We start from the raw sequence: 224322 nt of genomic DNA on the forward strand, positions 1-224322 counted from the left end.
CTATGGACGGTCAAACGGGCATTTTTATGGTGGTTCATCCGGGCTCTTTGGGGTCTGGAGAGGTGTGGTAACCACCATTTTCCAAAGATGTCCCGGATGAACAACGTACAGAGAGATCACAACTAACAGTCGACTCTACCCAGTCGACGCCACCCAGTCGACATCACCCAGTTGACATCACCCAGTCGACATCACCCAATCGACTCCACCCAATCGACGCCACCCAGTCGACGTCACCCAGTCGACGTCACCCAGTCGGTGCCGGTACCCGCACCATCTTCGTCATCAGGTGCTCCACCACACCCGCCGGATTGGCGGTTCGGCCCACATGCGTGCTCGACATCTGCACGATCGAGCTGCGCTTGGCAGTGAGGAAGTGGAAGCGCGCACGCGCGGGCAGCTGTGCGATCGGCCCGGCGCTGGCGTCGCCGCGGCAGATCGCCACGATCGCATCCAGCCACGGCCGTAGCGCCTCCTGGTCCAGCGCCGGCGCGAAGGCCTGCAGGCGCGCAGGATCGATCTCGATGGCCGCCTCCAGATGACGCGCGCCAGGACAGGAGACGATCACCCCGACGTTGATGAATTCCTCGCGTTCCACCCGCGGTACCACGCGGATGACCGCATAGTCATACGTGTGCAGCGTGGGCACGGATGGCCTCCTGCACGAACACCGCACGCACTTTCAGGCGGTGCTTGAGATAGTCGATGTAGCCTTGGCGATAGGCCTGCGGACTGTCGAATGCCGGCTCGTTGACCAGCCAGCTGTCCGGCACCAGGCCGACGATGCGCTCGATCTCGGCATCGCTCAGGCGCGCGGCCAGTTCGGTATCCACCTCGGCGATGCGGCTGGCGAACGACAGCAGCACATGGTCGCGGATCAGCACGAACGGCTTTTCGCAGGCATCGCCGGCGTTGGCCCAGTCGTGATGGAAATACATGGCGGCACCGTGATCGATCAGGTACAGCTTTCGATGCCACACCATCAGGTTGGGATTGCGCGTGGTGCGATCGACATTGCTGGTGAACGCATCGAACCAGACGATGCGGGAGGCCAGGTCGGCGTCCACCGGCATCGCCGCAGGGTCGTAGTTGATCGCACCGGGCAGGTAGTCCAGGCCCAGGTTCAGGCCTTCGCTGGCACGGATCAGTTCCTGGATCTCCGGATCCGGCTCGGTGCGGGCGAACTCGCGGTCCAGTTCGACGAACAGGATTTCCGGAATCGGCAGGCCGAGCGTACGCGCCATTTCGCCTGCGATCAGCTCGGCGATCAGCGCCTTCGGGCCCTGGCCGGCGCCACGGAACTTGAGTACGGCCATGCCGTCGTCGTCGGTCTCGACCACGGCGGGCAGGGAGCCACCTTCCCGCAAGGGGGTGATGTAGCGGAGGGCTTGGACGGTGCGCATGGACGCATTCTAGCGTGCTGCCGGCACAGGAGAGCGCCGGGGCATGCAGCCACGGCGCCCCCATCCGTTCCTCAGTGCGACAGTGCGCCGCGCAACTGCTCCTGCACCTGCTCACGCTGGTGGGTCTGTTCCTGCGATGCGTATTCGGCCTGCCGCTGGTTGATCATGGCAAGCGTATCCAGGCTGTCCCGTACGGGGCGTTGCACAGCCTCGACGGTGGGTGATGACGCGCGCAGCGAGGCAGGATCATCCAGTGGCCCCTTCACAACGAAGATGTTCTGCGCGGCGGCGGCATCGCCGGTCTGCCGGCTCAGTACCACATGGTCAACCCGGTCCAGCCCGTTCTCGCGGGCCAGCACCAGCAGACTGGCGCTCAGTCGTTCGCTGGAGGCATCGAAACTGCGTCCATTGGCGGTATCCAGCTCGGCCACCTTGCCGCGGATCTGCTCATGCAGGGAGCGATCAGGCCCTTCCGCAAGCGGCGCCGGTGCAGCATCACCCATCGCTGCGTGCCGGGCGGTGATGGGCACATGGCGATGGGTACCTTCGGTGTGATCGAAGTAGTGCAGCGTCGACGGCGAAGTGCTGGTATCGAAGTACGGCTGGCGCGGGGGCGAACCCTCGCCGAGGTACAGCCCGTTCTGCTCCAGCAGGCTTTCGTGCAGGCCCAGCTTCTTCATGTTGACTTCCATCCGGCTGATGCCATCGGGTGCCGGGTTGACCGCTTCGTACTCGCAGGCACGGCTGATGGCATAGGCACCGTAGTAGTTCTGGTAGTCCGAATTGCCGTTATGGCCCAGCTGTGAGCTCACGCCCTCGTCGTAGTAGTGCCTGCCCATGCCCTCGATGTTGGCCGCGGTGGCCGTCATGCTCAGATCGTCGTTGAGCGCCAGGTCCGGATGCACCGCATAGGTGATCGGCGGGCCTGGCTGCAGGCGCACGAACTGTTTCGCACGCGGGGTGGCGTCGTAGAGATCCTGCAGCGTCGCCTCCGGCTTGGCGGTGCGGACCTGGCTGACCAGTGCGTTCCAGCCTTCGATATTGGCCGAGGCCTCGTCGCGCCGGTTGGCAGCCAGCAGGGTGCCGATCGCATCGGTGTAGTCGCGGCCAGTAGTGCGGCCTGCAACGTCCAGCAGATCGGCTTCGAACTGCTCCTCTGCGCGTTGGGTCGCGGCGTGGTTGAAGCCATGCTGGATCTCGTGACCCAACACGAAGGTCACATCCTCCGAGTCCAGCCTGGCTGGCGCTGCGGGGGTGGAAAGCGACGAAGCAGGAAGTGCGATCGATTTCGTATCGCCAAGATATGTACCGCCGGCGCTGGTGGTAGCCGGCTGCAGTTCGAAGTGCTTCAGGTGGCCCGCCGCGATGGCTGCGTCCACCTGCTTTGCCAGCACAGGCGAGCTCGCGATGATAGTGCGCAGGTTGCCGACCTGGTCGGTGGTGACGCCCGGCGTGTCCGCGAACTCGCCCAGCAGGCGTTCCGTCTCTGCTGAAAGGGTAGTCATCGCCCCCCCCCTTTACTGCACGGTCACGAGGCGCACGCAGGCATGCGTTGCGCCGCCGGTGGCGTCGGGGTTCTCGGGCATGGTGTCGACCTTGATGCTCAGTCGCGGTCGATTGAAGCGGTCGTAGATCACCCGGCCATGCTCGCCACGCACCGTCTCGTGCTTGAAGCCTGCTGCATCCAGCGCTGAAGCGAAGTGGTTGAAGTCGACCTGGCAGATCGCCGCGGCAGAGGCCCTGCGATCGCTGCTGGTGTCGATGAAGTTCAGGTCCAGCCGTGCATCGGCGGCGCCGGCCCGTTTCAGTTCCAGGCCATAGCCCCATTCCGGCGTCAGCGTGCCGCCATAGCCGAAGTGTCCGGGGCCGAAGGCCTGTGCCGGTGCCTGCATTGCGGCAGACAGGCGTTCGGCGGTCAACTCACGCGTGGACGTCGTGGATTTGATCAGGTCCAGCAGCCGAAGAAGCAACTGCTCAGCAGTGAGCGGGGAAGGTGGGGAGGTCTCGGGTACGGATGGGGCCATGGTGTCGGTTCCTTGAAAAATCGGCGTGCGGTCGGCGGCCTGGGCGCAGGCGCAGAGCGTGGCCACGGACAGAGCGATGGACCACGATCGTATGAATGCGTGCCGGGACATGAGCGTTCCTTGCAGATGAAGGCTGACCCTATGGGGCCCTGGGTGAAGCGAAGGTTAAGCGCAATCGAGTCTCCCCAATACGATACAAAAGGTGAACAGGTGCGCATTCTTCACTTGACCCTTCCGCGCGCGATGTCAGCATCAGGTCCGTGGAGCTTCAACTTCGCGTGTGACCTTCCACAGGAGGCCGTCATGCAACAACTGCGCAGCTGTCACGCTTTATCCCGCATGCAATGCAACGCGTGGTGTTGATCCTGGTCTGATACGGCCACTCTGCCGGCACGGATGGCCGCCACCCACAGTACCTGCCAACGTTCACCCGATGCGGATCCGGCATTCTCGTGCCGGCCCTGCAACACACACATATGCCCGCCAGATTGCTCCCTGCGTCGCCGATGGTCGTCGCAGCGCTGAAGCTGGCGTGTCCATGATGATCCTGCAGGCTTTGGAGGTGCACCGATGAGCGACCAATACGAAAGAATGCTGCCGGCCCTGGACGACGCCAAGGTCGAAGAAATGATCGGCAAGCTGGTGCTTGTCGGGGTAACCCGCTACGGCGGCGACGGCCAGGTGCAGGGGCTGGAGCAGTACGCAGGAACGGTACTGCGCATCAGCGCCGATGAAGGCGTGGTGCTGGCCGATGAGAACGATGGCCATGAGCGCTATCTGCCGCCGATGCTGGACCAGTACCTGCCAGCCCAGCCGGGCGAGTACCGGATGAGCAACAGTGGCATGATCGTGATCGACCCGGATTACCTCACCGCCTGGGACCTGCACGCCCAGCAGTAGCGCCATGCCATGCCCAGCAGGTGCTGCCTCACCAGCGGCACCTCTTGGCGCGGCACACTTTGCCCCATCCGGCCACTAGCCCTTCCGGCCCATTCACGACAACCCCTGCGGTGCTAGATTCGGGCCCCTTGCCCGTCCTCGGGCGCCCATTCACACCCCAGGGGATAAGGATGCTGATCCGTCGAACCTCTCTGGCGGCGGCGGTTGCCGTTGCCACCGTCGGCCTGCTGGCCGCTGGCCCGGCCTTCGCTGACTACGCGAAGCCGCCGGAACACCTGCTCAAGGTGCTGAAGGCACCGCCGCCGCCGGCACCGAACGTGGCCCCGGGCGGCCAGCGCCTGCTGCTGACCACCGCGCAGACCTACCCGTCAATCAGCCGCGTCGCCCAGCCCTATCTGAAGCTGGCCGGCGTGCGCCTGGAGCCGAAGAACCGCAGCCGCCATGACACGCCAGGTGGCTACGGCATTCCGGCCTGCGTGGCCGACTTCACCCTGGTCGACATCGGCAGCGGCAAGGAGACCAAGGTCAACCTGCCGCAGGGCTGTGCCACCGGCGCGCTCTGGTCGGCCGATGGCAGCCACTTCGCCTTCCAGAATGCGGTCGATACCAGCGTGCAGCTGTGGGTGGGCGATGCGGCCACCGGGCAGGTGAAGCAGATTCCGAACGTGCAGTTGAATCCGATCTTCGGCAACACCGTGCAGTGGCTGGGCGGCAGCCAGAACCTGCTGGTGAAGCTGGTGCCGGCCAACCAGGGCCCGGCACCGTCCAACGGCGGCGTACCGACTGGCCCGGATGCACAGGAGTCGCTGGGCAGCAGTGGCGAGAGCAGCACCTACGAAGCCCGCGACACGCTGACCAGCGTGCATGACGAGAAGCTGTTCGCTTATTACGGTGCCTCGCAGCTGGCCGTGGTCGATACCGCCGCCAACAGCGTGCGCCCGGTCGGGCAGCCGGCGCTGTTCAACGACGTCAGCGCCGCGCCCGATGGCGTGCATGTGCTGACCGAGTCGATCAAGGCACCGTACTCGCATGCGGTGACCTACCAGCGCTTCGCCAATGACGTGGCCGTGCTGGATATCGGCAGCGGCAAGTCCACGCCGATCGCCAGCCTGCCGCTGGCCGACCGTGTGCCGGTGCATGGTGTACCGGAAGGCCCGCGTGGTTTCGACTGGCGTGCCACCGATCCGGCCACCCTGGTCTATGCCGAAGCGCTGGACAAGGGCGACTGGAAGGTCAACGTGCCGCACCGCGACCGCGTGCTGATGCTGAAGGCGCCGTTCAACGGCAAGCCGACCGAAGTCACCCGTACCGCGCAGCGTTTTGAAGGCTTCGCGTGGACCGCCGATCCGGCCGTGGCGTTCCAGTTCGAGAACGACGAGAACCGCCACTGGATGCAGACCCGCATCGTCGATGTGGACCAGCCGAAGAAGGAAGGCCGCCTGCTGTGGGACATGTCCAGCGATGAACTGTACGGCAACCCCGGCAACCTGGTGTTCACCCGCCTGCCCAATGGCGCGCAGGTGGTGCGTTGTGAGGGCAACCATGTGTTCCTCAGCGGCCGAGGTGCCTCGCCTCAGGGCGACCGTCCGTTCCTGGATCGCCTGGACCTGGGCTCGCTGAAGAGCGAGCGCCTGTTCCGCAGCAGCGCCGATGCCTACGAGCAGTTCCTGGGCTTCAGCAACACGCCCGGCCGCTACCTGACCTGGCATCAGTCGGTGATCGATCCCCCGAATGCCTTCATCCGTCAGCAGGGTGAGGCAGTGGCCGATGCGAAAGCTGGCGAGGCACAGTTCGCGTCCACCGCGACCGCGTTGACCAAGCTGGTCGACCCGACCCCGGAAGTGCGCCAGATCAAGAAGCAGCTGGTGACCTACAAGCGCGCCGACGGCGTGGATCTGTCCTTCACCCTGTACACGCCGCCGGGCTACAAGGAAGGCCAGCGCGTGCCGGCGATCCTGTATGCGTACCCGGCCGACTTCGCCAATGCCGCGCAGGCCGGCCAGGTGTCCGGTTCGCAGCAGACCTTCACCCGTCTGCAGCCGTACCGCCTGATGCTGCTGGCCGGTTACGCAATCATCGACAACGCCTCGTTCCCGATCGTGGGCGACCCGAAGAACGCCTACGACACCTACCTGGAGCAGCTCGAAGCCGATGCCAAGGCGGCGGTGGACAAGGCGGTGGACATGGGCGTGGTCGACCGCAACCGCATCGGCGTGACCGGTCACAGCCACGGCGGCCTGATGACCGCCAACCTGATCGCCCACACCAACCTGTTCAAGGCCGGCGTGGCAACCAGTGGCTCGTACAACAAGACCTTCACCCCGTTCGGCTTCCAGAACGAGCGCCGCTCGGTGTGGCAGGCGCAGGATGTGTACCTGAAGGCGTCGCCGTTCTTCCATGCCGACAAGATCAAGCTGCCGCTGCTGCTGGTCCACGGTGAGGACGACGCCAACCCGGGCACCGAGCCGTTCCAGTCGCGCAAGCTGTACCAGGCGATCCGCGGCAACGGCGGTACCACCCGACTGGTGATGCTGCCGAACGAGCCGCACTGGTACACCGCGCTGGAGTCGAACGAGCAGCTGGTGGCGGAAATGCTGAACTGGTTCGACACCTACGTGAAGAACGCCAAGTAAGGGAACAGGAAGGCCGCCTTCGGGCGGCCTTCCTGCATCCTGCTGTAGAGCCGAGCCCACGCTCGGCGATCCGTCCGCCTGTAAACAGTTGCAAGTGCCCTGCAATCAACTGTGGAGACTCGGTAACGACGTGTTACCGGCACATTCGCATGCCATGCAAATGGTCTAGGCTGAAGCTGTAAGTCCGTTCCGGGTCGGTGCAATGAAAGCCATCCTTCTTGCTGCAACGTTGTCGTTGTTCCTGGTCTCAACTGCGGGCGCCCAGTCGCTGCCCGCCGAACTGGCGCAGCTGGGGATCATCGCCGGCATGCCCTACGTCAAGGCCAAGCGCCTGCTGGACGCGGCCGGTTGGCAGGTGAAGCCGGCGCAGGGCGCGCCGGAATCGCTGGAGGGCTTTCCGGAAGTGGGGTGCCAGAAGGGCGGGAAGCAGTGCGCGACGACCTTCGAGAAGGGTGAACAGCAGATTGCGGTGCGGCTGGGCACTACCCTGGCAGGGCAGCCGTTCGTGCAGAGCGCTGATTGAGCACCCGAGCTCACGCCAACGGCAGGCGGTCCTGCGCATGCGCCAACCGGTCGTGCAGTTCGCGCACGTGCTCGGCCTTGGCATGGATGCGCGTGGTATCACCGAAACTGCGCAGGTAGGCGCACGCGGCGAAGCCGGCACTCTTCTTTTCGTACTCGGCAATCCAGGCCAGGCGATCCGGGTTGTTGGCCTGCTCGGCTGACCACGCGGCCACCGGCGGACGGATGCGGTACCTCAGGCCAACGCGCCACGGCTTTGGTGTCAGGCGCGCACGGAAGCAGTGCTGCAGCCGGCACATGCGCGCGTACAGGGTGTCGGCGCCCAGCGTTCTGAAGAACGCCTGAAGCTGCTCGTCTTCGGGCAGGAACGTGGCGTGCATGGCCAGCACGCGCAATCCAGCCGGCGTGCGGTACGTACGCAGATGCCAGTCCGGATGCTGTTCGCTGAAGGCCGCGACCCGCTGCAGGGCTACGCCTTCGGCGCCACCGGCCGCGGCCAGGCGCCGCTTGCGCTGCATCAGCATCGCCGTGTTGACCAGCAGCACCGCTGCCACCCCCAGCACCAGTCCCACCAGCCAGTGCCAGATCAGAGTGCCGATGACGGCGCCAGCGAACAGCAGCACTGCGGCGATGATTGCAGGCATCACGCAACCGGCAGGTGGCTGCGCATGATCGATGTCGGCGAACAGCACGTCCGGGGTGTTCAGGCACAGCGCACCGTAGCTGTTGCGTGTAATGATGACGTCGCCGTCGCGCTGCACGATCTGCTCGCGGATCGGCACACCCTCCACGCCGTAGTTGCTGCGCACTTCGCGTCGAGGAAGCGCCTGCCCGGCGAGGATGGCATTGAGGGCTTCGTTGGCGCGGCGATCGGCGTGCACCTGCGCCTCGGCAGGGCCTTCGTCGGACCAGCCGAAGCGGCGCACGACCACCGGCCGGCCACGGAAACGGGCCTGCAGGCGGGCTTCGGCCCAATACGCGGGAACGATCATCATCGTGCGGTGCTCCATCTTCCATGGCAGGTGCCGAAGCGAGTCTGGCACAGCGCCGGTGCGCCCGCATCCGCCTGCTGCAGTGGGCCGGGCGGAGTGATAGATTGCGCGCTTCGCATGCACTCCACCAAGGACGGAGCGATGTTCATGATCCTGCGCGGCCTGTTGGCCCTGGCCTATGCCGGGGCGGTAGGCGTGGCCACCGCAGCGGTACCGGCAGGGCCGCAGATCCTCACCGAGGATGTCAGCCGTTTCTATGCACTTTATGACAGCGCTGGCGGCAAGCCCAGCGTTGCGCAGCTGCGTGGATACCTGGCCGAGGGTTCGGCCGGCCTGGCCGAACTGGCCAAGGCGCGCCGGGTCACTCCCGAAGGCATTGCCGAGTCCATCGCCAGCCAGCCCGAGCTGTATGCACAGGGACGAAACTGCCTGGCCGAACTGCCCGCGGTGAAGCAACGCCTGACGCAGGTGTTTTCCAACCTGCAGGCGATCTACCCGCAGACCCGGTTCCCGCCGGTGACCATCGCGGTGGGCCGCGGCCGGCCGGTCGGGCTGACCTCTAAAAGCGGCGTGATCATTGGTCTGGAAGCGCTGTGCGCGGCCGACTTCATGAATGCCAATGTGCAGGATCGCTTCGTGCATGTGATCGCACACGAATACGTGCACATCCAGCAGACCGGCCTGATCGACTTCGAGCCGGGTGACCCGCGCGCGACAGTGCTGCGTGTTTCGCTGGGCGAGGGCATCGCCGAATTCATCACCGAGCTGATTTCCGGCAACGTCGGCAATGGGCGTCACGCGGCCTGGACCCGTGGCCGGGAAGTGCATATCGAAAGCGCGTTCGCGCTGGATCTGGACAGCACCGATCTGTCGCCGTGGCTGTACAACTACAAGCCGGGCTCGCAGGAACCCTACGACCTGGGGTACTGGGTGGGTTACCGCATCGCCAAGGCCTATTACCTGCAGGCCAAGGACAAGCGTGATGCGGTGCGTGCGCTGGTCCAGCAGGACAACCCGAAAACGATCCTGGCCGCCAGCGGCTGGACGCCGGGCATGTGGATGCCGGCGAAAGTCACGGGTGCAGCGGCGCGTACGGCTGCACGCTGAGCACAGGGCAGGGCGTTAGACTGCGCAAGATGATTTCAGGAGTACCCGCATGCGTGGACCTGTTGAGCTTGCCGCTGCAACCGTCGTGACGTTGGGCCTCGCGTTGGCTTCTCCGCTGGGGGCCGCCGAAGCCGTCGCAGTCAATCCGCTGCTGCAGACGCCCATCGACCAGTTGCGCCCCGACGAGGTTCGTTTCATGCAGCAGCGCCTGGCCGATTTTCCGGAGTTGCAGCGCTATCGTGATGTCAACGCGCGACTGCCTGCGGCCGTGCCGGGCCAGCCGCGCGTGGTGTTCTTCGGCGACTCGATCACCGAAGGCTGGGGTGCGGAAGGCAGCGCTGGATTCTTCCCCGGCAAGGGCTGGCTCAACCGCGGCATCAGCGGCCAGACCACGGCGCAGATGCTGGTGCGCTTCCCGCAGGACGTGCTGGCACTGAAGCCACAGGTGGTGGTGATCCTGGCCGGCACCAACGACATTGCCGGCAACACCGGCCCGTCCACGCAGGCGATGATCGAAGACAACCTGCACGCGATGGTGGACCTGGCCCGTGCACATGGCATTGCCGTGGTGCTGGCATCGGTGCTGCCAGTCAGCGATTACCCGTGGTTGCCGGGAACAGCGCCAGCGCCGAAGGTGCGTGCATTGAACACGGCATTGAAGCGCTATGCCGATGCGCAGCAGCTGGTCTATCTGGACTACTACACGCCGATGACCAATGCCGCCGGAGGACTCGATCCGCAGCTGGCCGAGGATGGCGTGCATCCCACGGCGAAGGGCTATGCGGTGATGGCGCCGTTGGCCGAGGCGGCGGTCAAGCGCGCGCTGCAGCAGAAGTAGCTTCTGCGGGCAGACTCGCCAGCAACCACTCACAGAAACTGATCACCAGCGGATCGGCCGCGCTGTCCTCATGCACCAGCCAGCTCCAGCGCGGGCCGCGCACGCGTGCCTCATCTAGCGGCTGCAGCAGCCCCTGATCGCAGGCGCGGGCCGCCAGCAGCTCGCTGACCAGGGCGATACCCAGCCCTTGGCAGGCAGCATCCAGCAGCTGCCCGGGTTCGGAGAAGTTCATGCCTTCGCGGCGCTGGCCGACATCGGCGCCGCCCTGTACCTGCCACTGGCTCCAGTCCATTTCGCGCTCGCCATGCAGGGTGAGGCGTTCGTGCACCGGCGTGGCGAGCAGGGCCGGATGGCAGGCCGGAAAGAGGCGATCCTGCAGCAGCACGCGATGCTGGCACTGCGCCTGTGAGTCGAGGTCATCGCGTACCGCCACGTCCAGCGTCTGCGTGGTCATATCCGGTGCCTCCTCGCTGGTCAGCAGCCACAGGTCGGCGTCGGGATGCAGGCGGTGGAAGCTGGCCAGGCGCGGCACCAGCCAATGCCGGGCAAAGGCTGGACTGGTGTTGACGATCAGTTGATTCGGCTTGCGGTACTGATCGAGCCGGCGGATGCCGCTGGCCAGCTGCCGCAGCAGGGACTGGGTGGTTTCCAGCAGGTCGATGCCGGCGTCGGTGAGGGTGACGCTGCGGCCCTGCCGGAAGAACAACGGCTGCTGCAGCGAGGCTTCCAGGCCCCGGATCTGCTGGCTGATGGCCGACTGGGTCAGATGCAGTTCCTCGGCGGCCCTGTGGAAACTACCCAGGCGGGCGGCGGCCTCGAAACCACGCAACGCGTTCAGCGGTGGCCAATGCCTCAGCATTTCAGATAAGTAAAACTGTTCAATTGATGGCTGAATCTATCGTTTGTTCTTATCGATACGCAAGCGCAGCATAGGTCCATCCCACACCGGCCCTGGAGCCCGTCATGAGCAGCCGTCGTCACTTCCTCACCCAGCTGGCGGGCGCCGCTGGCCTTGGCGGCCTGGCCGCCCTCGGCCTGACAGGGCTGCCGACGCGCGTATCCGCAGCGGGGCCGGGTGCGGGTATCTGGCGCATGCCGGACGAGCACGGGCCGCAGGAACGCGTTTTCCTGGCCTTCGCCGCGCAACCGCGGGTGTGGGGCGCGCAGGCCGATGCGGTGAACACCGCCGTGGCACGCCTGGCCCGCACCATCGCCCGCCACCAGCCCGTTAGTGTGCTGTGCCGCCCGGCGCAGCGGAAGCTGGCGCAGGATCGCTGCGGCCGCGACAACATCGAGTTCCTCGAGGTGCCGCTGGATGACATCTGGGTGCGCGACTACGGCGGATGTTTCGTCACCGATGGCAAGGGCGGGCTGGGCCTGGTTGATTTCAACTTCAACGGCTGGGGCGGCAAGCAGAGCGCACGGAACGATGGTGCGGTGGCGCCGTGGCTGGCGCAGGTGACCGGTGCCACGCTGCTGGAAAGCGATCTGGTGGGCGAGGGTGGCGGCATCGAAGTCGATGGCCATGGCACGGCCATCCTCACCGAAAGCTGCTGGGTGAACCGCAATCGCAATCCCGGCTGGTCGCGCGCGGATATCGAGGCCGAGCTGATGCACCACCTCGGCCTGCGCAAGGTGATCTGGCTGCCCGGCATTGCCGGCGAAGACATCACCGACGCGCATGTGGATTTCTATGCGCGCTTCGTGCGCCCCGGCGTAGTGATCGCCAACCTGGACAACGATCCGGAGTCCTACGACTACGATCTGACCCGCGAGCATCTGGACATTCTGCGCGGGGCCATCGATGCCGATGGTCGCCGCCTGCAGGTGCACACGCTGCCGCCGCCGCTGGACGGGCGCGACAACGTGCATACCCGCGACAACGATGATCTGGCGATGGGCTACATCAACTACCTGCCGATCAACGGCGCGGTGGTCGCGCCGCAGTTCGGTGACGACGCAGCCGATGGCTACTGCCGTGAACTACTGGAAGACATGTATCCCGGTCGTGTGATCGAACAGGTGGACATCGATGCGATCGCCGGTGGCGGTGGCGGCATCCATTGCTTGACCAAGAACATGCCGAAGGTAGGCTGAGGTGCCTCAGGCGTCGTCCTGCTTCAACGCCGCATCGGCCGCCAGCAGCGCCTCGGCGGCTGCACTGAGCGGCGGCGACGGCGGGGCAACCACACCGATCGCTTCCATCATCTTCGGCATGCCCAGGAACTGGCGCGCGCGACGGTCGTAGATGCCGGTGACCAGCAGCGCACGGGTGGCGATCTTCTGCTCGGGCCCGATCAGCACGCGCTGCTCCATGATGCCGCGCGAGCCGACCCAGCCGACCAGGCGCGTTTCCAGGGTGAAGCGCTGGAACGGCTTCAGCTCGCGGCGGAACTGGATGGTGCCGGCGCCGACGATTGGTGCCCACTTCTCGCGCAGTGCCACCCGGCCCAGGCCCATGCGCAGGATCAGGTCCAGCCGGCCCAGGTCGAAGATGTTCCAGTAGCGGCCGTTGGTCATATGCAGGTTGCTGTCCAGATCGTTGGGCAGCACCCGGAACTGCAGCCGCGAGACCCCGAACGGCGCCTCCAGCTTCGGCCGGAACAGGCTGCACAGCAGCAGGTGGAGCAGGCGGAACCAGAGATTCATGGTTATGACGACTGTTATAGTATCGCCGATACGCTAATGTATGACGACTGTCCTGGCAAGGAGCCTGCCGTGAGCCCGCGCCCCTCTGATGCGCCACAACGCGTGATTGATGCTGCGGCACAGATGCTGGCGCGCGTGGGTCTCAATGCCACCAGTATCCGTGAGGTGACCAAGCTGGCCGAGGCGCCGCTGGGCTCCACCTATCACCACTTTCCCGGCGGCAAGCAGGAGCTGCTGGCGCGCGCCACCCACATGGCTGGTGACAAGGTGGAGGCGCTCCTCGTTGAGTTGTTGAAGGGCGGGGCCGTGCAGGGCCTGCAGCAGTTCCTGGCGATGTGGCGCGAGCGCCTGCTGCGCTCCGGGTTCCGCGCGGGTTGTCCGGTGCTGGCCGCTGCCGTCGAAGAGCCGGTCGAGGCGGTTACCAGCCAACCGCGCGTGGCCGCCGCAGAGGTGTTCGTGCGCTGGCAGGGGCATCTGGCCGCAGCCTTCATTGCCGACGGCCACGAACCTGCGGCGGCGAATGGACTGGCCAGCCTGGTGATCGCCAGCGTGGAAGGCGCCGTGGCGATGTGCCGCGCACTGCAGGACATCGCCCCGTTCGACCAGGTGGCCGCGCAGTTGCTGAAGGCGGCCGCGCCTCCTTGATCCGGCTATACGTGTGCGGAGGACGTGCAGCAGGTCATCGGAAGATCATCAGGTAGCCCCAGCCGAGCACGATGGGCAGGAAGGCAGCGATGGCCGACGCGCCAAGCCAACGCAGGTAGCCGCGGGAGGCGGGGGATCCCTGCCGCTTGAGGGCCCAGGCATGCGTCGGGAGCACCAGCAACGTCTGCACCGCAAAGGTGGCCACGGCGGCAAGCCATGCCACCAGGACGCCGAGGCAGCCATCGCTGAAGCAGCGGCTACCAAACCACGAACCCCAACCGGCGAGGCCAATCATTGGAACGAACATCACGAGCGCGGTGGCGCGGGTGAACTGGGAGGCGTGCATGCCGTGGCGCATAGCTCTTCTGGTGGAAAATCATAATCCAGCCGTCGGCGCGCGGGTACAAGGCCGGCGCCAGTGCGGCCTGTGGGTGATGGACCTACGGCCCCATCGCGCTAGAATCCGTCCACCACCGCCTACGCGTGCCCGGCAAGGATGTCCGCATGCAGTATCAGGTTTCTGAGGTCCCTGGCCGCAATGCCACGCGCCCGCTGGCGGCGGCATGAAGAACTCGCGCCATTTTTCCATCAGTGCATTGAAGTTGCCCAGGAGCCGCGGCAGTGAAGTCGTGCGTGCGGCTGGCCGCGCACGCGGTGGCCATGATCGTCGCGTTGACCGGCGCCACCGTTTTCCATGCCTCGGGTCTGCAGTGGGCGGCCGCTGTCGATGCAATGCCGCTGCGCTACCCGATGGCGGTAGTGCTGGCCGGGTAGTGCTGCAATTCCGGGCGATTTCCTCTGTGCTTCACTTTTTCCAGGATCTTCATGCGACAGCGCATTGCAAGGAAACGCGTCCTGGCCACAACGGTCGTTCTATCGATGGTTGCAGTCGTAGCGCTGCTGGCCAGCGTGCGCCCGCAGTGGCGGCGGGAAGTCGGCCCGCCTCCGATCAGTCTGGGAACGGCACGGATGCAGGCCGAAGTGATGGCAGAGCTCATCGACCTGCGACCGACACCGCCAGGAAAGCCGCCGGTTCCACCGATTCCAATGAGAGGAGTCTCCTCCCCGATGCTGGCCGGTAACAGTGGGTTCGCGACCGCAGAGGTGCGGCTGGAAGACGTCGCGCCAGCACACTTCGAGCCGCGCGGCTGGGAGCCCGACATTCCATTCGCTGTGATGGAATGGACTGCGCCTTCCTGCGGTGAAGGATATCCCGCCCCGGTCTGCCAGGTTCGTCACAGCGTCGTCGAGTGGCGCGATGATGACAGTGCGGCGTCCTTTCAACTGCAGCAGCATCTGGAGTCGATGCTGCAGGTTGCGAACCGCCGGGCTTCACGGGTACCCGGTCTCGCGTTCGAGCTTGCACACGTGCGGGCGCAACGGATGACGTGGGACGAGCTTCAGCAACGGCGCGCGCGCGGTATCGAGGGATGCACGGGTGGCCCGGGCAGTCCGGATCTGGGCGTTGTCTATCTGCAGCGTCCTGTGTTCAGCCTGGATGGGAACTGGGCAATGGCATCGATCGCCTCGGATCTGTGCAGTGGAGGAACGGCGATGCGTGTCCTCTACCTTCTGCATCGCAGGAAGGGCGGCTGGGAGCGTGTTCGAGTGGAGCCTGTCCGCTATACGAGCTTTGGACAGGGCCTGTGGCCCGCGTTGCCGGAGTCGTGATGACAGATACCTCGTTCAAGCCAGACCGTGACTGCCAACAACGGATCGCCTGGCGACGCATTGCATCGCTGGCGGCTGCGCTGTCGGCCTTGGCGCTCATGGCCGGAATCTGCAGCCTGCGCCCGAGGTGGCAGCAGGCGATCGGTCCGCCACCGGTCAACCTGGGAACGGCGCAGATGCAGGCGGAGGCGATGGCGCTGGCGATCCGGCAGAGTCCTCCATTCCGTCTTCCAGCCCCGCCAGTGCCGCAGCCAACGCCAGTTCTGCCATCGTCGCTGAGCAAGGTGCCCACCGCACCGCAGACGCCGTCCACGCGCGTCGATCGATGGCGCCTGCAGGAGCAGCCGCAGTTGACCGACCCGGTGGGGGAGGACATCTACGTGATGGAGCAGACCTTGCCCTATTGCTGGGCGGGCAGCAGTGCCTCGACCTGCCAGGAGGTGGACGATCTGGTCCTGCCGCTGGACGACCGGTGGCCGCCGGACATCCATGCGCTGCGATTGCAGCTGCAGGCGGACCTGGTTCCCACCAATCGCCGTCCCACGCCAGTACCTGCGGGCGCATTGGCCGGTGCGCAGCGGATGGACGGCGCGGGGCTTCGAGCGCTGCGGGAGCAGGGGTGCAGGGCAACGGTGCATGGGCCGATTCGGACATACGACCACGTCGCCTATCTGACCCGGCCCGTTTTCAGTGTCGATGGGCAGTGGGCTATGATCGCGGTCGCCTGGGATTCGTGTTCCGGCGATTTCGTCTACCGGGAGCTTGTCGTGCTGCATCGGGAACAAGGACGCTGGATGGCCGAACCCCCGGAACGGGGTCTGGGCGGCGTATGGGACGGCCGCATACTGCGGTCTTGGACGTACAACCACTGACGAGGAAGAGCGCATGGATGTCGCTGCACGCAGGAACAGGACGTTGTTTCGTTGGATCATGGTGACGCTGCTGGCAGTATTGATGCCGTTTGCGGCACTGGCGCAGCCCGCAGCCGGGCAGGCCGAAGCCGCCACTGCCGCGGAAGAGGCGCGATGCCGCGCCTGCAGCTATGAGCGTATCGGGCACAAGGTCGATATCGGGCTGGTTGCACTGGTGTCGCTGCTGGTGGTGGGCCTGCTGGTAGCGGCGTCCCGCGAGTGGGGCACCACCTCGCAGCGCTGGACCTGCCGCACGCTGGCTCTGTTGCTGGTGGGTGTCGGTGTGGCATTGCTGTGGTGGGCTGGCAGCGTCGTCTACCTGGGCTACAACCCGTGGCAGGAAATGGCCGCCCCTGTCGATGGTTCGCTTACCTCGACACTGCTCAACACCTCACCGAAGTGGCTGGCGGCGCTGGCGTTGATTGGTTTCGCACCTTCCATCTGGAAGCGCAGCGAGCGCCTGCCGGCCTGGCGTATCGGCTGATCCTGGAACGACGGCGCCGGATCACACCCGGCGCCGCCTGCGGTCATCAGTCAAACCGCAAACGCACACCAGCGTAGATGCCACGGCCTTCGCCCGGCGTCGAGCGGGCAATATCCCTGCCTGCGTCGTCGTAGCCCGGCGTGACCGTGGCGGCGTAGTGGCGGTTGCCGAGGTTGCGCATCTCCGCCCAGGCCTGCCAGCGGCCACCGGGTGCGTCGTAGCCGATGCGGCTGCCGAAGATCACGTGGCTGTCGGCCCAGTAGCTGTTGGCGTAGTCGACGGCGATGCGCGAGGCGTATTCGGTATTGAGCGCGGCGTACAGGCCGGATGCATGACCGAAGCGCAGCTCGGCCTGGTAGGCGTGGCGCGGCAGGCCGGGCAGGCGGTTGCTGCCGAAACGCGCGTCGTGGCGATAGCGGAAATCGCTGAAGGTATACGCCTGGCGCAGCGACAGGCGGCCCGGTGCAGCCTGCCACAGCGTGCTGTCCAATCCGGCCTCGATGCCGCGGTGAACGGTGGGGCTGGCGTTGTTCTCGGCGATGAACAGGTTCGGCACCGGTTGCAGTTCGACGCTCAGCAGTTCGTGGTTCACGTGTGCGTAGTAGCCGGTCAGTTCCCAGCGGCCCAGCGCCGCGTCACCGCGCGCGCCCAGTTCCAGCGTGGTGGCGGTCTGGTTCTGCATCGGCACCGGCGCGCGCTGGCGGCCGCTGGACGGGCCATTGCCTGGCCCGAAGTACTGGTTCGAGCCCCAGATCATCGACCAGGGGTGCGGCGCCTCCACCGAGCGGCTGAGGTTGCCGAACCACTGGGTCTGGGCGCTGTGCTGCCAGGTGAAGCCCAGTCGCGGCGTATAGTCCCAGTTGTGGTCGCGCAGGCGGCCGCCGCTGCTCGGCCAGGTCACCTGCACATCGCGACGGGTGTTGATCAGTGCCAGCCCGGTCTGCATGCGCAGGCGGTCATTGAAGGTGAGGGTATTGCTGACGTGCAGCGTGCTGTCGGTGCCGTGGTGGCGGTAGTCACGCGTGCGCGTACCGGCGGCATAGCCGTTGCTGGCAAAGCGCAGCGACTCGCGCACATCGGCGTCCAGATCGTGGGTGACGCGCAGGCCGACCGTGGTCTCGCTGTCCAGGCCGAACAGCCGGTGGCGGCGGCGGTAGTCCAGCGTGGCGTTGAGGTTGGCGTAGTCCAGCTGCTGCCGGTACAGGCTCTCGTTCAAGTCCATCGGGTACTTGTGATAGACCAGCCCGGCCTGCAACGAGGAGTCCTCATCGATCTGCAGCGTGGTGACGTTGCCCACCCAGGTGCTGCCCGGCTGCGGGCGACGCGCATCGATGGCCAGGTTGGCCGCATTCGCGGCACGCGGATCGTTGCGGATCTGATCGCGGGTCAGGCGGCCGGGCGTTTCATGATTGGTTTCGCGATAGCGCACAAAGAAGCGCGTCTGCAGGTCGGGCGTGATCTGCCATCCCACATTCGCCATCGCACCCTTGCCGTCGCCGCGCGAATGGCGCTGGTAACCGTCGAACTCGGTATCGGTGTAGGCCAGGAAGTAGTCGACATCACCACTGACGCCGCCCCAGCTGATGCCGCGCTTCTGGTAGCCACGGCTGCCGGCTTCGTAGTGCAGCTGCACGCCCGCCGAATCACGACCGCTGCGGCTGACGTAGTCGATGGCACCGCCCAGCGCCAGCGCCCCGCGCTCGAAGCCGTTGGCGCCGCGCAGGACTTCCACGCGCGACAGCCACAGCGGTTCCAGCAGCTCGTAGGGCGTGCCGCCCGGGCCGGTCAGTGGCAGGCCGTCGATCGACACCGCAATACCCGAGGCGTGCGCGCCCGGGCCCCGGTTGATGCCCGAGCCACGGATCGAGATCTTGGTGCCCTCATTGCCCGGCGACTGCGCGCTGATGCCCGGTTGGTAGGCCAGCACATCGGCGCTGGTGGACAGTCGGCTGTCGGCCTTGGCCACGTCGATCAGGTTGCTGGCGCCGGGCACGCGCTTCAGCGCCTCGCGCGCCTGCGCGCTGGCATCGGCGGCAGCGGTGACCTGCACGGCATCCAGCGTGGTGGCCTGTGGGGCGGCAGCGGCGGTGGAAGAGAGGCCGAGGGAAACGGCCAGGAACAGCAGCGAGGGGGTGGGGCGGTACGACGAGAGCGACATGCGGGAATGCTGTAAACCACCAAAGTGGCGCGCAAGTTAACAGGTCGGCGGCGTCACGTCACCCATCGCTCGCGTATGGCCGCCCGCAACATCCATGTAGAGCCGAGTCCATGCTCGGCTATCGCGCGCAGCGCGGGTCTCCTGAGATCGCAACGAAGAGCAGCCGAGCATGGGCTCGGCTCTGCAGCAGGGTTTAGGGCGAGGGCTTCGCCAGCGCCTTGGCCTTCGCGTACAGCGCCTTGGCAATCTCTGCATCGCCCAATGCCGCATGGAACTCGGCCAGGCTGTCCCACGCGTTGGCCGAATCCGGATACAGCTCGGCGTTGAGCGCGAACACTTTCAGTGCCTTGCTGGCACCCAGACTCTCGCGGATGGCATAGCCATCGGCATTGATCGCACGTTCCAGTTCATCGGTGGGAACGCCATTGCTGACGCGCAGCCAGCTACGCATTCGCGGTTTCGCATCGGTGCTGTCATCCACCGCATAGGCGATCAGCCGCTCGGACAGCACAGCGTGCGGAAACTCCCCGGGCGCAACCACCGCCATCGTGCTCTCCACCAGCGTGCTGGACCAGACATTGCGGGCGCTGCCGTTGGTCAGGTACACGAACACCCAGTAGCCGTTGGCCAGCGTGCCCTTGTAGGCCAATCGCGCACGTACACGGGTGCCACCATCGTGACCTACCTGGGTGTAGCCGTCGCTTCGGGTGGTGTCCCAACCGGTGGAGAAGAAATTGCTGCCGCCACCGACCAGCTTCTGCGGCTGCCAGAGCTTTTCCAGGGTCGCCGTGCGCACCAGCTTGCCGCTCGCCAGCGCCTGCAGGAAACGGTTCATATCGCCCACGGTGGTCTGCAGGTCGGCATGGCCCCAGCCGTAGTCCGGCCAGGGATCTTCATTGGCGGGCTGCAGTTGGCCATCCTTGCCGATGTACGGCACCGCCGCGCGCCGGGCCGGCACGCTGGCACCGCCCCACGAGGTGCTGGCCATCTTCAATGGCTGCAGGATGCGTTCGCGAGCGATGGCCGGGTAGGGCTTGCGGTAGTGCGCTTGCAGCAACGCCGTCAGCACCAGGTAGTTGGCCTGGGTGTACTGCACGCGGCTGCCGGTGGCGAACTGCATCGGTGTCGCGCCGGCTACCTTCAGTGCAGCGCCAAGGACAGGGGCTACACCAGGGTAGCCCTTGCTGACCCAACGGTTGTCGACACGATCGTAGTACTCGCCGATACCCGAGCTGTGGTTGAGGAAATCGCGCACGTGGATTGCCTGCCATGCTGCAGGCAGGTCCGGCACATAGCGGCTGGCCGGTGCATCCAGATCCACCTTGCCCTGGTCGACCAATTGCATCACCAGCGTGCTGGTCAGCAGCTTGGCCATCGACTGGGCGGCGAAGATCGTATCGACAGTGGCAGGCGCATGGGCAGCGGGATCACGTTCACCGCTGGCGCCCTGGTACAGCACCTGGCCGTTGTGGGCGACCAGTACCGCCTGGCCGGCGATGCCGTAGCGCTCGCGGTTGGTCTGCAGCTGGGTGCTGAGCTGCTTGGAAAGATCGCCGGCAGTTTCAAGCGCCGAAACGGGTGGGATCGCAAACAGCGTGCAGAGCAATGCAACGGCCAGGGTGCGGTACATCGCGGTGATCCATCAGCGGTGATGGCGCATGTTGGTCACGTCGGAAGAGCGGGTCAAGGGCACCGATTCCCGCATCAGGGAGAGCCGGCCAGCGGCCGGCACTACCATACGTTTCCGGTAGTGCCGGCCGCTGGCCGGCACCCCTGCGATCAGCCGAGGATGCCCGGCAGATCCAGCCCCTTTTCCTTCGCGCAGTCGATCGCGATGTCATACCCCGCATCGGCATGGCGCATCACGCCGGTGGCCGGGTCGTTCCACAGCACGCGGCCAATCCGCTTGGCCGCTGCCTCGGTGCCGTCGCAGACGATCACCATGCCGGCGTGCTGCGAGAAGCCCATGCCGACGCCACCACCGTGATGCAGCGACACCCAGGTCGCGCCGCTGGCGGTGTTGAGCAGGGCGTTCAGCAGCGGCCAGTCGGACACCGCATCGGAGCCGTCGGCCATCGCTTCGGTTTCGCGGTTCGGCGAGGCGACGCTGCCACTGTCCAGGTGGTCGCGACCGATCACCACCGGCGCCTTCAGTTCGCCGTTGGCGACCATCTCGTTGAACGCCAGGCCGAGTCGATCGCGATCACCCAGGCCGACCCAGCAGATGCGCGCCGGCAGGCCCTGGAACTTGATCTTCTCGGCGGCCATGTCCAGCCAGCGGTGCAGGTGCGGGTTGTCCGGAATCAGTTCCTTCACCTTGGCATCGGTCTTGGCGATGTCTTCCGGGTCGCCGCTCAGTGCGGCCCAGCGGAACGGGCCGATGCCGCGGCAGAACAACGGGCGGATGTAGGCCGGCACGAAACCCGGGAAATCGAAGGCATTGGCCACGCCTTCTTCCAGCGCCATCTGCCGCAGGTTGTTGCCGTAATCCACGGTGGGCACGCCCAGCGCATGGAAGCCGAGCATGGCGCGGATGTGGTTGGCCATCGATGCACGCGCGGCCTTCTCCACTTCCTTGGGGGCGGAAGCGCGCTTCTCATCCCACTGTTCGACCGTCCAGCCCTGCGGCAGGTAGCCGTTCACCGGGTCGTGCGCGGAGGTCTGGTCGGTCAGCAGGTCCGGCTTCACGCCGCGCTTGAGCAGTTCGGCCAGCACATCGGCAACGTTGCCGAGCAGGCCCACCGACTTCGGCGTACCGGCCTTGCACGATTCATCGATCAGGCGCAGCGCTTCGTCCAGATTGTCGGTCCAGGTGTCGAGGTAGCCGGTGCGCAGGCGCATGTCGATGCTGCTCTTGCGGCACTCGACGGCCAGGCAGGAGGCACCGGCCATCACGGCAGCCAGCGGCTGTGCACCACCCATGCCGCCGAGGCCACCGGTGAACAGCCACTTCCCGGTCAGGTCGCCGCCGAAATGCTGGCGCCCCATTTCCACGAAGGTCTCGTAGGTGCCCTGCACGATGCCCTGCGCACCGATGTAGATCCAGCTGCCGGCGGTCATCTGGCCGTACATGGCCAGGCCCTTCTTATCCAGCTCGTTGAAGTGGTCCCAGTTGGCCCAGCGCGGCACCAGGTTGGAATTGGCGATCAGCACGCGCGGTGCATCGGCGTGGGTGCAGAACACGCCCACCGGCTTGCCCGATTGCACCAGCAGGGTCTGGTCATCGTCCAGGCGCTTGAGCGTTTCGACGATGGCGTCGAAGCTTTCCCAGTCGCGTGCGGCGCGGCCGATGCCGCCATACACCACCAGTTCCTGCGGGCGCTCGGCCACGTCCGGGTGCAGGTTGTTCATCAGCATGCGCAGCGGTGCTTCGGTCAGCCAGCTCTTGGCATTGAGCGTGGTGCCGGTCGGCGCGGCGATGGTGCGGGACGGGTCGTTGCGGGTCATGCGGCGCTCCGGTTCGTAGCGAATTCAAGGCAGGCGTTGAGCACCTGCGCCAGGGTGTGGCGCAGTGGTGCGGCGTGGTCGGGGTCGAGCGGGGTGGGCCAGCTGTGTTCGTCCACCTGGTCCGGCAGGGGTTCGTGCATGTAGCCGCGGCAGGCAAGTTCCATCTGCAGGCTGTGCACGCCGCCGGCGATGTTGCTGTAGTGGCGGGTGATCCAGCCGCCCTTGAAGCGGCCGTTGCGCACCTGGCTCATGCCACTGATCTTCAGCAGGTTCTCCACCACGTCGCTCAGGGCGTTGTCGCAGGAGGTGTCCGGTGCGCCGGACGGACCTGCAGTCCCCAGGTTGAACTGCGGTAGTTCGCCCTCGAACAGGTGCGGGATATGCGAGCGGATCGAGTGCGCGTCGTACACCACCACGGTGCCGTGGCGTGCACGCAGGCGCGTGATCTGCGAAGCCAGCGCATCGTGGTAAGGAAGGAAATACGTGTCGCGACGACGGGCGATTTCTGCTTCGTCCGGTTCGTGCCCGGCGTGGTACAGCGGCTGGTTGTCGAAGGTCGTCAGCGGACACAGGCCGGTGGTGTTCTGGCCCGGGTACAGCGACACGCCGCTGGGATCGCGGTTGAGGTCGATCACCGAACGCGAGATCGCCGAGCGCACCGTGGTCGCGCCCATGCCGCGCACGAAGTCGTACAGCTCGTGCACCCACCAGTCGGCATCGCGGCGGGCCAGCCACGGCGAGTGGTAGTCGCCGATCAGGTCGTGCGGCAGCTCGCTGCCGGTATGCGGGAAGCTGACGATGAGGGGGGCATCGCCCTCGTGCACCGTCAACCATTCAGGAAGGGTCGTCATGCCTGCGGTTCCACAGTCGGCAACAGATCGCCCAGGCCCTGCGCCAGCGCGCCACTGCGCACAAGATTCGTGGCGGTCACCATGTCGGGGTGGAAATAGCGGTCTTCTTCCAGCGTCGGCACCTGCGCACGCAGGGTGGCGCGCACCGTTTCCAGCGCGGCGCTGGAGCGCAGCGGCGCATGGAAATCACAGCCCTGCGCGGCGGCCAGCAGCTCGATGCCGATCACGTTGGCGGCGTTCTCGGCCATCTGCATCAGCCGGCGTGCGCCATGCGCGGCCATCGACACATGGTCTTCCTGGTTGGCCGAGGTCGGAATCGAATCAACGCTGGCCGGGTAGGCGCGCTGCTTGTTTTCCGAGACCAGTGCAGCGGCGGTCACCTGCGGAATCATGAAGCCGGAATTCAGGCCCGGGCGCGGGGTCAGGAACGCCGGCAGGCCGGACAGGGCCGGGTCCACCAGCATCGCCAGGCGGCGCTCGCTGATCGAACCGATCTCGCAAACCGCCATCGCCAGCATGTCGGCGGCGAAGGCCACTGGCTCGGCGTGGAAGTTGCCACCGGACAGCGCTTCGCCGGTGTCGGTGAACACCAGCGGATTGTCGGACACGCCGTTGGCTTCGATTTCCAGCGTGGTCGCGGCCTGGCGCAGGATGTCCAGCGCCGCGCCCATCACCTGCGGCTGGCAGCGCAGGCAGTACGGATCCTGCACGCGCACGTCGTTGTGGCGATGCGACTCGCGGATGTCCGAGCCCTGCATCAGCGCGCGCAGGGTGGCGGCGGTGGCGATCTGCCCGCGCTGGCCGCGGATCGCGTGGATGCGCGGGTCGAAGGGCGTGTCGGAACCCTTGGCAGCTTCCACCGACAGCGCGCCGGTCACCAGTGCGGCCTGGAACACGGTCTCGATCTCGAACAGGCCGGCCAACGCATAGGCGGTGGAGAACTGGGTGCCGTTGAGCAGCGCCAGGCCTTCCTTCGCGCCCAGTTCGATCGGCTGCAGGCCAGCACGTGCCAGTGCGTCGGCTGCCGGTAGGCGCTCGCCGCCGATGAAGGCTTCGCCAACGCCCAGCATCACGCTGGCCAGGTGCGAGAGCGGCGCCAGATCGCCCGAGGCACCCACCGAACCCTGTGCGGGCACCACCGGCAGCACGCCCTTGACCAGCATCGCTTCCAGCAGTAGCAGGGTTTCCTCGCGAATGCCCGAAGCCCCCTGCGCCAGGCTGACCAGCTTCAGCGCCATCATCAGGCGCACCACGCTGGCCGGCATCGGCTCGCCCACGCCAGCGGCATGCGAGAGCACGATGTTCCGCTGCAGGGTGGCTAGATCTTCGCGCTCGATGCGCACGCTGGCCAGCTTGCCGAAGCCGGTATTGATGCCATACACCGGCGCGCCCTTGGCGACGATGGCGGCCACCGCCGCCGCACTGGCGCGCACCACCGGCAGCGCGGCCGGGTCCAGTGCAAGCGGCGCACCGCGATAGACCTGCCGCCACTGGGCGAGAGTGACACGGCCGGGGCGAAGAACCAGGGTGTTGCTCATGTGTTGCTCCAGGAGGCAGGCAGGTCGGGCTGTCCGCGCACCACGCGCGCGTGCAGCGGGTTGAATCCAATGCGATAGACCAGGTCGGCGGGGCCATCGATGTCCCAGATCGCCAGGTCGCAGTCCAGGCCCACGGCGAGGCGGCCGATGCGATCGCTGCGTCCGAGCGCGCGCGCCGCTTCACGGGTGAAGCCGGCGATGCACTCATCGACGGTCAGGCGGAACAGGGTGGCGCCCATGTTCATCGCCAGCAGCGGGCTGGTCAGCGGCGAAGTGCCCGGATTGCTGTCGGTGGCCAGCGCCAGCGGCACGCCGGCCGCACGCAGCGCAGCGATCGGCGGCAGGGTGGTATCGCGGGTGAAATAGAAGGCACCGGGCAACAGCACGGCGACGGTGCCGGCGGCGGCCATCGCGGCGATGCCGGCATCGTCCAGATGTTCGATATGGTCGGCCGAGAGGGCACCGAAGCTGGCGGCCAGTTCGGCGCCATGCTGGTTGCTCAGCTGCTCGGCATGAATCTTCACCGCCAGCCCGTTGGCGCGCGCCGCTTCGAAGACCTGCCGCGCCTGCGCCGGCGAGAAGGCGATGTTCTCGCAGAATACGTCCACCGCTTCGGCCAGGCCTTCGGCGGCGATGGCCGGAATCATCACGTTGCACACCTCGTCGGTGTATTCCTGCGCCTCGCGGCCTGGCGGAATCGCGTGTGCGCCGAGGAATGTGGTCACCACGTTGACCCGGCACTCCTCGCCCAGCGCACGCGCTACCTGCAGCTGCTTGCGTTCGTCGGGCAGGGTCAGGCCGTAGCCGGACTTGATCTCGATCGTGGTCACGCCTTCGGCACGCATCGCCAGCAGGCGCGGCCGGCTTTCGCTGGCCAGCTGTTCCGGGGTGGCAGCACGGGTGGCGCGCACGGTGGAGACGATGCCGCCGCCGGCACGGGCGATCTCGGCATAGCTGACGCCCTGCAGGCGCTGCTCGAATTCGTTGGCGCGGTTGCCGGCGTAGACCAGGTGGGTGTGGCAGTCGATCAGGCCGGGCGAGATCCAGCGGCCTTCGCCATCGATGCGGGTGGTCGGCTGCAGGTGGGCGTCGCTGCCGGCCGGGCCAACATGGACGATGCGGCCGCCAGCGCAGGCCAGTACGCCATCGCGGATGACACCCAGCCCCTCGCCATCGAGGGTCATCAGGTGGACGTTGGACCAGAGGGTATCGACGTGCATGGCATCCACAACGCGGCTGTGCTTATATGTCTATACAATATAGGCGTCCATTTCGGGTTGTCCAGCCATGTCCGATTCGCGTTCCCCGCTCTGTTTCCATGCCGCCCACGCCCTTCTGGCCGACGGCTGGGCCCGCGATGTCCGCCTGCAGGTGCAGGACGGCCGCATCACGGCGATCCACATGGGGCAGGGCGCCCAGCACGGCGACACCCGCGTCGACATCCTGGTGCCGGGCCTGCCCAACCTGCACAGCCACGCCTTCCAGCGCGGCATGGCTGGGCTGACCGAGATCGGCGGCGGCGACGGTGACAGCTTCTGGAGCTGGCGTGAGCTGATGTACCGCTTCCTGGCCCATCTGCGCCCGGACGCGGTGCAGGCCATCGCCGCCCAGGCCTACATGGAAATGCTGGAAAGCGGCTTCACCCGCGTCGGCGAATTCCATTACCTGCACCACGACGCCGATGGTCGCGCCTATGCCAACCGCGCCGAGATGAGTGCACGGATTGCTGCCGCCGCCGAGCAGACCGGCATCGGCCTGACCCTGCTGCCGGTGTTCTATGCGCATGCCGATTTCGGCGGGGCGGCGCCGAATCCAGCGCAGCGGCGCCTGATCCACGACGTGAACGGTTTCGCGCAGCTGCTGGACGCCGCCAAGCCGGCACTGGCCGCGCTGCCGGATGCGGTGCTCGGCATCGCGCCGCACAGCCTGCGTGCAGTCACCGGCGAGGAATTGAGTGCGTTGCTGCCGCTGACCGACGGCCCGGTGCACATCCATATCGCCGAGCAGGTGCGTGAAGTCGAGGCCTGCCTGGCCTGGAGCGGCCAGCGTCCGGTGCAGTGGCTGTACGACCATGCACCGGTGGATGCGCGCTGGTGCCTGGTGCACGCCACCCACATCACCGACGATGAGCGCGTCGCCATCGTGGCCAGCCAGGCCGTGGCCGGCCTGTGCCCGATCACCGAAGCCAACCTGGGTGACGGCCTGTTCCCGATGCAGGCGTTCGCGCGCGAGGGCGGGCGCTTCGGTGTCGGCTCCGATTCCAATGTGCTGATTGATGCGGCCGAAGAACTGCGCCTGCTCGAATACGGCCAGCGCCTGACCCTGCGCGGTCGCAACGTGCTGGCCCCGGATGCCACCCGCAGTACCGGCCGCTTCCTGTTCGAAGGCGCACTGCACGGTGGTGCACAGGCGCTGGGCGTGCCCGCTGGCCTGCAGGTCGGCGCCAGTGCCGACCTGGTCGAACTGGATGCCGGGCACCCGGCGCTGCAGGCGCGACAGGATGACGCATGGCTTGACAGCTGGGTGTTCGCCGCACGTAATGGCGCGCTGCGATCGGTCTGGCGCCATGGCCGCCAATGCGTGGCCGAGGGCCGCCACCTGCAGCGCGAGGCGATCACCACCGCCTTTACCGCCGCCCTGCGTGGCGTGCTGGGCTGATCGCCTCCCGCCACCGAGACCCCATTACGTGAAGGTCAGCAAGTCCGCCACGCTCAACCAGCGTATCCGCAGCGATCTGGAAAGCCGCATCCTCAGTGGAGAGTGGGCGCCGGGCTTTCGGATTCCGTACGAACACGAGCTGATGGAGCAGTACGGCTGCTCGCGGATGACGGTGAACAAGGTGCTGACCGCGTTGGCCGAGAGCGGCATGATCGAGCGTCGCCGCCGTGCCGGTTCGTTCGTGGCGCGGCAACCCCCGCACCTGGAGCAGGTGGCGCTGGAGATCCCCGATATCGCGATGGAGGTTGGCTCGCGCGGCCACCAGTACGCCTATCGCCTGCTGCAGCGCGACCTGCGCCTTGCCGATGCCGGCAATGCCGGTGAAGTCGAGCTGGCCGGTCAGGAAAACCTGCTGGCGATGCGCTGCCTGCATCTGGCCGATGGTCGCCCGCTGGCGCTGGAGCACCGCCTGATCAGCCCGGTGGGGGTGCCGGAGGTACTGGAGGTCGACTTCAGCACTACCGCACCGGGCAGCTGGCTGCTGCAGAACGTGTCGTGGACCCGTGCCCAGCACCGCATCAGTGCCTGGGGGGCAGATACCGCCACCGCCAAGCTGCTGGAGGTGAAGCCGGGTACCGCCTGCCTGGTGATCGAACGCCTGACCTGGCGTGGCGAACAGCCGATCACCCGCGTGCGCCAGGTGTTCCTGGGGGATGCCTGGGACCTGGTGGCGCGCTTCGCGCCGGGCGCGCGATAGGGATTCCATCCACGCATGGCGTGGATCTACTGGGCCGGAACGACTGTCGCCTTGAACTCTGTCGGGGCGTGTGTGCGATGTGTATCGTCCCTGCATGAAGAGCAGGGACCTCATCCGGGATCTGGAAGCGGCATGTTGGATCTGTCGTCGGATCCGCGGATCCCATCATGTATTCGTGCACCCGCAGCACCCTCACATCATCACCGTTCCTCACCCAAGGAAGGATCTGGGGAAGGGCTGGTGCAGGCGTTGCGGAAGCTCGCAGGACTGACGTAGGAGGGCCCATGCGATATCCAGTCCTGATCGAGGCAGGCGATGAGCGCACCGCGTGGGGTGTGGTCGTTCCAGATCTGCCGGGGTGCTTCTCGGCGGCCGACACGCTTGATGATGCGCTCAGCGCTGCCGAGGAAGCTGCACTCGCCTGGATTGATGCGGCCCTGGATGAGGGGCGCTCGATTCCGACACCTTCCGCGCCACAGAAGATCGCCGCCGAGGCATCCAAGGACATCCGTTGGATTCTTGCGTACATCTGCATTGATCCGGCTCTGCTGGACGATACCATCGAGCGGGTCAATATCAGCCTGCCACGCCGGATCCTGGCGAGGCTGGATGCGCAGGCCAGAGCGGCGGGTGAATCGCGCTCCAGTTACATCGCCCATCTCGCGGCATTGGGCTGAGCTGGCGCCATGTGGAGCCGAGCCGATGCTCGGCTGCTGTTCGCGTGTGGCTCAACTCTGCAAAGGCATCCACGCGTGGCGTGGATCTACCAAGGGGTCGCGCATCGGGGTTCAGTAAATCCACGCCACGCGTGGATGCGGCCCCATCAGTACGTGGCGCACTGCCGCCAGCGCACCGGCTCATCCACGCCGGGGCGGGCGTTGAGCTGGATGCGCACGTTGCGCAGGGCGGGGTAGTGCAGCACTTCCTCGCAGACCTGCGGCCAGACCGCGTCCAGCTCGCCCGTGCGGTTGATCGCCAGCGTCTGCCGGGTCAGCCAGACCCCGCTGGCGATACCGGGCTTGCCGGCCAAGGCGCGGGACAGATCGGCCTGGAAGCGCTCCAGCGTGGCGGCATCCGGGTTGGGGTTGCTGCGCGCGTCGGCTGAGGGCGCGGCCGGTGCAGGCGCAGCGGCCGGCGGCGTGGTGGCGGGGGCCGGCGCCGGTTCGGGCGCCGCTTCAACCGCAGGTGCAACCGGCGCGGGGGTGTCCGCCACCTCGGCAACAGGCGCGGTGTCCTGCACATGCAAGCCTTGCAGGCTCAATCCCACCAGCAGGCCCAGCGTGACCGCGCCGAGCGCGGCAATGGCGATCCGGCGCAGGGCTTCATGGCGGGCGCTGGCACGCACACGGGTTTCGATTTCCGCCGGCAGGTAGGGCTGGAGCAGCGGCCACAGGCGCGGACCGTCCAGTACTTCTACCGCCTGCTTCTCGGCAGCGCTGCGCCCGTCGCGTTCCATCCGGCCTTCGGTCAGCAGCACGCCGCCCTTGGCGCCGGCCAGGCGCGCAGCAGCCCCCAGCTCGTTCACTGCGGCGGTGCCGATACGGTAGGCAAGGCCATGCTTGCAGGACACCAGCCACTGGTTGGGGCCGTCGCTGAGCAGGAAGTCGCTGCTCGGCTCGCGGGATTCCTCCGCCGGGTCATTCAGTTCACGCAGGCCGCGCTGTTCGCGCAGCATGCGCTTGACCAGTACCGAGAACTCGCGCCAGTGCATGCCGGCCAGCGCTTGCAGGCCAAGTTGCATCTCCTTCTGCCGCCGCTTGATCCACCACAGATAGACAACAGCCAGGGAACAGGTAAGCAGGGCCGACAGCAGGGCCAGGATCCAAGGGAGCATGCAGGAGGTGCGCGGAAGGGGCGAATGCGGAAGACGACAGTGTAAAGGTCGCACTATCCGGCTGGGTCAGGACGTTCCTGACAGGAAGCGTGATGGAACGCTCAGATCGGCATACGGCGAGCACGAAAAACCCGCCAATCCTGAAGCCGTGAGGGGAGGGAACAAACGGCAGCCGAAGCGATTGGCGGGTTGCTCGCGATTGTCAATCAAAATTTATTGCATTGCAACAATGGCCGGTCAGGGCACGCTGCCTGGCGACTGATGGCTGCCCGGTGCGGGTGCATCGGTGCCTGAGGCCGCACGGTTTTCCAGCTTGGCCAGCCGCGCGTGCAGGGCGTCGATACGGGCTTCCAGCGCGGTCACCTCGTCCGCAGTGGGGACATGCAGGCGCTTGAGCACGCCCTGCACCTGGTCATCGAAGGCCTTTTCGACCTTGTTCCAGGTGCCAGAGGCCTTCTCGCGGGCCTCATCCAGTGACGATTCCACGTTGTCGCGCCAGCCCGGGCCCTGTTCGCCGTGGCGTTCACGGCGGCGGGCCTCCCAGGCTTCGCCTTCCTTCACCAGGCCGTCGAAGAAGCGGCTGCCTTCGGCCTGTGCACGGCCAAGAGCGCCCAGGCCGGCCAGCCAGACCTGCTGCGCCGAGTCACTCAGCTTGCGCGAGAAGCGCTCGGCCTGGTCACCGAACGAGGCGTCGTCGTTGCGGCGGTCATCGTTTTCGTACTGGTTCATCGCACTTCCCGTGGGAGTTGGGCCTGCCCCGAGAGTAGCGCGCGATGGCGTTGCACGGCCGTGACGGCCGTCGCCGGGATTCAGCCCAGCTTTTCCTTCAGCACGCGCTGGATCTCGCCCTCGACCATGCCCTTCATCGCCGACAGCAGGAAGCCCAGCTTGGCGGTGACGCGCACGGCGCCCGGCTGCAGTTCGATCGCACCGTCCACGCCGCTGCCAGAGAAGTTGAGCACGTCGGCGGTCCAGGACGACTTCAGGCCGAAGCGCTCGGACAGCTTGGCGGCGACCTGTTCGATCGCGGCGCGTGCCTGCGCGTCGGGCAGGGCGTGGGCGTGACGGACATCGATGGTGGACATGCAGGCTCCTGGCGCCGGGCGGGGATGATCAATGAGGGCGAGCATTGTGCGCATCGAGGGCCGTCGCGCCAAGCACTCATCGCAGGTTCTTCTTCGTTGGCGGCCAACCTGCTAGGCTGCGCCGCGTGCAGAACCTGCTTGTTCACTTCAGTCAACAACAACAGCCCGACCAGCCGCTGCGGCCCGGGGTGCAACGCATCGTGCGCCAGGCCAACGGCAGCGTGCGGCTCGGCGACGCCGGCCACGGCGCCCTGCTGCTGGCGCAGTTCTGCATGGACGATCGCGGCCTGTGGCTGCAGGTCGGCAACGGTATCCGTGGCATCCACGTGAATGGTCGGCCGGTGCGCCGCATGGCGCTGCTGCGTGCAGGCGATGCGGTCTATGTGGACGGCGTGGAGATGGTGCTGCAGGGCGAGGTCGAGAGCCTGCTGCAGGCACCCGCGCCGAAGAACGACGATGGCACCGATGAGCAGCAGCGCCTGCTGCGCGGTGTCGGCGGCCTGCATCATGGCCGCAGCTATACGCTGTCGCGGGCACGGTTGATCGGCCGCGGCAGCGACGCCGACATCGCCATCGACGATCCGGCCTTCGCCGAACAGCACGCCCGCGTGGAAGTGCACGGTGATCGTGTGCTGCTGCGCGACCTCGGCAGTGCCGACGGCACCCGGGTCAACGGCGTAGCCGTGCGCCACTGCTGGCTGCAGGCCGGCGACCAGGTGGTGTTCGATGGCCAGCATCGTTTCGTGCTGGAAGTGCCGCATGATCCACGTCGGCGGCCGTTGCCGACCGCGGACGAGTCCGGCGAAGACGCGGAACAGGCGCCGGTGCTGCCGGTGACGCCGCGCAGGGTCCGGCGCTGGCCGTGGCTGCTGGCCAGCGCCTTGTTGCTGGCGGCAATGCTCAGCCTGCTGCTCTGGTTCGGCGCGCGGTGACGGTCGCGCGGTGACGGTAGTGCCGGCCGCTGGCCGGCAACCGCCGCCCCGAATCCATGAGGTTGCCGGCCAGCGGCCGGCACTACCCGGTCGCGTCGCCAATGGATTCCAATGAAACCAAATTTCCCTTGCGCCACAAGGCCGCAAGGCTGGTGCACTGCGGCATACTAGGGGTCTTGCCCCACAGGTGTGACATGACGCGCGCGTTCAACTTCAGTGCCGGCCCTGCGACCTTGCCGGAATCGGTCCTGCGCCAGGCGCAGGCGGAAATGCTGGACTGGCACGGGTCCGGCGCTTCGATCGTGGAAATGAGCCATCGCGGCGCGGAATTCATGTCCGTGGCTGCCGAAGCCGAGGCCGACCTGCGTCGCCTGCTCGACATCCCCGACGACTATGCGGTGCTGTTTCTGTCCGGTGGCGCCACCACCCAGCAGGCGCTGATCCCGCTCAACTTCGCCGCCCCGGGCCAGCGTGCCGATTACGTGGTCAGTGGCCACTGGGGCAAGACCGCGGTCAAGCAGGCCGGTGTCTACGTCGACGTCAACATCGCCGCCAGCAGCGAGGCCCACGGCTACCGCGAACTGCCAGCGCGTGCCGACTGGCAGCTGTCGCGCGATGCCGCCTACGTGCACATCACCGCCAACGAGACCATCCACGGCGTCGAGTTCCGTGATGTGCCCGACACCGGCAACGTTCCGCTGATCGCTGACTTCAGCTCGTCCATCGCCAGCGAGCCGCTGGACGTGCGCCGCTACGGTGTGATCTACGCCGGCGCGCAGAAGAACCTCGGGCCCGTCGGCATCGCGGTGATGATCATCCGCCGCGACCTGCTCGAGCGCAGTGGCCAGCCGCGCGCGGACATCTTCGATTACCGCTCGCACGTCGCCCGCGATTCGATGCTCAACACCCCGCCGACCTGGAACTGGTATCTGGCCGGCTTGGTGTTCAAGTGGATGCTGGCCGAGGGCGGCGTGACCGAATTCGCCAAGCGCAACGCCGCCAAGGCCGCGCTGGTGTACGGTGCCATCGACGGCTCCGGCGGCTTCTACCGCAATGAAGTCGCACATGCGGCCCGTTCGCGCATGAACATTCCGTTCTTCCTGCCCGATGCCGAGCTTGACGCCCGCTTCGTCGCCGAAGCCAGGGCCGCTGGCCTGCTGGCGCTGAAGGGCCACAAGGTGGTCGGCGGCATCCGGGCTTCGCTGTACAACGCCATGCCGCTGGCCGGGGCCGAGGCGCTGGTCGCCTTCATGGCCGATTTCCAGCAGCGTCACGGCTGAGCAATGAACGGCGCGCACCGTCGGGTGCGTGCCCCGCAACAGGGAATTCCGATGGCAAGCAGCAAATCCAGCAAGAAGGTGCCGAAGAAGGCCGAACCGGCCAAGGGCAGCGCCTCCACCAAGGCCAAGGGCAAGAGCACGTCCAAGGCTTCGTCGAACCCGGCGCCCACCCTGGCGCCGCTGGCGCTGGCCGATGTGCGCTCGAAGATCGACCAGATCGACCGCGACATCCAGAGCCTGATCGCCGAGCGCGCACGTTTCGCCCACCAGGTCGGCAAGGCCAAGGGCAAGCTGGCCGCTGCCGTCGACTACTACCGCCCCGAGCGCGAAGCGCAGGTGCTGCGGATGGTGGTGGATCGCAACGAAGGCCCGCTCAGCGATGAGCTGCTGGTGCACGTCTACCGCGAGATCATGTCGGCCTGCCTGGCCCAGCAGGAGCCGCTGAAGATCGGCTACCTCGGCCCGGAAGGCACCTTCAGCCAGCAGGCGGTGCTCAAGCACTTCGGCCGCTCCGCGCTGGGCCTGCCGATGGCCAGCATCGAGGAAGTGTTCCAGGAAGTGGAAGCGGGCAACGCCGATTTCGGCGTGGTGCCGGTGGAGAATTCGGGGCAGGGCACCATCCAGATCACTCTGGACATGTTCCTGACCTCCAACCTGAAGATCTGTGGCGAAGTGGAACTGCGCGTGCAGCAGTACCTGATGTCGCGCAGCGGCCGCATCGAGGACATCGAGCGCATCTACGCACACCCGCAGTCGTTCATGCAGACCTCGGCGTGGCTGCGCGCCAACCTGCCGAAGGCCGAGAAGATTCCGGTATCCAGCAACGCCGAAGGTGCGCGCCGTGCGCGCAACGCCGACGACGCGGCGGCCATCGGCGGCGAGAGTGCCGGCCACGTGTACGGCCTGAAGAAGGTGGTCACCAAGCCGATCCAGAACGATGCCGACAACACCACCCGCTTCCTGGTGGTGGGCCGCAACATCTTCCCGACCTCCGGCCACGACCGCACCTCGGTGCTGGTGTTCATCCATGACAAGCCCGGTGCGCTGTTCGACGTGCTCAGCCCGTTCGCCCGCCACGGCATCAGCATGAACCGCATCGAGTCGCGGCCGTCGCACCACGGCAAGTGGGAGTACGGCTTCTTCATCGACCTGGCCGGCCACATCGACGACGCGCCGATGCAGGCCGCACTGGCCGAACTGGAAGCGCACTCGGCACAGATCAAGGTGCTGGGCTCCTACCCGGTGGCCGTGCCCTGAGTGCTGCTGCGGCGGCCCTGGCCGCCGCTCCCTGATGCATCGCCGGCGCTGCCGGCGTTTACGGAATGATCGAACGATGAGCAACGCGCAACACTGGATCGCCCGCAAGGGCCAGCCGCTGCAGGGCAGCCTGACCATTCCCGGCGACAAGTCGGTCTCGCACCGCTCGGTGATGTTCGCCGCGCTGGCCGATGGCACCTCGCATATCGAAGGTTTCCTGGAAGGCGAAGATACCCGCGCTACCGCGCGCATCTTCAGCCAGCTGGGCGTGCGCATCGAAACCCCCAGCCCGTCGCAGCGCATCGTGCACGGCGTCGGCATCGACGGTCTGCAGGCACCCAGCGCACCGCTGGACTGCGGCAATGCCGGTACCGGCATGCGCCTGCTGGCCGGGTTGCTGGCGGGCCAGGCGTTCGACTGCACGCTGATCGGCGACGAGTCGCTGTCGGGCCGACCGATGCGCCGCGTCACCGGCCCGCTGTCGCAGATGGGCGCGAAGATCGACACCCAGGATGACGGCACGCCGCCGCTGCACGTGCATGGCGGCCAGACGCTGCATGGCATCGACTTCGCCTCGCCGGTGGCCAGCGCGCAGATCAAGTCGGCGGTGTTGCTGGCAGGCCTGTACGCACAGGGCGAAACCAGCGTTGTCGAGCCGCACCCGACCCGCGACTACACCGAACGCATGCTGTCCGCGTTCGGCGTGGACATCGAATTCTCGCCGGGCAAGGCGCGCCTGCGCGGCGGCCAACGCCTTCGTGCCACGGATATCGTGGTGCCGGCCGACTTCTCGTCTGCGGCGTTCTATCTGGTGGCTGCCAGCATCATTCCGGGCTCCGAGCTGCGCCTGAAACAGGTCGGCCTGAACCCGCGCCGCACCGGTCTGTTGCATGCGCTGCGCCTGATGGGCGCGGATATCACCGAAGAGAACCCGGCCGAGCAGGGCGGTGAACCGGTGGCGGACCTGGTGGTGCGCTACGCCCCGCTGAAGGGTGCACGCATTCCGGAAGCACTGGTGCCGGACATGATCGACGAGTTCCCCGCGCTGTTCGTGGCCGCCGCCGCCGCCGAAGGCCAGACCGTGGTGAGCGGTGCCGCCGAGCTGCGGGTGAAGGAATCCGATCGCCTTGCGGCGATGGCCACCGGCCTGCGCGCGCTGGGCATGCAGGTGGACGAGACCGAAGATGGCGCCACCCTGCACGGTGGTGTACGCCTGGGTAGCGGCACCATCGAAAGCCACGGCGACCACCGCATCGCCATGGCGTTCGCCATTGCCGGCCAGATCAGTGACGGCGAAGTTCGCATCAACGATATCGCCAACGTCGCCACGTCCTTCCCGGACTTCGACGGCCTGGCCCGCAGCGCCGGATTCAACCTGGCCTGATCGTCACTGCATCCGCCGGGTCATGCCCGGCGGATCGCAATGCCCGGCAGGTGCCAACCTTGGTTGGCACGCACACATCTCCCGGTAGGTGCCAACCCTGGTTGGCACGCTCACATCTCCTGGTAGGTGCCAACCTTGGTTGGCACGCTTTCCCGCATAAAAGGACGGAGGCCGAAGCCTCCGTCTAAACATCACGAACCCCTCGTCCGCGATCAACGCTGCTCGGTACGGAAATCCACCGGGACTCGCACTACGCTTGCTACTGCGCGGCCGTCATGCACCGCCGGCTGGAACTTCCAGTTCTGCACGGTATTGAGCACCGCACGATCCAGATCGCGACTGCGCTCGCCGCTGCGCGAGACGATCGCAGCGCTGGCGACATTGCCGCGGGTATCGACATTCAGGCTGGCGATCACGCTGCCCTGCACGCCGCTACGCAGCGCGGCGGCGGGGTAGGTGGGCATGCGGTTGCTAGCCAGCGGGCGGGCTTCACGATTGCGCACTGCCGGCGCGGCCTTCCGCGAAGCAGTAGCCGGGGTTGCCTGGCGCGCGGCAGGGGCCGCTGCATCCGTCACCGCGGGCTGCTCAGGGGCCGGCAGCATGCGCTCACCGACCGGCGCCGGTGCCACGTCTTCCTGGTTCGAATGACGCAGCCAGAGCAGGGCGCCGGCAAACATCGCCACGATCAGCGCGATCCACATCCAGGGCGACGTGGGCTTGTGCTGCGCGCTTGAATCGTGCGGCAGCTGCGGCGAATGAAGGTCTTCGTGGGTGGTGGCGGTCATCGCAAACTCCTTCCGTCAATGGACGACGTGGGCAGTGTTGCCCGAGCCACGGACGGGAAGTGTCAGCGTTGCGTCAACGCCACCGGCAGGGTTCAGTTTGCCTGCCGGGAAGTGTTCAGTTACTGCGTCTTGAAGTCGAACGGCACTTCAATGCTGCCGGGTACGGCCTGGCCGTTGCTCTGCGCCGGAGTGAAGCGCCAGCGGCGCACAGCGTCGGTGGCGGCACGGTCGAGCTCGCGTGAACCGCTGCGCTGGATCACCGTGGCATTGTTCGGATAGCCGGTGGCGTCCACGTCCACGCGTACCACCACCGTGCCGGTTTCACCGGCGCGCAGGGCGGCGGCGGGATAGGACGGCGGCGGCGACTGTCCGGCAATCGGCATCGGCTGGCTGTTGCCGGTGGCCGCCGGCGCAGGGCCCGGTGCAGCAGGAGCCGCTTCAGCCACGGGCGCGGGCGGTGGCGGGGCCGTTTCCACCAGCTTCGGCGCTTCTTCCTCCACCGGTGCCGGCTTGGCATCGGGCATGTCGCTGGAACCGGCGGCAGCGGCCAGTGGTTCCGGCAGGGGCTCGATCTGGGCGGTTTCCTGCGGGGTCTGGGCAGCCGGATCGGCGCGGAAGAACTCCTTGTCGCGACCGGTCAGCCAGACCAGCACGAACAGCAGTACGCCCACGCCGAAGGCGATGCCGGCGATCTTCAGGGCGTTGCGCGGGATATGCACAGTGAACGACTTGGCGGACGACGAGCGGGGTGCAGACATGGACCGGACCAGTACGGAATGGCTCGATTCTGCCACGGCGGGAATGAACCGGGCGGCAGAAATCCGTATAACAAGCGATAATCCCATCCCTGATACCCACCACGACACCTGCCATGCTTGATCCAGCCCTGCTCCGCCACCAGCCCGCCGACCTCGCCGAACGCCTGCGCACCAGCCGCGGCTTCGAGCTCGACGTGTCTGCCCTGGAGTCCCTGGAGGCTGATCGCAAGCGCATCCAGGTGCGGACCCAGGAGCTGCAGAGCCTGCGCAACAGCCGTTCCAAGGCCATCGGCCAGGCCAAGGCCAAGGGCGAGGACGTCTCGGCCATCATGGCCGAGGTCGCAGCCTTCGCCGACGAGCTGAAGGCCTCGGAAGTGGCGCTGGACGAGCTGCGCGAGAAGATCGAAGCGATCTCGATGGGCATCCCGAACCTGCCGGCCGATGACGTGCCGGCCGGTGCCGACGAGAACGACAACGTCGAGCAGTCGCGCTGGGGAACCCCGCGCCAGTTCGATTTCAAGGTGCTCGACCACGTCGAACTGGGCGCCCGCAACGGCTGGCTGGACGGCGAGACCGCGGCCAAGCTGTCCGGCTCGCGCTTCACCGTGCTGCGCGGCCCGATCGCGCGCCTGCACCGTGCGCTGGCCCAGTTCATGGTCGACCTGCACACCGGCGAGCACGGCTATGAGGAAACCAACGTGCCGCTGCTGGTCAACGCCGATTCGTTGCGCGGCACCAGCCAGCTGCCGAAGTTCGAGGACGACCTGTTCAAGACGGCCGTGGGCGATTCCACGCGCTACCTGATCCCGACCTCGGAAGTGCCGCTGACCAACATCGTGCGCGACGAGATCGTCGACGCCGAACGCCTGCCGTTGCGCATGACCGCCCACTCGATGTGCTTCCGTGCCGAGGCCGGCAGCGGTGGTCGCGACGTGCGCGGCATGATCCGCCAGCACCAGTTCGAGAAGGTCGAGCTGGTCTCGATCAGCCGCCCGGAAGACAGTGATGCCGAACACCAGCGCATGACCCGCTGCGCCGAAGTGGTGCTGGAAAAGCTGGGCCTGCCGTACCGCAAGGTGCTGCTGTGCACCGGCGACATGGGCTTCTCTGCGGTGAAGACCTACGACCTGGAAGTCTGGCTGCCGTCGCAGGAGACATACCGCGAGATCTCCTCGTGCTCGAACTGTGGTGATTTCCAGGCCCGCCGCATGCAGGCGCGCTGGCGCAACCCGGCCACCGGCAAGCCGGAACTGGCGCATACCCTGAACGGCTCGGGCGTGGCCGTCGGCCGCGCGATGATCGCGGTGATGGAGAACTACCAGAACGCCGACGGCAGCATCACCGTGCCGGAAGCCCTGCGCCCGTACATGGGCGGCCTGGAAACCATCGCCTGATTCCCTGATCGGGCGGTGCTGCGGCTCTGGTGGGTGCCATGCTTGCATGGCACTGCTGCGGCTCGGGTGGGTGCCATGCTTGCATGGCACCGTATCCACGCCATGCGTGGATGAACCCCACGATCACTCCACAGCGCGCAACTTCTCCAACGGCACCCATCCCGGGTCGCCGGCCTCCGGCACGCACCACGCCCAGCCATTGAGCGTGCGCTGCCCACGCAGCAGCTGTCCGGGATCCACATCCAGTTCCCGCGCGCAGTAGTCCTCCGTGGCAAACGCGCCACCCTGCGCGTCGCGACCGATCACCGGCGCCGGCACGAAACCGGGGTGCTGCCCCTCGGCCTCGCACAGGAACCAGTCATCCCAGCCCTCCGGGCCTTCATAGCGTTCGCCCACTACCAGCGTCTGGCCGCGGCGCAGGGTGATCGGGTGCGGAAATTCGCTGCGGTGCGCAGTGGTCACGATGTAGTTCATGGCCCCAGCCTAACGTGCTGGTGAGCGCCGCGCATGGCACCGAATCCACGCATGGCGTGGATCTACTGACGCAAAAAAACGGCCCCGCAAAGCGGGGCAGCCAGGGTGGGCCGGGATGGGGGAGGGGATCCACGGCCCGCGTTCAGCGCCTCGACGAGGAGAGAGCGGCGCCGAACGCTGGAACGCTTATGCAGCGACGGCTTCGACCACTTCGTGCGACGGCAGAGCTGCCAGTGCACCGGCTATGGCGTCTTCACGGTGCTGCGGCGAGTAGGCGATGCCCTCGGCGCGCACGAACTCGACCTCGTTGATGCCCATGAAGGCGAACACCTGGCGCAGGAACGGCTCCTGGAAGTCGGCCGGCGAGTCGGTGTAGATGCCACCGCGGCTGCTGGCGATGATCACCCGCTTGCCACCGGCCAGGCCCACCGGGCCGTTCTCGGTGTACTTGAAGGTGCGGCCGGCCACGGCCACGCGGTCGATCCAGGCCTTCAGCGTGGAAGGAATGCTGAAGTTGTACATAGGCGCGCCGATCACCACGATGTCGGCCTCCAGGAACTGCTGCATCACCTGTTCAGCATCGGTCGCCTCGGCGGCATCGGTCCTGGCCAGCGAGCTGCTGCGCAGATGCGGTACCGGATTGGCGTCAAGATCGCGATAATCGACCTGCAGGCCATCGATCTGGCCCGTGAAGCGGGTAACCACGGCGGCCGACAGCTGGCGCGAGACGGAATTGTCGCCAAGCACGCTGGCGTCGAGATGCAGAAGCTTCATGGCAGTCACCTATGTTCTGGAGGGAAGGGGCGGGGTGGCCCCGCCGACGGAGAGAACGATAGGTTGTTGCAAAGGCGGAATAAAGGTGATTGAATGCCACGTATTGTTCTAGATATGGAACTCGGGCATGCATGACCTGAATGATCTGTACTACTTCGCGATGGTGGTCGACCACGGCGGATTCGCCGCCGCCGAGCGCGCCTTGGGTATCCCCAAGTCGCGACTGAGCCGCCGCATCAGCCAGCTGGAAACCGACCTGGGCGTGCGCCTGCTGCAGCGCTCCACGCGCCGTTTCGCGGTCACCGATGTCGGCACCAGCGTGCACCGCCATGCGCAGACGATGCTGGCCGAGGCCCAGGCCGCGCGCGAAGTGGTGGACCGGCTCAGCGCGGAACCGCGCGGCGTGGTCCGCGCCAGCGTGCCGGTGTCGCTGGCGCAGATGCAGCTGCCCAAGCTGCTGCCCAAGTTCCTTGAGCAGTACCCGAAGGTGCGCCTGCAGCTGAACATCAGCAACCGCCGCGTGGACATCATCAATGAAGGCTACGACGTGGCCCTGCGCGTGCGTTCGCGCTTGGACGATGACGGCAGCCTGGTGATGCGCAGCTTCGGCCAGGTGCAGGAATTGCTGGTGGCCAGCCCGAAGTACCTGGACCGCGCCGGTCGCCCCAAGGACCCGGAAGAGCTGACCCAGCACGTCACCCTCAGCATCAGCGAAGACGAAGCCCGCCAACGCTGGGAGCTGCACGGGCCGGAAGGCGAAGTGCGCCGGGTCGACCTGCAGCCGCGCGTGGCCGGCTTCGACTTCCCGTTGCTGCAGAGCATGGTGAAGGACGGTTTCGGCATCACCATGCTGCCGGAAACCGTGTGCGCCGACGCCGTGCGCAACGGCGAGCTGGAAGTAGTGCTGCCGGACTGGTCGCTGCCGCAGGGCGTATGCCACGCCGTGTTCGCCTCGCGCCGCGGCCTGCTGCCGGCGGTACGCGTGTTCATCGACTTCCTGGCCGAGCACCTGCCGCCGCAGCTGGAAGCCTCGCGCCTGGATTGCGGTGGCGCCTGTGAAAAGGCCAAGGAGCGGATCAAGGCCAGTGCACTGGGTGCGCTGGCGGTGGACGCGGGCTGAGGTACCTACCCGCAACTGCACCGCCGATCTGTGAAACGGTAGCGCCGGGCCATGCCCGGCGTTGCTGCTTTCCGGCCCCGGTCAGTTCCGGCCGAACAGCCGGTCCCAGAAGCTGCGCCGCGGGGGTGCGGCCGGTGTGGGCTCGGCAATGACCGGCGCTTCCAGCACCGCCATCAGTTCCGCGCTGCGCGGCTTCTTCAGGAAGCGCGCGTAGTCCAGATAGCTGGTCACCTTGCTCATGTGCAGGCGCTCGGGCATGGCCGGCAAGGCGCCGCCCTGCAGCAGTACCCGCAACGCCTCTGGGCGGTCCAGACGGATCGCCTCGAACAGGGCGGTGCCACCGCATCCGGGCTCAATCTGGTTGGCGCGCTGTGGCGCATCCTTCAGCAGCTCTCGCAGCGCATCCGGGTCATCGTGGTTCACGGCCGCTACAAGCCGTGCCAGCGCTTCAGCCTCTTCGGGCGGAAGGCTGTCGCGATAGGCCTGGTCGGCGATCTCGCGATCGTCGCGCCCATCACCGCCTTGGATGCACAGGAAATCGGTGACCAGAGCGACCGGAATGCCGGACGTATCCAGCCCCCAGTAGCTCGGATAGACGCCGTCGCCCCAGCCGCTGGTGAATACGACCAGGCCGTGCGGTGAGTCCTCGCCCCAGGGGCGGTACTCGGCGCCTTCATCCAGGCCGTCATGGTCGATCAGCGCATCCGACCACGCGTTGTCTTCGTCGCCATCGGCCTGTTCGATCAGGGCCAGCAGCGCCCGCTGGGTGTCTGTATCCATGAAGCAGCCGATGCCAGCGTCGACCGGATAGCCGATGAAGCTGTCTTCATCCAGACCGGTCAGATCCTGCGTGGTCCAGCGCGCCATCTGCCAGTGCAGGGCAGACGCAGTGAGGGCTTCGCGGGGTTTGAACCAGACCACGGCCAACGCCGGGCGGCCGCTGTGCACGATGATTTCGACCGGATGCCGGCCCAGCGGGGCGGTGTAGTCGGCCAGCGCGGGCGCCTCGGCCTGGACCAGCGGATCGCAGACCACCAGATGCCCGCTGCTGACCGGCAGGTGCCCGGCGAAGGTGCGATGCAGGGCCATTGCGGCCAGCTGGGTGTCGTCCAGCAGGGTGGTGCGCAGGTTGGCCAGATCGAGGTGGGCCATGGGGGATCCGATTGCAGTGGAGGCCCCACCGTGCCGGATGCGAAGGGCGGGAGCAAGGGTGGTCTTGGGCAAATGGCCTTCACGTGCGAGAATACGGCGCTGCCCGGGCGACCGGGACCCGATTGGAGAGATGGCCGAGCGGTTTAAGGCACCGGTCTTGAAAACCGGCGAAGGGTCAAACCTTCCGTGGGTTCGAATCCCACTCTCTCCGCCAGTTGTTTAAAAGAGCCTCTGGAAACAGGGGCTTTTTTGTTTCTACAGCCTTCGCTGCCCGCCCGCTTACCCGTTCACCTGCAAAGATCGATTCTGCACGATCTGCTGCCGAACCCGGCCTTGCGCCTCGGATTGTATCCAGAGTACGCGGCGTCTGATGCGGATAGAGCGCCGGAAGCGGCCAGCCTTGATCTCTCCGCAGATAAAGGTGGCGTCCATACCGGTCATCTGGCTCACGTGATCAAGCGATAGCAGCTCTTCCAGTCTTTCAGCCGCGCCCATGATGGCCTCCGATGCGGCGAGCCCTCATAGGACGGTCGGCCAGCCCAAGCTGGAAGTGCAGAACGATGTCGATCATCGGCTAGGGCAATAATAACGCTCAGGCGATCTCAGATCTCAGCACCAAGGTTACCCAGCACGACGAGACGATCACGTTGCAGGCAGGGCTGATCATTGCTTTGCGCAGCGATGTGACCGATGTGGCTGGAAGGACTGCGGCCAACACCACCGCATTGCAGCAGCTGACGACGCGCGTCCCGTCGCCTACTTCCAGGCTGTCAGCGAACCCATGGCAGAGTCCACCCTGGTGATGGCACGATTGCCCAAGGAAGCACAGGAGGCGCTGGTGCACCGAATGCGCGAGTTCGCTAGAAGGGGGGCGAGAGCTCAGCAAGGTGAGTGTGTCAATCAGTGATAACTGGCGCAGTCTAAGTGGATCTTTCGTCCCAGCCTCTCAACATCAGGCCGCTGACGGTAGACTGTCGGCTGCAGTCCTACGTATTGCGATCAGTCACGATTTTGCTATCTAGGTATTGAATGATGCTGCGGGTTAGATTGATGGCAAGCAGCGCCTCATCGCGTTCGACAAGCTGATCGTTGGCGTGAGCTAGGCTCCCTCTGTTACGGAGCGGATTAAGCGAATCTAGGATATTTCCGATGGAAAAGACAATCTTGCGCATTGCGTCGTCTTGGACGCCCATATCGCGCAGCGCAGGATGGCTTTCTCGCATCAGTTTAAAAACTTGAGTGACTCCAGGATCTGCTGGCAGCGAAGCCAAGTCCAGCCCTGCCGATCGGCATACCGTTTTCAAATAACCATGGAGGGCCGTGTGAACGCGATCCAAGGCACTCACTGGACCCTGCACCTCCAGCAGCGATGCAGCATCGGCCAAGGCTTGACGCACCAGCTCGCTAGCTAACCTGGGTGACGTCGGCTCTACGGCGGCTACTTGGTTGCATCGCTTTGCCATGGCAAGCAGCTTCGAACGTGCATCTAGGGTCCGCTGGACCTCTGACCCCACCGGAAATCGGCGGGCAACGCCTCGCACTATCGCCGCCTGAGTCTGCGGATCGGCGGAAGAGAGCACCGCCAAGAAGCGTTGCCGCGTGGTGCCCGGATAGTCTTCCGGATCGATCGTTAGGTCGCAATAGGCGGCATAGAACTCACGGTGGGATGAATAGGTGAAATCGCCCAGGTAACCGCCTGACACGCCAATGTAGTGGCTGATGATCCAATGTATTTCAGTCGGGCGTAGGCCTTCCATGGATACCTTTGGTCGCCGGCTGGAAGGCCGGCCCAGATGGAGGCACTATAGCCTTGGCGCCCAGTTCCGGGCCATAGGGGGGAGACATGGATAAGTCGTTTGAGGAAGGGACGGTCGACGCCCCGGAGAGCGGATCTGTGCTCCGGGAGCGAGGCTCGCTGATTGACAAGGTCAATCGGGCCCGCCTCGAGCTGCTGGACCTATCGACCCGCAACCGGTTACTTAGCGTCCCTAGGTCCGGCCACGCTAAGACGGTGGAAGTGGTCAATGAGCTCGCGAAGGCGATGTATCAGACGCTCGTCATCGATGGAAAGCGCTTCACTTTCGCTGCAGGTAGGGCCGACCCAAAGACAGCCGCAGACGATGCCGTAGGCGAGGAAGGCGATCAGTCCGACTCAGCCGGCGCCGTCCAGGTAAAGGGTGTTGATGCGGAAGCTGACCTCACGCTTGTCGAGGATGAGCTGGACGACCTCGAACTTCTGGCGCAGCCGAACTTAGAGCTGGACGAGCAGGGGCGCCGCGTTAGCCACTGGGACGCCCAGTTGATGACGCGCTTGACACCGACCGGCTTGCAGAAGCGACTCTTAGATCTTTACGTTGATGCCCGCACGCTTCAAGAAGAGCAGGGCATCAACGTGCTCTACCTCGGTATTGGCTATCTAAAATGGCGTGCGCCGACCACCCCTAAGATCGACCGATATGCTCCACTCGTGCTGGTGCCCGTCGCGTTGGAGCGCAGCAACGCAGGCGAGAAATTCCACCTCAGATGGCAGGGTGATGAGATCGTCGCCAACCTGTCGCTCCAGCTCTTCCTGCAACGTCAGTTTGAGATGAAGCTGCCAGAAATCGATGAGTTCGAAAGCCTCGACATCGATGACTACCTGTCCAAGGTTGCGTCCCTGATTGAGGGTAAGCCTGACTGGGCAGTCGTGCCGGACGATGCGGTATTGGGCCTATTCTCGTTTGCGAAGTTCATGATGTATCGGGATCTAGACCCTGCGAGCTGGGAGCAGTCTGGTGGCTTAGGAGCGCTCCCTGCACTTCGGGGCGTAGTTTCGGATGGATTTCCCGGCGCTGCTATTTCGACAAGCGAAGAGGACATTGATGCCACTGTAAGCCCGGAACATATGCGCCATGTCGTCGACAGCGACAGCTCCCAGTCCCTCGTTGTCCATGACGTACTCAAGGGGCGGAGCATCGTCGTTCAAGGGCCGCCGGGAACCGGTAAGTCTCAAACCATCGCGAATGTTATCGCGGGGGCAATTGCTGATAAGAAGCGCGTGTTGTTCGTGGCGGAGAAATTGGCGGCTCTAGAAGTTGTGAAGAGGCGCTTGGACCAAGTTCGACTCGGCGCCGCCTGTCTTGAACTTCACAGCAACAAGGCGAACAAGCGAGCCCTGCTGGAAGAACTTCGGCTCACATGGAACTTGAGCCCGCTGGCCAATGAGGACAGCGGGCCGATCGTTCGTCAGCTCACTGAGCGACGCGATTTGCTTAACGCCCATGCCTCGCGCCTGCACCAAGAAATGCTTCCGTCGAGACTGACGCCCTACGAAGTGTTCGGCAACCTTGTTCGGCTGCGCCGGGAGGGATATGTCACGGCCCGCATCCGGCTTGATTCGCCGCTCGAGTGGGCGTGGGACAGGGTAGAGGAAAACCAGAAGCTGCTTCAGGACCTGTGCGACCGAGTCCTTGCAATGGGTATCCCCGACCAGCACGCCTGGGCCGGTGTCGGGAATGACGCGCTGCTGCCGAACGATCGGGACCGGTTGATTGGGGAGATCGCTGAACTCGCCACTACTCTGGAGGAATGGAGGCGACGCACTGTCGAACTGACCAGCGCTCTCGACCTTACGTTCTCGGACAGCCTAGATGCGCCACAAGCCGCAATTGACCGAACCAAGGTTCTGCTGACGGCACCGGCACTCGGACCCGGTGCACTCGCCGACGCGTCTTGGGAGACTCCTTCGGGCCTCGAGAGCCTGGTCGAAGACGTTCGGCGTGCGCAGAAGCTGCGCCGAACTTGTAACGAATTTGCGGCCGATTCGGCAGTTGAACGCGTATGGGAGCAAACGAGGCAAGAGTTGTCGAATGTTCCTGTCGACTTCGTCCTCGTCAGGGAACTGTCTGTGATGCGCGATGCGCACCAGAAGCTGTCAGGCATGGGGTCTGACCTAGAACGTCTAGCCCAGTTGGTAGGGGAGCAGCGGCCGCTAACATTCGAGGTAATGGCTCATGTCTGTGCGCTTGCGGAGCGCGCCAGCTCAGCGCCACAGATTGATCGCGATGCTTTGGTTGCTCGTATTTGGGAGCGAGGCGTTGATTCGGTCCAGAACTTGGTCGAATGGGTGCAACAGGTCCAGGCAGCCCGCCGTGAACTAAGTGAGGTGTTCCGCGACTCTGCATGGTCTTCCAACTTTGAGGGCGCTCGGCTGCAAATCGCCAGTCGTACCGGGAGCTTCTTGCGCTTTTTAAGCGGCGAGTGGCGTGCCGCAAATCGACTGGTCCGCGCGCAGCTGCGAAATCCAAAGCTTCCAGCTGATCATTTGTTGCCAGCACTGGACAAACTCCTTGACGCCCAGGCAGCGCTCCGCCGGCTCGACGAGGGAAATGCTCAGGGTGAGGAAGCGTTCGGCGCCAACTGGGAGCGTGATCGTTCTGATACCGCTTTCTTAAGAGGCGTTGTAGCTTGGATGCGTGGCATGCGCCCGCTTGGGCTGGGTGCGCGCGAGCAAGTCGCCGCCATTGGTGATAAGGGCTTAGCGGCGGTGTTGGCGGCTCGCCTTGGCCCGGGACTGGCCGAAGTCCAAGCCCTTTTGTCTCCCATACATGAATCATTGCTCACTAGCGGGCAGATGCTGTGGAGCGCGGTAGAGTCCTCGCTTCCAAGGGTCCCGCTGCATCGATTGTTAGACGACACGGCCCCGTTCGAACAGGCAATTTCGGCGTGCGATTCGCTGAATAACGCTAAGGCGATGACCGTGTCACTGGCCCTCGAACGCATCGACGCTCTGACCAGTACTCAGGCGGCACTTGCCGCACTGGCTCAAGTCGACCGGCAAGGCGAAGCCGCGTTCGGTGACCTGTGGCGAGGCTTCGCTTCGGATGCTGCTGCGCTCCAAGATGCTTGTCTCTGGATGACTACCAATGCTGACTTGAGGATGCTGGCCTCCCGCACCGTCGACGCCCAGCAGATGCTTGAGCAGGCGACAAATCAGCTTGAGGAAGCTGAAAGGCTGGACATCGAGCTTTCTGAGCTGTTCACTACTTTACGATTTGCTGGCAACGACGAGGTTGCATCGAATACCGCTGACGTCTCCGTGAATGCCGCGATAGGCCAGCTCAAAGCGTGGGAAGCAGATCCGGAAGGGCTCCCGCAATGGGTTGCTTACATAGCTCAAGCAAATGTGGCCAAACGACGTGGACTGAAGAACTTCGTCGATGCGCTGGCGACCGGTGTCTTAACTCCTGATGAGGCTCGGGGCACGTTCGATCTCGCCTATTATGAGGCGGTTCTGTCAGCAATGGTGGCGCGGGCCCCTGAACTGGCGACGTTCGACGGTAAGAAGCAGACCGAGCTTGTCGAGTCGTTCTGCGAGCTAGATCGAAGCCGCATTGACTTGGCTCGGAGGCAGGTTTCCCGCTCGCATCGCGAGCGAATCCCGTCGAAGAACGGGGCGGCGGGCCCTGTGGCGGTGATTCTCGGCGAGATGGCGAAGAAGAGAAGCCACCTCCCTATTCGCCAACTGATGGTGTCGGCGGCGCCTGCCATCCAAGCACTCAAGCCGGTTTTCATGATGAGCCCGCTGTCGGTGGCGCAGTTTTTACCCCCAGGTGCGGTGGAATTTGATCTTTTGGTCATCGACGAGGCTAGTCAGGTCCAGCCAATCGACGCCTTGGGTGCCATCGCCCGCGCCAAGCAACTGGTCATCGTAGGCGACGAGCGTCAATTGCCGCCCACGCGGTTCTTCTCAAGAGCTCTGGGCGATTCGTCCACACATGTGGATGAGTCCGCAGCGCCGGCGGATGTGGAGAGTATCTTGGGACTGTGCCTCGCGCGGGGGCTACCGGACAGAATGCTCCAGTGGCACTACCGAAGCCGCCACCAGTCTCTAATTGCGGTGTCCAATAGTCAGTTCTACGAGAACAAGCTACTGATCGTGCCAAGCCCATACACGAGTGAGGCGGGCGTGGGTCTGCGGTTCCACCACCTGCCCGACGCCGTCTATGATCGTGGTGGCACTAGCACCAACGCGCGTGAGGCGAAGGCTGTTGCCATGGCGGTCATTGCTCACGCACAAACGACACCGCATCTTACCTTGGGGGCTGCCGCTTTCTCGACCCAGCAACGGCGGGCAATCTTTGACGAAGTGGAGCTGCTGCGTCGCCAACACCCTGAGACCGAAGGTTTCTTCACGGCACACGCCCACGAGCCGTTCTTCGTCAAAAGCTTGGAGAACATCCAGGGCGACGAACGCGATGTCATCTTCATCTCTATCGGCTATGGCCGAGATTCGCGCGGCGGCGTGAGCATGAACTTCGGACCGGTCAGCAGCGAAGGCGGTGAACGACGTCTCAACGTGCTCATCAGTCGCGCCAAACAACGATGTGAGGTCTTTTCGTCCATCACTGACGAAGACATCGATCTCAGTCGAGGCAAGGGCAAGGGCACTGCTGCACTCAAACTGTTCTTGCACTATGCCCGCACAGGGCGCCTCCATATCGCCGACGAGGCTGTCGAACAGCGCAAAAGGACGTTTGAGCAGGAGGTTGCAGAAGCGCTCATCGCTCGTGGCTACAACCTTCACATGCATGTGGGGGTGGCCGGCTTCTTCGTCGACATTGCCATCGCCGATCCGGAGAGGCCAGGGCGCTACATCATTGGTATCGAATGCGACGGAGACTCCTACCGAAGGTCCAACGGTGCGCGTGATCGAGACCGTCTACGTGACCAGGCGCTCCGTGATAAGGGCTGGCAAGTCCACAGGGTATGGAGTGCGGAATGGTTCCTCAGGCCTGCCGCGGAACTTGATGCCCTGGTGCGCGTCATCGAGCGTTCAAAGCTGGAGCCGGACCCCTTTGAGGCAGAGACGGTCTCTCGATCGCGCGCCGTTCCAGTCAACATCGAGAGCGTGGAACACGACGAATTCGTCGAAGTGGGTCTGGTTAGCTCTGACGAGCTGCCCAGCACCGAGCCTTATGTGGAAGCCAACTTCGCGGTACCCAGTCAGCAACAGGAGCTGCATGCAGTTCCTGCAATGCGGATGGCAGGTTTTGTGCGCGACTTGGTTCACGTCGAGGGCCCGATCCATCGGTCAGAGGCCGTTGTTCGCATTCGTTCTCTATGGGGCTTGCAACGAGCCGGAGGGCGCATTCAGAGTGCGGTGGATGAGGGCATCCGGCGGGCGGTTGAAGACGGTCTGGTGTTGCAGGATGGGGAGTTCCTCCTGTGGCCCGATCGCGCTATTCGAGTGAGGGACAGAAGCTGCGTTCATTCTCTGAGCTTGCGTCGACCTGAGTTGCTTCCACCCATGGAGATGGATGTCGCGATCTTGGAACTGGTGCGCGAGAACTTAGGGGCATCATTGGATGAAGTAGCGCTTCACGTGTCGCGCCGGCTGGGCTTCCGAACGACGAGCGCGCAGCTGCGTGCTGCTCTAGTGGGTAGGGCCGAAACACTTTTGGCGCGCGGTGTCTTGGTCCTGCGGAATGGATTGTTGGCGGAGCGACCTATTCAACAGTGAGCGTGCTCGAGCTGCTGTAAAGAGAGGGGGAAGTAGGCAATGCTGGTCTTAGTCACCCGCCACTGACGGCGGAGCCCAGCGGTGGGAAAAAGGGAGGGCAAAGAGGTCAAGGAAAAAACTTGCTGGAGTCGGTCAATCATTTGGCGAACTGCCCCTTCTGGTATCGCGGCAATTCCACCTTGGGCCGATACAGCTCCATGGCGCTGATCTGCTTGCTCCGGGTCACGTACGGTTTCTTGTGGAGGTAGTGCTTGCGCAGCACCTGGACCCGATCCCGGGGAGCAGTGCTGTGGCCAGTGACCAGCGCAATCTCCCTCTCCGGAGCATCGTTGACATCCAATTCGGTAGCGAGGGTATGGCGGAAGGTATGGAAGCCGATTCCCTTGGCAAAGCCTAAGCCTTTCAGGTAGCGGCCGAAGTCCACCACGAATTGCTGGCCATAGCGAGCGTTGGTCTCTCCCGTCTTGCGCTTCACGCCGGCTGAGAGGAGGGGGAGCACCCGCGCATGCCCATGGAGGGCGACCAACGGAGTTATGGCATGAAGATTGGATTCAAGCTTTCTGTTGCTGTTGCGGCCTGTGCGTTGACCTTTGGAATCGGCAACGCCACGGCGAAAGCCCCCGGCCCTTGTTCCGTCTGCGAGGTCCAATACATTGCATGCGAGGCGTCAGGTACAGACTTGAGTATCTGTACCCGGAACTATATGCAATGCTTCCGTCTGAACGGCTGCATTATCCCGTAGTAGGACGCGGCGGGGACGTGTGGGGACCTTGCGATACCCTGCAGCCTCGCCACCGTCCAGACAAAAGCCTCGGTCCTGCCGGGGCTTTCTCGTTTCCGGAAAGGCCATGGCGAGCAATCATGCCGGGAGCGAAACCGAGGCGGCGCCTGTGTGCCCTGATGCAGGCAGGCATATGTGGAGGGAGCGGGATGCATTCATCCCCGACGCCCGCCCTTCGGCTTGTTATGGCACAACGGGTAACTCGAGCACGACCGGAACGCCCCATGCGGCCCATTGCGGTCCACGAACACGCCGACCTTGCACACCGGGCAGCGTTCTTCGTGGATGGCCGCGCCTGAAATCGCGGTCACTTCCACCGCGCCGTCCTTCACCAGCTCGTCCAGGAACGGCGAACGCTTCCCCTGTAGGGTGAACATGGCCACCGAGCGTCGCGCACGCGTCAGCGCCACATAGAACAACCGCCGCTCTTCGCTCAGCGGGTAGGTATCACCCTCCGGCATTGCCAGGGAAAGCACCGGGTCATCCGAGCGCAGGCTCGGGAAGCTGCGGTTGACCATGCCTGGCAGGATCACATAGTCCGCCTCGCGTCCCTTTGACCGGTGGGCCGTGAGGAACTCCACGTCCATCGTGCTGCCGAAGACTGTCTTCCAATCCGAAGGCATCGCGCTGCGGTCCGCGCGGTAGCGGCCCAGGATGAAGACCGTCACGCGTCCCTTGCGCCCTTGCGGCACCGCCCCGGACAGCAACTGCTGATGCAGCTTGGCGAGGTACTGGCGAACGCCATCCTGCAGCTCCTCGCGACGATTCATCTGGAACGCTTGCAGCACCGGCCCCATTGCCGCTGCGGCAGAACGAACCGCCTTGGAAATCTGAGCTGGATTCCGGCTGACGAAACGGCTGGACGCATCGCAGAGCGCCTGGGGGCAGCGGAATGTCTGCTCCAGTTTCAGCACCTGGCCATGGCCCATCCATTCGCGGAATCCGGTCATCACCGAAACGTCGGCACCGGCGAAACGATTGATCGATTGCCAGTCATCGCCCACCGCAAACAGATAGCGGCCGGGGCGGCTGACCAAGGCACGGCAGAGCCGGGCGCGGGCGCGCGAGGCATCCTGGAATTCGTCGGCCATCACCAGTTCGTAGGGCGATTCATAGCGGCCCTGTTCCAGCAGTCCGGCCGCCATGTTGAGCATGTCTTCGAAATCGATGCCGTGCTCGTCAGCCAGTGCGTTGTCCCAGGCCTGGAAAACAGGGCTGGCGATTTCCAGGAAGCGCCGATGCCGTTCCCTGAACTGGTCTTCGGGCATCTGTCGCAGGCGCTCCGCCATATCATCCAGCGTCAGGCAGTTGCTCTTGGCATGGGCAATGAAGGTGCGCATCAAGCCGATCAGGTCCGCGTCCGGCATGGGCTTTGCGCCCTGCTCGGGCAGCTCGCGGTCGGGGTTGGGGTCGAGTTCGACACCGGAGTCGCCAAGCCTCTCCGCCATATCCCGCAGGGCGTATCCACTGCGCAGACCAAACGAGGTGGTTTCAACAAGGGCGGTGCCTCGTGCCGCATGCTGTTGACGCTTCCAATGCATACCTTCGGCGTAGTCGGGAAGCTGCTCTGGCGCCTGGCCATCCGCATCCAGCGAGAAGTGCTCGTGATACAGCCCGGCGTGCGGGTAATAGAAGTTGGGGCGATACTGGCAGTGGGTGTCTGTCGCAGTATCGAACTCGTAGCGTCGCTCGTAGTCGTACGTCACGCCGTTGTAGAACAGCCAGTCGGCGATCACGCATTCTTCCAGGCTCTTCACCCGCTCACCCTGCAGGGTGCAGATGTAGGGCGTGCCATCGCGTTCGTAGCCATCGGCCTCCATTTCCGCGCCGAATGCCGGCAGGTCGCGCCCGAACACCAGGCGGAACATGTCCCACTGGGTGCGGAAGTGGATCGAGCGATCCTTCAGGTCGTCCACCAGTTCGGCCAGCTTGTTGAAGCCCAGCGTGGCGTTAATGGCCCATTCGGGGATGTCGGGCTTGCGGCCGGTGACCTTGGCGATGATGGCCAGGCCCAGGGCGTGGAAGGTCCGGGCCTCAACCACGGTGTTGCCCATGCCGAGTCGATCGAAGGTTCGCTGCGCACGCTCCTCCAGTTCCTTGGCAGCATCCTTGTTGAAGGCGAGCATCACGATGCGTTCGGGTTCGACAAAGCCGCGGTCAATGGCATAAGCGGCCTTAGCGACCATGGTGGAGGTCTTGCCGGAGCCGGCTGCGGCCACGACCTGCACCCGATTGTCGAAGCAGATGACGGCGCGGGCCTGTTCCTCTGTCAGCGGCTTGCTCTCGACCCGGCCCAGGAAGCCCCTGGCCAACACCAGCTCGCGCAGGGTCATGGCCTCATTGGCTTCGGCCCAGGCAGCGGGCCAATCCAGGTTCCAGTCGCGCAGGGCGTCCAGCGCTGCGCGATGGCTGTCCGCATGCAGATCTTCATGCACGTCTTCATCGCGGAACAGCTGCTCCAGCTCAGGCGGCTGCAGGGGCAGGTCTGAGCGCTTCGCCAGCAGCGCCTGCTGCTGCTCATGGGTGATCCAGCGGCGGCCGGCACTGCCACGATCGATGAGGGCATCCGCGTCGCTCAACCAGGACTGGATCTGCTCCAGAATCGTGTCGAACAGGGCCTTGCGTCCACGCGTGGTTCGCGCAAAGAGCAGGTGCTGCAGGGCCCCCGCAAGCCGGGACGCTGGTCCGTTAGGGAGCCCGTCCACGCACAGCCCGGCAGCATCGCCGGTCTGCAGTTCGACCCGTGACCAGATGACCCCTCGATGGACCTGCATCTGCTGATCATCATCCACGCGCAGCCGGTACTGCTGGCCGGAGACACTGAGTTCAACGTACTCGCCATCAAGCCGCAGCGACCAATGGGGCGAACGGGTCACGCGTCGGCCCCAGCCCGAAGGGCGCCATTCCATAGACATCCAGATACTGCCTTGCAAGCGTCAATAGGGCTTATTGAGCCCCTAAGCCCACATGATAAGGGGCTTGGAAGCCGCCTGTGGTCGTCAGCTCGCGGATTGACCTCGGTACGGGCTTCGCGTGCGCAGGAAGTGGTCGGTGGAGTCGCGGGGTGTCGCGTTTATCGCGTGCGTCCCGGATGCGGGCTCCGTACGTGCCACTATGCACCTGTGCAATGGTGTGCCACGATCCGGCGGCTCACTGCATGTTAAGTGGAAGCAGTGCTTGGAGAATGGCTTGGGAGGGAATGCCCCGATGAATGCAGTGGATCCGGAATTAAAGAGGTTGCTGGCAAGGTTCGATGAGTGCCACACCTTCGAAGGCTGCGAGTTGACCAGTCCGGAAAGCCATGGGATCGACGACGATACGCCGCTGCATATAGCGGCGTTCAATAACGACGTGGATCTACTCAAAGAGTTGATGCCGTTCGTCACCAATATCGACGTACTCGGGGATATTGGATTGACCCCGATGGCGAACGCCGTGATTAGTGAAAGCCTCGAGGCCGTTGTCTACCTTCTCTCCTGTGGTGCGGACCCCATGATCCTGGATGAAGTGGGCGATTCGGTGCTGGATATCATGAAGATGAGACCCGTCTTCAATCAGTTGGTTGAGCAGATCGAGAGCGAGCTGCCGGGGGCGGTTTGAGGTGGGCGAGGTGTGGGTGCTGAGGCGCGCTCGTGGCTCCGCAACCTGGGGCAGGCCGAGAAGATCACGGCGCTAGGATCGCGTACCATCACTCGTAGGCGCGATCCTGCTTCGTCGGCGGTACTTCCACCACATCACCGCGTCGGATCAGCTCGGCCAGATCCGCCGCCGAAGCGGCCAGGGCATCCTGCGCATCGAAATCCCACTTGTCCTTGTACTCGCGTGCCAGCAGGTCGCAGACCGCTTTGGCACGCGGATAGGCATCGTCCTTGCCCTCGTTCTGCTTCAGCGCATCGCGATGGATCTGGCACAGCATGAGCTGGTGCGCATCCTCGGCGCGCTCGCGCTCCCAGGTGATGTCGGGCAGGCCCGAAAGCGCAGCGGCAAGCGCGAATGCAGTCATTGGCATGTCGGGTGTCCAGGCAGCGATGGGAACCCGAGCGTATGCGAGCGGCAGTGGCTTGAGGTCATCGCCGCCCGCGTTGTTTCACTACGTGTTCACCATTCGCCGCAGCATGGAAGCTGCATCAAATGCAGTTGATCCAGACTATCTGCTCACGCATTCACATCCACGACAATCCGCCCACGCACCTTGCCCGGGATGATCTGCTCATAGACATCCAGCACCTCGGCGAGCCCGATCAACTGCACGGTACTTTCGAGCTTCTGCGGATCCAGGTCGGTCGCAAGTCGGTCCCACGCGCGCTGTCGGATGTCCTGCGGCGCATTCACCGAATCCACGCCGGCAAGCGTCACGTTGCGCAGAATGAAGGGCAGCACCGAGCCATGCAGCTCATCACTCTGCGCCAGCCCGCAGGCGGCCACCGCGCCGCGGTATTTCGTCTCGGCAATGGCGTTGACGAGGGTGGGACCGCCTGCCACATCGACCACCCCGGCCCAGCGCTCGGCACTCACCGGCCGCTCGCGCGGTTCTGAAAGCTGCGCGCGATCGATGATCTCGGCGGCGCCCAGGCTGTGCAGGCACCTGGCGTGTTCCGGGCGCCCGGTGGCTGCCACCACGCGATAGCCCAGCTTTGAGAGGATCGCCACCGCGATCGAACCGACGCCACCGTTGGCGCCGGTCACCAGCACATCGCCCTTTTCGGGCGTCAGCCCCGCATGTTCGAGGGCCAGTACGCACAGCATGGCGGTATAACCTGCGGTACCGATGGCCATGGCGTCGCGGGTGCTGAAGTTGCCGGGAATCCGGTTGAGCCATTCGCCCCGCACGCGCGCGCGCTGGGCCAGCCCGCCGTGATGTCCCATGCTCAGGTCCCAGCCATTGAGCACAACGCGGTCGCCTGGCTGGAAGTCGGCTCTACTGGATTCCAGCACCACACCTGCCAGATCGATGCCGGGAATGAGCGGGAACGTCCGGATGACCGGACTCTTGCCGGTCAGGGCGAGCGCATCCTTGTAGTTCAGCGTGGAGTACTCGACGTCCACCAGAACGTCGCCGTCCATCAGATCGGCTTCATCAAAATCGACCAGCTCGGTCGAAACCTGGTTGTTCGTCTTGCGGGTGAGCAGTGCTTTGAACGTCATGCTGGGCCTCACATTCAAGGAATGGGGCCATGCTAGGCTCGCACCGTTATCGCAACAAGAACGATGAATTTCCGTAGGTACTATGGTTTTCCGGAGTATGCATGCGTAGCAGGCGTTGGGATGGCAAGAGCGGTTGCGCGGTGGAAGTCACGCTGTCGGTGATGGGCGGCGTGTGGAAGCCGATCATTCTGTTTCACCTGATGACAGGCAAGCGACGTTTCATGGAGCTGACCCGGCGTGTGCCCAACGCCACCCAGTCCATGCTGACCAGCCAGCTGCGGGAACTGGAGGCTGACGGGGTGGTGATCCGCCACGTGTACCCGGAAGTGCCGCCGAAGGTGGAGTACGAGCTTTCCGAATTCGGTCGCACGTTGGTGCCGGTGCTGCTTGCCATGCGCGAGTGGGGTGAAACCTATCGCGGCCATAAAGGCACGGACAGCAACGGCTGAGACCTGGAGTGGAGTGCCGAAGCAGTATCCGCAGTACTGCAGGCAGCGTATGTGGCGCGCAGCCTGGTTTCATGAAGGGCTGCGATGCGGTTCCTGTTCCGTGGACGCCCGGTTGCCTATAGTGGCGCTGGAACCCTGCAATGGAATGCCCATGCACGTGATGTCCCCCAGCCGGTGTCTGACGCTTGCACTTGCCGTTGCAGTGAGTGCCGGCGCCTGTGCGCGGCCACCGTCCAACGAACACGAAAGGAATTCCGCCATGTCCGGCGCAACCCAGACCGGCCGCACGATCAACGGCCACACCTATACCGATGCGCCCGTGGACGTGAAGCTCGGGCCGAATACCTTCCGCATTCCAGCCAACTACCTGGACAGCCAGATCGCACCGTGGCCGGGCGAGGGCGTGACGCTGGTCATCGAGTGGCCGGACATGAAGCCGACGGCGCCGGGTGCGCGGGCGAATCCGCGTACGAATGATTTCCGGAAGGAGATTGCTGTGGCGATCGATTACATCGATCGCGCGCCAATCGAAACATCATTGGAGCGATTGTCCTCTAATCAGGCATCCACCGAGGAAGGATCGGTGGAGCGAGGGGATCCTCGGGATCGGCTCGATCTGCGCATTGCGCGGCCCGACGTCATGGGCCTGACGCCTTACGCCATCGATGAAACGAGGATGGGGGTTTTCTCGAAGGAATACGAAGCACGCTATGGAAAACCGCCCACGCGCAATCCTGCCTTTGAAGATGACTGGTACATCGCGCGCGCTCCCAACGGCGGCCTGACCACATTCATCAAATGCGAAAGCACGGCGTTCCGGGGGGATGGCGTTCGCCTGCAGGGCGATCAGGTCATCAGTGAGCAAGGACAAGCCGCCGCGGGGTGCTTCCACTATTTCTCGGATGTGGAGAACAAGCTTTCCATCTCGCTGAACTACAAGCGGGCCTTCCTGGCGGACTGGAAGCGGATGGAAGATGCGGTGCGGGATGTTCTCGCGCGCTCCCGCGTCCGGTAGTGAGTGCATTCAGGAGCAGGCTATGAGTGGATTGACGCAAGAGAATCTCAAGATTCTGGCCAGCTATGCCAAGGCCGGAAACCGCGAGTTGTACTGGAACTATCTGTCGCAGCTGCCAGATGCGGATGGCTATGGCACGCTTGCGCTGGGTGTTGTTCGCAACGACAGCCTGCCAGGCCGCGTTGCAAACAGCTACGCGCAGGATTACGCCCGTGATCAGGAGGGCAAGGGCTCCGGCTTTCCCGATGCGCAGCTGAGCGAGCGCCAATGGGAGATGTTTGGGCAGACGCTTCTGCGCCAGGACCTGGAGCGACGCCTGTACTGGATGGAGCAGGGGCGCCCAGACCTGGCACTGAATCTTCCCGGCAAGGATGTAATGCTGGCTCACGACCGTGCATTTGAACGGCATGAACTCGATCCCAACTGCTGGACGCCGCGCGTGTTGCTGCAGGCGGCTGAGCAGAAGAGCGGCCCCGAGAAGCTGGAACAGATCTGGACCAACATGCTCAACAATGACTACGCCGGAGGCCCGCGTGTAGGCAACACCATCGTCGATGCCATCAGCCAGATGGGATGGACGAAAGGCGGCCAGTACCTCACCCGGTTGAGCGTGCTGGAAGCCACCCAGGCCCTGGAAGGGCGCTCGGCGGTCGATCCGAACGTCATCGGTGGCAACAGCTACTACGCGATGTACTTTGAGGCGGACAGGAAATGGGCCAGCATCAGTGCGGGCGGCGGTCACATGTCGCTGCGGGAGATCACCGATCCCTCACGTATCGCCGAACTCAACGACGCGCGCGAGGTTCGTCTGGAGCGCCTGGAGAAGCGAACCCAGTTCCACCCGGACGACCCGTATCGGACCATTACCCGCAGCCCGCTGACCGCAGCGGTGGACGACGTGCCGGATCCCTCACAGGCGCCGACCCGTCTGGCCGACATTGGTCCTGGCCACCGTGAGTACACATTGCTGCAGCAGGTGCGCGAAGGCGTGGCCGCGATCGATGCCAGCGCGGGGCGTACCCACGATGAGAACAGCGAGCGTCTTGTGGCGAGCGTGATGGCCTTGGCCCGCCGCAACCAGCTCGAACGCGCCGATCACGTGCTGCTGAGCGCCCAGACGGCCGACGCTCCCGCAGGGCGGAACGTGTTCGTGGTGCAGGGCGAGATGACCGACCCCGCCCACCTGCGCGTTTCAATGCCCACGGATATAGCAGTACAGACGCCGGTTGCGCAGTCGTTGCAGCAGATGAAAGCGGTCGACCTGGAGCGCCAGCAGACTGCCGGGCAACGCCAGCAGGAAATTGATGTGCAGGCGCGCGAGAACCATGCGATGCGGATGGGATGAAATCACACCGCCAGTCGCGTATGGAACCTTTTCAGTAGTAAGGCGCAGCGCCTGCCAGCCAATGCCAGCCCCCGAAATGGGGGCCGGCACGCATCACGGCAGTGCGTGGCTTACGGGATGGTGCAGCCGCTGTTCCGCAGGCAACGAGCAAACGCCGGGTAACAGACCTTCTCGCCATTACCCGCCGCCAGGCACGCGTCATACGCGGTGTAGCACGGGGTACAGCGGGACTGCGCGGAGGCACTGCCGATTCCCAGGGTCAGTGCAGCAGCCGCGATAGCAACAGACAGCTTGAATCCAATCTTCATGCTTCACTCCGTTGATAGCCCTTCTTGGGCAATGGCGACGCTACAGGCGGAGGTGATCTTGCACAAGTGACTGGAAGTGCCGACGGTTTCGGACGCGCGTGGACCAGTGCCAGGCAACGATCTGCTTGCCGGCAGTGGATCAGCGCTACACGTGCTTCCGGTCAGAAGCTGTAGGCCGCCTGCACATACACCCGCCGTGGATCGCCGGGGAAATGCCCGTTGCGTTCAATGAAGCCACTGGCCGCATACACTTTGTCGAACAGGTTCTTGACGTTGGCCTGGAACTGCCACTGCCTCCACGTGGTCTTCCAGCTCATGTCGAACACGGTGTAGGCCTTGACGGTCTGCCCATCCAGGCTGACGCGTTCGCCGACGTGATCCGCGCCAAAACCGATGGCGGAGTTGATCGCCGGCAGGTCATAACGCGTCCACAACCCCAGCTTGTTGCGCGGCGCATTGGCGAATCGGTCGCCTGAGGCGTTGGTGATGCCATTCGGGCCGGCGTCCTTCACCCGCGCATCGTTGTATGCGTACGTCAGATTCAGCACCCAGCGCTCGCTGAGGTCGGCCAGCAGGTCAAGCTCCATGCCGGTGCTGCGTACCAGGCCCAGCGCGGCCAACTGGTTCACGCCACCGATCACCTCGCCGGTGGCCTGCACGATGTTGCTGCGGTCGATCCGGTAGGCCGCCATGTTCAAGGCCACACGGTCGGCCAGCAGCGACTTCATGCCTACTTCCCACTGCTTGCTGCGCTCGGCATCGAACGGTCCGCCAGCGGCCGGGTTCTGGTTGGCGGCACTCTGCGGCACGAAACCACTGGCGACGTTGGCGTAGACGTTCAGGCCCTCGCGCACGGTGAACGTGCTGCCCAGCCGCCAGCTGAGATCGTTGCCATCCACACTGTTGCCAGTGATGCGATCCTCATCCTTGAAGCCATCCCAGCGCACCCCGGCCAGCAAATGCCAGCGCGGGCCCAGTACCAGTTCGTCCTGCAGGTAGCCGCCATGGCGCTTGCTGCGGGTGGATGTGCTGCGCCAGGGCAGGGCCGCCAGGTTGTAGTCGTGCCAGGTACTGGCGCCGTACACGGGATTGAACAGGTCGATGCCGCGCACCGGCCCGGCGCCACGCGCAAGGTCAGCGCTGTTCGCGGTCTGTGCGGTGAAATCCGCATCCAGCTGGTACACATCGGCGCCGAACAGCACCTTGTGCTCAACCGTGCCGGTGGCCACCCGCCAGACGGCATTGCCGTTGGCAGTGAATGCTTCGTTGTCGCGTATCTGGTTGCGCAGCTGGCGGGTCATCCACTCGGCCACGCCATCGCGGTCACGATCGATCAGGCCCATCGGCTCGTGGTACATCTGGTGTTCGTTGTTGCTGAACCAGCGGGCGGCGAAGTCCAGGTCCAGAGTGTCGCTCGGCGCGAAACGGTACTGCGCCAGCGCCACTTTGGCGCGCATGTCGAGGAAGTCGCTGGCCTCGTTGTGGTTCCAGCGGCGGTCGGTCAGGAACGTGCCTGCATCGTTGACCGGCACGCCACGCAGGCGGTTGCCGCCAAGGTTCTGGGTGATGTCGGTGAACTGCAGCACCAGCTCGCCGGTCTGGCCAACGTCGAAGGCCAGCGAGGCGTCGCCGATCACGCTCTCGCTGTCGGTGTTCCAGCGCACGCCCTGTTCACTGTCGGCATAGAGCCCGGCGCGATAGCGTACGCTGCCGGCGGCATTCAACGGCCCGGTACCCTCGATCGATCCGGCACGGAAGTCCTTGTCGCCGAGCTGGACCTCGATGCGGCGTTCGTCGCTGGCTTTCGGCTTGCGGGTCACGTAGTTGATGACACCGCCCGCATCACCCCCGCCATACAGTGCGCCTGCCGGCCCCTTCAGCACTTCCACGCGCTCGATGTTGAACAGCTGCGGCACCGAAAATCCTGCGTACGGGTCGCCGCGCAGGCCGTCATACAGCACGTTCTCCTGGCGGAAGCCGCGCAGGGTCACCCCGGCATAGCTGAAATAGCTGATGCCGCTGATGCTGCGATAGAGGTCGGTCACCTGGCGCGCGGCCTGGTCGTCGATCAGTTCACGCGGGATGACCTGGATCGACTGTGGGACCAGCTCCAGGGGTGTATCCGTGCGGGTACCGACCGCGGCATCGTCTACCCGATACAGCGTCTGTGCACGTCCGCGAACCTCGACCTTGTCCAGGTCCTTGGGCGTGGTCGTCGAGGGCTCGGCAGCATGGGCAAGGGCGGCCAGGGGCAGGGTCAGTGCCAGGCAGAGGCTGCGCTGCAGGGGCGTGGAAAGGGGCATTGGGGGAGGGTCATGTGTCTGCAAATGAGAAAGATTAGCATTTGCAACACTTCGAAGCCCATCCCCCGAATGCGCTATGGACGCGCGCCGGGATCCGTATACGGGGTACCCGCCAGGGCCACCAGCACCCCGGTGGCACCGCGCACGATCAGCTGCAGCATGGCCTCGCGCGGGTCCTCGTGCTGAAGCTGGCTTGCCAGTCCTTTCTCATAGGCCGCCACCATCGACGCCAGCAGCATGGCCGCGCCCAATCGCGCTTCGGCGTCATGTGCTGGCCGGCCGACAGCGTCGGCCATCAATCGCGCCAGATCGTCAGTTAACTGCGCCTGCAGGCGTCGCGCGTGCGCGACCAGTACCGGGCTCTCGGCCACGGTGCCCCAGAAGGCGGCAGCGCCGGTATTGATGCGCAGCAGCGGATGGCCGGCCTCCAGCAACTCACGCACGAGTGACTGGAAGGCCGCGAGCGGGGTCATGGCGCTGCGCGCCATCATGCCCTCGCGCAGCAGCATGCGCGCCTCCTCATCGCGATCGAACACCAGGTCTTCCTTGCTGGCGAAGTAGTTGAAGACCGTCTTGCGTGAGACGCCCGCGGCTTCGGCGATCTCGGACATGGAGACGGCCTCGAAGCCGCGCCGGATGATCAGCTCGGTGGCGACGTCCGAAATCGTTTGTCGAGTCACGGCCTTGCGTTGTTCGCGGCGGCCAGGAGGCGGGGTCATGGGCGGTTCACTTGTGGAAACGTACACCGAGTGTAACATTTGACCCGCCAGAGCGCCGACCCGGCGCTCACAAGGAATCTCGATGCTGTACGACGTCGTCATTGCCGGTGCTGGCCCGGTTGGCCTGTTCCTGTCCTGCGAACTGGCCCTGGCCGGGTGTTCGGTGCTGGTGCTGGAACAGGCCGGGTCCGCCGGTTCGCCGTTGAAGCGCCTGCCATTCGGGCTGCGCGGCCTTAACGCCCCCACGCTGGAGGCACTGGATCGGCGCGGCCTGTTGGACGCGGTCGCCGCGACGCAGGTGCTCAAGCCCGACAAGGGAGCGCCGCCGCCCGGCACCGCCCATTGGCTGGCGCAGCCGCGTGCGCTGGGTGGTCACTTCGCGGGCATTCCATTTGCACTGGACGATGTGGACCAGGCGCGCTGGAGCTGGCGCCTGCCGACACCGGCGGGCACCCAGATGGCGGTGGAGTTGCAGGCCCTGGAAGCGGTGTTTGCCGAACGTGCGACTGCGCTGGGCGTGCGCATCGAACGCGGGCGTGCGGTACAGGCGGTGGATGCGCACGAGGCGCAGGTTGCCGTGCACACCGGCTTCGGCATGGTCCACAGCCGCTGGCTGGTCGGTTGTGATGGGGCCCGCAGCACGGTACGCAAGCAATCGGGCTTCCTCTTTGCTGGAACCGGGCCAGAGTTCACCGGGTACACGCTGCTGGTCGAACTGGCAGATGGGTGTGTACTCACACCAGGCCGACAGTTCACCGATCACGGGATGTGCAATTTCAACCCGCCAGGCATGCTGGCGCTGGCCGATTTCGATGGTGGCGCCGGCCATCGCACGCCACTGGACCGGCACACCGCGCAAGCGTTGCTGCGGCGGGTGTCTGGCTGCGAGGCAACGATCACTGCATTGCACCTGGCCACGACATGGACCGATGCTGCGCGCCAGGCGACGGCCTATCGCAGCGGACGTGTGCTGTTGGCAGGTGATGCCGCGCACATGCATTCGCCGTTGGGCGGCCAGGGACTGAACCTCGGCATCGGCGATGCGATGAACCTCGGTTGGAAGCTGGCCGCCGTGGCGCGGGGCAAGGCCGATGAGGCGCTGCTGGACAGCTATCAGGCTGAGCGCCATCCGGTGGGTGCCAGGGTCCTGGACTGGTCGCGCGCGCAGGTTGCGCTGATGCGACCCGGGCCCGGGTCGCGCGCACTGGCAGCGATCATGGCCGACCTGGCCGGCACCCGCGATGGGGCCACGTATCTGGCCGAGCGGATCTGGGGTGTTTCGCAGCAGCTGGATCTTGACGGAGACCACCCGCTGGTCGGCAGGAGCGCGCCGGATTTCCGGTTGGTCGATGGCCGCCGCCTGGGCGAACTGCTGAGAGCGGGGCAGGCGGCGCTGCTTGTTTTCGACCCGGCGTCTTCGCCGCCGCAGCATGGCCAACGCTGGCAGCCATCCATCGCCTGCGCCGCAGATACCGGGGATGTGGCGTCGGGCCTGGGGGCGGTGCTGGTGCGCCCGGATGGCATCGTTGCCTGGGCCTGTGGCACACGGGGGGATATGTCCGGCCTCGATTCAGCGCTTGCTTCCTGGACCGGTCCGACCCGGTGATCTGCCCGCTAATGCGCAGTCACCATCGTCTGCGAGCGACAGCTGGCCTCGGTCATCACCAAGGCCAGCTGCTTCAGTGAGTAGGGCTTGCGCAGCAGCGTGAAACCGTGGCCTGGATCGCGGGCCAGCAGTTCGCTGTAGCCACTGGTGAGAATGATCGGAAGATCGGGCAGGCGGCTGCGGATGGTGCGGGCCAGATCCAGCCCATTGGTCCCGGGCATGACCACGTCGCTGAACACCACGTGGAAACGCGCAGCGTCGCGCTCGAGCTCCGCCAGTGCTTCGTCGGCATTGCGCGCGAGTACCACGTTGTACTCAAGCTCGCGCAGCGCACCGACTGCAAATTCGGCCACATCCACATTGTCTTCCACCACCAGCACGCACAATCCGTGACCATGCAGCAATCCCGGTTGCGCGGTCGGCAGCTCGATGGAGGCGTTTGCCTGCGCCAGCGGCAGATACAGCGTGAAGCGCGTACCGACACCGGCCTGGCTCTGTACGTCCACTTCGCCCTCGGACTGCTTGACGAAGCCGAACACCTGGCTGAGGCCAAGCCCGGTGCCCGCGCCCACTCCCTTGGTGGTGAAGAATGGCTCGAAGATCCGGTCCACCACGGACGGATCGATGCCGGCACCGGTGTCGCTGACGCTGATCGCAGCGAAGTTGCCTTTCATCGGCGCCGCGAACCGTACGGAAGGCACCGATGTCAGCTGTTCCACATCGATCGTCACCTTGCCGTGGCCGTCAATGGCGTCGCGCGCGTTCACCGCGATGTTGATCAGTGCGGTGTCGAGCTGGGTCCGGTCCAGCAGCACCGGCAACGGGGCGTCGGGCAGGTTCACCGACACGGAGATGCGTGCACCCAGCACTGTGGTGATGATGTCTGAAAGCGCGCGTACGCTCTCGCAGAGGTCGAATACCTGCGGCGACAGGCTCTGCCTGCGCGAGAACGCCAGAAGCTGGGCGGTCAGGCGAGTGGCGCGGTCAGCGGCGGTTTCGATCGCCTGTACATAGCGCAGGCGCGCATCTTCGGCCGGCCAGGTATGCAGCAGCATGTCCACGGAACCGGTGATGACCTGCAGCAGATTGTTGAAGTCGTGGGCAACGCCGCCGGTCAGCTGGCCGATGGCCTCCAGCTTCTGCGACTGCCGCAGCTGTTCGCGGGCGCGTACCAGTTCAAGATGGGCCTCGCGTGCCTGCTCGGTGATGGCCGCTACCTGGCGGGTGTGCCGGTCGCGTTCGATCACCCGCTCGGTCTGCTCGCTGACCATGCAGATGATGCCGGCCACGCCTCCGCAACCGGCACGCAGCGGCGAGTAGGAGAACGTCCAGAATGTCTCGCGCAACGTGCCATCACGGTCCATCATCAACGGCATGTTCTTGAAACTGCGGCTCGTGCCGCCAAAGGCGTCGTTGACAGCATCGACGACGTCGGCCCAGACGTCCGCCCAGACGTCTTCCAATCGGCTGCCCATGGCGCCGTGCAGCTTGCCGCCCAGCATCGGCAGGTAGGCATCGTTGAAGAAGAACGCCTTGTTGTCGCGGCCCCATGCGATCCACAGCGGCTCCGGAGAATCCAGGATCATCGCCAGCAGAGCGCGAAGTTCGGGAGGAGCGTTGGTCGCGTCGGCGGAACGGGCCCAGTCGCTGTCCTGCAGCAGTCGGTAGGCGAGTTGATCGGGTGCCGAGACAGGAAGGGGGAAGGGATGCATGGCCGTGCGCGAAGAAAGGTGCCGCAGCTTAGCCGAGGTGATGTCATTGCGCCCTGCACAGCTCCTTTGCCCTGGCTGTCATCGGCCCTGCGCGGCGCACGAGGTGACTCACGGGGCGCCCTCTGACTGCACCATCATCCCTGCGCCAACAGCCTGCGTCGTGGCACCGTCGTATTGCAGCCTCAGACACCCAGAAGCGAATTCACCTGCCAATCGGCAACCCGCGCATGGCTCACCGCCTGATGACTGCCGCATCCGTCGCAGCGGAACAAGGCGCCGCCCGGCAGCTGGACCAGATTGTCTTCGCTGGCCGAGCGGGTTTCAGAGCAATGCCGGCAGATGACAGTGAGCGCCGTAATGCGCTCCACCCCGCCAGACAGGTCGAACACAGCTTCAAAGGCATGGATGACAGGGTGACCAGTGGCCGGCATCGGGAAAGTCGTCGTGATGGGGAGGCCTTATCCTGCCCCCCCGATCGTGACGGGCTGGTCATCCGCATGCATTGGAACGATCAAGATGCCCGGCGGCTCAGAGATCCTTCTTCTTGCCGCTCAGGTCGATCGGCCTGTCACTGCCCTTGCGCTCGCTCGACCACACTTCCATGCTCTTGTTGCAGCGGCTCTCGCGGGCAGCCACTTCGGGTGGCAGGTCCTTCAGATGCGGCGACTCCTGGCAGGCCTGGTGCATGTTGCTGTCGTCATACGTGGCACAGGCGCTGAGCGTGGCCAGGGCAATGGCGGTGAGGGAGGCGCGAAGCAGGGGCTGCAGGGTCATGGGGGGTCTCGGGTGGTGCCGGGCTGGCCATGGAATTCAAATACGTGACCCCGGGCACGAGCAATCCGTCCAATTGCACTTGTTATTCTGTAACAGATGCGCGATGGTCCGGCGCCTGCTGCTGTCAGGCGACGCAGATCATCAGGATCATGCTCAGCGCCAGCATCAGCACGAATACGCGCCGGCTCAGCGCAAGGCAGGCCAGGCAGGCGGCCAGTGCCCAGGCAGCCAGCAGCGCGCAGGCCAGCAGCCACAGCCCGATCACGATCAAGGATCCGGTCGCCAGCGCCGACAACGCGATGGCCTTGTACAGAGCCACGCCCAACACGCTGCCGAGCACGCCCGCCTGCAGGGCGATGGCATCGTGATGTGCGGGGGCAGGCGCGTGGAGCATGGTGGCTGGATGGTTGCAAGCGTGAGCGGCGCGCGTACTGTGCCCGAATACACATCCACGCCATGTGTACTTCGCCGACGGCGTGATCAGTGACGGCGGCGCGACAGCAATAGCCCAATGCCCACCACGGGCACGATCCCAAGGATCGGTGCTCTGTACAACGGCCAGCCATGCAGTACGCCCGTGATCACCAGTGCCGCCGTCGCCAGCAACAGGCCCGCACCCCAAACGCGTGCGGGCCAGGCACCGAAGAAGTGGCGACGTTGCGGAGCCGCGGCAGCGTTGGCGGGCCGATCTGCGAGCGCCTCTGCCAGTGCGTCCCGGAAGGTTGGGAAATCATGCATCGATGCCCGCGTGCGCTGCAGCAGCACGCTCGGTCCATCGATCAGGATCAGATCGACATGATCGTCCAGGTTGTAGGACCGGATCTGCTTGAACGGGAGAGGAGGACGGTGCTGGAATACCAGACGATCCTGTTCCAGTACCACCCGGTCCCGTTGTGGGGAATAGACAACGAAGCCGAGAATCAGCGGCGACAGCGTGAAAATCGCTGCGGCGCCCAGTGCCGGAAGCGGCCCAAGTTCGGGTGCGACGGCAAACAGGAGTATTGCCAGTGGTCCGGCTCCGGCGGCAACGATGGCGTACTGGTGATAGCGCCTGAAGATGCGTACTTCGCTGCCGATTTTCCGCGGCCGGGCGGGGAGACGGGAGCGGGCGGTGGGTGACTTCATGGACTGCGTTCGATCACGGCATTCTGGCAAGAAAGCGTGGCGTCGCGTTGCAATGAAGTCCATACAACTATTTCGAATCCACCCTTGCTGGACCCCTGTGTGAGTCCTCGTGCGCCTTCGCCCATGCATCTGCTCAGTCGAACTCGCCCTCGGCCGATTCCAACCGCTGCCGGTACGCCGCCCGATGCTGGTACAGGCGCTGGCACTCGGTGGACCGGTGGATCCGGCTGGCCGGTTCGTTGGCCACGGCGTCGCACATCCTTGCGATGTGGTTGTTGGACGCCAGTTCGGTCACGAAGAACACGGCGGTGATGCCGGTACCCAGCAGCACGACATAGAGCAGGCGGCTGAGCCAGCGCGTGCGCTTGCGCTCGAAGTGCTGCTGGAGGGTCAGGTCGAAGCGGATGATGCTGAGCACGATCCAGATGATCGCGACGAGGAAGCAGATGGTAGGCAGCAGGCCTCGCCAGAGTCCTGCTTCGTACACCGACTCGCTGTAGTGAACTGCTGCCCCGGCACCTCCGATGGCAATCGCCAGCGCCCAGTTACGGCCCAGCGAGAGCAGGTCATCGAGCAGCTTCTCCCGTTTCCTGGTCGATCCTGCTGCCACGTGGGTTCCGTCTCCATGCTGCGACCGGCGGCGGAACTGCCGCCGATCCTGCAGATGGTGGAGCATCGCTGCGGCGATGAGAAGACCGCGCGGCTCAGTGTGCGACGGCGCGGGCGCCGATCCAGCGCCGGTAGCGGCGGGTCCGACACTTTGCGGCCGCCTGTGCCAGCAGCAGGGCCCATACCGGTGAGACCGTGGGTGCGGTGGGGCGGCGCCGGCTCAACCGGCCCAGCTGATACTTCACTGCGGCCATGTGCGCGCTGGCCGCCAGCGGCTTGCTGCGCCAGTTGATGTCGCGCAGTGTCGGCACCGGATCGCGGCCCTGCTGCCAGTGCTGCGGCAGATCCGGCTCGATCGCCAGCGCGGTGGCGATGCCGACCATGGCCACGCCGCTGGCCAGCACCTGCTCTGCCACTTCGCGGCGGCGGATGCCGCCGGTGACCATCAGCGGCATCGTTGCCACCGTGGCGATCTCGCGCGCGAATTCGAGGAAGTACGCTTCGCGGGCCACGCTGCGTTCGTCGCGTGCGGCGCCGGTCATGGCCGGTGCTTCATAGCTGCCGCCGGACAGTTCGACCAGATCCACGCCGAGGGGCGCCAGCATCTCGACCACGTCGCGCGCGTCCTCGGGCGAGAAGCCGCCGCGCTGGAAATCGGCGGAGTTGAGCTTCACCGCCACCACGAACATGGGCGCCACCGTCGCGCGCACACCCTGCACGATCTCCAGCAGCAGGCGCGCACGGTTCTGCAGGCTGCCACCCCAGCGGTCATCGCGGCGGTTCGACAGCGGCGACAGGAACTGGCTGAGCAGGTAGCCGTGCGCGGCATGGATCTCCACGTCGCTGAAACCGGCGCGCTCGGCCAGCTCGGCACTGCGGATGAAGCGAGCGATCACGTCTTCAATATCCGCCTCGGTCATCGCCCGCGGCGGCGCGAACTGTTTGGACAGTGCGCCCATGTCCAAGGGGACCGCCGAAGGCGCCAATGCCGGCTGGCCGAGCGCGGCCGGCATCTGCCGCCCGGGGTGGTTGATCTGCATCCACATCTGCACCCCGCGCGAGCGCGCGGCGTCGGCCCAGGCGATGAAACGCTCCAGGTGGCGATCGTCCTCCAGCACCACGCCGCCGGGGCCGGTCATGGCGCGGCCATCGACCATCACGTTGCCGGTGATGATCAGTCCGGCGCCGCCGTCGGCCCAGCGCTGGTACAACTGCAGCAGCGCTTCGGAGGGGGCGTGGTCGGCGTCGGCCATGTTCTCCTCCATCGCCGCCTTGGCGATGCGGTTGCGGATGAGGGCGCCGGAAGGCAGCGCCAGGGGCGAGAACAGCGACATGGGACAGCTCCAGGACAGGGGAATGGCGCTACGCTAACCTTCAAGTTTTATTGAAGGTCAATGGGTTCCGATGTCGAGGATTCAGGCAGATGAAGATCGGTGAGCTGGCCCGCCGCACGGGCCTGGCGGCGTCACGCATCCGCTTCTATGAGGAGGCAGGGTTGCTGGTCGTCCAGCGGCAGGCCAACGGCTACCGCGACTACCCGGAGTAGGCGGTGCTGCTGCTGGAGCTGATTACCGGTGCGCAGCGCGCCGGCTTCAGCCTGGAGGAGATACGCGCCTTGCTGCCACCGGACATGGGCCAGTGGCAGCACGACGCATTGATCTCAATGCTGCAGCAGAAGGTGGCCGACATCGAGGCGCTGCAGTTGCGGCTGGCAGAGAGCCGGGCGCACCTGCTGGCCCTGATCGAGGACATCCAGGCGCGGCCGGAGGGCATCGACTGCGCGGCCAACTCGCGGCGGGTGCTGGAGCGCGTCAAGCGCGGTGAGCTGGCGCGCCCGACACTTGCGGCCGGCGATACGGCGTTGCTGCGGCCGGATCGCCGCCGCCGCGCGGGCAGCAGCTGACAATCCGGCGCGAAGGTCAGTGGCTGCCCACGCCGGCTGTCTTGCGCTTCCTGTCCAGCATCACCGCCACGCACCACAGCAGCAGGCCGCCGATGGCGGTGGCGGCACCGACATAGCCGGTGCTGGCCGGGCTGAAGCCGGCACTGATCGCCATGCCGCCCAGCCACGGCCCCAGCGCATTGGCGGTATTGAAGGCGGCATGGTTGGAGGCGGCGGCCAGGGTCTGTGCTTCGCCGGCCACGTCCATCAGGCGCGTCTGCAGCACCGCCGCCAGCGCGCCCATGGTGCCGACGGTGATGATCATCGGACCGATCGTCCACACCGACTGCGCGGCCAGCGGATACAGCAGCAGCATCACGATCGACCACAGCAGCACCACCGCGGCGGCCTTGAAGTGGAACTTGTCCACCAGCCAGCCACCGGCGATGTTGCCGATGATCGCGCCGATGCCGAACACGCCCACCGCCAGCGGCATCCACGATTCGGCCACGCCGGTGACCTGCACCAGGGTCGGTGCCAGGTAGGTGAACACGCAGAACATACCAGCGAAGCCAACGGCGCCGATCGCCAGCGCCAGCCACACCTGGGTGGTGTTGAAGGCGCGCAGTTCGCGCATCGGCGAGGTACGGACCTCGTCCGGGTCCGGCAACAGGAAGCGCGCGATCATCGCCACGGTGGCGATGGCCAGCACGCTGACCAGGGCAAAGGCGGTGCGCCAGCTCAGCTGCTGGCCCAGCCAGGTGGTCAGCGGATTGCCGACCAGGATCGCGATCGACAGGCCCAGCAACACGCGCGACATCGCCTGGCCGCGCTGGCCGGCCGGGCTGATCGCGGCGGCAACCAGCATCGCCACGCCGAAGTAGGCGCCATGCGGCAGGCCGGCGACGAAACGCGCAATGAGCATCGTGCCGTAGTTCGGCGCCAGTGCGCTGGCCAGGTTGCCGACGGCATAGAAGCCCATCAGTGCCAGCAGCAGCTTGCGGCGAGGGAAGCTGGCGCCGACGAAGGCGAGGATCGGGGCGCCGACGACCACGCCGATGGCGTAGGCGCTGATCAGGTGGCCGACCTGGGTTTCGGAAATCGACAGGCCGCGGCTGATCTCCAGCATCAGGCCCATGCTGGCGAATTCACTGGTGCCGATGGCGAAGCCGCCCAGCGACAGGGCAAGGATGATCAGGGTGCGCTGACGGGGCGTCAGCCGCGCAGCCAGGGAAGAGTTGGGGCTCATGCGGGGCGCGATGGGGGCGGGGAGCCGGTCATTGTACTGCTGCACCGCAACAAGGGCAGCAGCACTCAGGGTAAATCAGCGTTTGATCCGTGACACGTTCGCCCACCGGCCACCGCGCGGCGCGATCAGATGCCCAGCGCTGCCCGGGCGTGCGCATACTTGCCGCGCAGGCGCCCGGCCGTCGCCGCGTCGAGCATCGCCAGGCGCTGCGGATCGGCGTTGTCATCCAGATCGGCCTGCTTCACCTTCAGTGCCAGCGGGTGGGCGGCAATGCGCGCGTAGTAGCTGTCCGCGTCGGGGGCCGCGTCGCGGTTGAGCAGGTGCACCGCCTCGCGCAGCGGGGCGGGAAAGACCTCGATCCGTGCGGCAAACGCCGGGCAGTCTTCGGCTACGTCATGCAGCCAGGCCACCACTTCGGCGTCATCGTCGCCGCGCACCGCGGCCGCCACCCGCGCCACATGGCAGATGTAAGGCTGGCCGGCCTTGTCCGTCTGGCCCGTGTGGGCCTCGGTGGCCAGCGTGCGTGCAAGTGCTACCCAGTCCATTGCAGTCTCCTTGGATATCCGCAACAGTTTCGCGCAGAAACCGTAGCGCTTGTGCATACGCCGATGACACTGCGATGGGCATCATGGCGGGGCAGGGGACGCAGTGTTGCCCCGACAAGGAGGAATGCGATGCAGGAATTCAGGCATGTGCTGGAAACCCGTGGCCGCTATCAGCTGGTAGCAGTGTCCTACGAGCCGGTGTACGCTCCGGGCGATGTGGTCGGCCATGCGGTCGTCGCCGACGATGGGGATCGTCTGACCGACCTGGTATCACTGGCCGAAGCGCGCCAACTGCTGTTGCAGCGGGTGCGTGAAGAGGGCGAAGAGCCCGGGCTGGAGAACGAAAACAACCTGCGGAAGAAGGCGTCGCGCTGGCGCCGCCGCTAGGCCGTCGCGCCCTCGTGCGCATCATGGAGGATTCGGGTGTTGCCCAGTAAGAAGTATCTGCTCATCGCCATCGTCACGCTGGCGACCCTGCTGCTTGGTTTCGTGTTTTCCGGCTACCTGACCCTGTTGTTCCTGGGGTTGGACACCAAGCTGTTCACCTGGAACACGTACTACCAGTACTACCACGCCATCGGCCAACCGCAGGTTGCGCCGTTCGTGGGCAAGATCAAGTGGGCCGGCTACGTGGGCTTCGGCTTGCCGCTGCTGGTCCTGCTGGTGACCGGTCTGGTGCTGCTGCTGAAGAAGGACAAGCGCTCGCTGCATGGCGACGCGCGTTTCGCCACCGGCGCCGACCTGTCCAGGCATGGCATGTTCAAGAAGACCGGCCAGAGCATCGTGGTCGGCAGCCATGGCGGCAAACTGGTGCGGCTGGATGGCCAGCAGTTCGTGATTCTTGCGGCACCCACCCGTTCAGGCAAGGGCGTGGGCGTGGTCATCCCGAACCTGCTGGAATACGGCGAATCGCTGGTGGTGCTGGACATCAAGCAGGAGAACTTCGACCTGACCAGCGGCTGGCGCGCCAGCCAGGGCCAGGAGATCTACCTGTTCAATCCCTTCGCCGAGGATCGGCGCACGCACCGCTGGAACCCGCTCAGCTATGTCTCCGATGATCCGGCATTCCGGGTGTCGGACCTGATGAGCATCGCCGCGATGCTGTATCCGGACGGCGCCGAGGACCAGAAGTTCTGGGTCAGCCAGGCGCGCAACGCGTTCATGGCCTTCACCCTGTATCTGTTCGAAAACTGGGACGACGAGCGCAGCAGCGGCTTCCCGGGCGGCTCGGGCACGCCGACGCTGGGTTCTGTCTACCGGTTGTCATCCGGCGATGGCACCGATCTGAAGAAGTACCTCAAGGCCTTGTCGGAGCGTTCATTCCTCAGTGGCAACGCGCGATCGGCGTTCGCCAACATGCTGTCCCAGGCCGACGAGACCTTCGCCTCGATCCTGGGCACCTTCAAGGAACCGCTCAATCCCTGGATCAACCCGGTGCTGGACAAGGCCACCAGCAGCAACGACTTCCTGCTGACCGACGTGCGCAAGAAGAAGATGACCATCTACATCGGCATCCAGCCGAACAAGCTGGCCGAGAGCCGGCTGATCATCAACCTGTTCTTCAGCCAGCTGATCAACCTCAACACCAAGGAACTGCCCAAGTCCAACCCGGACCTGAAGTACCAGTGCCTGCTGCTGATGGACGAATTCACCTCGATCGGCAAGGTCGAGATCATCGCCTCGGCGGTGTCCTACATGGCCGGTTACAACATCCGCCTGCTGCCGATCATCCAGAGCATGTCCCAGCTCGATGCCACCTACGGCCGGGAAGTCTCGCGCACGATCATCACCAACCACGCGCTGCAGATCCTGTACGCGCCGCGCGAGCAGCAGGACGCCAACGACTATTCGGACATGCTGGGCTACACCACCATCCGCAAGAAGAACGTCACGCACGCCCGCGAGAAGACCCACAGCTTCACCGAGGAGCGGCGGGCACTGATGCTGCCGCAGGAGCTGAAGGCGATGGGGCCGGACAAGGAAGTGTTCCTGTACGAGGGCATACCGCATCCGGTGAAATGCGACAAGATCCGCTACTACAAGGATCGCTACTTCACCTCGCGGCTGCTGCCGAAAGTCGACGTTCCCATGCTTAACGTCTAATTCACGTCGTTAAATTTGTGACGTAGATTCATATTCACTGACGTGAAAACGTGAGTTGAGTCAAGAATTCGGCATTTGTTCATAGATTTTCAGACTTGTCTGACATGGAATTGACGCGTGGTTGTGCGACCCTGTGCATGCCGTTCAGAAATGTGTGATGGATGGCAGATGTTGTAGAGCAGGGTGGCCAGGAGTTTGTGCCATGAAACATGGATGGTTTCGACGTTGGTGAGGTATGCGGGTGTGTCGCCGGCAGTGTCTGGCGGCCCCGCGACTTGGTTGGCAGCCGTTGGCTGCAGGGGAGCCGGAGTGGGTGTGCTGCCAGTCAGTGCGTCGCTCCGATTCCGGCGTGCGCGACGCAGCGCCGGACGACCAGGGGACCAATGCTCGGGACTGCTTTTTCGTACGTCAAAGTGAAGCCCGTATGAATCAGGCGTTTATCGCGAAAATGTCCATCGCCGCAGTGGCGGCGTTGATGGTGGCCGGTTGCGCCACCAAGTCCGCTCCCGATTTCGGAGGCCGCTGGAAGCCGGTGAACCGCTTTGCTGCGGCAACCACCGAGATCCCGCTGTACTCCAGTTACGTCTACCAGGCCTCGCCGATGGATGGCACGCTCAAAGCCATGCTCGAGCGCTGGGCCAAGGATTCCGGACGCACGCTGGATTACCGCCTGAGCTCGGACTTCACCCTGTACGGCGCGGTCTCCAACATCGATACCACCAACGCTCAGCAGGCCGTGATCGATCTGACGGCGGCCTATGCAGCGCAGGGCATCTCCGTCTCCATCGTTGGCAACCAGATCGTTGTGCAGAGCGCTGGCTCGACGCCGACCGCGTCGGCACAGGGCGCTGATTCCAACAGCGGCACCTGAGTCCACCTCGAAATCATCGAACGTGCCGCTCCCCGCGCCTGTCGCAGGGGTGCCACGCCCATTGATGTTTCAGCAGTACGGAAGAATCCATGTTCCGCAAGAAGGATCCCGGCAATAGTCCCAAGGTCGAGCAGTCGGTCGCCAAGGCGGTCAGCTACGAGATCACCGTGGCCGACATGGCGCGTCGCAGTGAGCGCCGTGCCTGGTGGGTCGCCACCGGCTCATTGCTGATGTCGCTGGCACTGGCTGGCGGCTACTACTACATGCTGCCGCTGAAGGAGAAGGTGCCGTTCCTGGTGATGGCCGATGCCTACACGGGTACCGCTACGGTGGCGCGCCTGAGGGGCACGTTCCAGGGCGAGACGATCACCACCAACGAAGCGGTCAACCGCAGCAATGTCGCCCAGTACGTGCTGGCGCGCGAGTCGTACGACTCCGCGGTGATGGGGTTGCGCGACTGGGAGCTGGTGTTCGTCATGTCCAGTGATGCCGTGGCCGCAAGCATGAAGCAGCGCTATGCCAGCAACAATCCGCAGAATCCGTTCGTGATGTACGGCCGGGGCAAGGCGATCAGGGTCAAGATCCTCAGCATCACCCCGCTGGGCGTGCAGGCGAACGGCAGCTTCCGTGGCGCGTCCGTGCGCATCCAGCGCAGCCTGCTCGACAAGCGCAGCGGTGTGTCGACCTATCTGGACAACCAGCTGGTCACCATGCGCTTCCAGTACAACCAGAATCTGGCGCTCTCCGAACAGGACCGCGTGCTCAACCCATTGGCGTTCCAGGTCACGGAGTACCGTGTCGACAACGACTATGCGCGCGGGGTGCCCGTGCCGGATGACGGTGCCATGCAGCAGCAGGCCCAGGATGCCGCGCAACAGGCACAGCTCGCCGCGCAGCAGGCGCAGGGCATGTACGTTCCGAACAATCCGGCCGCTGCCACCATGATCGATCCCGCCACCGGTCAGCCTGTCGCAGTGCCGGCCAATGGGCAGATGCAGCCGATGCAGGGTGCGCCCATGCAGGGGCAGCCGGTCCAGGGGCAGCCGATGCCGGGGCAGGGCGCGCCGGGACAGCCGGCAATGATGCCGGCACCGAACCATTCCACCGGAAATGCTGATGGAGCAAGCAACCGATGAGTAGTCGAAAAATCAGGGGAAGCGCGTGGGCGCTGCTGTCGTTGCTGTCGCTGGTGTTTTCCAGCGCGGCGATGGCACAGGCAGTTGACCACTACGAGTATGAGAAGGACCGCATCTACCCGATTCGCACCGGCCTGGGCCTCACCACCCAGATCGAGCTGAGCCCGAACGAGAAGATCCTCGACTACAGCACCGGCTTCAGCAGCGGCTGGGAACTCACCCGTCGCGAGAACGTGTTCTATCTCAAGCCGAAGAACGTCGACGTCGACACCAACATGATGGTGCGTACCGAGACCCATTCGTACATTTTCGAGCTGAAGGTCGTTGCCACCGACTGGCGCCAGCTTGAGCAGGCCCGTCGCGCCGGCGTGCAGTACAAGATCGCATTCGTCTATCCGAATGACACTGTGTTTGGCCCTGCCCAGTCGGCGGTCGAGGAGGAGGCGCAGCCGCTGCTCAGTACCGAGCTGGCCAAGGATCGCCAATACAACTTCAACTACTCCTATTCGACCAGCAAGGCCAAGAAGATGGGATGGCTGGTCCCGGTCAACGCCTACGACGATGGCCGTTTCACCTATCTGAAACTGCCCAACTCGCCCGAGTACAAGACCGGTATCTTCCCGGCCGTATTCGGTCGCGAGAAGGAGTATGGCGAGGATTTCGTGGTCAACACCACGGTTGAGGGCAATACGCTGATCGTGCACGGGACGTACCCGTACCTGGTCATCCGCCACGGCGACTTCGTCGTCGGCCTGCGAAGGAACGTGAAGAAATGAGCCAGCAGAACACTCCCGAAAACGATCCGAATCCGTCTCCGTACGGACAGGGGCCTGCGGCTCAGGAGCCATCGGCGAACCCTTACTACGGGCACGCGCAGGCAGAGGCGGCGCCGGATCTGGATGCCAGTGCCCCACAGCTTCGCTCTGCGGAAGAGCAGCGCTTGAACCGCAAGGCGCTGTTGTTCCTCGGCGGCATCCTGGTGTTGTTGCTGGCCATGGGCTTCCTGCTGCTGCGCAAGGGCAAGGAAGACGCTGAAGAAGCCAAGGCGCCGCCGCAGGTTGCACGTTCGAGCACCCCCGACCTGCCGATCATTGCACCCTCCGCGATTCGCGAGGCTGCCCGGGAAGCCGCCGAGCCCATTCCGATGCTGCCGCCACCGCCGCAGGAAACGATGGGCCCGACGTTCATTCCTCGTGCCGAACCCGAGCGCGAGGTCGAGCGTGGCCCGAGTCTGCTGGATCGCCGCATTGCCGGTAGTGGTGGCGCAGGCGTGGGCACGGGCGACGCTGGCGGCCAGGCCGCAGCAGGGGACAACGACGATCCCTACATGCAGGCCACGTTGGCTGCGCTGCAGGCGCAGAACGGCAATGCTCCGCCGGCCAAGGTGCGCCGCGGGCCTGATGTGGAGGATGTGTCCAATGCTTCCTACATCCGGAGCCCCGACGCGCTGCTGGTGCGTGGCACCTATCTGCGTTGTGTACTCGAGACCCGCATCATCACCGATCTTGCAGGTTATACGTCGTGCCTGTTGACCGAGCCGGTCTACTCGATCAACGGCCGCAGCCTGCTGCTGCCCAAGGGGTCCAAGATCTATGGTGCGTACGGTGGCGGTCCCAAGGGCAAGCGCGTGGAAGTGATCTGGGATCGCATCACCACGCCCAATGGCATCGACGTGGCCATGTCCAGCCCGGGCGTGGATCAGCTGGGTGGTGCCGGTCATCCTGGCCAGTACAGCGCGCACTGGGGTAGTCGCATTGCGTCGGCGTTGATGATCAGCCTGATCGCCGACGCCTTCAAGTACGCCGCAGCCGAACATGGCCCAGAGTCGACGACGGTTTCCAGCAATGGTTTCGCCGTTCGTTCGCCCTATGAAAGCGCCACCGCGCGCACGATGGAGCGTCTCGCCAACGAAGCCCTCACCAGTTCGAATCGCCCGCCGACTGTCACCATCAACCAGGGCACCATCGTGAACGTCTACGTCGCCAAGGACGTTGACTTCACCAACGTGCTCAACCCGCGCCGGTAACCCGAAGAACAACCATGGACGCCGAAGTGTCACCCCTCGCCCTCGTTTCCAGCGATTTCCTGCGCTATCAGTACGAAGTGCTGGGCATCGCCGAGTACATGACATCCCCGGAAGTGACGGAAATCTGCATCAACCGTCCCGGTGAGCTGTACCTGGAAACCCGGGCCGGGTGGCAGCGGGTGGACGTGCCGGGCCTGACCTTCGAGCGGGCCCGGCAGTTCTGCACCGCCGTAGTGAACGAAAGCAACACCGGCCAGCGCATCACCGATGCCGATCCGGTGGTGTCGCTCACGTTCCCCACCGGCCAGCGTGCGCAGTTCGTGATTCCACCTGCCTGTGATGCCGGCAAGGTTTCGATCACGATCCGCCTGCCGTCCAAGCACACCAAGTCGCTCACCCAGTACCACGAGGATGGTTTCTTCAACCAGATCCTGGAACAGGATGGCAGTCTGAGCGAGCAGGACCGCGAGCTGCTGGAACTGCGCCAGCAGCGCGAGTACGCAGAATTCTTCCGTCGTGCGGTGATGTACCGCAAGAACATCGTGGTCTCCGGTGCGACCGGTAGCGGCAAGACCACCTTCATGAAAGCGCTGGTCAATCATATCCCGGACAACGAGCGCCTGGTCACGATCGAGGACGCACGCGAGCTGTTTCTGACCCAACCCAATGTGGTGCACCTGCTGTACTCCAAGGGCGGGCAGAGCACCAGCAATGTCAGCGCAAAGAGTTGCATGGAAGCCTGCCTGCGCATGAAGCCAGAACGCATCATCCTGGCCGAGCTGCGCGGTGACGAGGCGTTCTACTTCATCCGCAACTGCGCATCGGGCCACCCGGGCTCGATCACCAGTTGCCATGCCGGTAGCCCGGAGCAGACCTGGGATCAGCTGGCGCTGATGGTGAAGGCCTCGGCCGAGGGTTCGGGCCTGGAGTTCAACGTGATCAAGCGACTGTTGATGATGACCATCGACATCGTCGTGCATATCAAGGCGCATGCCGGCTCGCGCTACATCACCGGCATCGACTTCAATCCTGGGCGTGCCCAGGGGCAGGAGGGCTGACCAATGCTGCCAGGACTGGAAATGATGGCGTGCCCGGAAATGGCCGTCTCGATGGACGTGATGCAGCACGTCATCAACGTGGAATCGTCGCGCAACCCCTATGCCATCGGCGTGGTCGGCGGCGCCCTGGTGCGCCAGCCCAAGGCCCTCGACGAGGCGCTGGCCACCGTTCGCATGCTGGAGGAGAAGGGCTACAACTTCTCCATTGGCCTGGCCCAGGTCAACCGTTACAACCTGGGCAAGTACGGGCTGGATTCCTACGAGAAGGCCTTCCAGCAGTGCCCGAACCTGCAGGCTGGTTCGCGCATCCTCGCCGATTGCTACAAGCGCTCCGGTGGTGACTGGGGCAAGTCGTTCAGCTGCTACTACTCGGGCAACTTCGAGACCGGCTTCCGTCACGGGTACGTGCAGAAGATCTATGACTCGATCCGCCGCGGTCAGCAGGTCGCAAGCAACGGCGTCGCGCCGATTGACGTGGTCAGCCGCGGCGAGCGTCGGGTGGTCAGGGTCGAACATCATCCGCAGACGGCCTCGCCGGCCCAGGCACGCATCGTCGCCCAGGCCAGTGCGCCGGTGTACGTGCCGTCCAATGACCCGGCCCGGGCCTACACCGTTTACCCATCCACCGGTGCGATGGCCCGCGGCAGCCTGCTGAACATCGCCGACCAGGCGGTATCGCGCGTGGTGCTGGGCTCGGTCGATCGAATGATGCAGCCACAGGCACAGGGTGGAAACGACATGCCGCAGCAGGCTCCACAGCCGTATCAGCAGCCTGGTGCGGCGCAGGGCGGGGCCGCCATGCCGCAACAGCTTCCCGGGATGGCTGCCGGGGCGAACGCGCCGGTGATGCTGCGCCCGTGGAATGAGCGTAACGCGCCGGCAGCGGACACCCAGAATTTCTACAACGCACCGGCGCCCCGTGCGCCGGTGCAGCAGATTCCCGCAGGGGATGCGGCCTTCGTGTTCTGACGAAGTCGTGGTGCGACCGGTCCCCCGGCTGGTCGATTCAGTTGTGTTAGTCCATCAACAAGGAAATCAATCCATGAAGCGATTCAATCTCGACCTCGTCCAGGCCCAGCGCACGCTGAAGACCATGCTGATGGCCGTCGCATTCGCCGGTGCTGTGTTCGCTCCGCAGGCCCTGGCCGGCACTGACTTCGGTGGTACCGATGGCAAGGTCTGCGGCTTCTTCTCCAACATCAACGGTCTGCTGAACATGGCCTCGATCGCCGTGGTCACGATCGCCGTGATCTTCGCCGGTTACCAGATTGCGTTTGCCCACAAGCGCATCGGTGACGTGGCCCCGATCCTCATCGGCGGTGTGCTGATCGGCGCGGCAGGCCAGATCGCGCGCATGCTGCTCGGCAAGGAGGCTGGCAGCTGCGAAAAGGTCGGTGGTGGCGACGGCGCTGGCATGGCGTTTGAAATGATCAAGCACGCCGTCCAGTACTACAGTGCATAAGAACGTCCTGTTCCGGGGATGCACGCGCCCAGCGATGTTCCTGGGCGTTCCCTACCTGCCATTTTTCATGGTGGCGGGTGGGTTGTTGCTGCTGAGCATGTACACGAACTTCTGGTTTCTGCTGACCATCCCGGTGGCCATCTTCATCATGCGGCAGATGGCCAAGCGTGACGAGATGATCTTCCGCCTGCTGGGCCTGCGCCTGATGTTCAAGCTCAAGGTGCGCAACGTGCAGGAGCATGATGGCATGTGGGTGTTCAACCCGAATCACTACCGCAACAAGCCAGCCCCCAGGGATTGAGGGCTGGATCCGGCCAGGCGGGCGTTGAGCGCCCGCCTGGCCAACTCCGCATCTTTGTCGGCAGTACCTTTTGGAAGCAGTCGTATGTTCAACCCAGATACCTCCATCAGCGAATTCATCCCCTTGTCGTCGCACGTGGCTCCGAATGTGGTGAAGACCACGGGCGGCGACTACCTGTTGACGTGGCACCTGGAAGGGCTGCCGTTCGTGGGGCGCGAAGAATGGGAGCTTGAGCATCGGCACAACACCTTCAACCGGTTGCTGCAGACGCTGCGCGCGCCGGATTTCGTCAACGTTGCCTTCTGGGTGCATGACATCCGGCGCCGTCGCACCCTGAAGGGAAAGAGCTACTACAAGCAGCGCTTCAACCAGGATGTGTCCGACCAGTACATGGGCATGCTGTCCTCCCAGCGCATCATGCAGAACGAGCTGTACCTGACGATGATCTATCGTCCGGTGGTGGCGGGAAAGCGCTTCGTGGAGAAGTCCGCGAACGTGGACAAGCTGCGCGCCGAGCAGGAGCAGGCCGTCGAGAAGCTGATGGAGCTCGCCGGCAACGTCGAAGCTGTGATCCGCGACTACGCGCCTTACCGGCTCGGTATGTACGAAGCCAAGAACGGCGTGGTGTTTTCCGAAACGCTTGAGCTGTTCGGCTACCTGATCAACCGCATCGATGAGCCGGTACCGGTGCTGTCGGCGCCTGTGAAAGACTATCTTCCGGTCAGCCGTCATATGTTCTCGGCCAAGACCGGCGATTTCGTGATCAATACGCCCAATGGCGTCAACCATTTCGGCGCGATCCTGAATATCAAGGAATATGCCGAGGGCACCTATCCGGGCATCCTCAATGGTCTGAAGTATCTGGACTACGAGTACGTCATCACCCATTCGTTCAGCCCGATGGGACGCCAGGACGCATTGAAGGTGCTGGACCGGACCAAGGGCATGATGATCTCCTCGGGCGACAAGGCGGTCAGTCAGATCGTCGAACTCGACCAGGCGATGGATCATCTGTCGTCAGGCAACTTCGTGCTGGGCGAATACCACTTCATCATCGCGGTGTATGGCGACAGCCAGGCGAAGCTGTCGCAGAACGTGGCCTCGACCCGTGCCGAGCTGTCCAACGCCGGTTTCGTGTCGACCAAGGAGGATCTGGCAGTCACCTCGTCGTTCTATTCGCAGCTGCCGGCCAACTGGCGCTTCCGCACGCGGCTGGCCAACGTCAGCTCGCTGAATTTCCTCGGCCTGTCGCCGCTGCACAACTTCGCCACCGGCAAGCAGCACAACAACCCGTGGGGCGACTGCGTGACCACGCTGCAGACCACCAACGGTCAGCCGTATTACTTCAATTTCCATGCCACCCATCCATCCGAGAATTCGCTGGGTGAGAAGGCGATCGCCAACACCATGGTGATCGGCAAGTCCGGTACCGGCAAGACCGCGCTGATCAACTTCCTGCTCAGCCAGGTTCAGAAGTACGAGCCGTCACCGACCATCTTCTTCTTCGACAAGGACCGTGGTGCGGAGATCTTCGTGCGTGCCTGCGGTGGCAATTATCTGGCCCTGGAGAACGGTGCGCCGACTGGCTTCAACCCGTTCCAGTGCGAGAACAACGAAGCGAACGTGCAGTTCCTGGCCGACCTGATCAAGGTGCTGGCCGGCAAGCGCGAGTACAGCGCCCGCGAGGAAGAGGACATCTACCGTGCGGTGGAGAGCATGCTCGATACGCCGATGCATCTGCGCAGCATGACCAACTTCCAGAAGAGCCTGCCCAACATGGGCGACGACGGCCTCTATGCGCGCATGCGCCGTTGGACTTCGGGCAATTCGCTGGGTTGGGTCTTCGACAATCCGATCGATACGGTGGATCTGAGCAAGGCCAACATCATCGGCTTCGACTACACCGACATCATCGACAATCCCGAAGTGCGCGTGCCGGTCATCAATTACCTGCTGCACCGCCTGGAATCGCTGATCGACGGTCGACCGCTGATCTATGTGATGGACGAATTCTGGAAGATCCTGGACGGCGAGGGTGGCCTGAAGGAGTTCGCGAAGAACAAGCAGAAGACCATCCGTAAGCAGAACGGCCTGGGCATCTTCGCCACGCAGAGCCCGGAAGACGCGCTGAAGAGTGATATCTCCGCTGCCCTGATCGAGCAGACCGCCACGCTCATCCTGCTGCCGAACCCGAACGCCAGCAAGAGCGACTACATGGATGGCCTGAAGTTGACCGAGGCGGAGTTCAAGGTGGTCACGGCACTGGACGAGCGCTCGCGCTGCTTCCTGGTCAAGCAGGGCCATGCTTCCAGTGTCTGCCAGCTCAACCTGCGTGGCATGGACGACATCCTGTCGGTGATCTCGGCCTCGACCGACAACATCGACATCATGCATCGGGTGCTGCAGACGGCTGCAGTCCGCAATCGGATCACCGTGGACGAACTCACGCCGGAACAGTGGCTGGAGGACTTCTACAAGAACCGAAAGGGCTCTGGTAAAGCCAAGGCCTCTGCCGAAACCGATGCGGCTTGAAAGCCCTGGATCAGACAGCGCCGAATGAAATCCATTCCCCTGGAGAAGAACATGAGCATGACATCCCGAAATCACAAGCGCCACCGCGGTCTGCGTCAGAAGCGCCTGGCAGCCATCCTGCTGGGGAGCATGGTCATGTTCTCCACCACGTCGGTTTCGGCCGGTGGTTACCCTGTCTTCGACCTCAGTAATCTCATGCAGGCACTGAAGGACTTTGCCCAAGGGAAGGCGCAAATGAAGGCTGACGGGCTGGAGTACGCGGCTCAGGTAACTCGGTGGAGAAGGACGTTCCAGGAGTACCAAAATGCGCTTGTCCAGATCCAGGGCATGATCAACAACTTCGGCTTGCCGCCAGGCGCCACATTGGAGCGGGTTCCAGACGACTATATGGTCGCCGACCTCTGCCGTACGTCGGCGGGCTTCAGCGCTGGCAGCCTGCTGAAGAAGTTTGTGCTGGATACCTCCGGTGATCTCTACGCGCAGCAGCAGCAGCTGTGCGTCAACATCCAGATGATGGAAAACCGGAAGCGCAACGAGACGGTGGATTTCATCGAGAAGACCATTCCCAGCATCAACGCGTCGTTGTCTGAGATCATGGGCTGGCGAGGCGGCGCCGATGGCAATCTTGCGGGAACTCTTTCGGCCGTGAACAGTGACTCCCTGCGTACGGCAAACGATATTTCCAAGCTGCAGCAGGAGTGGGAGGCGCGCATGCGGTCCTACGACGCCTATCAGGAGTCAATGATGGCCAATCAGCGCGTGCTGGCGCGCGTGGCATTGAAGGGCAAGCCGGGCGTCATCTCGCAGCTGGTCAAGACGGCCGCATTGGAACGCGCTTTGCACGTCGACTGACGCCGCTTGGGGCAGGTGCATAGGCACCTGCTCCACGAGGTTGTCCGGTAGGGATACATCAAGGGATTGCGGAAATGATCAGGTCGATTGCCAATTTTGATTTCAATGGCGGATTCCAGGATTTGATGGGGCACGTTGCACGTGTCCAATCGATCGGGGATTTCGTGTTCTTCAAGTTCATCTTCGACTTCCTGCGAAGCAAGATAAACAAGTTCGGCATCGACATGATGGGGGAAATGATGCAGTGGGTCGGCGGCATCGCCCTCACGCTCATGACCCTGTGGGTGCTGGTGCAGGGCTTCCGCATCGTGACCGGCCGCAGCCGGGACTCAATGATGGTGCTGGTGACCAATATGGCGCGTGCGGCGTTGATCGTCAGCGCGGCCACCACGATGGGCGCTTTCGGCACCAACCTTCAGAGCTTCCTCACCCACGACGTCAAGGCAGAAATCACGAAGGTCGTGACAGGCTCGAACGAGTCACCCGAAGCTCAGATCGACAAGAGCCTGGCATGGATGCAGGTGGCGCTTTCCAGTATCGACGCCATCCAGATCATGAATGACGGGGAGCTGCTGGAGGACAAGAAGCGGGCACTGTTCTTCATCGGCATGGGCACCGCAGGTCCAGCCATCACCGCTGGTGCGATGCTGATGCTGTATGAAATCGCCATGGCGCTGTTCATCGGCTTTGGCCCCCTGTTCATCCTCTGCCTGTTGTTCGACCAGACCAAGCAGTTGTTCCAACGTTGGCTGTTCTACGGCATTGGCACGATGTTCTCCATGGCCGTACTTGCAGCGATGGTTTCCATCGCACTGGACATGGTGGTACGTGTGGCGGCCACTTTCTGGACCACAGCGCTGGTGCAGGAATTCATCCTCAAGGAAAGCATGTCCGACGGCATGACCAGCCAGGCAATGCAGCAGGGAGGCATGGGCCTGATCCTCACCGCGTTGATCCTGACTACACCCCCAATGGCAGCGATGTTCTTCCAGGGTACCCTGGGCACCTTCATGGCATATTCGCAGATAGGCGGTGGTGCAAGTGCCTCGCCGAGTGCCGATGGTCGTCCGCCGGGCATGTCGGCTCCGCCGCCGGCGGCTCCGGAGTCGTCTTCTGGCTCAAACTCCCATGGTCAGCAGTCGGCGATGGGGAAGATGTTTGATGGAACCGGAGGCCCGGGTTCAGCGGTTCCCGGTCAGCGTGGTGCGGCAAATCCGAGTCATGGAAACTAGAGATTCAGTTGATGAACGTAAGCGCCTCTCTAAAGCATCTGTGCTTGTCCCTGATCCTACTGGGCTCTGTGCACGTCAGTTCGGCGTTCGCTGAAGGGCGCTGCCCTCCGGGTCAGTACCCGATTGGCGACCAAGGCGTTGGTGGCTGCGCACCCATACCCGGCGCGGCTCAGAGCGCCCCGCAGGAGAATCCCGGGTACTGGGTCAAGACATGGGGTGCTGTCGCCAGCTCGCCTGGAGGAGATGCAGGTTCGGCCACTGGGCATCAGGCCAAGGCTTCGGCAGAGCGCCAAGCGGTCGAGCGATGCCGGCAGGGCGGAGCTACCGACTGCACAGTCGTTTTTACCTACTACAACCAGTGCTATGCGGTTGTCCGGGCTGCACGACCGGACAATGGCATGAGATTCAACACCGGGGCGACGAAAGAACAGGCGCAGGAGCGGGCAATCAAGGACTGCAAGGATTTGGGAAGTCAGGCTTGCTCCGTTTTCCATTCTGACTGTACCAAGCCGTTCTTCCAGCAAGACTGATCGGTTGTGATCATCACACGGAGATTCAAGGCAATGGCCGACTTCAAATCTCTGCGTGGTGATTCAGCTTTCGTGATTTCTGCTCTGCTGTTCGCTGCATTACTTGTTGCCAGCAACGCCAGTGCCGAGGGCCGATGCCCGTCCGGCCAGTACCCCATCGGCGATCAAGGGGTTGGTGGGTGCGCCCCGATTCCTGGGGCAGGGGTAACTGCCCGCGAACCCGGGCCCGCGGGTCAGTGGCATAAGACGTGGGGGGCAATTGCGTCGTCCGACGCGACCGCAGATGCCGGTGTTGCGACGGGCCGGCCGAGCAAGGAGAACGCGGAGCAGTTTGCTCTGGCAGACTACGGTAGGCGCGGTGCTTCCGATTGCCGAGTCATCTACACGTATAGAAACCAGTGCGTTGCATGGTAGGTTCCCAATAGCCAGGGCGGGGCTTCCCGCGCCGGTTTTGCCAGCGCCAAGGACTCCGCCGAAGCGCGGAAGTTTGCCCAGCAGTCGTGCGTCGACACCGATGGAAAGGCGTGTCAGGTTGCATACGAGGACTGTACGAAGCCGGTCTATGAGTCATTCTGACCCGTTGATCGGATTGTCGGACTGGTAGTCAGCGCAACTCGCGATGGCGGCGGAAAGCTTCATGTGTTTGGGCGCAGCTCCGTTTGTTCTCTTGGCTCCAGCATCGACAGTGGGCAACGATCGTCCGCTCAGGTCATCCCACCCCTCACAATGGGCAGCAAAGGAATGGGTCTCCCCATGAAACGAATCCACCTCGCTTTTCTCCCGTGCCTGCTGATTGCAGGCCTGCTGCCGTTCACCGCGCTTGCCGAAGGCAATTGCCCGCAGGGCATGTATCCCATCGGTGGCCAGGGTGTACAGGGTTGTGCGCCCATTCCGGTGAGCAGCTCAGGCTCCCCGTACAACAATCGCCCCAACTGGGCGCAGACCGTGCGTGGCGTGGCGATGGATGCCCGCGGCGACACCTTCATCAGCAACTCGATGCGCTCGCGGGGCAAGGCCAAGCGTGCATCCATGAAGGAGTGCAAGGAGTTCGGGAAAGGCGAATGTACGTTGGCGACCCTGTTCCAGGCGCAATGCGTGGCGGTCGCCCACGCGGGCCTGGGCACTGAAACCACCAGCGTCGCCACCGCCATGTCCGAACAGGGAGCGGTCATTGTCGCGATGCAGCAATGCAACGCGAAGGCGGCATGGAAGCAGCTGCCGCAGGGACAATGCGGGATCGCCAGAACGGCCTGCACGGCGGATCTGTTCATCAGGTAAGGCGCCATTCACGCTAAGCCCCGTTTTCTGTGATCAATTCCGCTTTTCGATTTCCTCGCACTTCGACGCGGCAGAACGCCTCGCGGTAAGCTCCCCACGCGTCATGAAAATGACGCGCCAGTGCCGCCGAATGCAGGGGTTCTTCCGTCCAATGAGGACGCTGTCAGCCCCTGCGTCGGGTGACGCTCGCCATCATCGCGGTCTTGCCGTACGCAAGGCTATGATTCCTGTCCGCGCAGGCGCGGATAAGCCGGAACGCGTTCCGGCTGGGCAGGGAGGCGGGTATCGGCATGACCACATTGAAGGAGTGGGAGGGGATGGAAGACAGGGTTGGCGCACACATGGACGATGCCCTGGCATTTGTTCCGTCCGGTGCGAACCTGCTGGAAGCCGTAAGGGGCGAACTCAACGGCGATGGCATCGAGTATCAGCTGCTGGTCATCGACCAGCCGACGCCGGAAGGGCTGGTGCCCGGCCAGCACGGGCCAAACCGGGTGCTGCTGTTGCTGCGCGGTGATGGGCGCGGGCGCTGGCAGCTGGCCGCGCGCAACGACAAGCTGGTGCCGTGTTCCACCCGAGGTGGCCTGGCCGGCGACCCTTTTGCGTATGCAATGGTCGAGAAGGGCACCTTCAGCGTGATCACCAACGGCGGTAGCCGCGAGCGCTGGAGCAGCACCTACCGGTTCCGCTATGCGCCCGCGGACAAGGCCTGCTGGGTTGACGGGGTGAGACGCAAGGTCGTGGATATCGAGACCGAAGCGACCAACATCCGGGATTACTCGGCGGCGGAGCTGGGCAGGGTGAGGTTCGAGGACTTCGACCCATCCAGTGTTGCCGAGGTGTCGCTTCCATGAGCCAAGCTCCAACCGGCGGAAGGGAATCCGCGCTGATGAAGATTCAGGAGTTGCACTGTGTCGACCGATAGAGAGTCGCAGCTGTTGCGACAGGCGACCAAAGCCGGCATCGACTCCCCGCTTGAACTGGCCAATTTCATGGCCCAGGCAGGGCACGAGTCGCGCGGCTTGAGCCGGCTCAACGAGAGCTTCAACTTCACCCGGGGAATCTCGCAGATCCCGGTGGAGGCTGCGTGGCGCAATGGCAACGCCGCGTTGGAGAGTGCCCGCCAGGAAGCGCTGCGTGGTCGCCCGGAAAACCTGGCTGAGCTGATGTACGGCGGGCGCATGGGCAACGACGCGCCTGGTGACGCGCTGAAGTACCACGGCCGCGGCTATCTGCCATTGGTCGGCAAGGAGAATTACGAGCGTGCCGGCAAGGCGCTGGATCTGGACCTGGTGAATCACCCGGAGCTGGCAGCGCAGCCCGAGCACGCAGGCCGTATTGCCGTATGGCAGTGGCAGACACGGGTGCCGGAGGGGGCGCGCCATGATGTGCGCGAAGCAACTTATGCGCTCAACGGCGCGCTCAATGGCATCGAGGCGCGCCGGCAACGATTTGAGGTCTGGCAGCAGAAGTTGACGCCGGACGTGATGGCGCGACTGGATCGCGGCGAAGTCGGTGCGCCGGCGCAGACCGTTGCACGCGACATGTCGCATGCCGGTGAGCCCGGCAACGCATTGTTCGAGGATGCGCGCCGGCACCTGCAGCAGATGGGGCCACAAAGTGGACTGCGCAGTGCACAGGAGCTCGACAATACCGCTGGCGCATTGGCGCTGGGCGCGCAGAAGGCCGGCCTGTCGCGCATCGATCATCTGCTGGCGGGCAACGACGGCCGTACGCTGTTTGCAGTGCAGGGCGCGCTGGGTGATCCGGCCATGCTGCGTGCGTCTGTTGACCGGGAGCAGGCCTCCCAGCAGCCACTGGCGCAGAGCAGCCAGCAGTTGGCGGCCAGCGTTGCGCAGCAGGATCCGATGGCCGCGCTCGCCCGCGAGCAGGAGCAGCGTTCCCGATCCCTGTAGCACTTGGTGCCGGCGGGCAGGGTGCCCGCCGTTGTTTTGCGTACGACGCGTGGCGCCCTGTGGCGCCGACATGGAAACCCACCCGTAAGGACACCACATGCGAATCGTTCCCTTGAATGCCCTGCAGGCCGCTGCCCGCTGCAATGCATCCGCGCGCCGCCTGCCGCCGCTCTGGCTGCTGTCACTTGGACTTGCCGCAGCCTCGGCACAGGCTCAGGAGACAGCGCCGCCGGTCGCGGAAACGCACGCCACGGCACAGGCGATCGCTGATGCGCCTGCAGGGACGGCACCGCCTGCCACCGTCGAGCGAACCGTTCCGGCGGTAGCACCCGCACCGCCCGCATTGGCCATCGTTCCATTGCCGCCAGAGCGGGCGACCGAGCGGGCGCTCGGTGCGCGCTGCCCGGTGGATCTGGCCGGGCGACTGGCGACCCAGGGCGACCTGCTGACCGGCGCCTGCCAGGGCACCATGCCGGCGCATCTGGCCGCTCTGCTGGTCGCGCTGCCCGAGCAGGACATCCACCTGCCGCGCAACTGGCGCGAGCGAGAGGTACAGCAGAAGGCCTGGTTCAAGGCGGTGCCTGGGTACGGCCAGCGACCGGACTTCATCGTGCGGATGGGCGACGTCTGGGTGCGCTCGCTGGAAGGGCGCGACGCCGACAGCACGTTCTACCTGGTGTCCGCGCCGTTCACCTGCAGTGACCAGGTCGCCAACCGCGATGAGTTCAGCGCGGAGCCGGTACGTGTGCCAGCGGGTAGCTGCCGCGAGGCCTATGTGGGCCAGCGTGTGTACCAGGTGCGTGGCGATGCGCCGCCGAGGGATGTTACCGCCGAGGCGATGCCGGTCATGCCACAGGTGACCGAGGCGGATCGCGCACGCCAGCTGGCGCGTGGGGGCAGGATCACGCTGGATCACAGCAAGCTGCAGTTCGGGCCGGCCATGCGTTGGTTCGTGCAGTATCCGGAGACGGTGCCGAAGGGTGGGGCGCGTGCGTTCAGTGACTGGAACCGCGAGCATCTTGCCTTCGTGGTCTGGACCGGCGATCGCTTCGAGTTGCGCGACAAGGTCCCGCGCAGCCAGTGGCCGTGTGATCCGGTCGCGCCGGGCGATCGCGCCTGCGGCGGCTTCCCGGATTCCGGGCCGGATCTGTTCGTGACCGCCAGTGCATCTGCGCCGGTCGCGGCCACCAGCCCCTGAGTCACGGTGCTGAGGCGGGAGCCGGAATGACCGGCTCCCGCGCTGTCCATCAGGCCTGCAGGCTGCGGGTCTGATGCTGCTGCTGTTCCAGCTGTTGGTCGAGCTCCAGCGCAAGGCGCTGGCCTGCAGCCTGCTGGTCGATGCACTGGCTGCTCTGTTCCAGCGGCGTGTTCATCGCCACTGCCGTATCCACCGACACGCGAAGGTGGGCGGGGTCACCGCCCTGGCCCTGCACGGCGAAGCTGCGCGAGGCATCGGCGTTCATCACCACTTCGTCGATGCGCTTGCCGCCTGCAGCGTGCATCTCCGCCGCCAGGCTGCCCGCCAGCTGCGTACTCATCACGTCCGGCACGCGGCCAACGCGCACGTCATGTGCGTGCACGCCGCGGATCGCGTCGTTGAACAGCGGGTTACCCAGGTGGTTGGCATCGTCCATGCGCAGCATGCTGGTGTGATGGCCATTCTTCTCCGCTTCGCGGCGTGCCGGTTCACCGGGCTGCAGCGGGCCGCGGATGTGGTCGTACAGATCGATGGCGCCGCCCGGGATGCCGCGTGCAGCGCGGGTGACGCCGCGACGCAGTGACTCGACGTCGTCGCGATACTCCTCGATCATCTTGGCGTTGTCTTTCGCCAGCTTCTGCGTTTCCGGGTGCTTCAGCACCGAGCCTTCGTCGAGGAAGTTGCCCAGTTTGTGCGCGCCGAACGAGCTGGTCGCCGCAATGATCGGCCGGTCCGGAATCAGATCACGCAGGGCGTGATTGCTGAAGCCGTTTGCCGCGAGCGTCTTGATCTCGTCGGGCTTGGCATAGATGCGTACCTGGCCGAAATGCGGTGACGCGGCGCTGACCGGATCGGAGGCCATGACGTGGTTGATCATGGTGTTGCCGCCTTCCGGAATGCGGTAGCTGAGGCTGACCGCGCCGTAGGCATTGAATGTCTCGCCCTTGACGTTGAAGTGGTGCGAGGTGATCTGGGCAAGAGCGCCGCCGAGGGAGTGACCGGTGACGGTGACCTGGGGCGCGGGCACACCGTTCAAGCGGGATTGAAGCGCGGCGCCTTCGAGCGTCCTCTGTGTCAAAGCAATCGCGTCAGGCGCCTGCACGTTGGTGCGCGCAACCACCATGCCGCCGTCGGTCAGAATCGCATCGCGAGCGATCTGCTCGGTGCCACGATGCGCAATGACGATCTCTTTGGTGTCTACGCGCTGATAGACGGTGCCCTGATAGCCGTTGAGACGATTGTTGACATGCTCAAGTATCTTGTACTCATGGCCGTTTAACGTGACTTTTTCTTCTTGGCCGGGTTCACGTCGGCCGACGGCCCGATCCTTGTAGGCGTCATTGGATAACGCGGCGTAGTCCTGAGAGGTGATGGTCACGGCGCGACCTCACTTGCGGAGAGGGTGATCGTAAACAGCTTGTCCTGCAGATCAGCGGCGTAGTTGCTGCGATCGGGCTCGCCACTGGCTGGGAAGTTGGGAACGCGATCTGCCTTCGGATAGACCAGATCCGGATAGTAGAGCGTATGGGCGCCACCTTCGGTCAGCGGCTTGGCGTCGACGAAGGTGAGGAAGCGGGTCTCTTCTTCGGCACCCGTCGCCTTCAGCATTGCCCCGGCACCGGTGAACTCCCACTTGCAGACGCCACGACCGTAGTAGTCCTCATCCAGCATGCGGTCCACATATAGCGTGCCGCGGTACTCGCCCTCAGCGACCTTGCGCAGCTCCACCGGTTCCTGGCTGGTGATACGTGCAGCTGTGCCGGTGGCCGGCTCGATGTGGCCGCACTGATCCTCGTTGGTGACGTCGTACTGCGCTACGCCCTTGACCAGTGCGAAATCGCCGGGGGCATCCTTCAGGCGCAGCACCAGCTCATAGGCCTTGCGCGGGGTGGGGTTGAGCTTGGCGAGGCCGCGCCCGCCCTGGGCGACATCGGCTTCAGCAGCGGCACGTTCCTGGTTCATGGCGGTCTCCGGGTTGCAGGCGGTCAATAGAAGCAGAGCAAGGCACGGAATCATCTTGTGGCGCAATGTCGGCCTCCTTGGGGGTAGGGGTTGTTGAACTGGCAGCTCATGGCACGAGCTTCTGCACAGTGGTGGTGGTTGAGAACAGCGCGTCGCGCAGATCTTCGCTGTACCCCGACGGATCTTCCTCGCCACTGGCGCCAAAGTTGGCGACAGTGTCGGCGCGCGGATAGATAAGGTTTGGGTAATAAAGCGTAAGAGGTGAGTCGCTCTCCATGCGCTCCTTGTCGACGAACGTAAGGAATCGCGTATCCGCCTCGCCGGTCGTAGCGCGCAACATCGCACCGACACCCGTCAACGTCCAATGGCAGACGCCACGCCCGTAGTAATCCTCGTCCTGCATGCGGTCGAGGTAGAACGTACCGCGGTATTCGTTCTCGTCGACCTTGTGTAGTTCCACCAACTCCTGGCTGGTGATACGGCTGGCGGTACCGGTCGCCCACAGGACCCGGCCGCAGTCCCTGTGGTTGCTGACGTCGTACTGGGCAACGCCCTCGACCACCGCGAAGGGACCGGGGGCATCCTTCAGGGTCAGTACCAGCTCGTAGCCCTGCTGCGGTGACGGGTTGAGCTTGGCCAGGCCGCGTCCACCTGCGGCAACGTCACGCTCTGCGTCCGCGTAAGGCGAGCAGGCCGTCAGCGCCAGCAAGAGGCCCATCGGTACCAGATGGCATCCCTTGCGTGTCGGCATGGCTACATCCATGGCGGCATCCTGCATCGTGCGTCCGTGTCCATATATCCTTCCCTGGTGACAGGTTTATCGATTATGGAGTGTTCTGGAAACCTGGCGCCAGCTGCGGCAAGGCGTGGGTGACGGAATTTTGACGCATTCAGCGTTCGGCAGCGTCGCCGAATCGATTGCGGCACAGGCGATTCGGGGTTGGCCAGGCGATTGCGCTTCGCGTTCGACATTTCACCACCAATTTGTGACAACGGTCGCCAATTCACGCGACTCTCACGCAAGCGAGCATTACGCCATGAACTACACCATCCGTGCCGAAGCCATTGATGATCACGCCACCCTCCATGCGCTCACCGAGGCCGCATTCCGGAACGCTGCGCACAGCAGCCATACCGAGCAGTTCATCGTCGACGCCCTGCGCGCGCGCGGGGAGCTGAGCGTTTCGCTGGTGGCCGAGTTGGACGGGAAGGTGATCGGCCATGTGGCGGTGTCGCCGGTGACGATCAGCGATGGCAGCACGGGCTGGTTTGGCCTGGGGCCGATTTCGGTATTGCCTGCCTGGCAGGGGCAGGGCATCGGTGCGGCCCTGATGCATGCCGCACTTGAAGCACTGCGTCAGCAGGGCGCACATGGCTGTGTATTGCTGGGCGAGCCGGCCTATTACGGTCGCTTCGGCTTCTGTGCCGAGCCGGGCCTGGTGCTGCCGGGTGTGCCGCCGGAGTACTTCCAGGCACTTTGCCTGCAGCCTCCGTTGGCACAGGGCGAAGTGCAGTACTCACCGGCCTTCGAGGCGACGGCCTGATCCGGGCCTGGCACGTTTCTGCTCAGGGCGCGCGCCAGGCGGTCGGTTCGGGTTGCGGCTTCGGAATGCGGTAACCGCCGATGTGTTCAAGCAGTTCATTGGTACGGCGCTGCTCGACCAGTACTTCACGCAGCAGGTTGCGCACGGCGAAGATGGCGAACGGCACCAGGATCCAGACCAGGCTGATGCCCAGCGCAAACAGGGTCAACAGGGCTTTTGCACCATCCATGCGGCATTCCTTGGTCGAAAGCAGCCACGCTAGCACGTGGCTGCTGCCGACGGATGTCAGCCGTTGTGCCGAAGGTGGATCAGCGGATACGGACGGCCTTGCGAATCCAGCGGTGAACGTCCGGTTTCGACGAAGCCCATGCGCAGATAGAAGCCCACGGCCTGCGCGTTCTGTGCGTTGACGTCGGTGCTCAGCTGTGGGCACAGGGTCAACGCGTGCTGCAACAGTTGGCGACCAACCCCGGTGCCACGCACGTCCGGGTCAATGAACAGCGCTTCCATGTGGGTGCCGTCGATCAGCATGAATCCGAGGGGGCGATCCTGTGCGTCGACAGCAACGGTCATCGGCGCCTGCGGCAGGAAACCGGCGACTTCGGCATCGATGGCCTGGCGGTCTTCTGCACTGAGGAAGTCGTGGGTGGCGTCGACGGCGCGGCGCCAGAGGTCGACAAGAGCGGCGCCGTCGTCGGCGCGGGAGGGGCGGAGGGTGGTCATGGGTTCGCCAAGGTGCTTGCAAAGAGTGCGTAGTATGGCGCGTCCCGATCCAGCGCGCAGATGTGGATTCATCCGGCGTTGCGATGGCGGATGAAGGGGCTGTAGGTAGTGGCCTCCGCGCGCAGCACAACGCCGTCCTCGAAATCGCTGCTGTCGTTGAAGGGCACGGTGGGCCACTGCGGCCATTGCGCCAGGCGTTCGCGGTAGTGGTGGGTTGCTGCAGCCAGTGCCTCGTCGTGGGCCTGCATGCGCTCCGGTGCCAGCCCGGAACGCACGCCGTGCACCACGTGCGGTTCCATCACGTCGAAGCCGACGTAGCGCAGGCTGTACATCAAGGGCCACAGCAGCAACCGGGTATCTCCCTCGCGGCCGTCGACTGCGCAGGCCCGTGCCGATGAGCCGGTGGTGACGCTCAGCAACGCACGCTTGCCGCGCATCGCTCCGTGCTCGTGACGCAGGCGGCTGTTGTACATCGGCCCGTACACCAGTACGCGATCCAGCCAGCCCTTCAGGATGGCCGGCGCCGCGAACCACCACAGCGGGAACTGCAGGATCAGCAGGTCTGCGGCCCGCAGCAGTTTCAGGTGACGTTGCACATCGACGGGCAGCTGGCCCTGCTCGGCGCTGTGCCGCTGTTCGCGTTGGGCGTCGAAGTGGCCGGGATGCAGGCGATGCGGATGGTGGTCAGCCGCTTCCAGCGGATCGAAGCCCTCCACATACAGGTCGACCACGTCCACCTGCAGCGCGTCATGCCGCAGTTGCTCGGCGGCCTGAGCGGCCAGATGTGCATTGAAGGAGCGGGGCTCGGGGTGGGCAAGCAGGATCAGGGCACGCATGGGGCGAGGTGTTCGAGGAGTGTGCGACCATCCTCGCGGTGCCGGCATGCGCCGGCAATTACGCACCTTGAGGTAACCATGGCCTTTCCCGGGGATGTCTATGCCGCCGACTGTTCGGCACGCGATGCGCTTGCGCTGATTTCAGGCAAGTGGGTGATGCTGCTGCTGCCGGCATTGGCGCAGGGCCCGCTTCGCAACGGCGCGTTGCTGCGGAAGATCGAAGGCATCTCGCAGAAGGTGCTGACCCAGACCCTGCGCCAGCTGGAGCGCAATGGGCTGGTCGAGCGGTGTGACCGGGGCAGCAAACCACTGCATGTGGAGTACCGCCTGACCGAGGTCGCGCGCGGCCTGGTCGAGACGCTGTCCGCCCTGGATCGCTGGGCCGAGCACAACTTCCCGGCGCTCGATGCGGCCCGCGAGCGCTTCGACGCGCGCTAGCGGCGCCTGCACGGCCCCGGGCGTACAATGCCCCGGCGGCCATCCTGGCCCAGTTGAAAAGCGAGAACCGCCATGACCGATGTCCTGGGTGTACCGGTGCACGACGCCGATGAACACTGGATGCGCCATGCACTGGCCCTGGCCGAGCGCGCGCAGCGTGAGTTCGACGAGATTCCGGTCGGGGCGGTGCTGGTGGGCGCCGACGGCCAGCTGCTGGGCGAGGGCTGGAACCTCAACATCGCCTCGCACGACCCCAGCGCGCATGCCGAGATCGTGGCCATGCGGGCCGGTGGAAAGCTGCTCGCCAACCATCGCCTGCTTGGCAGCACGCTGTACGTGACCTTGGAGCCGTGCGCGATGTGCGCGATGGCGATCGTGCATGCGCGCGTTTCGCGCCTGGTCTACGGCGCCAGCGACCCCAAGACCGGTGCGTGCGGCAGCGTGTTCGACCTGCTCGGCGATGCCCGCCACAACCACCGGGTCGAGATCCACGGCGGGGTGCTGGCCAAGGAAGCCAGTACGCGCCTGACCAATTATTTCCGCGCCAAGCGTGGCAAGCCGCCGCTGCTGCTGGAAGACCACGTCGGCGAGGGCTGAGGGGCGAACGGGTATGATGGGCGCCTCTTTCCTTCACCGGTAGGCCGCGCGCCTGCCCAGCAACGAGGCGACACAATGGCGGACACCGGCGCGGCCAACGAACGACTGATCTGGATCGACCTGGAAATGACCGGGTTGGACACCGACAACGATTCGATCATCGAGATCGCCACCGTGGTCACCGACGCCCAGCTGAACGTACTGGCCGAAGGTCCGGAATTCGCCATCCATCATCCGCTGGAAACGCTGGAGGCGATGGACGAGTGGAACCGCAACCAGCATCGTCGTTCGGGCCTGTGGCAGCGCGTGGTGGACAGCACCACCACCCTCGGCCAGGCCGAGGCGCAGACGGTAAACTTCCTGGCGCAGTGGATCCCGGCCGGCCTTTCGCCGATGTGCGGCAACTCGATCTGCCAGGATCGCCGCTTCCTGCACCGCCAGATGCCGCGCCTGGAGAAGTACTTCCATTACCGCAACCTGGACGTGTCCACGGTGAAGGAGCTGGCCAAGCGCTGGGCGCCGAGCGTGGCCGCCGGCGTCGGCAAGAACAGCAACCACACCGCGCTGAGCGACGTGCACGACTCGATCGCCGAGCTGCGCCATTACCGCCAGTTCATGGGCGCGCTGTCGGGCTTGCCCACGGCCTGAACAACAACGCCGGGCAAGGCCCGGCGCGACCGGGTGACACGCGAACTGGTAGTGCCGGCCGCTGGCCGGCAAGGCGTCGGGGCCGAACCCCTTTCCCGCGGCAAGGGCTCTGACCCCTCTGTCGTGCCTCGCGACGAACCGTTCAACTCCCCGGCGCTAAGATCGGCGCCATGAACGAGCCCATCCTGCTCCCCCGCGATATTGCCCACGACGCCCGCGACTGGTCCGACCTGCAGCGGGCGGTGGCCCTGCTGGAAGCGCCAACCCTCACCGCGCGCATGGCCAACCTGGTCGGCACGCCGCTGGAGTTCGCGGTGAAGGCGCTGCCCAGCTCGGTCTCCAACCGCATCCACGGTGCGGTGCAGGCGGCGTTGACCAAGTCGGCGCAGGCGGCGCTGTGGAGCATGGACAACACACCCGGCAAGGGGGCGTCCACCCGCTGGCACAAGCTGGCGGCAGCCACCTCGGGGGCGGTCGGCGGGGCCTTCGGCTTTGCCGCCTTGTTTATCGAACTGCCGGTGTCGACCACCATCATGATGCGCGCCGTGGCCGACGTGGCCCGCAGCGAGGGCTTCGACCTGTCCGAGTTCAGCACCCGGCAGGCGTGCCTGGAGGTGTTCGCGCTCGGTGGCAACTCGCCGCGCGACGACGCCAGCGAGACCGGCTACTACCTGGCCCGCGGCTTCACCACCGACGTGATGCGGCATCTTTCGGCCGAACTGGCTGGGCGTGTGGTGACCGGCCGCGACCTGACCCTGGGCGTGGCACCGAAAGAAGCTGGAAAGCTGCTGGCGAAGATGGTGGAAAAGGTGGCGGCGCGCTTCGGCGTGGTGGTCACTGAGAAATTCGCCGCACAGGCGGTGCCGATCGTCGGTGCTGCCGCCGGTGCAACACTGAATACTATGTTCACCGACTACTACCAGGACATGGCGCGCGGCCACTTCATCGTGCGCCGGCTGGAGCGCAAGTACGGGGAAGACGTGGTGCGCGCCTGCTATGACCGCGTGGCGCATGGTGCGGTAAAGATCGAGCCAAGGCTGGAGTAGAGCCACGCCATGCGTGGATGAGCCCTCGTGGCGGGTGATCCTTGCCTCGAGGGAACAATTGTTTTGCCAGTGCATGCCTGTTGCCTGGCAGCCGGCATCCCCATCCTTTGCGGCACTCCCCCCGCAAGAGATTGCCGCCATGATGTTCACCCCCCACCGCCTGGGCGCGTTGACGCTGCCCAACCGCATCGTGATGCCGCCGATGACCCGCTCGCGCGCCGCCGATGGCAACGTCGCCACCGCGGAAATGGCCGCCTACTATGCGCAACGCGCCAGCGCCGGCCTGATCGTCAGCGAAGGTACCCAGATCAGCCAGCAGGGCCAGGGCTATGCCTGGACCCCGGGCATCCACAGTGCCGAGCAGGTGCAGGGCTGGCGGCAGGTGACCGATGCGGTGCACGCCGCCGGTGGCCGCATCTACGCCCAGCTGTGGCACGTCGGCCGTGTCTCGCATGTGGCCCTGCAGCCCGATGGCGCGGCGCCGGTGTCTTCCTCGGCATTGCTCGCCGAAGGCGTGAAAGTGTTCGTCGACCCGACTGGGGCGGGTCCCGAAGCCGGTGTGGGCGAGATGATCCAGCACTCGATGCCGCGCGCGCTGCGCGAGGACGAGATTCCCGGCATCGTCGCCGATTACGCGCAGGCTGCGCGCAATGCGCTGGCCGCGGGATTTGATGGTGTGGAACTGCACGGCGCCAACGGCTACCTGATCAACCAGTTCATCGATTCGCAGGCCAACCAGCGCACCGATGCCTACGGCGGTTCACTGCAGAATCGCCTGCGCTTCCTGCGCGAGGTGGTGCAGGCGGTGGTCGAGGTTGCCGGTGGCGAGCGTGTGGGCGTGCGCCTGGCGCCGCTGACCACGCTGCAGGGGGCGGTGGACGATACGCCGCAGGCGACCTATCTGGCTGCCGCACACCTGCTCGGTGAGATGGGGGTGGGCTACCTGCACATTGCCGAGGCCGACTGGGACGATGCACCGCCGATGCCGGTGGCGTTCAAGCAGGCGCTGCGCATGGTCTACCCGGGCACGCTGATCTACGCCGGCAAGTACACCGCCGAGCGCGCCGAGCAGGCACTGGCCGAAGGCTGGGCTGACCTGATCGGCTTCGGCCGGCCGTTCATCGCCAACCCGGATCTGCCCGAGCGCCTGCGTACGGGTGCGACGCTGAATCCGCCGGATCGCGCCACGTTCTTTGGCGGTGGTGCGGAGGGTTTCACTGATTACCCGGCGCTGGAAGAGAGCGTCGCTGCCTGATTCTGGAGGCTGCCGGCCAGCGGCCGGCACTACCAGTGGGCGAGGGGTAGTGCCGGCCGCTGGCCGGCATTTCAGTCAGGCGGCGAGGGGGGTAGTGCCGGCCGCTGGCCGGCATTTCAGTCAGGCGGCGAGGGGTAGTGCCGGCCGCTGGCCGGCATTCCACTGCCGGATCACGGCTTGTCGCGCACCAGCGCGTCGGCCTCAACCACGCCACCATCCTTGCCATGCAGGTAAAGGTGCATGTCCTGCTGCGGATACGGAATGTTGATGCCGGCCTTGTCATAGCCCAGCTTCAGCTGCTCCAGCAGCGTGACCTTGGTGCCGAACCAGTCGGCCGACTTCACGTAGCAGCGGATGCCGAGGTTGATGGCGTGTGCGCCCAGCTCGTAGACCACCACGTCCGGTGCGGGGGTCTGCAGCACGCGTGGGTCGGCCTTCATCAGTGCCAGCGCGGTGTCGCGTGCCAGCTGGATGTTATCTTCGTAGCCGATGCCGATCACCAGTTCGACGCGGCGCGTCGGCTCGGCGGTGAGGTTGATGATCGGCGCGGCGGTGATCAGCGTGTTCGGAATGGTGGTGTGCTGGTTGTCGGCGCCGGTAAGCACGGTCTGGAAGATGCGCACTTCGCGCACCGTGCCGGTCTGGCCGGCCACGGTGACCACATCGCCCACGCGGAACGGACGCAGCGTCACCAGCATCACGCCCGAAGCGATGTTGGACAGCGAATCCTTCAATGCCAGACCGACCGCCAGGCCAGCGGTGCCGAGCACGGCCAGCAGCGGAGTGATCTTCACGCCGAGTGTGTCGATGGCCAGCAGCGCCACGATCACCAGTGAGGTGGCATAGACCACGTTGCGCAGGAAGCTTCCCAGCATCGGGTCCACACCCATGCGCGCAGTGGCGCGCGGCATTGCATTGGACAAGCGACGTGCCACCCACAGGCCCACCAGCAGCACCACGATCGCGGCCAGCAACGGCACGCCGTAGGTTTCCAGCAGGCGTTCCCAGTCGAGCGAGTGGAACCAGGGCGTTGCGGCGGGGGCGGCGGGTGCTGCTGCGGCGATCATGCGGAAGTCCTTTGCTGAGAAACGGTGTCTGCGTGGGGCAGGTGCACGCCAGAAACACGAAGCCCCGCAGAGGCGGGGCTTGCATGCAGCAGCAGTATCGGCCGACGCCGATGAACACGACGTCAGCCTGTAGCCATCACGGCATCAGCCGTTGGCCTTCAGCTTGGCCAGGCGCAGCCAGGTATCGACCACGGTGTCCGGGTTCAGCGACACCGACTCGATGCCTTCCTGCATCAGCCATTCGGCCAGATCCGGGTGATCGGACGGGCCCTGGCCGCAGATGCCAACGTACTTGCCCTTGGCACGTGCTGCCTTGATCGCCATCGACAGCAGCTTCTTCACTGCCGGGTTCCGCTCGTCGAACAGGTGCGCAACGATCGAAGAGTCGCGGTCCAGGCCCAGGCTCAGCTGGGTCAGGTCGTTGGAGCCGATCGAGAAGCCGTCGAAGATCTCCAGGAACTCATCGGCGAGCAGTGCGTTGGACGGCACTTCGCACATCATGATGATCTTCAGGCCGTTCTCGCCCTGCTTCAGGCCGTTCTGTTCCAGCACCTCGACGACCTTGCGGCCTTCTTCCAGGGTGCGCACGAACGGAATCATGACCCACAGGTTGTCCAGGCCCATTTCGTTGCGCACGCGCAGCACGGCCTTGCACTCCAGCGCGAAGGCGGCCGAGAAGCTCGGGTCGACGTAACGGCTGGCGCCGCGGAAGCCGATCATCGGGTTCTCTTCGTGCGGCTCGTAGTTGCTGCCGCCGATCAGGTTGGCGTACTCGTTGGACTTGAAGTCCGACAGGCGCACGATCACCGGGTTCGGTGCAACCGAGGCGGTGAGAGTGGCGATGCCTTCGGCCAGGCGGTCGACGTAGAAGCTGACCGGATCACCGTAGCCGGCGATCTTCTCATCGATCTTCTTCTTGGTCGCCGCGTCCTGGCGGTCGTATTCCAGCAGTGCGTTCGGGTGGATGCCGATGTGGCTGGCGATGATCATTTCCAGGCGGGCCAGGCCGATGCCGGCGTTCGGCAGCTGGCCGAAGTCGAAGGCACGTTCCGGGTTGGCCACGTTCATCATGATCTTCAGCGGGGCCGGCGGCATGTTGCCCAGATCGGTGGTGGTGCGCTCGAAGCCGAGCTTGCCTTCGTAGATGAAGCCGGTATCGCCTTCAGCGCAGCTGACGGTGACCAGCTGGCCATCTTCAATGACCTTGGTGGCGTTGCCCGAACCGACCACGGCGGGCACGCCCAGCTCGCGCGCGATGATCGCGGCGTGGCAGGTGCGGCCACCACGGTTGGTGACGATGGCCGAAGCGCGCTTCATCACCGGTTCCCAGTCCGGGTCGGTCATGTCGGCGATCAGCACGTCGCCCGGCTGCACGCGGTTCATGTCGTCCAGCGTCTTGACCACGCGGGCCACGCCCGAACCGATCTTGGCGCCGACGGCGCGGCCTTCGGCCAGCACGTTGCCGCCCTTTTCGGTCAGCGCGAAGCGCTCGATCTGGGTGGCGTGGCTGCGCGACTTCACCGTCTCCGGGCGCGCCTGCACGATGAACAGCTTGCCGCTGACACCGTCCTTGGCCCACTCAATGTCCATCGGGCGGCCGTAGTGCTTTTCGATGACCAGCGCCTGCTTGGACAGTTCCTGCACGTCCTCGTCGCTGATCGAGAAGGTGTTGCGCAGTTCGACCGGAGTGTCCTCGATCCTGACGCGCTCACCCGGGACATCCGAATACACCATGCGGATCGCCTTGCTGCCGAGCGAGCGGCGCAGGATCGCCGGCTTGCCGGCCTGCAGGGTGGGCTTGTAGACGTAGTACTCGTCCGGATTGACCGCACCCTGCACGACCATTTCGCCCAGGCCGAACGAAGAGGTGACGAACACCACGTCGCGGAAGCCGGACTCGGTGTCCAGGGTGAACAGCACGCCGGAGGAACCGACGCCCGAACGCACCATCAGCTGCACGCCGGCGGACAGGAACACGTCCTCGTGCTTGAAGCCGTGGTGCACGCGGTAGGCGATGGCACGGTCGTTGTACAACGAGGCGAACACTTCCTTGACCTTGTGCACGACGTCGTCGGCACCGGTGACGTTGAGGAAGGTTTCCTGCTGGCCGGCGAAGGAGGCATCCGGCAGATCCTCGGCGGTGGCCGAGGAACGCACGGCCACGGCCACGTCGCCGCCGCCGTTGTCGGCGCTGAGCTTGGCGTAGGCGGTGCGGATGTCCTGGTCCAGCTGCGGCTGCAGCGGGGCATCGATCACCCAGCTGCGGATTTCCTTGCCGGCGGCGGTCAGCGCGTTGACGTCCTCGACGTCCAGCGTGGCCAGCTTGTCGAAGATGCGCTTGGACAGATCGTTGTGCGCGATGAAGTCCTTGAAGGCTTCAGCGGTGGTGGCATAACCGCCCGGCACCGAAACGCCCAGACCGGCCAGGTTGCCGATCATCTCGCCCAGGGACGAATTCTTGCCGCCTACGCGGGCCAGATCGGCCAGACGCAGTTCGTGCAACCACAGGATGTTCTCGTTCAAGCGCGATGCTCCGTTTGGCCATCGCCCGAGGCGGGCTGAGTGGCCGCGTCCGTAGGAAGAAGCCGATATGATGCCGGGCAGACCACTGTCGGCACAAGCTTGTGCTGGCGGCCTTTTTAAGCTTCGTAGGGGGTAAAAGCGCGCATGTCGACCATCCGCCCGGTGTTCTACGTTTCCGATGGAACCGGTATCACCGCTGAAACCATTGGGCATAGCCTGCTCACCCAGTTCTCCGGGTTCAGCTTCATTACCGACCGCATGTCGTTTGTCGACGACCCCGAAAAAGCGCGTGAAGCCTGTGCCCGGATCCAGGCGGCGGGGGAGCGGTACCAGGTCCGGCCGATCGTGGTGAACTCCTGCGTGGACCAGAGCCTGAGCCTGATCCTGGCCGACAGCGGGGCGCTGATGCTGGATGTGTTCGCGCCGTTCATCGAGCCGCTGGAGCGTGAACTTGCCAGCCCGCGCCTGGCCCGGGTCGGCCAGGCCCACGGCATGGTCGACTTCGACACCTACCACCGCCGCATCAACGCGATGAACTTCGCCCTGACCCACGATGACGGTATCGCGGTGAACTACGACGATGCCGACGTGATCCTGGTGGCGGTGTCGCGCGCCGGCAAGACGCCCACCTGCATCTACCTGGCCCTGCATTACGGCGTGCGTGCGGCCAACTACCCGCTGACCGACGAGGACCTGGAAAGCGACCGCCTGCCGCCGCGCCTGCGCAACTACCGGCGCAAGCTGTTCGGCCTGACCATCGACCCGGACCGCCTGCAGCAGATCCGCCAGGAGCGCCGCCCGAACTCGCGCTACGCCAACCTGGAGACCTGCAAGCGCGAGGTGGCCGCGGCCGAGGTGATGTTCCAGATGGAGCGGATCCCGACGCTGAGCACCACGCATACCTCGATCGAGGAGATTTCCAGCAAGGTGCTGGCCACGCTGGGGCTGCAGCGCGAGTTGTATTGATCCGTGCGCCACGACCAACGGTCGTGGCCTACCTCCCGGGGCAATACCCCTCCTGCGCGGGGGCATCGACCCTCCTGCACGGTGGGTATCGACCCTCCTGCACGGTGGGTATCGACCGTTGGTCGATACCGAGCCCTTTGGTCGGGGTGATCCCGCCCCCACGTTGAAGCACCAACGTGTAGGATCGACCCATGGCCCGAGCCTTGCCCCGTACCGAACGCATTCCCCGCCTGAGCCGGTTGAGCTGGCTCATGGGCCTGTACGCGGAGAACTATCGCCATCTGGTGCGCCTGTTCGAACCGGCCGGACTGGCGGCGGGCAGCTACATTTCCTCGATCGGCGACGGCCTGGATGTCCGCCTGGACGTGATCGAGTGCCACCGCTACACGGTGGAACTTCGCCTGACCTACGACCTGGCCGACCCGGTCACCGGCGAGCCTGATCCGTCGGCCTACGTGCGCCTGTACCGTGACGCGCGCCAGGCCGAGACCACCCATTGCTATGTCGGCCGCCGCTGGCAGGACACCATGGGCCTGTACCCGCCGCCGGCGGAACTGATCAGCCACCGCATGCGCATGAACACCTTCCTCGGCAAGTGGCTGGAATACCTCGCCGAGCGCGGCCACGGCGTGGCCACCCTGCGCCGCGATCCTGATGGCGCCACTGCGGCTGCCGAACGCCGCCTGTCGCTGGTGCGCTGATCGGCCATAATCCACGGCTGACCTGCCGCTGGATGCTGCCCATGCCGTACACCCCGATCGTCGCCACCCTGGGCTACGTGCTGTCGCCCGATCGTCGCCAGGTGCTGATGATCCACCGCAACACCCGGCCCGGTGACCACCACCTGGGCAAGTACAACGGGCTGGGCGGCAAGATCGAACCGACCGAAGACGTTGCGGCAGGCATGCGCCGCGAAATCGCCGAGGAAGCCGGCATCGACTGCACCGGCATGCGGCTGCGCGGCACCATCAGCTGGCCGGGATTCGGCAAGCATGGCGAGGACTGGCTGGGCTTCGTGTTCGTCATCGACAGTTTCGAAGGCACCCCGCACGGCGGCAACCATGAAGGCACGCTGGAGTGGGTGGACCTGGACAAGCTGGACACGCTGCCGATGTGGGAGGGCGACCGCAACTTCCTGCCACTGGTGTTCGACGCCGACCCGCGCCCCTTCCACGGCGTGATGCCGTACCAGGACGGCCGCATGGTCAGCTGGTCCTACAGCCGGCTGTAAGCCGGCGAATCGGGAGGGGGGCGATCTTTCGAGTGGGGATCAACCTTCCAGGTGGGTGCCAACCTTGGTTGGCACGCTCTTCCGGTTCATTAATGTCCGGGCAATATTGACGAACGCAAATTACCCGGGCAATATTCGCGCATCACCTCCGATGCCATTGCCATGCCTGCGTCCCGACTCCCTCCCTTCAGTTGCTTCGACGGCCACCGGCTGGTCGCCTCCGGTACCCCGGAAGTGGCTGCGCTGGCGCTGAAGCAGCTGCGTGCCGGCAACGCTGCCGGTCCGCTGCTTGTGTTCGACAACGCTACCGGCCGCACCCGTGATTTCGATACGCGCGGCAGTGACGCAGAACTGCTGGCGCGGGTCGTCGAAGCCTTTCCCGCCGCCGTCGAGGCGGATGCCGACGTTACTGCCGAAGAGGCGCCGGCAACTCCGCGTGGCCGCGGCCGCCCCAAGCTGGGCGTGGTCGCACGCGAAGTGACCCTGCTGCCGCGCCACTGGGCGTGGCTGGCCGAGCAGCCCGGCGGGGCCTCGGTAGTGCTGCGCAAGCTGGTGGAGGCGGCCAGCCGTGCTGGTGCCGACAAGGACCGGCAGCGCCGCCACAGCGAGCGTGCCTATCACTTCCTGCAGACCGTCGCCGGAGACCTGCCGGGTTTCGAGGAAGCGATCCGTGTCCTGTTCGCGCACGACCGGGCGGGCCTGGAAATGGCGTTACGCAGCTGGCCCGAGGATGTGCGCAATCACGCCCTGCGCCTGGCCTTCGATGATTCTTCGGACCACGCAGACGGCTGAGCCACCGCGCCGCTACTGAGCGGCGGCGCCACCTGATCGCGGGCCACGGCCCGCTCCCCTGTGCTTGCTTTGCTGGCGGAAACGCCGGGCAGGGCAGCGCCTTGCCCAGAGAACCCCATGGACACCCCCGCACATCCCATCCCCCCGGTCGCGCCGCCCCTCTGGCGCACCTATCTGACCCTGCTCCTGCCGATGCTGCTGACCAACGCATTGCAGCTGGCTGCAGGCACGCTGGACAACGTCTACCTCGGCCATCTGCTGGGTACGCAGGCGGTGGCCGCCGCCGCTGCGTTCTTCCCTGTCTTCTTCCTGCTGCTGGCCCTGGTAATGGGTCTGGCCACCGGTGCGATGGTGCTGATCGGCCAGGCCTGGGGCGCGGGCCGGCCGCAACAGGCTCGCGCGGTCGCCGGCAGTGCGGTGGCACTGATTCTGCTGTTGTCAGTGCTTGTGATGGCGGTGGGCGGCGGTTTCGCGCCACAGCTGCTGGCGGCACTGGGCACGCCAGCGCCGATCCTCGGCGAATCCATCGTCTATGCCCGTGTTCTGCTGCTGGCGGCACCGGCGTTCTTCCTGCTGTGGCTGGCCACTGCGGTGAGCCGTGCGGTGGGCGATGCCAAAACGCCGCTGCATGCGCTGCTGCTGGCCACGGTGGTCGGCCTGCTGTGCACGCCGCTGCTGATCCTGGGCTGGGCCGGCCTGCCGCAGCTGGGCGCGGCCAGTGCGGCAGTCTCGGCGGCGCTCGCCTCGCTGCTGGCCCTGGCCTGGCTGATGTGGCGGTGGCAGCGCATGGGGCACCCGTTGGCCCCGGGGCATGAGTTGCTGCAAGCCATCCGCTTTGATGGAGCGCTGATCCGTTCGATGCTGCACATCGGCATACCGTCTTCGTTGCAGATGCTCAGCCTGGCCATTGCCGAAATCGTGCTGCTGGGCTGGATCAACCGCTATGGCTACACGGCCACGGCCGCCTACGGTGCGGTCAACCAGTTGATGAGCTGGGTGCAGCTGCCGGCGATGTCGCTGGGCATCACTGCCACCATCCTCGCGGCGCATGCGATGGGCGCGGGGCGTACGGCACGGCTGCCGGCCATCGCACGCACAGGCGTGCTGCTTGGACTGGCGATGCTGAGCGGGGTGGTGGTGCTGGTTGTGGCGCTGGCGCCCTGGCTGACCGGCCTGATCCTGGCGGCGACCGACGTGCGCGAACTGGCCGCGTTGCAGTTGCGCACCGTGGTGTGGGGCGTGCTGGCGATGGGAGGCAGTGCGGTGCTGGTCGGAGTGATGCGCGGCAGCGGCACGGTGCTGTTGCCGGCGTTGCTGGGCATGGCTGCCGTGTTGCTGCTGGAGCTGCCGTTGGCGATGTGGCTGCAATCCCGGCACGGTCTGGCCGGGCTGTGGTGGGCATGGCCGCTGGGGTTGCTGGCCATGCTGGTGATGCAGGTGTTCTGTTTCGCGCATTGGCGGCGCCGCGTGCAGGCCGGGTAGTGCCGGCCGCTGGCCGGCAATCCGCAATGGACGGAGCAGCCGGCCAGCGGCCGGCTCTACCACTCGATCGGATCGCATCCGGCGCGGATGCAGGTGTTCTGTTTTGCTCGCTGGCGGCCGGGTGCAGGCTGGGTAGTGCCGGCCGCTGGCCGGCAATCCGCAATGGCCGGAGCAGCCGGCCAGCGGCCGGCTCTACCACTCGGTCGGATCGCATCCGGCGCGGATGCAGGTGTTCTGTTTTGCTCGCTGGCGGCCGGGTGCAGGCTGGGTAGTGCCGGCCGCTGGCCGGCAATCCGCAACGGCCGGAGCAGCCGGCCAGCGGCCGGCTCTACCACTCGGACGGATCGCATCCGGCGCGGATGCGGGTGTTCTGTTTTGCTCGCTGGCGACCGGTGCAGGCCGGGTAGTGCCGGCCGCTGGCCGGCAATCCGCAATGGCCGGAGCAGCCGGCCAGCGGCCGGCGCTACCACTCGGTCGGATCGCATCCGCCGCGGATGCGGGTGTTCTGTTTTGCTCGCTGGCGACCGGTGCAGGCTGGGTAGTGCCGGCCGCTGGCCGGCAATCCGGAATGGCCGGGGCAGCCGGCCAGCGGCCGGCTCTACCACTCGGTCGGATCGCATCCGGCGCGGATGCAGGTGTTCTGCTTTGTTCGCTGGCGGCCGGGTGCAGGCAGGGTAGTGCCGGCCGCTGGCCGGCAATCCGCAATGGACGGAGCAGCCGGCCAGCGGCCGGCTCTACCACTCGGTCGGATCGCATCCGGCGCGGATGCAGGTGTTCTGCTTTGTTCGCTGGCGGCAGGTGCAGGTTGGGTAGTGCCGGCCGCTGGCCGGCAATCCGCAATGGCCGGGGCAGCCGGCCAGCGGCCGGCTCTACCACTTCAGTGCCGCTGTGCCAGCAGCAGGTGGAAGTGCTTTTCTCGGGTCTGGCCGTCATTGCCGGCTGCGGATTCGCGGTGGCTGCGCCAGGCCGAGACGCGGAAGCCCGATACCCGCAGCGCCAGCTCCACCGCGTCCAGCTCATGCAGCTGGAAGTCGGCGGCGAATGGCAGGCTGCGCATGAAGCTGGCATCGCCGAAGGCCAGGCACAGGCGGCCGCCCCGGCGCAGCACCCGCGCCAGTTCGTCCAGCACCGGGGCCAGGTTCGGCCAGAAGTACAGGGTGTTGACCGCCAGCGCGGCATCCATCGCGGCATCGGCGACCGGCAGTGCATGGGCGTCGCCGTGTCGCATCGCCGCACGTTCGGCCACCCCGGCGTCGGCCAGCCGCTGGTTGCCGGCCTCGACCATGGCCGTGGACAGCTCGATGCCCAGATAGTGGCTGTCGGTGGCCTGCAGCATCAGTGGCGCGAAGGCCGCATTGCCCGGGCCGACCTCCAGGACCCGTTCGCCGGCGCCGACGGCCAGCAGCCCGATTGCGGCCAGGTTGAGTGCGCCGTTGCTGCGGTTCATCGAGTCGGCCACCGCCAGCGCGGCCTCGCCGTGGGGCTGCCGCAGCTGTGCGGCCAGGGTGGGAGCATCCAGCATCATCATCGTCCGTTGCAGAGTTTCGGACGTGGCGGCGGCGGGTCCGCCGGTGACCATAGCGCCGACCTTGTGGCTTGGGAAGTAGGGAAACCCCGCTTCCGGGTGATGAGGAAATGTCCAGCGTCGCAGTCGGTGAGATCTGGTTGTCCACAGGGGGTGTGGATTACGCGTGGGCAACTTTGTGGATAAGCCGCGACAGGCGCCACCCCCCTAGGCTGTCAAGATGGGTGGCGAAAAATTCACCGCCGGTGAGGGCAGGTGAGGGAGCTGTGAAGGCGGGTCCTGCCAGTGCTGTCGCCAGCGGCGGCGCTCGCGGTAACCTGTGGGCCTTGATGCTCCGTGAGACCCCATGAAACGTCACTTCTCGATGCTGCGCGAATTCCAGCTGGCCGACTGGTTCACCCTGGCCAATGCTTTCTGCGGCACCGGTGCGGTCTTTGCCGCGATGCGCTTCCTGCAGGACGGCGAGCGTGGCTACCTGCTGTTCGGCATGGCGTTGATCCCGCTGGCCTTCATCTTCGACGCGCTCGACGGGCGCATCGCGCGCTGGCGCAAGTCCAGTTCCACCCTGGGCCGCGAGCTGGACTCGCTGTCGGACGTGATCTCCTTCGGCGTGGCGCCGGCGGCGCTGGCCTATGCCTGCGGCATGCAGGGCGGCTGGGACTGGCTGGTGCTGAGCTACTTCGTCTGCTGCGGTGTCAGCCGCCTGGCACGCTACAACGTCACTGCCGAGGCGCTGGCCGGCGACGAGGGCAAGGTCACGTATTTCGAGGGCACCCCGATCCCGACCAGCCTGGTGCTGGTGATCGTACTGGCGATTGCCGCCGGTACCGATGCCATCGGCCAGAACATCTGGTTCGGCCAGTGGCAGATCGGCCCGTGGCAGCTGCACCCGATGGTGCTGTTGTTCGCCTTGTCCGGGTCGCTGATGATCAGCAAGACCCTGCGTATCCCCAAGCCATGAGCCAGCCCTGCGGAGGCCTGCGATGACCAGCTCGGCCCACGACGCCGGCAGCAGCGATTTCGAAACGCTAGCGCGGCAGTACTTCGGTGCCTGGGGCGATGCCCTGCGCCACGCGAGCACGCCCGGTGCACCGGCCGGCGGCGACCCCGGCAGCTGGCAACGGCTGTTCGACTGGTGGAGCCAACTGTTGCCCGAACAGGGGCAGGGCGCGCCGGAAGATGCCGTGCGCCGTTTCCGCGAACAGGCCGGCAGCTGGTACGGCACCATGCAGGAAGTGGCCGCGCGTTTCGCCGGCCGCGATGCCAGCAGCGCCGAGGTGGCCCAGGCCTGGCGCGAGGCGGTGCAGGGGCAAGGCGATGGCATGCTGCAGTGGATGCTGCAGGGCGCCCGTGGCAGCACCCACGCCGGCGCCACCGTGCCCGACTTCGCCGCATGGCTGCAGCAGTTCCAGCTGCAGGCGGGCCCGTGGCTGCAGAGCCCGGCGTTCGGCCCCGGCCGCGAGCACCAGGCGCGCTGGCAGGCCCTGCTGCGGGCGCAGGAGGAGTACCAGCAGCATTCGCGCGCCTACGTTGATCAGATCAGGCAGGCGTTGGACGAGGCCTTCGCGTTGTTCGAGCAGCGTCTGGCCGAGCACGAACAGCCCGGCAGCCAGTTGACCAGCGCCCGCGCGATGTTCGACCTGTGGATCGAAGTGGCCGAGGAGGCCTACGCCAAGGTCGCCATGTCCGAACCGTTCCAGCAGGTGTACGCCTCGCTGGGCAACGCGCAGATGCGCCTGCGCGCCGGCCTGCAGCGCGAGGTGGGACAGATGAGTGAGCGTATCGGCCTGCCGACCCGCAGCGAGATGGACGCCGCGCATCGCCGTATTGCCGAACTGGAGCGCAGCCTTCGCCGCCTGCAGGCACAGGTGGCGGTGCTGGCGGGGACCGCCGCGGTCGATCCGGTGTCGCAGCCGGCACCGGCGAAGGTGAAGCCGGCCGCGCGCAAAGCCGCGAAGAAGGCCGCGCCGGCAAAGAAGGCGCCTGCAAAGAAGGTGTCTGCGAAGAAGGCTGCGTCTCGCGCTTCCACTCGGGCGCGTGACCGATGAAAGGACCGCTGGGCTTCAACGCCGATGACCTGATGCAGGAAACCCTGGCCATGCAGCGCAAGCTGATGGAAGGGCTGAAGCTGCTGCCGCAGGTGGAAGACGTGGACTATGGCGTGACCGCACGCGAGGAAGTCTGGCGTGACGGCAAGGTGGTGCTGTACCGCTTCGTCGGCGAACAGGCACCGACCCGGCGCACGCCGCTGCTGATCGTCTACGCGCTGGTCAACCGGCCGTACATGGTCGACCTGCAGGCCGACCGTTCGCTGGTGAAGAAGCTGCTGGCGCTGGGCCAGGACGTGTACGTGCTGGACTGGGGCTACCCGGACAGGTCCGAACGCTTCCAGACCCTGGAGGACTACCTGCTGCGCTATATCGATGGTGCGGTGGACGCGCTGCGCACCCGCAGTGGCGGCCCGGTCGACCTGCTCGGCATCTGCCAGGGCGGCGTGTTCGCACTCTGCTACGCCGCGCTGCGCCGGCAGAAGCTGGGCAAGCTGATCACCATGGTCACCCCGGTCGACTTCCAGACGGCTGACAACATGCTCTCGCATTGGGCGCGGCAGGTGGACGTGGACCTGCTGGTCGACACGCTGGGCAACATCCCGGCCGACCTGATGAATGCCAGTTACCTGATGCTCAAGCCATTCCGCCTGAACGTGCAGAAGTACGTCGGCCTGCTCGACATCCTCGATGACAAGGCCGCGCTGGAGGATTTCCTGCGCATGGAGAAGTGGATCTTCGATTCACCGGACCTGGCGGGCGAGGCGTTCCGCGATTTCATCAAGCAGTTCTACCAGGGCAATGGGCTGGTGAACGGCACGGTGCGGATCGGCGAGGAAGCGGTGGATCTGTCGCAGGTGACGCTGCCGGTGCTGAACATCTATGCCGAGCAGGACCATCTGGTGCCGCCGGATGCCTCGCGCGCGATGCGCGGGCGTTTGGGCACGGACGACTACACCGAGTCCAGTTTCCGTGGTGGGCATATTGGTATCTACGTTTCCGGCCGCGCGCAGCGCGAAGTACCGGCCACGATCGATGGCTGGTTGAAGGCGCGCGATCTGTAGAGTCGAGCCATGCTCGACTGACTTGGGGGTGATGATGTACCGGATTTTGTTGATTCTTGCGGCACTGCTGACAGCACCACTTGCCCACGCCGCACCCAGTACGGATGCACGCCGGGAGATCGCCCAGCTGATCGCCAGCCTGGACGGCTCCCAGTGCCGTTTCCAGCGCAATGGCAGCTGGTACGACGGCAGCGACGCGCGCGCGCACCTGCAGCGCAAGTACGATTACCTGCTGAAAAAGGGCATGGTGGACAGCGCCGAGCAGTTCATCGAGCGCGCTGCCAGCCAGAGCAGCATGAGTGGCAAACCCTACCGCATCCAGTGTCCGGGGCAGCCTGAACAGACCGCAGCCGCCTGGTTCGGCGCACGCCTGCAGGCCCTGCGCCACCGCACGCCGTAGACATGGGGGCGGTGTAGAGTCGAGCCATGTTCGACTGCCTTGTCCGTTTCCCGGAGCTGCCGCCATGAACACCACGCCCAAAACGCTGTCGCGTTCATTGAACGACCGCATGATTGCCGGCGTGATGGGCGGCATTGCCCATCGCTTCGGCTGGAATGCAACTTTGCTGCGGGTGATCTACGTGCTGGTTTCGCTGGCCTCCGCCGCCTTCCCTGGCATCCTGGTCTACCTGATCCTGTGGCTCCTGATCCCCAACGAGGCCGATTGAAGACTGGAGCAACGCCCTGGCCGATCTGGCTGCGCGCGCTGCAGGTGCTGGGCGCGGTGTGGACGTCACCCAATTCCCTGCTCGGCGTGATCGGCGGCCTGGCCGGCATGCTCGGCGGCGCGACATTGCGCTGGAGCGGCCGTGACTGCGCGCTGGTGTTCGACCACTGGCCGTGGGGGCCAGGCGGGGCGATCACCCTGGGGAACGTGATCCTGCACACCGGCCATGACCTGGGCATTTCCTGCCGCACCTATGCGCATCAGGCAGGGTGGGGCGTGGAGCCGCTGATCCGGCTGGATGATCACGAACGGGCGCACGTGTACCAGTACATGGTGCTGGGCCCGCTGTACCTGCCGGTGTACCTGCTGTGCGGCGGGGTGAGTGCGCGCAATCCGTTCGAACGGGCGGCCGATCATTTCGCCCGGTTCGGGCGTGGCTGGTGGCCGTAGTTTCCAGCCAACGGCGCAGCCCCTCGTGGGTGGTCGCGGAATGCGTTTCATGCGATTGGGCCGGGCGGGGTGGGTTCGCGGGACACGCCGTGAACCCGTCCCTGGGGGCTCGATGGCGCCATCCATGGCGCCAACGGTCCCGCGAATCCACCCCGCCCGGCCCCTGACAGTTTCCGTGCGCGTCCAGCCACGGAGAAGAAATAGAACAGCAGAAGCGGGTCGCGCGCTGCGCTTGCTCGCGAGCGGGGCATGGCTTGGCTTGGCTCTACAGGAAGCAACAAATCAGCCGGCCAGGCTGTTTTTGCTTTTGATCTTCTTTTTTCTTTTCCGTGGGTGAACGTGCCCGAAAAACTGTCAGGGGCCGGGCGGGGTGGGTGCGCGGGACCGTTGGCGCCATGGATGGCGCCATCGAGCCCCCAGGGACGGGTTCACGGCGTGTCCTGCGCACCCACCCCGCCCGGCCCAATCACATGAAACGCGTTACACGACCACCCACGAGGGGCTGCGCCGTTGGCGGGAATCCCCCCACGGATTCGTTAGTCGGAAGTTAAAGATCCGTAAGCATTCTGCTGCGATCCCGCAGTCATCTGCATGCAACCGATCGTCATTAGCCTTCGTGACGTTCCAGTCAGGTTCGACGCGGTAAGCTCTCCCTCGATGAGCTCGCAGCATCGTTCATCGAGTGCAGTACGCAGTAGCAATTTGGAGGAATACATCACATGGCAATCGTTCTTTATGTCGGTGGTAGCAAGGATGGCGAGAAGGGCGTGGTGCCCTACGGCTTCAGCAAATCCCGCGCCGACACCGCGCTGGGGCCGGAGTTCTACACGGAGCGGTTCATGGAACTGCAGGGTGTCGGCAAGGTCCGCCTGATGGCCCTGGAAGGCATGCGTGACGAGATCGTCATGCAGCGCGCCGCCCGCCACTACCGCTGACCTTCGCAACACGCGGCAGGGCGCGCCCACCATCGCGCGCCCGCGCCGGCATCCCAGCCCAGGGCCAGTCCGAGCCCTCTCTCCGCCAGGATGCCGGCGTCCACTCCGGCCCCGCCGCTGAACCTCGCCCCCTGTCAATGCCTTGTCCGGCTCCGTCGTGGATTGCCAGAATGGGATCTTCCCGTACCGCGGCACAGACCTGAAGCAATGCACGACGCCAAGAACGCCCAGAGCGCGCTCGCCCAGCAGATCGCCCAGACCATCGCCGACGAGATCGGTGCCCAGTCCGCCCAGGTGCGCGCCGCCGTCGGCCTGCTCGACGAGGGCGCCAGCGTTCCGTTCATCGCGCGCTACCGCAAGGAAGTGACCGGGGGCCTGGACGACACCCAGCTGCGCAACCTGGAAACCCGGCTGACCTACCTGCGCGAGCTGGAGGAGCGCCGTGCGGCGGTGCTGGCCAGCATCGGCGAGCAGGGCAAGCTCAGCGACGAGCTGCGCAACGATATCCTGGCCGCCGACACCAAGAGCCGGCTGGAAGATCTGTACCTGCCGTACAAGCCCAAGCGCCGTACCCGCGCCCAGATCGCCCGCGAGGCCGGTCTGGAGCCGCTGGCCGATGGACTGCTGGCCGACCCCACGCAGGATCCGCAGGCCTTCGCCGCCGCCTTCGTCAACACCGACAAGGGCGTGGCCGACACCAAGGCCGCGCTGGAAGGTGCGCGCGCGATCCTGATGGAGCGCTGGGGCGAGGACGCCGCGCTGGTCGGCGAGCTGCGCACCTGGCTGGGAGAGACCGGCGTGATCCGTGCCCGCGTGGCCGAGGGCAAGGAAACCGAAGGCGCCAAGTACCGTGACTATTTCGAACATGCCGAATCTCTGGCGAAGATTCCTTCGCACCGGTTGCTGGCGCTGTTCCGCGCGCGCCGCGAAGAGATCCTGTTCCTGGAACTGGACCCGGGCAGCGATGCCGAGGCCGGCCACCAGTACGCCGAAGGCCGCGTGGCGCGCAGGGCCGGCATCGCCGACCGGGGCCGCGCCGCCGATCGCTGGCTGCTGGACGCCTGTCGCCTGACCTGGCGCGCCAAGCTGCACACCCATCTGCTGCTGGACTTGTTCAACCAGGCCCGCGAGAAGGCCGAGGCTGAGGCCATCGCGGTGTTCGGCGACAACCTGAAGGATCTGCTGCTGGCCGCACCGGCGGGCCCGAAGACCGTGCTTGGGCTGGACCCGGGCATCCGCACCGGCTGCAAGATCGCCGTGGTCGATGCCACAGGCAAGCTGGTGGCCACCGACACCATCTACCCGCATGAGCCACGTCGCCAGTGGGACCAGTCGGTGCAGACGATCAAGCAACTGTGCGCCAAGCACAACGTTGAACTGATCGCGATCGGCAACGGCACCGCCAGCCGCGAAACCGACAAGCTGGCCGGCGAAGCGATCAAGGCTGCCGCCAATCCGAAGCTGCAGAAGGTCGTGGTCAGCGAGGCGGGCGCCTCGGTGTACTCGGCCTCCGAGTTCGCGGCCAAGGAGTTTCCGGGGCTGGACGTGTCGCTGCGTGGCGCGGTGTCGATCGCGCGTCGCCTGCAGGACCCGCTGGCCGAACTGGTCAAGATCGAACCCAAGGCGATCGGTGTCGGCCAGTACCAGCACGATGTGGACCAGTACCGGCTGGCGCGGGCGCTGGACGCGCGCGTGGAGGACTGCGTGAACGCCGTGGGCGTGTACGTGAACACCGCATCGGCCGCGCTGCTGTCGCGGGTGTCCGGCCTGTCGGCCACGGTGGCCGAGAACATCGTGCGCCATCGTGACGAGAACGGCCCGTTCAAGCGCCGCAAGGATCTGCTGAAGGTCGCGCGCCTGGGCGAGAAGACCTTCGAACAGTGCGCCGGCTTCCTGCGCATCGCCGACGGCGACCAGCCGCTGGATGCTTCGGCGGTGCACCCCGAAGCCTATCCGGTGGTCGAGCGCATCGTGGCCAGCACCGCACGCCCGATCAAGGCGCTGATCGGTGATGGCAGCTTCCTGCGTGGCCTGAAGGCCGAGCAGTTCACCGATGACACCTTCGGCTTGCCGACCGTGCGCGACATCCTGAAGGAACTGGAGAAGCCGGGCCGCGACCCGCGTCCGGAGTTCAAGGCTGCGCGCTTCGCCGAAGGCGTGGAGGACATCAAGGACCTGCGCGAGGGCATGGTGCTGGAAGGCGTGGTGAGCAACGTGGCGGCCTTCGGTGCCTTCGTCGATATCGGCGTGCACCAGGACGGCCTGATCCACATTTCGGCGCTGTCCGACACCTTCGTGAAGGACCCGCGTGACGTGGTCAAGGCTGGCGACATCGTCAAGGTGAAGGTGCTGGAGGTGGACGTGGCGCGCAAGCGCATCGCCCTGACCCGGCGCCTGGACGATACCCCCGGGCAGGCCACCAGCCGCCCGGGCCAGCGTGATGAGCGCGGCCATGGGCAGGGTCCGCGCCGGGATGCAGGCGGCCAGAACCGCGGGCCGAACCGGGGCCAGGGCAATGGTGGCCGTCCCGCCGCGTCCGCGCCCCCGGCCAACAACGCCCTGGCCGAGGCCTTCGCCCGCGCCAAGCGTAGTTGAGGACCGTGTTCCCCGTCACGCTTGATTCGTGGCGGGGGACTTGTCGATTTTCCCCGTGATTGCGCACACTTGCGCTTGAGGGGAGGCGTCCGGCCACCCCGCTGTCGCTGGGGAGGGCCATGACGCCAGCAGGACCCGTCGTCTTCGTTGAGGTCTGCAGCGTCGCGCTGCGGCCGCTGCCTGCCTGCGCGGGCCGGGGGCAGCGGTGATGGCGGGCCAGGGCACCAACGGCAACGGGTTGCTGGAGCGCCGCCTGCAGGCGCTGGCCGAAGAGCGTCGGCGGCTGGCGATGATCATCGATGGCACCGCCGCGGGCACCTGGGAATGGAACGTGCAGAACGGCGAGATGCGGGTCAACGCGCGCTGGGCCGAGATTGTCGGTTACCGCCTGGAAGAGCTGGAGCCGGTCTGCCAGAAGACCTTCCTGAAGCTGGTCCATCCCGATGACATAGCGCTGTCGGACGCGGCACTGGACGAGCATTTCGAGGGGCGCACCGACAACTACGCGTGCCTGCTGCGGATGCGCCACAAGAATGGCCAGTGGATATGGATCCAGGACCGTGGCCGCGTCTTCGAATGGGACGGGCAGGGCAAACCATTGTGGATGGCCGGCGCGCATGCCGACGTGACCGAGCTGCAGCAGGCCCGACAGGATGCGGCCGAAACACGGCAACGCCTGCAGGCCGTGGTCGATGCCTCCGACGAGGTGGCGGTGATCGCCACCGATATCGATGGCACCATCACCCTGTTCAACACCGGCGCGCAACGCCTGCTGGGCTACAGCGCGGCGGATGTGGTCGGCCAGCGCCGGCTGGATGCCTTCCACGATCCGCAGGAACTGAATGCCTGGCTGCGACCGCTGGCCGATGCCGATGGCCAACTGCCAGATGTGTTCGAGGCACTCAGTGCGCGTGCCGATGGCCAGACCTATTCGCGGCAATGGACGCTGCTGCGCAAGGACGGCCAGCCACGCCAGGTACGCCTCTCGATCAGCCGCATGGACGGTGCCGACGGTGTACGCATCGGCTATGTCGGGATGGCCATCGACATCACCGAGATCCTGCAGGCGAGGGCCGAAGCGCGCTTGTCCGCGGAGAAGTTCGCCGGTGCGTTCACCTCGGCTGCGCTGGGCATGGCGCTGGTGTCACTGGAAGGGCGATGGCTGGACGTCAACGATGCGCTGTGCCGGATCCTCGGCTATCCGCGGGAAGAGCTGCTGCAGGTGGATTTCCAGCGCCTCACCCATCCTGATGACCTGCAGACCGACCTGGCCCTGGTGCAGGACCTGCTGGCCGGGCGTCGCAGCCACTACCACCTGGAAAAGCGCTATCTCGATCGCGATGGCAAGGTCATCTGGGCCCGATTGTCGGTCTCGCTGGTGCGCAACGAGCATGGCGAGCCGTTGCATTTCGTGTCGCAGATCCAGGACATCACCGCCCAGCGCAGCAGCGAGCAGCGGCTGTTCGAGAGCGAACAGCGCAGCCGCATCACCCTGGATGCCGTGGCCGACCTGGTGCTGAGCGTCAGCCTCGATGGCCGTATCGATTACGCCAATGCCGCTGCAGTACGCATGTTGGCCGGCGATGGCGCGTTGTCGCTGGCAGGACACAAGGTGCAGGATGTGCTGGCGCTGACCACCGAATACGCGCCGGGTTCGGTGCTGGACGTGTCGGTACTGCTGGATCCGGACAGCAATGCGGTCGACCTGCATGCCGACCTGCTGCTGCGCCTGGGTGCCGCCACGGTGCCGGTGGACCTGACCCGCGCCTGGTTGCGCGATGACGAGGGCCACGTGCGAGGCGCGGTCTGGGTGCTGCGCGACGATACCCAGCAGCGTGCCCGCCAGCGCGAGGCGCGTCATCTGGCCGAGATCGACCCGCTGACCGAACTGAGCAACCGCCGTGGCTTCGAGGTGCATCTGCAGCAGGCGATCACCCGTGTCGAACGTACCGGCCAGGCCGCGTCGCTGATGTACATCGATCTGGACCGGTTCAAGCCTATCAACGATACCTGGGGCCATCTGGCTGGCGATGCGGTGCTCTGGGCAGTGGCCAGTGTTCTGCGTCACGGGGTGCGCGATTCGGATGTGGTGGCGCGGCTGGGCGGCGATGAGTTCGCTGTGATCCTGTCCGGTTGCACGCCGCGTCGTGCAGCGCGCATTGGCGGCGAGCTGCTGCATACCCTGGCGTCGCTGTCGATTCCGTGGGACCAGGACCGGTTGCGGGTAGGGGCCAGCATCGGCATCGCGCCGCTGGCCGGAGGGATGAGCGTGGACCAGGCGGTGGCCGCGGCCGATGCCCAGTGTTACCGGGCCAAGGCGATGGGCCGCAACAACGTGCAGGTGCAGGGCGAGGCCAGTGAGCTGCCGGGCGATGATTCCGAGGTCGTCGAGGGCTGATCTCAGCCTGTGAGAGGGCGGGCGCAAATACTCCGCGCACCTCCTCTCTTACAGGTGATCCCATGAATGTCTGCAACCCGATGGCGGTGCGTGCCTTCGCCCCGGCCCTGGTCGGCTGGTGCCTGGCCCTGGCGGCCGGGCTCCGGCTGGAGGAGGTGCGTCAGGACCGTCTCGCCCAGGCAATGTTGCCGGTGCTGCAGGCGAGCGTGGTGGCGCTGCTGGCCCTCACCCTGGCGTGCACGGTGGCGGCCAGCCTGGTGCTGTGGCGGCACAGGCGCCGGGATCACCGTCGCGTTGATGCCGGCACTACAGAGGCGCAGCATCCATCAGCAGGAACCGGCATGGCGCGCGCTGGAAGGCATTGATCTGCGGCACCAGCCGCTGGAAATGTTCGCTGGCGCAGTGGATGTCCAGGGCGACGCGGTCAGGCCATTGCTCGATGAAGATGAAGTGCCCGGGATCCTTCTGGTCCACGAACAGTTCATAGCCAAGGCAGAGCGGCTCGCGCTGCGTGCACGTGACCAGTTCCCGGTACAGCGGAAGCACGGTGTCCACGGCATCGGGATGGATGAAGTCTTCGGCGATGACCTTGAGGATGCAGGCACCTCTGGATGGGGCCCTGCAGGATAGTGCCGGCGGGTGGCCGGCACCCATCCCGTCAACGCAATACTGCGTCCGCACTGACCAGCTGCACATCGTGCATCTGGTTGAGGTAGGCCTCGTAGTAGCCCTTGTGCGAGGCACCGACGATGGTCAGCATGCGGGTGCCCGGGTGCTGGCCGAGCACGTCGCGCATGTTGGCGACCATGCGCAGGTTGCGGGTTTCCCAGTAGCCCACGTAATTGCGGCCGAAGCCTTCCGGCGAGGGTTCGACGAGCGTCGCGCCGAAATCGCTGTTGAAGGCCAGCATCGCGGCCTCGGGTGCGTTGTAGGCGCGATACATCGCGAGCAACCCATCCGGTTGAGCAAGATTGGCTTCCAGTCGTTCATCGGCCGCCCTGCGCGCTTTGACGAAGGAATTGTCCCAGGCACCGCGTATGGCGGCAGCGTAGGCCTTCTGCTGCGATTCCGGTGTAGGCGAATCCGCAGTGTGGTCGTCGACCGCCCACAGCCGCTCCAGCCCCAGGCGCGCGGCGAGGACGCCGGCCACCAGGCCGGCCTCGTTGCGGCGTGCCATGCGCGTGTCGAGGAACTGCACCAGCTCCGGTGTCAGGCTGTCCGAGGCACGTCGCTCTTCCCTGGGCAGCCGCAGCCATTGGACGACTGCCGAGCTGCTCTCGCCCGCAGCCAGGAACACTGCGGCCAATCGGCGTCGCTGGGCAGCGGTTGGCGCCTTCGGCCAATCCGCAAGCAGGCGTTCCATCTCCACGTTGGCGCTGGGCACGTCCAGGCCGGTGGCGGCCTGCGCCGGTGCCGGATCGACGCAGTAGTCCGCTACGCTGTCGGCGTATCGGGCCGGATTGCGGCGCATGAAGTCACACTGCAGGCCGGACAGGTTCTCCACTGCGATCGCGGTGGGCCGCCAGGCTTCCAGACGCTGCAGCAGAGGTTCCAGCATCGCCGGCGTGAAGGTCTCCGGCAGGCTGGACAGGTGCGGGCTGCCCAGCACCAGCACTTCGTTCGGGCGCCCTGCGGGCGGTCCCTTCAGCTGGTCCGGGTGGAAGGCCGGTCGATAGGCGGTGTCGTTGGCCAGCGCGCTGCTGCTGCACACGGCCAGGAAGAGAAGGCTGGCAAAGCGAGGGAACATGCGATCTCCATGTCGATGAGCATCCTGCGGGACCTTCATGCTGGTCATATTCTCCTGCCGCGGAATCCCGCATTGGTCATGTAAACCTTTTTGCCTTGAGCTGCATCCTTCTGCTGAGCGATGCTGTACCCAGCGCCCAGGCAATGCAGAACATGACGTCCGACGACTGGACCATCGACAGTCCGCGGCTGCACGTCCGGCCATTCACGCCCCGGTGTATTCCTTGGCCTGGCAGGCCTGCATCGAGCCCGTGACGCAGAACCCGAACTGGGCATCTGGATCGCAGAAATGATGCATGGGCACGGCTATGGTCGCGAAGCCGTGGCGGCGGTGTGGTCGGCGGCCTCAGGGCGCCTGCGCTGTGCTGCGTTCCGCTATCCGGTGGCCGAGCAGAACCGGTCCAGCCGTTCCCTCGCTGAGTCCCTCGGCGGACTTCCTGTAGCACGTGAGCAGGGCGTGAAGTACACGGCAATCGTCTACCGCATTCCGGCTGCAATGCACGGAGTTGCGACGGACGTCGCGGAATCCCGCTAAAGCGGCCGACGGCATCGCCGATACTCCCTCTGGATCCCGCTCCAGTCACCCGCCGCAGGACCCCAGGCTGCCCCCGATGGGCGGTCCGCGCAGTGTGTTCCGCCGCTCCCAGATGCCGATCGCACCCGCAGCAGACGTTCTTGGCAGTCGCTCGAGAGGTGCCGTTGGCACCTGTAGTCCCTGGCAACTGATGTTGCCGCCGGGCATCCCGCCCGTCGGGTCACAACCGCTTACCGGACACCGAGGATCAGACAATGCTCATTCCAGGCTTCACGGCAGGCGCGCAGGCGCCGGCCGAGCTGCACACCCGTTGGTCGCCGTGGCGTGCGCTGCTTGGCGTACTGGCGCCGCAGCAACGCACCGGCACAGAGAAGGCGATGACCGACCGCACCGAGCTGGAAGCGCAGGTGGCCGCGCTGCATCGCGTGCAGGCCGTCATCGAGTTCGCGCTCGACGGCACCATCCTGCAGGCCAATGACAATTTCCTGCAGGCGATGGGCTACCGGCTGGAGGAGATCCAGGGCAAGCATCATTCCCTGTTCGTCGACCCCGAGCTGGCGCGCAGCGCCGAATACCGCGACTTCTGGGCGCGCTTGGGGCGCGGCGAATACGACGCCGGACAGTACCGCCGCTTCGGCAAGGGCCAGCGCGAGATCTGGATCCAGGCCTCGTACAACCCGGTACTGGACCGCCAGGGGCGGCCGTACAAGGTGGTCAAGTTCGCGACCGACATCACCGCGCAGAAGCTGCAGGCGGCCGACTCGGCGGGGCAACTGGCCGCGATCACCAAGTCGCAGGCGGTGATCGAGTTCAGCATGGATGGCCGCATCCTGTCGGCCAATGACAATTTCCTGGCCGCCACCGGCTACAGCCTGGACGAAGTGCGCGGGCAGCACCATTCGTTGTTTGTCGAGCCCGAGCATCGCAGCAGCATCGAATATCGCCAGTTCTGGGAGAAACTGGGGCGCGGCGAATATGACGCCGGCCAGTATCGGCGTCTTGGCAAAGGCGGGCGTGAGGTCTGGATCCAGGCGTCCTACAACCCGATCCTGGACCTCAATGGCAAGCCGTTCAAGGTCGTCAAGTACGCCACCGACATCACCGCGCAGGTGCATGAAAACCAGACCATGCAGCGCGCGGTGGCGCAGACCCGCGAGGTGGTGGCCGCGGCCAAGCAGGGCGATCTGACCCAGCGCGTGGCCACCGCCGACAAGAATGGCTCGATCGCCGAACTGTGCGAAGGCGTGAATTCGCTGGTCGAGGCGATGGCCGCGATCATCGGCCAGATCAAGTTCGCCGCGGACACCATCGCAGTCGGCGCGACTGAGATCGCACAGGGCAACAGCGACCTCTCGCAGCGCACCGAGCAGCAGGCGGCTTCGCTCGAGGAAACCGCGGTGTCGATGAAGGGCCTGGCCGAGACCGTGCAGCGCACCGCCACCAACGCGCGCCAGGCGAGCCAGCTGGCCGGTGGAGCCGCCGATGTCGCTGCGGGCGGCGGCAGTGTGGTGCATGAGGTGGTCGAAACGATGGCGGTGATCAATGCCTCGTCGCGGCGCATCGTCGACATCATCGGGGTGATCGACGGCATCGCCTTCCAGACCAACATTCTCGCGCTGAACGCAGCGGTGGAGGCGGCGCGTGCCGGTGAACACGGCCGTGGATTTGCCGTGGTTGCCACCGAGATCCGCGAGCTGTCGCAGCGTTCGGCCAGCGCAGCGAAGGAGATCAAGCACCTGATCGATGAGTCGGTTGCCAATGTGGGTGCCGGTACGGCGCAGGTTGAGAGCGCGGGCCGCACCATGGACGAGATCGTGACCAACGTGCGCCGGGTGAGCGACCTGATGACCGAAATCAGCACTGCCTCGCAGCAGCAGAGCGACGACATCCAGCAGATGAACCATGCCGTCGATCTGATCGACCAGGGCACCCAGCAGAACGCGGCCCTGGTCGAGGAGGCGTCGGCGGCGGCACGCAGCATGGAAGAGCAGTCGGCGCAGCTGCTGCAGACGGTGGCCAGCTTCCGCTTGCAGGGCGGCGCCGGGCACCGGCACGGAGCGGCGGCGCTGCATGCGGTCTAGGCGCGGCGACCGGACTGTTCTTCCTTGGTTTCGGTGTCGCCGCGTACGCAGTTGCGACCGGCATGCTTGGCGCGATACAGGGCCTGGTCGGCGCGTTCGACCAGGCCGCGCGGATCGCCGTCTTCGCCGGGTGCCTGCCAGGCCACGCCGATGCTGATGGTGACGGTGGCCACGGGGGCGGGCAGGGCTGCGGCTTCGACCGAAGCGCGCAGCCGTTCGCCCAGGCCCAGGGCGTGGGTGGCATCGGGCGAGGGCAGGGCGGCGATGAACTCTTCGCCGCCGTAGCGGGCCAGCAGATCGTCGCCCCGTTGCAGGCAGCCATCGAGGATGCCGGCGACGGCACGCAGGCGCCGATCACCTTCCGGATGGCCGTAGGTGTCGTTCAGCCGTTTGAAGTGGTCGATGTCGATCATCAGTACCGCCAGGCCCTGGCCCTGGCGGCGCGCGCGGCGGTGGGCCCGATCCAGCGACTCATCGAAGCTGCGCCGGTTGCCCAGTCCGGTCAGCGGATCGCGCCGCGCCAGCGTTTCCAGTTCATCGCGCTGGCGCTGGATCTCGATCTGGCTCAGCACGCTGCGCAGCGCATAGCCGAGCAGGGAGCCGATGAAGCCGACCGTGGCCAGGGTCGGCTGCAGGCGCGCGACCAGAAGCGCCACCAGCATCAGCAGCAAGGGCAGCATCAGTGGTACGCCGGCATCGACGATGCGCCGCAGGCTGCGGGATACCTCCACTGCCGGGCAGCGACGATGGCTGCCCGCCAGGGTGGCCAGCAGCACGAACAGTCCACTGATCAGCAGGTCGCCCCAATTGCCGTCGGGCACCTGCGGCTGATAGGTATTGATGTAGAAGGCCAGCAGGAAGTAGCCCAGCGCGTAGATCGTCAGCGTCCGGAAAAAATCGCGGCGGTCCGGATCGTCCTCGGCCAGGAAACGGATCAGTGCGAAGCAGAACACCAGGCTGTTCTGCACGCCGCTCATGGTGTTCAGGCACTGCGTCCACAAGGCGGTGTTCAGCGGCGCCATCGCCCGCGCATGCAGGTAGTACAGCAGCCAAAGCAGGGCAATGATCCCGAGGTCCACCGCACGGATGTAGCGGTTCCCGCCGCCCGGGCTTGCAGCGACGTAGGTCAGGGGGATCCGGTAGAACACGTACAGGATCAGTGTTGAGGCGGTCATCTGCGCAGGGGCGAGGCCGGCCACATTGCGGTACAGCAGCGCCAGCAGCGCGAGAGAGAACAGGCCGACGGCCGCGCCGAGCAGTCGCCACTGGCAGGCCGCCTGGCTGACACGTGCACGCCGTACGCAGGCCAGTGCAGCCAGCAGCGGGGCGGTGATCAGCATCAGGTAGGAGCCGACCGGGTCCTGCGGGCCGACAAAGGCAATGACGAGCGCGTGCGTGACGAGAAAAAACAGTGCAGCACGCAACGTCATGCAGTCCCCCACCCCCGGATCCGGCGGGATCACGATAGGCAGATGTACGTGAGGCTGGCAAGAAAAGTGTGCACTACGTCTTGCGGCAACCCTGTCAACGGTCGCAGTTTTGCGTCAGCACAGTGACACCGGAGCGGCTACATGGGCCTGCATCGCCTGAAAAGCAAAAGGCCAGGTCATGGACCTGGCCTTTGATGCTGTGGTGCCGGTGAAAGGACTCGAACCTTCATGGGGTCACCCCCGGCTGATTTTGAGTCAGCTGCGTATACCATTCCGCCACACCGGCAGGCAGCGTGTGAGTGTAACCGAGGAGGGCAGGGCTTTCATAGGGGCAAGGCAGATCGAGGCGTTTCCTGTCGGCATCGGCTCTGCGATGGCTATACTGCGCCGGCTTGAATGCCTCCAGGAGCCATAGCCGATGACAGTGTTGCAGGACCTGAGGGTGCTGGTGGTCGAGAACGACGAGATGAGCGCGGCCTTGCTGCAGATGCAGCTGGTGCATGCCGGCGCGACCGTGGTCGGGTTGGCGGCGAGCGTGGCTGAAGCATTGCGCGTGCTGGAAGACTCGGTCCCCGATGTGGCCCTGCTGGACTATCGCCTGGCCCGCAACGAGACCAGCGAGCCGGTGGCGGCAGCATTGTCGGCGCGAGGCGTACCGTTCGTGCTTGCCACCGGAATGCTGGCTGAGCAGCTGCCCGAGTCTATGCTGTCCGGAGTACTGCTGGTCAAGCCGTATCTGTCGGCGGACCTGACCCGGGCGCTGAGCCGTGCGGTGGGCCGTTCCAGCGCGACGGCGTGAGAACGGCGCTTCAGCCGGCCTCCTCGTACAGGTAACGGATGTCCTCGCGGTCGTCGAGGATGCTGTACTGCCCGGCCAGGTTGTCCGGATCGGGGTTGAGCCACGCATCGAGATGCTCCCTGCGGATCGGTATCACGCCGCGATCGTGACCTGCCGCGGCGACATCGCGTGGCGGGGTGTCGGTGATCGTGGCGAATGAGAGCAGGCGTCCTTCCGGTCCCTCCCATTCCGCCCAAAGGCAGGCCAGAAGCAGGTCGCGGGGCGGGTCGGGGCGAAACTCCAGCACCACATCCTTTTCCTTTTCACTGGGGCCAAGCGCGCGCCCTGCGATCGCGTGGCGTGGTACGTGCTCATAGAACGCCTGCACCACGACAACGCCGTGGCGAAGGCCGAACGCGCCGCGCCAATAGCCTTCCAGGCTGTCGCGTCGTGCGTTGTAGGTGCCGGGGTAGAGCACGTCGTTGCGTGCCGGCTTGTCCGGCAGCCGGCATTGGTAGCGCATCGGCTTGATCACCCGTCGGCCGCTCTCGCTGACCATCACCGGCGCGTAGGTGCCGGGAAAAATGCGGTTGTCGCGCGGCAGTAGTTGTACCCGGTGCAGGTCCTCAAGCCGGGCCTGGGCGCGCTCGATGCGGTTGCCGGCCACGCGCAGGTCGTTGCGTGCCTTCTGGGTGGGGCGGGTGGCGAGCGTCGCGTGGGCGATATCGCGGCGCTCGCGTTGGCGGGCCAGCTCCGCCTCGAGATTCTGGCGTTCCTGCGCATGCCACTGCTGGATCTTCGCAACGATGTCGCGACCCTGTTCGGTGCGCGCGCCGGCAAAGCCGTCGTCCATGGCCTTGGGGGTTTTCGGCCGCTTCTTGCCGGGATCGTGCGCGTACAGTTCGGCGAACTCCTCCAGCGACAGGATGGCACCGAACTCGCGGACCAGCTTGGCGTAGTCAGCGCGGATCAGGGCGGAATAGCACATGGGAACTCTGCAGGCCTGGGTCGCAGTCGTTGCGACGTGGATGCGGCAGGATAGCCCGACCTACAGGGAGATACCGCATGAATGATTCCGTCAGCTGCCAGTTCCGCGAGGCTGTCCCCACGGTCGAAGACTATTGCCAGCTGCGTGTGCTGGCGGGCCTCAGTGCCAAGAGCCAGGAGGCGGCGGCACGCGCGCTGCCCAATACCCTGTATGGCGTGTGCGCCTACCAGGGCAATGAGCTGGTAGCGATGGGCCGCATCGTCGGCGATGGTGGGTGCCACCTGCAGGTCTGTGATATCGCCGTGCTGCCGCGCCTGCAGGGGCAGGGCCTGGGCAAGGAAGTGATGCGTCGCCTGGATGGCTGGATGCAGGCGAACCTGCCGCCGTCTGCATACGTCAGCCTTCTGGCCGATGGTGAAGCGCACCGGTTGTACGCGCAGTTTGGTTTCGCACCCACCGCACCTGCATCGATCGGGATGTATCGCCGGTTCTGAGGTGTGTTCAGGCTGAGGCCATCCATGCGTGGCATGGATCTACTGGGCCAACCGGCCGCCGGATCCATCCCGGCCCTGCAGTAGATCCACGCCATGCGTGGACAGGGCTTTCCCGGGAATCCCAGGCAAAGAAAAACCCCGGCCGAAGCCAGGGTTCTCAAGAATTGGCGTCCCCACGGGGATTCGAACCCCGGTCGCCACCGTGAAAGGGTGATGTCCTAGGCCTCTAGACGATGGGGACGCACGAAAACTTCAAGTTGTAGATCCTTCGACGGCCTAATGTCGAAGTGGTGGAGCCAAGCGGGATCGAACCGCTGACCTCCTGCATGCCATGCAGGCGCTCTCCCAGCTGAGCTATGGCCCCATGAAACTCCGGATGATCTGCCGGGAGCAGAGTCCGTTTTGAAACTGGCGTCCCCACGGGGATTCGAACCCCGGTCGCCACCGTGAAAGGGTGATGTCCTAGGCCTCTAGACGATGGGGACGCACGAAAAACTTCAAGTTGTAGAACCTTCGACGGCCTAATGTCGAAAGTGGTGGAGCCAAGCGGGATCGAACCGCTGACCTCCTGCATGCCATGCAGGCGCTCTCCCAGCTGAGCTATGGCCCCGTGTTACCGAGCCGCCTATCATACCTGCGTGTTCACGTTTGTGGAAGTCTTTTTTGAACTTTTTTCGTTCCGGTTCAACCGCAGCCACGAGGGCAGGGGAACCGCAACGCCACACCCTGAATACCGGTAGGCGGTGAACAAAAAAGACCCGGTTATCGGCCGGGTCCTCGTTGTTCGTGATGAGTGGCGTCCCCACGGGGATTCGAACCCCGGTCGCCACCGTGAAAGGGTGATGTCCTAGGCCTCTAGACGATGGGGACGCAATTCTCATCAATGTTCTTTAGCGACCTTTCGACGGCCTAATGCCGAAAGATTGGTGGAGCCAAGCGGGATCGAACCGCTGACCTCCTGCATGCCATGCAGGCGCTCTCCCAGCTGAGCTATGGCCCCACGTCGCTGAGGAGCGAAATAATAGCCTTGCCCCAGGGGGTTGGCAAGCATTTGTTGCACTTTTCTTCACGCGTGTTGCGAAGCCGATGTCAGTCGCCTGCGGCGGTGGTGTCGTCGGTCAGAGCGGCCAGGATCGGGCACTGGTCCAGCGCGCCATGGCCGGGGCAGGCGTCGACCAGCTGCGACAGCGCGATGTGCATGCGCTGCAGTTCGGCCATCCGTTGTGCGATGTCCTGCAGGCGGGCCTGCGCGGTGTCACGCACGCTGCCCATGTCCTGCTGGTGGTGATCACTGAGCGCGAGCAGTTCTCCGATTTCCTCCAGGCTGAAGCCCAGTGCCTTGGCGCGGCGGATGAAGCGCAGCCGGCGCAGATCCGGCTCGCCGAAGATGCGGTAACCCCCGGCCGAGCGCGCCGCCGTCGGCAGCAGCTGCTGCCGTTCGTAATAGCGGACCGTATCGATCGGCACGCCCGCCTGACGGGCCAGTTGTCCAATGTTCATGGCAGCTTTCCTGCGGATCCTGCCGGCCATTGTGAAGCCTGGAGTCTGGTCGAGAGTCAAGGCTTCAGCTCGGTGCGCGCATTCAGCCCACTTTGCAACTTTCTTCATAGCCCCGCAGATGGGCCTGTTCCTACCCTTCGCCTGAACCGGCCGTTCGATGGCCTGCAACGAACCGAGGAGGTGGTCTGTGGAGGGAGTCAGGAACGAAGCATTCGTAGAGGTTGCGGTGGTCGAATATCCGGGAGGGGACCCCTCCGCCGCCTCTGTGCTGGCCGAAATGGCCCACGTCGCCAACCGCCTGGCCCAACAGCAGCGCCGACCCTTCAAGCGTGTGCTTGTCACCCGCTGGATCGTTCCCGCCAGCCAGACCGGTGTACACCGCATCGCGGGTGCTGAAATGCTCGACGCCGCCATTCCCGCGGTGATCGCGGTTCCCGGCCAGATCAGCCCCGGAGCCTGTCTGCGCGCCGAAGAGGTCCTGCTGGACTGGTTGCGGGCCCATTATGACGGGGGCAGCCTGCTGGCTGCTGCCAGCGACGGGGTCGGTGTACTGGCCCGTGCGGGACTGCTGGCCGGAAGAACGGTCAGCGGCCCCGATCTGGGGCGACATCCAGGGTTGCAGGCGCAGGCGGTGAGCTGGGTGCCCAGTGAGCGGGCGCTGGTCGACGATGGCGATCTGCTGACGGTTGGCGGATCGCAGGCATGGCGTTTCCTCGGGCTGCGTTTGCTGTACCGGCTGCACGGGCAGGGCGTGGCGAGCGCGGTCGCGCAACAGCTCGGGATCGTCGTGCCCGCAGGAATCCAGCAGGATCTTGAGCGTTTCAGTGCCAACTTCGCCCACGGTGACCGCGATGTACTGAAGGCCCAGCGCTGGCTGCATACCACTGCCGCACGAGGAGCCACTCTGGCCGCAATCTGCGAGGTTTCCGGATTGGAACCGCGCACCCTGCAGCGGCGCTTCCTCCGAGCGACCGGTCTGCGGCCGATCGAATACTGCCAACGGCTGCGCATTGCCAAGGCGCAGACCCTGCTGCAGCAGGGCGCAGGCATCGAGGAGGTGGCCTGGGGGGTGGGCTACGCTGATCAGAGCGCGTTCCGACGACTGTTCCTCCGCATCGTGGGCATGACACCGGCCAACTATCGCCGCCACGTCAACTGCAAGCGGCGGGAGCGACCGTTGATGCCGTCGGTGGCCGGAAGTCTGCGCGGCCTGCAGGCGTCCCCCGGAATGCAGTTGGGGCGCAGTGCGGCCTGACCATGGGTGGCGGGCGAGCGCTTGCAACCTGGGCGTGACGCTTTGACCATGCAGGCAGTGGAACTTGAACAGGTGGGCTGATGTCGAGTGTTGGACCGGTACCGATACCGGTGGTGTTGATCCTGATGTGCACGTTGCTGGCCATGACCGTTGCCCGTCTTTGGCCGCGCAGGGCAGTGGGAATGCCGCTGCCGTCGGCAGCAGGCATCGTGCTGGACATGCTGCTGATCGGCCTGCTGTGTGGTCGTGTCAGTTTTGTTGTGCTGAATTTCGCGCTCTATCGTTCGGAGCCCTGGAGCATTCTGCAGGTCACCGATGGTGGCTATCACCTGATGGTGGTGCTGGTGGCCGGGCTGTCGTGGGGATTATGGCGTCTGCGGCCGTGGCGTCAGTTGCGTGCACCGGTGCTGACGAGCGCACTGGTAGGTGTGTTGTTCTGGGTCGCTGGTGGCCAGTTGCTGTCGGCATGGCAGGAGCGGCAGATGCCGTTGCCGGCGCTGCAGGTGGCGGACCTTCAAGGCGATCGTATCGATCTGCAGCAGTTCCGCGGCAAGCCGCTGGTGCTGAATCTGTGGGCCACATGGTGCGGGCCCTGCCGCCGTGAGATGCCGGTGCTGGCGACGGCACAACAGGCACATGATGACGTGCAGTTCGTATTCCTCAACCAGGGTGAAACCCTGGATGAGGTCCAGGGTTTCCTCGCCGGCGAACGACTGATGCTGGGCAACGTGCTGCTGGATGATGACGCTGCTGCTTCCACCGTGCTCGGCATTCAGGCGTATCCTTCCACGCTCTTTTTCGGTGCCGATGGGCGCCTGCGTGAACTGCACCTGGGCGAACTGACCGCAGCCGGCCTTGAACACAAACTGCGCCGGCTGCGGTAGCCTGCGCGGGCATCTCACTACGGAGTTCCCATGTTGTCGATTTCCCTGCGCACCGCCCCGGCGGTGCTCCTGCTGCCGGTCATGCTGGCATTGGCCGCCTGCAGCCAGGCACAGACGCCGCCGGGCAAGGCCGCCACGGCATCGGCGACGACTGCTCCGGCATCTGCCGCCAAGGGCGACCGTCCAGCGGTGCTGAAGGGCATCGAGAAGCACGGCTTCGAGGTCGTTGCCGAGTTCGATGCGCCGGACGGCCTGCGCGGTTTTGCTGGCGTGGTGGGAGGGCAGCAGCCTGCAGCGGCCTATGTCACGGCCGATGGCAAGCACGTACTGGTGGGCAGCCTGTTCGATGCCGAAGGTAATGATGTGGCTGCCGAAGCGGTCGAGAAGCTGGTTGCCGCACCGATGTCGGCCAAAATGTGGACCAAGCTCGAAGCCAGCGCCTGGGTACGTGATGGCAAGGCCGACGCGCCCCGCGTGGTCTATACCTTCAGCGATGCCAACTGCCCGTATTGCCACAAGTTCTGGGAGGCGGCCCGTCCGTGGGTCGACGCCGGCAAGGTACAGTTGCGCCACATCATGGTGGGTGTGATCCGCGAGGACAGTCCGGCCAAGGCCGCAGCCATCCTCTCCGCACGTGATCCGAGCGCGGCGCTGCTGGAGAACGAACACCAGTTCGACCGTGGCGGCATCAAAGCGCTGCCGAACATCAGCCGCGAGATCGCCGGCAAGCTCGACGCCAACCAGGTGTTGATGCTGGAGATGGGGTTCCAGGGCACCCCGGGCATCCTGTTCCAGGATGCACAGGGCCAGGTGCAGCGCCGGGCCGGATTGCCGCAGGGCGACGACCTGCAGACGGTGCTTGGTCCGCGCTGATCCACGCCTGCATGATGATGTAGACCACAGGCCCGCATGGTGATATGCGGGCCTGTTGCGTTCCTGCCTCAGGCGAACACAACCGCTTGCGCATTGTCTGTTCGTCGTCACGTCTGAATCGTGACTGAGATCAAGCATCGTGCCTTGATTCCAATCAAGGCCAAAAGCGACAAACAGACTAGCCTTTGACGCATGGAATACAGCGTCAATGCGCGATGGATGCCGCGCTCGCCACGCCCTGATCAGGGTCGGCCGGCACAGCCATTCACGACACTCTCACTCTGTGCTTGTTACCCAGACCGCTGCGGTCGCCACCTCTCTGGCAGCGCGGCCTTGATGGAGTCGACATGGGTGCAGGCGGGGCAGTGTCATCGTCCTGTTGCCTGCCGTGCGCAGGCTGGCCGATGTCGTCGACGCAGTACCCGCATTTCCAGCAACGGCAACGCGAAGCCAGGGCGGCGCATGCATGCGCTCCGGAACCGTGATGCGAGTGTTCGTCAGGGGAGGATGCAATGCGTTTGGCCGTACTGAGTCTGGCATGCCTGGGGGCACTGGCGATCACGCCGGCGTACGCTCAACAGGGTGATGCAGAGGATGCGCAGGCATTGCGGCGCGAGATGGCCGCCATGCGCCAGGCGCTGGAACGCATGCAGCAACGGCTGGACCGGCTTGAGCAGCGCGATGCTGCGCCTGTGCAGGCAACAGCCGCGCCTGCAATGGCGCCGATGGCCTCTGCCGCCCCTTCCGACGTGATCCATCGCACCCAGGTGCCGGGCGTGGCGCAGCCGGTACTGCCGCAGCGCGATTCGGTCGCTGATCCGTCCACTGCGGCATCGCGACCGGACAGTGCGGCGGGCCCGACCGACCCGGATCTGAAGGGGTTCTTTGCCATACCCGGCACTGATACGGTGATCCGCATCGGCGGTTACGCCAAGCTGGATGCCATCGCCGATTCGCGCGCGGCCGGCGACGAGGATCAGTTCATTCCCTCGTCGATGCCGGTGGGCGGCAGCCACCGCGATGTCTCCAACTTCAACATCCACGCCAAGCAGACCCGCTTCAGCTTCGAGGCGCGGCGTCCAACCACGCACGGCAACCTGCGCTTCTATCTGGAGAACGACTTCCTCGGCAGCAGCGATGGCTACGAGTTCCGCCTGCGGCATGCGTATGGACAGCTCGGCAATACCTATGCCGGCTATGGCTACTCCAGCTTCATGGACCCGGACAGCCTGCCCGACACGCTGGACTTCGCCGGGCCGGGCGGCGCCGGCTATCTGCTGGTGGCCGGCATCCACCACAGCTTCACGATGGGCAAGGGCAACACGCTGACCGTGGCGGCCGAAGACCCGAAGACTGAACTTGCCGGTGCCAATGATGAGCGGGCTGCGGTGAACCGTCTGCCGGACGTAACCGTGACCGCGCGCATGGAGCGCGACTGGGGCCACCTGCAGGTGGGCGCGGTGGCTCGCAGCCTGGCCTATGACGGCGATGGCGAGCGCGACCGGCGAATGGCCGGCGGCCTGCAGGTGAGTGGCTCGGCCTCGGTGGGCGAGCGCGACCTGCTGCTGTTCGGTGCGCTGGGAGGACGCGGCCTCAGCCGCTATACCGCCGACCTGACCGGCTCCGGGCTGGACGCGGTGGTCGGTGCCGATGGCCGCCTCGACGCGTTGGACCTGCACGGCGGCTTCGTCGGCTATACCCACTACTGGTCCGAGTTGTGGCGATCGAACCTGATCTTCGGCCAGCTGACCCTGGAGCGGAACGCCGAACTGGCGGCCGATGCCTTCCGGCAGAGCCGGTACGGCGTATTCAACCTGATCTGGAGCCCCGCGCCGTCGTGGACGATGGGCATGGAGCTGCTGTACGGCCGCCTGGAACAGCAGGGCGGCGCACGCGGCGACACGGTCCGGGTGCAGGGCAGCCTGCAATACAACTTCATCAAATAGGCGCCAGCGGTCGTACGCCAGCGCAACCGTCCCCACGCCCGGTGCTGCCGGGCTCATGCCAGTACCGGAGATCGTCATGGCAGAAGCAAAGAAAATCGGGGTGGTCGGAGCCACCTTCCTCGTCGCCGGCAACATGATGGGCTCAGGCGTGTTCCTGCTGCCATCGAGCCTGGCCAAGATTGGTACCGCCTCGATCTGGGGCTGGTTGATCACCACCGCCGGTGCGCTGTTGCTGGCCTTCGTGTTCGCCAAGCTGGGCAAGCTGGCACCCAAGGCGGGCGGCCCGTACGCCTATGCGCGCGACTGGTTCGGGCCGTACATGGGCTTTCAGACCAACACCATCTACTGGTTCGCCAACTGGATCGGCAACGTCGCCATTCCGATCGCCGCAGTAGGCTATTTCAGCTACTTCTTCCCGATCCTGTCCGAGCCGCTGGTGCGCTGCATCGCGGTGCTGATCCTGGTGTGGGCGCTGAGTTTCGCCAACGTGATCGGTCCGGCGTTCGTCAGCCGGGTGCAGACCGTCACCACCAGTTTTGCGCTGGTGCCGATCCTGGGCATCGCCATCTTCGGCTGGTTCTTCTTCGATGCCGACATCTTCAAGGGCGCCTACAACGTGTCGGGTGAATCCAACTTCGGCGCGATCTCCAGCGCCGCGGCGCTGACGCTGTGGGCCTTCATTGGCGTCGAGTCGGCCTCGGTCACCGCTGGTGTGGTCGAGAACCCGGAAAAGAACGTGGCCCGTGCCACCCTCGCCGGCGTGTTCCTGGCCGCCATCGCCTATATCGCCAGCTCCTCGGTGATCATGGGCATGGTGCCCAATGGCGAACTGCAGACTTCCGATGCGCCGTTCGCACTGGCTGCGGCCAAGGCCGTCGGTGGCTGGGGCGGTGCGCTGGTCAGCCTGTGTGCCTTCATCGGTGCCGCCGGTTCGCTGGGCGGCTGGATCCTGCTGACCGCACAGAGCGCCAAGGCAGCCTCCGATGACGGCCTGTTCCCGAGCATCTTCAGCAAGACCAACAAGGACGACGTGCCGGTCAAGGGTGTGCTGATCGTGGCCGTGCTGATGACCCTGGCGGTGCTGGTCACCTCCACCTCGGAAACCGCGTCGGCACAGTTCGACGTGATCACATCGGCGGCGGTGGTGCTGACCCTGCTGCCCTACATCTACTCGTGCGTGGCCTGCTACTTCGTGGTCGAGCGCTCGCACACCCTGGTCCACACCGGTGCGTTCTGGACCCTGACCAGCCTGACCGTCGTTTATTGCCTGTGGGCGATCTACGGCTCGTCGGGAACCATCGTGCAGTACGCGTTCCTGTTCGTGCTGTTCATCACCGTGTTCTATCCCTTCTTCAGCGAGGAGCGCCGCCAGCAGCGGCAGCGCGCCCGCGAGGCCTCGGCGATCAGCGCCGGCGCCCAGCGTTCCTGAGTTAGACAAGGAGAATCAACGTGTACTTCAAGTCCCTGGACTACCCGGTCATTGTCATCGACAACGACTACGAGTCGCCGCGCATCGGCGGCATCCTGATCCGCGCCCTGGTGGAAGAGCTGCGCAGCAACGACCAGCGCGTGCTGTGCGGCCTGAACCTGGATGATGCCCGTGCCGGTGCCCGCACCTACGTGGCGGCGTCGGCGGTGCTGATCTCGATCGATGGCAGCGAAGAGGTGGATGGCGAGTTCCAGCGCCTGACCGCCTTCCTGCGCGAGCAGAGCGCGCGCCGCGCCAACCTGCCGGTGTTCCTGTACGGCGAGCGCCGCACCATCGAGAAGGTGCCGAGCAAGCTGCTCAAGTACATTCACGGCTTCATCTTCCTGTTCGAAGACACCAAGAGCTTCATCTCGCGGCAGGTGATGCGCGCGGCCGAAGACTACATGAAGAACCTGCTGCCGCCGTTCTTCAAGGCGCTGATCCATCACGCGGCCGAGTCGAACTATTCCTGGCATACGCCTGGCCATGCGGGCGGCGTGGCGTTCACCAAATCGCCGGTCGGCCGCGCGTTCCATCAGTTCTATGGCGAGAACACGCTGCGCAGCGATCTGTCGATCTCGGTGCCGGAACTGGGTTCGCTGCTTGACCATACTGGTCCGATCAAGGACGCCGAGAACGAGGCCGCACGCAACTTCGGTGCCGACCATACCTTCTTCGTCACCAACGGCACTTCCACCGCCAACAAGATCGTCTGGCACGGCACAGTGGCCCGCGGCGACGTGGTGTTCGTCGACCGCAACTGCCACAAGTCGCTGCTGCACGCGCTGATCATGACCGGCGCGGTGCCGGTGTACTTCACCCCCAGCCGCAACGCGCATGGCATCATCGGCCCGATCAGCCTGGATCAGTTCACGCCCGAGTCGCTGCAGCAGCGTATCGCCGCCAACCCGCTGGCCAGCAAGGCCTACAAGGCCGGCTCCAAGCCGCGCATCGCAGTGGTGACCAACTCCACCTACGATGGCCTGTGCTACAACGCCGAGAAGATCGCCGACGAGATCGGCAGCGCGGTGGACTTCCTGCATTTCGACGAAGCCTGGTACGCCTACGCTGCGTTCCATCCGTTCTACGAGAACCACTACGGCATGGCCAAGGGCAAGCCGCGCGAGCAGGATGCGATCATCTTCACCACGCATTCCACGCACAAGCTGCTGGCCGCGTTCTCGCAGGCCTCGATGATCCACGTGCGCAACTCGGCGCAGCGCAACCTGGATGCCGAGCGCTTCAACGAGTCGTTCATGATGCACACCTCGACCAGCCCGCATTACGGAGTGATCGCGGCCTGTGATGTGGCCTCGAAGATGATGGAAGGCGACGCCGGCCGTTCGCTGGTGCAGGAAATGCATGACGAGGCGATCGCGTTCCGCCGCGCGATGCTGCATGTCCGCGATGATCTCGGCCGCGACGACTGGTGGTTCAGCGTGTGGCAACCGACCCAGGTCGAGCGCAGTCTGGACAAGGGCGATACGCCGGCACCGATGGTGGCCAAGCGCGAGGAGTGGTACCTGCAGCCGGATGCGCACTGGCACGGCTTCGAGAACCTGGTGGATGACTATGTTCTGATCGACCCGATCAAGGTGACCCTGCTGACCCCGGGCCTGGCGATGGACGGCAGCATGGGCAAGCTGGGCATTCCGGCGGCGGTGCTGAGCAAGTTCCTGTGGGGCCGCGGCATCACCGTGGAGAAGACCAACCTGTACTCGGTGCTGTTCCTGTTCTCGATGGGCATCACCAAGGGCAAGTGGAGCACCCTGGTCACCGAACTGATGGCGTTCAAGGAACTGTACGACCGCAACGCGCCGCTCAGCCAGGCACTGCCGACGCTGGCCGCCGACTACCCGAATGCCTACGCCGGTTGGGGCCTGCGTGACCTGTGCGACGCGCTGCATGCGTTCAACCAGGAATTCGCGGTGGCCAAGGTGATGCGCGAGATGTACGTGGATCTGCCGACGCCGGTGATGACCCCGGCCGATGCCTACAACCACCTGGTGAAGGGCGAGATCGAGCGGGTCGACATCGAGCAGGTCAGTGGTCGCATCGCCGCGACCATGCTGGTGCCGTACCCGCCGGGCATTCCGACCATCATGCCGGGCGAGCGCTTTGGCGACAGCGATGAGCCGATCATCCAGTCGCTGCGCATCGCCCGTGAGCAGAATGCCCGCTTCCCGGGCTTCGAGTCGGACGTGCACGGGCTCATCATCGAGAACGCCGGCGATGTGACCTCGTACAAGGTGGAGGTACTGAAGGCCTGACCGGCGACGGTCGGCCCTTCGGCGAACGATGGATACCGCGCGCGAGCAACGCATCCTGAAGTTCTCGATCGGGGTCACCATCGCGGTCAGCGTGGTCGGCTTCAGCGGTGGCCTGCTGGTGGGATCGCAGGCCATCCTGTTCGACGGTGTGTACAGCCTGGTCGACGTTGCCCTGACCCTGGTGTCGTTGTCGGTGCTGCGGCTGGTGGCGCGGGAACAGAGCCCGCGCTTCCAGTACGGCTACTGGCACCTGGAGCCGATGGTCGAGGCGCTGGGCGGTGTGATCCTGTCGCTGGCCTGCGTGTATGCGCTGGCCAACGCGGTGATTGGTTTGACCACGGGCGGACACGAGGTGAGATTCGGGCCCGCGCTGTGGTGGGCGGCGCTGCTGAGTGCCAGCAACCTGGCGATGGCGGCGTTCGTCGCCCAGCGGGCGCGGCGCCTGCGCTCGGCGCTGTTGTGGCTGGATGTACGGGGCTGGCTGCTGGGTGGGTTGATGAGCCTGGCGGTAGTGCTGGCCTTCGTACTGGCCCTGGTCCTGCATGGCGGTGAGTGGCACCACTGGGTGCCGTATCTGGATTCGATCGTGCTGGCATTGATCAGCCTGGCGGTACTGCCGGTACCGGCGCGCAGTGCGTGGAAGGCCATGCGCGAAGTACTGCAGGTGGCGCCGGATGATCTGGACCGGCGCGTGCAGCAGGTCATGCAGGCATTCGTGGCCGAGCGTGGCTATGCCGGTTTCACCAGCCACGTGGCGAAGATGGGGCGGATGCGCTTCATCGAAATCCATGTGCTGGCCGATCCGGCTACGCCCTTGGGCTCGGTGGGCGAGGTCGATGCGATGCGTGACGAGATCGCGGTCAGGCTGGATGCGCGCGGCAGCACGTTCTGGCTGACCATCGATTTCACCGCAGACCCGGCGTGGACCTGACCACGCTTCTGTAGAGTCGAGATTGCTCGACTGCTTTTCGTCAGCGGAAGTCGAGCAGGCTCGATTCCACGGGATCGCGTGATCGTTGCGCGTGGCAGACCGGTCTGTTGCACCGGATCCATTTGACCTCAACCCGGGTTGAGGTCACAGACTGCCGGCAACCCCCACGAGGCGCGCGGCATGAATCTGCTGACCACACCGGACCTCAGCCATGGCCTGCTGGAGCTGTTCAATCCACCGGGCCTCTACGATCCTTCGGCCAACGGCTACTCACACGTGGCGGTGGTGCGCCTGCCGGCACGGGTGATCCACGTGGCCGGGCAGGGCGGTGAAGATGCGCAGGGCCGTCTCTCGCCCAGCTTCGAAGACCAGGTCGGGCAGGCGCTGGACAACCTGCAGACCGCGCTGCGCTCGGCGCAGGCAAGCCTGGTTGATGTGGCGCGGTTGCGCATCCTGGTGGTCGGCCACGATGAGGACCGGCTGGGCATCATTGCCCACCAGGTGCGGCGACGCTGGCCGAATCGTGCGGCGCCCACCTGCACGCTGATCCCGGTGCCGCGACTGGCGCTGGACGGCATGCTGTTCGAGATCGAGGCGGAGGCCTACGCCGCCTAGCGCAGGTAGTACTCCACCGGCACCACCAGTTCCTGTGGTGCCTTGAGTTCATCGGGAATGGGCGGTAGCGGCTGCGCGCGACGGAAGGTCTGCAGCGCAGCGTCATCGAGCATCGGCTGGCCACTGGACTGTTCCAGCCGCAGAGCCAGCAGGCGGCCTTCGCGGTCGATGCTGGCCCTGACCCAGGCAGTGCCCTGCTGCCGGCGCGAGCGTGCGGCGGCAGGGTAATAGCGGTAACGCTCCAGCCGCGCCATCAGGCGGGCTTCCCACTGGTCGCTGGCGGCGCCGGCCTGGAAGTCCGCCGGTGGCGCGTCTGGAGCGGGCGGAGCGGCCGTGATCGATGCCGGTGCGGGACTGGCATCGGTCGCGGCCGCCGGCGGGGCGACCGGCAGCGGCGTTCGACCCGTCCCGCCCGTTTCGCTGGCGGCCGACTCGCCCTCGCGCGCGGCGGTGGGTTTCGGTGGCGGGGGCGACTTTGCCGGTTGCGATGCGCGCGCCTGCTGCGCCTGGCTGGGGGTGTCGGCCTGGCGCTCCTCTACGGGCTGTGGCGGCGTGGCCGGCGCCAGCAGGCGCAGGCTGATGCGCACGTCCTGCTCCGGCGGCGGCAGCATCGGCGGCGCTGCCACCCAGTGCACCAACAGCAGCAAGGGCAGCAGGTGCAGGACGGCGGTGATCGCGATCGCCTGCCAGTGTTGGCCGCGCTCACTCATCGTCCAGCACCCACAGCAGATCGGCATCCGCCGCATCGACGGTTTCACCCGGCGAAGCCAATGCGATCACCAGCGCAGGCGTAGCCGGTGACAGGTAGCCCGGTACCCCGGTACCGCGCAGTACATGCCAGCGCCCCGCTACCAGCAGCGCCGGCGCGGGCGCATCGAGCAGCACCTGTGCCATGCGTGTGTCGCGGGCCTGTTGCACGGCCAGCATCCCTTCCAGCATCGGTGCTGCGTCTGCGTGCTGGGCCAGCACCACCGCCGACAGGCGCTGGTGGGCAGCGGCCACCGGGAACCGTACGCCCTTGGTGGACGCGAGCAGTGCGTTGACCTCGGCACGCGACAGGTTGCCGCCGAACAGCGGCGTGCCTGCATCGGCAGCATCCTGTACCAGCCCGCCATACGCGGCCCACGGCCAACGCGTATCCCAGTCCAGCAGTTCCTGCAGGCGTGCACCTTCGGCCTGGTTGCCCTTGGCCAGCCAGCGCTGCACCCGCTGCAGGCGTGGCTGGCGCTCGCTGGCGATCATTTCCAGCACCAGCGAACCCTGCGGGCGCCGCCGCTGCAGCGCCTGCAGCAGCCAGCGCTGGGCGGCGTGGTCTCCGGCGAGGTCATGGCGCTCACCCAGCAGCAGCCTCCGGGCGTCCGCCGCACGCGCCACGAACGCGGCTTCGTCCAGGTGCTGGCCGTTGGCCAGATCGATCACTGAGCCAGGCATCGGCTGCGCGCTGGCCACGGTCGCCAGCGCGAGCAGGCAGACGGACAGCCAGCGACGGCTAGAACGCCACATTGACGCCCATCGAGACGGTGCGGCCGCGACCGTTGCCGCGGTCCAGGATCGGGCTGAAGATGCTGTCGATCGAGGCATTGTTGTCATAGGCCTTGTTCTGCAGGTTTTCGATGTTCAGCCACAGCGTGGTGTTGGCCTGGGGCTTGAAGCTGGCGTAGAAGTCGAGCAGCACGCCGGTGTCGCCGGTCTTGCGGGTCTGGAAGAAGTCGTAGCCTTCCTCGGTCGGCCCGGAGTACTCGGCGCGCAGGCCGGCCTGCACGCGCTGCTGCCACCAGCGGCCGCCCACGTCCAGCGTCCAGTAGCGGTCGGGCAGGGCGGTGATGTCTTCCAGGTTGACGAACTCGATGGCCGGCGCACTGGTGTGCGAGCGGGTCCAGCTCAGCGTGGCGTGGTAGTGCCCGCTGGCGTAATGCGCTTCCAGTTCGATACCGCGCATGCGCACCACGCCGGGGTGGTTCATCCAGCGCGTGGTGGTGCTGAAGTCGTCCACGTCCAGCGCATCGGTCCAGGCAGTGAGCTGCGGATCGCTGTCGATCGGCACCACGAACGGTTCCACTTCCGGCGGATGCACGATCAGCAGATACTGCGGCTTGATGTAGTCGCGGATGCGGTTGTCGAAGCGGGTGATCCGCAGCTGTGCCAGGTCACCGTCGACCAGCAGCGAGTCGGTGCTGAGGTTGGCACCAAACTGCAGGTTGCGCGAGCGCTCGCGGCGCAGGAACGGGTTGGCGCCCACGCCATCGGCATCGCTCATGCCTTCCAGCGGGATCTTCTCGAAGAACATCTCCTGCACCCGCGGCGGGCGGGAAGTACGCGAGGCTTCTGCGAACAGTTGCAGCCAGTCGGTGGCCTGCCAGGATACCGCCAGGCTGGGGCTGAGTGCGCGCTCGGTGCGACGCACGTCGATGCCGCCGCCATTGATCTCCGCGCACTGGCCGGGCACATCCGAGCACACCGGGATGTGGCCACGGATGCCGAAGCGGTCCTGGCGCAGGCCGGCGGTCAGCGCGTAGATGTCATACTGCAGCTCCAGCGTGCTGAACACGCTGTCCAGCTGGCTGCGACCTTGCGGGTTGGCACCGCGCAGGACGGGGGTGTCGGCCACATAGATGTCCGATTGGTGCTTGATGCCGGTGTTCCAGCGCGCCTGCAGTGCCCCGATGTCGAAGCGGCTGGTGTTGTCCACGGTCCAGCTGCTCAGGCTGCTGTGGGTGCGGCGACCGATGTAGCTGGAATCCTCCACTGGCGGATAGAACAGCCGGGTCTTGTTGCCGGCGAAGGTTGCACGCAGGTCGATCCACGGCGAATAGGGCGTGTAGTGGTAGCTGGCGCGCTTGTTGCGCGCTGAGATCTGCCACGGATAGTTGTGGTAGAAGTCGTTTTCGTAACGCGTGTGGCTCAGGTCCAGCCGGTGCTGGTCGCTGGGCTGCAGGCGTGCTTTCAACAGCCAGCTGCTGGGCTGCTGGCTGCCCGGGTCGGCGTTGTTCTTCTGCCCACGCGCGGTCGCGTATTCGCTGCTGCGGCTGCTGCTGGCAGCGGCCAGCAGGCCGAACTGGCGGTCGCCACCCTCTTCACTGTGGCGCCAGGCACCGGCGAAGGTACGGCCGCTGCCGTAGCCGTTGTTGCCGTGGCGATAGCCTGCACGCAGGCCCCAGTCACGGCCCTCACCAAGCAGATCGTCGATATCCAGCGTGCGGAAGTTGGCACTGCCGGCCAGCGTACCCGCACCATCACCACCGGCGACCGCACCGCGTTGCACGTCCACGCCGGCCAGCAGGAAAGGATCGACATAGGCGAACGGACCACCCGAGCCATGCCCGGCATTGTTGCGGAAGGTCTGGGTGACACCGTCGATCATGGTGTTGACCCGGCCAGCACCGGTCATGCCGCGGATGTTGACCTGCAGGCCCGGCTGGCTGCGCGAATGGAAGCTGTGGGTGCCAGGCATCGAGCGCAGCAGGCTGTTGCCTTCCTGGCGTTCGGCCATCGCCACGCGCTCGCTGCCGACCGAGGGCGCAAAGCCATCGCGGGTGGCCGGTACATATTGGCTGGCGCCGGCACCCGGTGCCTGGCCGTGTGCGGTAGTACCCTGCACCCGCAGCGGGCCGGTGCGGCGGCTGCCATCGGCGCGTTCGGCCGGCGCCGGTTCCAGGGCGGCACGACGCGCATCCACGAAGCGCGGGCGCAGGCCGCTGCCTGCCAGCAGGCGCGTCAGGGCCTGCGCATCGTCGAAGTCACCGCGCAGCGCAGGCGCCGAATGACCTGGGGGCAGCGCCGCGCCGATCACCAGATCGACACCGGTCAGCCGGCTGTAGGCGTCCAGCGCGGCCGCCAGTGGCTGGGCGGGCAGATCGTAGCTTCGAGTGGCGGCCTGCGCGTGGGCGCTGTTTGGCAGCAGGGGAACGGTGCTGGCGCAGGCCAGCGACAGGGCGAGGACAAGGGGGCGGGGGCACAGCATCGGGGGCTCCAGGGGCTGACGCAGAGCGTCGTCATCCTGGGTAGACGCAGCCGCAGGCCGGATGTCAGGGTCCATCACGCCGTTCCCTGCGTGGCGGCAGCCACACCTGTACGCCGTCGCCGAGGCGCAGCACGCGCACCTGCAACTGAGTGGCCAACTGGTCGCGGTTGCTGGCTGCGCCGTCGGCACTGCCAAGCAGGGTGACCGGCTGCTGGCGCAGCTGCTCGCCGATGACCCATGTGTGCCCGCCGTGCCAGCGGTCCAGGCCCTGCGTGACGTCGGCCAGCGGGGCCGAGACCCAGTGCAGGCGCCGTTCGCGCCAGGCCAGTGTTCCCGGGGCGGTGGTTGTTGCATCGGCTGTTGACTGCCCATCGAAGCGCAGCTGCTCGCCGTCGTTGGCCAGCATGCTGGCGTTGCCGCTGTCCACGCGCACGCGATGCTCGGTAACGGTGACCACGCTGCTGTTGCCCTGCACGGCAAGATCGAATGCGGTCCCCAGTGCAGTGACGGTGCCCTGCGGAGTGTGTACCTGGAAGGGCCGGTCGGCATCGGCGGCGACCTGGAACCAGGCCTGGCCACGCTGCAACTGGAGCTGGCGGCGCTGCCCATCGATGCGCACCTTCACTTCGCTGCCGGGTGACAGCAGGACATGCGAACCATCCGGAAGGGTCTCATCGCGGATCTCGCCAGCGGCCGTACGCAGTACCTGCGCCACCGGCGGCGAGGCATGGCGGCTGTAGAGACCCAGCGCACACAGCAACAGAACCGCAATGCCGGCTTCGCGCAGGCGACGGCGTTGCCTGCGCTGCTGTTGCCGCTGCAGGCTGGGCAGCGTCGCGCCTGCCTGCCACAGGTGCTGCAGATACTGGTACTGCGCGGCATGTCGGGGGTCGGCCTGGCACCACTGGTCGAACGCGTTCTCGTCGCGGGTGCCATCGTGTCCATCCAGCCACCAGCGTGCGGCTTCGCGCGCGATCGCGTCCTGGCTCATGCGCCGGGCACCTGCTGCAGGGCGACGAGGGCGCGCAGCAGATGGCCGTGCGCGGTCTGCCGGCTGATGCCCAGCTGACGGCCGATCTCGGCCAGGGCCATCTGTTCCACACGCGCCAGCAGGAACACCTGGCGCGAGCGCGGTGGCAGCGCGGCGATGATCGCATCGAGATGACGCAGCTGTTCGGCGTCGAGCAGTCGCTGCTCGGGCAGTGGTGCAGGATCGGCGATGGCCTGCAACTGCGTGTCATCCAGTACCTCTTCGCGACGGCGCTGGCGCTGCCGGTAGTGATCCGCGATCAGGTTGTGGGCGACGCGGTACAGATAGGCGCGGCCGTTGCTCAGCAGGCCGCTGGCGGCGACTTTGACGACACGCAGCCAGGTTTCCTGGACGACGTCATCGGCGTCGCTGCGTTGCGGGAGTTTGCGGCGGACATGGGCGTGCAGCGGCCGGTAATGGGCCGCGCACAGCTGCGCGACATCCGTCGGTTCGACAGGCGTGGACACGGGGCGGGCGACAACTGGGAAAGGGAACAGCCCGCGGCGGCAAGGGCAGCGGCTGCACCTTACAGCAAAAGAGAATCATTTGCATCCATGGCGCGAGGCACGGCACGCATGGGCCACCGCGGCGTCAGCGCGGGCGATAGTCGCAGTGGATCTGCAGGGCTTCGGTGGCGTTGTGATGCAGCTCGAAGCCGCACTGCTGCAGGCTGCGCTTCACCTGCACGACGGCTTCGGAATGACGGGCAACGCGACGATCCTGCCAGCGCGGTGGGGTGAACACGCCCAGGGGCAGCAGCCGCAGCCGCTTGCCGTGCAGTACCAGTGAGACATCGACATGACGGCCATCGATGTCGTGGCCGTTGGCACCGAAAATGGCATCGATCTCATCGCGGCGTTGCGGGTAGCAGGTGCGGAATGCTGCGATGCCGAGCCGTCGTACCGCGCGGCGGAAGCCGCCGAGACGGCTGTGGCCGGGTTCGAAGCCACGGGTGAGCAGCAGGCGCAACCCGGCAGGCAGCATCGCCTGCGCGTCGAGCAGGCGTTGCAGTACCTCTTCTTCCAGTTGGATGCGGGTGGAGGGCCAGCGCGGAGCGATGAGCAGTCCGTGGTGGTTGCCGCGTTGCAGGGTCAACATGCGTGAAGCTTCGCACGCGGGCGAACAGCCGCGGTAGTGCCGGCCGCTGGCCGGCAGATCCGGATGCCGGCCAGCGGCCGGCACTACCATCGGGTCAGATGTCGCGGTACTGGATCTGCGAAGCCAGTACCCGCAGGCCATCGGCATTGCTGGACAGGATGCGCTCTTCGCCGACACCTTTCTGCCGTTTCAGCTGGAAGCCCTGATCGGCAGGCAGCTGTGCGGCAATGGCGTCCATGCGTTGCAGGGCATCGGGGCCGCTGCAGTCGAAGTGGCCCCAGTGGGCGCCATCGCGGTGGATCTGCAATCGGTAGTTCATTGCGGTGTCTCCGGCAGGTCCTGCAGCCAATGGTCGAACATCGCGGTTGCGGCCGCTGCCAGCGGTGCGCCATAGCGACGCGCCTGTGCGCGCAGGTCGTTGGGATCGATGCCGGCCTGGGCCAGCTCCAGCGTGTGGCCGATCAGCCAGCGCTCGAACTGGCGGGCGTCCAGTTCCGGGTGGCATTGCAGGGCCAGTGCGTGGCTGCCGATGGCGAAGGCCTGGTGACGGCAGGCCGGCGTGCTGGCCAGGCGGCGTGCACCGGCCGGAAGTTCGAACGCCTCACCATGCCAATGCAGTACCGGAATGCCCTGCAGGGACTGCAGCGGAGAACGCTGGCCTTCATCGGTCAGCAGCAGTGGCGCAAAGCCGATTTCCTTGCCACCACTGGGAGCGACACTTGCACCGAGTGCGCGCGCCATCAGCTGTGCACCCAGGCAGATGCCGAGGGTAGGCCGCTGCCGCTGCAGCCGGCGCTGCAGCAGGGCAATGCTGTCGTTGACGAAGGGGTAGGTCCCTGTGTCATTGGCACTGATGGGACCGCCCAGCACGACCAGCAGGTCGGCGGTTTCGGCGTCATCGAGCGCATCGACGCCGGCCTGCAGCAGCTGCAGCTGCCAGCCTTGCGCCAACAGCAGTGGCTGCAGGGTGCCGAGGTCTTCAAAGCCAACGTGCTGCAGGACAACCGCGTGCTTCATGCCGGGGCTCCGCTGTTCGGCCAGTAGAAGCTGTCCGGGGTGGCGCGGGCGCCGAAAATGGCCTGGCCGACGCGGACCACGGTGGCACCTTCCTCGATGGCCACTTCGAAATCACCGGACATGCCCATCGACAGCTGCGACAGGTCCAGGTCGGGCGGGGCGGTGCGTTGCAGCTGGTCGCGCAGTTCGCGCAGGCGCACGAAGCAGGCGCGCACGCGCTCGACGTCGGGGGTGAAGATGGCCAGGGTCATCAGGCCGCGCACGCGCAGGCGATCGAAGGCTGGCAGCTGTTGCACGAAGGCCTCGACCGCGTCGGGTTCCAGTCCGTACTTGCTGGGTTCGGCCGAGGTGTTGACCTGCACGAACACATCCAGGGTGCGCTCTTCCAGTTGCAGGCGCTGCTGCAGGGCCTCGGCTACGCGCAGGCTGTCCAGCGCCTGGAACTCGCTGGCAAAGCGTGCCACGTAGCGTGCCTTGTTGGTCTGCAGATGGCCGATCACCGACCAGTGCACGCCCAGATCGGCCATCGCTTCGGCCTTGCGTTGTGCCTCCTGCACCTTGTTCTCGCCAAGTTCGTGGCAGCCTGCGGCCACCGCCATGCGGATGCGGGCTTCATCGACGGTCTTGCTGACCGGCAGCAGGCGCACGCTGGCCGGGTCCCGGCCGACGCGGGCGCAGGCATCGGCGATGCGTTGGCGCACCGTGACCAGGTTGGCGGCGATCTGTTCAACGGACTGGGCGACGGGCCAGTCGGCGGCGGCAAGGGGCATGCGGGCACCTCCAATGCAGGGCGGCCAGGGTGGGATACACTGGCACAGGACAAGAGATATTTTGGCATAGGACAAAATGAAAATCACCGGGCACAGTGCCGAGTCGATCTTCGACAGCATTCGTGAGGGCATCGGCGAGGGCCGCTTGCCGGCCGGCAGCGTGCTGCCGCCGGTGCGTGAACTGGCCGAGCAGCTGGGCGTGAACCGCAACACCGTGGCCGCTGCCTACAAGCGCCTGGATGCGGCGGGCCTGGCCAGCACGGCGGGCCGCCGCGGCACGGTGGTGCGTGGCCTGCCGCCGCCGCTGGCGCGCGAGGGCAGTACGCCCGGGCTGGCGCTGCAGGACCTGGCCGGTGGCAATCCGGATCCGCGCCTGCTGCCGAACCTGCGCCTGGCCCCGGCCGCACCGCGGCTGTATGGCGTGGGCACGGTCGACCCGAGGTTGCAGGCGCTGGCGCGCGCCTCGCTGGATGCGGACTGCCCGGCGGGTTATGCGCTGGAGCTGACCCATGGCGCGGTCGATGGCATTGAACGCCTGCTGGCGGCCTGGCTGCTGCCGGGGGATCGCATCGCGGTGGAGGATCCGTGCTTCCTCGGCAGCCTCAATGTGCTCAATGCCGTGGGCCACACGCCGTTGCCGGTGGCGGTGGACGCGCATGGCATGCAGGTCGAATCACTTCGGCAGGCGCTGGAGGCCGGTGCACGCGCGGTGCTGCTGACCCCGCGTGCGCACAACCCGACCGGGGCCAGCCTGGATGCGAAGCGGGCACGGGCGTTGCGCCAGCTGCTGGCGGCCTACCCGCAGGTGGCGGTGCTGGTCGACGATCATTACGCGCTGCTTTCGCAGCAGGCCTACCACTCGGTATTGCCGCTGGATGGCCGGCGCTGGGCGCTGTTGCGTTCGTTGTCCAAACCGCTCGGCCCCGACCTGCGCCTGGCCTGGTTGGCCTGCGATGAGGAAACCGCGATGCGGTTGCGGCTGCGATTGGCGTCCGGCACCGGCTGGGTCAGTCATCTGCTGCAGGATGCGGCGACGTCGGTGCTGGCGTCGGCAACGCAGCGGGCGAAGATCGCCTCGGCAGGTGAGCGTTACCGGCAGCGCCTGCAGTCGCTGCAGGAGTTGCTGCGCGCGCGTGGCATGCCGACGCCGCTGCCAATGGAGGGATTGAACCTGTGGCTGCCGTTGTCGGCTGACAGCCATCCTCAGGTGCTGGCACTGGCTTCGCGCGGATGGCATGTGCGGGCGGGCGAAGTGTTCGCGGTGGCGGCGCCGGGACATGGCCTGCGCATCACCTGTGCGGCGCTGGGGACGACGCAGCTGCGGCAGCTGGCCGATGACCTGGCGGCCGTGTGTGGGGTGTAGCGTCGAGCATGGCTCGACGCTACAGAAGCCGATCAGGGCGCGGCGTTGGCGCCAGGGCGCACGTAGTAGGACTGGCCGCTGTCATCGACGAACATCAGCTCCGGCTTGCCCTGCCAGGAGGTGAGCATGGCGCCGGTGTTGTTCTGGTGCTTGACCATCAGGCTGGCGCCGCGATCCGGGTTGGCGACGACCTTGAATACTTCGGTAGTGCCGGTGGCATCGTCGAGGGTGAGCAGGGCTTCGCCGCCGCGGTCGCTGGTGCCATAACCACCACGCTCGGAACCGTCGGGGCCAAGCAGGATCAGGCCAGACAGTGCCGTGGCACGCGGCCCCTGGGTGCGGCCCTGGCTGAGCGGGTCGGGGACCGGTGCGCCGAGGATGACCCGCGGCTGGCCGCTTGCATCGTGGATGACCAGGCCGCGTGCTTCGATGATGCGCTGTGGCGATTGGCTGCGATGCAGGTTCCAGGCGGTCCAGCCGGAAACAAGCAGGGCGAGGGTGGAGACCACCAGGGTGGTCAGCAGCAGCGCACGGGGCATCGGGTGGTCCTTCCTTGGATGTGCCGACGATAGCGGATGCAAAAGGGGATGGGTAGAGTCGACTGTCAGTCGACTGCTGTTCGATCAGATCACGGAGATTCCCGCGCTGGCGCGCGCAAGTCGACTGACAGTCGACTCTACCTCTACCTGCTCGACATCACCCAGTGGCCGTTACACGGTGATTCCCGGCGTCAGTGGAAATCGCGGCTGTGGCTGCGCAGTCCCTGCAGCAGTTCATCCAGGCAGTGCATGCGTTGCACGATGACGTGCTGGACGCCATCGACGCGTTCCAGGCGACCATCGATCTGCATCAGCTGGGTATCGACCAGCACCCGGTGCTGGCGATCGGCCAGGTGCCGCCAGACCACGGCGTTGACCATGCCGGTTTCATCCTCGAGCGTGAGGAAGGTGACACCGCTGGCGGTCTGTGGGCGCTGGCGCATGCGTACCAGGCCGGCGATGCGCACGCGACGGCCATGGCCATGGCTCGCCAGTTGCGCGGCATCCAGGCAGCCACGGCTGCGCAGCTGCGCACGCAGGAATGAGATCGGATGGCGGCCGAGGGTGGTGCCGGTGCTGCGATAATCGGCCTGCATGTCCTCCCAGGCGCTGGGCAGGGGCAACGGCACGCGGGCTTCGGCGGTGGCGCGGGCCTGGTCGAACAGCGGCAGCCGGTTTTCCACGCCGGAGATATCCCAGCGTGCACGATGGCGATGGCCACTGAGCCCACGCAACGCACCGGCATCGGCCAGCAGGCCCTGCTGGCGGCGGTCCAGGGCGGTGCGCTGGCACAGGTCGCCGACATCGTCGAACGGGCGCCGCGCACGTTCGCGCATGATGGCCTGCACGGCGGGCTCGTTGCAGCCATCGACCAGGCGCAGGCCGAGCCGGATCGCGGCTGCGCCCCTGCTGAAATCCAGGGTGCAGTCCCAGTCGCTGTGGCGCACGTCCACCGGCAGCACGCGGATGCCGTGCCGGCGCGCGTCCTGCAGCAGCTGGTCGGGGCTGTAGAAGCCCAGCGGCTGGCTGTTGATCAGGCTGGCGGTGAACGCGGCCGGGTGATGGCACTTCAGCCAGCAGCTGTTATAGGTCAGCAGGGCGAAGCTGGCGGCGTGGCTTTCCGGGAAACCGTAATCACCGAAGCCCTTGATCTGCTCGAACAGATGCTCGCCGTACTCGCGGCTGAAGCCGTTATTGAGCATGCCGGCCAGCAGCTTCTCGCGATGCGGTTCCAGGCCGCCACGGCGCTTCCATGCCGCCATCGAGCGGCGCAGGGCATCGGCCTGGCCCGGCGTGTAGCCGGCCGCTTCCACCGCCAGCTGCATCACCTGTTCCTGGAACAGCGGCACGCCCAGCGTGCGTGCGAACACGCGTTCCAGCTGCGGTGGGTAGAGCGGGTTGTCCGGGTCGTTCAACGCGTCCGGTCCCTGTTCGCGCAGGATCCGGCGCCGCTCCAGATAGGGGTGCACCATGTCGCCCTGGATCGGGCCAGGGCGCACGATCGCCACCTCGATCACCAGGTCATAGAACGTGCGTGGCTGCATGCGCGGCAGCATCGCCATCTGTGCGCGCGATTCGATCTGGAACACGCCAATGGTATCGGCGGCGCAGATCATGTCGAAGGTCTTTGCATCCTTGGGCGGGATCGCATCCATGCGTCCTTCATGCAGGCCATGCTGCTTCAACATCGCCAGGCATTTGCGGATGGCGGTGAGCATGCCCAGCGCCAGGCAGTCGACCTTCATCAGGCCGGTGGCATCCAGATCGTCCTTGTCCCACTGGATGACGGTGCGGTCGGCCATCGCCGCGTTTTCTACCGGCACCAGGGTCGACAGCGGATGCTCGGAGATGACGAAACCGCCCGGATGCTGAGACAGGTGGCGTGGGAAGTCGATCAGCTCGGCGGTCAATGCCAGCAGCCGCCGCATCAAGGGTGTGTCCGGATCGAAACCGCGCTCGCGGAGGGTTTCCGGCAATGGGATGTTGCCGCCCCAATGATCCATTGCCGCGCCCAGTTCGTTGACCTGGTCCATCGGCAGGCCGAGCGCACGGGCGACGTCGCGGATCGCGCTGCGGCCACGGTAGCTGATTGCTACTGCGGTCAGTGCGGCGCGCTCTCGGCCATAGCGCTTGAACACGTACTGCAGCACTTCCTCGCGGCGCTCGTGCTCGAAGTCGATGTCGATGTCCGGCGGCTCATTGCGCTCGGCGGAGATGAAGCGTTCAAACAACAGATTGCTGCGCGCAGGATCGATCTCGGTCACGCCCAGCACAAAGCACACCGTCGAATTGGCCGCCGAGCCACGCCCTTGGCAGAGGATGTCCTGGCTGCGGGCGAAGCGCACGATGTCATGCACGGTAAGGAAGTAGGAGGCGTAGTTTTTCTCCCGGATCAACGCCAGCTCATGTTCGATCTGCTTGCGCTGTGCGTCCTTGATGCCTTCTGGCCAACGCCAGGGAATCTTTTCTTCGACCAGCTCGCGCAGCCAGCTGTCCGGGTCATGCCCCTCCGGCACCAGCTCGCGCGGATAGGTGTACTGCAGCTGCTCCAGCGTGAAGTGGCAGCGTTCGGCGATGCGCAGGGTCTCGGCCAGCAGTTCGGCGGGATACAGCTGGGCCAGCGCGGTGCGCGGGCGCAGGTGGCGCTCGCCGTTGGGAAACAGGCGCCAGCCGGCTTCGGCCACGCTGCAACGATGGCGGATCGCGGTCAGCGTGTCCTGCAGGGCGCGGCGGCGTCGCACGTGCATGTGCACATCGCCACTGGCGACCAGCGGCAGGCGGTGGCGTTCGCCGAAGGCCTGCAGCTGCTGCAGGCGGCGTGCGTCGTCGTGTTCGTGGTGCAGTTCCACCGCCAGCCACAGCCGATCATTGAAGCCGGCGCGCAGCAGTTCCAGGTCGGTGGCGGCCGGTTGCCGGTCCAGCCACAGGCACAGCAGGCCGTCGGGCAGGCCGAGCAGGTCCTCGCGCAGGCAACGGTACTCGCCCTTGGCCGCGCGCCGCCGGCAGGTAGTGATCAACTGGCACAGCCCGGCATAGGCGGCCTGGTCGGTGCACAGCAGGGCCAGCTTGGGTCCGTCCTCGACCTGGAATTCGGCGCCGACGATCAGCGCCACGCCATGCGCCTTCGCCGCCTGCCAGGCACGCACGATGCCGGCCAGCGAGCATTCGTCGGTGATCGCCAACGCGCGGTAGCCCTGGCCGGCGGCGCGCGCGAACAGCTCTTCGGCGATCGAAGCACCACGCTGGAAACTGAAGGCCGACAGGCAGTGCAGTTCGGCGTAGCCGGGCAGTTCGCTGTGCATGGCGGCTCAGCCGAACCAGCCGTGCAGCATCCACGGCGCATGCGGATCGTTGCGCTCACGGAAAGCCCAGCCGCGCTGGCCGTGTGCGGTTTCCACCACGTAGTAGTCGCGGCGTGCGTCGGCCTGGTCCCACCAGCCCGATTCGATCCGCTCCGGCCCGGTGACGATGCGCAGCCGCGGATCACGCAGCGGTTGCGGGGTGTCCAGCAACCAGCCAGGGCGCAGCGGCCAGTACGACGGAGGCTTGGCCGCGGGCTGGCTGCCACTGGCGCGTTCGGGGCGATGGTCGGCCTGCACCGCCAGCGGCTGCACGGCGTCATCGCCCAGCCGCGCGCGCAGGCGCTCGCGCAGCTGGTTCCAGGGCATCGCCTGTGCCGGCCGGGTGTCGAACAGGTCGCGCGCGGCGGGCACGAACGGTGGCAGCTGTTCGGCCTGCAGGCGCAGTGCGCGGCTGCCGGCCGGCAGGGCGAACGCTTCCATGCGGTTGCGCGCGATCTCGAACAGCAACGCGGGATCGCGTTCCGGTGCCAGCAGGCCGATGGTCAGCACGCTGGCCGGCAGCAGATCGTGCTCGAAATGCAGGTCGAAGCGCTGCACGCCGCCATCGCGCGAACACAGGAACGCGGCCAGGTCCAGCAGCAGGCGACGCAGCGGGAACAACAGGGCCTGGCTGGATTCGATCTCGTACTCGAATTCGATGCGTGCATCGAAACGGTCCGGTGGCTGGTAGTAGCGCAGTGGCGCGGTGGGTAGCCCACGCAGTGCATCCAGCTGCTGCAGGACCTCGGGGGCAAAGCGCCGGGCCAGGCTGTCGCGCGGCAGCTCGAGCACTGTGCCCAGCGTGCGCAGGCCGGAGCGGCCGAGCACCGTCACCGCCTCGTTGGGCAGGCCGCAGCGCGGCAGGGGCAACTGCGCCAGCGCCGCCGGCAGTTGCTGTGCATCGATGCCGAGGCCGTCGTGGACGTTGGCCAGCACCCGCGCGGCATGTGGGGTAGGTGCGGCCACCAGACGGTGACGGAAGCCGAGTTCGTGCAGTTCGTTGCGCAGCCGCTGCTGGATCGTCAGCCAGTCACCGAACAGGGCGCGGCTGGCGCCGATCTCCAGCACCAGTGCATGCGGGAAATCGAGGCTGACCTGCGAGCTGTAGGCGTAGGCCCAGCTGGCCAGCAGCTGCCGGGTGTGCTGTTCGGCGTTGGGATCGTAATCGTGCAGGTGCATGTCCTGCACCAGCACCTGCGCAGCCGACAGCAGCATGCCCGGGCGCAGCCCCGCTGCGCGTGCCGACGGGCTGACCGCACGCAGTACGCGACGCTGTGCCGGCCCCTGCAGCAGCACCAGTGGGCGCTGCGGATCCGGCTGCAGGCGCAGCACGCTGTCCAGCGCCAGCTGCGGCAACAACAGGCAGGCCCAGTGCATGGCGCGGCCTCAGTGGGCGATGGCCAGCGGCAACGGCTGCGCCGGCGGCAGGCCGCCTCGGCACTTCAGCACCCGCACCTGGCCGTGGTCGAGCTGCAGGCGCAGGCTGGCCGGAGAGGGATTGCGCGCCGCCTGCGCCTCGCGGAACACGAAGCCCAGGCACTGGCCGCTGTCGGCGGCGACCTGCAGCCGGCGCAGGGCGCGATCGTCGGCCTGGTGTGGCCAGCACAGCACCGCCGCGCAGGCGGCAGAGCGCAGGCACTGCTCGGTGGCCCAGAGCGCCTGTTTCGGCGCTGCGTGGATGATCTGCAGCTGGGCCAGGTCCAGCCCGGCTGCCGCCCAGGCCGGGGCATGCGGGCGATAGGGCGGGGCGACCAGCACGATCGGGCGGTCACGCAGGCTCAGCTTGGCCAGCGCCGGCCAGACCAGCGCCAGCTCACCCACCCCGGGCGCCGCCTGCAGTACCTCGCACAGCCCGCTGGTGGGCCAGCCACCGCCGGGCAGGCGTGCGTCCAGTGCCGGGTGGCCGCTGGCCAGGTGGTCGCTGGCCGGCCCCTGGCGGGCCGGGCCGCGCCACAGCTGGCGCCCGTCCAGCAGCCGGTCGAGGGCGACGACGGCACCCATCAGCCGGCCCTCCAGGGGAGGCGCCGGGCGGGCTGGAAACGGCAGGAACGGGCGGAAACAGCGGGCATGGCGCGAGTATCGACGGGCCGGTATCAGGGGCTGAGACCAGACATGCTACTCGTCTTGTGAGTAGAATTACTAATGAAATCGGAGGGTCCGGTTTCAGGTTGCTGAAGGGGTAAAGCATCCACGCATGGCGTGGATCTACTGAAGAGAGCCCCGGCAAATCCATGCCGCAGCCTGGTAGATCCACGCCATGCGTGGATAGCGGTAAAGCGCGGTGCCGACCAAGGTCGGCACCCACGGCGCTACCTGGGGATGCCCCTGGTTACGGGCGGACCGGCAACGCCACCGGGCGCAGCGGCGCGGCATCGCCACCGCGGATCTTCAGCGGGCCGCCGATGAAGGCGAACTCGTAGACCTTGTCGCGGGCCAGTTCGTCCAGCGCCACCAGCTCGATGATCGGCGCGCCCTGCTGGGCCAGCAGGTAGGTGTGCAGCGGCACGTAGTCGTCGGACACCTCCGAGGGGAAGGTCTCGAAGCTGAGGTTGTCGGCGCCGACGATCATCGCGCCGCTGTCTTCAACCAGGAAGCGCGCCGCGTCCAGGCCCATGCCCGGCGGGTTGGCCATGTAGGCCTTGGGCTGTTCGAACAAGCGCATGCGGCCGGTGCGGATCAGCACCACGTCGCCCTGCTGCAGTTTCACCTTCTGGCGTGCCAGCGCATCCTTCAGGTCCTGGCGGGTGACGCGGTAGCTGTCCGGCAGCATGTCCACGCCCTTGGCGGCGGCCACGTCGATCAGCACGCCACGCGCGATCAGCGGCGGGAACTTCTCGATGCCGGTGACATTCCAGCCACGGTCGCCGAGGTGCTTGTCGGCCTCGAAGCCGTTCCAGATCTTTCCATGGATGCCAAAGTGGTTCAGCGCATCGATGTGGGTGCCGGTGTGGCTGTACATCGAGAACGCGGTGCCGGTGTAGCTGCGGGTGAGGTTCATGGTTTCGCCCACGCCCATCGGATCATCCATCACCGTGCCGCGCGGGGTGTGGGTCATCCAGAACTGGTAGTGCGGGTCGCCGGCATCCTGCCAGCTGGGCATGCCGACGTAATATTCGGTGGCCAGGTCATAGGCCTTGCCACCGCTGATCCGCGACAGGATCGCGGCGCGCGAGGCTTCGGTGATCAGGTTGAGGCGGCCGATCTCGTCCTTCGGCCCCCAGGGACTGGTGCCGACCTGCTGGCCGGAGGGAACGCGTTCGTGCGCGGACACGGTGGTGGAAGCGGCGGTGCCGGCCAGCAGCAGGGCCAGCGCGGTGGCCAGGGTACGTGGGGTCATGGGAAATCTCCTTGCAGGGTGGGGGATGGTGCGGCTCAGGCCGCGACCAGGTGCGCCAGGGCCTGGCGCAGTTGCGGCAGCGGCAGGGTCTGCAGGCGCAGGCCGTTGCCGCCGATCACGGTGGGAATGGAGCGGATGCCGAGGGTCGCGGCTTCGACACGGTCGGTCTGCACGCGCCGGGCTACCGCGTCGCTGCGCATGTGGTCAGCGAAGGCGCCACGTGGATGGCCCAGCGATTCGGCGATATCCAGCAGTACTTCGGCGTCGCCGATGTTGCGGTGCTGGTGTAGGTGCGCCCATTGCACGGCATCAAACATCGCGCCATGGGCGTCGTTGCCACCGAGCATGCCGGCGGCCTGGCAGGCCAGTGCGCCGAGCCAGCCGGACGGATACTCGAAGTCCTGTGCGCGCATGCCTTCGATATCGATGCGCGCGGTGTCTTCATGCGCGGCGCAGTCGGTCCAGTGGCGCAGGATGATCGCCTTGGCGCGCTCCATCGAGCCGAACACCTCGACCATCTGCGCGCGCGAGTCCTGCAGCACGAAGCTGCGGTGGCGCACCTGGATGCCGAGTTCGGCCGAGACCTGCTGCAGGCGCGGGGCCAGCACGAAGCACCAGCCGCAGACCACGTCGTGGAAGAAATCGACCACCGGCGCGGCGGTGGCGGGGGAAGGAACGGAAGACATCTGCCTGCCATCGGTGAGAGGGGAGGCGGCAGATTAGGCAGCGCGGCGTGGCCGAAACAGCACGCCGCGGGCAGCTCAGTTTTCGCTGGCGGTTACGAATCCAGGCCGGCGCAGCCGGGCAGCTCGGCGTGCAGGAAATCGATGAAGGCACGCACCTTGGGCTGCAGGTGGCGCGAGGTGGGGTAGACCGCATGCACGAAGCGTGGCGGATAGCGGTGGTCGGGCAGCACCTGCTGCAGTTCGCCACGGGCCAGTGCCGGTGCCGCCAGGAACGAGGGCAGGGCGCCGATGCCCATGCCGGCCACCAGCAGGTCGCGCAGCAGCAGGCTGTTGTTGACGGTGACGCGCGCCGGCAGGGTGATCGTCACCTGGCCATCGGGGCCGAGCAGCGGCCAGCTGCCGGGCGAGTCGGACAGGCTGTAGGCCAGCACGCTGTGCGCCTGCAGATCGTCCACCGCCTGCGGTGCCGGATGCTGCCGCAGGTAGGACGGGGCCGCGCACAGCACCTGCTGCAGCGACGCCAGCCGGCGCGCCACCAGGCGTGAATCATCCAGCTCGGCACGCAGCCGCAGCGATACATCGAAACCCTCACCGACTGCATCGAGCAGGCGATCTTCCATCACCAGATCCAGCGACAGCTGCGGATGCTGCTGCAGGAAGCGTGGCAGCAGCGGCGACAGCGTGCTCAGTGCGAACGACTGCGGCGCGTTCACGCGCAGGCGCCCGGCCACGTCGCCGCGCTGTTCGGCGATGCCGCGTTCCAATGCGTCCAGCTCGTCGAGCAGGCGGCAGCATTCGCGGTAATAGGCGTGGCCGGTCTCGGTCAGGCTCATGCGCCGCGTGGTCCGCTGCAGCAGTACCACGCCCAGATGCGCTTCCAGCGTGCGCAGCTGTTTGCTCAGGCCGGCGGGCGACATGCCGAGGTCTTCGGCAGCGCGGGCCAGCCCGCCGCGTTCGACGATGCGGCGGAAGGCACGCATCAGGTTGAAGGAATCCATGCCGGCCCCGGGCGCGATGAGGGCGCCATTGTAGAGCCGCGCCATGCGTGGATGTGGGAAACGCGGCGCCGACCAAGGTCGGCGTCTACCCGGTGCGTGCGGGTTGCGCTGTTTGTTCAAGCCAGCACCCCATACGCGGCGCCAGCATGCAGGCCCCTCACTTTCCGGGTTGCCCATGAAGCACTGGATGCTCCGCCTGTATGCCCCGCTGTTCCTGCTGGGCTTCGTTGCCACTGCCGTCGTCTGGGTCGGCCATTGCCACGGTGATCCGTTGTGGCTGCTGGCCTTGCTGGCGGCCGCCATCGCGGTCTCGTTCGCCGCCGAGCGTGCCTGGCCGTACGACCCCGCGTTCAACCACGACCACGGCGACAGCCTGCGTGACAGCCTGCATGCACTGGTCAACGAAAGCCTGAACCTGCTGTCGATCGCGGCGGTGCCGCTGCTGGCGGCAATCATTCCGTGGCAGTTGTGGCCGGTGCAGTGGCCATTCGCGCTGCAGGTGCTGCTGGCCATCGTCTGCGCTGATCTGGGCATCACCCTGGTGCACTACGCCAGCCATCGCATCGGCTGGTTGTGGCGGCTGCATGCGGTGCACCACAGCGTCACCCGCATGTACGGCTTCAACGGGCTGATGAAACACCCGCTGCATCAGGCGGCCGAAGCGGTGGGCGGCGTGCTGCCGCTGCTGCTGTTGGGCCTGCCGATGCCGGTGGCTGCGGTGCTGGCTTTCGCCATTGCCATCCAGCTGCTGCTGCAGCACTCCAACGTGGACATGCGTCCCGGCGTGCTGGGTCGGGTGATGGCCTGGGCGCCGCTGCACCGCTTCCACCACATGCGTTACGGCACCGCGGGCGACGTCAACTTCGGCCTGTTCCTGACCGCCTGGGACCATCTGCTGGGGACCGCCTTCGATGCGCCGGGTTATCGGCTGCAGCAACGCGACCTTGGCATCGGCAGCCAACCGGACTATCCGCGCGATTATCCGGGGCAGCTGCTGGCACCGTTCCGCGAACTGCCGCATGGCGAGGTGCCGGAGTTGCCGGAAGGCCTGCGCAGGCGCGAATGATTGAACATGTCAGGCCGCGTGCAGCTGCAGGCCCTGCAGCTGCGCGGCACCGATGCCGAACATGCCGCGCAGGCTGCGCGAGAGATGGGCCAGATCGGCGAATCCAGCGGCATGCGCACTGTCGGTCAGGTTGTGACCGCTCAGATGATGCATCAGCGCGCGGCGCAACCGTTGCCACAGCACCCAGCCGCGCAGGGTCACTGCCAGCTCGGACTGGAAACGCCGGTGCAGCTGGCTGGTCGACAGGTGCGCCGCCTCGGCGATATCGGCGGCCGGCACCGGGCCGGGCAGGTGCTGGGCAATACGGGCCAACGCCGCCTGCACGCGGCGGTCCAGCGGCTGTGGGCGGCTCAACCGTGGCAGCCAGTCGTGCAGTTCCATCGCAGTGCCCGGCAGCGCGTGCAGGTGCTGCTGGATCTGTTCGAGGTCGGCATGCGCCGGCTCAAGGAACACCGTACAGCCCGCTTCCGGCGCCGACAGGATCGCGTGCGTCTGGAAGGACGGCAGCCACAGCCGTTGGCCCTGCTGCCGTACGCCATCGACTTCGATCTGCCAGGGCGTACCGTCGCTCAACAGCAGTTGATGGGCGTAGTGCGCATGCGAGGCGCTGCCACCGGCATGGCCCTGCAGCACGGCCACGTGAGCATCCAGCTGCAACGTGCCATTCCAGGGTAGGGAGGGGGAGGACATGGAGGGATTGTAGATCCACGCCATGCGTGGATGAATCTCCATCGAAATCAAATATTTCGACAATGAAACGAAGAGCATCCATGCATGGCGTGGATCTACTGCAGGTTGCGAGAAATTGTCTAAGGCGGGGTGGGTCCGTTGGCGGGGGCGTGAGCGCCATGGATGGCGCGACCGAGGCTACATGGACGTACTTGCGCCGTCCCCCGCAACCGGACCCACCCCGCCACCCCACAGGAGCCCAGCTTTTGCTTCGGCTGTTGCTTCTGAGGTTGCCGGCCAGCGGCCGGCACTACCGCGGGTGCCGGGCGCACCCTCACCGGCCGTGCGGATCCGGCCGGTGATGCACGTACTCGACCACCGTGCCATCGGGATGTACCGCATTGAACGCCGCCCCGGTGGGTACCACCTGCAACGGGAAGATGATCTCGGCGCCAGCCGCGACCAGTTTGTCGTGATAGGGCCGAACATCGTCGACCAGCAGCGTTCCCGTGGTCGAAGTGAACGGCGCCAGCGCCGTCTCGCTGCCCTCGATCAACAGGAACGCACCGACCATCGCCAGACGCAGCCCGGCCTCCGGAAACGGGAACCCCGCATCGGCCACCACACCCTGCAGCTGCTCGTAGAACGCCACGCTGCGCTCCAGCTCACCCGGGGCCACGAACACCCGGATCAACACGCGCGGCGCGCGCTGGCTGGAGGTGTCACAGCGGTCGCGCCAGAGATGGTCGAAGTCGCGATGGACGGTCATGGGCTCGGTTCGTGGCCAGGGACCCTCATTATCGGCAGCCTCGCGCGGCGCGCTGATGACCGCCGGTGATGGCCTGATAACCGCTGGCCGGGTTGCCCCTGTGACTTAGGTCCTGTTGACAGGTGTGAACGCCCTCGCACAATCTTCACAGGATTGGGTCGCCCTGCGCGGCCCGGGCAGGCAGGTTGTCACGCCGGGAGGAGGGTCCCGCGCGCAGACCGGCCCGTCCATCGGCCTGCGGGACGTTGCCTGGCAACCCCTGCGCGGCATGAACGCTGCACCCTTCGGCGGCACTTTCCCTGGACCGATTGCCTTGGCAACGGAATTACGCCTGCCGATGAAAACGTTTACAAAGCCGCTTGCACTGTCCTTGGCCCTGTCTGCCGCACTGGCCGCCCCGGCCTGGGCCGACCCCGCCGCGTTCACTGTGCTGACCCTGGAACAGGCCCCGACCGCCGAGGCGATGCCGGCCCTGGCCGCCCAGCTGAAGACCCTGCAGGTGGACGCGGTGAGCGTGCGCCAGGTGCAGCGCGGCATCGGCCAGGTCGATCCGCTGCAGGTGCTGGCCGATGGCCTGGGCTACGAGTACCGCTTCATTGCTGCCGGCAAGGACGATGGCCAGACCCAGCGCGGCCAGGCCGTGCTGACCCGGTTGCCGATCGCCGCTGAATCCGGCCCCGACCAGCCGGGCCTGAACTACCTGCGCCTGGACGACGACCGCCACACCGTGGCGGTCTATACCGATGCCGGTGCAGGTGCGGCGCAGCTGCCGGCGCTGGTCACCCGTTCGCGGCTGGGTGCACCGGCGGTGCTGCTCGGCGCGGTGGCCGGTGAATCGGCCAAGGCCGCAGGCTTCGATCCGGCGCGTGTCGCGCTGGAAGCCGATGCCAGCTATTTCAGCGATGGCTTCCAGGCCGCCAGCAGTGCGCCGTTCAAGGTGGAAGGCAGTACCCTGCGCGCCACCCTGCTGACCCTGGCCTACGCCGCCGACACGCATGGCGCCAGGCCGTGGATGGACACCACCCTCAACGCCGACGCGCGCGCTGCGCTGCTGCTGAAGGCGATGACCGAGGATGAGAAGTTCCAGATGCTGCACAGCTACTTCGGGCTGGGCAAGGACGGTGGCCCGCTGCCGGAAGGCGCAGTCGGTTCGGCCGGTTTCGTGCCGGGCGTGGCGCGGCTGGGCATTCCGTCGCAGCAGTCGGCCGATGCCGGCGTCGGCGTGACCAATCCGGGTGGCATCCGCCCGGGCGATTTCGCCACGGCGATGCCGTCGGGCCCGTCCACCGCATCGAGCTGGAACCGTGAAGTCGCCTTCGCCGGTGGCGCCACGATGGGTCGCGAGGCATGGCAGCAGCGCTTCAATATCCTGCTGTCGGGCAGCGTCAACCTGCAGCGCGACCCGCGCAACGGCCGCAACTTCGAATATGCCGGTGAAGATCCGCTGCTGGCCGGCTCGATGGTTGGCGCGCTGATCCAGGGCGTGCAGAGCCAGCACGTGATCTCCTCGATGAAGCACTTCGCGCTGAACGACATGGAGACCCGCCGCAACTTCCACGACGTGCGCATCGGCGAACAGGCCATGCACGAGTCGGACCTGCTGGCCTTCGAGATCGCGCTGGAAGCCGGTCGCCCGGGCGTGGCGATGTGCTCGTACAACAAGATCAACGGCACCTACGGCTGCGAGAACGGCTACCTGATGAACCAGGTGCTGAAGCAGGAATGGAAGTTCCCCGGTTTCGTGATGTCCGACTGGGGCGGCGTGCACAGTGGTTCGAAGGCGGCGCTGGCTGGCCTCGATCAGCAGTCGGCCGGTGAAGTGTTCGACGCGGCGGTGTTCTTCGACGAACCGCTGCGCCTGGCCGTGCACGGCGGCGTAGTGCCGCAGGCGCGCCTGAACGACATGGTGGCGCGCATCCTGCGCACGATGTTCCTGCATGGCAACTTCGACAACCCGCCGCAGCACCAGAAGGTGGATGCCGAGGCCGGCTTCGCCGTTGCCCAGCGCACGGTGGAAGAGGGCAGCGTGCTGCTGCGCAATGAGGGCAACCTGCTGCCGCTGGCCGACAGCGTGAAGCGCATCGTCATCATCGGCGGCCATGCCGACAAAGGCGTGATCGGCGGCGGTGGTTCGTCGATGGTGGGCGTGACCGCAAAGGGCACCAATGCGGTGCCGGGCGTGATGCCGACCACCTGGCCGGGCCCGGTGATCTTCCACCCGTCCTCGCCGCTGGAATCGCTGCGCGCCGCGCGCCCGGACGCGACCATCGAGTATGTGGACGGGACCAATGCCGCCGCTGCGGCCAAGGCCGCCGCGCAGGCCGACGTGGCCATCGTGTTCGCCACCCAGTGGGCCGCCGAATCGGTGGACCTGCCGGACATGCAGCTGCCGGACAACCAGGATGCCCTGATCTCGGCAGTGGCCAAGGCCAACCCGAAGACCGTGCTGGTGCTGGAAACCAACGGCCCGGTGCGCACGCCGTGGCTGGCGCAGGTGCCGGCGATGCTGCAGGCCTGGTATCCGGGCATCCGCGGTGGCGAAGGCATTGCCGCGCTGCTGACCGGCCAGGTCAATCCGTCCGGCCGCCTGCCGGTGACCTGGGTGACGGACGAATCGCAGCTGCCACGCCCGCACATCGACGGCCTCGGCTTCAAGCCGGCCAAGCCGTTTGGTGATGTGTTCGATTTCGATATCGAAGGCGCCAACGTCGGCTACAAGTGGATGGCGGCCAAGGGTCTGACCCCGACCTTCTCCTTTGGCCATGGCCTGTCCTACACCTCATTCGCCTATGAGAACCTGAAGGTGAGCGTGGAGGGCTCGCGCCTGGTCGCCAGCGTCGACATCCGCAACACCGGCAAGCGTGCCGGTGCCGACGTGGCCCAGCTGTACCTGAAGCTTCCGGCCGGCAGCACCACGCCGATCCGCCTGATCGGCTATGACAAGGTGAACCTGCAGCCGGGCGAACAGCGCCGCATCCGCATCGAAGCCGAGCCGAAGGCCCTGGCCCACTACGATGCACAGGCGCGCCAGTGGAAGATCGACAGCGGCACCTACCAGGTGCAGCTGTCCCGCAATGCGGCCGAGCCGCTGCAGAGCGTGGACGTGCAGCTGGTGGAGCAGGTGCTGCGCTGATGCCTGAAGACACGGCCCGCACAGGGCCGTGTCTGAAAAAGGGGACGGAGGGGATTAAGTCGTTTATGCACAAACGACTTAATCCCCTCCGTCCCCTTTTTTCATTTGCCAAACCACCCGCGCAGGAAATCGATCAGCTGCCGCACCTTCGGTGAGGGCTGCGTGCTGTGCGGGTAGACCGCGTATACGCTCTGCTGCGGGAAGCGGTGCTGGCGCAGCACCGGGCGCAGGCGGTCCTGGGCCAAGTCGTCCTCGATCAGCCAGCGTGGCAGCACGGTGACCCCGGCGCCGGCCACGGCGAAGGCACGCAGGCTGCTGGCACCATCTACGCGCACCACCGCATTGCCCGGGTTGGTGGCAAACAGGGCGTCGCTGCCATCCGGCGCCACCACCGGCACGTCGGCCAGGCGCGGGTAGCCGAGGCGGGGCAGGGTGCCCAGCTGCACGGGGTCGTCGGCAGCATCGGCAGAGGGCAGGCGTGCCAGCAGGGACGGAGCCGCCACGGGGCACAGTGGATGGCGTTCCAGTTCGCTGGCGTGCAGGCCCGAATCCGGCAGACGGCCAAGACGGATCGCCAGGTCGAAGCGCTCGGGAATCAGGTCCGCCGGCGCGGGAGACGTGGACAGGTGCAGCTGCAGCGCCGGGTGCCGCGCACGGAACGCCTCCAGCGCAGGAATCAAGCGTAGCTGGGCGTACTCCGGCGTGGTGGTCAGGCGCAGCACGCCCTGAAGCTGGTGCTGGTCGCGGCGCGCGGCATCGATCGCTGCCTGTGCGGCGTCCAACGCCTGCACGCAGTGCTGCAGGAACTGTTCGCCGGCCTCGGTCAGGGCCAAGTGGCGGGTACTGCGCAACAGCAGGGTCACGCCCAGCTCCTGCTCCAGCCGCTTCAGGTTGAAGCTGACCACCGCGCGGCTGAGGCCGAGCCGATCAGCTGCTGCGGTGAGGCTGCCGGCCTCGACCACGGCGCGGAAGATATCGAAGCGATCGAGGCTGACCATGGCAATTCATTGTCAAAGTGGATTTGACAGTGTTGCAGTTGCTGTCGTGTTTTTCCAACAAGGCCCGCACGGCATGCTGGCCGCTTCCCTGCTGGAGCGCCGCCGATGCCGTCCCCCCGCCTGCGCCATGAGGCGATCTTCCTGCTGGCGTTCGCCCTGGATCTGGTCAACATGTTCATCGCCACGGTGGCCTATCCGGCACTGGCAGCGGAACTGCACGCTGATGTCGGTACCCTGGCCTGGGTGGGCACCGCCTACATGCTGGGCCTGAGCGTGGTGATTCCGCTGGCGCCTTGGTTGGCCGCGCGCTGTGGTGAGCGTCGCCTGCTGCTGGTGGCGTTGCTGTTGTTCGCGGTTGCCGCTGTGCTGGCCGGCGCCGCACCGGGTATCGGCTGGCTGCTGGGCTGGCGCCTGCTGCAGGGGCTGGCCGGTGGCCTGCTGATTCCGGTGGCACAGGCGGCAGCGTACCGACAATGCACGCCCGACCAGCGTGGCGCGCTGACCCGCCGCATCCTGCTGGTGGCCCTGCTGGTGCCGGCACTGGCGCCGGCGCTGGGCGGGCTGTTGGTGCAGTGGTTGTCCTGGCGCGGCGTGCTCTGGGCCAGCCTGCCGTTGGCGGTGATGGCAATTGGCCTAGTGCTGGCCTGGATGCCGGCCGATGGCGCGCGCAGTGCGCCGCGCCTGCAGGCCTATGCGCTGTCTACCGCGATGCTGGCGCTGGGCGCGTTGCTGCTGGCGCTGACCTGGCTGGGCGAGTCCGGACATCGCGGTGCCGGTGCCGTGTTGCTGCTGGTCGCGCTGCTGCTGGCGGCGGCCCACCTGCGGCATGCACGTCGGCAGGTGCAGCCACTGCTGCGCTGGTCGCTGCTGTCCCACCGTGGGCTGCGGCTGGCGATGCTGGTGTATCTGGCCGTGCCGGGCGTATTCATCGGCAGTCAGCTGGTCAGTACCCTGCAGCTGCACCAGGCCGGTTACAGCGCGGCACGCATCGGCGCGTTGATGCTGCCCTGGGCGCTGGCCTCGGCCATTGCGATCACGGCCAGCAAGCGCCTGCTGGCTCGCTTCGGCCCGGCCACGGTACTGCGCGCCGGTATGCTGCTGCAGGCCAGCGGCCTGCTGCTGATGGCGCTGCTGCCGCAGCCGGCCTTCGCGTTGGCCGCGCTGTTGTTCGCGCTGATGGGCGCCGGTGGCAGCCTGTGCAGCAGCACCGCGCAGACGCTGGCTTTCCACGGCGTGGAGGGTGAAGCGCTGGGCGATGCCAGTGCCCTTTGGAACCTCAACCGTCAGCTCAGTTTCTGCCTTGGTACTGCCGCCATTGCGCTGTTGCTGGCGCTGGCCATGCAGTGGCTGCCAGCACGCGCCACCAGCGTGGCTCTGGGTCTGGCCGCCGCAATGACGCTGTTGCCGATGGCGCTGTTGCGCCACTCGCACTCTGTTTCCCTTTCGCAACCCGAGAATGCCTGATGGATATCACCGCAGAACATGAAATCCACCACCTGCACGACAAGCTGCAGGCCTGGTTCCGGGCCGAGGTGGCTGCGGATGCGCTGGATGATCTGATGGCGCATTTCTGCGCGGACTTCAGCATGGTCGGCATCGCGGGTCGCAGGCTGGACCGGAAGGCCGTGCAGGCACTGTTCGCGGGCGGTCACGGGGCGCGCCCCGGGCTGCGGATTTCCATCGACGCCGTGCAGGCGGTGGAAGCGCCATCACCGCTGGCGGTGCTGCGTTATCGCGAAGGGCATTCGCTCGATAGCGGCCAGCTCACATGGCGCGAATCGTTGGCCGTGCTGCGGCGGGAGCAGGGTCGCTGGCGCTGGTTGGCGCTGCACGAAGTGCCGATGGCCTGACCGGTAGTGCCGGCCGCTGGCCGGCAACCGCGTAACGCGCCCCAGGATCATGAAGTTGCCGGCCAGCGGCCGGCACTACCGGTCGTTGGCGAGCGCGGCGGCACCGCGGGCACATGTGCCATCAGTCCTGCCTGCATCGACCGAAGAATGCAAAGCCTGCACACACTTCACGGCGCCAGGCAGGAGTAGGCTTGGGGCTTTCCTGCCGGGAGGGGTTGTCCATGCGTGTGCGTGCCGTCGCTGTAGCCATTGCCCTTTGCCTGTCCAGCACCGTGCTGGCCGCCGATACCCCGCCGATGACCCCGGATATCAGCGGCAAGCCGTTCGTTGCCCCCGATGTCGGTCGCGACTACGACAAGCGCGTGGTGATGGTGCCGATGCGTGATGGCACCAGGCTGTATACGGTGATCGTGGTGCCCAAGGGCGCCCACAATGCGCCGATCCTGCTGACCCGGACTCCCTATGATGCTGCCGGTCGCGCCAGCCGCAGTGATTCGCCGCGCATGCGCGACCTGTTGCCGCAGGGTGACGAGGTGTTTGTCGACGGCGGCTACATCCGCGTGTTCCAGGATATCCGCGGCAAGTATGGTTCCGAGGGCGATTACGTGATGACCCGGCCGCTGCGCGGGCCGTTGAACAACACCAAAGTCGACCATTCCACCGACGCCTGGGACACCATCGACTGGCTGGTGAAGAACGTACCGGAGAGCAATGGCAAGGTCGGCATGCTCGGCTCGTCGTACGAGGGCTTCACGGTGGTGATGGCGCTGACCGACCCGCACCCGGCACTGAAGGTGGCCGCACCACAGAGCCCGATGGTCGATGGCTGGATGGGCGACGACTGGCTCAACTACGGTGCGTTCCGCCAGGTCAACTTCAACTACTTCGCCATGCAGACCGAGAAGCGCGGCAAGGGTACGCCGCTGCCCAGCCTCGGCTACGACGACTACAGCACCTTCCTGCGCATCGGTTCGGCCGGTGACTATGCGCGCTTCACCGGCGTGGACCAGCTGACCTGGTGGAAGAAGCTGGTCGAGCATCCGGCCTATGACGGCTTCTGGCAGGGCCAGGCGCTGGACGCGGTGATGGCAAAGACACCGCTGAAGGTGCCGACCATGTGGCTGCAGGGCCTGTGGGACCAGGAGGACATGTGGGGTGCCAACCACGCCTACCAGGCGATGGAAGGACGCGATAGCGGCAACAACCGCAATTACCTGGTGATGGGCCCGTGGCGACACAGCCAGGTGAACTACAGCGGCAGCGAACTGGGTGCGCTGAAGTTCGACGGCGATACCGCGCTGCAGTTCCGCCGCGACGTGCTCAAGCCCTTCTTCGACCAGTACCTGGTGGATGGCGCGCCGAAGGCCGATACGCCACCGGTGCTGATCTACAACACCGGCGAAAACCACTGGGACCGCTTGAAGGGTTGGCCGCGCAGCTGCGACAAGGGGTGTGCCGCCAGCAGCAAGCCGCTGTACCTGCGCGCCGGCGGCAAGCTGGCGTTCCAGGCACCGGCGGCGGGCGAGGGCGACTTCGAGGAATACGTGTCCGACCCGGCCAAGCCGGTGCCGTTCGTGCCGCGCCCGGTCCGCTTCGGTGACCGCGACATGTGGACCACCTGGCTGGTCAAGGACCAGCGCTTTGTCGATGGTCGTCCGGATGTGCTGACCTTCATCACCGAACCGCTGACCGCGCCGTTGCGCATCGGCGGCGCGCCGGTGGTGCACCTGCAGGCCTCGACCAGCGGCACCGACAGCGACTGGGTGGTGAAGCTGATCGACGTGTATCCGGACCAGGAAGCGTCGACGCCGGAAATGGGGGGCTATGAGTTGCCGGTGTCGCTGGCGATCTTCCGTGGCCGCTACCGCGAGAGCTTCAGCGATCCGAAGCCGCTGGCCGCCAACCAGGTGCTGCCGTACCGTTTTGACCTGCCCAACGCCAACCACACGTTCCAGAAGGGCCACCGGGTGATGGTGCAGGTGCAGTCCAGCCTGTTCCCGCTGTACGACCGCAATCCGCAGACCTACGTGCCGAACATCTACCTGGCCAAGCCAGGCGATTACCAGAAGGCCACGCAGCGCGTGTGGCACAGCGCGGCGCAGGCCAGCTACATCGATCTGCCGGTGTATTGAGGCCCTCATGGTGACGCCGGGCCGTGCCTGGTAGCACGTGGTAGTGCCGGCCGCTGGCCGGCATTTCCATGTTCAAGGATAAAGGTTGTCGCTAGTCAGCAGGCCGCTGTCGAACTTACGAAAGAGTTCGGCAATAGATTCGGCGATGGGCTTGCCCTGGCTGATATCGAGATCGGCCAGATCGAATGAGACGATCTGGCCGGGTCTGAGCAAACGGAGATCGAGCGCAATGAGCGTCGATCCACCGTCCGTTCCAATGCCCATCAGGGAGTCGCCAAGATAACGACGGATCTGGTAGCTGCCGTTAAGCTGAATGATGCTGGCGATGGACCACAGGTCGACATAAGCATGAGGGAACACGCAGCGCCCACCGTTTGACCAACGCAGGAGCTGTATGAAGCCCTCTGGAATCGCTGCCTCGCTCCAATGTGCCTGTAAGCTGCGTAGATCGTCCGCATGCGCGCCTGTCTCGGGTAGCCACGGACTTTGGATGCATCGGATGAAGTAAGGCGTGCTTGGCTGATCTCGGTTGTCCACGAGAAGTCCCTGTAGTCAGCCTTACTACGATGCCGCGGCCCATCTTTCGCCGCAATGGGCATCTGCGACATGCGCAAAGATGTGCCGGGAATATGATCGCTTTCAGCGCGTGTCGACCAAGGTCGACACCTACCAGGGCTGAGCCATGGCAGGTGGATCCAGGCGGGTGTGGTAGTGCCGGCCGCTGGCCGGCATCCGCGATGGTGCAGGAGCCGATCGACCAAGGTCGACACCTACCGGGCAGAGGCTTTCAGCCGACCTTCGAGGGGCCCGTACGCCAGCGGCTGGGGACCAGGCCGAAGCGCTTGCGGAACGCGGCGGCGAAGTTGCTGGGGTGGCGGTAGCCGCTGGCGGCGGCAGCCTGCTCGACGGTCCATCCGTTTTCGCGCAGGCCCTGTTCGGCATGGCGCATGCGCTGCTCATGCAGGTAGTCGAACACCGAGCTTCCATATTGCTGGGCAAAATGGCGGCGCAAGGAGCTGGGGCTCATGCAGGCCAGCTGGGCCAGTTCGATCAGGCTGTGGGCATGGCTGGGGTCGTCATGCAGGTAGCTGCGCACGCGCTCCAGTCGCTCGCGCTGGCCGGCGCGCAGCGTGCGTATATGCTCGGTCTGCATATCCTCGGCCTGCAGGCCGACGGCCAACACCTGCAGGGCCACGCCTTCGCGCCACAGGGCATCGATGTCGTCCTGCCAGGGGCTGTCGAACAGTTGGGCGAGCGTCGGCAGCATCGCGTGCGGAATGGCCCAGTGGCGGCACTGCAGAGGGGACTGAAGGATCCGTTGCAGTGCCGGCAGGCGCAGCATGTCCACGTCCAGATCGGCCGGTACGCTCAAGCTGACCCCGCGCAGGTGGCTGCCACCAGGATGCAGACCGGCCATGGAAACAGGTTCATGGTGACTGGTGGTCATGCCTGTGCCGGCGCGCAGGGTGAAGCCCTTGCGACGAGGAAACTGGACATCCACTTCGCCCTGCAGCATCAGGCGGATGGTCAGGCCGGCATCGTGCACAGCGGTTGCCGTATAGGTAAAGCGGTTGTGCACGTCCGAGGCGATCAGGCCCAGGCCACCGCGCAGTGACTGTTCGTGGACGTCGCCACGCCCTGCCCATTGGTCGTCGCGCAGTTCACTCCCTTCGATCCGGTAGTCGTAGCCATGGCGTTCGCCGAACTGGCGGTAATCAGCAAAAGTGAAATATCGGGACATCGCTCTGCGCAAACACAGGTTGAATTGAATGTGTCGAAGAATCTGGAAGCGTTTCCCATTGTCGCCGCGATTCGCGCGCTTTTGACTTCGATAAGGTCAAAACGATTGGCGATTACGGCCAAAGTGAAAATGCCGAAGAACATACGCCGGCGTTTTGCACGCATATCCGTACGTAGTTCCATACATAAACTGCGGTTGAGGTTTCATGGCTGGAACGATCTGAAGATGCGATGTCAGCCCGGCCATCACGGGCGCGCGCGTAGGGTGGGTCGGTTGGCTGTTGCAGGCCACTTCGATACCCCCCACCGATGGAGAATGGAGATGATTGATTACCAATTGACCGGCAAGACCGCGATCGTGACCGGAGGCGTGTCGGGTATCGGCCTGGCCGTGGCCCAGACGCTGGCCGCATCCGGTGCCCGTATCTCGGTCTGGGACCTGAAGCAGGATGCGGTGGATGCCACCGTGGCGCAGTTGCGCAATTCGGGTGCACAGGCCATCGGCATCGCGCTGGACGTCACCGACGAGGCGGCGGTGGAGGCAGCGGTGCAGCGCACGATCAAGGAACTCGACGGCCTGCACGTTGCGGTCAACAACGCCGGCATCAGCGGGCCGGCGGCCAGCAGCGGCGACTATCCGATTGATGGCTGGCAGCGCGTGATCGATGTCAACCTCACCAGCGTGTTCCTGTGCCAGCGTGCGCAGATCCAGGCCATGCGCGCTGCAGGCACGGGCGGCAGCATCATCAACATGGCCTCGATCCTGGGCCAGGTGGGCTATGCCGGCTCCACCGCGTATGTGGCGGCCAAGCACGGCGTGGTCGGGCTGACCCAGACCGCAGCGTGGGAACATGCGGCTGACGGCATCCGTGTCAACGCGGTGGGTCCGGGCTTCATCAGCACGCCACTGCTGGAGAAGATGGACCCGAAGGTGCGCGCCACGCTGGAAGGGCGGCACGCGTTGAAGCGGCTGGGTACGCCGCAGGAAGTGGCCGCGTTGGTAGCCTGGCTGGCCAGCGACGATGCCTCGTTCGCGACCGGCACGTACTACGCCATCGATGGTGGCTACCTCGCGCAGTGATGCGCTGAACGCGGGTTGCGGCGTCGCCGGGCATCGCCCGGCGCTACCGGGTGAACGCACTGTGGGGTGGTCTTCACCTCTGTGCCACGCATGCCACGCGACGCTCAGGGAAATACCCGGAGCCTGCCCATGGAACTCACCCAGGATGTCTCGATCCTGCTGCGCGTAGCCGCAGCGATGCTGTTCGGCGGTGTGCTCGGTGTCGAGCGGGAAATGGGCAAGCACGCCGCCGGCCTGCGTACGCACATGCTCATTGCCGGAGCGGCGGCATTGATCGTCGGTCTCGGCGACTCGGTGGCCGAGCATTTCCAGCAGGAGCGTTACCGCGATCTGCTGCAGGTTGATCCGGTGCGCCTGATCGAAGCGGTGGTGGCCTGTGTCGGCTTCGTGGCCGCTGGCACCATTCTGCGCGGCTCACGCGAGGACCAGGTCAGCGGCTTGACCACGGCCAGCTCGCTGATCATGGCGGCGGCGATCGGGATTGCGGTGGGGATCAGCAAGTACGTGATCGCGATCGGGGTCAGCGTGCTGTGCGTGCTGGTGCTGGCGGTGATGCGGCGGCTGGAGAAACGGATCTCGTAGGGAATCTCGAATTGCCGGCCAGCGGCCGGCACTACCATGCGGACTAAATGGTCGGACCAATATGGCATCTAGCCCTATGGTCTAATAGGTTCCTCGCCGGAGTGGCGGTTAAATCCGCTGCAAGTGGTCTGATCGAAATCATTATTGGTACGACCAATAATCGACAGCCACGGCGATCCACCGCCTGCGGTGGGGCACCTTCCGCATCCAGTCGAGAGTCTTCATGCAGCCCTGGCAACACCTGTACGACCCCGCCGGCAACCTGTGGTTGTCGAGCCTGATCGCGCTGCTGCCGATCGCGTTCTTCTTCGTTGCCCTGGCCGTGCTGCGCATGAAAGGCTGGCTGGCCGGCACGATCACCGTGGCCATCGCGCTTGGCGTGGCGCTGCTGTTCTACCGCATGCCGTTGAGCCAAGCGCTGGGCGCGGCCGGCTTCGGCTTCGTCTACGGCCTGTGGCCGATCGCCTGGATCATCATCGGCGCGGTGTTCCTCTACAAGGTCTCGGTCAAGACCGGGCAGTTCGACATCATCCGGGCCTCGATCCTCTCGGTGACCGAAGATCAGCGCCTGCAGATGCTGATGGTCGGCTTCGCTTTCGGCGCCTTCCTGGAAGGGGCGGCCGGTTTCGGTGCGCCGGTGGCGATCACCGCAGCGTTGCTGGTCGGGCTGGGCTTCAAGCCGCTGTATGCCGCCGGCCTGTGCCTGATTGTCAACACCGCGCCGGTAGCGTTCGGCGCGATGGGTATTCCGATCATCGTGGCCGGGCAGGTCACCGGCCTGGACGCATTCGAGATCGGCCAGATGGCCGGCCGCCAGTTGCCGTTCCTGACCATCATCGTGCTGTTCTGGATCATGGCGATCATGGATGGTTGGCGCGGTATCAAGGAGACCTGGCCGGCGGTGCTGGTTGCGGGTGGTTCGTTCGCCATCGCGCAGTACCTGACCTCCAATTTCATCGGCCCGGAACTACCGGACATCACCGCGTCGCTGGCGTCGCTGGTGTGCCTGACCCTGTTCCTCCGCCGCTGGAAGCCGGTGCGGATCTTCCGTTTCGACACCGAAACCAGCGCCGAGGCGGCCGCACAGGCACTGGAGGCACCGCGCCACAGCGTCGGCCAGATCGCCAGGGCATGGTCGCCGTTCCTGATCCTCACCGCGATGGTCACGCTGTGGAGCATCAAGCCGTTCAAGTCGCTGTTCGCGGCGGGCGGTCCGCTGGAAGGCTGGGTGCTGAAGATCCCGGTGCCGGGCCTGGACCAGCTGGTGCAGAAGATGCCACCGATCGTGGATGCGCCGCTGAGCTATGACGCCATCTACAAGTTCGACTGGTTCTCGGCCACCGGTACCTCGATCATCCTGGCCGGGGTGATTGCCATCATCGTGCTGCGCATGCCTGCACGTTCGGCGCTGCAGACCTTCGGCGAGACCGTGCGTGAGCTGCGCATGCCGATCTACTCGATTGGCATGGTGCTGGCGTTCGCCTTCATCGCCAACTACTCGGGACTGTCTGCCACGTTGGCCCTGGCACTGGCGCATACCGGCGACGCGTTCCCGTTCTTCTCACCGTTCCTGGGCTGGCTGGGCGTGTTCCTGACCGGTTCGGACACCTCGTCCAATGCCTTGTTCTCGGCACTGCAGGCCACCACCGCACAGCAGATCGGCGTGTCCGACGTGCTGCTGGTAGCGGCCAACACCACCGGCGGTGTCACCGGCAAGATGATCTCACCGCAGTCGATCGCCATTGCCTGCGCGGCGGTCGGCCTGGCCGGCAAGGAGTCGGATCTGTTCCGCTTCACGGTCAAGCACAGCCTGATCTTCACCACGATGGTCGGCCTGATCACCCTGGCCCAGGCTTACTGGCTGACCTGGATGATTCCCTGAGCCATGCGCGGCTGGCCGACCACCCGCTGCGCGCTTCGGGCCACAATGGCGCCATGAGCACGCAACGTATTTCGGACAAGGTGGCTGCGCAGCTGCGCGGCCTGGTGCAGGAACAACAGCTGCGGCCGGGCGACCGGCTGCCGGCCGAGCGCACCCTGGCGGTGCAGCTGGGGGTCTCGCGCACCGCGCTGCGCGAGGCCATCGCGCAGCTGGCCAGCCAAGGCCTGTTGACCGCACGGGTCGGTGGCGGCACCTACGTGGCCGAGCCTGCGGCACGCGCGCGGCAGGCGCTGGATGAACCGCTGGCGCCGTACCTGCCGCTGTTCCAGGGCGACCCGGAATACCGCTTCGACGTGCTGGAGATCCGCCACGCGCTGGAAGGTGCCACCGCCTGGCATGCGGCGCTGCGTGCCACCGACGAGGACCGCGCGCGCATCGCACAGGCCTTCCAGACCATGATGGACGCGCACGGCAAGGACGACCCCACCGGCGAGGCGGAGGCCGACGCGGCCTTCCACCTGTCCATCGCCGAGGCCTCGCACAACCTGGTGCTGCTGCAGGTGATGCGCGGGCTGTTCGAACTGCTGCAGACCAACATCTCGCAGAGCCGCGAAAAGCTCTACACCTCGGCGAGGACCTTCTCGCCGCTGTCCGACCAGCACCGCGAGATGATGGATGCGGTGCTGGCCGGCGACCCCGAACGCGCGCGCGCCGCCGCGCATGCCCACCTCGAGTTCGTGCACACCACGCTGCGCACCCTCGATGACAACGAAGCCCGGCGTGCGCGGGCCTCGCGCCTGCCTTCCCCCCACGGTTGACCCCATGATCATCTCCGCCTCCACCGATTACCGTGCTGCTGCCGAACGCCGGCTGCCGCCGTTCCTGTTCCACTACATCGATGGCGGCGCGTATGCCGAGCACACGCTGAAGCGCAACGTTTCCGACCTGTCCGACATCGCGCTGCGCCAGCGCATCCTGCGCAACATGTCCGACCTGAGCCTGGAAACCGAGCTGTTCGGCGAAAAACTGGCGATGCCGGTGGCGCTGGCGCCGGTCGGCCTGACCGGAATGTATGCGCGGCGCGGCGAGGTACAGGCGGCGCGCGCGGCCGACAGCCGCGGCATCCCGTTCACCCTGTCCACGGTGTCGGTGTGCCCGATCGAGGAAGTGGCACCGGCCATCCAGCGGCCGATGTGGTTCCAGCTGTACGTGCTGCGCGACCGTGGCTTCATGCGCAACGCACTGGAGCGGGCGCAGGCCGCTGGCGTGACCACGCTGGTGTTCACCGTGGACATGCCGGTGCCGGGTGCGCGCTACCGCGATGCCCACTCCGGCATGAGCGGCCCGAACGCCTCGCTGCGCCGTATCGGCCAGGCCATCACCCATCCGCACTGGGCGTGGGACGTGGGACTGTTCGGCCGCCCGCATGACCTGGGCAACATCTCCACCTACCGTGGTAACCCGACCGGGCTGGAGGATTACATCGGCTGGCTGGGCAGCAACTTCGATCCCTCCATTTCCTGGAAGGACCTGGAGTGGATCCGCGAATTCTGGAAGGGCCCGATGGTGATCAAGGGCATCCTTGACCCGGATGACGCGCGTGATGCGGTCAGGTTCGGTGCCGATGGCATCGTGGTCTCCAACCACGGTGGCCGCCAGCTGGACGGCGTGCTGTCCACCGCACGCGCACTGCCGGCGATTGCCGACGCAGTACAGGGCGATCTGAAGATTCTCGCCGATTCGGGCATCCGTACCGGCCTGGACGTGGTGCGCATGTTGGCGCTCGGTGCCGATACCGTGCTGCTGGGGCGCGCCTTCGTCTATGCGCTGGCCGCGCAGGGCGAGGCCGGCGTGGCCAACCTGCTGGACCTGATCGCCAAGGAGATGCGCGTGGCGATGACACTGACCGGTGCGCGTCGCATCGCTGACATCGGCCGCGATTCGCTGGTCAGCCTGCCATGAATGGCCACGATGCCGTGCTGGCACAGTTGCGCGACGCGGTCGGCAGCCGCCATGTACTGACCGGCGACAAGGCCACGCGCCGCTTCCGTCGCGGCTACCGCTTCGGCGATGGCCCGGTACTGGCAGTGGTGCGCCCGGGTACCTTGCTGGAACTGTGGCGCGTGCTGCAGGCAGCGGTGCAGGGTGGGGCGGCGGTCATCCTGCAGGCGGCCAATACCGGGCTGACCGGTGGCTCGACCCCGGACGGCGATGACTACGGCCGGCCGATCGTGCTGGTCAGCACGCTGCGCCTGACCGGCATCCAGCTGTTGAACGAAGGCCGCCAGGTGCTGTGCCTGCCCGGTGCCACGCTCGACCGCCTGGAGCAGACGCTGGCACCGCTGGGCCGTGAACCGCATTCGGTGATCGGCTCGTCCTGCATCGGCGCCTCGGTGCTGGGCGGCATCTGCAACAACTCCGGCGGCGCGCTGGTGCGCCGTGGCCCGGCCTACACCGAGCTGGCGCTGTACGCGCGGGTCGATGCGCAGGGCCAACTACAGCTGGTCAACCATCTCGGCATCGCGCTGGGCGATACGCCCGAGCAGATCCTGCAGCGCCTGCAGGCCGGCGACTACAGTGCGTCGGATGTGGGGGACGGCGACGGCCGCGCGGCCTCCGATCCGCGCTACGCCGACGAAGTGCGCAAGGTCGACGCCGATACCCCGGCGCGCTTCAATGCTGATCCCAGCCGCCACTACGAGGCTGCCGGTTCGGCCGGCAAGCTGGCGGTGTTCGCGTTGCGCCTGGATACCTTCGAAAAGGAGGCCGCCGAAGTCTTCTACATCGGCAGCAACCGCACCGACAGCCTCACGGCGATCCGGCGCCAGCTGCTGACCGGCTTCGAGCGCCTGCCGATTGCCGGTGAGTACATCCACCGCGATGCCTATGACATCGGCGAGCGCTACGGCAAGGACAGCTTCCTGCTAATCGATCGCCTCGGCACCGCACGTGTACCTGCCGCGTTCGCATTGAAGAGCCGCGTCGACGGCTGGTTCGAACGGCTGGGCCTGCGTGGGGTGACTGACCGGGTGATGCAGGTTCTGACCGGCCTGCTGCCCTCGCACCTGCCCAAGCGCATGGGCGAGTTCCGCCAGCGCTACGAGCATCACCTGTTGCTGAAGGTCTCTGCCCAGGACGCTGCGGAAACCGAGGCCTGGTTGCGCGCCTTCTTCGCCGGGCACGAAGGCGGCTTTTTCCACTGCACGGCCGAGGAGGGGCGCAAGGCGTTCCTGCATCGCTTCGCCGTGGCCGGTGCCGCGGTGCGCTACCGCGAAGTGCATCGCGGGCAGGTGCAGGACATCGTCGCGCTGGATATCGCATTGCGCCGCGACGATACGGATTGGTTCGAGCAGTTGCCGGCCGATATCGACGGCCGCCTGCTGCACAAGCTGTACTACGGCCACTTCCTGTGCCACGTGTTCCACCAGGACTACATCGCGCGCAAGGGCGAAGACCCGGTGGCGATCGAGCATGCGATGTGGGCGCTGCTGGACCAGCGTGGCGCCGAGTATCCGGCCGAGCACAATGTCGGTCACCTGTACCCGGCCAAGCCGGCGCTGGCCGGGTTCTACAGGCAGCTGGACCCGAGCAACACGTTCAATCCCGGTATCGGCCAGACCTCGAAGGCCAAGGGCTGGGGTGGCTGCGATTGCGGATGATGTAGAGCCGCCCCTATGCTCGGCTGCTCCTGCCGACAGACAGCAGACGAGCATGGCTCGACGCCGCCCGGGCAACGGTTACCATCGGAAGCCCATCCGCAGGAGCCATCCATGCCCACCGCCGCCGTCTGCGCCACCCTGTGCACTGCATTGCTGGCGACCCCGCTGCTGGCGCTGGCCCAGAGCGCGATCCTGCCGCAGCAGCGCGATGCTGCCGGCAACGTGATGGAGCCGCTGGGACAGGTACTGATCGCGAGTGAGACTGGACCGTCGGGGCTTTATGACTGCACGCGGGACGGCAACTGGTGCGTGCGCGTGCAGCCGGTTGCCGAGGAGGGTGACCGGCCGACCGTGCTGGAAGTGCTTGAGAAGGCACCGGGCCAGGGCAAGCCGCACACCTACCACGTCAGCATCGACGTGCCGCAGGAAAGCGAGCTGTCGCTGTGGCCATGGATCGTGCGGCTGGCCCCTGGCGTGGGCAGCGATGAACCGGTGACCGACCCGCAGCAGCGCGCCCGCCAGAATGTGCTGGTGGGTGGCATCGTCAAGTTCAGCACCATGTACTCCGGTGGAGGTGCCGACGCGTCCACGCTGCAGCTGGCACGCGTGCGTCACCTGCAGGACGACATCCAGGTGGACGACGACGTGCTGACCGTGCCATGGCTGGGCAATGCGATGATCCGCGCCTGTTTCAGCGAGCAGGACATCAAGCAGCGCGCCGGTGCCTGCCACGACGAATACGGGTTCTCGGCGAAGCTGGCGCTGGATACGGTTGCCGAGGGCATGCCAGTGCTGCGCTACCAGACCGTGGCGACCCGGTACCCGGCCGGTGTTTCGCGCTTCGAGGATTCGCTGGCCAGGGGGCCGCTGAAGAAGCAGGATCTGCGCATCGAACAGGACCCGGCGTGTACCTACACCCGGCTGTTCCGCTTCGGGGCGGGGATGTTCCACCCGGACCAGGCACTGCCGGACTGTGCCGGCTATACCGAACCCTGAATTGTAGCGTCGAGCGATGCTCGACGGGTCTTCGGATGGGCGGCGCGAAAAGCCAGTCGAGCATGGCTCGACCCTACAAAAGCGGTGGCGGCGCTTACTCGCAGCGCGTGGACGTGATGATGTTGTCCTTGTCCACGAACACGCGCAGGCGGTCCTGGCGGATGTCCTTGGTGGTGATGGTGCTGGGGCCGATCGGGTTGACCAGGCCGGCGCCACTCTCGCGGGACAGGCGGCGGATGTTGGGCTCATTGGCCGGCTGGCCGATCGCCCAGCCCAGCTGGCTGGCGTCGCAGCGGCCGCTGCCTTTGACTTCCGGGCCAGGCGTACTGACACAGGCCGACAGCAGCAGGGCAGAGGCCGGCAGCAACAGGGACAGACGGAATGCAGACATGCGAGCGCTCCTGCGCAGGGAAGATGGCGGGAACGATAGCACCGAGCGTGCGAAAGGCGTCAGCGTCCCGGTCATTGCCGGCACAGCGTGGTCATTGCATAGTGGGAGGAATGGCTGGCAGTACGCCAGCGGGCAGGCCGGGCCTTTCCGGCGCAGATGTTGGATACGGTATGACGGCAGGCAGTTTCCGCGGCAAAGACAAGACGATGACGGCGCTGGTGTTGTCGTTGCTGGGCGTGGCGTTTGCCGCCTCCGCTGCCGATCCGGAACCCGCGCCGGTCGAAACCCCGGTATTCGGTGCCTGGCGCAACCTGCAGACCGAAGCGGGCTACGAGCCTGCGCAGCGCAACCTGGCGTTTGCCATGCTGCCGCAGGCGGCGACCCGAGGCGATCGTTTCGCCATCCTCGACCGTGAAGGCAAGCGGACGGTGTGCTGCCTGCAGGTGGCCAGTCCCTCGCTGGGCGTGGCTGCGCTGCGCGAGCAGTACCACCTGCCGCAGGCCTGGGTGACCGACCTGAGCAATGGCCGCAGCCCCGCACGCCCCTATGTGCCGCACGTCTATGCGATGCAGCGGGTGGACGAGCTGGTCGACTACAGCTTCGCCGATGTGCCTGGCGCCTACAGTGACCTGGGCGGGCTGCTGATTCCGGAAGGTGCAGCGCTGGAGGCCGACGGCAGCGCCGTGCGCCTGGGGGACACCCGCTACCCGCTGCATTTCCAGCGCCAGCCGCACGCCGATGACGATGGGGCGCTGGACCGCTACAGCCTGCAGGCCGGCGAGGGTGCCGCCCCGATCGTGGTTGAAGTGCCGTTCGGCACCTACTGATTGCAGCTTCGCACTGGCTAGAATGCAGCGCGGCGCTGTCTGCCGTGCCTGCTCCGTGAGTCGTTGCCGTGTCCCTGCGCCCCTTCCTGCTGTCGTCCCTGCTGCTGTTGTCCGCCTGTGCCAGTGCGCCGCCGCCGGCCCATTCCGATGCATTGTGGCGATTGATCGAACGTGACTGCCGGGGCGCCGAAGGTCCACGCGGCGACTGCCTGCGCGTGGAGACGGCCGCAGACCGCCGCGATGTGCTGGTCAAGGATGCGCACGGCGACTACCAGTTCCTGCTGATGCCGCTGGACAAGGTGAGCGGTATCGAGAGCCGCAGCCTGTACCAGCGTGGTGCACCGAACTACTTCGCTGCCGCCTGGCAGGCGCGCAGCCACACCGAACAGGCCCTGCGGCAACCACTGCCGCGCAACGTCGCCAGCCTGGCGTTGAACTCGCCGCACGGCCGCTCGCAGCACCAGCTGCATATCCACGTGGATTGCCTGCGCGCCGACGTGCTGCAGGCGCTGGACACGCATGCTGCCGCCCTCGGCAGCCGCTGGGCACCGCTGCCGGTCCTGCTGCGCGGCCATCAATACCAGGCACGCCTGCTGGCGGGCGCGGAACTGACCGCCAATCCGCTCAATCTGCTGGCTTACGATCTCGCAGGCGTGGACGATGTTGGTCAGTGGAGCCTGGTCGTGGCCGGCCGGGACGCCGTGCAGGGCGGCCCGGGCTTCATCCTGCTGGCGACCCGGGTGGACGCCGGCACCGGCAACGAGGCCAGCGCCGAAGAACTGCAGGACCACGCCTGCTCGGTGCTGACCGGCGCAGGCGACGCGTTGGAGCGGGTCCGCTAACCCGGTGGCTGCTGGCGGCTGCGCCAGACCGGTGCAGTCAGCGCCAGCAGCTGGCGGTCCTGCCAGCCATCCAGATCCAGATGATGGTCGCGCAACAGGCCTTCGTGCTCGAAGCCGAAGGCGTGCAGCGCAGTGGCGAACGGGTCACTGCAGTCCGGTGGCAGCATCACGAACAGGCGGTGCACGCCCACATCCTCGAACAGGAACGGGCACAGCGCGCGCAGCGCTGCATCCACGTGCGGGTGCCAGTGCTGCAGCGACAGCAGCTCGGCGCAGCGCGTATGCAGGGACTGCAGGCGGACATGCAGCTGGTCCAGGACAGTGCCGTGCTCGTCATCGAACACACCCAGCAGCAGCTGGTCGTTGTCCTGCTCCAGCCGCGAGCGATGCATGTGGGCAAGGAAGCGGGCTTCTTCGTCGATACCGGCCGGATGGCGGCGCCCGCGCCGGCGCCGGTCGTCGAACAGGCGCCAGGCCGGCAGATCGGCCCGCTGGAACGGGCGCAGGGTGACCGGTGCCACCTGCAGCTGCAGCAGATGGCGGCGCGACACAGGGCGCAGCGGGGGGAGGAGGGATGTGGGGTACGGGGTCATCATCCCCGGAACGATGGCAATGCCCGGTTCGCCAGACCATTCAAAAGATTGCAAAAACGCGACGATCACCGGGCGGAGCCTGATTCGGTTCAGGCATAAGTCCATCAGGGCTGGTCATTTCCGTTGAAACCATCCATTCAGGACACTTTCGTTACGGGATCGTTATGCGCCGCGCAGGCCTCCGGTCCCATACCACCCGTCCAACTCCCCCAGGAAGCCCATGTCTGCCTCCCACAAGGCGCTGCGCCCGCGTCCGCTGGTGCTCGCGCTGTCGTCCCTGATGCTGGTGTCGTCGCCGGCCTTCGCGCAGGAAAGCGCACCCACCTCATTGCAGGAAGTGAAGGTCACCGGCTCGCGCATTCCGCGCGCCAGTGTCGAAGGGCCGTCGCCGGTGACCGTGATCAGCCGCGAGCAGATCGACGCGCAGGGCTACCGCAACGCGTTCGACGCGCTGAGCGCCCTGACTGAAAACACCGGCAACGTGCAGGGGGAGGACTTCGGCAACACCTTCACCCCGGCCGCCAACACCATCAACCTGCGCGGGCTGGGCCCGAACCGCACGCTGGTGCTGGTCAACGGCCGCCGCCAGGCCGACTACCCGCTGGCCTACGAGGGCTCGGTGAACGTGGTCAACCTGGCCAACATTCCCAGTGCGCTGATCGAGCGCATCGAGGTCTTGGCGGCCGGTGCGTCGGCGGTGTATGGCTCCGACGCCATCGCCGGTGTGGTCAACATCATCCTCAAGGACCGCTTTGAGGGTGTGGACGTGAACGTGCGGGCCGGCGGCACCCAGCAGGGCGGTGGCGACAACCAGCGCGCGCAGGTGGTTGGTGGCAGTTCCGGCGAGCGCTGGGATGCCCTGTTCGGCTTCGAGTTCGATGTGCGCAAGGCGATCCATGCGCGCCAGCGCGATTTCATGGACTCGCTGGATGATGACCCCGCCGGCAAGGCGCCGCAGGCGACCGCGATCGCGTATCGCCGCAACGCCGCGACCGGTCGCAACATCGATCCGGGCGCCAATGGCTGCGACGCGGCGTCGGATATCTATGGCGGCAGCGTGTTCCGTGCCTTCAACCCGCGCCAGGGCTGGTATTGCGGCAGCAACGAGGCCGCCGCCAGCTACTGGACGGTGCAGACCGAGAAGCGCAATCTCAACGGCTACGGCCTGCTGACCTTCCACGTCAACGAGACCACCGACCTGTTCGCCGATCTGGCCGTGGGCAGCGCACGCATCACCAACAACACCCGTGCGCCCACCTGGACCTCGGCCCGCAATTACTTCTACAACCAGACCACCGGCAACCTGGAAAGCTGGTACCGCCGGTTTGCGCCCGAGGAAATCGGTGGCCTGCCGCGCAATGCCAACCGTTTCCTGGAAAATTCCTGGTCGTTCAACGTCGGCGCGCGCGGCCAGATCGGTGACAGTGGCTGGGATTATGAAGCGGTCTACAGCCGCTCACGCTACGAGAACCGCACCCGTCGCCCGGTGCTGCTGGCCGGCATCAATGAATACCTGCTTGGCCCGAAGCTGGGCGTGCGAAATGGCGTAGAGGTCTATGCGCCGGACCCGGCGCGCCTGTTCCAGCCGCTGAGCCCGAATGAGTACCAGGACCTGTCCGGCTACCAGGAGAGCCGCAACGCGGCGTGGCTGCAGACCTTCAGCGCCAGCGTCAACGGCCGGCTGTTCGCACTGCCCGGTGGCGACGCTGCGCTGGCCGCGGTGGTCGAGGCTGGCAGCCAAGGCTATCGCAATCGACCGGACCCGCGACTGGGCACCGGTGAATTCTGGAACACCAGCGCCGGTATTGGTGCCGGTGGCGAGCGCGACCGCTATGCTGCCGGCGTGGAGCTGCAGCTGCCGTTGCTGCAGTCGCTCACCACCACCCTGGCCGGGCGCTATGACCAGTACCGAGCCGGTGGTGAGCATATCGGCAAGGCGACCTGGAGCTTCGGCGTCGAGTTCCGCCCGATCGAGAGCCTGCTGATCCGTGGTACCGCTGCCACCAGCTTCCGGGCGCCGGACATGAACTACGTGTTCGCGACAGAGACGCGTGGTTACAACCCGGGCATGACCGACTACTGGCGCTGCCGCACCGCAGGCCAGTCGTATGACAACTGCGACTACAACGGCCTGTCGATCGATTACAGCAACCGTGCCAACCCGCAGCTGCAGCCGGAGTCGGCCAAGTCGTATGGCTTCGGCGTGGTCTGGTCGCCGCTGGCTGGCCTGGATTTCAGTGCCGATTACTACGACATCCGCATCGACAACGAGGTGACCAGCCTCGATACCAGCCGCATCCTGCGCGACGAGGCCGATTGCCGGTTGGGCAAGACGCTGGGCGGCGAGGCGCGTGACATCGGCTCACCGCTGTGCCAGGACGCGCTGTCGCGTGTGATCCGCAACCCGTCCAATGCAACCGTGCAGCCGGACCAGGTGACCCGTGTGCTGATCAACCCGATCAACGCCGCCTCTGAATCGGTTCGCGGCCTGGACCTGAAGGGCAACTGGCGTTTCGATGCCGGTCGCTATGGCCGCTTCACCACGCGCCTGGCCTACACCGTGGTGCTGGAGCACAAATACCGGCAGTTCTCCGATGATCCGGAGCGTGACATCCGCAATTCGCTGGATGACTACCAGTGGCGCAGCAAGGCCAACGGCAGCATCACCTGGAACCAGGGTGACTGGACCACCACGCTGTACGGCAACCGCTTCGGCTCGCTGCCGAAGACCGATGGCAGTGGCCGCATCGCGCCGTACATGACCTACAACGCCAGCGTGTTCCGCCAATTCGGCGAGAACCTGTCGGTGGGCGTGATCGTCAACAACCTGCGTGACAGCCGCCCGCCGGCGGACAAGAACGGTGGCGGCTGGCCGTTCTATCCGGTCGGCAACTACGATCCGTATGGCCGCCAGTACTGGGTGCAGCTGGACTACCGGTTCCGCTGATCCGGCAGGCGAACGAAAGGCCCGGCATTGCCGGGCTTTTCTTTGTGCAGTGCATCCGTGTTGCCGGCGCGCACATGGCATGCTGGGGCGATACACGGAGGAGGATGCGCATGGATGTCAGGGGGTGGAGTGTGATTGCCGTGCTGGCCATTGCAGGTTGCAGTGGCAGGCAGGCGGCCAGCGTGGAGGATGCCGCGGAGGTGGCCAATGCCGCGCCTGCGCCGTCCCTTTCCAACCCCGCGACCGATGCTGTATCAGCGCGCGTGCCAACGGCATCGAGTACCACGACGGCTGCCCCTGGGCTCGCGCAACCGGAGGGTCACTTCCTCGAGGGCGAGCGCATGCTGCTGAACGAGGGTGCGGTGTCCGCACAGAAGAGCGAGGCGGTGCTGGGTTCCGACAAGGCCTTCGCGCAGGCGATCAGCCAGTTCGAGCGCGATGCAGCCGGTCACCTGGAAGTGCAGGACCTGACCCGGCTCTACAGGGCGGCCGCGACCCGGCTCATCGGCAACGACGGCACGCTGGTGTCTTTTGCCTGCGGCTACAGCCTGTGCGTTGGCGAGATCCGCAGCCGTACCGATGAGGATTTCAGTGCCTGGTCCGAGGCGATCGGCATGGACAAGGTGGCCCCGGTCTACAGCCTGGCCACGGCGCCGATGACATGGGGCAGGGACCAGCATGGCGGGCGCTTCGTGTTCTCGGTGGATCCGGCCGCCAACGGCATCACGGGCCCGTAGCGCCGGCGGATGACCGGCGCCACGGCGCGTTACGGAAGCGCCTGTTGCAGGTACGACTCGATGACGTAGCTGAAAGGCTGCTGCTGGCGGTCGCGCAGCAGGGCGCGCACTTCAAGGATCACGCCGCGGTCGCCTTCGCCCCGCGGCGGCCAGAACGTCTGGTCGGCCAAGGTCTGGCGCTGGAAACCGAGCGGGCCGACCACGCGACCGAACGGTTCGTCGGTGCTGTCCAGCACCTGGTTCATGGCCGGGCTGAGATGGCCGGGCAGGTACCAGTTGTCGGCCTCGGACAGCACGCGGCTGCCGCAGACCAGCTGCACGCGGCGATAGCGCAGCTCGGCACCTGGCTTCACACCCAGCGCCTGCAGCACGTCGGCGGGGGCAGGCTTGTCCTGGCCGTGTACGCGCACTGCACGCACCCGCGCCTGTTCGGCCAGGCCGTGCTCGGCGCACCAGTGTTCCAGCGTGGCAGTGGCGCTCTGCCCGGACAGCACGCGCTGGTGCAGGCGCTCGACCAGTGCAGCCGGGGCAATGCGCTGCTGACCCGGCGGCGACTGCAGCGGCGCAGCGGCCGCCGCATCAGTGGCGGACAGGCTGGCGATCGGGGCGGCGGCAAGCAGGGACGCGGCCTGCCAGCGGCGGAGACGATCGTGGCGGTCGGACGGGCCCATGCGGCATCACAGCGGAAACAGGCGCCCATGTTACCCGTTCAGGGGTGTGCACGGCGTGGCTGCGACCGGTTGTCGCAGGGCAGTCATCGTTCTGGTGAATGCGTGCCATCCAGATATTTCGTTGGCCGATGGCTGCGGCGAGGCGCACGATGGCGCCATTCTTGGCATTCCGGGAGTTCCCGATGACCCTCCAGTTCGTCCATGGCGGTGTCGACCGCGACGGTGCGCCACTGCATTTCCATATCCGTGATGGCCGCATCAGCGGGCTCAATGGCGAGGCGGCGCCGGCCGACGCGGCGGAATGCGTCGACCTGCAGGGCTTCGCGGTGCTGCCCGGGCTGGTCGACGGCCACATTCACCTCGACAAGAGCTTCGTCGGCGACCGTTGGCACCCGCACCAGCCGGTGAACAGCCTGCGTGAGCGGCTGGCGGTGGAGAAGGCGGCGGTGGCGGGTGCGGCACCGATGGTGGACCGTGCCGAGGCGCTGATCCGCCAATGCAGTGCTTTCGGTACGGTGGCGATGCGCTGCCATGTCGATATCGACGGCAGCACCGGTCTCGGCCATCTCGAAGCGGTGCGCGAGGCGGCACTGCGCTGCGCCGACATCATGCGGATCCAGCTGGTGGCGTTTCCGCAGGCCGGGGTGATGTCCTGTCCCGGCACCGCCGCCGTACTGGAGCAGGCGCTTGCCGCGGGCGTGGAGGTGCTCGGCGGCATCGACCCGACCACGCTCGATGGTGATGCCGAAGGCCAGCTGGCGCTGCTGTTCGGCCTGGCCGAGCGTTACGGCGTGCAGCTGGACATCCATCTGCACGAGCCCGGCGAAACCGGCCTGGCCCAGCTGCTGCGCATCGCGGCGCGGACGCGGGCCGCCGGCCTGCAGGGGCGGGTTGCGGTCAGCCATGCCTATTCGCTGGGCGACGTGCCGCTGGCGCGCGCGCTGCAGGTGGGCGAAGCACTGGCCACGGCGGGTGTGGCGATCATGAGCAACGCGCCGGGCGATCATCCTTTCCCGCCGCTGCGCGCGCTGCATGATGCCGGTGTGCGCGTGTTCGCAGGCAACGACAACATCCGCGACTGCTGGTGGCCGTACGGTAACGGCGACCTGCTGCAGCGGGCGATGTTGCTGGGCTACCGGTCCGGCTTCTACACCGATGCCGACCTGATGCTGGCGCTGGACATGGTCACCACCCACGCCGCGCAGGCGATCGGCCTGCCGCAGCATGGTATTGCCGAAGGCCGGCCGGCGACGTTCGTGGCCGTGCGTGCCGACCACGGCCCGGCCGCTGTGGCCGGGGTGCCGGTGGAGCGCCGCGTGGTGGTCGACGGCCGCTGGCTGTAGATCCACGTCATGGCGTGGATGCGCCATCGCGTGGTCTCATTCATCCACGCATGGCGTGGATCTACCCCGATGTACCGTCAGGCGTAATCGTCGGCGCGGGTGGCGACGAATTCCTCAAGCCACGCAAGCAGGTGGGCGATGTCGATGATCTCGCCCTGTTCGACGCGCTTGAGCAGCAGTGTGCTGGCGCCGATCTGCAGGCTGCTGTCGGCATAACGCAGCACCGCGTCGATGCCCCATGCATCGGTGACCTGCATCCAGGCCAGGCCCGGCACGCGCTGGGCCAGGGTGTCACCGAATGCCACGCCCAGCGCTTCCCAGCCATCGCAGTCGGCACGGTCGATCAGCTTGGCATCGATCACGCGCTGCAGTGTGCTGGCCGCCAGCGGCCACTGCACCGGCAACGTCGGGAAGCCGGCCGCCACGCGCGCGGCGATCAGCGAGCGCTGGTGCTGCAGATGCGTCTGCAGGGCAGCGGGCAGGGGATCGAAGCGGGTGGGGATTTCGTCGGACATGGCAGGGCGCCGTGGGGCACGGAAACAACAGGCACTCTACGAGGCGATTGTTGCCCGCTATACGGCCGGAGTGACCATGTTTCGATGCGTGATGCGCGAAAGGCATCCACGCATGGCGTGGATCTACCGTGGTCAGTCCGGTTCGCGCTGCACCTGCCGCCACAGCTCGCTGGCCAGCGCACGCACGGCATCGTCGGCGTCGGCACGGTGCAGCAGGCCGATTTCGTAGTTGTCGATCACCGGCAGCTCGCGCTCGCCATCGATGATGCGGTGCTCGCGGCTGACCGCGCGGCGTGGCAGCAGGCTGATGCCGATGCCATCGGCCACCGCGCCCTGGATGCCGCTCAGCGACGAGCTGGTGAAGGCGATGCGCCAGCGCAGGCCCAGCGCTTCCACGGCATGGATCATCTCGTCGCGGTACAGCCCGCGCGGGGGGAAGGTGACCAGCGGCAGCGGGTCCTGCTGCAGGCAGCTGCTGCGCAGGCTGTCGATCCAGTGCATCGGCTCGCGGCGGCAGTGCACGGCCTGGCGGCTGTTGCGGCGCTGCTTGACCAGCACCAGATCCAACTCGCCATGATCGAAGCCCTGCGCCAGGTCGCGGCTGAGGCCGCTGCTGATCTCCAGCTTCACCTGCGGGTGGCGACGGCTGAAGGCGGCCAGCATGCGCGTGGTCTGCGCGTTGACGAAATCCTCGGGCACGCCGATGCGGACTGCGGTCTCCACCATCGCACCGGCCAGCGCCTGCGCCATTTCCTCGTTCAGGTCGAGCATGCGCCGCGCGTAGCCGAGCAGGGTGTGGCCGGCATCAGTGGGGTGCACGTCGCGATGGCCGCGTTCAAGCAGGCGATGCCCGGCCAGTTCCTCCAGCCGGCGCACCTTCTGGCTGACCGTGGACTGGGTCGAATGCAGGCGCGTGGCCGCCGTGGTGAAGCTGCCGCAGTCGGCCACCATCACCAGCGCCCGCAGCAGGTCCAGTTCGAACAGGGTTCTATTCGATTTGGCACTGTCTTGCATTTGAACATTTCACTTCTGGATACCCAGGCCGACTTCTACCATGCAGGGCAGGGGCCGGCAACGCCCGGCTGTTGCTACCGTCGCACGGCGTTCCGTGGCGACGGACATGAGGAGACACTGTCATGCGCGTCCATCATTCCGCTGGTTGGCCTGCGCCGTTCACGCGCGTGCTGCTGTTGTGCCTGCTGGCCATGGTCACCCCTGCCTGCACCGCCACGTCCAGGGCCGACGCAGACGCGCGCCTGCGGGATGCCGCCAGCCGCGGCGACGCCGATGCGGTGCGACAGGCGATCGAGGATGGCGCCACGCTGGAGGCGCGCGATGGCCAGGGCCGCACCGCGCTGCTGCTGGCCACGCATGGCAACAACGTGGATGCCGCGCGTGAGCTGATCGAGGCCGGGGCAGACGTCAACGCCAAGGACGCGTTGCAGGACAGCGCCTACCTGTACGCCGGTGCGCGCGGCCTGGACGAGATCCTGGCGATGACCCTGGCGCATGGCGCCGATCTGCGCAGCACCAACCGCTATGGCGGCACCGCGCTGATTCCGGCCGCCGAGCGCGGTCACGTCGCCACTGTGCGCACGCTGCTGCGGGCCGGTGTGGCGGTGGACCATGTCAACCGGCTGCACTGGACCGCGCTGCTGGAAGCGATCCTGCTCGGCGATGGCGGTGCGCGCCACGTGCAGATCGTGCAGCTGCTGCTGGAGGCCGGTGCCGACCCGGAGCTTGCCGACGGCGACGGCGTGACGCCGCTGGCGCACGCGCGCCAGCGCGGCTATACCGGAATTGAGACCCTGCTGCGCCAGCACGGCGCGGTGCGTTGAATGCAACCCCCTTCCACCCGCACGCTGGGCGTGCCCATCAGGATGCTGTCCATGTTCCGTTCCCGTCCGTTGTCCCTTGCCATCCTCCTTGCGGTAGCACCGCTGTCGGCGTCTGCCGCCGAGCGCGCCGACCTGCTGATCCGCAATGCCACCGTGGTCGATGTCGAGCACGCCAGCACGCTGGCCGGGCAGAGCGTGGTGATCCGTGGCGAGGACATCGTCGCCGTCGGTCCGGACGCGCAGCTGCGCAGCCAATGGAGTGCGGCCCGCCAGATCGATGCCAAGGGCAAGTACCTGATTCCGGGCCTGTGGGACATGCATGTGCACTTCGGTGGTGGTCCGGCGCTGATCGAAGAGAACAAGGCGCTGCTGCCGCTGTACATCGCGCATGGCATCACCACGGTGCGTGACTGCTCCGGCGATCTGCCCGAGCAGGTGCTGCAGTGGCGTGGCGAGATCGCCAAGGGCACCTTGTTCGGCCCGCGCCTGCTCAGTTCCGGCGCGAAGATCGAAGGCATCAAGCCGGTCTGGAAGGGCACGATCGAAGTGGGCAGCGAGGCCGACGCCGACAAGGCGATTACCCGCCTGCAGCATGACAAGGTCGATTTCGTGAAGATCACCGACAGCACGCTGAAGCCGGAACTGTTCCTGTACTCGGCCAGCGCTGCGCGAAAGGCCGGCTTCAAAGCCTCGGGGCATATTCCGATGGCACTGACCGTGGAGCAGGCGGTCGATGCCGGCCTGGCTTCGATCGAGCATCTGGACTACGCATTCAAGGCCGGCAGCAAGGATGAGGCGCAGATCGCCGCTGACTTTGGAGCCGGCCGCATCGACCGTGCCGAAGCCAACCGGCGCCTCGACGCCAGCTTCGACCGTGACACTGCGATGCATGCCTACCGTGATTTCGCAAAGCGCGGCGTATTCGTGACCCCGACCCTCAACGGTGGCCGCATCCTCGACTTCCTTGACCAGGATGACCACGCCAACGATCCGTACCTGGCCTACATCGGCCCTGGCCTGCGCGCGACCTACCAGTGGCGCGTGGACCGCGCAGCCAAGGCCACGCCGGCGCAGATTGAAGCGCGCCACGCGCAGTACCACCAGGTGGCCGCGGTGCTGCCGCTGCTGCAGGAGGCGGGCGTGACGATCATCGCCGGTACCGATGCGGGCTTCCTCAATTCGTTCAACTTCCCGGGCATCGCGCTGCACCAGGAACTGCAGCTGTTCGTGAAGGAAGGCCTGACCGCACCGCAGGCGCTGTCGGCCGCAACCCGTTCCGGTCCGGCCTGGTTCGGCCAGATGGACCGCTACGGTGGTGTCGCACAGGGCAAGGCCGCCGATCTGGTGCTGCTGACCGCCAACCCGCTGCAGGACATCGCCGCCACCGGGAAGATCGACAGCGTGATCCTGCGTGGCAGCGTGTATGACCGCGCTGCGCTGGACAAGATGTTGGCTGATACCAAGGCCAAGGTGGCGGCGTGGAATGCCGAGGCGGCGAAGACGCAGTGATCGACAGGGTCAGAGCCCTTCCCGAGTGGGAAGGGATCCGACCCATGGAGTTGGACGGCATCCACGCCATGCGTGGATGACACGGCCGTTGGCCTAACGCGGTGCCGGCCGCATGCCATGCAGCTGCGGCAGTGCGGCCTTCATCGCATCGATGAAGGCGCGCAGCCGCGGCGGCTGCTGGCGCGCAGCAGGAAACACGACATGCACCGGCAGTGCCGGCGCCTGCCAGTCCGGCAGCAGCTGCACCAGACGTCCTTGTGCGAGGTCGTCGGCCACCAGCCAGGCCGAGACCACCGCTGCGCCCAGCCCGGCGCGTGCAGCCTGCTGCACCACGAACAGGTTGTCGCTGAGCAGGCGTGGGCTGATCGACAGCGTATGCGCGCGGCCCTGTGCGTCATGCAGCAGCAGGCGTTCGCGGTAGTAGGTGACCAGTGAGATCCACGGCAGTGCCTGCGCTTGTTCTGGTGTGCTGATCGCGGTGGCCTGCACCAGCGACGGCGCTGCCACGACGATGCGCGGCACTTCGGCGAGCGGCAGTGCGACCATGCGCGGTTCGTCGACCGGACCCACCCGCACCGCGCAGTCGATGCCTTCGGCGATGAAATCCGGGCGACGATCTTCAAGGATCCACTCCAGGCTCAGCTGTGGGTGCTGGGCGAGGAACGCGAGCATGGTCGGCAGCAGCTGCGCCTGGCCGAAGGCGTGCGGCACCATTACCCGCAGGCGTCCGCGCAGCGTTTCCGGTTCGCCGTGCAGTTCGGCCTGCAGCGACTCCCATTCGTCGACCACGCGTTGCGCATGGCGCTGGCAGCGCAGGCCATCTTCGGTCAGCTGCAGGCCGTGGGTGGAGCGCTGCAGCAGGCGCAGGCCGAGCTGTCGCTCCAGTGCCTGCAGGCGGCGACTGACCGTCGGCTGGGTGGTGCCCAGCTGCACGGCAGCAGCAGACAGGCTGCCGGCATCGACGATGCGCAGGAAGGTGCGCAGCAGATCCAGGCGATCCGCGCCGGTGGCAAGGTTATTCATGCGTTTCACGTATGAAGTGTATGTGCAGGAGCCTACTACAGACGCCGGGCGAATACCGGCAGGATACGCCCACTTCCTCCTCCGGACTCCCCCAATGTCTACCCCTTCGCTATCCGTCGCCGCGCCCGCGACCGCACCCTCCACCCCGCTGGTGCTGGCAATGGCGGCTGGCGCCGGCTTCTCGGTCGCCTCGCTGTACTACAGCCAGCCGATGCTGGGCCTGATCGCCCAGGACCTCGGCGCAGGCGAGCGCGCCGCCGGCCTGGTGCCGACCTTGACCCAGCTTGGGTATGCGCTTGGCATTCTCCTGCTGGCGCCGTTGGGCGACCGCTTCGACCGCCGCACCCTGATCCTGTTGAAGTCCGCGTTGCTGGCACTGGCATTGGGCGCTGCAGCGATGGCCGGGCACCTGCCGGGCCTGCTGATGGCCAGCCTGCTGGTCGGGTTGATGGCCACGCTGGCACAGGACATCGTGCCCGCCGCTGCGGTGCTGGCGCCGGATGCACAACGCGGCCAGATCGTCGGCCGGGTGATGACCGGCCTGCTGCTCGGTATCCTGCTGTCGCGCGTGGTCAGTGGCGTGGTGGCTGAAGCATGGGGTTGGCGCACGCAGTTCGTACTGGCCGCGGTATCGGTGGCGGTGATGGGCGCGGTGATGGCGCGCGCGCTGCCGCGTTTCGCACCGACCAGCACGCTGCGCTATCCGGCGTTGCTGGGTTCGTTGCTGGCGTTGTGGCGCGAGCAGCCGCAGCTGCGCCGTGCGGTGGCCAGCCAGTCGTTGCTGGCAGTGGGCTTCAGCGCGTTCTGGTCGACGCTGGCGCTGATGCTGCATGCCCGCCTGGGGCTGGGCAGTGCGGCGGCGGGTGCGTTCGGTATCGCCGGCGCGGCCGGCGCATTGGCTGCGCCGTTTGCAGGACGTTTCGCCGATCGCCTGGGTTGCCATGCGGTGGCGCGGCTGGCGATCGCAGTGGCGCTGGTGGGTTTCGGGCTGCTGCTGGCCGAAGCCTGGTTGCCGGCCGTTGCGCTGCTGCCGCTGCTGGTGGTAAGTGCGCTGCTGTTCGACTTCGGTTTCCAGTCGGCGCTGGTGGCGCACCAGACGCTGGTCTATGGCCTGGTGCCGCCGGCCCGCAGCCGCCTCAATGCGCTGCTGTTCACGGGCATGTTCATCGGCATGGCCGCCGGTGGTGCGCTGGGCAGCCTGGCGCTGGCGCAGTGGGGGTGGCACGGCGTGGCCTGGCTGGCAGTGGTGTGTGCGGGCGGCAGCCTGCTCCTGCGCTTGAAGTAAGGGGGGCGTTCGGCAGGGCTTGCAGCCCTGCCGAACAACCCCCTAATCGTGACCGCTGTCGTCCAGGCTGATGATGCCGCGCCGCAGCGCCTGGGTCACCGCGTGCGTGCGATCGCCCACGCCCAGCTTGTCCATCAGGCTCTTCATGTGCGCCTTCACCGTCTGCTCTGAAATCTGCATGCGCTCGCCGATGCGCTTGTTCGACAGGCCACCGGCCACGTGCCGCAGCACTTCGGTCTCGCGCGGCGACAACCGGTCTTCCACCACATGCGCGGCGATGCTCGCCGCCACCGCTGGTGGAATCGGCGCGCGCCGGCCGCCCGCAACCATGCGGATCGTGTCGACCAGCTCGTGGCGCAGCATGTCCTTCAGCAGGTAGGCGCTGGCGCCGGCCTGCAACGCCCGCACCGCACGTACGTCACCGCGGTAGGTGGTCAGCACGATGATGCGCGCGCGCGGGTCCGTCGCGCGGATCCGCACGATGGCTTCCACACCATCCAGGCGGGGCATCTGCAGGTCCATCAGCACCACGTCCGGCTGCAGCTGCTGGTAGCGTGCGATGGCTTCCTCGCCGTCGGCGGCTTCACCGAGCAGGCGCAGATCGGGTTGTGCGCCCAGCAGGGCGGCCAGGCCGTCACGCAGCAGCGGGTGGTCGTCGACCACCAGTACGCCGATCGGGGCAGGGGTTTCAGTCATGGCTCGTTCTACTCCAGGGCCAGCGCCAACGTGATGGGCGGCGGTGATACAGGCGCCGGGCGGGAACTGCCAGCGCGACTTCGGTCCCCAGCCCGGGGCGGGTCCACAGCTGCAGTTCCGCGCCAAGGCGCTGCGCGCGCTCGCGCATGCCCTGCAGGCCCCAATGGCCATGGCCGGCATTTTCGTCGGCGATGCCCACGCCATCATCGCGCACGTGTAGAAGGAAGCACCGCGTGCCGTAGGACAGCTCCACTTCGATGGCGCTGGCATTGGCATGGCGCAGCGCATTGCGGATCGCCTCGCGTCCGATCAGGAACACTTCCTCGGCGGCATCAGCCTGCAGCGGTGGGTGGGGGCCTTCCACGGTCAGGCGCAGCGGATTGGTGCCGTGCCCGGCATACTCGGCGTGCACATCGGCCAGTGCCGAAGCGAGGTCGCGACCCGCGAACGGCCCCTCGCGCAGCGCATTGACCCGCTCGCGGCCCTCGGCCAGGTTGCGCTCGGCCAGCTGCATCGCCGACTCCAGCTGGCTGCGCACCGGCTCGGGGGTCTGGGGTGACTGGCTGATCGCATGCAGGCGCAGGATAAGGCCCTGGCTGCCCTGCAGCAGGGTGTCGTGCAGGTCGCGCGCGATGCGTTCGCGTTCGCCATTGCGTTCCTGCAGGCGCGCACGGAACAGCGCGGCCAGCTGCCCGCTGCGGATGCGTACTGCCAGCACCAGTAGTGCGAGCACGGCGGCGGTGCACAGCAGTTTGAACCACACGGTCTGGATGAAGGTAGGCGCGATGCGGAAGCTGCGGCTGGCCGGTGCGGTGCTCCAGATGCCGTCCTCATTGGCGGCTTCCACCTCGAACCGGTAGTTGCCTGGCGCGAGGTTGGTGTAATACGCGCGGGTGCTGCTGCCCGCGTCCTGCCAGCTATCGTCAACGCCGGACAGGCGATAGCGATAGCGGTTGCGTTCCGGGCGTGCCAGCGACAGCGCCACGTAGTCGATCTGCAGCTGGCTGGTGCCGGCCGGCAGGCGCAGGCCGTCCCGCAGTGGTTGCCGTTCGCTGCCATGCAGCACGTCGCCGATGCGCACGCTGGGAGCCATCGCATTGACGTGCGACCGGGTGGTGTCCAGCCAGGCCAGGCCCTGGTTGGTGGCCAGCCATAGCAGGCCGTCGTCGGCCAGCACGGCGGTGGGGATCGGTCCGCTCTGCAGGGCGATGCCCGGCATGCCATCCACCGCATCGAACAGGCGTGGTGTCACCGGCTGCCCGGTACGCAGCGCCCGCCGCAACTGATCGCTCCCCAACCGGACCAGGCCACGACTGCCATTGAGCCACAGGTGACCGTGCGCATCGGCAACCATGCCGGTGATGCCCTCCAGCACGCCGGCCATGTCGGTGCTGACCGGCATGAAGCGGCCATTGCCGAGGCGGGCGGCCAGCCCGGCCTCACCGGCCACCAGCAACAGGTCCTGGTGGTGCAGCAGCGCGGTGACCGGCCCGACCAACAGCCCGTGGTTGGCATCGAAGGTTTCGATGCGGGTCGCGCCCATGCTGCGCAGCCGGCCGTCGGCATAGCCGAGCAGCAGCTGGCCATTGGCATCCAGCGCCAGTGATGAGCAGGCCTGTTCGGGCAGGCGCGTTTCGCGCTGCCACTGGCCGTGCAGATAGTGCAGCACGCCACGTTCACCGGTGCAGACCCAGGCCTGGTCGTCATCGGCGAACAGCAGGGCATGCAGCGGTTGCCCGGTGAAGGGCTCGGGCAGCGGAATCAGCGTGGTGTGGCCGGCCACCGTGCGTGCCAGGTTGACCCAGTCGAACTGCCAGATCGGCGTGGGCGCCCGGCGCGCGGCCGCCTGCAGTTGTGCGGCGCTGCCTTCCAGCAGTGGCCGGCGCAGGTCGTACGGCTTGAGGTCCTCGCCGTAGCCGTACACACGCCCATCGCTGGCCCGCACCAGCGAGCGATAGGGATCACTGGGGCCGACCGCCAGCGTGTGCACGCTGCGCACGCGGAAGCGGTTGAGGCCCAGATTGGTGCCGACCCAGAGATTGCCTTCGCGGTCGGCGATGATCGGCACGGCCGAGGTGGCGGTCAGCCCGTGCGGCGAATCGAAACGCTCCATGCGCACGGCGCGGCTGCCGTCGAACGTGACCCGGGCCACACCGCCATGCGGGCTCATCGTGGCCCATAACGCGCCGTCGGCAGTGAACTGCAGGCGCGCGGCGACCAGGTCCGGCAGGCGTCGCGCTTCGCGTTCGCTGTCCGGCAGCAGGCCCTGCGCATTGGCCAGCGGCGAGGTGCCGCGCACACGGTCGGCCAGCCAGACTTCGCCCTGCGGGCTCTCGGTCAGCGTCGCCATCTGGGATACAGCAATGCCGGTGTCCTCGAAACGCGGTTGGCCTGCAGGACGCATCCAGATCCTGAGGTTGGCCAGTACCCAGAAGGTGCCACGGCTGTCGTGCAGCACCCATTGCACGCGGTGTTCCGGAACGCCCGTGTCTGCGGGCAGCGGCTGCCAGCGCTGGCCATCGAACTCGCGCAGCCCTCCATTGATGGCTGCCCACATGCGGCCGTCGCGGTCCTGGCTGAAGTGCGGTACCACGCCAACCGGCACGCCCTGGCCGCGGCCGTAGTTGTACAGGTGGCCGCGCGCGAACTGGCTGATGCCTGCCTGGAAGTAGCCGATCCACAGTGCGCCATCGGCGCTGTGTTCCAACGTGACCATGTTGGTGGACGGGTAGCGGGTGCCAGCCGGTGGCGCCTGCCGTTCGAAGCGACGTCCGTCGAATCGGTACAGGCCCGAACCGGTAGCCAACCACAACAGGCCGTCACGGTCCTGGCTGATGTCCCAGATGTCACCGGGTGCACCCTGGCCGACCCGCCAGGCAGTGTGCTCGTAGCCGGGCAACCCGCTGCTCACGGCCGGCCGCTGCACGGCGAGGGCGGGCAGGGCGGTCCACAGCAGCAGGCACGCCAGCAGCGCCGGCAGGCGACGCAGGAACGGGAAGGGGCGGCCACGCATGGCGCGCATTCTCGCAGGTGCGGGGCAGCCGCGGGTGACCCGAACGGGGTAGGCGCCTGGTGCCGTGGTCGGCTATCACGCCGGCATGTCCTGTGGAGTCCGGCCATGCAGCGCCTGTTCGTGATGTTCCCCGACCGCGGGCCGGGCATCGGCCTGCTGTGGCTGCGGCTGTGCGTGGCCGCTGCATTGTGCACGCCGGGCACGCACGCGGGCTGGCTGTCGGCGCTATGCCTGCTGGCGGTGGCGATGCTTGCACTGGGCGTATTGACGCCGCTGGCGGTAGTGCCGGCAACACTGGGCCTGTATGCACAGGCACTGCCGTGGCCACTGGTGGTGTTGCCGCTGGCCTTGCTGGCGCTGGGCCCTGGCGCTTATTCACTGGATGCGCGGTTGTTCGGGCGCCGCCTGCTCGGCCGTCGGCCTCCCCCATTCGGGTAGGTGCTGGCCTCGACCGACGGGGGTAGGGCATCACGCAGGGGTCACGCACCATGGGGCATCCCTTCGCGGCGTCCCGCATGGCCACCATCCTTCCGCCTGATCCGCCCGCCGCTTCACTGGCGCCGCAGCAGGTCGCCGCATTGCAGCGTGCATTGCGCTATGTCGATGAACACCTGTCACAGCCGCTGCGGGTCACCGAACTGGCGGCCGTCGCCTGCGTCAGTCGCTTCCATCTGGTGCGCCTGTTCCGCAGCGGTACCGGCGCCAGCCCGCTGCGCTATGTACGCCGTCGCCGTATCGAACGTGCGCGCCAGCTGTTGTCGGCCCAGCACCTGCCGATGTCCTGCCTGGCGCAGCAGCTCGGCTTCTTCGACCAGAGCCATTTCGTCCGCAGCTTCCGCGCCGAGACCGGCTGCAGCCCCGGCCAGTACCTGGCCGGCGATGCAGCCCTGTTGCTTCCCACTGATCGTGTTTCCAACGGAGTTCACCCATGAGCCTTGCCACCGCCACGCCCGCCCCGGCCCTGTTGTCGCCCACCGACCATGCCCTGGTGCTGATCGACTTCCAGTCACAGATGGCATTCGCTACCCATACCATCGACATCTCCGCGCTGCGCAACAACGTGTCGTTGATCAGCAAGGGGGCCAAGGGCTTCAATGTGCCGGTGGTGCTGACCACGGTTGCAGAAGCGTCGTTCTCCGGCCCGATGTTCCCGGAACTGCCGCAGATCTTCCCAGGCCAGCCGGTGTTCGACCGCACCTCGATGAATACCTGGGAAGACCGGGCGGTGATCGACGAGATCAACCGCATCGGCAAGCGCCGCCTGGTGCTTGCCGGCCTCTGGACCAGCGTCTGCATCGTCGGGCCGGCGCTGTCGGCGCTGGCGCAGGGTTTCGAGGTCTACGTGATCACCGATGCCTGCGGCGATGTCAGCGAAGAAGCGCACGAGCGTGCGATCACCCGCATGGTGCAGGCCGGCGCGGTGCCGATGACCAGCGTGCAGTACCTGCTCGAACTGCAGCGCGACTGGGCACGCGGTGAAACCTACGACCTGACCACCGGCATTGCCCGCGACCATGCCGGCGGCTACGGCATCGGCATCCAGTACGCCAAGCGCATGTTCGGCGCGCAGGAAGGCGGGCACTGAGCATGCTGGCTGGCCATGGCCTCGACCTGGCCCTGCTGATGCTGCGCTTGGCGGCAGGAGGCTTCCTGCTGCCGCACGCACTGGGCAAGCTGTTCGGCTGGTTCGGTGGACCGGGGCTGTCCGGCTTCGCTACCGAGCTGCGCAGCTTCGGGCTGCCAGCGGTGGCACCGTTGCCGCTGTTGCTGGCCCTGCTGCAGGTGCTGTCCGGGCTGGCCGTGCTGCTGGGATGGCAGACCCGCATCGCCGCGCTTGCAGCGGCCGCCTTCATCGGTTTCACCGTCCTGTTGGCCCTGCCCAGGGGCTGGTTCTGGATGCGCGGTGGCAGTGAGTACCCGTTGATGTGGACCACGGTACTGCTGGCCATCGCGTTGGCCGGGCCCGGCACCTGGGCACTGGACGTCCATCGCCTTCCGGGAGACCTCGCATGAGTCACGATCCCCTCGATCACGGCCGCCGCAACGTGCTGCTGGCCAGCGGCGCCGCTGTTGCGCTCGGTCTGGCCGGCCGTGCCGGTGCCGAACTCGATTCCACTTCCAAGGAGCGTCGCATGAGCACGCTGGTCATCCGCAATGCCCGCATCACCACCCTCGACCCGCAGCAGCCGCATGCGCAGGCGCTGGCCGTGCAGGAAGGACGCATTGTTGCCGTCGGCAGCGACGAGGAGATCATGCGTGGCTGGGGCAATGAAGCGACCTTGATCGACGCTCAGGGCCGGCGCCTGCTGCCCGGCCTCAACGACAGCCACACCCACCTGATCCGCGGTGGCCTGAACTACAACCTGGAACTGCGCTGGGACGGCCTGCGCTCGCTGGGCGACGCCCTGGACATGCTGAAGGCCCAGGTCGACCGCACGCCCGCGCCGCAGTGGGTACGCGTGGTCGGTGGCTTCACTGCCGCGCAGTTCAACGAGAAGCGCTTGCCGACCCTGCAGGAGCTCAACGACATCGCGCCGGATACACCGGTGTTCCTGCTGCACCTGTATGACCGCGCACTCCTCAACCGTGCCGCGCTGCGCGCCTGCGGCTACACCAAGGACACGCCGGATCCGCCGGGCGGGCAGATCGTGCGTGACTCGCTGGGCAACCCGACCGGGCTGCTGCTGGCCAAGCCGAATGCGTTGATCCTGTACGCGACGCTGGCCAAGGGACCGCGCCTGCCGATCGAGTACCAGGCGAACTCGACACGCCACTTCATGCGCGAACTGAACCGGCTTGGCATCACCTCGGTGATCGACGCCGGCGGTGGCTTCCAGAACTATCCCGAGGATTACCAGGTCATCGAGCAGCTGCACCGCGATGACCAGCTGACGGTGCGCATTGCCTACAACCTGTTCACCCAGAACAAGGGCAGGGAAGTGGATGACTTCCGTGGCTGGAGCGAGATCCTGCAGCCGCGCCAGGGCGATGACCTGCTGCGCCACAACGGTGCCGGCGAGATGCTGGTGTTCTCCGCCGCCGACTTCGAACTGTTCAACGAGCCCCGCCCGGAACTGCCGCCGGAGCTTGAGCCGGAACTGCACGACGTGGTGAAGCTGCTGGTCGAGAAGCGCTGGCCGTTCCGCATCCACGCCACCTACGACGAGAGCATCACCCGCATCCTGGATGTGTACGAACAGGTCAACCGCGAGGTGCCGTTCGATGGCCTGCACTGGTTCATCGACCACGCCGAGACCATCACCCCGCGCAACATCGAACGCATCCGTGCGCTGGGTGGCGGCATTGCCGTGCAGCACCGCATGGCCTACCAGGGCGAAGCCTTCGTCGAGCGCTATGGCGTGCAGGCCGCGCGGCACACGCCGCCGGTCAAGCGCATGCTGGCCGAAGGCGTGCCGGTCGGTGCCGGTACCGACGCCACCCGCGTGGCCAGTTACAACCCGTGGGTGGCGTTGTCCTGGCTGGTGACCGGGCGCACCGTGGGTGGGCTGGCCCTGTATGGCGAGGAAAACCTGCTTGAACGCGAGCAGGCCCTGCGCCTGTGGACCCAGGGCAGCGCCTGGTTCTCCGGCGACGAGGCGGTGAAGGGCACGCTGAAAGCTGGCCAATTGGCCGACTTCATCCTGCTCTCGGCCGATTTCTTCCGCGTCGACGACGCGCAAATTGCCGACATCACCAGCCTGCTGACCGTCGTCGGCGGCCGCATCGTGCACGCCGACGGCGACTACGCCGGCCTTGCGCCGCAGCTGCCGCCGGCGATGCCGGACTGGTCGCCGGTCAACCGGTTCGGTGGCTACCACGTCGGCGGTGCGGCCACCGGGTTGGCCACCACCCATCGCCGCCATCACGGCGTGGCCTGCAGTACCCACGGTGCGCACGGGCATGCCGCGCAGCACGCGGCGCCGACCAATGACCTGACCGCGTTCTGGGGCGCGATGGGATGCTCGTGCTTCGCGTTCTGAGCCTGGCGCTGCTGGCCGTGCCATCGCTGGCGCTGGCCTGCGAGGGTGGCCACTGCACAGACGCCGGTGACGGCCAATTGCAGTGGGATGCCTCACTGCGCGTGCGTGGCCTGTACTACGACCCGACCCGGTTCGGTATTGGTGGCAGCGAAGATGGCCATGGCCTGCTGCGTGCGCTGGCCTCGGCCACCTATGTGGAGGACAGCTGGCAGGCAAAGCTGCAGCTGGGCGTGCATGCTGAGAATGGCAGGGCTGGCGGACCCGGCCGCACCGACCGCAGCGCGTTGGACGTGCAGCAGGCGTATTGGCGCTGGCAGCGCGGCGGCTTCCACCTGCAACTCGGTCGGCAGGAAGCCGGCTACGGAAGCTCACGACTGTTGTCGGTGCGCGATGGGCCGAACATCCGCCTGGCCTTCGATGGTGCGCGCCTGGGCTGGAAGGGCCGCCTCGGCACGCTTGATCTGATGGCACTGCGACCGGTGGAGAACCGGCCGGGTGCCTTTGATGATCGCGGGGAGCACGGTGCCCACCTGTGGGGTGCCTATGCCACCACGGCACGCGGGCAGGGCGCGGCGCAGTGGGATCTGTATCTGCTGGACTACCGCCGCGAAGGCGCACGCTTCGCGGCGGGTTCCGGCATCGAGCGGCGGCAGACCTTGGGTGCGCGCTGGTTCGGCCAGGCCGGTGCACTGGACTGGAACAGCGAGCTGGTGGCGCAGGGCGGTGAACTGCGCACCGCGACCGGCAACCTCGACATTCGCGCCTGGACGCTGGCTACCGATACCGGTTGGCGCTGGAACGATGTGCCGCTGCAACCGCGCCTGGGGCTGAAGGCCGACGTCGCCAGCGGCGATGGCAATCCGCGGGACGGCCGCCTGGGAACCTTCAATGCACTGTTCCCGAAATCGGCCTACTTCAGCGAGGCCAGCCTGCTGGCCCCGGCCAACCTGATGGACGTGCAGCCGACCCTGAGCCTGCGCCTGCACGACACGGTGACGACGGAGCTGGGCGTACAGATGGCCTGGAAGCATCGTCGCGCCGATGCGGTCTATACCACGCCGGCGCCGTTGGTGGCGTTGCCAGGCAGTGCCGGTGCTGCGCGCCGCATCGGTAATCAATACAAATCCGAAACCCGCTGGCAGGCCAGCGAACACTGGCAATGGCAGCTGCAGCTGGCCTGGGTCGATGCCGGTCCTGCGCTGAAGCAGGCCGGTGGCCAGGACACGCTGTTCGCCTCGATCGTTGGAGCATGGCAATGGTGAACGCAAGCGCGTCGCAACCCCCCGTACAGGCCGCAGGTGCCTGGTCCCCGCTGAAGATCCAGATGTTCCGCTCGATCTGGCTGGCGATCCTGGCCAGCAACATCGGCACCTGGGTCAATGACGTGGCGGCCGCCTGGGTCATGGCCGAACGTACCGGTTCGCCGTTGATGGTGGCGCTGGTGCAGTCGGCCACCACGGTGCCGATCGTGCTGCTGGCACTCGCCGCCGGAACGCTGGCCGACATCGTCGATCGCCGCAGGTACCTGTTGGCGACCCAGGGCTGGATGCTGCTGGTCGCGGCCGTGATGGCGGCGCTGACTGCGATGGACATGCTGACTCCGCAGCTGCTGGTACTGCTGACCTTCTGCATGGGTTGCGGTGCAGCGATGGCAATGCCGGCGCAGGCCGCAATCGTGTCCGAGCTGGTGCCGCAGCCGATGCTGGCCTCGGCGGTGGCGCTGAACTCGATCGGCATCAACATCGCCCGCTCGATCGGCCCGGCCATTGGTGGCGTGATCGTGGCGCAGCTGGGTGCGGTGTGGGCGTTCGGCTTCAATGCCATCACCTTTGCCGCGATGCTGTTCGTGGTGTGGGGCTGGAAGCGTGATCCCAAGCAATCCAGCCTGCCACCGGAAGGCTTTGGTGCAGGGCTGAAGGCGGGCCTGCGCTATGCCAGCCGCGCTGGACGCCTGCAGGCCGTGCTGATCAAGTCGGTGGGCTTCTTCTTCTTTGCTGCGGCGATGAATGCACTGCTGCCGGTGGTGGTACGCGGCCAGATGCAGGGTGGGGCGGGGCAGTACGGCATGCTGCTGGGCTGCATCGGTATCGGTGCCGTAGGTGGTGCCTTGCTGCTGCCGAAGCTGCGCGCGCAGCTGGATCGCGACCTGCTGGTGCTGCTGGCCACGCTGTCGCTGGCGCTCAGCCTGGTCGGGCTGGCGCTGACCCGCAGCTGGTACGTGCTTCCGGCTGTGATGCTGGTCAATGGCTTCGCCTGGATCACCGTGCTGTCGTCGCTGCAGATCGCCGCGCAGACGGCGGTGCCGGCATGGATACGCGCGCGTGCGCTGGCGCTGTACATCATGGTGTTCTCGGCCGGCATGGCGGCCGGTGGCCTGAGCTGGGGCGCGTTGGCACAGCGCACCTCGCCGGAGCTGGCGTTGCTGGTGGCTGCCGCAGGTGCGGTGATCGGCGGACTGCTGGTGTGGCGCGTGCGGATTGCTGGCACCGAGGATCTGAACCTGCGTCCGGCCGGGCACTGGCCCGCACCCGAGCTGTCGGTGCCGGTGTCGAACGATCGCGGCCCGGTGCTGGTCACCATCGAGTACCGCATCGACGGTGCTGAGCGTGCCGCGTTCCAGTCGCAGATGCGCGCGCTGGGTACGATCCGCCGCCGCGATGGCGCGGTGGTCTGGGGCGTGGTCGAGGACGTGGCCAGTCCAGGCATCCACCTGGAGTATTTCGTGACCCCGTCGTGGCTGGAGCACCTGCGCCAGCACGAACGCATCACCGCTGATGACAAGGCCATCCAGGAAGTATTGCGGGAGCTGCATCGCGGTGAGCGTGCACCCGTGGTGCGTCACTTCGTGGGTGGGCATGACCCGCTGCCTGCCGCCGTGCCGCATCACCACACCGACATCTGACCCGCCGGTGGTAGAGCCGGCCGCTGGCCGGCTGTGCGTGATCACGATGGATGATGGGGTTGCCGGCCAGCGGCCGGCACTACCGAAGCAGAGGCCGCCGGCCGGCTGTGCGTGATCACGATGGATGATCGGGTTGCCGGCCAGCGGCCGGCACTACCGAAGCAGAGGCGGTTGACCCGTCGGTGGTAGAGCCGGCCGCTGGCCGGCTGCGCGTGATCACGATGGTGATCGGGTTGCCGGCCAGCGGCCGGCACTACCGAAGCAGAGGCGTTTGACCCGCCGGTGGTAGAGCCGGCCGCTGGCCGGCTGTGCGTGATCACGATGGTGATCGGGTTGCCGGCCAGCGGCCGGCACTACTGAAGCAGAGGCGTTTGACCCGCCAGTGGTAGAGCCGGCCGCTGGCCGGCTGCGCGTGATCACGATGGGTGATGGGGTTGCCGGCCAGCGGCCGGCACTACCGAAGCAGAGGCGGTTGACCCGCCGGTGGTAGAGCCGGCCGCTGGCCGGCTGCGCGTGATCACGATGGTGATCGGGTTGCCGGCCAGCGGCCGGCACTACCGAAGGGGCGGCGGCGCCGTTACGGCGCCGCCGCGGTACATCAGCTGCGTGCGAACGCGAGCAGGTCGGCGTTGAACTGGTCGGCGTGGGTGACGGTCAGGCCATGCGGTGCACCGGCGTACACCTTCAGCTCGGCATCCTTGATGATCTGCGAGGACAGCTTCGCCGAGGCATCGAACGGGACGATCTGGTCGTCATCGCCGTGTACCACCAGCGCCGGCACGTCGATCTTCTTCAGGTCCTCGGTGTAGTCCACTTCCGAGAATTCGTGCACGCAGTCGTACTGGCCCTTGACGCCGCCGAGCATGCCCTGCAGCCAGAACGAATCACGCATGCCCTGGGTAACGGTATTGCCATCGCGGTTGGCACCGAAGAACGGTGTGGTCAGGTCCTTGAAGAACTGCGAGCGGTCACCGCCCGTGCCCTTGCGGATGCCGTCGAAGACGTCCAGCGGGGTACCGGCCGGATTGGCGTCGGTTTTCAGCATCAGCGGCGGCACGGCGCCGACCAGCACCACTTTTGACACGCGCGTGCTGCCGTGGCGGCCGATGTAGTGGGCCACTTCGCCGCCGCCGGTGGAATGGCCGACCAGGATCGCGTCCTTCAGGTCCAGCGCCTCGATCACCGCGGCCAGGTCATCGGCGTAGGTGTCCATGTTGTTGCCATCCCAGGTCTGGCTCGAACGGCCGTGGCTGCGACGGTCGTGGGCGATCACGCGGAAGCCGTTCTGGCCCATGAACAGCATCTGCGGGTCCCAGGCATCGGACGACAGCGGCCAGCCGTGGGCGAACACGACCGGCTGGCCGGTGCCCCAATCCTTGTAGAAGATGCGGGCGCCATCGGCGACGGTGACGTAATTGCTCATTGCGGGTTCCTTGGCGGAAGGGAGGGAAGGCACTGGCAGCGGTGCCGGTGCCTTCGGCAGTACATCGCAGTGCACATCGGACGGCTTGCACGGCTGTGCTGGATTGCCCGGACTGTGACGCGTATCGCTCTGGCATGAAGCGGCCACCGCACAGACGATGGCGGCAGCTGGTCGAGGAGCCCGCGATGCCGAGAATGCGATGCAGCCCACTGTTGTGCCTGATGCTGGTCACGGCGGTTCATGCGCAGACCAACGTCTACAAATGCGTGGACGGGCCACATCCGGTCTATCAGCAGACACCCTGCCAGGGGCATGCGGAATGGCGCTGGGAGGTGCCCGAGGAGCAGTCGCTGTCACGCGGACCGGTGCCAAAGCCGGCCGGCGCGGGCAGCGCGGTGCCGGCGCGACCGCGCACCGTGCGCTCGGGGCGGCCGCAGGCCGCGCTGATACCCATCAGCACGGACCCCAGGGCCTGTGAGCGCGCACGACAGCGCCGCGGGGAGGTGCTGGCCAAGGTCAAGCGCCTGGACTTCGTACAGCGTCGGCAGCTCGATGACGCGGTGTACGACGCGTGCCGCTGAATCCGGTAATGATGGAAACGACAACGGCGCCCAAGGGCGCCGTCGTGCGGGATTACTGTACGCTGGCCTTCAGCGCCCGTCGCTGGCGGCAGCCGGTGCCGGCGAGGGCACGCCTTCCGGCTTGGGCAGGCTCAGCTCCGGGTTGCCCTGTTCGGCCTGCAGGATCTGGATGCGGCGCTGCAGGGCATCCAGCTGGCTGTTGGTGCTCTGCACGTCGGTGCTGAGGCTGACTGCCTGCTGCTGCGCCTGCTGCAGGGCGGCGCTGACCTGGGCCGACTGCGCCTGCTGCTGTTCCATTTCCTGCTGCAGGGTGCGCAGGCGCTCCTCGTTGTAGGCCACCAGGCGCTCGGTGTAGCGCTTGCCGGCTTCCAGGCGGGTCGTATCGATGTAGACCTGCGCCAGCTGTTCCGATTGCTGGGCAAAGGTGCGGTAGACGCGCTCGGCGTTGTCGACCGCATCGGTCTTGATCACCCGCCAGAAGTTCTTCTCCTGGAACAGGGCGACGTAGTAGGTCAGGGTGTTGGCGTTGAACAGCAGGCTGGCGCCATAGTTGCCGTTGTAGGTCGTGCGCAGCTCGGTCAGCTGGCGCGAATCCATCAGCTGCTTGAGCTCGTCAACGGTGTTGCGCACCACCGGCGCGCTGCGTGCGGCCGGCTCTGCTGCTTCGCGGTCGCCACGGGCAGCCATCGCCGCAGGTGCCACCAGCATCATGGCCACGGCCAGCAGTGCCGCGCCGCGCGCGTGCCGGGCGAAGACCGCGCCCCCTGAAGTTTCTCGCATGTCTAGACCATCCACGGATGAGTGTGGGTTGAGATGAAGGTGGTTCCCCGCCGGGAGTCTAGCATGGGCGCGGGCGCCGCCAAGGGCGCCCGTCACGGGTCAGTAGACCAGCTGCGCCGCGCTGCACTGGATCGACTGCACGTTGACGTCGGTGCGGCCCAGTTCCAGGCCCAGCACGCTGGCCAGCAGGTTGGTCAGCAGGGTGCCGACGCTGTTGAGCACCGGCCGCAGGGCGGCCAGGATCGGCTTGAGCAGCGTGCACAGCAGCCCGCTGCAGCTGATGCTGCCATCGGGATTGGTGACACCTGTCCCCCCTGCACCATCGAGGAAGCCGGCCGGCGCGGTCTGGATGTACGAGGCCAGGTTGTTGCGCACGCAGCCGTTGTAGTCGATCAGGTTGCCGAGCAGGCTGTCGCAGCGGTTGATCAGCAGGCCACCGACCAGCGAGCCGAGCAGGCCATCGAGCAGGCCCAGGCCCTGGCCGGTGACGGTGGTCCTGTAGCCGGTCCACACCGAACCGTCTTCCCAGCAGGTGGTCAAGCCCAGCAGGCAGGGCTTGGGGACGCCATTCTTCACCGTCCAGTTGCCCAGCGGGGCAAGGTTGCGCGCCGGGTCGCCATCGCGCAGCAACGGAATGACCTGATCGACGTTGTAGCGCCCGCCAGTGGGAAAGGCCGCCTGCAGGTAGCGGTCGGCCAGTGCCTTGGCAGTGTCGTTGGCGCTCATGCCCTGCTTGGGTGAGCTGAGCATGCCCGACAACACGCGCAGCAGTTCATTGACCAGGTCCGACACCGCGTTGCCCACTGCAAGTGGATTGATCCGGGTCGAAGCGGTCTCGCCGGCGGCAAGGGTCAGGTTCTGCGAGCTGGTCAGGGCAGGCAGGGTGATCCTGTCATTGATCAAGGGTTGCCCGAGCAGTTTCAGCAGCTGCTCGTTCTTCAGGGTGGCGTCGCAGACATTGCTCCTGGAAAAGCGTTGCGCCGGGTCGACATTACCGACGCAGGCGCGCAGCACCGACGAGTCGACCCGGATGGTGGCCTTCTGTGGGCTGGCGCCGCATTGGATGCCAGTCAGCGTGCCCATCGCATTGGCGACATCGACATGCAGTGGCAGGTGCAGGCGCGTGCCGAGCAGGTTCAGCAACGGGCCCACCGCGAACAGGTTGTTGCTGTCCACGTCCACCATCAGCCGCACCTGCGCGTTGTACGCGCGTGTGCCGACGCCACCGATGGCGATCGAGGGCGGTTCCACCACGCCGGCCTGGATGTTGATGCCCAGCAGGTCCAGTCCCTTCACCGCAACGCCATTGCCGTCGTTGGCGATGGAGATGGCGGTACTGATCAGGTTGAGCACGTTGACCTTCGTTTCCAGCGCGCTGCCGACCGTGCCATCGGGCGAGACCACTTCGGCGAACAGACCGCCGCCACCGGACTGGCTGCCCAGCACGATGTTGAGCTTGTTGATGTCCAGCTGGGTGGCGACCAGATCGGACAGTGCACGCAGCTGTACGCCCACGGTGCTGTCGCGGCCGACCACGGTGGCGGTGGCATCGACCAGCTGTGCCAGCGAGACCTTGTTGACCGACAGCAGCCGGTTGAAGTCAGCCACGCTGAGGTTGGCGCTGACCGGGATGTTCAACGCCTTGAGCAGACCCGACGGCGTGATGTTGGCCTGGGCGAGGCCGTCATAGGACAGCACGGTGGCATTGGTCACATCCAGGCCGACCAGGCGCAGGGTCGACAACAGTACCGAGTCGCCATTGGTGCGCAGCAGCTGCGAACCGACCGCGAATACTGCAGTGGGCTCCGAACGGCGGGCTACGGCCTCCACGCTGACGGTGGGCAGGCCGGTGTTCTGGCCGAAGAACGGCAGCACGCTGCGCTGCGCGACTACCTGCACGGCATTGCGCGGGTTGCTGGCATCGACGGTGGTGACGAAGCGGTTCGACGTGCTGCGTGTGGCGCTCCAGTTGCCGCAGCGGATCTGCACGGTGCCTGCAAACCTGTTCTGGGTGACCGCGCTCTGCCGCGCTGCACTGTTGTCGCTGTTGTCAGACGTGCACAGCTCCAGCCGTTGTGCACCGGCCAGTGCAGCGAGGTCCGCGACTTTCTGTGCGTCACGCTTGGCCCAGAACAGATAGCCGATCTCTACCAGGCCCAGCATGGCGAGCAGCGCCAGCATGACCAGCATCATGGTGACCGACATGCCGCCGCGTGGGCGGCCGAAACTGAACTGGCGTGGGCGTTTCATGGCCTACCTCAGCGTCCCGATGAGGATGATCCCTTGGACTTGGCGACATCGGTTTCAAAGAAGTCCGGGATCTCGTGTTCGAAGCTCTTCATGTAGCGGGCGTAGCTCAACGTAGCCTGGTCGCCGAGGATCGGCAGGCGTTGCCCGGCCTGCTGCCCTGATGCCTGCAGGCGGAACAGGTCGCGCGTGGTGTCGCCGATCTGGCTGCGGCCGGGTCGCGCGGCTGCAGCGTTGCCGTCGGTGGTGGCGACTGCTGCAGGCGCCGCCTGCGGCACCGGTGCCGGCGGGGTCGCCAGGTCCACGGTGGCCAGTGACTCGGACTGCAGCGGCTGCGAAGCCGGCGCAGCGGGCGTGCTGCCGCCAAGCATCTGCCCGGTCAGGGGTTGCTGCTGCGCCTGCGCGCCGCCGGTCAACAGCAGGCAGGCCAGTGCAGGCAACAGGTGTCGGGTCAGGGGCATGGCGCTCATGGAGTGTTTCCGTTCGGCTGATCGGAGGTGCTGAAGCGTTCCAGCATCGAGGGCGGCAGGCGCTGCGGATCGCGCTCATCGCGGCTGTCGCGGCGTGGTTCCGCCGCCAGTCGCGTGGCGCCGGGCCGGTTGCTGCCGGCATCGCTGGCGGTAGCACGCGCAGGGGCCGGCACGACTGCGGCAGCTGCCGCGGCGGCCTGGCGCTGCTGCAGGCGGGCACGGATCTGCGCGGCCTGTTGCTGGATGCTGCGGCGGGTGTCCTCGTTGAGATTGGCCTGTCCGGCGAGGCGCTCTGCCGTGGTGGTGTCGCCACGCAGCACCGCCCACAGGGCGAGGTTGGCGGTGGCCTTGGGATTGCCTGGAGACAGCTCCAGCGCCTTGGCCAACGGTTCACGCGCCTGTTCGAACTGACCTGCACGCAGACGTGTATAGCCGAGGTCGCCCAGGTAATCGGTGTTCAATGGCTGCAGCTGCGTGGCCCGGGCCAGTGCCTCCTCGCTGCCGCCATCGTCGTCACGGCGCGCGGCGATCAGGCCCAGGCCGTGTGCGGCTGCAGCGGCCTGCGGGCCACTGGAGAGCTCGCGGTACAGGGCGATGGCAGCGTCGGCCTGGCCGGTCTCGCGCAGGGCGTCGGCCTGCAGCAGGCGCAACGCCGGCGGGTCGCCATAGCGCTGGCGGAAGGCATCGACGTGGGCCAGCGAGGCATACCAGGCACCCTGCTGCTGCATGCGCCCGATCAGTTCCAGGTAGGCATTGCGGCTGTCCTGCGGCGCCGGTTCGGGCGCGGCCAGGCTGGGCGCGCGCAGGTACTTCGGCGTGGTCGACGCACAACCACTGGCGACGGCGGCAAGGGCGAGCAACAGGCAGGAGGTGCGCAGGGCAGGCATCAGGGCGATCCCATCTTGGACATGGTGGTGGCCAGCGCGACCAGCGCCGGTCCGGCAAGAACCAGCATCAGCGCTGGCAGCAGGGTCAGCATCATCACCACGGTCATCTTCACCGAGAGCTTGCCAACCTTTTCCTTCAGGGCGTTGCGGCGCTGTTCGCGCAACCGGATGCTGAACTGCCGCAGTGGTTCCTGCACTGCGCCGCCATGCGCGTGCACCTGCAGGATCAACTGCATCAGGCTGGTCAGGTCATCATCCGCGTAGACCTCGCTCAGCCGGCGCAGGGACTGCGCGCGCGTGCGGCCATGGGTGTACGCGACGTTGGCCTCCTGCAACTCGCCGCCAAGCACCGGCAACGCGTCGCGCAGCTTGTCGCCCAGCGTCTGCAGGCTCTGGTCCATGCTGAAGCCCACGCCCTGCAGCAGGCGCAGCAGGTCGATCAGCAGGGGCAGCTCGTTGTCGACGGCGCGCCGGCGCCGCTTCACCCACGAAGAGAGGATGAACTTCGGCAGCAGCAGGCCTGCCGCGAGCGCACCGATCACAACCATCATCCTGGCCAGCCCCTGGGCGCTGCTGAACGCCAGGGCCAGCACCAGCACCAGCACGCCCAGCAGCAGGCGCAGGCCAAGATAGATGGCGGTGCCACGACGTGTGTTCCAGCCCGCCAGGTCCAGCAGCAGCCGGTCTTCATTGGCCAGCAATGCAGATTCCAGGCGGCCGCCACTGAGCGCGCGCCCGAAGCGTTCCAGCCAACCCAGCGAATCACGGCGCGCGGCCTCCGTGTCGCGCGCCTCCTCCCGCGGTTGCAGTGCGGTCTTCAAGGTTGCCGAAGTGCGCTGTTCGCGATGGCTGCGTACCCATCCGGCGATGCCCAGCAGGGCAACACCGGCGGCCAGAACCAGCAGCGACAGGGCAAACCAGGTGCTGGCACTCATCGGGCACCTCCGTGGCGGATCCGGGTGGTCATAGCGACTTGGCCAGGCGGTAGAGCAGGAACGCGCCAAACAGCTCCAGCCCCAGCGCGATCAACAGGATCTTGTGACCCAGCGGATCGTGCAGCACCGGCTGGAAGAATTCGGGGCTCGATATGGCCATCAGCACCGCGCTGGCCGGTGGCAGCAGGCCGAGCACCCAGGCTGACATGCGCGTTTCCGACGTGGTCGCGGCCAGCTCCTGCTGGGCCTGCTCCAGGTCGCGCATGAAATCGCCCATGCGCTGCAGGATCTGATCGGAGCGTCCGCCGATGCGTACGCTGACACCGATCACGACGGACAGCACCTTGAGCACATCCATCCGGTAGGGCTGTGCCGCCAGGCTCAGGGCACGGTCCAGGTCCATGCCGCTGCGCGCGTAGCGCACGGTGGTGTCCAGCAGTCCGCGCAGCGGCGCGCTGGTCTGCATCGATGCCACCTGGAAGGCAGCCTGCAGGCTGTTGCCGAGCGCGGTCAGCCGCACCAGGTTGTCGAGGAAGTCGGGCAGCTGGTGCAGCAGCTGTGCACGCAGTTTCGTGGTGCGGCGCATGACCCACAGCCAGCAGGCCAGCAGGTACAGCAGCAGGGTCAGGGGGAACATCCACGCCGTACCGAGCCTGAGCATGGCCACGACCGAAAGCACCAGTCCCGGCACCAGCACCATGATGGGCAGCTTCCAACCCGTCTGCAGGCCCGCACGTTGCAGCAGGCCGTCCAGCGGCAACACCCGGCGCCCGGCACTTGCCGGTCGCGCCGGGTCGTTGGCGGCGGCTACGGATGCCCCGGCCGGGGCTCCGCCACTGGCGCCTCCGCGAGCCAGCTGCTGCTCGGCGTGCTGCAGCGAAGCCTGGCGTTGCTCCCGGTTGCTGGCGGTGCCCCACAGCCATACCGCAAGCGCCAGCAGCACCGAGATGATGCTCAGTACACCCAGCATCAGGCCCGTGCCCATGCTCAGAAGTCTCCGTACAACGATTCGCGCAACTGCTGCCGGAACGGCTCCAGCTTGTGCGAATGCGGGTGGAAGCCCAGTCCGATCCAGCGATCGATTTCCTTGCCGTTGCCATCGATCTGCAGTTCGTGACGGAACATTTCCTGGGTCGTGATCAGGTTGTCACTGACACCGGTGATTTCCGTGATCGAGACCAGCACGCGCCGGCCGCTGCCCAGCCGCGAGATCTGCACGATGAAGTCGATGGCGCTGGCGATCTGCCGGCGCAGGCTGTCCTCGCTGCCCTGGAACCCGGCGAAGCCGGCCAGCATCTCGATGCGGTACAGGCAGTCGCGCGGAGAGTTGGCATGGATGGTCGCCATCGAGCCGTCATGGCCGGTGTTCATCGCCTGCAGCATTTCCAGTACTTCGGCGCCGCGCACCTCGCCGACCACGATACGGTCCGGGCGCATGCGCAGGCTGTTGCGGACCAGGTCGCGGATGCTCACCGCGCCATGGCCTTCGGCGCCACCGATGCGGCTTTCCAGGCGGACCACGTGCGGGTGGTTGAGTGACAGTTCGGCGGTGTCCTCGACGGTGATCACGCGTTCGTTCGGCGGCACGTAGCTGGCCAGTGCGTTCAGCAGTGAAGTCTTGCCGGAACTGGTGCCGCCGGACACCAGGATGTTGCAGCGGCCCAGCACCATGGCCTTCAGCAGCGCCTGCATCGGCGCATCGAAGGTGCCCTTGGCCAGCAGCTCGTCGGGGGTGAACGGATCCTTGCGGAACTTGCGGATGGAGACCATCGGCCCATCCACTGCCAGCGGCGAGATGATCGCGTTGAGGCGGCCGCCGTTGGGCAGGCGCGCATCGACCATCGGGTTGGAGTCGTCCAGTCGGCGGCCCAGCGGCGCGAGGATGCGGCGAAGGATGCGCAGCAGGTGGGTGTCGTCGGTGAAACGCTGGGTGGCGCGCTTGAGCTGTCCTCCCTGCGAGACATGCACATCCTTGAACCCGTTGATCAGGATGTCCTCGATCGTCGGGTCGTGCAGCAGGTCGTCGAGCGGGCCGAAGCCGGTCAGCTCCTTGACCAGGCCTTCGGCCACCACCTGCATCTCCTCCTCGTTGATCGGGATGCGCCATTCCTGGATGAAGCCCACCGTCTGCACCTGCACCCAGCGGGCGATGGTGTCAGGGGCCCAGGAATCGATGTCGATGCGCTCGTCCTCGATGCTGTTGAGCAGGTGCTCATGGGCGGCCGACAGCACCTTCTGGTACTGCTCGGTCTGCGCGAACGGCAGGTGGGCCGGGGCGCTGTCGGGCAGCACCGGGCGGGTGGCGGCATGCGGGAACGGGGTTACCTTGTCTTCCATTGCGATCCACCCAGGGCAAGGGAGAGTCTTTCCCGCAGGCCATGGGCCTGGACCGGGCAGGCAGCCGGATCCAGGCGCGACACAAGCGGGGCGAGGGCACGCAGGTAGGGGTCGCGCGGTGCGTCCTGCAGCAGCAGATGTCCCTGGCTGGCCGCCAGGCGCACGCGCGGGCGTTCGGGCAGCGTGGCCAGCAGTGGCACTTCGAATCGGCGTGCGATCTGGTCGGGACTCATGCCGCTGCTGTCGTCGTGGCGGTTGATCACCAGCTGCAGGCGCTTCTCCCGTTCGCGCTGGCCGGCCAGGTGCTTCAAGGCCTGGTCGAGCGATACCAGCGTGGCGATCGAAGCGTCCGTGACCAGCCAGATCTCGTCGGCCTGGTCCAGCAACAGCGGCGGTAGCTGCCGCAGCGGGCAGCCACCGGCATCGCACAGCACGCTGGCGAATACGTGGCGCAGGCGCTGCAGCAGCGCAGCCGGATCGGATGGCGGCACCGCATCGCTGCCGCTGGCGCGGTCCAGCAGCACCAGGCCGGTGTCATGGCGAGCCATCGCAGTGCGGGCGAGGGTGGCGTCGATGCGGCTGGCGTTGCGCAGCGCGTCTTCGTAATGGAAGCGGCTGTCCAGGTTGAGGTACAGCGCGAGGTCACCCGAAGGCTGGGCCAGCTCCATCAGCAGGCCGTCCTGCTGCAGCGCCTCGCCTTGCGCCAGCGCACGGGTCTGCTGTGCCAGCACCGAAAGATGCGCGGCCAGCGTACTGGTGCCCACTCCGGCGCGCACGCCCAGCAGTACGATCAGGCGCGCCTTGTGCGCGTGCTGCGCGGCGGCAGCCGGTCGTGGCGACAGGGCGCGGCGCAGCGCGGCCTCGATGCCGACGTTGTCGCTGTCCAGGTCCAGCACGTCGCGCAGGCCCGCCCGCAATGCAATGACGATGCCTTCCACCTGGCCGGTACTGGTGGCACCGACGGCAACCAATGCAAGATCCGGTTCGGTCTGTTGCAGTTGCTGCGCCAGCACGCTGGAGGCGGCGGCATGTTCAGGGCGGAAATCCAGCAGCACAAGGCTCTGCGGCCCGCGTTGCAGGTCCAGAGCGGAGGTCGGCGCGCTGCTGTCCTGCCAGTGCAGGGTAGTGGTCGGCGGCAGTTTGGCCGCCAGCCGGGGCAGCAGTTCGCGATCCATTCCGTACAGGACCAGATTCATCGGCGGTCCTTGCGGATGCAGCGGCTGGGCAGTGGCGTAGGGCATGGGCGTGGTATCGCAGGCATCATGGAATCAGCGTGAGAAGCCGGGCACCGGGTCCTGGCTGATGGGACCCAGCAGCCAGGCGCCCCATTCGGGCATGTGCGGCTTGGCCTCGCGTTCGCCAGGCAACGGCAGCTCGGTGTTGCGCGCCAGCGGCTGCACCAGCCGCGGCGTGACGATGATCACCAGCTCCTTGTCCTGGCGCTTGTAGTCGAAGTTGCGGAAGAACGAGCCAATGATCGGCAGGTCGCCCAGCAGCGGGATCTTGCCGACGTTGGAGACGACATTGGAGCTGACCAGGCCGCCGATCACGAAGCTCTCGCCATCGCCCAGTTCGACCGTGGTGTCGGCACGGCGCGTGGTGATCGAGGGAATCTGCACGCCATTGAGGGCAATGGCGTTGCTGTAGTCCAGATCACTGGCTTCCGGTGCGACCTTCAGCGCGATGCGGTTGGGGGCCAGCACCGTTGGTGTCACCGTCAGGCCGATACCGAACGGTTTATAGGTGATGGTGGTGGTGCCCAGGCCCTGCGGTTCCAGGATCGGCAGTTCGCCGCCAGCCAGGAAGCTGGCGCTCTGGCCGGATAGTGCGACCAGGGTAGGTTCGGCCAGCACGCGCGCCATGCCGTTGCTCTGCAACAGGTCGACATCGGCGTTCCACAGGCCCTTGGTCGAGCCGAACACCAGCCGGAACGCCGAAGAGATGGGCGACTCGGCCTCATTGCCGGAGTTGCCTTCCTTCATGCCCGGCAGGATGCCGGTGTTGCCCGGCAACTGGCCGCCCGGGCGGGCGAAGCCGTAGGCGAAGCTGCCATTGCGGTTCTGGAAGCTGATGCCGATCTGCTTCAACGCGGTCTTGTTGAATTCGACCACCTTGACCTCGACCTGCACCACGCCGCCGCTGCTGACCGTCGACGCGTCGGCAAGCAGCCCGTCCTTGCCCAGCGCCATGGCCGCGGTCTTCTGTTCCTGCATGTGCGAGAGCAGGCTATCGGTGCTTCCCTGCAGCAGGCCCTGGTTGTCCTGCTGGGTGAACACCAGCCCGTTGGAGCCTGCGTCTGCCGCGCCCTGCACGGCACTCTGCACCCGCACCTGCAGGCGTTGCGGCTCGGCCTGCTTGCGGTGCCACAGCAGGAGGGTCGTCGTACCCGGCGCTTTCCCGACCAGCAGGGCCTGCCGCTGCCCACGCAGCATCACGATATCGGCGACGCCTGGGTCGGCGATGGCGACCCGTTCCAGGTCGGCCGGAAGCGTCCACGGGCGCTGCTCACGCGCCTGCAACACGAGATCGTCTGCGGCCACGCTTGTTGCCGGAGCCAGCAGCACCAGCAGCAGGGCCAGCCAGCACTGGCGGGGGGAGGGGCGTGGGCGGCGGCGTTCGGTCATGGATGCGCTCGATGCAGGTCAAAGGGAACCGCGGGGGGCGGAGCTGTCGCCACGGATGATCTCGATGCCCGACGCACGCGGTGCGCTGCGTCGAGCCGCCGGCGCATGCACCGGGGGCTGCGGGTTGCTGCGGGCTGCGCTGTTGCCGCGGCCGGCCAGGGCATCACCATCGATGCCGGCGAAGGCGTGGTTCTCCGGCCGCTGCAGTGCGAGCTGCTGTTCGGCATCGAGGCCACGCACGGGATCGATCACGCCACGCGCCTGTGGGAACAGTGCAAGGTCGGGTTGCCCCGTATCGGCCGGGTTGCGCAGGGCAAGGAACAGCTTTCCCTGCTGCGCACCCAGCAGCAGCCGGTTGGCATCGGCCACCGGCACTGCCAGCACCGCACTGCGTGCCGGCTGGGTGGCCTCGTTGCCCGAGCCATGATTGCTGCCATTGCCGGTGATGTCGGCGGCGCGGGGATCGTTGCGGGTATCGCCTTCGTTGCCGGCGACGGCATCGCCGGTGACCGGAGCGATGTCCTGTTGACCGTAGCTGAGCACGCGCAGCCGCGACAGCAGCAGGCGGGTCTGCGCGGCCTCTGCCGGACCGCTGGCGTTGGGCTGGGCATTGCGCAGGTTGAGGAAGACATCGACGAAATCACCCGGCAGGATGCGGTTTCCGGCGCCGACCAGTTCGTCCACCGGGACGGCCAGCGCGCGTTCGCCGGGGCGCAGCTGCAGCGAGAATCCCTGTGCCAGGGCGCCGCTGCTGATGGCGGTGCCCTCGGCGATGTCCTGCACCGGCACCTTGCCGACCACGGCCGAGATGCTGGTGGCAGCACCGGCTACCGCCGTGGTCCGCTGCGCAAGGCGCACTCCATTGGCAGAGATCGGTTCACCGGCCGGCAGTCGTGCCACCGCCTCTACCACGGTGATCGCCTGGGCTTCGCTCTGCGCAACCGGGGCAACCGTGGCCGGCGCGGCCTGCTTGCGCCCGATCATCAAGGCGATCACCGCCAGCAGCACGGCCAGCCCGATCAGGGCGACGGCAGCGATGCGGGTCAACTTGAGCATGGAACCGTCTCCTGTGCCGATGGTCAGTTGCCGCTGCCGAGGTCGAGCTGGGCGACCGCGACACTACGGATGGGGGCCTGCATCACCCACTTGTAAAGCGTGGCGGTGCCCGGCAGGAAGGGATGGCTGGCGTAGTCGTAGCTGACGGTCACCGTCATGCACTGGGCAGTGGCCAGGCCGGCGCAGGGTGCCTGCGCGGAGACAACGATTGCGTTGCTGCCGCCATTGCTGCAGTCGACACCCTGTCCAGAGAATTTCAACAGCCACTGCATCGAACTGCGGGCTGCTACGCAGGCTGCGGTACGCCGTTCATTGGCGCTGCCATAGCGCAACGAAGCGCGAGCGCCCTCGGCCGAGGCCGTCGCCAATGTCTGTTGCGCGGCCATGATCATCACGCCGGAGAACGTGAACATCAGCAGTGGCAGCAGGCCCAGCATGAGCATCAGGGCAAATTCGATGCTGGCTGCACCGCGTTGACGCCGTGGATCGCGGATGTTCATGCCACACCTCCATAGACGCTTGCCAGGACCCAGCCGATGCCGGTGATGGCCAGGTAGGCTGCGTAGGGAATGCCATGTCGTCCCTGGCGCGCGGCCTGCATGTCGCGCAGGGCGGGGTGCGATTGCCATTGGCTGCTGGCGCGGTTGACCTGCATCTGAAGGCCCGTGGGCAGCATCACGCCCAGGCGGCGGCCAACAATGATCACTGCCGCGTGCAGGCCGGCCGCGAGACTGGCCACCATCCAGATCGGCAGCAGGGCTTTCCAGCCCAGCATCAGCCCCAGTACCGCGAAGAACTTGACGTCACCGGCGCCCATCCAGCGGATGGCATAGAACGGCAGCAGGGCGACCAGGCCGAGCGCCGCGCCCGCCGCGTGGGCAGGCCACGGCTGGCGCGGCGTGCTGAACTGCCCCGCGATGATCAATGCGATGGCAATGATGGACGCAGACAACAGCCAGGCATTGGGCACCCGGCGGGCATACAGATCGCTGATCGCGATCCGCAGGCACACGCCGATGGCCAATAGTCCCAGCAACGTCATCACACACTCCGTCGTCCGTCATTGGACAGCCTGCAGTTGCCACCGGCACATCCCAGCACCGCTGCAGGGATGTGCGATGCGCGCAGGCTCAGCCGCCACCGCTGGTCGCAGGTGCCGACCCGGAGGCCTTGGTGGCAAGGTCGGAGAGGTTCTTGAACAGCGTCTCGAAGAACCCCTTGATCTCCTTGTTGCCGACCGCGATCAGGATGCCGGCGATGACGGCGGCCAGCAGCCCGTACTCGAGCGCGGTGACGCCATCTTCTTCCTTCAGGAACTTGCGGATGGATGCGTTCATGGCCTTGTCTCCCTCTACTTGTTGTCTGCAGATGCAGGACACCTGTTGGGCGGTGGCCCGGCTCCGCCGGGATCGTCCGTGGGCCCCGCACATCCTGGCGGGGTGGCATGACGGGAATGACCCGCCGTGCTCATTCCTGGTGATCTGCCCCGGGGGAAATGCCGGCCGCAACGTCGCAACCACGCGGCGATGCGCCGGCGGTCGAACTGTTCTGCGATACGGTCGTGGTCATACGCTCCCCCAGGTGTGGTCGTTTTTGAAGCGACCGGATCACCGTGTCGTCGACTTTGCCTGAATGGCGGTTGGCTGCAACTGGAACCTATATGCAAATTCGGCAGAAACGCGGCAGCCCTTAAACTTTCAGGTTGTTTCTGTGACGCGTATCCGTTCGCTGGCAAAACGATTCATCGACGTGCAGATATTGTGATGGCGCAAATGATGCATGCGAATATCGTGCCACTGGCGACGACATTTTCTTCATCTCTGTATCTATTTTCGTCAATGCGGAGTTCGGGTTTACCTTCGATGATTATCGGGCATACTCGCTCTCACGTTGCTGCTTTCAACCGGGTTGGTCGCGCGGCACCGGCCGAGGCAATCCCGGCAATGGCGAAGGTTCCTGGAGGAATGGTGTGGCCCTGTCAGGCAGTGGGGGCCGCAGCGAGTTGCGGATCAACGGGGGGACGACACTGTCATGGTCGATGGTGGGGTAGAAGACAGCGACGACAGCGGCCTGCGATCGATCGATCTGGCGACGCTGGGCGGCGTACTTCGCGTGTGCGATGTCGAACTGCTGCTGCTCGATGGCAACGGGCCGCGGGCGGCCTTCGCTTCGCGCGTGCATGAGGAAGCCCTGTTCTGCAGCATCAGTTGCGGTTTCCACTGTCGTGGCCGCTTCATGCTGCCACCCGACTGGGCGATGCTGGGGTATCTGCACGCCACCGATGAAACACTGAGCTGGTGCCACGGGGTGCCGCTTGCACCGGGGATGGCGCTGACGGTGATGCCCGAAGGCATCAGCGAGTTTACGCTCAGCCCCGGTACGCACATGACCCTGATGCTGGTGCCGGTCGCACGGGTGCAACGCAAGTTGACCGAACTGAGCCTGCGCAGCACACCGCCCGCGGGCCAGGCACTTTCTCTGTTCAATCTGGCGAACGATTCGGCACCACTCGCCCATCATTATCAGCAGCTGCATCTTCAGCTCGGCCAGGGCGCTGGCCTGCAGCCGCAGGAAACCGAACGATTGCTGCACGAGCACGTGCAGGCCCTGCTCGGCGCAGGCGCCGCCGATCGGCCCGGTTGCAGCCGCGCCCGGCGCACGCATTATCTGATCGCGCAGCGGGCGGAGAACTTCATGCGGCTCAACCTGCGCCGCAATATCTACATGAACGAGATATGCGACGCGGCGGGTGTCAGCGAACGCGGCCTGCGCTATGCCTTTGAGGACCTGTTCGGAACTTCGCCCAACCGTTATCTGTCGATGCTGCGCCTGTGCGCTGCCTGCCGCAGCCTGTCCATGGCCGATTCCAGCCGCCGTTCGGTGAAGGCGATCGCCCTCAGCTGTGGCCTATGGGACCTCTCCCGCTTTGCCGACAACTACCGCAAGGTTTTCGGCGAGCTGCCGCGCGATACGCTGATGCGCGCTCCCGCGCAGATCGGCCAGCCGGCCTGAATCAAGCGCCGCAAGGGTTTCGGGGTGGTTTCTGCCGGAATTGCCCATGTGCTTGCCGATATCGTTGCCGCTTCTGCATAGCCCGCTGCCGATTCCGGCCGTGGATTTGCCGGAATGCACGATTGCCGTGCCGGAATGAAGTGCGCAGCCACCGTTGCAAACGCTGAAATGTCAGTCACCTGCCTAACGGCAAGTCCACTGACATTCAAGTTGTTCGCCTACGGGGGAAGTGCTCATGAATCGCATCTACCGGCGTGTATGGAACCGCCAGCTCAATGCTCTGGTTGTGGCCTCGGAACTGGCCACCGGCGACAGCGGCGGCAGCGCCGCGCGGGATCCGCGCGCCTTCCTGCTGATGCCCACCACGCTCGCCCTGGCACTGCTGTGCGTGCTGGCCAGTGGCCACGCGGGAGCATCCGAATCCAATCAGTCGCTGCGTGATCTGCAGGCTCTTGCAGCCAAGTACACCCAGCCGATGCCAGTCAAGGTCGATGCCGAGGTAGCCCTCGCGGCTGCCGCAAGCCAGGCCCAGAGCAGCCCGGCGATCAGCGCGGATGCGCGCGTCGGCCTGCAGTTGAGCACCGCGTCGCTGCCGGTGGTGCGTGACGTGCTGCCGGCCTCCGTGCAGGTCAAGCTGGCCGCGAACACAGCGCCGAAGCAGGTCGCCGTGCCAAGGCTTGCCGCTGATGTCCGAGCGAATGCCAACATCGGTCTTGGCGGCGGGCAGGTGGCATCAATCGATACCGGTGCAAAGGCGGCCGCCGGCATCAGCGGCGCGCCGGCGGGCGCACTGCGGGGTCTGAAGGCTTCTGTGGATGGGGCGCTGGATTCGAAGCTGAAGGTGGCAGGCCACCAGATCGACGCCCAGGGCCAGGTAAAGGCGACGGCGGCGATCACGCTGCCCGCCAAGGAGGAACTGCCGGGAGAAACCCACGATCGCGCGATCACCGCAGCATTTGATGCTGGTGCTGCCGGCAAGGTGCGCGTGCAGGCGCCGAATGGCCAGGAAGTGGTTGCCGATCGCAATCTGAAACTGGCCGGCCAGGCAACGGTTGCGGCGCAGAACAGCGCACTGGGTGTCGGTGGGCTGGTGGGTAGTGCGGTCGGCGCCGCAGGCAATGCAGTCGGTGGTGCGCTCAACGGCACCGTCGGTACGGTCGGCAGCGCGGTCGGTGGTGCCCTCAATGGCACGGTCGGCAGCGTGGGCGGCGCCGTAGGCGGCACGCTCAACAACACTGTAGGCGCCGTGGGTGGCGCACTGAATGGCACCGTAGGCAGCGTCGGTGGTGCGGTCGGCGGAGCCCTCAATGGCACGGTCGGCAGCGTCGGCAGTGCCGTGGGCGGCGCGCTCAACAACACCGTGGGCGCCGTTGGCGGCGCACTGAACGGCACCGTAGGCACCGTCGGTGGTGCGGTCGGCGGCGCCCTCAATGGCACGGTCGGCAGCGTGGGCGGCGCCGTAGGCGGCACGCTCAACAACACTGTAGGCGCCGTGGGTGGCGCGCTGAATGGCACCGTAGGCAGCGTCGGCGGTGCCGTGGGCGGCACGCTCAACAACACTGTAGGCGCCGTGGGCGGCGCACTGAACGGCGCCGTAGGCAGCGTCGGTGGTGCGGTCGGTGGTGCCCTGAATGGCACGGTTGGCAGCGTGGGCGGCGCCGTAGGCGGCACGCTCAACAACACCGTGGGCGCCGTAGGCGGCGCACTGAACGGAGCCGTGGGCACCGTCGGTGGTGCGGTCGGCGGCGCCCTGAATGGTACGGTCGGCAGCGTCGGCGGTGCCGTGGGCGGCACGCTCAACAACACCGTGGGCGCCGTAGGCGGCGCACTGAACGGCGCCGTAGGCAGCGTCGGTGGTGCGGTCGGCGGCGCCCTCAATGGCACCGTCGGCAGCGTGGGTGGCGCAGTCGGCGGCACGGTTGGCAGCGTCGGCACTGCGGTCGGCGGCACGCTCAACAACACCGTCGGTTCCGTCGGCGGTCTGCTCAATGGCGCCACCGGCTCCGGCACTGGCCTGGGTGGCCTGCTGGGCAACACGCTCGGCAACGTCGGCAGTGCCGTGGGCAACCTGCTCAACGGCAACCTCAATGGCACCCTCGGCAATCTGGGCAGCGCGGTCGGCGGCCTGGTCGGCGGCACGCTCGGCGGCCTCGGCCTGACCAAGCCCTCGGCGATCCCGCCCACCAGCCCGAAGGCGCCGGCTCCGGCCGATCCGAACGCGGGCCTGATCATCGGCACCGGCGGCCTGGTCGGCAATGTCGGGCAGCTGATCGGCCCGACCACCACCAGCCTGTTCGGTGGCGACGGCTACCTGAGTAACGGCAACCTCAAGCTCAGCAATGCCAACGTGATGCAGACCTACTCGACGGTCAATGTGCTTGGCCTGCCGGTGGTCAACCTGTCACCCGTCGGCAGCACCCTCAACGGGCTGGGCGGTGCCGCTACCGGTGGCAGCTCGCACCTGACCCTGATCGGTGGCGTCACCTCCGACAGCTACATCTACAACATCAACAATGGCAATCCGGGTGGCCTGCTGGGCCTGCTGCTGCCGAAGGACTCGCCGGCGTGGGCCGCCAAGTGCCTGGACGTCGCCCTGGCTGACATCTCGTGCTGGGCCGTGAACGCCGCGCAGGACTACCAGGTGCTGATGGGCGATGGCGCCTTCGCCAACGGTTCGAAGGAAGTGGTGATCGGTGCCAATGCACGGCACGAATTGCCGAAGGTCGATGCCAACGTCGCCTTCCCGGGTGATGGGGTCAACGACCCGAGCAACCCGACCGGTGTACCGACCGCGGACTACGCTGCGCGCATGGGCCATTCGGTGATCGTCGGCGACAGTGCCGTCGGTACCGCAAACGGGCAGACCCTGCTCGGTGCTGAAGCCACCTCCAACCAGGCCAACTCGGTCGCACTGGGCTACCGCTCGGCCGCACTGCGCGGCGCGCAGGCCAGCTACAGTGCTTACGGCCTGACTGCTCCGCAGGTTTCGGCGGGCGAAGTGTCGGTGGGCACCGCCGGTGGTGGCGAGCGCCAGATCACCAACGTGGCTGCCGGTAGCGTCAACACCGATGCGGTCAACGTAGCCCAGCTGAAGGGCGCGATCAGCCTGATCAACGGCGTGGCCGATGCCGCCGTCACCTACGACCTGGATGCTGGCGGCAATCCGAACTACCGTCGTGTCACGCTTGGCGCGGGCACCGGCACCACCACCATCGGCAACCTGGCCGGCGGCGCAGTCACTGCCGGCAGTCTGGAAGCGGTCAATGGCGGCCAGCTGGCGGCGACCAATGCTGCCATCGCCAGCTTCTTCGGCGGCCGCGCGGCCTTCGATCCGGCCAGCGGCGCGTTCACTGCACCGCTGTTCGAGATCAGCACCATCTCCACCGGCGGCGCCATCGCCAAGGGCCTGTATGAGAACGCCACCGATGCTTTCGCCGCGGTCGACGGCTCGCTGGTCAATCTCAACACGCAGATCACCGATATCCGCAACGGTGGCACCAAGTACCTGCGGGTGAACTCGACCGGTACCGAGGCGCTGGCCACTGGCGCCGACTCGATCGCGGTCGGTACCAACGCCCGCGCCACCGCCGCCAACAGTATCGCGGTGGGTGCCGGCAGCCTGGCCGACCGTGCCAACAGCGTGTCCATCGGTGCGGCCGGTGCCGAACGCCAGGTCACCAACATCGCCGCCGGTACCGCCGCGACCGATGCGGTCAACCTGGGCCAGCTGCAGGCGTCGGAGCAGGGCGCCCTGCGCTATGACCTCAACGGCGACGGCAGCGTCAACTACGCCAGTGCCACGCTGGGCCAGAGCGGCACCGCCACCACGCTGCGCAACCTGGGCCCGGGCCAGGTCAGCGCCACCAGCAGCGAGGCCATCAACGGTGCCCAGCTGTTTGCGGCCAACCAGGCCGTTGCCACCCACCTCGGAGGTGGCGCGGCGGTCAACGCCAGCGGCGTGCTGACCGCACCGACCTATTCGATCAACAACGTGGCCGCCAACGGCACGATTACCAAGGGCAACTACAACGACGTCGGTACCGCCTTCGACGCGGTCAGCAATTCGCTGGCCAACGTTGCCGACCAGACCGGCGAGATCGACAAGCTGGCCGTGAAGTACGACGTCGACGCCAGCGGCAACGTGCTCAACAGCGTGACGCTGACGGGCACCGGCACCGGCGCGGTGAAGATCACCAACGTCGCCGCCGGCAGCATCCTGGCCGGCAGCAGCGATGCCATCACCGGCGACCAGCTGTTCAGCACCCACAGCACCATCGCCAACTACTTCGGTGGCACCACCGCCTACAACGGCACCACCAACGTGTGGACCGCGCCGAAGTTCAGCATCTCCAGCATCGCCACCGATGGCACTTTCACCAGCGGCGACTACAACAATGTCACCGCCGCCTTCACTGCGGTGGACGGCTCGCTGAAGGTCCTCAACCAGCGCATCACCAACGGCGGCGGTGGCAGTGCCTACCTGGCGGTGAACTCGACGGCAGCGGCCGCAACGGCGGCCGGGGCGGAGGCGGTGGCGGTCGGCCCGCAGGCCAGTGCGGCCGGTGCCAACAGCGTGGCGGTCGGCAACGGCGCCAGCGCCAGTGCCGGCAACAGCGTGGCACTGGGTGCAGGTTCGGTGGCCAGCGTCGGTGCGCAGAGCGGCTACACCGGTGCCTACGGCCAGACCGGTGCCAGCAACTCGGCCGGTGAGGTCTCGGTCGGCAGTACTGGCAGTGAGCGCAAGATCACCCATGTCGCCGACGGTTCCGATACGTACGACGCAACCAATGTCGGCCAGCTGAAGAACGGCGTGAACTACGCCATCGACGAATCGAAGAAGTACACCGACCAGAAGATCCAGAACATCACCAACGTGGCCGGCAGCTTCCGCGCCAACAACACCAACAACCTGGCCGACCCGTCCGCCAGCGGTGCCAACTCGGCCGCCGGTGGTGCAGGCTCAACCGCAGCCGGCGCCAACTCGACCGCGCTGGGCAATGGTTCGCAGGCGCAGGCCGACAACTCGGTGGCGCTGGGTGCGGGTTCGGTGGCGAACCGGGCCAACACCGTCTCCGTGGGTGCCGCTGGTGCCGAACGCCAGGTGGTCAACGTGGCCGACGGCTCGCAGGCCACCGATGCGGTCAACGTACGCCAGCTGCAGGCCTCGCAGCAGGGCACGATCCGCTACGACACCACGGTGAACGGTGCGACCAACTACAACAGCGTCACCCTGGGCAGCACCAGCAGCGGCCCGACCACGGTGCGCAACGTCGCCGCCGGCACCGCCGGTACCGACGCGGTCAACGTGGACCAGCTGAAGTCGGGCATGGCGCAGACCCTGGATTGGTCGAAGGCGTACACCGACGAGCGCATGGGCGGCTTCGAGCGCGACCTGCGCAAGACCGACAACCGCGCCTCGGCCGGTATCGCGTCGGCGATGGCCACCGCAGCGCTGCCGCAGCCCAGCGAAGCGGGCCGCAGCATGGCCTCGGTCGCCGCTGGCAGCTACAACGGCGAGTCCGGCGTGGCGATCGGTATCTCCGGTGTCTCTGAAGGTGGTCGCTGGATCTACAAGTTCAGCGGCTCCACCAACAG

General features: G+C 66.1%; 206 protein-coding genes, 8 tRNA genes and 2 pseudogenes (1 of these 216 only partly in view). 112 read left to right on the forward strand and 104 right to left on the reverse strand.

Going from position 1 to position 224322, the window contains the following annotated elements:
• Positions 1-247: 247 nt before the first annotated feature.
• The 4 genes from AC5P78_RS08325 to AC5P78_RS08340 form a co-directional block, all read right to left on the reverse strand.
• Entirely contained in the window at positions 248-649 is a 402-nt protein-coding gene (locus tag AC5P78_RS08325) for a DUF3037 domain-containing protein (protein WP_201862253.1), read from the reverse strand.
• Positions 627-1403, reverse strand: a complete 777-nt coding sequence (locus tag AC5P78_RS08330; protein ID WP_201862254.1) for a HipA family kinase — start codon at positions 1401-1403, stop codon at positions 627-629. The genes AC5P78_RS08325 and AC5P78_RS08330 overlap by 23 nt, the downstream gene beginning before the upstream one ends.
• Positions 1404-1474: 71 nt before the next feature.
• Complete coding sequence (locus AC5P78_RS08335; RefSeq protein ID WP_201862255.1) at positions 1475-2908, reverse strand: XVIPCD domain-containing protein; 1434 nt, start codon at positions 2906-2908, stop codon at positions 1475-1477.
• Positions 2909-2920: 12 nt separating this feature from the next.
• Positions 2921-3427, reverse strand: coding sequence for a hypothetical protein (locus AC5P78_RS08340; RefSeq protein WP_414498603.1), 507 nt, complete (start codon positions 3425-3427; stop codon positions 2921-2923).
• Between the two features lie 570 nt (positions 3428-3997).
• Here AC5P78_RS08340 and AC5P78_RS08345 point away from each other — a divergent pair.
• The 3 genes from AC5P78_RS08345 to AC5P78_RS08355 all read left to right on the forward strand — a co-directional run bounded on the left by AC5P78_RS08345 (position 3998) and on the right by AC5P78_RS08355 (position 7483).
• Entirely contained in the window at positions 3998-4327 is a 330-nt protein-coding gene (locus AC5P78_RS08345; RefSeq protein WP_154352903.1) for a hypothetical protein, read from the forward strand.
• A gap of 170 nt (positions 4328-4497) precedes the next feature.
• A complete protein-coding gene (locus AC5P78_RS08350) occupies positions 4498-6960 on the forward strand; it encodes a S9 family peptidase (RefSeq protein WP_414498604.1) in 2463 nt (820 codons plus the stop codon).
• Between the two features lie 202 nt (positions 6961-7162).
• Positions 7163-7483 carry a hypothetical protein gene (locus tag AC5P78_RS08355; protein WP_414498605.1) on the forward strand — a complete coding sequence of 107 codons (321 nt, stop codon included), beginning with the start codon at positions 7163-7165 and terminating at the stop codon, positions 7481-7483.
• 10 nt (positions 7484-7493) lie between these two features.
• On the opposite strand, the gene AC5P78_RS08360 is transcribed toward AC5P78_RS08355, so the two are convergent.
• Positions 7494-8477, reverse strand: a complete 984-nt coding sequence (locus AC5P78_RS08360) for a hypothetical protein (RefSeq protein ID WP_043034683.1) — start codon at positions 8475-8477, stop codon at positions 7494-7496.
• A gap of 138 nt (positions 8478-8615) precedes the next feature.
• Here AC5P78_RS08360 and AC5P78_RS08365 point away from each other — a divergent pair, with 138 nt between their 5' ends.
• Positions 8616-9581, forward strand: coding sequence for a DUF2268 domain-containing putative Zn-dependent protease (locus AC5P78_RS08365; RefSeq protein ID WP_414498607.1), 966 nt, complete (start codon positions 8616-8618; stop codon positions 9579-9581).
• 49 nt (positions 9582-9630) lie between these two features.
• Positions 9631-10419, forward strand: coding sequence for an SGNH/GDSL hydrolase family protein (locus AC5P78_RS08370; protein ID WP_414498606.1), 789 nt, complete (start codon positions 9631-9633; stop codon positions 10417-10419).
• On the opposite strand, the gene AC5P78_RS08375 is transcribed toward AC5P78_RS08370, so the two are convergent.
• Positions 10394-11278, reverse strand: a complete 885-nt coding sequence (locus tag AC5P78_RS08375) for a LysR family transcriptional regulator (RefSeq protein ID WP_033835282.1) — start codon at positions 11276-11278, stop codon at positions 10394-10396. The genes AC5P78_RS08370 and AC5P78_RS08375 overlap by 26 nt on opposite strands.
• Before the next feature lie 104 nt (positions 11279-11382).
• On the opposite strand from AC5P78_RS08375, the gene AC5P78_RS08380 reads away from it, so the two are divergent.
• Positions 11383-12516 carry an agmatine deiminase family protein gene (locus AC5P78_RS08380; protein WP_099527306.1) on the forward strand — a complete coding sequence of 378 codons (1134 nt, stop codon included), beginning with the start codon at positions 11383-11385 and terminating at the stop codon, positions 12514-12516.
• Between the two features lie 6 nt (positions 12517-12522).
• Here the strand turns inward: AC5P78_RS08380 and AC5P78_RS08385 are convergent, their stop codons facing one another.
• Positions 12523-13068, reverse strand: a complete 546-nt coding sequence (locus tag AC5P78_RS08385; RefSeq protein ID WP_049397600.1) for a thioesterase family protein — start codon at positions 13066-13068, stop codon at positions 12523-12525.
• Between the two features lie 69 nt (positions 13069-13137).
• On the opposite strand from AC5P78_RS08385, the gene AC5P78_RS08390 reads away from it, so the two are divergent.
• Complete coding sequence (locus AC5P78_RS08390; protein ID WP_049397601.1) at positions 13138-13713, forward strand: TetR/AcrR family transcriptional regulator; 576 nt, start codon at positions 13138-13140, stop codon at positions 13711-13713.
• Between the two features lie 34 nt (positions 13714-13747).
• Here the strand turns inward: AC5P78_RS08390 and AC5P78_RS08395 are convergent, their stop codons facing one another.
• On the reverse strand, positions 13748-14059 hold the full coding sequence (locus AC5P78_RS08395) for a hypothetical protein (RefSeq protein WP_224481963.1): 312 nt from the start codon (positions 14057-14059) through the stop codon (positions 13748-13750).
• Between the two features lie 275 nt (positions 14060-14334).
• Between AC5P78_RS08395 and AC5P78_RS08400 the strand changes: the two genes are divergently transcribed.
• The 4 genes from AC5P78_RS08400 to AC5P78_RS08415 are packed head-to-tail and all read left to right on the forward strand — an operon-like array spanning position 14335 to position 16779.
• Positions 14335-14487: a hypothetical protein gene (locus AC5P78_RS08400; RefSeq protein ID WP_005410201.1), complete on the forward strand. Its 153-nt coding sequence runs from the start codon at positions 14335-14337 to the stop codon at positions 14485-14487.
• Positions 14488-14538: 51 nt separating this feature from the next.
• Positions 14539-15384: a hypothetical protein gene (locus AC5P78_RS08405; RefSeq protein ID WP_049397603.1), complete on the forward strand. Its 846-nt coding sequence runs from the start codon at positions 14539-14541 to the stop codon at positions 15382-15384.
• Positions 15384-16256 carry a hypothetical protein gene (locus AC5P78_RS08410; RefSeq protein ID WP_227843562.1) on the forward strand — a complete coding sequence of 291 codons (873 nt, stop codon included), beginning with the start codon at positions 15384-15386 and terminating at the stop codon, positions 16254-16256. The genes AC5P78_RS08405 and AC5P78_RS08410 overlap by 1 nt, the downstream gene beginning before the upstream one ends.
• A 13-nt stretch (positions 16257-16269) precedes the next feature.
• Positions 16270-16779: a hypothetical protein gene (locus AC5P78_RS08415; RefSeq protein WP_049397605.1), complete on the forward strand. Its 510-nt coding sequence runs from the start codon at positions 16270-16272 to the stop codon at positions 16777-16779.
• Between the two features lie 46 nt (positions 16780-16825).
• Here AC5P78_RS08415 and AC5P78_RS08420 read toward each other — a convergent pair whose 3' ends face one another.
• The 6 genes from AC5P78_RS08420 to hutI form a co-directional block, all read right to left on the reverse strand.
• Positions 16826-18937 carry a TonB-dependent receptor family protein gene (locus tag AC5P78_RS08420; protein ID WP_111197187.1) on the reverse strand — a complete coding sequence of 704 codons (2112 nt, stop codon included), beginning with the start codon at positions 18935-18937 and terminating at the stop codon, positions 16826-16828.
• Positions 18938-19130: 193 nt separating this feature from the next.
• Entirely contained in the window at positions 19131-20567 is a 1437-nt protein-coding gene (locus tag AC5P78_RS08425) for a serine hydrolase domain-containing protein (RefSeq protein WP_049397607.1), read from the reverse strand.
• A 149-nt stretch (positions 20568-20716) separates the two neighbouring features.
• Complete coding sequence (gene hutU / locus AC5P78_RS08430; protein WP_049397608.1) at positions 20717-22384, reverse strand: urocanate hydratase; 1668 nt, start codon at positions 22382-22384, stop codon at positions 20717-20719.
• Positions 22381-23235 (reverse strand): N-formylglutamate deformylase, encoded by an 855-nt coding sequence (hutG, locus tag AC5P78_RS08435; protein ID WP_005413876.1) that lies wholly within the window; start codon positions 23233-23235, stop codon positions 22381-22383. The genes hutU and hutG overlap by 4 nt, the downstream gene beginning before the upstream one ends.
• A complete protein-coding gene (gene hutH, locus AC5P78_RS08440; RefSeq protein ID WP_049397609.1) occupies positions 23232-24773 on the reverse strand; it encodes a histidine ammonia-lyase in 1542 nt (513 codons plus the stop codon). The genes hutG and hutH overlap by 4 nt, the downstream gene beginning before the upstream one ends.
• Positions 24770-25993 carry an imidazolonepropionase gene (gene hutI / locus AC5P78_RS08445; RefSeq protein ID WP_044571424.1) on the reverse strand — a complete coding sequence of 408 codons (1224 nt, stop codon included), beginning with the start codon at positions 25991-25993 and terminating at the stop codon, positions 24770-24772. Before hutI ends, hutH begins: the two co-directional genes overlap by 4 nt.
• A 67-nt stretch (positions 25994-26060) precedes the next feature.
• On the opposite strand from hutI, the gene AC5P78_RS08450 reads away from it, so the two are divergent.
• The 4 genes from AC5P78_RS08450 (at position 26061) to AC5P78_RS08465 (ending at position 28865) form a co-directional block, all read left to right on the forward strand.
• On the forward strand, positions 26061-27431 hold the full coding sequence (locus AC5P78_RS08450) for a formimidoylglutamate deiminase (protein ID WP_005413873.1): 1371 nt from the start codon (positions 26061-26063) through the stop codon (positions 27429-27431).
• Positions 27432-27459: 28 nt separating this feature from the next.
• Complete coding sequence (gene hutC, locus AC5P78_RS08455) at positions 27460-28188, forward strand: histidine utilization transcriptional repressor HutC (protein ID WP_005413872.1); 729 nt, start codon at positions 27460-27462, stop codon at positions 28186-28188.
• Between the two features lie 94 nt (positions 28189-28282).
• On the forward strand, positions 28283-28459 hold the full coding sequence (locus AC5P78_RS08460; protein ID WP_076738546.1) for a type II toxin-antitoxin system HicA family toxin: 177 nt from the start codon (positions 28283-28285) through the stop codon (positions 28457-28459).
• A gap of 13 nt (positions 28460-28472) precedes the next feature.
• Entirely contained in the window at positions 28473-28865 is a 393-nt protein-coding gene (locus tag AC5P78_RS08465) for a type II toxin-antitoxin system HicB family antitoxin (RefSeq protein ID WP_005410188.1), read from the forward strand.
• Between the two features lie 146 nt (positions 28866-29011).
• On the opposite strand, the gene AC5P78_RS08470 is transcribed toward AC5P78_RS08465, so the two are convergent.
• The 3 genes from AC5P78_RS08470 to AC5P78_RS08480 form a co-directional block, all read right to left on the reverse strand.
• The gene (locus AC5P78_RS08470; protein WP_012480722.1) at positions 29012-30022 is read right to left on the reverse strand and encodes a restriction endonuclease; all 1011 of its coding nucleotides are present in this window, start codon (positions 30020-30022) and stop codon (positions 29012-29014) included.
• A gap of 237 nt (positions 30023-30259) precedes the next feature.
• Complete coding sequence (locus tag AC5P78_RS08475; RefSeq protein ID WP_012480721.1) at positions 30260-30751, reverse strand: phasin family protein; 492 nt, start codon at positions 30749-30751, stop codon at positions 30260-30262.
• 80 nt (positions 30752-30831) lie between these two features.
• Positions 30832-31107, reverse strand: coding sequence for a polyhydroxyalkanoic acid system family protein (locus tag AC5P78_RS08480; protein ID WP_005417302.1), 276 nt, complete (start codon positions 31105-31107; stop codon positions 30832-30834).
• A gap of 125 nt (positions 31108-31232) precedes the next feature.
• On the opposite strand from AC5P78_RS08480, the gene AC5P78_RS08485 reads away from it, so the two are divergent.
• The 4 genes from AC5P78_RS08485 to aroA all read left to right on the forward strand — a co-directional run bounded on the left by AC5P78_RS08485 (position 31233) and on the right by aroA (position 35960).
• Positions 31233-32039 (forward strand): FHA domain-containing protein, encoded by an 807-nt coding sequence (locus AC5P78_RS08485; protein ID WP_099527309.1) that lies wholly within the window; start codon positions 31233-31235, stop codon positions 32037-32039.
• A 194-nt stretch (positions 32040-32233) separates the two neighbouring features.
• Positions 32234-33319 (forward strand): 3-phosphoserine/phosphohydroxythreonine transaminase, encoded by a 1086-nt coding sequence (serC, locus tag AC5P78_RS08490; protein WP_099527310.1) that lies wholly within the window; start codon positions 32234-32236, stop codon positions 33317-33319.
• A gap of 51 nt (positions 33320-33370) precedes the next feature.
• Positions 33371-34576, forward strand: a complete 1206-nt coding sequence (pheA, locus tag AC5P78_RS08495) for a prephenate dehydratase (protein ID WP_099527311.1) — start codon at positions 33371-33373, stop codon at positions 34574-34576.
• Positions 34577-34652: 76 nt separating this feature from the next.
• On the forward strand, positions 34653-35960 hold the full coding sequence (gene aroA, locus AC5P78_RS08500) for a 3-phosphoshikimate 1-carboxyvinyltransferase (protein WP_012480718.1): 1308 nt from the start codon (positions 34653-34655) through the stop codon (positions 35958-35960).
• A 212-nt stretch (positions 35961-36172) separates the two neighbouring features.
• Here aroA and AC5P78_RS08505 read toward each other — a convergent pair whose 3' ends face one another.
• Complete coding sequence (locus tag AC5P78_RS08505) at positions 36173-36745, reverse strand: energy transducer TonB (protein WP_414498274.1); 573 nt, start codon at positions 36743-36745, stop codon at positions 36173-36175.
• Between the two features lie 119 nt (positions 36746-36864).
• Positions 36865-37503, reverse strand: a complete 639-nt coding sequence (locus AC5P78_RS08510) for an energy transducer TonB (RefSeq protein WP_005410179.1) — start codon at positions 37501-37503, stop codon at positions 36865-36867.
• 113 nt (positions 37504-37616) lie between these two features.
• Between AC5P78_RS08510 and serS the strand changes: the two genes are divergently transcribed.
• Positions 37617-38897 (forward strand): serine--tRNA ligase, encoded by a 1281-nt coding sequence (gene serS, locus AC5P78_RS08515; RefSeq protein ID WP_005410178.1) that lies wholly within the window; start codon positions 37617-37619, stop codon positions 38895-38897.
• A gap of 123 nt (positions 38898-39020) precedes the next feature.
• Here serS and AC5P78_RS08520 read toward each other — a convergent pair whose 3' ends face one another.
• Entirely contained in the window at positions 39021-39371 is a 351-nt protein-coding gene (locus AC5P78_RS08520; protein ID WP_049396723.1) for an SH3 domain-containing protein, read from the reverse strand.
• A 186-nt stretch (positions 39372-39557) separates the two neighbouring features.
• Positions 39558-40145 carry an FMN-dependent NADH-azoreductase gene (locus tag AC5P78_RS08525; RefSeq protein WP_049396721.1) on the reverse strand — a complete coding sequence of 196 codons (588 nt, stop codon included), beginning with the start codon at positions 40143-40145 and terminating at the stop codon, positions 39558-39560.
• Positions 40146-40272: 127 nt separating this feature from the next.
• Here AC5P78_RS08525 and AC5P78_RS08530 point away from each other — a divergent pair, with 127 nt between their 5' ends.
• Positions 40273-41265 (forward strand): LysR family transcriptional regulator, encoded by a 993-nt coding sequence (locus AC5P78_RS08530; RefSeq protein WP_005410175.1) that lies wholly within the window; start codon positions 40273-40275, stop codon positions 41263-41265.
• An 81-nt stretch (positions 41266-41346) separates the two neighbouring features.
• On the opposite strand, the gene AC5P78_RS08535 is transcribed toward AC5P78_RS08530, so the two are convergent.
• The gene (locus tag AC5P78_RS08535) at positions 41347-42417 is read right to left on the reverse strand and encodes a DUF4241 domain-containing protein (protein WP_099484032.1); all 1071 of its coding nucleotides are present in this window, start codon (positions 42415-42417) and stop codon (positions 41347-41349) included.
• Between the two features lie 124 nt (positions 42418-42541).
• Here AC5P78_RS08535 and AC5P78_RS08540 point away from each other — a divergent pair.
• Positions 42542-42631: transfer RNA gene (locus AC5P78_RS08540), tRNA-Ser, on the forward strand.
• A gap of 65 nt (positions 42632-42696) precedes the next feature.
• Here AC5P78_RS08540 and AC5P78_RS08545 read toward each other — a convergent pair.
• Together AC5P78_RS08545 and AC5P78_RS08550 are read right to left on the reverse strand one after the other, a co-directional pair.
• Entirely contained in the window at positions 42697-42912 is a 216-nt protein-coding gene (locus AC5P78_RS08545) for an AlpA family transcriptional regulator (protein WP_100438709.1), read from the reverse strand.
• 491 nt (positions 42913-43403) lie between these two features.
• Positions 43404-44174, reverse strand: coding sequence for an abortive infection family protein (locus tag AC5P78_RS08550; RefSeq protein WP_088430996.1), 771 nt, complete (start codon positions 44172-44174; stop codon positions 43404-43406).
• An 86-nt stretch (positions 44175-44260) separates the two neighbouring features.
• Between AC5P78_RS08550 and AC5P78_RS08555 the strand changes: the two genes are divergently transcribed.
• Positions 44261-49918 carry a DUF3320 domain-containing protein gene (locus AC5P78_RS08555; protein WP_219625524.1) on the forward strand — a complete coding sequence of 1886 codons (5658 nt, stop codon included), beginning with the start codon at positions 44261-44263 and terminating at the stop codon, positions 49916-49918.
• A gap of 136 nt (positions 49919-50054) precedes the next feature.
• Here AC5P78_RS08555 and AC5P78_RS08560 read toward each other — a convergent pair.
• Positions 50055-50429: pseudogene (locus AC5P78_RS08560) on the reverse strand (integrase); the annotation flags it as partial.
• 425 nt (positions 50430-50854) lie between these two features.
• A complete protein-coding gene (locus tag AC5P78_RS08565) occupies positions 50855-53608 on the reverse strand; it encodes a UvrD-helicase domain-containing protein (RefSeq protein WP_414498279.1) in 2754 nt (917 codons plus the stop codon).
• A gap of 298 nt (positions 53609-53906) precedes the next feature.
• Here AC5P78_RS08565 and AC5P78_RS08570 point away from each other — a divergent pair, with 298 nt between their 5' ends.
• Entirely contained in the window at positions 53907-54299 is a 393-nt protein-coding gene (locus tag AC5P78_RS08570; protein ID WP_032967218.1) for an ankyrin repeat domain-containing protein, read from the forward strand.
• Between the two features lie 88 nt (positions 54300-54387).
• Here AC5P78_RS08570 and AC5P78_RS08575 read toward each other — a convergent pair whose 3' ends face one another.
• Together AC5P78_RS08575 and acuI are read right to left on the reverse strand one after the other, a co-directional pair.
• Positions 54388-54708, reverse strand: a complete 321-nt coding sequence (locus AC5P78_RS08575) for a hypothetical protein (protein WP_115875095.1) — start codon at positions 54706-54708, stop codon at positions 54388-54390.
• Between the two features lie 146 nt (positions 54709-54854).
• Positions 54855-55844 carry an acrylyl-CoA reductase (NADPH) gene (acuI, locus tag AC5P78_RS08580; RefSeq protein WP_414498275.1) on the reverse strand — a complete coding sequence of 330 codons (990 nt, stop codon included), beginning with the start codon at positions 55842-55844 and terminating at the stop codon, positions 54855-54857.
• A gap of 101 nt (positions 55845-55945) precedes the next feature.
• Between acuI and AC5P78_RS08585 the strand changes: the two genes are divergently transcribed.
• From AC5P78_RS08585 to AC5P78_RS08595, 3 genes are all read left to right on the forward strand, one after another.
• Positions 55946-56293: a winged helix-turn-helix transcriptional regulator gene (locus AC5P78_RS08585; RefSeq protein ID WP_005410145.1), complete on the forward strand. Its 348-nt coding sequence runs from the start codon at positions 55946-55948 to the stop codon at positions 56291-56293.
• A gap of 151 nt (positions 56294-56444) precedes the next feature.
• Positions 56445-57308: a Smlt3025 familytype IV secretion system inhibitor gene (locus AC5P78_RS08590; RefSeq protein WP_032965909.1), complete on the forward strand. Its 864-nt coding sequence runs from the start codon at positions 56445-56447 to the stop codon at positions 57306-57308.
• A 22-nt stretch (positions 57309-57330) separates the two neighbouring features.
• The gene (locus tag AC5P78_RS08595) at positions 57331-58653 is read left to right on the forward strand and encodes a Smlt3024 family type IV secretion system effector (RefSeq protein ID WP_414498280.1); all 1323 of its coding nucleotides are present in this window, start codon (positions 57331-57333) and stop codon (positions 58651-58653) included.
• A gap of 110 nt (positions 58654-58763) precedes the next feature.
• Here the strand turns inward: AC5P78_RS08595 and AC5P78_RS08600 are convergent, their stop codons facing one another.
• The 3 genes from AC5P78_RS08600 to AC5P78_RS08610 form a co-directional block, all read right to left on the reverse strand.
• Positions 58764-58961, reverse strand: a complete 198-nt coding sequence (locus AC5P78_RS08600) for a hypothetical protein (protein ID WP_005410142.1) — start codon at positions 58959-58961, stop codon at positions 58764-58766.
• Positions 58962-59122: 161 nt separating this feature from the next.
• A complete protein-coding gene (locus tag AC5P78_RS08605) occupies positions 59123-61264 on the reverse strand; it encodes a TonB-dependent siderophore receptor (RefSeq protein WP_049460727.1) in 2142 nt (713 codons plus the stop codon).
• 74 nt (positions 61265-61338) lie between these two features.
• A complete protein-coding gene (locus tag AC5P78_RS08610; protein ID WP_197596620.1) occupies positions 61339-61983 on the reverse strand; it encodes a TetR/AcrR family transcriptional regulator in 645 nt (214 codons plus the stop codon).
• A gap of 82 nt (positions 61984-62065) precedes the next feature.
• On the opposite strand from AC5P78_RS08610, the gene AC5P78_RS08615 reads away from it, so the two are divergent.
• Complete coding sequence (locus AC5P78_RS08615; RefSeq protein ID WP_111197169.1) at positions 62066-63589, forward strand: FAD-dependent monooxygenase; 1524 nt, start codon at positions 62066-62068, stop codon at positions 63587-63589.
• An 8-nt stretch (positions 63590-63597) separates the two neighbouring features.
• On the opposite strand, the gene AC5P78_RS08620 is transcribed toward AC5P78_RS08615, so the two are convergent.
• The 7 genes from AC5P78_RS08620 to AC5P78_RS08650 form a co-directional block, all read right to left on the reverse strand.
• Positions 63598-65301, reverse strand: coding sequence for an ATP-binding protein (locus AC5P78_RS08620; protein WP_062607313.1), 1704 nt, complete (start codon positions 65299-65301; stop codon positions 63598-63600).
• A gap of 182 nt (positions 65302-65483) precedes the next feature.
• A complete protein-coding gene (locus AC5P78_RS08625) occupies positions 65484-65732 on the reverse strand; it encodes a hypothetical protein (RefSeq protein ID WP_005410137.1) in 249 nt (82 codons plus the stop codon).
• Positions 65733-65829: 97 nt separating this feature from the next.
• Positions 65830-66075, reverse strand: a complete 246-nt coding sequence (locus tag AC5P78_RS08630) for a hypothetical protein (RefSeq protein WP_044570470.1) — start codon at positions 66073-66075, stop codon at positions 65830-65832.
• A 124-nt stretch (positions 66076-66199) separates the two neighbouring features.
• On the reverse strand, positions 66200-66469 hold the full coding sequence (locus AC5P78_RS08635) for a hypothetical protein (protein WP_005410135.1): 270 nt from the start codon (positions 66467-66469) through the stop codon (positions 66200-66202).
• A gap of 86 nt (positions 66470-66555) precedes the next feature.
• A complete protein-coding gene (locus tag AC5P78_RS08640) occupies positions 66556-67200 on the reverse strand; it encodes a hypothetical protein (protein ID WP_111197164.1) in 645 nt (214 codons plus the stop codon).
• Positions 67201-67333: 133 nt separating this feature from the next.
• Positions 67334-67810, reverse strand: coding sequence for a hypothetical protein (locus AC5P78_RS08645; protein WP_414498276.1), 477 nt, complete (start codon positions 67808-67810; stop codon positions 67334-67336).
• Positions 67811-67904: 94 nt separating this feature from the next.
• A complete protein-coding gene (locus tag AC5P78_RS08650; RefSeq protein ID WP_323157187.1) occupies positions 67905-69143 on the reverse strand; it encodes an NADH:flavin oxidoreductase/NADH oxidase family protein in 1239 nt (412 codons plus the stop codon).
• A gap of 89 nt (positions 69144-69232) precedes the next feature.
• On the opposite strand from AC5P78_RS08650, the pseudogene AC5P78_RS08655 reads away from it, so the two are divergent.
• Positions 69233-69712 (forward strand): annotated as a pseudogene (locus AC5P78_RS08655) (MerR family transcriptional regulator).
• Positions 69713-69728: 16 nt separating this feature from the next.
• Here AC5P78_RS08655 and AC5P78_RS08660 read toward each other — a convergent pair.
• Together AC5P78_RS08660 and AC5P78_RS08665 are read right to left on the reverse strand one after the other, a co-directional pair.
• A complete protein-coding gene (locus AC5P78_RS08660; protein ID WP_005410130.1) occupies positions 69729-70940 on the reverse strand; it encodes an MFS transporter in 1212 nt (403 codons plus the stop codon).
• A gap of 125 nt (positions 70941-71065) precedes the next feature.
• Positions 71066-71485 carry an HD domain-containing protein gene (locus AC5P78_RS08665; RefSeq protein WP_043034643.1) on the reverse strand — a complete coding sequence of 140 codons (420 nt, stop codon included), beginning with the start codon at positions 71483-71485 and terminating at the stop codon, positions 71066-71068.
• Between the two features lie 129 nt (positions 71486-71614).
• Between AC5P78_RS08665 and AC5P78_RS08670 the strand changes: the two genes are divergently transcribed.
• The 19 genes from AC5P78_RS08670 to AC5P78_RS08760 all read left to right on the forward strand — a co-directional run bounded on the left by AC5P78_RS08670 (position 71615) and on the right by AC5P78_RS08760 (position 89980).
• A complete protein-coding gene (locus AC5P78_RS08670) occupies positions 71615-71872 on the forward strand; it encodes a hypothetical protein (RefSeq protein WP_005410128.1) in 258 nt (85 codons plus the stop codon).
• 36 nt (positions 71873-71908) lie between these two features.
• Positions 71909-73588 (forward strand): type IV secretory system conjugative DNA transfer family protein, encoded by a 1680-nt coding sequence (locus tag AC5P78_RS08675; RefSeq protein WP_005410127.1) that lies wholly within the window; start codon positions 71909-71911, stop codon positions 73586-73588.
• Between the two features lie 424 nt (positions 73589-74012).
• Complete coding sequence (locus tag AC5P78_RS08680) at positions 74013-74459, forward strand: hypothetical protein (protein WP_012480646.1); 447 nt, start codon at positions 74013-74015, stop codon at positions 74457-74459.
• Positions 74460-74548: 89 nt separating this feature from the next.
• On the forward strand, positions 74549-75595 hold the full coding sequence (locus AC5P78_RS08685) for a VirB8 family type IV secretion system protein (RefSeq protein ID WP_012480645.1): 1047 nt from the start codon (positions 74549-74551) through the stop codon (positions 75593-75595).
• Positions 75592-76371 (forward strand): TrbG/VirB9 family P-type conjugative transfer protein, encoded by a 780-nt coding sequence (locus AC5P78_RS08690; RefSeq protein WP_414498277.1) that lies wholly within the window; start codon positions 75592-75594, stop codon positions 76369-76371. The genes AC5P78_RS08685 and AC5P78_RS08690 overlap by 4 nt, the downstream gene beginning before the upstream one ends.
• The gene (locus AC5P78_RS08695) at positions 76368-77621 is read left to right on the forward strand and encodes a TrbI/VirB10 family protein (RefSeq protein WP_012480643.1); all 1254 of its coding nucleotides are present in this window, start codon (positions 76368-76370) and stop codon (positions 77619-77621) included. Before AC5P78_RS08690 ends, AC5P78_RS08695 begins: the two co-directional genes overlap by 4 nt.
• Positions 77622-77635: 14 nt before the next feature.
• Positions 77636-78679 (forward strand): P-type DNA transfer ATPase VirB11, encoded by a 1044-nt coding sequence (gene virB11, locus AC5P78_RS08700; RefSeq protein ID WP_012480642.1) that lies wholly within the window; start codon positions 77636-77638, stop codon positions 78677-78679.
• 3 nt (positions 78680-78682) lie between these two features.
• The gene (locus tag AC5P78_RS08705; protein ID WP_024958422.1) at positions 78683-79648 is read left to right on the forward strand and encodes a lytic transglycosylase domain-containing protein; all 966 of its coding nucleotides are present in this window, start codon (positions 78683-78685) and stop codon (positions 79646-79648) included.
• Positions 79649-79721: 73 nt separating this feature from the next.
• Positions 79722-80141 (forward strand): TrbC/VirB2 family protein, encoded by a 420-nt coding sequence (locus AC5P78_RS08710; RefSeq protein WP_012480640.1) that lies wholly within the window; start codon positions 79722-79724, stop codon positions 80139-80141.
• Positions 80134-80442, forward strand: a complete 309-nt coding sequence (locus AC5P78_RS08715; RefSeq protein WP_012480639.1) for a VirB3 family type IV secretion system protein — start codon at positions 80134-80136, stop codon at positions 80440-80442. Before AC5P78_RS08710 ends, AC5P78_RS08715 begins: the two co-directional genes overlap by 8 nt.
• A gap of 84 nt (positions 80443-80526) precedes the next feature.
• Positions 80527-82974, forward strand: a complete 2448-nt coding sequence (locus AC5P78_RS08720; protein WP_024958424.1) for a VirB4 family type IV secretion/conjugal transfer ATPase — start codon at positions 80527-80529, stop codon at positions 82972-82974.
• Between the two features lie 24 nt (positions 82975-82998).
• On the forward strand, positions 82999-83826 hold the full coding sequence (locus tag AC5P78_RS08725; protein WP_024958425.1) for a hypothetical protein: 828 nt from the start codon (positions 82999-83001) through the stop codon (positions 83824-83826).
• Between the two features lie 74 nt (positions 83827-83900).
• A complete protein-coding gene (locus AC5P78_RS08730; protein ID WP_012480636.1) occupies positions 83901-85058 on the forward strand; it encodes a TrbL/VirB6 family protein in 1158 nt (385 codons plus the stop codon).
• Between the two features lie 11 nt (positions 85059-85069).
• Positions 85070-85588, forward strand: a complete 519-nt coding sequence (locus AC5P78_RS08735; RefSeq protein ID WP_043034651.1) for a DUF4189 domain-containing protein — start codon at positions 85070-85072, stop codon at positions 85586-85588.
• A gap of 33 nt (positions 85589-85621) precedes the next feature.
• On the forward strand, positions 85622-86002 hold the full coding sequence (locus tag AC5P78_RS08740; RefSeq protein WP_077684470.1) for a DUF4189 domain-containing protein: 381 nt from the start codon (positions 85622-85624) through the stop codon (positions 86000-86002).
• A 312-nt stretch (positions 86003-86314) separates the two neighbouring features.
• A complete protein-coding gene (locus AC5P78_RS08745; protein ID WP_012480633.1) occupies positions 86315-86866 on the forward strand; it encodes a DUF4189 domain-containing protein in 552 nt (183 codons plus the stop codon).
• Between the two features lie 317 nt (positions 86867-87183).
• Complete coding sequence (locus tag AC5P78_RS08750) at positions 87184-87720, forward strand: hypothetical protein (RefSeq protein ID WP_005410114.1); 537 nt, start codon at positions 87184-87186, stop codon at positions 87718-87720.
• A 57-nt stretch (positions 87721-87777) separates the two neighbouring features.
• A complete protein-coding gene (locus AC5P78_RS08755; RefSeq protein WP_099490479.1) occupies positions 87778-88782 on the forward strand; it encodes an XVIPCD domain-containing protein in 1005 nt (334 codons plus the stop codon).
• A 97-nt stretch (positions 88783-88879) separates the two neighbouring features.
• Positions 88880-89980, forward strand: coding sequence for a hypothetical protein (locus tag AC5P78_RS08760; protein ID WP_049396619.1), 1101 nt, complete (start codon positions 88880-88882; stop codon positions 89978-89980).
• A 49-nt stretch (positions 89981-90029) separates the two neighbouring features.
• Here AC5P78_RS08760 and AC5P78_RS08765 read toward each other — a convergent pair whose 3' ends face one another.
• Genes AC5P78_RS08765 through AC5P78_RS08775 form a run of 3 tightly spaced genes read right to left on the reverse strand, consistent with a single transcriptional unit; the run spans position 90030 to position 92705 of the window.
• Positions 90030-91358, reverse strand: coding sequence for an XVIPCD domain-containing protein (locus AC5P78_RS08765; RefSeq protein WP_414498278.1), 1329 nt, complete (start codon positions 91356-91358; stop codon positions 90030-90032).
• Entirely contained in the window at positions 91355-92008 is a 654-nt protein-coding gene (locus tag AC5P78_RS08770) for a hypothetical protein (protein WP_012480629.1), read from the reverse strand. Before AC5P78_RS08770 ends, AC5P78_RS08765 begins: the two co-directional genes overlap by 4 nt.
• Positions 92009-92048: 40 nt before the next feature.
• Positions 92049-92705 carry a hypothetical protein gene (locus AC5P78_RS08775; protein WP_242014911.1) on the reverse strand — a complete coding sequence of 219 codons (657 nt, stop codon included), beginning with the start codon at positions 92703-92705 and terminating at the stop codon, positions 92049-92051.
• A gap of 274 nt (positions 92706-92979) precedes the next feature.
• Here AC5P78_RS08775 and AC5P78_RS08780 point away from each other — a divergent pair, with 274 nt between their 5' ends.
• A complete protein-coding gene (locus tag AC5P78_RS08780; RefSeq protein ID WP_111173730.1) occupies positions 92980-93486 on the forward strand; it encodes a GNAT family N-acetyltransferase in 507 nt (168 codons plus the stop codon).
• A gap of 22 nt (positions 93487-93508) precedes the next feature.
• Here the strand turns inward: AC5P78_RS08780 and AC5P78_RS08785 are convergent, their stop codons facing one another.
• From AC5P78_RS08785 to AC5P78_RS08795, 3 genes are all read right to left on the reverse strand, one after another.
• A complete protein-coding gene (locus AC5P78_RS08785; protein ID WP_088429380.1) occupies positions 93509-93715 on the reverse strand; it encodes a hypothetical protein in 207 nt (68 codons plus the stop codon).
• A 56-nt stretch (positions 93716-93771) separates the two neighbouring features.
• A complete protein-coding gene (locus AC5P78_RS08790; RefSeq protein ID WP_154329492.1) occupies positions 93772-94209 on the reverse strand; it encodes an acetyltransferase in 438 nt (145 codons plus the stop codon).
• Between the two features lie 68 nt (positions 94210-94277).
• Positions 94278-95045 carry an NAD(P)H-dependent oxidoreductase gene (locus AC5P78_RS08795; RefSeq protein ID WP_062607302.1) on the reverse strand — a complete coding sequence of 256 codons (768 nt, stop codon included), beginning with the start codon at positions 95043-95045 and terminating at the stop codon, positions 94278-94280.
• Between the two features lie 78 nt (positions 95046-95123).
• On the opposite strand from AC5P78_RS08795, the gene AC5P78_RS08800 reads away from it, so the two are divergent.
• The 5 genes from AC5P78_RS08800 (at position 95124) to AC5P78_RS08820 (ending at position 99029) form a co-directional block, all read left to right on the forward strand.
• Positions 95124-95483 (forward strand): winged helix-turn-helix transcriptional regulator, encoded by a 360-nt coding sequence (locus AC5P78_RS08800; protein ID WP_005410104.1) that lies wholly within the window; start codon positions 95124-95126, stop codon positions 95481-95483.
• 72 nt (positions 95484-95555) lie between these two features.
• Complete coding sequence (gene tadA, locus AC5P78_RS08805; RefSeq protein ID WP_005410103.1) at positions 95556-96080, forward strand: tRNA adenosine(34) deaminase TadA; 525 nt, start codon at positions 95556-95558, stop codon at positions 96078-96080.
• A 75-nt stretch (positions 96081-96155) separates the two neighbouring features.
• Positions 96156-96728, forward strand: a complete 573-nt coding sequence (gene orn / locus AC5P78_RS08810) for an oligoribonuclease (RefSeq protein WP_005413827.1) — start codon at positions 96156-96158, stop codon at positions 96726-96728.
• 170 nt (positions 96729-96898) lie between these two features.
• Complete coding sequence (locus tag AC5P78_RS08815) at positions 96899-97774, forward strand: EcsC family protein (RefSeq protein WP_062607300.1); 876 nt, start codon at positions 96899-96901, stop codon at positions 97772-97774.
• Positions 97775-97913: 139 nt separating this feature from the next.
• Positions 97914-99029 (forward strand): alkene reductase, encoded by a 1116-nt coding sequence (locus AC5P78_RS08820; protein WP_012480623.1) that lies wholly within the window; start codon positions 97914-97916, stop codon positions 99027-99029.
• Positions 99030-99199: 170 nt separating this feature from the next.
• Here the strand turns inward: AC5P78_RS08820 and AC5P78_RS08825 are convergent, their stop codons facing one another.
• Positions 99200-100096 carry a mechanosensitive ion channel family protein gene (locus AC5P78_RS08825; RefSeq protein ID WP_049395303.1) on the reverse strand — a complete coding sequence of 299 codons (897 nt, stop codon included), beginning with the start codon at positions 100094-100096 and terminating at the stop codon, positions 99200-99202.
• 144 nt (positions 100097-100240) lie between these two features.
• Positions 100241-102619, reverse strand: coding sequence for a phosphoenolpyruvate synthase (ppsA, locus tag AC5P78_RS08830; RefSeq protein ID WP_044570462.1), 2379 nt, complete (start codon positions 102617-102619; stop codon positions 100241-100243).
• A gap of 144 nt (positions 102620-102763) precedes the next feature.
• Here ppsA and ppsR point away from each other — a divergent pair, with 144 nt between their 5' ends.
• The 5 genes from ppsR to AC5P78_RS08855 all read left to right on the forward strand — a co-directional run bounded on the left by ppsR (position 102764) and on the right by AC5P78_RS08855 (position 107090).
• Positions 102764-103585: a posphoenolpyruvate synthetase regulatory kinase/phosphorylase PpsR gene (ppsR, locus tag AC5P78_RS08835; RefSeq protein ID WP_005410097.1), complete on the forward strand. Its 822-nt coding sequence runs from the start codon at positions 102764-102766 to the stop codon at positions 103583-103585.
• Between the two features lie 191 nt (positions 103586-103776).
• Entirely contained in the window at positions 103777-104286 is a 510-nt protein-coding gene (locus AC5P78_RS08840; protein ID WP_005410096.1) for a DUF1249 domain-containing protein, read from the forward strand.
• Between the two features lie 41 nt (positions 104287-104327).
• On the forward strand, positions 104328-104816 hold the full coding sequence (locus AC5P78_RS08845) for an NUDIX hydrolase (RefSeq protein WP_005413820.1): 489 nt from the start codon (positions 104328-104330) through the stop codon (positions 104814-104816).
• A 162-nt stretch (positions 104817-104978) separates the two neighbouring features.
• Positions 104979-105608 carry a DUF2239 family protein gene (locus AC5P78_RS08850; protein WP_033833148.1) on the forward strand — a complete coding sequence of 210 codons (630 nt, stop codon included), beginning with the start codon at positions 104979-104981 and terminating at the stop codon, positions 105606-105608.
• A 117-nt stretch (positions 105609-105725) separates the two neighbouring features.
• Positions 105726-107090 carry an MATE family efflux transporter gene (locus AC5P78_RS08855; protein ID WP_111189443.1) on the forward strand — a complete coding sequence of 455 codons (1365 nt, stop codon included), beginning with the start codon at positions 105726-105728 and terminating at the stop codon, positions 107088-107090.
• A gap of 877 nt (positions 107091-107967) precedes the next feature.
• On the opposite strand, the gene AC5P78_RS08860 is transcribed toward AC5P78_RS08855, so the two are convergent.
• Positions 107968-108618: a class I SAM-dependent methyltransferase gene (locus AC5P78_RS08860; RefSeq protein WP_049449956.1), complete on the reverse strand. Its 651-nt coding sequence runs from the start codon at positions 108616-108618 to the stop codon at positions 107968-107970.
• A gap of 343 nt (positions 108619-108961) precedes the next feature.
• Between AC5P78_RS08860 and AC5P78_RS08865 the strand changes: the two genes are divergently transcribed.
• The 10 genes from AC5P78_RS08865 to AC5P78_RS08910 all read left to right on the forward strand — a co-directional run bounded on the left by AC5P78_RS08865 (position 108962) and on the right by AC5P78_RS08910 (position 119137).
• Positions 108962-109576, forward strand: a complete 615-nt coding sequence (locus AC5P78_RS08865; protein ID WP_014647547.1) for a CDP-alcohol phosphatidyltransferase family protein — start codon at positions 108962-108964, stop codon at positions 109574-109576.
• Positions 109577-109598: 22 nt separating this feature from the next.
• Positions 109599-110663, forward strand: a complete 1065-nt coding sequence (gene phaE, locus AC5P78_RS08870; protein ID WP_495217186.1) for a class III poly(R)-hydroxyalkanoic acid synthase subunit PhaE — start codon at positions 109599-109601, stop codon at positions 110661-110663.
• Positions 110660-111727: a class III poly(R)-hydroxyalkanoic acid synthase subunit PhaC gene (phaC, locus tag AC5P78_RS08875; RefSeq protein ID WP_062607294.1), complete on the forward strand. Its 1068-nt coding sequence runs from the start codon at positions 110660-110662 to the stop codon at positions 111725-111727. The genes phaE and phaC overlap by 4 nt, the downstream gene beginning before the upstream one ends.
• A 31-nt stretch (positions 111728-111758) precedes the next feature.
• A complete protein-coding gene (locus AC5P78_RS08880) occupies positions 111759-112127 on the forward strand; it encodes a YfeK family protein (RefSeq protein WP_005413813.1) in 369 nt (122 codons plus the stop codon).
• A gap of 64 nt (positions 112128-112191) precedes the next feature.
• Positions 112192-112395 (forward strand): PspC domain-containing protein, encoded by a 204-nt coding sequence (locus AC5P78_RS08885; protein WP_005410087.1) that lies wholly within the window; start codon positions 112192-112194, stop codon positions 112393-112395.
• Positions 112392-112844, forward strand: a complete 453-nt coding sequence (locus AC5P78_RS08890) for a hypothetical protein (protein WP_033833143.1) — start codon at positions 112392-112394, stop codon at positions 112842-112844. The genes AC5P78_RS08885 and AC5P78_RS08890 overlap by 4 nt, the downstream gene beginning before the upstream one ends.
• A gap of 719 nt (positions 112845-113563) precedes the next feature.
• Positions 113564-113779 (forward strand): hypothetical protein, encoded by a 216-nt coding sequence (locus AC5P78_RS08895; RefSeq protein ID WP_005410085.1) that lies wholly within the window; start codon positions 113564-113566, stop codon positions 113777-113779.
• 207 nt (positions 113780-113986) lie between these two features.
• A complete protein-coding gene (locus AC5P78_RS08900) occupies positions 113987-116374 on the forward strand; it encodes a Tex family protein (RefSeq protein ID WP_180872643.1) in 2388 nt (795 codons plus the stop codon).
• Between the two features lie 208 nt (positions 116375-116582).
• The gene (locus tag AC5P78_RS08905; RefSeq protein ID WP_012480610.1) at positions 116583-118772 is read left to right on the forward strand and encodes a PAS domain S-box protein; all 2190 of its coding nucleotides are present in this window, start codon (positions 116583-116585) and stop codon (positions 118770-118772) included.
• A 62-nt stretch (positions 118773-118834) separates the two neighbouring features.
• Entirely contained in the window at positions 118835-119137 is a 303-nt protein-coding gene (locus AC5P78_RS08910; protein WP_081113776.1) for a hypothetical protein, read from the forward strand.
• On the opposite strand, the gene AC5P78_RS08915 is transcribed toward AC5P78_RS08910, so the two are convergent.
• On the reverse strand, positions 119079-119468 hold the full coding sequence (locus AC5P78_RS08915; protein WP_414498621.1) for a putative quinol monooxygenase: 390 nt from the start codon (positions 119466-119468) through the stop codon (positions 119079-119081). The two genes, AC5P78_RS08910 and AC5P78_RS08915, sit on opposite strands and share 59 nt — an antisense overlap.
• Positions 119431-120519, reverse strand: coding sequence for a DUF5694 domain-containing protein (locus AC5P78_RS08920; RefSeq protein ID WP_005410080.1), 1089 nt, complete (start codon positions 120517-120519; stop codon positions 119431-119433). The genes AC5P78_RS08915 and AC5P78_RS08920 overlap by 38 nt, the downstream gene beginning before the upstream one ends.
• Before the next feature lie 273 nt (positions 120520-120792).
• On the opposite strand from AC5P78_RS08920, the gene AC5P78_RS08925 reads away from it, so the two are divergent.
• Together AC5P78_RS08925 and AC5P78_RS08930 are read left to right on the forward strand one after the other, a co-directional pair.
• Positions 120793-121053, forward strand: coding sequence for a GNAT family N-acetyltransferase (locus AC5P78_RS08925; RefSeq protein WP_322888701.1), 261 nt, complete (start codon positions 120793-120795; stop codon positions 121051-121053).
• Positions 121054-121307: 254 nt separating this feature from the next.
• On the forward strand, positions 121308-123134 hold the full coding sequence (locus AC5P78_RS08930) for a methyl-accepting chemotaxis protein (protein WP_495217187.1): 1827 nt from the start codon (positions 121308-121310) through the stop codon (positions 123132-123134).
• Here the strand turns inward: AC5P78_RS08930 and AC5P78_RS08935 are convergent.
• Both AC5P78_RS08935 and AC5P78_RS08940 read right to left on the reverse strand, forming a co-directional pair.
• Positions 123131-124564 (reverse strand): GGDEF domain-containing protein, encoded by a 1434-nt coding sequence (locus AC5P78_RS08935; RefSeq protein WP_138969868.1) that lies wholly within the window; start codon positions 124562-124564, stop codon positions 123131-123133. The two genes, AC5P78_RS08930 and AC5P78_RS08935, sit on opposite strands and share 4 nt — an antisense overlap.
• Before the next feature lie 200 nt (positions 124565-124764).
• Positions 124765-124850 (reverse strand) — tRNA-Leu (locus AC5P78_RS08940).
• A gap of 132 nt (positions 124851-124982) precedes the next feature.
• Between AC5P78_RS08940 and AC5P78_RS08945 the strand changes: the two genes are divergently transcribed.
• On the forward strand, positions 124983-125363 hold the full coding sequence (locus tag AC5P78_RS08945) for a response regulator (RefSeq protein ID WP_005410076.1): 381 nt from the start codon (positions 124983-124985) through the stop codon (positions 125361-125363).
• 10 nt (positions 125364-125373) lie between these two features.
• Here AC5P78_RS08945 and AC5P78_RS08950 read toward each other — a convergent pair whose 3' ends face one another.
• Entirely contained in the window at positions 125374-126330 is a 957-nt protein-coding gene (locus AC5P78_RS08950; protein ID WP_111687432.1) for an SOS response-associated peptidase family protein, read from the reverse strand.
• A gap of 77 nt (positions 126331-126407) precedes the next feature.
• Here AC5P78_RS08950 and AC5P78_RS08955 point away from each other — a divergent pair, with 77 nt between their 5' ends.
• Complete coding sequence (locus AC5P78_RS08955) at positions 126408-126824, forward strand: GNAT family N-acetyltransferase (RefSeq protein WP_005410074.1); 417 nt, start codon at positions 126408-126410, stop codon at positions 126822-126824.
• A 165-nt stretch (positions 126825-126989) separates the two neighbouring features.
• On the opposite strand, the gene AC5P78_RS08960 is transcribed toward AC5P78_RS08955, so the two are convergent.
• The 7 genes from AC5P78_RS08960 to AC5P78_RS08990 form a co-directional block, all read right to left on the reverse strand.
• Positions 126990-127065 (reverse strand) — tRNA-Glu (locus tag AC5P78_RS08960).
• Positions 127066-127112: 47 nt separating this feature from the next.
• Positions 127113-127188: transfer RNA gene (locus tag AC5P78_RS08965), tRNA-Ala, on the reverse strand.
• Between the two features lie 45 nt (positions 127189-127233).
• Positions 127234-127309 (reverse strand) — tRNA-Glu (locus AC5P78_RS08970).
• Between the two features lie 49 nt (positions 127310-127358).
• A tRNA-Ala gene (locus tag AC5P78_RS08975) sits at positions 127359-127434 on the reverse strand.
• A 184-nt stretch (positions 127435-127618) separates the two neighbouring features.
• Positions 127619-127694, reverse strand: a tRNA-Glu gene (locus AC5P78_RS08980).
• A gap of 54 nt (positions 127695-127748) precedes the next feature.
• Positions 127749-127824, reverse strand: a tRNA-Ala gene (locus tag AC5P78_RS08985).
• Positions 127825-127913: 89 nt separating this feature from the next.
• On the reverse strand, positions 127914-128324 hold the full coding sequence (locus AC5P78_RS08990; protein WP_005410073.1) for a heavy metal-responsive transcriptional regulator: 411 nt from the start codon (positions 128322-128324) through the stop codon (positions 127914-127916).
• A gap of 187 nt (positions 128325-128511) precedes the next feature.
• On the opposite strand from AC5P78_RS08990, the gene AC5P78_RS08995 reads away from it, so the two are divergent.
• The 8 genes from AC5P78_RS08995 to AC5P78_RS09030 all read left to right on the forward strand — a co-directional run bounded on the left by AC5P78_RS08995 (position 128512) and on the right by AC5P78_RS09030 (position 138566).
• The gene (locus tag AC5P78_RS08995; protein WP_005410072.1) at positions 128512-129579 is read left to right on the forward strand and encodes a GlxA family transcriptional regulator; all 1068 of its coding nucleotides are present in this window, start codon (positions 128512-128514) and stop codon (positions 129577-129579) included.
• An 80-nt stretch (positions 129580-129659) separates the two neighbouring features.
• Positions 129660-130463 carry a TlpA disulfide reductase family protein gene (locus AC5P78_RS09000; RefSeq protein WP_012480601.1) on the forward strand — a complete coding sequence of 268 codons (804 nt, stop codon included), beginning with the start codon at positions 129660-129662 and terminating at the stop codon, positions 130461-130463.
• Positions 130464-130493: 30 nt separating this feature from the next.
• Entirely contained in the window at positions 130494-131336 is an 843-nt protein-coding gene (gene dsbG / locus AC5P78_RS09005; protein WP_005410070.1) for a thiol:disulfide interchange protein DsbG, read from the forward strand.
• 512 nt (positions 131337-131848) lie between these two features.
• Entirely contained in the window at positions 131849-133282 is a 1434-nt protein-coding gene (locus tag AC5P78_RS09010; protein WP_414498574.1) for a DcaP family trimeric outer membrane transporter, read from the forward strand.
• A 76-nt stretch (positions 133283-133358) separates the two neighbouring features.
• Positions 133359-134711 carry an arginine/agmatine antiporter gene (adiC, locus tag AC5P78_RS09015; RefSeq protein WP_005410068.1) on the forward strand — a complete coding sequence of 451 codons (1353 nt, stop codon included), beginning with the start codon at positions 133359-133361 and terminating at the stop codon, positions 134709-134711.
• 20 nt (positions 134712-134731) lie between these two features.
• Complete coding sequence (locus AC5P78_RS09020) at positions 134732-137020, forward strand: Orn/Lys/Arg family decarboxylase (RefSeq protein ID WP_065184149.1); 2289 nt, start codon at positions 134732-134734, stop codon at positions 137018-137020.
• 28 nt (positions 137021-137048) lie between these two features.
• On the forward strand, positions 137049-137951 hold the full coding sequence (locus tag AC5P78_RS09025) for a cation diffusion facilitator family transporter (protein ID WP_065184148.1): 903 nt from the start codon (positions 137049-137051) through the stop codon (positions 137949-137951).
• Positions 137952-138131: 180 nt separating this feature from the next.
• Positions 138132-138566 (forward strand): RidA family protein, encoded by a 435-nt coding sequence (locus tag AC5P78_RS09030; protein ID WP_414498573.1) that lies wholly within the window; start codon positions 138132-138134, stop codon positions 138564-138566.
• Here AC5P78_RS09030 and AC5P78_RS09035 read toward each other — a convergent pair.
• The 9 genes from AC5P78_RS09035 to AC5P78_RS09075 all read right to left on the reverse strand — a co-directional run bounded on the left by AC5P78_RS09035 (position 138563) and on the right by AC5P78_RS09075 (position 146442).
• A complete protein-coding gene (locus AC5P78_RS09035) occupies positions 138563-139276 on the reverse strand; it encodes an energy transducer TonB family protein (protein WP_414498572.1) in 714 nt (237 codons plus the stop codon). The genes AC5P78_RS09030 and AC5P78_RS09035 overlap by 4 nt on opposite strands.
• Positions 139269-140069, reverse strand: a complete 801-nt coding sequence (locus AC5P78_RS09040) for a ChaN family lipoprotein (protein WP_049395907.1) — start codon at positions 140067-140069, stop codon at positions 139269-139271. The genes AC5P78_RS09035 and AC5P78_RS09040 overlap by 8 nt, the downstream gene beginning before the upstream one ends.
• Positions 140056-142527 (reverse strand): TonB-dependent receptor, encoded by a 2472-nt coding sequence (locus AC5P78_RS09045; protein ID WP_414498571.1) that lies wholly within the window; start codon positions 142525-142527, stop codon positions 140056-140058. Before AC5P78_RS09045 ends, AC5P78_RS09040 begins: the two co-directional genes overlap by 14 nt.
• 64 nt (positions 142528-142591) lie before the next feature.
• The gene (locus tag AC5P78_RS09050; RefSeq protein WP_062607278.1) at positions 142592-143518 is read right to left on the reverse strand and encodes a FecR family protein; all 927 of its coding nucleotides are present in this window, start codon (positions 143516-143518) and stop codon (positions 142592-142594) included.
• A complete protein-coding gene (locus AC5P78_RS09055; protein ID WP_049460409.1) occupies positions 143515-144024 on the reverse strand; it encodes an RNA polymerase sigma factor in 510 nt (169 codons plus the stop codon). Before AC5P78_RS09055 ends, AC5P78_RS09050 begins: the two co-directional genes overlap by 4 nt.
• Positions 144025-144148: 124 nt before the next feature.
• The gene (locus AC5P78_RS09060; RefSeq protein WP_024956788.1) at positions 144149-144655 is read right to left on the reverse strand and encodes a hypothetical protein; all 507 of its coding nucleotides are present in this window, start codon (positions 144653-144655) and stop codon (positions 144149-144151) included.
• Between the two features lie 94 nt (positions 144656-144749).
• Positions 144750-144974 carry a hypothetical protein gene (locus AC5P78_RS09065; RefSeq protein ID WP_005410058.1) on the reverse strand — a complete coding sequence of 75 codons (225 nt, stop codon included), beginning with the start codon at positions 144972-144974 and terminating at the stop codon, positions 144750-144752.
• Positions 144971-145672 carry a glutamine amidotransferase gene (locus AC5P78_RS09070; RefSeq protein ID WP_005410057.1) on the reverse strand — a complete coding sequence of 234 codons (702 nt, stop codon included), beginning with the start codon at positions 145670-145672 and terminating at the stop codon, positions 144971-144973. The genes AC5P78_RS09065 and AC5P78_RS09070 overlap by 4 nt, the downstream gene beginning before the upstream one ends.
• Positions 145669-146442: a YggS family pyridoxal phosphate-dependent enzyme gene (locus AC5P78_RS09075; protein WP_005413791.1), complete on the reverse strand. Its 774-nt coding sequence runs from the start codon at positions 146440-146442 to the stop codon at positions 145669-145671. Before AC5P78_RS09075 ends, AC5P78_RS09070 begins: the two co-directional genes overlap by 4 nt.
• A gap of 76 nt (positions 146443-146518) precedes the next feature.
• Between AC5P78_RS09075 and ptsJ the strand changes: the two genes are divergently transcribed.
• Positions 146519-147805, forward strand: a complete 1287-nt coding sequence (gene ptsJ, locus AC5P78_RS09080; protein ID WP_414498570.1) for a MocR-like B6 salvage transcription factor PtsJ — start codon at positions 146519-146521, stop codon at positions 147803-147805.
• A 32-nt stretch (positions 147806-147837) separates the two neighbouring features.
• Here ptsJ and AC5P78_RS09085 read toward each other — a convergent pair whose 3' ends face one another.
• The 7 genes from AC5P78_RS09085 to AC5P78_RS09115 form a co-directional block, all read right to left on the reverse strand.
• Positions 147838-148344, reverse strand: coding sequence for a hypothetical protein (locus AC5P78_RS09085; protein WP_005410054.1), 507 nt, complete (start codon positions 148342-148344; stop codon positions 147838-147840).
• Positions 148345-148535: 191 nt separating this feature from the next.
• Entirely contained in the window at positions 148536-151646 is a 3111-nt protein-coding gene (locus tag AC5P78_RS09090) for an error-prone DNA polymerase (protein WP_414498569.1), read from the reverse strand.
• A gap of 6 nt (positions 151647-151652) precedes the next feature.
• On the reverse strand, positions 151653-153062 hold the full coding sequence (locus AC5P78_RS09095) for a Y-family DNA polymerase (protein WP_005410052.1): 1410 nt from the start codon (positions 153060-153062) through the stop codon (positions 151653-151655).
• Between the two features lie 9 nt (positions 153063-153071).
• Entirely contained in the window at positions 153072-153686 is a 615-nt protein-coding gene (imuA, locus tag AC5P78_RS09100) for a translesion DNA synthesis-associated protein ImuA (RefSeq protein ID WP_005413787.1), read from the reverse strand.
• Positions 153687-154014: 328 nt separating this feature from the next.
• Complete coding sequence (locus AC5P78_RS09105; RefSeq protein WP_180874398.1) at positions 154015-155022, reverse strand: cyclase family protein; 1008 nt, start codon at positions 155020-155022, stop codon at positions 154015-154017.
• A 35-nt stretch (positions 155023-155057) separates the two neighbouring features.
• Positions 155058-155708: a DsbA family oxidoreductase gene (locus tag AC5P78_RS09110; protein ID WP_414498568.1), complete on the reverse strand. Its 651-nt coding sequence runs from the start codon at positions 155706-155708 to the stop codon at positions 155058-155060.
• Between the two features lie 92 nt (positions 155709-155800).
• Complete coding sequence (locus tag AC5P78_RS09115) at positions 155801-156751, reverse strand: LysR family transcriptional regulator (protein ID WP_181453421.1); 951 nt, start codon at positions 156749-156751, stop codon at positions 155801-155803.
• Positions 156752-156893: 142 nt separating this feature from the next.
• Here AC5P78_RS09115 and AC5P78_RS09120 point away from each other — a divergent pair, with 142 nt between their 5' ends.
• Positions 156894-157772, forward strand: coding sequence for a sterol desaturase family protein (locus AC5P78_RS09120; protein ID WP_012480586.1), 879 nt, complete (start codon positions 156894-156896; stop codon positions 157770-157772).
• A 9-nt stretch (positions 157773-157781) separates the two neighbouring features.
• Here AC5P78_RS09120 and AC5P78_RS09125 read toward each other — a convergent pair whose 3' ends face one another.
• Together AC5P78_RS09125 and AC5P78_RS09130 are read right to left on the reverse strand one after the other, a co-directional pair.
• The gene (locus AC5P78_RS09125; RefSeq protein WP_044570441.1) at positions 157782-158486 is read right to left on the reverse strand and encodes a helix-turn-helix domain-containing protein; all 705 of its coding nucleotides are present in this window, start codon (positions 158484-158486) and stop codon (positions 157782-157784) included.
• A gap of 289 nt (positions 158487-158775) precedes the next feature.
• A complete protein-coding gene (locus AC5P78_RS09130) occupies positions 158776-159210 on the reverse strand; it encodes a VOC family protein (protein WP_005410044.1) in 435 nt (144 codons plus the stop codon).
• 337 nt (positions 159211-159547) lie between these two features.
• Here AC5P78_RS09130 and AC5P78_RS09135 point away from each other — a divergent pair, with 337 nt between their 5' ends.
• The gene (locus tag AC5P78_RS09135) at positions 159548-162343 is read left to right on the forward strand and encodes a beta-glucosidase family protein (protein WP_414498461.1); all 2796 of its coding nucleotides are present in this window, start codon (positions 159548-159550) and stop codon (positions 162341-162343) included.
• Positions 162344-162444: 101 nt separating this feature from the next.
• On the opposite strand, the gene AC5P78_RS09140 is transcribed toward AC5P78_RS09135, so the two are convergent.
• Entirely contained in the window at positions 162445-163341 is an 897-nt protein-coding gene (locus AC5P78_RS09140; RefSeq protein WP_005410042.1) for a LysR family transcriptional regulator, read from the reverse strand.
• A 105-nt stretch (positions 163342-163446) separates the two neighbouring features.
• On the opposite strand from AC5P78_RS09140, the gene AC5P78_RS09145 reads away from it, so the two are divergent.
• The 3 genes from AC5P78_RS09145 to AC5P78_RS09155 all read left to right on the forward strand — a co-directional run bounded on the left by AC5P78_RS09145 (position 163447) and on the right by AC5P78_RS09155 (position 167323).
• Positions 163447-164805 carry an MFS transporter gene (locus tag AC5P78_RS09145; protein ID WP_414498460.1) on the forward strand — a complete coding sequence of 453 codons (1359 nt, stop codon included), beginning with the start codon at positions 163447-163449 and terminating at the stop codon, positions 164803-164805.
• Positions 164805-165191, forward strand: coding sequence for a DUF4440 domain-containing protein (locus AC5P78_RS09150; protein ID WP_062607263.1), 387 nt, complete (start codon positions 164805-164807; stop codon positions 165189-165191). Before AC5P78_RS09145 ends, AC5P78_RS09150 begins: the two co-directional genes overlap by 1 nt.
• 221 nt (positions 165192-165412) lie before the next feature.
• Positions 165413-167323: a CocE/NonD family hydrolase gene (locus AC5P78_RS09155; RefSeq protein ID WP_053499562.1), complete on the forward strand. Its 1911-nt coding sequence runs from the start codon at positions 165413-165415 to the stop codon at positions 167321-167323.
• 72 nt (positions 167324-167395) lie between these two features.
• Here AC5P78_RS09155 and AC5P78_RS09160 read toward each other — a convergent pair whose 3' ends face one another.
• On the reverse strand, positions 167396-167860 hold the full coding sequence (locus AC5P78_RS09160; RefSeq protein WP_134709356.1) for an SMI1/KNR4 family protein: 465 nt from the start codon (positions 167858-167860) through the stop codon (positions 167396-167398).
• A 250-nt stretch (positions 167861-168110) separates the two neighbouring features.
• A complete protein-coding gene (locus AC5P78_RS09165; protein WP_414489498.1) occupies positions 168111-169064 on the reverse strand; it encodes a helix-turn-helix transcriptional regulator in 954 nt (317 codons plus the stop codon).
• A gap of 321 nt (positions 169065-169385) precedes the next feature.
• Between AC5P78_RS09165 and AC5P78_RS09170 the strand changes: the two genes are divergently transcribed.
• The 7 genes from AC5P78_RS09170 to AC5P78_RS09200 all read left to right on the forward strand — a co-directional run bounded on the left by AC5P78_RS09170 (position 169386) and on the right by AC5P78_RS09200 (position 177263).
• Positions 169386-170144 (forward strand): SDR family NAD(P)-dependent oxidoreductase, encoded by a 759-nt coding sequence (locus tag AC5P78_RS09170; RefSeq protein ID WP_414489499.1) that lies wholly within the window; start codon positions 169386-169388, stop codon positions 170142-170144.
• Positions 170145-170273: 129 nt separating this feature from the next.
• The gene (locus AC5P78_RS09175; RefSeq protein WP_005413774.1) at positions 170274-170726 is read left to right on the forward strand and encodes an MgtC/SapB family protein; all 453 of its coding nucleotides are present in this window, start codon (positions 170274-170276) and stop codon (positions 170724-170726) included.
• 223 nt (positions 170727-170949) lie between these two features.
• Positions 170950-172608 (forward strand): L-lactate permease, encoded by a 1659-nt coding sequence (gene lldP / locus AC5P78_RS09180; RefSeq protein ID WP_414498459.1) that lies wholly within the window; start codon positions 170950-170952, stop codon positions 172606-172608.
• Between the two features lie 53 nt (positions 172609-172661).
• Positions 172662-173426: a transcriptional regulator LldR gene (gene lldR, locus AC5P78_RS09185; protein ID WP_005417039.1), complete on the forward strand. Its 765-nt coding sequence runs from the start codon at positions 172662-172664 to the stop codon at positions 173424-173426.
• Between the two features lie 4 nt (positions 173427-173430).
• Positions 173431-174570, forward strand: coding sequence for an FMN-dependent L-lactate dehydrogenase LldD (gene lldD, locus AC5P78_RS09190; RefSeq protein ID WP_059034693.1), 1140 nt, complete (start codon positions 173431-173433; stop codon positions 174568-174570).
• Positions 174567-176267, forward strand: coding sequence for a D-lactate dehydrogenase (dld, locus tag AC5P78_RS09195; protein ID WP_414498458.1), 1701 nt, complete (start codon positions 174567-174569; stop codon positions 176265-176267). The genes lldD and dld overlap by 4 nt, the downstream gene beginning before the upstream one ends.
• Positions 176268-176378: 111 nt before the next feature.
• A complete protein-coding gene (locus tag AC5P78_RS09200) occupies positions 176379-177263 on the forward strand; it encodes a hypothetical protein (RefSeq protein ID WP_049395924.1) in 885 nt (294 codons plus the stop codon).
• Positions 177264-177357: 94 nt separating this feature from the next.
• On the opposite strand, the gene AC5P78_RS09205 is transcribed toward AC5P78_RS09200, so the two are convergent.
• Positions 177358-177654: a hypothetical protein gene (locus AC5P78_RS09205; RefSeq protein ID WP_005413768.1), complete on the reverse strand. Its 297-nt coding sequence runs from the start codon at positions 177652-177654 to the stop codon at positions 177358-177360.
• A gap of 170 nt (positions 177655-177824) precedes the next feature.
• Here AC5P78_RS09205 and AC5P78_RS09210 point away from each other — a divergent pair, with 170 nt between their 5' ends.
• Positions 177825-178481 (forward strand): decarboxylase, encoded by a 657-nt coding sequence (locus AC5P78_RS09210; protein WP_043035211.1) that lies wholly within the window; start codon positions 177825-177827, stop codon positions 178479-178481.
• A gap of 68 nt (positions 178482-178549) precedes the next feature.
• Complete coding sequence (locus AC5P78_RS09215; RefSeq protein WP_005410028.1) at positions 178550-179323, forward strand: CDP-diacylglycerol diphosphatase; 774 nt, start codon at positions 178550-178552, stop codon at positions 179321-179323.
• On the opposite strand, the gene AC5P78_RS09220 is transcribed toward AC5P78_RS09215, so the two are convergent.
• Positions 179320-179919, reverse strand: a complete 600-nt coding sequence (locus AC5P78_RS09220) for a GNAT family N-acetyltransferase (protein ID WP_033833900.1) — start codon at positions 179917-179919, stop codon at positions 179320-179322. The two genes, AC5P78_RS09215 and AC5P78_RS09220, sit on opposite strands and share 4 nt — an antisense overlap.
• Before the next feature lie 217 nt (positions 179920-180136).
• Between AC5P78_RS09220 and AC5P78_RS09225 the strand changes: the two genes are divergently transcribed.
• Together AC5P78_RS09225 and AC5P78_RS09230 are read left to right on the forward strand one after the other, a co-directional pair.
• Entirely contained in the window at positions 180137-182863 is a 2727-nt protein-coding gene (locus tag AC5P78_RS09225) for a TonB-dependent receptor plug domain-containing protein (RefSeq protein ID WP_133050438.1), read from the forward strand.
• 341 nt (positions 182864-183204) lie between these two features.
• A complete protein-coding gene (locus AC5P78_RS09230) occupies positions 183205-183600 on the forward strand; it encodes a hypothetical protein (protein WP_227860284.1) in 396 nt (131 codons plus the stop codon).
• A 29-nt stretch (positions 183601-183629) separates the two neighbouring features.
• On the opposite strand, the gene AC5P78_RS09235 is transcribed toward AC5P78_RS09230, so the two are convergent.
• Complete coding sequence (locus AC5P78_RS09235) at positions 183630-184271, reverse strand: hypothetical protein (RefSeq protein WP_012480569.1); 642 nt, start codon at positions 184269-184271, stop codon at positions 183630-183632.
• Between the two features lie 182 nt (positions 184272-184453).
• Here AC5P78_RS09235 and AC5P78_RS09240 point away from each other — a divergent pair, with 182 nt between their 5' ends.
• Positions 184454-185614 carry an amidohydrolase family protein gene (locus tag AC5P78_RS09240; RefSeq protein WP_043035214.1) on the forward strand — a complete coding sequence of 387 codons (1161 nt, stop codon included), beginning with the start codon at positions 184454-184456 and terminating at the stop codon, positions 185612-185614.
• Positions 185615-185691: 77 nt separating this feature from the next.
• Here the strand turns inward: AC5P78_RS09240 and AC5P78_RS09245 are convergent, their stop codons facing one another.
• Both AC5P78_RS09245 and AC5P78_RS09250 read right to left on the reverse strand, forming a co-directional pair.
• The gene (locus tag AC5P78_RS09245) at positions 185692-186129 is read right to left on the reverse strand and encodes a DUF3806 domain-containing protein (RefSeq protein WP_012480567.1); all 438 of its coding nucleotides are present in this window, start codon (positions 186127-186129) and stop codon (positions 185692-185694) included.
• 132 nt (positions 186130-186261) lie between these two features.
• Complete coding sequence (locus tag AC5P78_RS09250) at positions 186262-187143, reverse strand: LysR substrate-binding domain-containing protein (RefSeq protein ID WP_012480566.1); 882 nt, start codon at positions 187141-187143, stop codon at positions 186262-186264.
• 122 nt (positions 187144-187265) lie between these two features.
• On the opposite strand from AC5P78_RS09250, the gene AC5P78_RS09255 reads away from it, so the two are divergent.
• Together AC5P78_RS09255 and AC5P78_RS09260 are read left to right on the forward strand one after the other, a co-directional pair.
• Positions 187266-187967: an ankyrin repeat domain-containing protein gene (locus AC5P78_RS09255; protein WP_012480565.1), complete on the forward strand. Its 702-nt coding sequence runs from the start codon at positions 187266-187268 to the stop codon at positions 187965-187967.
• Positions 187968-188018: 51 nt separating this feature from the next.
• A complete protein-coding gene (locus AC5P78_RS09260; RefSeq protein ID WP_043035216.1) occupies positions 188019-189476 on the forward strand; it encodes an amidohydrolase family protein in 1458 nt (485 codons plus the stop codon).
• A gap of 93 nt (positions 189477-189569) precedes the next feature.
• Here AC5P78_RS09260 and AC5P78_RS09265 read toward each other — a convergent pair whose 3' ends face one another.
• Positions 189570-190499, reverse strand: a complete 930-nt coding sequence (locus AC5P78_RS09265; protein ID WP_414489502.1) for a LysR family transcriptional regulator — start codon at positions 190497-190499, stop codon at positions 189570-189572.
• A gap of 94 nt (positions 190500-190593) precedes the next feature.
• Here AC5P78_RS09265 and AC5P78_RS09270 point away from each other — a divergent pair, with 94 nt between their 5' ends.
• The gene (locus tag AC5P78_RS09270) at positions 190594-191784 is read left to right on the forward strand and encodes an MFS transporter (RefSeq protein ID WP_012480562.1); all 1191 of its coding nucleotides are present in this window, start codon (positions 190594-190596) and stop codon (positions 191782-191784) included.
• A gap of 42 nt (positions 191785-191826) precedes the next feature.
• Here AC5P78_RS09270 and AC5P78_RS09275 read toward each other — a convergent pair whose 3' ends face one another.
• Together AC5P78_RS09275 and AC5P78_RS09280 are read right to left on the reverse strand one after the other, a co-directional pair.
• Positions 191827-192480, reverse strand: coding sequence for a response regulator (locus AC5P78_RS09275; RefSeq protein WP_043035219.1), 654 nt, complete (start codon positions 192478-192480; stop codon positions 191827-191829).
• Entirely contained in the window at positions 192473-195502 is a 3030-nt protein-coding gene (locus AC5P78_RS09280) for a sensor histidine kinase (protein ID WP_062606250.1), read from the reverse strand. The genes AC5P78_RS09275 and AC5P78_RS09280 overlap by 8 nt, the downstream gene beginning before the upstream one ends.
• A gap of 96 nt (positions 195503-195598) precedes the next feature.
• Here AC5P78_RS09280 and AC5P78_RS09285 point away from each other — a divergent pair, with 96 nt between their 5' ends.
• From AC5P78_RS09285 to AC5P78_RS09315, 7 genes are all read left to right on the forward strand, one after another.
• Positions 195599-195931 (forward strand): hypothetical protein, encoded by a 333-nt coding sequence (locus AC5P78_RS09285; RefSeq protein WP_005413754.1) that lies wholly within the window; start codon positions 195599-195601, stop codon positions 195929-195931.
• Between the two features lie 50 nt (positions 195932-195981).
• Positions 195982-196425, forward strand: a complete 444-nt coding sequence (locus AC5P78_RS09290) for a helix-turn-helix transcriptional regulator (RefSeq protein WP_414498457.1) — start codon at positions 195982-195984, stop codon at positions 196423-196425.
• Positions 196422-197078 (forward strand): hydrolase, encoded by a 657-nt coding sequence (locus AC5P78_RS09295; RefSeq protein ID WP_012480558.1) that lies wholly within the window; start codon positions 196422-196424, stop codon positions 197076-197078. The genes AC5P78_RS09290 and AC5P78_RS09295 overlap by 4 nt, the downstream gene beginning before the upstream one ends.
• A 2-nt stretch (positions 197079-197080) precedes the next feature.
• On the forward strand, positions 197081-197506 hold the full coding sequence (locus AC5P78_RS09300; protein WP_005413752.1) for a DoxX family protein: 426 nt from the start codon (positions 197081-197083) through the stop codon (positions 197504-197506).
• A 119-nt stretch (positions 197507-197625) separates the two neighbouring features.
• Positions 197626-199473: an amidohydrolase gene (locus AC5P78_RS09305; protein WP_171968963.1), complete on the forward strand. Its 1848-nt coding sequence runs from the start codon at positions 197626-197628 to the stop codon at positions 199471-199473.
• Positions 199452-200735 (forward strand): alginate export family protein, encoded by a 1284-nt coding sequence (locus AC5P78_RS09310; protein ID WP_043035223.1) that lies wholly within the window; start codon positions 199452-199454, stop codon positions 200733-200735. The genes AC5P78_RS09305 and AC5P78_RS09310 overlap by 22 nt, the downstream gene beginning before the upstream one ends.
• Positions 200729-202375: an MFS transporter gene (locus tag AC5P78_RS09315; protein ID WP_062606248.1), complete on the forward strand. Its 1647-nt coding sequence runs from the start codon at positions 200729-200731 to the stop codon at positions 202373-202375. Before AC5P78_RS09310 ends, AC5P78_RS09315 begins: the two co-directional genes overlap by 7 nt.
• A gap of 598 nt (positions 202376-202973) precedes the next feature.
• Here AC5P78_RS09315 and AC5P78_RS09320 read toward each other — a convergent pair.
• Positions 202974-203798 (reverse strand): alpha/beta fold hydrolase, encoded by an 825-nt coding sequence (locus AC5P78_RS09320; protein WP_242899188.1) that lies wholly within the window; start codon positions 203796-203798, stop codon positions 202974-202976.
• A 185-nt stretch (positions 203799-203983) separates the two neighbouring features.
• Here AC5P78_RS09320 and AC5P78_RS09325 point away from each other — a divergent pair, with 185 nt between their 5' ends.
• Positions 203984-204379 carry a hypothetical protein gene (locus tag AC5P78_RS09325; RefSeq protein ID WP_043035225.1) on the forward strand — a complete coding sequence of 132 codons (396 nt, stop codon included), beginning with the start codon at positions 203984-203986 and terminating at the stop codon, positions 204377-204379.
• Positions 204380-204448: 69 nt separating this feature from the next.
• Here AC5P78_RS09325 and AC5P78_RS09330 read toward each other — a convergent pair whose 3' ends face one another.
• The 13 genes from AC5P78_RS09330 to AC5P78_RS09390 all read right to left on the reverse strand — a co-directional run bounded on the left by AC5P78_RS09330 (position 204449) and on the right by AC5P78_RS09390 (position 217052).
• Positions 204449-205159, reverse strand: a complete 711-nt coding sequence (locus tag AC5P78_RS09330) for a DUF2968 domain-containing protein (protein WP_043035226.1) — start codon at positions 205157-205159, stop codon at positions 204449-204451.
• A gap of 99 nt (positions 205160-205258) precedes the next feature.
• Complete coding sequence (locus AC5P78_RS09335) at positions 205259-207409, reverse strand: TadG family pilus assembly protein (RefSeq protein ID WP_414498466.1); 2151 nt, start codon at positions 207407-207409, stop codon at positions 205259-205261.
• 8 nt (positions 207410-207417) lie between these two features.
• Positions 207418-207876, reverse strand: coding sequence for a DUF3613 domain-containing protein (locus AC5P78_RS09340; RefSeq protein WP_133050441.1), 459 nt, complete (start codon positions 207874-207876; stop codon positions 207418-207420).
• On the reverse strand, positions 207873-208763 hold the full coding sequence (locus AC5P78_RS09345) for a tetratricopeptide repeat protein (protein WP_414498465.1): 891 nt from the start codon (positions 208761-208763) through the stop codon (positions 207873-207875). Before AC5P78_RS09345 ends, AC5P78_RS09340 begins: the two co-directional genes overlap by 4 nt.
• The gene (locus AC5P78_RS09350; RefSeq protein ID WP_076740130.1) at positions 208763-209698 is read right to left on the reverse strand and encodes a type II secretion system F family protein; all 936 of its coding nucleotides are present in this window, start codon (positions 209696-209698) and stop codon (positions 208763-208765) included. Before AC5P78_RS09350 ends, AC5P78_RS09345 begins: the two co-directional genes overlap by 1 nt.
• Positions 209699-209726: 28 nt before the next feature.
• Positions 209727-210683, reverse strand: coding sequence for a type II secretion system F family protein (locus AC5P78_RS09355; RefSeq protein ID WP_044570423.1), 957 nt, complete (start codon positions 210681-210683; stop codon positions 209727-209729).
• A 2-nt stretch (positions 210684-210685) separates the two neighbouring features.
• A complete protein-coding gene (locus AC5P78_RS09360) occupies positions 210686-212035 on the reverse strand; it encodes a TadA family conjugal transfer-associated ATPase (protein WP_005413742.1) in 1350 nt (449 codons plus the stop codon).
• A complete protein-coding gene (locus AC5P78_RS09365; RefSeq protein ID WP_032965901.1) occupies positions 212020-213276 on the reverse strand; it encodes a CpaE/TadZ family protein in 1257 nt (418 codons plus the stop codon). The genes AC5P78_RS09360 and AC5P78_RS09365 overlap by 16 nt, the downstream gene beginning before the upstream one ends.
• Before the next feature lie 27 nt (positions 213277-213303).
• Entirely contained in the window at positions 213304-214659 is a 1356-nt protein-coding gene (locus AC5P78_RS09370) for a type II and III secretion system protein family protein (protein ID WP_005409995.1), read from the reverse strand.
• An 18-nt stretch (positions 214660-214677) separates the two neighbouring features.
• Positions 214678-215715 (reverse strand): Flp pilus assembly protein CpaB, encoded by a 1038-nt coding sequence (gene cpaB / locus AC5P78_RS09375; protein WP_005409994.1) that lies wholly within the window; start codon positions 215713-215715, stop codon positions 214678-214680.
• A 23-nt stretch (positions 215716-215738) separates the two neighbouring features.
• Positions 215739-216215 (reverse strand): TadE/TadG family type IV pilus assembly protein, encoded by a 477-nt coding sequence (locus AC5P78_RS09380; protein ID WP_012480546.1) that lies wholly within the window; start codon positions 216213-216215, stop codon positions 215739-215741.
• Complete coding sequence (locus tag AC5P78_RS09385; RefSeq protein WP_005409992.1) at positions 216212-216757, reverse strand: A24 family peptidase; 546 nt, start codon at positions 216755-216757, stop codon at positions 216212-216214. Before AC5P78_RS09385 ends, AC5P78_RS09380 begins: the two co-directional genes overlap by 4 nt.
• Positions 216758-216845: 88 nt before the next feature.
• Positions 216846-217052, reverse strand: a complete 207-nt coding sequence (locus AC5P78_RS09390) for a Flp family type IVb pilin (RefSeq protein ID WP_012480544.1) — start codon at positions 217050-217052, stop codon at positions 216846-216848.
• Positions 217053-217746: 694 nt separating this feature from the next.
• Between AC5P78_RS09390 and AC5P78_RS09395 the strand changes: the two genes are divergently transcribed.
• Complete coding sequence (locus AC5P78_RS09395) at positions 217747-218727, forward strand: AraC family transcriptional regulator (RefSeq protein WP_005409990.1); 981 nt, start codon at positions 217747-217749, stop codon at positions 218725-218727.
• 235 nt (positions 218728-218962) lie between these two features.
• Positions 218963-224322: the 5' portion of an ESPR-type extended signal peptide-containing protein gene (locus AC5P78_RS09400; protein WP_495217190.1), read on the forward strand. It continues 46 nt past the right edge of the window; 5360 of the gene's 5406 nt are visible here — the first part of the coding sequence; its start codon is at positions 218963-218965; the stop codon falls past the right edge of the window.

Source organism: Stenotrophomonas sp. YJH_SMC_133 (assembly GCF_059370655.1).

Excerpts from the sequence above, each read along its gene's own strand:
- AC5P78_RS08330 (WP_201862254.1), bottom strand. The coding sequence starts at position 1,403 with ATGCGCACCGTCCAAGCCCTCCGCTACATCACCCCCTTGCGGGAAGGT.
- AC5P78_RS08335 (WP_201862255.1), bottom strand. The coding sequence starts at position 2,908 with ATGACTACCCTTTCAGCAGAGACGGAACGCCTGCTGGGCGAGTTCGCG.
- AC5P78_RS08340 (WP_414498603.1), bottom strand. The coding sequence starts at position 3,427 with ATGGCCCCATCCGTACCCGAGACCTCCCCACCTTCCCCGCTCACTGCT.
- AC5P78_RS08345 (WP_154352903.1), top strand. The coding sequence starts at position 3,998 with ATGAGCGACCAATACGAAAGAATGCTGCCGGCCCTGGACGACGCCAAG.
- AC5P78_RS08350 (WP_414498604.1), top strand. The coding sequence starts at position 4,498 with ATGCTGATCCGTCGAACCTCTCTGGCGGCGGCGGTTGCCGTTGCCACC.
- AC5P78_RS08355 (WP_414498605.1), top strand. The coding sequence starts at position 7,163 with ATGAAAGCCATCCTTCTTGCTGCAACGTTGTCGTTGTTCCTGGTCTCA.
- AC5P78_RS08360 (WP_043034683.1), bottom strand. The coding sequence starts at position 8,477 with ATGATGATCGTTCCCGCGTATTGGGCCGAAGCCCGCCTGCAGGCCCGT.
- AC5P78_RS08365 (WP_414498607.1), top strand. The coding sequence starts at position 8,616 with ATGTTCATGATCCTGCGCGGCCTGTTGGCCCTGGCCTATGCCGGGGCG.
- AC5P78_RS08370 (WP_414498606.1), top strand. The coding sequence starts at position 9,631 with ATGCGTGGACCTGTTGAGCTTGCCGCTGCAACCGTCGTGACGTTGGGC.
- AC5P78_RS08375 (WP_033835282.1), bottom strand. The coding sequence starts at position 11,278 with ATGCTGAGGCATTGGCCACCGCTGAACGCGTTGCGTGGTTTCGAGGCC.
- AC5P78_RS08380 (WP_099527306.1), top strand. The coding sequence starts at position 11,383 with ATGAGCAGCCGTCGTCACTTCCTCACCCAGCTGGCGGGCGCCGCTGGC.
- AC5P78_RS08385 (WP_049397600.1), bottom strand. The coding sequence starts at position 13,068 with ATGAATCTCTGGTTCCGCCTGCTCCACCTGCTGCTGTGCAGCCTGTTC.
- AC5P78_RS08395 (WP_224481963.1), bottom strand. The coding sequence starts at position 14,059 with ATGCACGCCTCCCAGTTCACCCGCGCCACCGCGCTCGTGATGTTCGTT.
- AC5P78_RS08405 (WP_049397603.1), top strand. The coding sequence starts at position 14,539 with ATGCGACAGCGCATTGCAAGGAAACGCGTCCTGGCCACAACGGTCGTT.
- AC5P78_RS08410 (WP_227843562.1), top strand. The coding sequence starts at position 15,384 with ATGACAGATACCTCGTTCAAGCCAGACCGTGACTGCCAACAACGGATC.
- AC5P78_RS08415 (WP_049397605.1), top strand. The coding sequence starts at position 16,270 with ATGGATGTCGCTGCACGCAGGAACAGGACGTTGTTTCGTTGGATCATG.
- AC5P78_RS08420 (WP_111197187.1), bottom strand. The coding sequence starts at position 18,937 with ATGTCGCTCTCGTCGTACCGCCCCACCCCCTCGCTGCTGTTCCTGGCC.
- AC5P78_RS08425 (WP_049397607.1), bottom strand. The coding sequence starts at position 20,567 with ATGTACCGCACCCTGGCCGTTGCATTGCTCTGCACGCTGTTTGCGATC.
- hutU (WP_049397608.1), bottom strand. The coding sequence starts at position 22,384 with ATGACCCGCAACGACCCGTCCCGCACCATCGCCGCGCCGACCGGCACC.
- hutG (WP_005413876.1), bottom strand. The coding sequence starts at position 23,235 with ATGACGACCCTTCCTGAATGGTTGACGGTGCACGAGGGCGATGCCCCC.
- hutH (WP_049397609.1), bottom strand. The coding sequence starts at position 24,773 with ATGAGCAACACCCTGGTTCTTCGCCCCGGCCGTGTCACTCTCGCCCAG.
- hutI (WP_044571424.1), bottom strand. The coding sequence starts at position 25,993 with ATGCACGTCGATACCCTCTGGTCCAACGTCCACCTGATGACCCTCGAT.
- AC5P78_RS08450 (WP_005413873.1), top strand. The coding sequence starts at position 26,061 with ATGTCCGATTCGCGTTCCCCGCTCTGTTTCCATGCCGCCCACGCCCTT.
- AC5P78_RS08460 (WP_076738546.1), top strand. The coding sequence starts at position 28,283 with ATGAAGAGCAGGGACCTCATCCGGGATCTGGAAGCGGCATGTTGGATC.
- AC5P78_RS08465 (WP_005410188.1), top strand. The coding sequence starts at position 28,473 with ATGCGATATCCAGTCCTGATCGAGGCAGGCGATGAGCGCACCGCGTGG.
- AC5P78_RS08470 (WP_012480722.1), bottom strand. The coding sequence starts at position 30,022 with ATGCTCCCTTGGATCCTGGCCCTGCTGTCGGCCCTGCTTACCTGTTCC.
- AC5P78_RS08475 (WP_012480721.1), bottom strand. The coding sequence starts at position 30,751 with ATGAACCAGTACGAAAACGATGACCGCCGCAACGACGACGCCTCGTTC.
- AC5P78_RS08480 (WP_005417302.1), bottom strand. The coding sequence starts at position 31,107 with ATGTCCACCATCGATGTCCGTCACGCCCACGCCCTGCCCGACGCGCAG.
- serC (WP_099527310.1), top strand. The coding sequence starts at position 32,234 with ATGACGCGCGCGTTCAACTTCAGTGCCGGCCCTGCGACCTTGCCGGAA.
- pheA (WP_099527311.1), top strand. The coding sequence starts at position 33,371 with ATGGCAAGCAGCAAATCCAGCAAGAAGGTGCCGAAGAAGGCCGAACCG.
- aroA (WP_012480718.1), top strand. The coding sequence starts at position 34,653 with ATGAGCAACGCGCAACACTGGATCGCCCGCAAGGGCCAGCCGCTGCAG.
- AC5P78_RS08505 (WP_414498274.1), bottom strand. The coding sequence starts at position 36,745 with ATGACCGCCACCACCCACGAAGACCTTCATTCGCCGCAGCTGCCGCAC.
- AC5P78_RS08510 (WP_005410179.1), bottom strand. The coding sequence starts at position 37,503 with ATGTCTGCACCCCGCTCGTCGTCCGCCAAGTCGTTCACTGTGCATATC.
- serS (WP_005410178.1), top strand. The coding sequence starts at position 37,617 with ATGCTTGATCCAGCCCTGCTCCGCCACCAGCCCGCCGACCTCGCCGAA.
- AC5P78_RS08520 (WP_049396723.1), bottom strand. The coding sequence starts at position 39,371 with ATGAACTACATCGTGACCACTGCGCACCGCAGCGAATTTCCGCACCCG.
- AC5P78_RS08525 (WP_049396721.1), bottom strand. The coding sequence starts at position 40,145 with ATGAAGCTTCTGCATCTCGACGCCAGCGTGCTTGGCGACAATTCCGTC.
- AC5P78_RS08530 (WP_005410175.1), top strand. The coding sequence starts at position 40,273 with ATGCATGACCTGAATGATCTGTACTACTTCGCGATGGTGGTCGACCAC.
- AC5P78_RS08535 (WP_099484032.1), bottom strand. The coding sequence starts at position 42,417 with ATGGCCCACCTCGATCTGGCCAACCTGCGCACCACCCTGCTGGACGAC.
- AC5P78_RS08545 (WP_100438709.1), bottom strand. The coding sequence starts at position 42,912 with ATGGGCGCGGCTGAAAGACTGGAAGAGCTGCTATCGCTTGATCACGTG.
- AC5P78_RS08550 (WP_088430996.1), bottom strand. The coding sequence starts at position 44,174 with ATGGAAGGCCTACGCCCGACTGAAATACATTGGATCATCAGCCACTAC.
- AC5P78_RS08555 (WP_219625524.1), top strand. The coding sequence starts at position 44,261 with ATGGATAAGTCGTTTGAGGAAGGGACGGTCGACGCCCCGGAGAGCGGA.
- AC5P78_RS08565 (WP_414498279.1), bottom strand. The coding sequence starts at position 53,608 with ATGGAATGGCGCCCTTCGGGCTGGGGCCGACGCGTGACCCGTTCGCCC.
- AC5P78_RS08570 (WP_032967218.1), top strand. The coding sequence starts at position 53,907 with ATGAATGCAGTGGATCCGGAATTAAAGAGGTTGCTGGCAAGGTTCGAT.
- AC5P78_RS08575 (WP_115875095.1), bottom strand. The coding sequence starts at position 54,708 with ATGCCAATGACTGCATTCGCGCTTGCCGCTGCGCTTTCGGGCCTGCCC.
- acuI (WP_414498275.1), bottom strand. The coding sequence starts at position 55,844 with ATGACGTTCAAAGCACTGCTCACCCGCAAGACGAACAACCAGGTTTCG.
- AC5P78_RS08585 (WP_005410145.1), top strand. The coding sequence starts at position 55,946 with ATGCGTAGCAGGCGTTGGGATGGCAAGAGCGGTTGCGCGGTGGAAGTC.
- AC5P78_RS08590 (WP_032965909.1), top strand. The coding sequence starts at position 56,445 with ATGCACGTGATGTCCCCCAGCCGGTGTCTGACGCTTGCACTTGCCGTT.
- AC5P78_RS08595 (WP_414498280.1), top strand. The coding sequence starts at position 57,331 with ATGAGTGGATTGACGCAAGAGAATCTCAAGATTCTGGCCAGCTATGCC.
- AC5P78_RS08600 (WP_005410142.1), bottom strand. The coding sequence starts at position 58,961 with ATGAAGATTGGATTCAAGCTGTCTGTTGCTATCGCGGCTGCTGCACTG.
- AC5P78_RS08605 (WP_049460727.1), bottom strand. The coding sequence starts at position 61,264 with ATGCCCCTTTCCACGCCCCTGCAGCGCAGCCTCTGCCTGGCACTGACC.
- AC5P78_RS08610 (WP_197596620.1), bottom strand. The coding sequence starts at position 61,983 with ATGACCCCGCCTCCTGGCCGCCGCGAACAACGCAAGGCCGTGACTCGA.
- AC5P78_RS08615 (WP_111197169.1), top strand. The coding sequence starts at position 62,066 with ATGCTGTACGACGTCGTCATTGCCGGTGCTGGCCCGGTTGGCCTGTTC.
- AC5P78_RS08620 (WP_062607313.1), bottom strand. The coding sequence starts at position 65,301 with ATGCATCCCTTCCCCCTTCCTGTCTCGGCACCCGATCAACTCGCCTAC.
- AC5P78_RS08625 (WP_005410137.1), bottom strand. The coding sequence starts at position 65,732 with ATGCCGGCCACTGGTCACCCTGTCATCCATGCCTTTGAAGCTGTGTTC.
- AC5P78_RS08630 (WP_044570470.1), bottom strand. The coding sequence starts at position 66,075 with ATGACCCTGCAGCCCCTGCTTCGCGCCTCCCTCACCGCCATTGCCCTG.
- AC5P78_RS08635 (WP_005410135.1), bottom strand. The coding sequence starts at position 66,469 with ATGCTCCACGCGCCTGCCCCCGCACATCACGATGCCATCGCCCTGCAG.
- AC5P78_RS08640 (WP_111197164.1), bottom strand. The coding sequence starts at position 67,200 with ATGAAGTCACCCACCGCCCGCTCCCGTCTCCCCGCCCGGCCGCGGAAA.
- AC5P78_RS08650 (WP_323157187.1), bottom strand. The coding sequence starts at position 69,143 with ATGTCGCTGTTCTCGCCCCTGGCGCTGCCTTCCGGCGCCCTCATCCGC.
- AC5P78_RS08660 (WP_005410130.1), bottom strand. The coding sequence starts at position 70,940 with ATGAGCCCCAACTCTTCCCTGGCTGCGCGGCTGACGCCCCGTCAGCGC.
- AC5P78_RS08665 (WP_043034643.1), bottom strand. The coding sequence starts at position 71,485 with ATGGACTGGGTAGCACTTGCACGCACGCTGGCCACCGAGGCCCACACG.
- AC5P78_RS08670 (WP_005410128.1), top strand. The coding sequence starts at position 71,615 with ATGCAGGAATTCAGGCATGTGCTGGAAACCCGTGGCCGCTATCAGCTG.
- AC5P78_RS08680 (WP_012480646.1), top strand. The coding sequence starts at position 74,013 with ATGAATCAGGCGTTTATCGCGAAAATGTCCATCGCCGCAGTGGCGGCG.
- AC5P78_RS08685 (WP_012480645.1), top strand. The coding sequence starts at position 74,549 with ATGTTCCGCAAGAAGGATCCCGGCAATAGTCCCAAGGTCGAGCAGTCG.
- AC5P78_RS08690 (WP_414498277.1), top strand. The coding sequence starts at position 75,592 with ATGAGTAGTCGAAAAATCAGGGGAAGCGCGTGGGCGCTGCTGTCGTTG.
- AC5P78_RS08695 (WP_012480643.1), top strand. The coding sequence starts at position 76,368 with ATGAGCCAGCAGAACACTCCCGAAAACGATCCGAATCCGTCTCCGTAC.
- virB11 (WP_012480642.1), top strand. The coding sequence starts at position 77,636 with ATGGACGCCGAAGTGTCACCCCTCGCCCTCGTTTCCAGCGATTTCCTG.
- AC5P78_RS08705 (WP_024958422.1), top strand. The coding sequence starts at position 78,683 with ATGCTGCCAGGACTGGAAATGATGGCGTGCCCGGAAATGGCCGTCTCG.
- AC5P78_RS08710 (WP_012480640.1), top strand. The coding sequence starts at position 79,722 with ATGAAGCGATTCAATCTCGACCTCGTCCAGGCCCAGCGCACGCTGAAG.
- AC5P78_RS08720 (WP_024958424.1), top strand. The coding sequence starts at position 80,527 with ATGTTCAACCCAGATACCTCCATCAGCGAATTCATCCCCTTGTCGTCG.
- AC5P78_RS08725 (WP_024958425.1), top strand. The coding sequence starts at position 82,999 with ATGAAATCCATTCCCCTGGAGAAGAACATGAGCATGACATCCCGAAAT.
- AC5P78_RS08730 (WP_012480636.1), top strand. The coding sequence starts at position 83,901 with ATGATCAGGTCGATTGCCAATTTTGATTTCAATGGCGGATTCCAGGAT.
- AC5P78_RS08735 (WP_043034651.1), top strand. The coding sequence starts at position 85,070 with ATGAACGTAAGCGCCTCTCTAAAGCATCTGTGCTTGTCCCTGATCCTA.
- AC5P78_RS08740 (WP_077684470.1), top strand. The coding sequence starts at position 85,622 with ATGGCCGACTTCAAATCTCTGCGTGGTGATTCAGCTTTCGTGATTTCT.
- AC5P78_RS08745 (WP_012480633.1), top strand. The coding sequence starts at position 86,315 with ATGGGCAGCAAAGGAATGGGTCTCCCCATGAAACGAATCCACCTCGCT.
- AC5P78_RS08750 (WP_005410114.1), top strand. The coding sequence starts at position 87,184 with ATGGAAGACAGGGTTGGCGCACACATGGACGATGCCCTGGCATTTGTT.
- AC5P78_RS08760 (WP_049396619.1), top strand. The coding sequence starts at position 88,880 with ATGCGAATCGTTCCCTTGAATGCCCTGCAGGCCGCTGCCCGCTGCAAT.
- AC5P78_RS08775 (WP_242014911.1), bottom strand. The coding sequence starts at position 92,705 with ATGGATGTAGCCATGCCGACACGCAAGGGATGCCATCTGGTACCGATG.
- AC5P78_RS08780 (WP_111173730.1), top strand. The coding sequence starts at position 92,980 with ATGAACTACACCATCCGTGCCGAAGCCATTGATGATCACGCCACCCTC.
- AC5P78_RS08785 (WP_088429380.1), bottom strand. The coding sequence starts at position 93,715 with ATGGATGGTGCAAAAGCCCTGTTGACCCTGTTTGCGCTGGGCATCAGC.
- AC5P78_RS08790 (WP_154329492.1), bottom strand. The coding sequence starts at position 94,209 with ATGACCACCCTCCGCCCCTCCCGCGCCGACGACGGCGCCGCTCTTGTC.
- AC5P78_RS08795 (WP_062607302.1), bottom strand. The coding sequence starts at position 95,045 with ATGCGTGCCCTGATCCTGCTTGCCCACCCCGAGCCCCGCTCCTTCAAT.
- AC5P78_RS08800 (WP_005410104.1), top strand. The coding sequence starts at position 95,124 with ATGGCCTTTCCCGGGGATGTCTATGCCGCCGACTGTTCGGCACGCGAT.
- tadA (WP_005410103.1), top strand. The coding sequence starts at position 95,556 with ATGACCGATGTCCTGGGTGTACCGGTGCACGACGCCGATGAACACTGG.
- orn (WP_005413827.1), top strand. The coding sequence starts at position 96,156 with ATGGCGGACACCGGCGCGGCCAACGAACGACTGATCTGGATCGACCTG.
- AC5P78_RS08815 (WP_062607300.1), top strand. The coding sequence starts at position 96,899 with ATGAACGAGCCCATCCTGCTCCCCCGCGATATTGCCCACGACGCCCGC.
- AC5P78_RS08820 (WP_012480623.1), top strand. The coding sequence starts at position 97,914 with ATGATGTTCACCCCCCACCGCCTGGGCGCGTTGACGCTGCCCAACCGC.
- AC5P78_RS08825 (WP_049395303.1), bottom strand. The coding sequence starts at position 100,096 with ATGATCGCCGCAGCAGCACCCGCCGCCCCCGCCGCAACGCCCTGGTTC.
- ppsR (WP_005410097.1), top strand. The coding sequence starts at position 102,764 with ATGTCGACCATCCGCCCGGTGTTCTACGTTTCCGATGGAACCGGTATC.
- AC5P78_RS08840 (WP_005410096.1), top strand. The coding sequence starts at position 103,777 with ATGGCCCGAGCCTTGCCCCGTACCGAACGCATTCCCCGCCTGAGCCGG.
- AC5P78_RS08845 (WP_005413820.1), top strand. The coding sequence starts at position 104,328 with ATGCCGTACACCCCGATCGTCGCCACCCTGGGCTACGTGCTGTCGCCC.
- AC5P78_RS08850 (WP_033833148.1), top strand. The coding sequence starts at position 104,979 with ATGCCTGCGTCCCGACTCCCTCCCTTCAGTTGCTTCGACGGCCACCGG.
- AC5P78_RS08855 (WP_111189443.1), top strand. The coding sequence starts at position 105,726 with ATGGACACCCCCGCACATCCCATCCCCCCGGTCGCGCCGCCCCTCTGG.
- AC5P78_RS08860 (WP_049449956.1), bottom strand. The coding sequence starts at position 108,618 with ATGATGATGCTGGATGCTCCCACCCTGGCCGCACAGCTGCGGCAGCCC.
- AC5P78_RS08865 (WP_014647547.1), top strand. The coding sequence starts at position 108,962 with ATGAAACGTCACTTCTCGATGCTGCGCGAATTCCAGCTGGCCGACTGG.
- phaE (WP_495217186.1), top strand. The coding sequence starts at position 109,599 with ATGACCAGCTCGGCCCACGACGCCGGCAGCAGCGATTTCGAAACGCTA.
- phaC (WP_062607294.1), top strand. The coding sequence starts at position 110,660 with ATGAAAGGACCGCTGGGCTTCAACGCCGATGACCTGATGCAGGAAACC.
- AC5P78_RS08880 (WP_005413813.1), top strand. The coding sequence starts at position 111,759 with ATGATGTACCGGATTTTGTTGATTCTTGCGGCACTGCTGACAGCACCA.
- AC5P78_RS08885 (WP_005410087.1), top strand. The coding sequence starts at position 112,192 with ATGAACACCACGCCCAAAACGCTGTCGCGTTCATTGAACGACCGCATG.
- AC5P78_RS08895 (WP_005410085.1), top strand. The coding sequence starts at position 113,564 with ATGGCAATCGTTCTTTATGTCGGTGGTAGCAAGGATGGCGAGAAGGGC.
- AC5P78_RS08900 (WP_180872643.1), top strand. The coding sequence starts at position 113,987 with ATGCACGACGCCAAGAACGCCCAGAGCGCGCTCGCCCAGCAGATCGCC.
- AC5P78_RS08905 (WP_012480610.1), top strand. The coding sequence starts at position 116,583 with ATGGCGGGCCAGGGCACCAACGGCAACGGGTTGCTGGAGCGCCGCCTG.
- AC5P78_RS08910 (WP_081113776.1), top strand. The coding sequence starts at position 118,835 with ATGAATGTCTGCAACCCGATGGCGGTGCGTGCCTTCGCCCCGGCCCTG.
- AC5P78_RS08915 (WP_414498621.1), bottom strand. The coding sequence starts at position 119,468 with ATGTGCAGCTGGTCAGTGCGGACGCAGTATTGCGTTGACGGGATGGGT.
- AC5P78_RS08920 (WP_005410080.1), bottom strand. The coding sequence starts at position 120,519 with ATGTTCCCTCGCTTTGCCAGCCTTCTCTTCCTGGCCGTGTGCAGCAGC.
- AC5P78_RS08930 (WP_495217187.1), top strand. The coding sequence starts at position 121,308 with ATGCTCATTCCAGGCTTCACGGCAGGCGCGCAGGCGCCGGCCGAGCTG.
- AC5P78_RS08935 (WP_138969868.1), bottom strand. The coding sequence starts at position 124,564 with ATGACGTTGCGTGCTGCACTGTTTTTTCTCGTCACGCACGCGCTCGTC.
- AC5P78_RS08945 (WP_005410076.1), top strand. The coding sequence starts at position 124,983 with ATGACAGTGTTGCAGGACCTGAGGGTGCTGGTGGTCGAGAACGACGAG.
- AC5P78_RS08950 (WP_111687432.1), bottom strand. The coding sequence starts at position 126,330 with ATGTGCTATTCCGCCCTGATCCGCGCTGACTACGCCAAGCTGGTCCGC.
- AC5P78_RS08955 (WP_005410074.1), top strand. The coding sequence starts at position 126,408 with ATGAATGATTCCGTCAGCTGCCAGTTCCGCGAGGCTGTCCCCACGGTC.
- AC5P78_RS08990 (WP_005410073.1), bottom strand. The coding sequence starts at position 128,324 with ATGAACATTGGACAACTGGCCCGTCAGGCGGGCGTGCCGATCGATACG.
- AC5P78_RS09000 (WP_012480601.1), top strand. The coding sequence starts at position 129,660 with ATGTCGAGTGTTGGACCGGTACCGATACCGGTGGTGTTGATCCTGATG.
- dsbG (WP_005410070.1), top strand. The coding sequence starts at position 130,494 with ATGTTGTCGATTTCCCTGCGCACCGCCCCGGCGGTGCTCCTGCTGCCG.
- AC5P78_RS09010 (WP_414498574.1), top strand. The coding sequence starts at position 131,849 with ATGCGTTTGGCCGTACTGAGTCTGGCATGCCTGGGGGCACTGGCGATC.
- adiC (WP_005410068.1), top strand. The coding sequence starts at position 133,359 with ATGGCAGAAGCAAAGAAAATCGGGGTGGTCGGAGCCACCTTCCTCGTC.
- AC5P78_RS09025 (WP_065184148.1), top strand. The coding sequence starts at position 137,049 with ATGGATACCGCGCGCGAGCAACGCATCCTGAAGTTCTCGATCGGGGTC.
- AC5P78_RS09030 (WP_414498573.1), top strand. The coding sequence starts at position 138,132 with ATGAATCTGCTGACCACACCGGACCTCAGCCATGGCCTGCTGGAGCTG.
- AC5P78_RS09035 (WP_414498572.1), bottom strand. The coding sequence starts at position 139,276 with ATGAGTGAGCGCGGCCAACACTGGCAGGCGATCGCGATCACCGCCGTC.
- AC5P78_RS09040 (WP_049395907.1), bottom strand. The coding sequence starts at position 140,069 with ATGTGGCGTTCTAGCCGTCGCTGGCTGTCCGTCTGCCTGCTCGCGCTG.
- AC5P78_RS09045 (WP_414498571.1), bottom strand. The coding sequence starts at position 142,527 with ATGCTGTGCCCCCGCCCCCTTGTCCTCGCCCTGTCGCTGGCCTGCGCC.
- AC5P78_RS09050 (WP_062607278.1), bottom strand. The coding sequence starts at position 143,518 with ATGAGCCAGGACGCGATCGCGCGCGAAGCCGCACGCTGGTGGCTGGAT.
- AC5P78_RS09060 (WP_024956788.1), bottom strand. The coding sequence starts at position 144,655 with ATGTTGACCCTGCAACGCGGCAACCACCACGGACTGCTCATCGCTCCG.
- AC5P78_RS09065 (WP_005410058.1), bottom strand. The coding sequence starts at position 144,974 with ATGAACTACCGATTGCAGATCCACCGCGATGGCGCCCACTGGGGCCAC.
- AC5P78_RS09070 (WP_005410057.1), bottom strand. The coding sequence starts at position 145,672 with ATGAAGCACGCGGTTGTCCTGCAGCACGTTGGCTTTGAAGACCTCGGC.
- AC5P78_RS09075 (WP_005413791.1), bottom strand. The coding sequence starts at position 146,442 with ATGCCCCTTGCCGCCGCCGACTGGCCCGTCGCCCAGTCCGTTGAACAG.
- ptsJ (WP_414498570.1), top strand. The coding sequence starts at position 146,519 with ATGAAAATCACCGGGCACAGTGCCGAGTCGATCTTCGACAGCATTCGT.
- AC5P78_RS09085 (WP_005410054.1), bottom strand. The coding sequence starts at position 148,344 with ATGCCCCGTGCGCTGCTGCTGACCACCCTGGTGGTCTCCACCCTCGCC.
- AC5P78_RS09090 (WP_414498569.1), bottom strand. The coding sequence starts at position 151,646 with ATGCACAGCGAACTGCCCGGCTACGCCGAACTGCACTGCCTGTCGGCC.
- AC5P78_RS09095 (WP_005410052.1), bottom strand. The coding sequence starts at position 153,062 with ATGCACTGGGCCTGCCTGTTGTTGCCGCAGCTGGCGCTGGACAGCGTG.
- imuA (WP_005413787.1), bottom strand. The coding sequence starts at position 153,686 with ATGGGTGCCGTCGTCGCCCTCGACCGGCTGCTGGACGGGCGCCAGCTG.
- AC5P78_RS09105 (WP_180874398.1), bottom strand. The coding sequence starts at position 155,022 with ATGACCCCACGTACCCTGGCCACCGCGCTGGCCCTGCTGCTGGCCGGC.
- AC5P78_RS09110 (WP_414498568.1), bottom strand. The coding sequence starts at position 155,708 with ATGTCTTCCGTTCCTTCCCCCGCCACCGCCGCGCCGGTGGTCGATTTC.
- AC5P78_RS09115 (WP_181453421.1), bottom strand. The coding sequence starts at position 156,751 with ATGGCGCGGCTCTACAATGGCGCCCTCATCGCGCCCGGGGCCGGCATG.
- AC5P78_RS09120 (WP_012480586.1), top strand. The coding sequence starts at position 156,894 with ATGCTCCGCCTGTATGCCCCGCTGTTCCTGCTGGGCTTCGTTGCCACT.
- AC5P78_RS09125 (WP_044570441.1), bottom strand. The coding sequence starts at position 158,486 with ATGGCGTGGATCTACAATCCCTCCATGTCCTCCCCCTCCCTACCCTGG.
- AC5P78_RS09130 (WP_005410044.1), bottom strand. The coding sequence starts at position 159,210 with ATGACCGTCCATCGCGACTTCGACCATCTCTGGCGCGACCGCTGTGAC.
- AC5P78_RS09135 (WP_414498461.1), top strand. The coding sequence starts at position 159,548 with ATGAAAACGTTTACAAAGCCGCTTGCACTGTCCTTGGCCCTGTCTGCC.
- AC5P78_RS09140 (WP_005410042.1), bottom strand. The coding sequence starts at position 163,341 with ATGGTCAGCCTCGATCGCTTCGATATCTTCCGCGCCGTGGTCGAGGCC.
- AC5P78_RS09145 (WP_414498460.1), top strand. The coding sequence starts at position 163,447 with ATGCCGTCCCCCCGCCTGCGCCATGAGGCGATCTTCCTGCTGGCGTTC.
- AC5P78_RS09150 (WP_062607263.1), top strand. The coding sequence starts at position 164,805 with ATGGATATCACCGCAGAACATGAAATCCACCACCTGCACGACAAGCTG.
- AC5P78_RS09155 (WP_053499562.1), top strand. The coding sequence starts at position 165,413 with ATGCGTGTGCGTGCCGTCGCTGTAGCCATTGCCCTTTGCCTGTCCAGC.
- AC5P78_RS09165 (WP_414489498.1), bottom strand. The coding sequence starts at position 169,064 with ATGTCCCGATATTTCACTTTTGCTGATTACCGCCAGTTCGGCGAACGC.
- AC5P78_RS09170 (WP_414489499.1), top strand. The coding sequence starts at position 169,386 with ATGATTGATTACCAATTGACCGGCAAGACCGCGATCGTGACCGGAGGC.
- AC5P78_RS09175 (WP_005413774.1), top strand. The coding sequence starts at position 170,274 with ATGGAACTCACCCAGGATGTCTCGATCCTGCTGCGCGTAGCCGCAGCG.
- lldP (WP_414498459.1), top strand. The coding sequence starts at position 170,950 with ATGCAGCCCTGGCAACACCTGTACGACCCCGCCGGCAACCTGTGGTTG.
- lldR (WP_005417039.1), top strand. The coding sequence starts at position 172,662 with ATGAGCACGCAACGTATTTCGGACAAGGTGGCTGCGCAGCTGCGCGGC.
- lldD (WP_059034693.1), top strand. The coding sequence starts at position 173,431 with ATGATCATCTCCGCCTCCACCGATTACCGTGCTGCTGCCGAACGCCGG.
- dld (WP_414498458.1), top strand. The coding sequence starts at position 174,567 with ATGAATGGCCACGATGCCGTGCTGGCACAGTTGCGCGACGCGGTCGGC.
- AC5P78_RS09200 (WP_049395924.1), top strand. The coding sequence starts at position 176,379 with ATGCCCACCGCCGCCGTCTGCGCCACCCTGTGCACTGCATTGCTGGCG.
- AC5P78_RS09205 (WP_005413768.1), bottom strand. The coding sequence starts at position 177,654 with ATGTCTGCATTCCGTCTGTCCCTGTTGCTGCCGGCCTCTGCCCTGCTG.
- AC5P78_RS09210 (WP_043035211.1), top strand. The coding sequence starts at position 177,825 with ATGACGGCAGGCAGTTTCCGCGGCAAAGACAAGACGATGACGGCGCTG.
- AC5P78_RS09220 (WP_033833900.1), bottom strand. The coding sequence starts at position 179,919 with ATGATGACCCCGTACCCCACATCCCTCCTCCCCCCGCTGCGCCCTGTG.
- AC5P78_RS09225 (WP_133050438.1), top strand. The coding sequence starts at position 180,137 with ATGTCTGCCTCCCACAAGGCGCTGCGCCCGCGTCCGCTGGTGCTCGCG.
- AC5P78_RS09230 (WP_227860284.1), top strand. The coding sequence starts at position 183,205 with ATGCTGCTGAACGAGGGTGCGGTGTCCGCACAGAAGAGCGAGGCGGTG.
- AC5P78_RS09235 (WP_012480569.1), bottom strand. The coding sequence starts at position 184,271 with ATGGGCCCGTCCGACCGCCACGATCGTCTCCGCCGCTGGCAGGCCGCG.
- AC5P78_RS09240 (WP_043035214.1), top strand. The coding sequence starts at position 184,454 with ATGACCCTCCAGTTCGTCCATGGCGGTGTCGACCGCGACGGTGCGCCA.
- AC5P78_RS09245 (WP_012480567.1), bottom strand. The coding sequence starts at position 186,129 with ATGTCCGACGAAATCCCCACCCGCTTCGATCCCCTGCCCGCTGCCCTG.
- AC5P78_RS09250 (WP_012480566.1), bottom strand. The coding sequence starts at position 187,143 with ATGCAAGACAGTGCCAAATCGAATAGAACCCTGTTCGAACTGGACCTG.
- AC5P78_RS09255 (WP_012480565.1), top strand. The coding sequence starts at position 187,266 with ATGCGCGTCCATCATTCCGCTGGTTGGCCTGCGCCGTTCACGCGCGTG.
- AC5P78_RS09260 (WP_043035216.1), top strand. The coding sequence starts at position 188,019 with ATGTTCCGTTCCCGTCCGTTGTCCCTTGCCATCCTCCTTGCGGTAGCA.
- AC5P78_RS09265 (WP_414489502.1), bottom strand. The coding sequence starts at position 190,499 with ATGAATAACCTTGCCACCGGCGCGGATCGCCTGGATCTGCTGCGCACC.
- AC5P78_RS09270 (WP_012480562.1), top strand. The coding sequence starts at position 190,594 with ATGTCTACCCCTTCGCTATCCGTCGCCGCGCCCGCGACCGCACCCTCC.
- AC5P78_RS09275 (WP_043035219.1), bottom strand. The coding sequence starts at position 192,480 with ATGACTGAAACCCCTGCCCCGATCGGCGTACTGGTGGTCGACGACCAC.
- AC5P78_RS09280 (WP_062606250.1), bottom strand. The coding sequence starts at position 195,502 with ATGCGCGCCATGCGTGGCCGCCCCTTCCCGTTCCTGCGTCGCCTGCCG.
- AC5P78_RS09285 (WP_005413754.1), top strand. The coding sequence starts at position 195,599 with ATGCAGCGCCTGTTCGTGATGTTCCCCGACCGCGGGCCGGGCATCGGC.
- AC5P78_RS09290 (WP_414498457.1), top strand. The coding sequence starts at position 195,982 with ATGGGGCATCCCTTCGCGGCGTCCCGCATGGCCACCATCCTTCCGCCT.
- AC5P78_RS09295 (WP_012480558.1), top strand. The coding sequence starts at position 196,422 with ATGAGCCTTGCCACCGCCACGCCCGCCCCGGCCCTGTTGTCGCCCACC.
- AC5P78_RS09300 (WP_005413752.1), top strand. The coding sequence starts at position 197,081 with ATGCTGGCTGGCCATGGCCTCGACCTGGCCCTGCTGATGCTGCGCTTG.
- AC5P78_RS09305 (WP_171968963.1), top strand. The coding sequence starts at position 197,626 with ATGAGCACGCTGGTCATCCGCAATGCCCGCATCACCACCCTCGACCCG.
- AC5P78_RS09310 (WP_043035223.1), top strand. The coding sequence starts at position 199,452 with ATGCTCGTGCTTCGCGTTCTGAGCCTGGCGCTGCTGGCCGTGCCATCG.
- AC5P78_RS09315 (WP_062606248.1), top strand. The coding sequence starts at position 200,729 with ATGGTGAACGCAAGCGCGTCGCAACCCCCCGTACAGGCCGCAGGTGCC.
- AC5P78_RS09320 (WP_242899188.1), bottom strand. The coding sequence starts at position 203,798 with ATGAGCAATTACGTCACCGTCGCCGATGGCGCCCGCATCTTCTACAAG.
- AC5P78_RS09325 (WP_043035225.1), top strand. The coding sequence starts at position 203,984 with ATGCCGAGAATGCGATGCAGCCCACTGTTGTGCCTGATGCTGGTCACG.
- AC5P78_RS09330 (WP_043035226.1), bottom strand. The coding sequence starts at position 205,159 with ATGCGAGAAACTTCAGGGGGCGCGGTCTTCGCCCGGCACGCGCGCGGC.
- AC5P78_RS09335 (WP_414498466.1), bottom strand. The coding sequence starts at position 207,409 with ATGAAACGCCCACGCCAGTTCAGTTTCGGCCGCCCACGCGGCGGCATG.
- AC5P78_RS09340 (WP_133050441.1), bottom strand. The coding sequence starts at position 207,876 with ATGAGCGCCATGCCCCTGACCCGACACCTGTTGCCTGCACTGGCCTGC.
- AC5P78_RS09345 (WP_414498465.1), bottom strand. The coding sequence starts at position 208,763 with ATGCCTGCCCTGCGCACCTCCTGCCTGTTGCTCGCCCTTGCCGCCGTC.
- AC5P78_RS09350 (WP_076740130.1), bottom strand. The coding sequence starts at position 209,698 with ATGAGTGCCAGCACCTGGTTTGCCCTGTCGCTGCTGGTTCTGGCCGCC.
- AC5P78_RS09355 (WP_044570423.1), bottom strand. The coding sequence starts at position 210,683 with ATGGGCACGGGCCTGATGCTGGGTGTACTGAGCATCATCTCGGTGCTG.
- AC5P78_RS09360 (WP_005413742.1), bottom strand. The coding sequence starts at position 212,035 with ATGGAAGACAAGGTAACCCCGTTCCCGCATGCCGCCACCCGCCCGGTG.
- AC5P78_RS09365 (WP_032965901.1), bottom strand. The coding sequence starts at position 213,276 with ATGCCCTACGCCACTGCCCAGCCGCTGCATCCGCAAGGACCGCCGATG.
- AC5P78_RS09370 (WP_005409995.1), bottom strand. The coding sequence starts at position 214,659 with ATGACCGAACGCCGCCGCCCACGCCCCTCCCCCCGCCAGTGCTGGCTG.
- cpaB (WP_005409994.1), bottom strand. The coding sequence starts at position 215,715 with ATGCTCAAGTTGACCCGCATCGCTGCCGTCGCCCTGATCGGGCTGGCC.
- AC5P78_RS09380 (WP_012480546.1), bottom strand. The coding sequence starts at position 216,215 with ATGAACATCCGCGATCCACGGCGTCAACGCGGTGCAGCCAGCATCGAA.
- AC5P78_RS09385 (WP_005409992.1), bottom strand. The coding sequence starts at position 216,757 with ATGACGTTGCTGGGACTATTGGCCATCGGCGTGTGCCTGCGGATCGCG.
- AC5P78_RS09390 (WP_012480544.1), bottom strand. The coding sequence starts at position 217,052 with ATGAACGCATCCATCCGCAAGTTCCTGAAGGAAGAAGATGGCGTCACC.
- AC5P78_RS09395 (WP_005409990.1), top strand. The coding sequence starts at position 217,747 with ATGGTCGATGGTGGGGTAGAAGACAGCGACGACAGCGGCCTGCGATCG.